This window comes from Xanthomonas sp. MLO165, from assembly GCF_018831305.1.
GTDB lineage: Bacteria > Pseudomonadota > Gammaproteobacteria > Xanthomonadales > Xanthomonadaceae > Xanthomonas > Xanthomonas arboricola.
The window spans coordinates 861101-1089324 of sequence record NZ_CP029263.1; the positions used below are offsets into that span (position 1 = coordinate 861101).

Genomic DNA, 228224 nt, shown 5'->3' on the forward strand with positions numbered 1-228224 from the left:
ATGCAGTGGAATTTGCGGTGTGTTCCGATCCTGCAGTAGGCACCAATCGCCTGGATGCGATCACCTACCACGATGCACAGCTGGGTTATCGCGTCGATTGGCTCAAGGGGCTGCAGCTCACGGCCGGCTTGAACAACGTCTTCGACAAGGACCCGCCGCTCTGCCTGTCGTGCTCACTCAATGGCTACGACGCCTCTACCTACGACATCCCCGGTGGACGCTTCTGGTATGCGCGGGTCGACTTGAAGTTTTAGTCCATCAGGCCGGGTCGGGCGTAAAGCGGAGAGCGGCTGATCTGCGGCTTGGCTGCAGGGCCCTTGCCCGCCCACCCTCGCGGGACACGCCGCAAGTACGTCCCTGTAGGCTCTTACGCGGCATCCATGCCGCGTAAGGTCCCGCGACGGTGAACGGGCAGGGACCCGTCGAGTTGGTCGGTGTGTATGGCTGCAAGCAATGCATGGCGTGCGTTTTTCGGTAATGACGCATCTGATCAGCTTCGCAACGCAACGAGATCAGAACACGGTCTTTTAGCAAGCAACATGCAAATTTTCTGGTGCGGTGTGCTTACCGATTGCGGGACCGTGTGGCGGCATGGATGCCGCCGCCGAGCCTACAAGGACGTATTTGCAGCGTATCCTGCGAGCGCTGAGGGCACCGCGCACTCGACCCAGGGTAGCGCACTGCGTTTTCTAGCATCACCCGCGCACAGGCGCATCGCCGGCCACGTAGTAGTCGGCGGTGCTGCGCGGCAGTGGCGTGCGGCCACGCATGCGGTCGGCGATCTTCTCGGCGATCATGATGGTGGTGGCGTTGAGGTTGCCGGTGATGATGCGCGGCATGATCGAGGCATCGATCACCCGCAGGCCCTCCATGCCGTGTACGCGGCCCTGTCCGTCGACCACCGCCATGTCATCGGTGCCCATCGCGCAGGAGCAGGACGGGTGATACGCCGTCTCTGCGCGTGCGCGCACGAAGGCATCCAGCTCGGCATCGGTCTTGCAGTCCGCGCTCGGGCTGATTTCACGGCCACGATAGGCATCCAGTGCGGGCTGGGCGATGATCTCGCGAGTGATGCGGATCGCATCGCGAAATTCCTGCCAGTCCTGATCGGTGGACTGGTAGTTGAACAGGATCGACGGATGCTGGCGCGGGTCGCGCGACTTGGCATGCACGCGCCCGCGGCTGGGGGTGCGCATCGAACCCACATGCGCCTGGAAGCCGTGTTCCTTCACCGCATTGCTGCCGTTGTAATTGATCGCCACCGGCAGGAAGTGATACTGGATGTTGGGCCAGTCGAATTCTTCGCGCGTGCGGATGAAGCCGCCGGCCTCGAACTGGTTGCTGGCCCCGGTGCCGGTGCCGGCGAACAACCACTGCGCGCCGATGGCGGGTTGATTCCACCATTGCAGCGCCGGATACAACGACACCGGCTTGGTGCAGGCGTACTGGATGTAGACCTCCAGGTGGTCCTGCAGGTTCTGGCCAACGCCGGGCAGGTCGTGCACTAGTTGCACGTCGAGTGCGCGCAATAGATCGGGCGCGCCGACACCGGAGCGTTGCAGCAGCTGCGGCGAGGCAATCGCGCCAGCACACACCAGCACTTCGCGGCGCGCATGCGCGTCGATGCCCTCGCTGCTGTTGCCGACCAGGTAATGCACGCCGATCGCGCGCTTGCCGGCAAACAGGATGCGGTCGGTGGTGGCGTGGGTGACGATGTGCAGGCCATCGCGCGGACGTGCCATATCCAGATAGCCACGCGCGGTGCTTGCGCGGCGCCCCTGCGGCGTCACCGTGCGGTCCATTGGCCCGAAGCCTTCCTGCTGATAACCATTGAGATCGTCGGTGCGCGGGTAACCGGCCTGCACGCCGGCGTCGACCATGGCATGGAACAGCACGTTGTTGTCGTTCTTCGGCGTGGCCACGCTGACCGGGCCTTCGCCGCCGTGATAATCGTTGGCGCCTATGTCGCGCGTCTCGGCCTTGCGGAAGTACGGCAACACGTCGCGGTAGCTCCAGTCTTCCAGGCCCGGCCGCTTGGCCCAATGATCGAAATCCAGCGCATTGCCGCGGATGTAGCACATGCCGTTGATCAGGGACGAGCCGCCCAATCCCTTGCCGCGCCCGCATTCCATGCGTCGGTTGTCCATATGCGGCTCCGGCTCGGTCTCGTAGGCCCAGTTGTAGCGACGACCCTGCAACGGGAATGCCAGCGCCGCCGGCATCTGGGTGCGGAAATCCAGCCGATAATCCGGTCCGCCGGCCTCCAGCAGCAACACGCTGACGCCCGGATCTTCGGTCAGGCGCGCGGCCAGCACGTTGCCTGCCGAGCCGGCGCCGATGATGATGTAGTCGTATTCGCGTTGCATGGGGTTCTCCTTGTTGCGGTGCCGATGTGAAGCGGCTTTCAAGACGATTGCATGGGCGGCTGTCGGTATTCGACATGACAGCGACCGAAACGGCAGCACGATCTACAGGCTTCAGCTCGCGCAGCTCGCCGGTATCGCCGGCGACGGCCTGCCAGGTGGCGTCGGCCGGTCAAAACACCGACGCGTAGCGTTCCAGTTCGACCTGGATGGATTTGGTGCGGGTATAGGCCTGCAGCGTGGCCAGGCCGTTCTCGCGACCCACGCCGGATTGCTTGTAGCCGCCCACCGGCATCGCTGCCGGCGACTCGCCCCAGGTGTTGATCCAGCAGATGCCCGCCTGCAGGCGATGGATCAGGCGATGCGCGCGCGCCAGATCCGGTGTCACCACACCTGCGGCCAGGCCGTAGGTGGTGGCATTGGCGCGCGCGATCGCTTCGTCTTCGTCGTCGTAGGTGAGCAGGCTCAGCACCGGGCCGAAGATCTCCTCGCGCACGATGGTCATCACGTCGGTGCAGTCGCTGAAGATGGTCGGTGCGACATAGCAACCTTGTGCCAGCGCGCCATCGCGCAGACGTTCGCCACCGCACAGCAGGCGCGCACCCTCGGCCTTGCCCTGTTCGATGTAGTCCAGCACGCGCTGCATGTGCGCGGCGCTGACCAGCGGGCCGAAGGTGGTGCGCGCGTCCAGCGGGTCGCCGATGTGGATGCGTTGCACGCGTGCCAGCAGCCGCGCCTCGAAGGCGTTGCGCAGCGCGCGCGGCACGAACACGCGGGTGCCGTTGGTGCAGACCTGCCCGGAGCTGTAGAAGTTTGCCATCATCGCGATGTCGGCGGCCAGATCCAGGTCGGCGTCGGCGCAGACGATCAGGGGCGACTTGCCGCCCAGTTCCATGGTCACGTCCTTCAGCGACGAACTCGAGGCACTGGCCATCACCTTGCGCCCGGTCGCGGTGCCGCCAGTGAAGCTGATCTTTTCGATCTGCGGGTGTTCGGTGAGCGCGGTGCCCACGCTGGCGCCGTCGCCGGGCAGCACGTTGAACACGCCATCGGGCAGGCCGGCCTCGGTGAAGAGTTCGGCCAGCTTGAGTGCGGTCAGTGGTGTCACTTCGCTGGGCTTGAAGATCATTGCGTTGCCGGCTGCCAACGCGGGCGCGGCCTTCCACAGCGCGATCTGGATCGGGTAATTCCACGCGCCGATCGCGCCGACCACGCCGAGCGGCTCGTGCCGCGTGTAGAAGAAGCTGCCTTCGCGCAGCGGCACCTGTGCGCCCTGCAGCGCCTGCGCCACCCCGGCGTAGTACTCCAGCACGTCTGCGCCGGTGACGATGTCCACGCTGCGGGTTTCGCTCAGCGGCTTGCCGGTGTTGAGCGTTTCCAGCTCGGCCAGCGCATCGTTGCGCTCGCGCAGCAGCGCCACCGCACGCAGCAGGATGCGCGCGCGTTCCACCGCGGTCAGTGCCGCCCATTGCTGCTGGCCGGCCGTGGCGCTGTCGACCGCGGCATCCAGGTCGTCGGCACCGGCGTTGTGCACATTGGCCAGCACCTCGCCGGTGGCGGGGTTGACCACCTCGAAGGTGTGGCCGCCGCGGGCGGGAACGTAACGGCCGCCGATATACAGCAACTGGTCGGGAAAACGTGGCATGAAAAACCTCCTGTGGGGCGCACGCGGCAGCGGCGGCACCTCAGCGAGTGAGATGCAGGAACTGCAGGTGACGCTCGTATTGATCGATGATGTCGTTGATGATCTGCTCGCGGCTGTAACCGACCAGGTCGTAATCCTGGCTGCCTTCGTACAGATACACTTCGGCGCGGTAATAGCGTTGGTTGCGCAGGCGTTGCGCGGCGAAAGACGGCGTCAGGTAGCCGCGCATCACCACCTGGTAGCGGAAACCCTGCTGCTCGCCGTGGTCGACGCTGATTTCCATGTCGTCGTCGTCCAGCCGGCTGCTGACCTGCCAGCCTTCTTCCTGCAGCTGCGCGGTGACCGCTTCGATCGCCGGGCGTACCTGGTCGTGCATGAAGCGATAGACCTCATCGCGCGCCGGGAAATGCATCGCCTGGCCCAGGCGCTGACGCCAGCCGCGGTGATGCCGCGATTGCCCGATCAGCGGGCTGGGGCTGTAGAGCTGCGCACGCTTGCGTTGCGATTCTTCGCTGAGCGCGCGCGACAAGCCCCAGGCCATCAGCAACAACACCGCAGAGAACGGCAGCGAGGCCAGCACCACGGCCGATTTCAATGCGTCCATGCTGCCGGCCAGCAACAGGCCGCCGGTCACCACCGCGGTGAGCACGCCCCAGAACACGCGCAGCCAGCGCGGGCCATCGTCGTGCGGCTCGCCGCCGTGCGAGGACAGCGTGGACAACACCACCGTGCCGGAATCGGCGGAGGTGACGAAGAACACGAAGCTGATCGCCACCGTCACCGTAATCACCGTGCGGCTCCACGGGTAGCCCTGCAACAGCGAATACAGCACCGTCTGCGGCGCATCGATGGCCTGCTGCGCCAGCGCGCCCTGGCCGTGATGCAGCAGCTGGTCCAGCGCGCTGTTGCCGAAGATCGACAGCCACGCCAGGGTGAAACCGAGCGGTATCAGCAACACGCCGAGCACGAATTCGCGAATGGTGCGGCCGCGCGAAATGCGTGCGATGAACAGGCCCACGAACGGCGCCCAGCCGATCCACCACGCCCAGTAGAACACCGTCCAGTTGCCGAGCCAGTCACTGCGGCCGCCGTAGGCGTACACATCGAAACTCTTGTTGACCACACTGCCCAGGTAGTCGCCCAGGTTCTGGATCAGCGCGTTGAGCAGATACTGCGTGGGACCAGCGAACAGCATGAACAGCAGCAGCGCGATCGCCAGCAGCATGTTGATGTCCGACATCCAGCGCACGCCTTTCTCGACGCCGGACACCGCCACCACGATCGCCGCGCCCATCATCGCCACGATCAGCGCGACCTGCACCCAATGGGTATGCGGCACATCCATCAAGGTGCTCAAGCCGGCGTTGAGATGCAGCACGCCAAAGCCCATGTCCGCGCCCAGGCCGAACACGGTGGCCACGATGCCCAGCGCATCCACGGTGTAGCCGATCGGCCCGTTGATGCGCTTGCCGATCAGCGGATATAGCGCCGAGCGCAGGGCCAGCGGCAGGTTGTGGCGGAATGCGAAATACGCCAGCGCCATCGCTGCCAGCGCAAACACGCCCCAGCCATGCAGTCCCCAATGCAGGAACAGCAGCTGCATCGCCTGCCGCGCGGAAGCTTCGCCGCTGCCGGTGCCGCCCTGCGGCGGTTGCAGATAATGGGTGAGCGGTTCGGAGACGCAAAAGAAGAACAGCGTGATGCTGATGCCCGCGGCGAACAACATGCCGGCCCAGGAGAGATAGCTGAATTCCGGTTCGTCGTGATCGGCGCCGAGCTTGATGTTGCCGTAGCTGGACAAGGCCACGCCAAGCACAAACACCAGATACACCGTCATCGCCAGCAGGTAGTACCAGCCGACATTGCGCGAGGCCCAGGTCTGCGCGTCCAGCAGCACGCGGCCCGCTTCGAGCGGAAACAACGACACCAACAACGCAAACGTACACACCACCGTGGCCGCCAGCACGAACACCGGGCGCAGGGTGCGCACCGGCAACAGCTGCGGCTCAACCGCACTCATGCCGACACACTCATATGACGCGTATCACGTGCTGTGCTCCCAACGAAAAACCGCCTGCGTTATCGCACAGGCGGTGTCGAGGGGGTGTCATCGGTCGAGTCCGCCAGTGCGAACCCGTAGCCACTTTGCGTGGTGGCTAACGCAGCAGCTGCAGTGGCACGCGGATATCCATGCCCACCGCAAGATGGTCGGAGAACGCGGCGGGAATCGCTTCGATATGCTCGATGGTGAGGCTGTCGCTGACCAGGATATGGTCGATCGCCCGGTCCGGACGCCAGCTCGGAAACGTATGCACTTCGCAGCTCGGCGGCTGCAACCGCGTGTGCCGGTACAGCGCCTGCATTTCCGGCCGGTCGGCCATGCAGTTGAAATCGCCCATCAACATCGCGTTGGGATGCTCGGACAACAATTCGGCGATAAAGGCCAGCTGCGCCATGCGCGAATTGGCGCCCAGCGACAGATGCGCCACCGCCACCGCCAGGCCTTCGCGCCCCTGCCCGAACTTGGCCAGCAGGATGCCGCGCCCACCGATCCGGCCGGGCAGGGCGTGGTCCTGCACTTCCAGCGGTTCCAGCTTGCTGAGCAAACCATTCGCGCTGGAGGCCACCCCGCCCATGCGGCGGTTGGGCTGGTGGCTCCAGTAATGGAAGCCGGCGCGCTCGGCCAGATAGTGGGTCTGGTTGGTAAAACCCGAGCGCAGGCTGCCCGGGTCGGCCTCCTGCAGGCCGACGATGTCGCGCTCGCCGGCCAGCTTGGCAATGCTGTCCAGGCTGGTGCGCTTGCTGCCCAGCGGCAACGCGTGCGACCAGCTGCGGGTAACGTAATCGCTGTAACGGCGGGTGCTGGAGCCGGCCTGGATATTGGCCGTCAGCACCCGCAGGGTGCGCGAATCCGAAGCGTTCACAGGGCGGCGATCGACAGGGTCACTTGGCCAGCGTGGCGCGTTCGCGCGCAATCAGGTGATCGGCGATGCGCAGCATGTCCGGGAAGCTCTGGCCCTTGACCAGGTACTTGCCGTTGACGATCAGCGACGGGGTGCCGGTGAGCTTGCTGCGGGTGGCGAACTGCTTGGCGCGGTTGGTCTTGGCCGACACGCCGAAGCTGCTCATGGTGTCGATGAAGGTCTTCTGGTCCACGCCGTACTTGGCGTAGAACGCGGCGATGTCCTGCACCGAATCCTTGCCGCGCTCGCCCTTGAGGGTCTGCTCGGTGTGGATGGCCTTGTACAGCGCTTCGTGGGTCTTTTCCTGCACGCCCAGGGTTTCGGCGGCGTAGAACGCACGGCCGTAGTCGTCCCACGGGCCGCCGAACATCGCCGGCACGTAGACAAAGTGCACGTCCGACGGCAAGCCGGCCTTCCACGGCCCGATCAGCGGCTGGAACGCGTTGCAGGCGGGGCAGACATAGCCGAAGACCTCGGCCACTTCGATCTTGCCGGCGGCCTGCTGGTACGGCTGGCCGCCTTCGATATCCAGATAGTCGGTGCCGGCGACCGGCTCGGGGCCGTTCGGCGCGCGCGGTGCGGCGCTGGGGGCGGCGGCCGGCGGGGTGCTGGCGCTCTCGCCAACTGCAGGCGGTGCGGCGGGATCGGCGGCCGGCGTGGCAGCGGCCGGAGCAGGTGCCGTTTCGGCAGCCGGCGTGGTGGCGGCAGGTGCGGTGTCGGACGAGCCGTCCTGGGCCTTGCAGGCGACCAGGATCGGCAGCAGCGCCATCAGCGTCAGGGCGAAGCGGGTCTTCATCGGATTGGATCTCCAGCGTGGGGCGAGGAAAGGGCCGGACGGCCGCGGGGCGCATGATGCCACGGGCGGCCGTCGGTGGCGGTTACGCGGTTCAGCGCTTGGCAGGCGCAGCGTGTTCGCGGGCGATCAGGTAGTCGGCCACGCGCAGCATGTCCGGGTAGTTGCGCGCGCCGATCAGATAGCGCCCGTTGACGATGATCGCCGGGGTGCCGGGCAGCTTGCTGCGCTTGGCGAACTCGCGCGCGGCATCGAGCCTGGCGTCGACCGCCTGGCTCTTGTAGGTCTCGATGAAGCGCTGCTGCGGCACGCCGTAGCCGGCGTAGAAGGCGGCCAGTTCCTCCGGGGCGACGTTCTGGGTCGGCACGGTCTGCTTTTCGTGGATCGCCTCGAACATGGCGCGATGGCTGCGCTTGGCCACGCCCAGGACATCGGCGGCGAAGTAGGCACGCGCGAAGGCATCCCAGAACCCGCCGAAGGCCGCCGGCACCGGGGTGAAGCGCACATACGACGGCTGCTTGGCCACCCAGGCCTCCAGGGTTGGCTCGAAGTGCGCGCAGTGCGGGCAGGTGTAGCCGAACACCTCGACCACTTCCACCTTGCCGGCCAGCGGCGCGTACGGCTGGCCGCCGTCGATGACGATGTAGTCGTCGCCCTCGACCGGCGGGGCGTTCTTGTCGGCGGCACAGGCCGCCAGCGGCATCAACAGCAACAACAGCAGGGACAGGCGGGAAAGCAGATTCATGCAGGCTCCGTGGGGGTGGGAAGGGGGAGGGCGGGAAACGACGACGCCGGTCGCGGGACCGGCGTCGTGACACGCTGTGGCGGTTGCGGCGGTCAGCTCATGAGCGTGCGGGCGTTGCTGCGGGCAGTTGCGCGGCGGCGGCATCGTCGGCGCGGTCGTGCAGACCCTGCAGATAGCTGGCCAGCGCCTGGATCTCCTGCTCGGTCAGCGGGTGCGCCACCTGCGCCATGATATTGAACAGCGCCGGGTTGCGCTCCTGGGTGGTGCCGGCCTGGTATTCCTTCAGGCGCCGCGCCACGTACTCGGCATGCTGGCCGCCCAGGCGCGGATACGCCGGGCCCGGATTGCCGCTGCCGGACGGGCCATGGCAGGCCATGCAGGCCGGCACGCCGCGCGCGACATCGCCACTGCGGTAGAGCTTCTCGCCGACTTGGTAGAACTTCAGGCCCTGGTACGGCCCCTCGTTGACCACCGCATCGTCGGCCACCCCGGCAGCGGCTTTTTGCGTGGCGAAGTAGGCGCCCAGGTCGCGCATGTCCTGCGCGGTGAGGTCCTTGACGAACGGCACCATCACCGCCGACATGCCGGTATTGCGCTCGCCGCTGGCGATCAAGGCGACCTGGTGCGCCACGTAGCGCTCGGTCTGTCCGGCGATGCGCGGGTACATGGCCACCGCCGGATTGCCGTCCGGGCCATGGCAGGCCGCGCAGGCGGCGGCCTTGGTCTGGCCGGCCTTGGCATCGCCCCAGGTGGTCTTGGACAGGTCCACCTCCAGCGGGGCAATGCGCACCGGCGGCGGATCGGGGATCGGCGTGACCGCCGACTGCGCAAACGCCACGGCGGCGATGACCGGCACGGCGAGGGCGGCGAGGACTAGCACACGAGCATGGCGCATCAGCTAAAGCTCCGTATGGACCCGGCCCGCGCGCGTTGGGTGCTGGCTGTGGCAGGCGTGCTTCGATTATCGACACGCCTTTGCGCCAGGGTCAACGAACAGTGCAGCAAAACCGTCAGGCCCCGAACGTGCGATCCTAGGGAGATGTCGCTCCTTATCGAACAAGCCCGCTACCACCTGTCCGCCCATAACGCCCGGCAATTGCCCGACGATGGCGGCTACGAGGTCGCCTTTGCCGGCCGCTCCAACGCCGGAAAATCCAGCGCGCTCAACGCGCTGACCCGCCAGAACGCACTGGCGCGCGTGTCCAAGACCCCCGGCCGCACTCAGCAGCTGGTGTTCTTCCAGATCCAGCCCGAGCGCTATCTGGTGGATCTGCCCGGTTACGGCTACGCCAAGGTGCCGCAGGACCTGCAGGCGCACTGGCAGGCCTTCATCGACCGCTATTTCCGCACCCGCGAAGCCCTGCGCGGGCTGGTGGTGGTGATGGACATCCGCCATCCGCTCAAGGATTACGACCTGCAGATGCTCGGCTATGCGGCCGAGCGCGGCCTGCCCGCGCACGGTTTGCTGACCAAGGCCGACAAGCTCGGCCGTGGCCAGCAGATGCAGACGCTGCAGAAGGTCAAGAAGGAAGTGACCTCGCGCTTTGGCGACAGCGTGACCGTGCAGACCTATTCCGGCGAGTCGCGCCAGGGCGTGGACGAGTTGCGCGGCATCGTCGGCGGCTGGCTGGGCCTGGACGTCGCGGCGCCTGCCGCGGAGTGAGCCGGGCCGGGCCTGGCGCATGACGCCTGGCCTTCAGACCATCAGGACGGCGAGCCAGGGCTCGCCGATTTCATTGCGGCACCGCGCCGAATTCGGTCGGCACCCAGGCGAACGCCTGGCCCTCGCGGCGCACATGACCCAGCCCCGGGAACGGCAGATGCGCGCCGGCCACCCACCAGCGGCCGTCGGCGGCCTGCGCCAGCAGACGACGCCGTGAGGCGATCGCCTTGCTGCGGTCGCTGTCGGCCTCGAACGAGGCGTCCGGCCGGGCAAACTGCACCGCGTGGTAATGCAGCACATCGCCCCACACCAGCACCGTGTTGCCGGTGCCACCGTCGAAGCGGTACGAGACATGGCCGGGCGTGTGGCCCTGGCTGTCCAGCGCGCTGATGCCGGCCGGCAATGCGCTGATGCCGGGCTGGAAGCGGCGCAGCCGACCCTGGGCCTGATACGGCGCCACCGCTGCGCGTGCCAGCGGGAAGGCGAACTGCAGCGTCGGCGCGGCACCGGCCTCCGAGGCCGGGTCCAGCCAGTACGCGGCGTCGGCCTCGGACAGCCACACCGTGGCGTTGGGAAAGGCCGGCCTGCCCTGCGCATCGAGCAGCCCGCACAGGTGGTCCGGATGCGCGTGGGTGAGCAGCACATCGTCGATCTGGGCGGGGTCGTAACCGGCGGCGCGCAGGTTGCTCAGCACCTGACCCAGGCCGGGCCCCAGGCACTGCGCGGTGCCGGTATCGACCAGGCTGAGGTGGCTGCCGTCCTGGATCAGATAGGCGTTGACTGCCGTCTGCAGCCCCTTGCCGTCTTCGGGCACGTAGCCCTGCGCGAGCAGGCGGTCGCGCTCTGCCGGGGCCACGTTGGACAGCTGTTGCCGCGTCAACGCCACGCTGCCGTCGAACAAGGCGGTGACGCGCAGCGTGCCGATGCGCTGCAGGTAGAAGCCGGGGACCTGTGCGTGGGTGGATGCGGGCGCAGCGGCGTGCGCCAGCGTGGCGCTTGCGGCGAGCAACAGCGGCGCCAGCGAACGCAGGGCGGAAAAAACAGACATGGGCAACTCCAGGACAGGCGGCAAGCGCCGCGGTGTCGCCATGCTGGCGGCGGCGACCTGCGCGATTCGCTCATTGCGCTGCGCGAAGCGCTCGCGTCGGCGATCTAGCGGCTATTGCCGATGCTGGCCGGGTCCAGCCCGTAGCGCTGCTGGAAGCGCTGACTGAAGCTGCGGGTAGAGCGATAGCCGGCACGCGCGGCCACGGTCTTGAGCGGCCAGCGCGTGCTGTAGAGCAAGGCCATGGCGTGCGCCAGCCGCGCGTCGGTGATCAATTCGCGCAGCGAGCGGTGTTCGGCAGCCAGATGCCGGCGCAAGGTGGCGCCGCTGATGCCCAGGCTGTCTTCGATATCGCGCGAGCGCCACGCCCGCTGCGGTTGCGCGGTGATCAGCGTACGCACCTGCTCGGCAACGCTTGGCGCCGGCGGCAACAACAGGCCGCCGTGGCCGCGGCGGCAGAGGGTGACGACCAGTGCGGCCAGCGCCAGGCGTGCTTCGGTATACAGTCCGTGCTGCAGGGCATCGCGCCATTGCCGCAGCGTCAGCGCGAAATCGATCGCCGGCAGTTGTGCGATGTCGGCGCCGGCCTCGGGCAGCGGCTCGTTCCACAATGCGCGTGCAGCGGCCAGCGCCTCTTCGCAGAGGGGGACCACCACGCTCAGGTAGAGCCCGGTCTGCGGGTCGGGCGTGTTGATCACATCGATCCGGCAACGGCGCGTCACCAGGAACAGGTCGCCCGGCACGAACTGCAGCGATTGGGTCGCGCTGCGCACCTGCTTGCGGCCCTGCAACACAATTGCGAACTGCGCCTGGGTCAGATCTACCGAGCGCGCCCCGTGTTCGCGCCGCGCACTCACGCAGGCAAACCCCTCGGCGCGCTCGCAGTGCAGCAGGCTGGCCATCTGCGCGAGCAGGGCGTCGGTGGGTGTGGGCGCAACGGTCATGGCCGGGCGATGCTACAGGATCGCGGCTGCGCGGCTGCGGACGATCAAACGCCGTGCATCCGCGCCTGCGGGAAGTTGCGGGTGTCCAGTTTCAGCCTGGACGGTTGCGACCCACTGCGCCTCCGTCACGCCCGGCCTCGGCTACCGCGGCCACGCCGTGCGCATGGATGGAAATCTCAGACCCGGCCGATGGCAGCAATTCTTTCCATGCCCTGCGGTTATAGTGCGGGCCTTGCGGTGGCAGGGGAGGACCCCCACATCGTTCCCCTAAATTTTCCTGCGAGCCTGCCCTTGTCGAGTCCCAGCCACGTTGCCGAAACGCCGATCACCGAACGCGCGGAGCTGGTCCAGGTGCTGGCCTCCGGCGAGAAGCCCAGCGCTGACTGGCGGATCGGCACCGAGCACGAAAAGTTCGGCTTCCAGCTCGACGACCTGCGCGCGCCCACGTTCGAAGGCGAGCGCGGCATCCAGGCGCTGCTGACCGGGTTGACCCGCTTCGGCTGGGAGCCGGTGCAGGAAAATGGCCACACCATCGCGCTGCTGCGCGACGGCGCCTCGGTGACGCTGGAGCCGGCCGGCCAGCTGGAACTGTCGGGTGCGGCGGTGGAAACCCTGCATCACACCTGCGTGGAAACCGGCACCCATCTGGACGAAGTGGCGCAGGTGGCCGGTGAGTTGCAGCTGGGGTTCCTGGGCATGGGCTTCCAGCCCAAGTGGCGCCGCGATGAAATGCCGTGGATGCCCAAGGGCCGCTACCAGATCATGAAGAACTACATGCCCAAGGTCGGCTCGCTCGGCCTGGACATGATGACCCGCACCTGCACGGTGCAGGTCAACCTGGATTACGCCACCGAAGCGGACATGGTGAAGAAGTTCCGCGTGTCGCTGGCGTTGCAGCCGATCGCCACCGCGTTGTTCGCCGATTCGCCGTTCACCGAAGGCAAGCCGAACGGCTACCTGAGCTACCGCTCGCACATCTGGACCGATACCGACGCCGACCGCACCGGCATGCTGGACTTCGTGTTCGAGGACGGCTTCGGCTACGAGCGCTATGTCGATTACCTGCTCGATGTGCCGATGTATTTCTCCTACCGCGACGGTGTCTATGTCGATGCCAGTGGGCAGAGCTTCCGCGACTTCATGCAGGGCAAGTTGCCGGCATTGCCGGGTGCGTTGCCGACGCTGCGCGACTGGTCGGACCACATGACCACCGCATTCCCGGAAGTGCGCCTCAAGAAGTACCTGGAAATGCGCGGCGCCGACGCCGGCCCGTGGGACCGCCTGTGCGCGCTGTCGGCGTTCTGGGTGGGGTTGCTGTACGACGACACCGCGCTGGATGCGGCCTGGGATCTGGTCAAGGATTTCAGCACCACCGAGCGCCACGCGCTGCGCGACGGCGTGCCCAAGCATGCGCTCGGCCTGCCGTTCCGCAATGGCACGGTGCGCGACCTAGCGGTGGAAGCGGTCAAGATCGCCCGCGAGGGCCTGCGTCGGCGTGCGCGCCTGAATGCCGATGGTCAGGACGAAACCGGCTTTGTGGATGTGATCGCCGAGATCGCCGAGAGCGGTGTTACCGCCGCCGAGCGCAAGCTGGCGCTGTATCACGGTGCATGGAATGGCGACATCGATCGCGTGTTCCGCGAGTTTGCGTATTGAGCGCTTGCTGATCGCAGCAGTGGTCGCGCGCGGCTGATCGATCGCGCGGATCGTCGTGTGCAGGCGTGAATTCCCGGATACGCGCCGGTCTGCACCCCCGAGCTTGCGGGCGAGAGAACGTACTCCAACCCGGCCCTAGCGCCGCTCCGGCATGCACGGCAGGCGCACCGTCACCCGCAGGCCGCCACCTGTTGCACGGTTGTCCAGGCGCAGGTCGCCGCCATGCGCCAGCACGATGCTGTGCGCCACCGACAAACCCAGCCCGATGCCGCCGGTGTCGCGATTGCGCGAGGACTCGCCACGCACGAACGGCAACAGCAGCTGTTCGCGCTGGGTCGGGTCGATGCCGGGGCCGTCGTCGTCGATCCACAGCACGCCCTCTTCGCCGTCGCGCTGCAGTTGCAGGCGCGCGCGCTTGCCGTATTTCAGCGCGTTCTCCAGCAGGTTCATCACTGCGCGCCGCAAGGCCAGCGGGTCGCCATCCAGGGTGATCGCCGGGCCGGGCAGCAGTTCGGCATCGGCGCCGATGTCGGTGGCGTTGTCGACCACGCTTTCCACCAGCAGGCGCAGGTCCAGCGGCGCGCGCTTGCCGCGGTGGCGATCGTTCTGGATGAAGTCCAGCGCGGCGGAAATCATCGCCTTCATCTCGTCGATGTCGGCCAGCGCCTTGTCGCGCAACGGCGGCTGCAGGCCGTCCAGGCGGAACGACAGGCGCGCCAGCGGCGTGCGCAGGTCGTGCGCGATCGCCGCCACCATGTGGGTGCGTTCGTTGATCAGGCGGTTCAGGCGGGCCTGCATCGCATTGAACGAATCGGCCGCGCGCACGATCTCCGGCGGGCCGCTGCGTTGCAATGCGGCAGCATCCGGGTTGCGGCCCAGCCGGTCGGCGGCTTCGGCAAAGCGCTTGATCGGCGCCGACAGCGCGCGCGAGAACCACCACGCCAGCGGCACGTTGGCCAGCAGGCCGGCCAGGAACAGCAGCACCACATGGGTCTTGAACTCGGCCGACAGCCGCCGCGGTGGCGATTCGACCGTGCGCCAGCGGCCATCGGGCTGTTGCAGCGCGGCGGTGAAGCCGTCCAGCAAGGGCACGCCCGGGGTCAGGCGCTCGCTTTCCCAGGCGCCGGGGCTGTCGTCCGGACGCAGTCCATTGCCGAACGGCGGGGCACCGGGGGGGCGCTCGTGCGGCCAGTCGCCTGGCGCCGGCGGCGAGCGCTGCAAGGCCTCGTGGCGATTGCCGGCGTAACTGGCATCGCCATCATCGGCCCCGAATGCCTGCGATTGGCCGGGCATGCGCGGCGGTGGGGACATGCCGATGCGCGGGCCCTGACGATCGTCGGCGCTGCGGTAGAAGCGCACGCGCTGCTCGGGGACATCCAGCCAATGGGCCAGCAGCATTTCGGCGAACCCGTCGCGCACCTGGCCTGCCGGCGGCAGCGGGGCCTGGGCCGATTCGTGCACCGTCAGGGTCTGGGTGCCGGCCGGCATGCGCGTGGACAGCAGCGCCACCACCTCCGGCGGATGCACCGGCGGCTCGTAGACCGGGGTGCGCATCACCAGCAGGGCGATGCCGATGACCTGGGCGGTGAGCAGTGCCACCGCCAGCAGCACGAAGGTACGGGCAAAGATCGACAGCCCGCGACGTGCCGGTTTGCTCACAGACGCGAAACGCCCGGCAGCAGCATGTAGCCCTCGTTGCGCACGGTGCGGATCAACTCGGTATGCACGCGCTCGTTGATCTTGCGGCGCAGGCGGCTGATCTGGCTGTCGATGGCGCGGTCATAGACGTCGGTATCGCGGCCACGGGCGTAGTCCAGCAACTGGTCGCGGCTGAGCACCCGCTGCGGATGCTCGACGAAGGTACGCAGCAGCGCGAACTCACCGTCGGACAGGTTGATGAAGATGCCGGTGGGGTCACGCAGGTCGCGCCGCACCACGTCCAGCCGCCAACCGGCGAACTCGTAGACATTGCCACGGTGGTCGGCCTGCTCGCTGCTGGCCTGGCTGCGGCGCAGCAGGGCGCGTACCCGCGCCAGCAGTTCGCGCGGATTGCAGGGTTTGGCCAGGTAATCGTCGGCGCCCACTTCCAGGCCGATGATGCGGTCGGTGTCGTTGCCCAGCGCGCTGAGCATGATGACCGCAGGTGAACCGCGCTCGCTGGCCAGCGCCCGCGCCGCGCTCAGGCCGTCTTCTCCAGGCATCATCACGTCGAGTACGATGAGGTCCGGGCGGCGCTGGGCGATGCTCTTGCGCATCTCCGCCACGTTTTCGGCAACGTCCACCTGGTAGCCGTGGGCGCTGAGGAACTCGCCGATCAGCTTGCGCAGGTCCGGGTCGTCGTCGACCACAAGAACGCAGGGTTGTTGCATGTCCATGGAGATCATCGTCGGTGGCGCGGAGCTTGGCCCGCGCAGGGTGGTGGCGACCGGGTACATGGTGCTCGCAGTTGCAGGGCTGGAGCACGCATCATAATGATTGAATTTGTCAACCTTTGGCACACGTGTGACGCAACATGACAGAACGGGACATCGCGCAGGAAACCGGGCCATCGACACTGTGCCGCAGCAATGGCGAGTGTACGCATGACAAGGCGTTTCCGATGATGCGGGTGATCAGCCGCGACAACGGCGTGGGCCTGACCCGGGACATGGTGCTGATGGCGCAGACGCTGCGTGCCGGCGGCATACCGGTGCAGGAAGTGGGCTTCACCAGTCAGCGGCTGCACGACACCGCACGCGAAGCCCGTCTGTGGGCCAGTCGCGCGCTGTTCGGGCGGGTGCCGGTGCAGATCTTTTCCGAGCGCGTGTATGCGCGCTGCCTGCCGCTGGGCCAGACCAACCTGCTGGTGCCCAATCCGGAATGGTTGCTGCCCAAGTGGCTGCCGCGGCTGCCGCAGTTCGACGCGGTGTTGTGCAAGACCCATCACGCGGAGCGGATTTTCCGCAGTCTGGGCTGCACCACGCGGTTCATCGGCTTCACCAGCCCGGATCGCTACGACGCACAGGTCGTGCGTCAGCGTGCGTTCTTCCATCTGGCCGGGCGCAGCACCGCCAAGGGCACCCGTGTGCTGCTGGAGACCTGGCAGCGGCATCCGGAATGGCCGCTGCTGACGGTGGTGCAGAATCCGCGCACGGCCGGCAAGCCGGTGGTGTCGCCGAACATCGACCACCGCGTCCGTTATCTCGACGACGCCGAACTGCGCCGCCTGCAGAACGCGCACCTGTTCCATCTGTGCCCATCCGAGGCCGAAGGCTTCGGGCATTACCTGATGGAAGCGCTGAGCGTGGGCGCGGTGACGCTGGCCACCGACGGTGAGCCGATGAACGAACTGGTCAGGCCCGAGCACGGCGTGCTGATTCCGGTGGCCGAGGTGCACCAGCGGCGTCTGGCGTCGTACTACTTCGTGGACGCGGCGGGCATTGCGCAGGCGGTGGAAACCGCGCTGGCCTTGTCGCAGGCGCAGCTGGATCAGCTGTCTGCCAACGCGCGGGCGTTCTACCAGGCCAACGATGCCGCGTTCGCCGCGCGCTTCCGCAATGCGGTGTTGGCGTCGTTGCCGGCAGATGCGGCGGAGGTCACCACGGACGTGGCCCAGGCGGTCGTCGAAAATTGATGCGTTAGCCCCTGGCTTGGCCGGGTCACCGCTCTGACAAAGCCCTGCGTGTTGGATGCAGCACGGTGCTGGCGTGGTCCCAGGTCTTGCACGCTGCATGACGGCGCACGCCAGCGATCGGCGCGCAGCGGCAAATGCACGACATATCGCGATGCAACGCTCTCCCTGACCAAGCGGGTACAGCCCGCCATTGCCATGTGCGTGCGGTAAGCGCATGCGCCATCCAGCCAGGGAGATTGACGATGGTCCAGACACGTTCCACAGCCGTTGCCATCAGTGCAGTGCTCGCAGTGATCGGCCTGGGCGGCTGCGCCAGTTTCTGCGGCGCACCTTCCGGCGGGCCACCGCCGCCGCCCGCGCCACCACAGGCACAGCGTGGTCCGCCAGCACCACCGCCACCGAGTGCGAGCGATCTGGCCGCGATGCAGGCCTGTGCTCAAGAGCAGGGAGTGGCCTTGCCCCCGCCAGTTGCGGCCACGCCGCATCCCGATGCGCCCACGCAGGGCATGGACCGCAGTGCGTTTGAGCGCTGTCTGGCCAGCAACGGCGTGCGGCGGCCAATGCCGTTGCCCGGCGGGCCCTGGCGCGACGGCCCGGCGCCAGATCGCCCGCACGGGCCTGGCGAACCACATGGTCCGCCACCCCACGATCCCGACTTCGACGCCGCGTTGCAGGCCTGTGCCACCGCGCAAGGCATCGCGTTGCCTGCGCCTGACGCGTCGCCCCTTGGCCCGCCTCCGCCCGCGCTGTCGCAATGCCTGGAGGCCGAAGGTTTCGCGCCACTGCCGCGGCATGGCTGATCGTGCTGATCACGCCGCCCGTCGGTTCTAGCTGCTGGCGGCGACGCTGCAGCTGGAGTGAGTTGCGCAGGAGCGGCGGTCGCCCTGCACGATGCATTGCGGGATCCGGACGAAGCGGACACTGGCCGCGCTTGGCGGCCTCTACCTGGATCCTCTGACAATCGCCAGGCAGTCGCGAGGCCGACTGAAGCGATTTTCCTCCGTGATGCTTCAGCCGGGTCCTATCCGTATGCCAGGCACTCGACGACACTCTGCAGTGTCGAGCACGCTACTGACAAGCTCTTCGCCATCGATTGCGCACTGTGTGGGCTCACCCGGTACGAATGATCGACGACGATGCGCGCAGGCAAGAGCCGGCCACGATGAGTGCCGTGCCCGACGACACCATGCAGGACAACGCGGCGCTGCGGGACGAGCTTTCCGGCATGCGTCGCCTGCATGCCCTGCAGGTCAGCCTGGCGGCACAGGCCGATGCGCGCATCGCGCTGCAGGAGATCACCCGCTTGCCTGTGCCTTCGCGCGTACCGACTGCGGCTGCGTGCAACTGGTCAGTGCACACAACAGCGAGATGGAGCTGCGTGTCTATCGCGGACATGACGAACGCAGCGCATTCGTCCAGCAGTTCCTGAAGGACGGCTTCCAGGCGACCTGCGACACCGTGCGGCGCGAACGTCGGCAGTTGGTGATCGAGGACATCGAAACCTTCACCCCGTTGAAGGGAACGCCCGATTATGAGGCCGCGCTGTGCAGCGGCATCCGTGCTGCCCAGTTCACTCCGTTGTTCAATCGTGCCGGTGGCCTGCTGGGATTGCTCGGGACCCAGTTCACGGTGCCGTATCGGCCTGCGGAGCACGAACTCAGATTGCTCGAACTGCTCGCATGGACGGCTGCCGACTACATCGAGCGCCATCGCGGCGAGCTGGCCTTGCGCATGAGCGAGTCGCGGCTGGCCGCGCTGTCGGCGGCAAGTTCCGAGGTGCATTACCGCATGAGCGCCGACTGGGACGAGATGCACCAGCTGACCGCCGGCGCACGCACTGCCGATGCGATGGCGACCAGCCGTTCCTGGATCATGGATTACATCCCTGCAGAGGATCAGGCGCTGGTGCGGAGCAGGATCGATGCAGGGATCCGCGCGCGCAGCGCGATCGTGTTCGAGCACCGGGTGCGACGCGCCGATGGCAGCATTGCGTGGATGGCGACCAAGGCGGTACCGGCACTGGATGCGGACGGGCGCATCACCGAGTGGTTCGGTGCCGGCGCCGACGTTACCGCGCGCAAGCAGGCCGAGGAACATCTACGCGAAAGCGAGGCGCGGCTGACCTATGTGCTCGATCAGGTTCCGATCGGAATCGGCCTGTTCGATACGCAAGGCCGCTTCACCTACCGTAATCCACAACTGCGTGAGCAGCTGGCAGAGCGGGTGCCCTCGCGCGAGTCATTGCAGGAGCAACCGTGGGCCGGGGTCGACCAGCAGGGGCGGGCGGTTGCGATCGAGGAATTTCCCTGCGCCCGTGCGCTGCGTGGCGAAGATGCGACCATGCCGGTGGATTTCCTCGATCCCCGTGACACTGCGCAGCGCTGGTTGCGCATCACCGCGGTGGCGCTGCGCGAAGAGGATGGTGTGACCGGTGGCGTTGCGGTGGTGCAGGACGTCACGGTGCAGCGCCAGGTGCAGACGGAAGTGGGCGCGCTTGCCGAGCGCAATCGCGACATCCTCGAAAGTATTTCCGACGCCTTCTATGGCGTCGACGCGCAGGGGCGCTTCACCTACATCAACCAGAAAGCCGAGCTGCTGTGGGGGCGTTCGCGCGACCAACTGCTGGGAAACCTGCTGTGGGAGCAGTTTCCCGACTCGATCGGGTCGCTTCCGTATCAGGCGCATGTGCGCGCGGCACAGACACGCCAGGTGGTCAGACTGGAAGCCTTGTCGCCGGCGTTGGGGTACTGGGTGGATATCAGCATCTATCCCACCAACGATGGCGGCATGTCGGTGTACTTCCGCGACATCTCCGACAAGAAACGCGCCGACGCGCGGCTGCGTGCCAGCGAAGAACGCTTCCGCACCGCATTGACGATCGAAACCGTCGGTGCGACCTACTTCGACATGGGCGGCCGCCTCACCGATGCCAACGACACCTTCCTGAAAATGAGCGGCTACAGCCGTGCCGACGTGGAAGCGGGCACGCTCTCCTGGCAGGCGCTGACCCCACCCGAAGCCAGGGACCTGTGCGAGCGGGCGTTCGAGGAACTCAGGACCAAGGGCAGTGCCACACCGTATGAGCGCCAATACCTGTGCAAGGACGGAACCCGGCGCTGGGCCCTGTTTGCGTCCAAGCGCTTGCCCGACGGCACCGGCTTCGAGTTCGTGCTCGACATCACCGACCGCAAGCTCACCGAAGCGGCGCTGCGCGAGGTGCAGGACCGCAATGCCTTCCTGTTGAAACTCTCCGACGCGCTGCGGCCGCTGTCCGATCCGGCTGCGATCCAGGGCGAGGCCGCGCGCGTGCTGGGCGAGCATCTGGCCGCCGGCCGCGCCTACTACGTCGAGGTGGATGCCAGGGCGCAGCAGTACGTGGTCGAGCGCGACTGGCATCAGCCTGATGAAACCAGTCATGCACGTCGTTTCGCGTTGACCGACTGGCCGATGCCCTGGCTGCTCGACGCGCAGACCTGGGTGGTGCGCGATGCCGCCACCGATCGCGCATTGCCCGACGATCAGCGCGCGGCCTATCTGGGCAACCAGATCGCTGCGCTGATCGTAGTGCCGCTGATCAGGGGCGGCCAGGTGGTGGCGACCTTCGTGGTCAATCAACGCAGCGCACGCAACTGGAATGCCGCCGAGATCCGTCTGGCAGAGGAAACAGCCGAGCGCACCGGGGCGGCGCTGGAGCGTGCGCGTGCACAGGGCGCGCTGCTCGAAAGCGAGGAGCGCTACCGGGTGATCCTGGAGAGCGCGCTCGACTACGCAATCTTTACCACCGATACGCGCGGACACATCCAGACCTGGCCGCCGGGTGCGGAGGCGGTGTTCGGCTGGACCGCGGAAGAGGCGATCGGCCAACACATCGCGATGACCTTCGTTGCCGAAGATCGCCTGACCGGCGTGCCGCAGCGCGAGATCGAGCAGGCGCATTACACAGGCGGCGCGCCGAATGTGCGCTGGCATCGGTGCAAGGATGGCCGGCACGTCTTCATCGAAGGCGCAACGCGGCCGCTGCGCAATGGCAGCGCCGAGCCGCTGGGCTATCTCAAGATCGGCCAGGACGTGACCCGACGACGGCAGTGGGAAGATCGCCAGCAGGTGTTGCTGGCCGAGTTGCAGCACCGCACGCGTAATCTGATGGGTGTGGTGCGTGTGGTCTTCAATCGCACGCAGCGCAGCAGCAAGACCATCGCCGAGCTGGCGCTGATCTACAACGATCGCCTGGATGCCCTGGCGCGCGTGCAGGGCCTGCTGTCGCGCCTGAACGAGGGCGATCGCATTCTGTTCGATGAATTGATCCAGGTCGAGCTGTCGGCCATGGGCGCGATCGATGCGCAAGGCCAAGGCGACCGCGTGACACTGGACGGCCCCGCCGGCGTGCGTCTGCGCTCCAGCACCGTGCAGACCTTTGCGCTGGCCCTGCATGAGCTGGCGACCAATGCCAACAAGTACGGCGCGCTTGCACAGGCCGGCGGCCAGTTGCGGGTGCGCTGGCGCCTGCTGGGTACCGCCAAGGGCACCCGCCTGCATATCGAGTGGAGCGAGACCGGTGTGCATATGCCGGCGCCTGGCGAAGCGGCGCAGGGCTCCGGCTATGGGCGCGAGCTGATCGAACGTGCGTTGCCGTACCAACTGCAGGCCGAGACGACTTACGCGCTGGGGCCGGACGGCGTGCGCTGCACCATCGAGCTGCCGGTATCGCAGAGCATGCGTCTGGACAGCGACGACAGCTGACGGGCGCGTGTTGCGCCTGCAAACGCCCGCCAATGGCGTGCTGCAGTGCGACGGAGGCGGCCGGCGGGCCGAATCTGCCGCCATGCAGCAGCAAGGGGCGAGGAGCTGCGGACGCCTGGATGGACCTTCAACGCCATGGCTGGCGTGGTGGTGTCGCAGCTGGACTCCGATCCAGGCCACAACCGTCAGCAGCCTCCTTGCGCCGACATGCTCATGGGCATGGATTTTTTCGGGCGAATCCATATACTGCCCCCCAGTATCTGGCCGGAGCCGTCATGCCGCATTCGCCGCAGGAAAAAAAGCGGGCGCTAGCACGCGTGCGACGTCTGCGCGGGCAATGCGACGCGCTTGAGCGCGCGCTGGAGGCGGGCGCAGACTGTGCGCCTGTGCTGCAGCAGATCGCCGCAATCCGGGGTGCCGTCAATGGGCTGATGTCGCAGGTGCTCGAAGCGCATATCCGCGAGGACTTCGGCCACGCCGCCGCTTCCGACGCGCAGCGCGCCGAGCGGGTGCAGGAGCTGCTCGGGCTGGTCCGGTCCTATCTCAAATGAACTCCCACCGGGCCGGCGCCTGCCGTGCCCGTCCTTGAACCCCATCGTCAGGAGCGCCACCACATGAAATCCCGTGCAGCAGTTGCATTCGGACCCGGCAAGCCGCTGGAAATCGTCGAGATCGACGTCGCACCGCCACAGGCCGGCGAAGTGCTGGTCCGCATCACCCACACCGGTGTGTGCCACACCGACGCGTTCACGCTGTCCGGCGACGACCCGGAAGGCATCTTCCCGTCCGTGCTGGGCCACGAGGGCGGCGGCATCGTCGAGCAGGTCGGCGAGGGCGTCACCAGCGTCAAGGTCGGCGACCACGTGATCCCGCTGTACACCGCCGAATGCCGCAAGTGCAAGTTCTGCCTGTCGGGCAAGACCAACCTGTGCCAGGCCGTGCGCGCCACCCAGGGCAAGGGCCTGATGCCCGACGGCACCACGCGCTTCTCCTACAACGGCGAGCCGATCTACCACTACATGGGCTGCAGCACCTTCAGCGAGTACACCGTGGTGCCGGAGATCTCGCTGGCGGTGGTGAACCCGGAAGCGCCGCTGGAAAAGGTCTGCCTGCTCGGTTGCGGCGTCACCACCGGCATCGGCGCGGTGCACAACACCGCCAAGGTCAAGCCGGGCGAAAGCGTGGCGGTGTTCGGCCTGGGCGGCATCGGGCTGGCGGTGATCCAGGGCGCGGTGCAGGCCAAGGCCGGGCGCATCCTGGCCATCGACACCAACCCGGGCAAGTTCGATCTGGCGCGCAGCATGGGCGCCACCGATTGCATCAACCCCAAGGACTACGACAAGCCGATCCAGGAGGTCATCGTCGAGCTGACCGATGGCGGCGTGGACTTCAGCTTCGAGTGCATCGGCAACGTCAACGTGATGCGTTCGGCGCTGGAGTGTTGCCACAAGGGCTGGGGCGAGAGCGTCATCATTGGCGTGGCCGGCGCCGGCCAGGAAATCAGCACCCGTCCGTTCCAGCTGGTGACCGGCCGCGTATGGCGCGGGTCGGCCTTCGGCGGCGTCAAGGGACGGACCCAGTTGCCGGGCATGGTGGAGCAATCGATGAACGGCGAGATCGATCTCGATCCGTTCATCACCCACACCATGCCGCTAGAAGAGATCAACGAAGCCTTCCACTTGATGCACGAAGGCAAGTCGATCCGCACCGTGATCCATTTCTGACCGTACGGCCAGGAGCGGCGCGCGGCCGCTTCCGCGCACGTGGTACCCGATACTCCGGGAGGGGCATGATGACCAGCGTCTCGATTCATCCTTCGGTAGACAGTGGTATAGCGCGTGGCGGTGCGGAGAGCTTTCAGGGCGGAACCCTTGAATGCCACTGCGCCAGCGACAAGGTGACCGTGGACGTGGCTGCGCAGACCGCGCACAACCACGCCTGCGGCTGCAGTAAATGCTGGAAGCCGGAAGGCGCGACGTTTTCGGTGATTGCGGTGGTGCCGCGCGACAAGGTCACGGTGACCGCGCATGCGGAAAAGCTCAAGATCGTCGACGAAAGCGCGGCGATCCAGCGGCATGCGTGCACCGGCTGCGGCGTGCATATGTTCGGTCGCATCGAAGACAAGGGGCACGCGTTTTACGGTCTGGACTTCATCCATACCGAGTTATCGCAGCAGTCGGGCTGGTCGCCGCCGGGCTTTGCGGCGTTCGTGTCCTCCATCATCGAAACCGGCACGCCGCCAGCGGACATGGACGGCGTGCGCGCGCGTCTCAACGAGCTCGGGCTGACCCCGTACGACTGCCTGTCGCCGGGATTGATGGATGCGCTGGCCGCCAATGTGGCACGCAAGAAAGGTTTGCTGCACTGACCGTCCAACCCCGCGGCCGGCGCTCGTGCCGGCCGCGGGTTTTTATCGAAGGAATCTCATGGAACGTATCGAACACCACGCCTGCTTCGGCGGCTGGCAAGACGTCTACCGGCATCAGTCGCAGAGCTTGAACTGCAGCATGCAGGTCGGCGTCTATCTGCCCCCGCAGGCCGCCGACGGCCCGTTACCGGTGCTGTACTGGCTGAGCGGGCTGACCTGCACCGAACAGAACTTCATCAGCAAGGCCGGCGCGCAGCGGTATGCGGCCGAGCACGGCGTGATCCTCGTCGCGCCCGACACCAGCCCGCGTGGCGACGATGTGGCCGACGCGGATGGCTACGACATCGGCAAGGGCGCCGGCTTCTATGTCGATGCCACCGAGCAGCCGTGGGCGGCGCATTACCGCATGTACGACTATGTGGTGAACGAATTGCCGGCGTTGATCGAAGCGCAGTTCGCCACCACCGGTGCGCGTGCGATCAGCGGCCACTCGATGGGCGGCCACGGCGCCTTGACCATCGCGTTGAAGAATCCGGGCCGCTATCGCAGCGTGTCGGCATTCTCGCCGATCGTGGCGCCCAGCCAGGTGCCGTGGGGCGAGAAGGCGTTCGGCCAGTACCTGGGGGCGGACCGTGCAGCGTGGCAAGCGTACGACGCCACTGCGTTGATCGCACAGGCGCAGGAACGCCTGCCGCTGTTGATCGATCAGGGCGATGGCGACGAATTTTTGGAAAGCCAGCTGAAGACGTCGCTGTTTGAACAGGCTGCCAAGGCCGCCGATTATCCGGTCACGGTGCGGCTGCAGCCCGGTTACGACCATAGCTACTACTTCATCGCCAGCTTTATCGGCGAACACATCGCACACCATGCCGCGGCATTGCGTGGTTGATCGGCTGGTCGAGTGCGCAGTAGATGCGTGGTATGCGATGGTGGATGGTGGTGCGCATTGCCTTACCTTGCATTGCCGCGCTGCCGCGCTGCCGCGCTGCCGCGCTGCCGTGTTGCGTGGGCCGTGGCATGAATAAAGCCTCGAATTGACCTCCCTTCTCCCCTCCGGAGAAGGTGCCCCGCAGGGGCGGATGAGGATACGGCGAAGCTTGGTAGAGCGCGTAGGTCGGCCGGTAGAGCAGCCTATCTGCGGCGTGGCTGCAGGGCCCTTGCCCGCCCACCATCGCGGGACACGCCGCAAGTACGTCCGTGTAGGCTCTTACGCGGCATCCATGCCGCGTAAGGTCCCGCGACGGTGAGCGGGCAAGGACCAAGCGAGATGGTCGGTGTGCTGGTGCAAGCAGAGCATGGCGTGCCATTGTTTGGATAACGGCGTCCTGTCAGCTTTTCAATACAGCGCATTCAACAGGCAGGCTTCAACACAACGCCCTGCAAACTTCCTGGTAAGGCGCGCAAGCAGCCTTCTCGCATCTGAAGTCTGCGTCGACCAGCTGCGTCACATCATTATCTTGTCGGCTATAGCCATTGCCACAAACCAAGAACGGCTAACGCACTACCTGCGCCGCAAGCTTGCCCAATCGGCGCATCGCGCGCTCCAGGGTGTCGCTCCATGGCTGGCCGCAGGTCAGCCGCAGGTGATCTGCGTAGTCGCCACGGCTGGAGTACAGATGACCGGGCGAGGTGCCGATGCGTTCTGCCAGCGCGGCCTCGAACACGGCCTGGCCGCTACCGCCGTCGGGCAATTGCAGCCATAGCGATAACCCGCCTGCCGGGTCGCCCACGCGCGTGCCTTCCGGCCAATGCCGCACGATGGCACCGCGCAGCCGCTGCCCGTTGTCGGCCAGGGTGCGGCGTAGCTTGCGCAGATGCCGTTCCAGATCGTGTTGCGCCAGGTAGTCGGCCAGTGCCAGTTGCGGCAGGCTGGCGCTGCCGACGGTGGAAAAGTACTTGGCGCGCACCAGGGCGTCGGTCCAGTCGCCACCCAGCAACCACCCCACCCGCAGGCCGGGCGAGAGCACCTTGGAGAACGAGCCGCAGGTGATCACGTTGGCATGGGTATCGAAATGGCGCAGCGGGCGTGGACGTTGCCCCGACCAATCCAGTTCGCCGTAGATATCGTCTTCGATCACCACGGTGCCATGGCGTGCGCAGCTGTCGAGCAATACGCGCTTGGCGCTGTCGGGCGTGAGGCTGCCGCTTGGGTTGTTGAAGTTGGGAATCAGCACTGCCGCACGCACCGGCGTGCGCTGCAACAGCGTATCCAGACGCGCGACATCGATACCCTGGCCGGGACGGTTGGGTACCTCCAGCACCTTCAGGCGCAGTGCCGCCACCGCCTGCAGGATGCCGTGATACGTGGGCGTTTCCACCAGCACCACATCGCCTGGTGCGGTGAGCGTGCGCAGCGCCAGGCTGATCGCCTCCATCGCGCCGGCGGTGATCACCACCTCTTCTGCGTCGACGGTGGTTGCGCAGTGTGCATAACGTTGTGCGATCTGACGGCGCAGTGCGGCATGCCCTTGCGGCGGTGCGTAATCCAGCGCCGCCGTGCGCTGGCGACGCAGCTGCCGCGACAGGGCCGCGGCCAGTTGCGCGGTGGGCAATAACGCAGGCGCGGGGGTGGCAGTGTGCAGCGGCACCAGGTCGGTACGCGCCAAGGTGTCGAGTACGCGCTGCAAGGCGGGGTTGTCGACCATGCCCGGTTTGCGCCGACGTGGGACGGGTGCGGCAGCCGGCAATGCAGGCGCCGCGCTGCGCACGAAGTAGCCCGAGCGCGGGCGCGCTTGCACGCGCCCCTCGCGTTCCAGTTGCAGGCAGGCCTGCACGGCGGTGGCGGTGCTGATGCCATGGTTGGCGGCCAGTTGCCGGATCGAGGGCAGGCGCTCGCCGGCACGCAAGGTGCCGCCTTCGATCTGCTGCCGCAGCTGCGTGGCCAGCGATTCGTACAGCAGCATCTGCGGGCGCCTTCCATCTGTATTGGTCGATTTGCAGCGTATCTGAATCTGTGATGGTCGGGTAGCACGTTGCAGACTGGCCGTGCCCGGTGAGTACGCCAGGTATCTTCCCTTCTGTGAGGTTGGCCGTGCTGCTTCCTGTGTTTATCGTCGATGCGTTCACCACGCTGCGTTTCAAGGGCAATCCGGCAGCCGTGGTGCCATTGCAGGCCTGGTTGCCGGAGCCGGTGATGCAGGCCATCGCCAGCGAACACAATCTTTCGGAGACCGCCTTCTTCGTTCGCGACGACAGCGGGGTGTTCGATATCCGCTGGTTTTCTCCGCTCAAGGAGGTCGGCTTCTGCGGGCATGCGACCTTGGCCAGCGCGTTCGTGATCGCGACGCACCAGCTGGCGGCGTTTCCACTGCGCTTGCGTGCGCCGGCTGTCGGTGAGATCGCCGTTGCCAGGATGGATGAGCGCAGCTTCGAGCTGCGCTTCCCCAACCAGGAGCCGTCGCTGCTGCAAATGGTGCCGCACGCGTTGTCTGAGTCGTTATCGATCGCGCCCCACGCTGTCTATGCGAACGCGCAGGCGTATATCGCCGTCTACGCCGACCAAGCACAGGTGCGTGCGGTGACGCCGGATCTGGGCCGGATGCTGGCGCTGGCGCCGCGCGATGTGGCGGTCACCGCACCAGGCCTTGAGCATGATTTTGTCTCCCGCTATTTCTGGCCCTGCAACGGCGGTAGCGAAGATCCGGTCACCGGATCGATTCATGCCGCGCTTGCGCCGCTGTGGGCGCAGCGGCTGGGCAAGACGCAGCTCACCGCGCTGCAGGTCTCCGCGCGTGGCGGCGAACTGCAGTGCCGGGTCGAGCCGCGGCATGTCTACGTGCGCGGCAGCGCTGTCCAGTATCTGCAGGGAACCATTGCGCTATGAACACTCCCCTATCTGTGCATGCAGTATCGGCCGGCGCTGGGCGACGGGCGGTCTGGCAATTGCTGGTTGCCGAAGTCCTGGTCGGTTCGGTCGGCGTATTCGTCCACGAAAGCGGGCAGGATCCGGTGACGGCGGTGTTCTATCGTTGCCTGTTCGGGGCGCTGTTTCTTACCGTATGCGGCTTGGTCGGTGGACAGCTACGAGGGCTATGGCGCGAGCGTGCGCTGTTGCGCGATGCCATCGTCAGCGGTGTGCTGCTGGTGTTGAATTGGGTGGCGTTGTTCGCCGGCATGGCGCGCTCGTCGATCGGCGTGGCGACCATGGTCTACCACGTGTTTCCGTTCGTGATGTTGCTGCTGGCCGCGTTGTTGCAAGGCGAGCGCGCGCGGCGTGCCGATCTGGGCTGGACGTTGCTGGCATTCGTCGGCGTGGCCTGCTCGGCAAATCCGGCGCGGTTGTGGCAGGCGGCCGACCGTGGCTATCTGATCGGCATCGCACTCACGCTGTTGGCGGCGCTGCTATGCGGTGCGTCGCTGCTGATGTCGCGCCGTATCAGCCGCGAGCGGCCGCTTGCGGTGGTGACGGTGCAGTGTTGGGTCGGCACGTTCCTGCTGGCCGGGTTTTCCAGCAGTGCGGCGTTGCATCCGGGTGTGCACTGGCTATGGCTGGCGGGCCTGGGCGTGATCCACAGCGGTATCGTCTATGTGCTGTTCTATTCGTCCTATCGCCATCTGCATGTGGCCACGATTGCGGTGCTGGCGTTCGTGTACCCGCTGGTGACGCTACTGCTGGACTATCTGCTCTATGGCCACGCATTGGTGCCGGCGCAGTGGCTGGGCCTGGCGCTGATCGTGGTGGGCACACTGGCGGTGAATCTGAAATGGCGCTGGACGCGGCGTGTGGCAGACAGCGCACCGGCCTGAGCAAAGTGCCGCCGCGCAGTGCACGCGGCAGCCGTGGAACTCAACGCACGTCGCGCAGTTCCCAGTGGTGCCCGGCCAGGGCCTGCATGCGCTGCTTGAGCAGGTCGCCGGGGATGCTGGTGGTGGCGACCAGGTCGACACGCAGGTCGCCCTGCTTGCCGGTAACCGTGGCCGACGGATCGGTCACGCCCAGGCTGGGGTCCACCGCGTCCGGGTCGGCCTGCAGCTGGCGCCAGCGATCGAACCAGGCCGGATCGCGCAAGGCGGCCTGCAACTGTTCGGCAAAGGCCTCGGCACCATGGGCACTAAAGCTCACGCTCGCATCGCCGCCGCGGGCGAGCTTGGGGTCGGGCAGGCTGATCGAGTAGCTGACAGGCATGTGCAAGGACTCTGATGGATGACGCCGGTACGTTATTGCAGCGACGGTGATCGCTCCGTCGACAGGTGGGGACACGTGGGGAGCCTCCAGCTGCGGCGTCACGGCCTGTTCCGCGAGCGAAGAGGTGCTGTGCGCTCGTCCCGCCAGGTTTTGACGGCATCTGGTGAGCGAGGCTGCGACTCGGAATCCCGGTTGTCTTTGTGTCCTTGTGTATTAGGGATGAGGTCGCGCGGCTAGGTCAGTTGTAGAGCGGCTGATCTGCGGCTCCACTGCAGGGTCCTTGCCCGCCCACCATCGCAGGACACGCCGCAAGTACGTCCTTGTAGGCTCTTACGCGGCATCCATGCCGCGTAAGGTCCCGCGACGGTGGGCGGGCAAGGACCAGTCCAGATAGTCGGTGTGCACGGGCGAGCAGGGCGTGGCATGCAGTGTTTGCAGCATGGCCAATCAGTTGCCAAGACGAGCCGAGCAATCAGCAGGCTTTCGATAAAGCAATCTCAGAACGTCCTGGTGCGGTGACCTTGCCGGTTCCGGGACCCTTGGCGGCATGGATGCCGCCAAGGAGCCTCCATGGACGGATCTACGGCGTGTCCCGGAAGTGGTGAGGGCACCGCGCCCTCGACCAACGCGGCTTTGCTACCACCTCATAACGTCCTGACTCAAAACCTGGTCGTCCTGAGTTGGGGACTAGAGGCAGAAGTTGCCCGGAAACGGCTGCATAGCGTGGAGACGTGACTGCAGACCGTCGCCACACAGCATTTATGCGGAATTTACGCGGCGGCTGTTGCAGGTCCATAGCGACTTTACGCAGCCCGGGAAGACACTGCGCAGGTTGGCGGAGCGGTTCCGCCGTGGACGATCCCGATGCATCCCTTGACCTGTCTGCTCCATCGCCGCTGCGCGCGCGGTGCGGCAGCGCTTTGCCTTGTCGGCCTGCAGACGCTGCATGCGCCGTCGCATCTCGCATCCATCGCGCCGCGTTGCGCGCGCCTCGGGGAGTAGCCGACATGCCTGCCTGGTTGTCCCTGTTGTGCGGCGTGGCCGTACTCGTTGCCGCCGCGTACCTGTTGTACGTGGTCCTGCGCCCCGAAGACTTCTGATGCGAGTGCGCTCCAATGATTGAAACTCTCCTTGTCTACGCGCTGGCCATCGTGCTGGCCTGGCCCCTGGGCCGCTACCTGGCAGCGGTGATGCGCGGCGCCCCGATGCGTGGCGACGTGCTGTTCGGCTGGATCGAACGGCCGTTGTATGCGTTGCTCGGTACCCGCCCGCAGCAGGGGATGTCGTGGCGTGGGTATGCGGTAGCGTTCCTGCTCAGCAACCTGGTTGTCGGCCTGCTCACCTGGGCAGTGTTCATGACCCAGGCGTGGCTGCCGTTCAACCCGGACGCCATCCCGAACATGCGTTGGGACACCGCGCTGCACACCATGGTGTCGTTCGTCACCAACACCAATCAGCAGCACTACTCGGGCCAGGCGCAATTGTCGTACCTGGCGCAGATGACCGGCATCGTCGGCCTGCAGGTGGTCACGCCGATGATGGGTCTGGCATTGGCGGTGGCAACCTTGCGCGCATTGTTCGGTGGGCGTGCCGTTGCAACTGTGTCCGACGCCTTGCCGGCATCCAATGCGACGGCCAGCGCCAAGCCACGGGTGGCCGGGCTGGAGGAGCCGGAGATCGTCACGCCGCGCCCGGGGCGGCAGCAGTCGGCTACCGGATTGGAGGCATTGCCGGACGCAGACGTCGGCAATTACTGGGCGGATGTGATCCGCGCCAGCGTGCGTGTGTTGCTGCCGCTGTGCCTGCTGTGGACCGTGCTGCTCGGCTGGCAGGGCGTGCCCTCCACGCTGCAGGGTGCGGCTACCGCCGCACCGCTGGACAGCAGCGCCGGCATGTTCAAGCAGACCATTCCGGTCGGGCCGGTTGCGGCGATGGTCGCCGTCAAGCAGCTCGGCACCAACGGTGGCGGCTGGTACGGCCCCAACAGTTCGGTGGCGCTGGAAAATCCCACGCCGCTGAGCAACCTGCTGGAGACCTTGGCACTGGTGCTGTTGCCGATGAGCGTGGTGTTCATGGTCGGCTATCTGACCGGGCGCAAGCGCCTCACCGCGCTGGTGTTCGGCACCATGCTGACGATGTCGGTCGCGTCCACCGCGCTGTTGCTGTGGTCCGAAGCGCATTCGGCCAGCGCCAGCTCGGCTGCCTTGATGGAAGGCAAGGAGGTGCGTGTCGGCGCAGATGCGTCTGCGTTGTGGGCGGCCTTGACCACGCAGACCTCCAACGGCTCGGTCAATGCGATGCACGATTCGCTGGCGCCGTTGAGCGGCCTGGTCACGCTGGTGGACATGCTGATCAACGCGATCTGGGGCGGCATCGGCTGCGGCCTGCAGCAGTTCGTGGTGTATCTGCTGCTGAGCGTGTTCCTGGCCGGTTTGATGACCGGGCGCACGCCGGAGTTGTTCGGCCGCAAGATCGAAGCGCGCGAGGTGCAGTTGCTTGCGCTGCTGATCCTGCTGCAGCCATTGGTGGTGCTGGGCTTCACCGCAGTGGCGCTGGCGGTGCCGGCATTTACCGCCAATTCCAATCCCGGCTTCCACGGCATCAGCCAGGTGTTCTACGAGTACACCTCGGCCTTTGCCAACAACGGCTCGGGTTTCGAAGGCCTGGGCGATGCGACGTACTGGTGGAACCTGAGTTGCTCGGCGGTGCTGGCACTGGGCCGCTATCCCGCGCTGATCCTGCCGCTGATGGTTGCCGCGCGCATGGCGGTGAAGCGGCGCGCGCCGGAATCGGCCGGCAGCCTGCAGGTCGAAACGCCAACCTTCGCGCTGACGCTGATGGCGATCGTGCTGGTGCTCACCGTGCTGCAGTTCATGCCGGCACTGGTGCTGGGTCCTATCGCTGAACACCTCGCCCTGGCGGCGTCCTGAGAGTTTGAGCAATGTCTACGATCGATACGACTGAAAAACGCGCGCGCGGTGACGCGGCGTTGTTCGACGCCGCCGTGCTGGTGGCGGCAATGCGCGCGGCCTTCCTCAAGTTGGCGCCGCGGCATCTGCTGCGCAGCCCGGTGATGGCGGTGGTGATGGGCGGCACGCTACTGGCGGCGGTGATCACCGCCAGCGGGTATGGCAATGCCGGGTTCGGCTGGGCGGTGACGGCGATCCTGTTCGTCACCGTACTGTTCGGCAATTTCGCCGAGGCCATCGCCGAGGCGCGCGGGCGTGGGCAGGCCGCATCGTTGCGCCGTGCGCGCAAGGATTTGGTCGCCCGCCGGGTGGAAACCGCACTTGGCGGCCGCGAGACCCGCGTGCCGGCGGCAGAGCTGCGCCCGGGCGACTACGTGATGGTGTCCGAAGGAGAATTCGTCCCGGCCGATGGCGAGATCGTGCGCGGCGTTGCAACGATCAATGAAGCGGCGGTCACCGGCGAATCGGCACCGGTACTGCGCGAGGCCGGCACCGATCGCAGTGGCGTGATCGGTGGAACGCGCGTGCTCTCCGACGAGATCGTGTTCAAGGTCACCGCCGAGCCGGGGCATAGTTTCCTGGATCGCATGATCGCCTTGGTGGAAGGCGCCAACCGGCAGAAGACGCCGAACGAAATCGCGCTGACCCTGCTGCTGGCGGCGATGACGCTGACCTTCCTGATCGTGGTGGCCTCGCTGCCGGCGATCGCCGGCTTCGTCGGCGTCACGCTGGACCCGCTGTTGCTGATCGCGCTGCTGGTGTGCCTGATCCCGACCACCATCGGCGGGCTGTTGCCGGCGATCGGCATCGCCGGCATGAACCGCGCGCTGTCTGCCAATGTGCTGGCCAAATCCGGCAAGGCGGTGGAAGTGGCCGGCGACGTGGACGTGCTGTTGCTCGACAAGACCGGCACCATCACCTACGGCGACCGGCAGGCCACCGCGTTCCATCCGCTGGCCGGCATCGACCGTACGCAGCTGCGCGATGCGGCAATGCTGGCCTCGCTGGCCGACCCGACACCGGAAGGCAAGTCCATCGTCAAGCTGGCACGCCAGCAGGGCGCGGTGGCGGTCGAGCCGGAGGGCGCGCATTTCATCGGCTTCACCGCGCAGACCCGCATGTCTGGCGTGGATCTGGCCGGGCGCAGCATCCGCAAGGGTGCCGGCGATGCGATCGTGGCCTATGTGCAGGCGCAGGGCGCCACGGTGTCGCCGGAATTGAACGGCCGCATCGAAGAAGTCGCGCGTGGCGGCGCCACCCCGCTGGTGGTGGCCGAAGGCCGGCATGTGCTGGGCGTGGTCGAGCTGAGCGATGTGGTCAAGCAAGGCATCAAGGAAAAGTTCGCGCAGCTGCGTGCGATGGGCATCAAGACGGTGATGATCACCGGCGACAACCCGCTCACGGCCGCCGCGATTGCCGCCGAAGCCGGCGTGGACGACTACATCGCCCAGGCGCGCCCGGAAGACAAGCTGGCCCGCATCCGTGCCGAGCAGGCCGGCGGGCGGCTGGTGGCGATGGTCGGCGACGGCACCAACGATGCGCCGGCGCTTGCCCAGGCCGACGTGGGCCTGGCGATGAACTCCGGCACGCAGGCGGCCAAGGAGGCCGGCAACATGGTCGATCTGGATTCGGATCCGGCCAAACTGCTGGCGGTGGTCGAAGTGGGCAAGCAGCAGCTGATCACGCGCGGTGCGTTGACCACGTTCTCGTTGGCCAACGATGTGTCCAAATATTTCGCGATCCTGCCGGCGCTGTTTGCCGCGGCGATTCCGTCGATGGCCGCGCTCAACGTGATGCAGTTGTCCAACCCGCGGCATGCGGTGCTGGCGGCGTTGATCTTCAATGCGCTGATCATCCCGGCATTGATTCCGCTGGCGTTGCGCGGCGTCCGCTTTCGTCCGTCCAGCGCCACGGCCCTGCTGCGCCGGAACATGCTGATGTACGGCGTGGGTGGCGTGTTGCTGCCGTTTGCCGCGATCAAGTTGATCGACCTGGCGCTTGTCGCCACTTTGGGGAACTGAGTCATGACGATTTCTTCGAAAGCCGGTCCGTCCACGGCGCAGCCGTTGCGCGACGATGGCGCCCTGCGCGGGGCGGTGATGCTGGCGTTGTTCATCCTGCTGGGCCTGGGCCTGAGCTATTCGCTGGTCGCCACTGGCATCACCGGCGCGCTGTTCCCCGCGCAGGCGCACGGCTCGCTGCTGCGCGATGACGCGCGCGTGGTGGGCTCGACCCTGGTGGCGCAGCCGTTTGCCAATGCGCGCTATTTCCAGCCACGCCCCTCGGCGGCCAAGTACGACCCGAGCGCGGCGGCCGGCAGCAACCAGGCGCGCTCCAATCCCGACCTGCAGAGCCGCATCGCCGCCACGCGCGCCGAGGTGGCTGCACGCGACGGCATCGCACCGGAGGCGGTCCCCGCCGAGCTGGTCACCCAATCCGGCAGTGGCCTGGATCCACACCTGAGCCCGGCCGGCGCACAGGTCCAGGTGCGCCGGGTCGCCGCCGCGCGCGGCTGGCCGGAACAGCGCGTGGCCGCGCTGGTAAGGGCCGCCACCGAACAGCCACAGTTCGGCCTGCTCGGGCAGCCGCGGGTGAATGTGCTGGCACTGAACCTGGCGCTGGATCGCGCGGGGAATGGGGAGTCGGGAATCGGGAATGGGCCAAGGCAACAGCACTAGAGCTGTCAGCTCGCGGTAGGCTGCACCAATCCTCAATCCCGCTTCCCCAATCCCGGCCTCCATGATTGACGCCCGCACCCAACAAGCCGACGCGCTGATCGGCGAACTGCAGCGCGAACATGGCGGGCGCCTGACCGTGTTTCTGGGCGCAGCGCCCGGGGTGGGCAAGACCTACGCCATGCTGTCGCGGGCGCGCGAGCGCCTGCGCCAGGGCATGGACGTGGTGGCCGGGGTGGTGGAAACCCATGGCCGCAGCGAGACCGCGGCACTGCTGGATGGCTTGCCGCTGCTGCCGCGCACCCGCATCAACTACCAGGGCCGGGAGCTGGAAGAACTCGACCTGGACGCGTTGCTGGCGCGCAAGCCGAAGCTGGCGCTGATCGACGAGCTGGCCCATCGCAACGTGCCGGGCAGCCGGCACGAGCGGCGCTGGCAGGACATCGTCGAACTGCTCGATGCCGGCATCGATGTCTACACCACGGTCAACATCCAGCACCTGGAAAGCCTCAACGACATCGTGCTGCGCATCACCGGCGTGCGCGTGTCCGAAACCGTGCCCGATGCGGTGTTCGACCGTTTGCGCGACATCGTGCTGGTGGACCTGCCGCCGCGCGAACTGATCGAGCGCCTGCAGCAGGGCAAGGTGTATCTGCCCGAGCAGGCGACACAGGCCTTGCAGGCGTTCTTTTCGCCTTCCAACCTTACCGCGCTACGCGAGCTGGCGATGCAGACCGCGGCCGACCGCGTCGACAGCGATCTGCGCGACACCCAGGCCGCACGCGGTTTGCCGGGCACTGCCGCCTTGCGCCGCCGCGTGGTGGTGGCCATCGATGGCCGTGGCAGCTCGGATTACCTGGTGCGGGTGGCGCGGCGGTTGTCCGAACGACGCGATGCACCGTGGACGGTGGTCACCGTGCAGACGCGCACCGTGGCCGACGCCGCCTGGCAGCTGGAGATCGACCGCGCCTTCGCACTGACACGCCGCCTGGGGGGCGATACCGCGCTGCTGCACGGCGCCAACGTCGCCGAGGCGTTGCTGGATTTCGCCGCGCAAAACGGCGTGTCCACGCTGGTGCTGGGGCGCACGCGCGAACGCCCGCTGGCGCGCATGTTCAACCGCACGCTGACCCAGCAACTGCTGCAGCGTGGCGCGCATTACGAACTGGTCATCGTCAGCTCCGCGGACGCGCGTGCACGCGCACGCCAGCGTTGGCGCAATCCGCGCCAGTGGCTGCAGCGTTACGACCTGGCCTTCGCGGCGATCGCCGCCGCTGCCGCGGTTGCAGTGGCGTGGGTGATCCAGCGCTGGACCGACATCGACGACCTGTCGATGGTGTTCATCGTCGCGGTGGTGCTGGTGGCCTCGCGCACGCGCATGGCCGCCGCGGTGATCGCCGCGCTGCTGAGTTTTGTCGCCTACAACTTCTTCTTCATCGAACCGCGCTTCACCCTGCACATCAGCGCGCGCCAGGGCGTGGTGACGGTATGCCTGTTCCTGATCGCCGCCCTGGTCGCCGGCCGCCTGGCCTCGCGCCTGCGCAGCCAGGTGCTGGCCTTGCGCGCTGCCAATGCGCATGCCAATGCGCTGCAGACGCTGGCCCGCGAGCTCAGCACCGCCGCCGACCTGGGGCAGGTGCTGGAAGCCGGCCGTCGCGCGCTGGCCACGGCCCTGGATGCCGAGGCCTGGTTGCGTCTGGAGCAGCGCGAAAGCGATGCACCGGCCAGCTTCGGTGCACTCGATCGCAGCGCGGCGGACTGGACCCAGCGCCACGGTCAGCCGGCCGGCCGCTTCACCGATACGCTGGCCGGTGCGCAGTGGTGGTGCCTGCCGGTGCGGCACGAACGCGGCAGCCTCGGGGTGGCCGCGCTGCGCTTCCGTCAGAGCGTGCAGCGGCCCGGCCTGGAGGAGCGTCGGCTGGCCGAAGCGATGGTGGAGGACATCGGCCAGGCGGCGCTGCGCACGCGCCTGGTCGCCGATCTGGAAGGAGCGCGTGTCAGTGGCGAAACCGAGCGCCTGCGCTCGGCATTGCTGTCCTCGGTCTCGCACGATCTGCGCTCGCCGCTGGCCTCGATGATCGGCTCGGCCAGCAGCCTGGCCAGCTACGGCGATGCGATGGACGCGCAGGACCGCCACAGCCTGCTCGACACCATCCAGCTCGAAGGCGAGCGGCTGGATCGCTACATCCAGAACCTGCTCGACATGACCCGGCTCGGCCACACCGGGCTGACCTTGAAGCGCGACTGGATCGGTGTGGACGAGCTGATCGGCTCGGCCACGCGGCGGCTGCAGCGCTACCAGCCGGCGGTGCGCCTGCAACTGGATCTGGCCGCCGACCTGCCGGCGATCTGGGTGCACCCGGCGCTGGTGGAACAGGCCATCTTCAACGTGCTGGAGAATGCGGCAAAATTTTCGCCAGCCGGTGTGGCCGTCACCGTGCAGGCACGGCTGCAGGCCGGCGCTCTGCAGATCGATATCGGCGACCAGGGTCCCGGCATTCCCGAGGACGAGCGTGCGCGCATTTTCGACATGTTCTACAGCGTGGAGCGTGGCGACCGCGGCCGTCATGGCACCGGGCTGGGCCTGACCATCTGCCAGGGCATGATCGGCGCGCATGGCGGCAGCGTGGAGGCGCTGGCCGGCGCCGATGGTCACGGCACCACGATCCGCATTACGCTGCCGTTGCTCGTTCCCGCCGCGCCACCTCGCCCCGATGCCGACTGACCCCACTGCCATCCCGCCTGCCCGCGTGCTGATCGTCGACGACGAGCCGCAGATCCGCCGCTTTCTCGACATCAGCCTGCGTGCGCAGGGCTACCGCGTGCTGCAGGCCGGCACCGCCGAGGAAGGCCTGGCCACGCTGGCCGGGCAGGGCGCCGAACTGGTGGTGCTGGACATCGGCCTGCCCGATCGCGACGGCCACGAGGTGCTGCGCGAGATCCGCCAGTGGTCCAACGTGCCGGTGATCATGCTCACCGTGCGCGCCGGCGAAACCGAAAAGGTCGCCGCGCTCGATGCCGGCGCCAACGATTACGTCACCAAGCCGTTCGGCGTGCAGGAACTGATGGCGCGCATCCGCGCACTGCTGCGCCAGGCCGGCGCCGGCAGCACGGTGGAAGAGAGCGTGTTCGACGACGGCCGCCTGCACATCCACCTGGGCCTGCGCGAGGTCACCCTCGATGGCGAAGCGGTGCCCTTGAGCCGCAAGGAATACGCCTTGCTCGCGCTGCTGCTCAAGCACGCCGGCCGCGTGGTCACCCAGCCGCAACTGCTGCGCGAGGTGTGGGGTCCCACCCATGAAGAAGACACCCATTACCTGCGCATCCTGGTCGGCAAACTGCGTCAGAAACTGCACGACGATGCTGCCGACCCGCATTACATCGTCACCGAACCGGGGGTGGGTTTGCGCTTTATCGGGGTGACGCGCTGAGGCGACAACGCCACTAGCGCGGTGGCAGCACCTTGCCCGGATTCAGGATCCCGTCCGGATCCAGCGCGGCCTTGATCGCGTGCATCGCCGCCAGCGTCGCTGCGCTGAAGGCCTGGGCCATGAAGTCGCGCTTGGCCACGCCGATGCCGTGCTCGCCGGAGAGTGTGCCTTCCAGCGACAGCACCAGTGCGAACAGACGCGGCAATGCGGCATGTGCGCGCGCGTCTTCGTCGGCATCGGCCGGGTCGTACATGATGTTGACGTGCAGGTTGCCGTTGCCGGCATGGCCGAAGGCCACGATCGGCAACGCGAATTCGGCGGCAAGCGCTTCCACGCCGGCCACCAGTTCGGGGATGCGCGAGACCGGCACCACCACGTCCTCGTTGATCTTGCCCGGCTTGATCGTGCGCAATGCCGGCGACAGCGCACGCCGCGCGGCCCACAACCTGTCGCGCGCGCTGCCATCGGCGGCCACGTCCAGGCTCACCACGCCCTCGCCATCGGCGGCATCGTGCAAGGCCTGCAATGCGTAGGGCAGGGTGTCGTGATCGCCATCGGCTTCGATCAGCAGCATCGCGCCGGCCTCGGGCACATCGCTGCCGTTGCGGCGCAGTAATGCGATCGCACTGGCATCCATGAATTCCAGCATCCTCGGCGTGGTCGGTTGCGCCATGATGCGCGACACCGCCGCCGCGGCGCTGGCCGCATCGCGATACAGCGCGCGCACGCCGGCTTGCGCGATCGCGCGCGGCGTCAGCTTCAAGGTCGCTTCGACGATGATCGCCAGGGTGCCTTCGCTGCCGACCAGCAGATGCGTCAGGTCGTAGCCGGTGGAATTCTTCGTGTACGCGCCGCCGCAGCGGATCACCTCGCCGGTGCCGGTCACAGCGACCAGGCCGAGCACGTTGTCGCGGGTGGCGCCGTATTTCACCGCGCGCGGGCCGCCGGCATTGGTGGCCAGGTTGCCGCCGACGCTGCAGATGTCCGCGCTGGACGGATCCGGCGGCCAGAACAGGCCATGCGGCTGCAAGGCCTGCTGCAATTGGCCGTTGAGCAGGCCCGGTTGCACGATGGCGCAGCGATCGGCCGGACGCAGCGCAAGGATGCGATCCATGCGTGCCATCGACATCACCACGCCGCCGGAAAACGGCACCGCCGCACCGGTGGTGCCGGTGCCGGCGCCGCGCGCGACGATCGGCACGCCATGCGCGCGGCAGGCCTGCACGATCGCCACCACATCCTCGGTATCGCCCGGCAAGGCGACGGCGGCGGGCAATGCCCAGCGGCGCGAATCGTCCTCGCCATAGCGGCGCCGCGCGTCGTCGCCGGTCAACCAGCCATCGGGGCCAAGCCGCGCGGCCAGTAACGCGGCCAAGGCAGTGGGAAGCACATCGGTCATGAAGTGTGATCCTGTGGTGCCGCGCGCTGGATGCATTTCCATCCCAGCACCGCGACGGTGAGCGGCAGCCAGACCCAGCGCAGCTCGGAGAGCAGCGTGGCAAGGCCGCGCGCATTGAAGAAACCGTTGGCGAAAGGCGACACGCGAATCGGCCGCCATGGCGCGAACCAGCGCGCCTCGCTCCAGGGCCAGGTCAGTGCAACGCCCAGGCCACCGGAGGTCATCGCATCCAGCAATGGATGCGATGCGGCGCAGACGAACAAGAACGCTGCTGCCTGCAGCGCGTCCGCACGCAACAGGCGATGCGCAACACCACCCAGCAGCGCGATCAGCCCGGCAAACAGCAACGAGTGGCTGGCACCGCGATGGCCGAACGCATCCGCATACGGAACATGCAACGCGAACGCCAGCACATCGGCATCGGGCAACATCGCCGCGACGATGCCGGCACCGAGCAGGCGCGGCGACAGGCGGCCGCGTTCACTGGCGCACCAGAGCGCCAGCGGCACCGCGGCATGGGTGATGATGGTCGGCATCGCGCGTGGGTCGTCGTCAGCAATCGTCGGCGCGGAAGGCGTCGCGGATCCAGTTCAGCACCACCGGCTCGCCGCTGGCTTCCACTACATCGAAGCGGCACGGCAAGGTCGCCAGCGCCGGGTGATAGGCAAGGAACAACTGCGCGGCCAGCACCAGCTTGCGGCGCTTGCGCGCATCCACCGATGCCGCGCCGCCGCCGAAGCGGTTGTCGCGGCGATAGCGCACTTCCACGAACACCAGTGCCTGGCCGTCGCGCATCACCAGATCCAGTTCGCCGCCGCGGTAGTTGGCATTGCCCACCACCAGCTGCAACCCGGCCTGCTCCAGCAGCGTGCGTGCGGCCGCTTCCACCGCCGCACCCCGCTGCTGGCGCGCTGCCGGCATGGCGTCAACGGCCGTCGGCGATCGGCACCGGGCGGCCACCGTTGAAGGTGGACCAGGCCGGGGTGCGCAGCACGTTGCCGAAGCCATCCAGATGCAGCGTGCCGGTGGCGCCACGCAGGCCGCCGTCGGTGCCGGTGGCGAGTTTTTCCAGATAGGCGCTGATCTTCCAGGCGTCGTAGCCGAACGCGAACAGGCGCGCGCCGGGTCCGCGTGCGCTGGGCAGCGTGCTGGCAACCTGGGTGGAGGCCGGCAGCCCGGACACGCCCAGCGCGGTCCAGGTTTCGCTGGGGTAGATGATGCCGTCCAGGGCCAGGTCGTCTTCGACCTTGCCGGTGCCGGCCACCAGCTGCGAGGTGCCCACGCGCGATTTGCCGGCGAATCCGCTCAAGGCCAGTTGCGGCGCCAGCGCGCGCGCGGTGTTGCCGCGCACCGCCAGGAATACCGCATCGGCAGCACCGTAGTTGCGCAGCTGCGCACCGATGTCGCCCGGTACCTCGGCCACGCTGATGCTGCCGGCGACGCTGCCGCCGCGTTCGGTGAAACGGTCGCGGAAGGCCTTGATGGTGCGCTTGCCGTTGTCGTCGCTGGTGCCGACGATCAGCACGTTGCGGCGCTCGCGCGAGAGCAGGTATTCGGCGGCCATGATGCCGTCGTCTTCCGGCGCCAGCGAGAAGCCGGCGCTGCCGCTGGGCGGTGCCTTGTTGTCGGTGGGGCGGTTGAGCGCCAGCACCGGCACTGCCAATTGGCCGCGCGCGAACACGGCGCTGACCTCGTCGCGACCCAGCGGGCCGACCACGTAGTCGACCCCGGCGCTCACCGCCTTGTCGTAGGCGGCATTGGCGCCGGCGGCAGTGCCGGCGGTATCGAAGAAGCGCAGTTCCGGGCGGCGGCGGGTTTCGGCGTAGTAACCGGCCAGCAGGCCGTCGCGCACCGGCGCCGAGGCGGTCGCCAGGCTGCCGCTGAGCGGCAGCAGCACGCCCAGCTTGACCGGCGGGCGGTAGCCGTCGCGTTCGGCCGGCGGGCGCTTGCTGGTGTCAAAGCCCCATTGCGCGTCGCGATCGAACGCGCGTGGCAGCGCCAGCCCGCGGCTGATCAAGGCGCGCCCGGCAAAGTTGTACAGCGGGTCGCCCGCCGGCAGCGCCGCAGTGCGGCCCTTCAGCGTGGCGTCGTCGAGTGCGGCGAGCAGGCGCACGATCGCGCGCTGGTTTTCGCTGCGCGGGGTGCCGGTCAGGCTGGCGTCGGCGCGTGCGCGGTCCGCGGCGGCCCCGAACAGGTCGCCGGTGCCTTCCAGTGCGGCGGCGCGTGCCAGCAGCCAGCGGGTCTGCAGCGGCTGCGGCAGGCCTTGCGGGCTGTCGCCCAGCGCCTGCAGCGCCTGCGCGGCCTGCTTGTCGATCACCGCCAGCTCGCCGGTCAGCAGCGCGAAGCGGGCGCGGTCTTCGCCGCTGAGATGGCGCGGGGTGACCTGCGCTAGCAGCGTGCGCGCACGCGCGTCATCGCCGGCGTCGTGCCAGCCGAATGCAGATGCGGCCAGCAGGCGGCTGCGCTGCGCACCGCTGGCGCTGGCCGCCTCGGCTTCCAGTTGCTGCGCCGCCTCGCGCGGCTTGCCCTGGTCCAGCAACGCCAGCGCCGCGCTCTGGGTCGGCGAGGCGGTCTGGGTCACGCTGCTGGTGGCGCAACCGGCGGCCAGCATCACCATCAGCGACAGGGCGGAGATCCTTGCAACACGCTTGTTCATTTCAGATCCATTGGACGGGGCCCGCCGGGGCGGACCGTTAAAAACGCTACGATTCTACCCTTTGCCCTACGGAATACCGTTGATGACCTCCCCCGGAACCCTGCACGTGGTCGCCACGCCGATCGGCAACCTGGCCGACCTGTCGCCGCGTGCGCAGGAGGTGCTGCGTGGCGTGGCCGCGATCTGCGCCGAAGACACCCGCCATACCCGCCAGCTGCTCGGCCATTTCGGCATCGACCGCCCGCTGCTGGCCCTGCACGACCACAACGAAGAGGCGATGTCCGAGCGCATCGTCGCGCGCCTGCGCGAGGGCGAGTCGCTGGCCATCGTCAGTGACGCCGGCACCCCGCTGGTCAGCGACCCCGGCTTCAAGCTGGTGCGCGCCGCCCGCGCGGCCGGGATCCGGGTCAGCCCGGTGCCGGGTGCCTGCGCCGCCATCGCCGCGCTCAGCGTGGCCGGCCTGCCCAGCGACCGTTTCGGCTTCGAGGGCTTTCTGCCGGCCAAAAGCGCCGCCCGCCGCGAGCGCCTGGCGCACCTGGCCGGCGAAACCCGCACCCTGGTGTTCTACGAGTCCTCGCACCGCATCGTCGAGTCGCTGGCCGACCTGCGCGGGGCCTTCGGCGACGAGCGCCCGGCGGTGATCGCCCGCGAGCTGACCAAGCTGTTCGAAACCGTGCTCGACGGCACCCTGGCCGAGCTGCAGGCCAGGGTCGAAGCCGACGACAACCAGCGCAAGGGCGAGTTCGTGGTGATGGTGCAGGGCGCCGCCGACGCCGCCGAAGGCCAGCTGGCCGAAGGCCGCCGCGTCTACGCCAAGCTGGCCGAACACCTGCCGCCGTCCACCGCCGCCAAGCTGGCCGCCGAGCTGACCGGTGCGCCGCGCAAGGCCTTGTATGGCGGCTAGGTGTGTTGTTGCAGGAGCACGTTGACATGCACCGGGATTTTTCTCGGTAAGGCCTCTCGCGCCCGGGTGCGCTCCTACGGGCAATTGCGGGCCTGCCGGCGATGGCGGGGCTGGCAGCGTTGCGCCGTTCTGCACGGTGGCGATAGCGTATAGTGCGCCCCGGCGGAGTCGGCCAGACAGTCGCGTCACTCGCAAGAGTGCCGAGGAAAGTCCGGGCTCCATAGGGCAAGGTGCCAGGTAACGCCTGGGCGGCGCAAGCCGACGGAAAGTGCAACAGAAAGATACCGCCTACGTCCCTCGTCACCCCTCTGCCGCCACTGAAGCGTGTCGGCGATGCATATAGGTATCGCCAAGTGCGTTCGGAGGCCGCAGAGGGGTGGCGAGGGGCCGGTAAGGGTGAAATGGTGCGGTAAGAGCGCACCGCGAGTCCGGTAACGGACCGGCACGGCAAACCCCACCTGGAGCAAGACCAAATAGGGATCCATTGGCGTGGCCCGCGCTGGATCCGGGTAGGTTGCTTGAGCGCTGCGGTGACGTAGCGCCTAGACGAATGACTGTCCACGACAGAACCCGGCTTACCGGCCGGCTCCGCCACCTTACTTTCGGGCGTTCGCCCTTCTCAACGCGGGGCCCCTCTGGGGGCCAGAACCTCCGCGGCTGTGTCGCTGCCTTCTTTGGGCGTTCGCCCCAAGACCACACCCACGCTTGGTACCGCCTTCGGTATTGCAAAACGCGGGCCCCGCTGCGGGCATGCCAGAACGCCCGCGGCTGTCTCGCTGCCTTCTTTGGGCGTTCGCCCCAAGAAGACACCCGCGCTTCGTACCGCCTTCGCCAGTACAAAACCCGGGCCCCGCTCCGGGCACGCCAGAACCCTGCGGCTGTCGCCGCGCCCCCTTGACTCAAGGGGGCTTGCACTTGGGTGCGTTGGTGGGCGCCTTGCCTTGGCTGCGATCACTGTGCGCTGGTTGCGGCAGTCATTGTCGACGCGTCCCGACGATGTCCAGCCGCGTTTCGCCCTGGAAGATCCCGGCGGGGCCGAAGCGGCGTTCGTGGATGAAGCCGCTGCCCTGGTGGTCCACCGCGACGATGGTGCTGGCGCGGGTGCCGTAGCTGGAGCCGTTGATGAAGGCGGCCGAGAGCAGGCGTTCGGTGGGCAGGTCCACGCCGGTGTGGGGCAGGGCGGCGTCGGGCGCGATGGCGGGGTTGCCCAGGGCGGTCCACAGCGGTTGCAGGTCGTCGCTGCCGGCGGCACACCAGTCGCGCAGGACTGCAGTCAGCGCGGCGGTCTTGGGCCAGTGCGCGTCCAGCGGGCCGTTGGACATGCCGTGGATGCCCGGCGCCAGCGTGCGTGCCAACGGCGGGTGGTTGCTGAGGTGTTCGCAGCGCTCGGCGTCGCACAGCAATAGATTGAATGGCGGGAATTCGTGCGCAGCCGCTGCCAGGTCGCCGGCGTACACGGCCCCGTCCAGGCTGCCGGCCAGGTAGTCGGCAATGAGATGTCCGCGCGAGCGGCCGGACGCGGTGGCGAGCGGGTCGCGCACATTGGTCACCACTGCGGCGCGGCCGTCGCTGCCCAACCCCACCCAGCTGCCGCCCGAGCGCAGGTCGCGGCCCGCCAGCACGCCGTCGGCGGGTGCCGGCCAGCGCGCCAGTGCAGCGGTCGGCCGGTCGTGGAATTCATCGCGGTTGCCCGCCAGCAGCAGGCGCCAACGCGGGTGGGTTTTCCAGGCAAGAGCGACCAGGCACATGGCGCCGATTGTCGCCTGTTTGCGCAACGACCATGTGCAGCTGGCGCAGTGTGAAGTGAGACTGCGGTCGGGTTTACATGGCCTTCACGCCCCTGAATTTTTGTTCAATCTCAAAATCTGAGATGAAACAGCAACTTGTGGATAACCTTTGAACAAGTCTCTAAAGAGTGCTGCAACTCATTGATGCGACTGGCGATTTGTGACCTTCAAAGTTGTTGACAACCTTTGACGCGCTGCTAAGGTGGGCAACGGAGGGAAAACCAGGTGTTTTGTGGTTTTTCGTGGTTCAATGATCCCCCAGCGGGTATTCGAGGTTGTATTCGGTGTTTCAGGGCGAGACTGCCATCACGGTGGACGACAAGGGGCGTATGGCGGTGCCAACCGCGTACCGCGACCTGGTCACGCGCGTGAGCGGCAATCGCCTGGTGCTCACCTACAACCCGTTCGAAGCCGGGTGCCTGTGGCTGTACGCGGAAAAGGAGTGGGAGCGGGTGCGTGACGATGTGATGTCCAAGCCCAATACCCAACGCGTGGTCCGCACGCTGCAGCAGAAACTGGTGGGTTCTTCCGCAGTGCTGGAGCTGGACGCCAATGGCCGTCTGAGCATCCCGGCCAGCCACCGCAATGCGGTCGGCATCGAGAAGAAGGCCGTGCTGCTGGGCATGGGCGACAAATTCGAACTCTGGAGCGAGCAGGCACATCGCGCACTGATCCAGCAGACATTGTCTGACGGGGATCTGGGCGATGAATTGCTCGATCTCAGGTTGTGAGCCGGGGTGCCCGGATGCGCGGTGAAGCGCAGCCCGGTCACCCGGTGTCGCAGCCACCGGCGGCCCATGTGCCGGTGCTGTACACGCAGGTTCTGGACGGCCTGCAGGTGATCGAAAACGGAACCTATCTCGATGGCACGTTCGGACGTGGCGGACACGCCCGTGGCGTGCTGCAACATCTTGGCCCGGGAGGTCGACTGCTGGTGATGGACAAGGACCCCGACGCGATTGCCGTGGCCGAACAGTCGTTCGGTGACGATGCGCGCGTGTCCATCCATCGCGGCAGCTTTGCCGGCCTCGGCCAGGTGGTCGCTGCGGCAACCGTCGACGGCATCCTGCTGGATCTGGGCGTGTCCTCGCCGCAGCTGGACGTGGCCGGGCGCGGTTTCAGTTTCGGCAAGGACGGCCCGCTGGACATGCGCATGGATCCGGACGCCGGCCAGAGCGCGGCCGAGTGGCTGGCGCATGCCAGCGACCGCGAGATCGCTGACGTGCTGTGGACCTATGGCGAAGAGCGCCAGAGCCGCCGCATCGCGCGCGCCATCGTGGCCCGCCGCGCCGAACAGCCGCTGCTGCGCACCGCGCAACTGGCCGAGCTGATCGCCTCGGTGATGCCGCGCGGCGACAGCAAGACCCATCCGGCCACGCGCAGCTTTCAGGCGATCCGCATCTACATTAACCGCGAGCTGGACGATCTGGAAGCCGGCCTGGACGCCGCCCTGGGCGCGCTCAAGCCCGGCGGCCGCCTGGCGGTGATCAGCTTCCATTCGCTGGAAGACCGCATCGTCAAGCAGTTCATGGCCCGCTACGCCAAGGCCCCGCCGAGCAACCGCCGCCTGCCCGAAGCGCAGCCGTTCGTGCCGACGCTGCAGCTGATCAGCGGCGCCATCAAGGCCGACGACGCCGAACTGAGCGTCAACCCGCGCGCCCGCAGCGCCGTGTTGCGGGTGGCTGAGAAGCTGGGATTCGGGAGTAGGGATTCGGGATTGGAAAAGCGCTCTGAGCGAATCTCGAATCCCGAATCCCCAATCCCGGCGTCTCAAGGAGACGCCGCATGAGCCGCCTGCTGCTCATCGTGCTGCTTGCCTGCAGCATCGCCTCGGCGATCGGGGTCGTGTACATGCGCCACATGCATCGCAAGCTGTTCGTGCAGTTGTCCAAGCTCGAGCACACGCGCGATGAATTGAATATCGAATTCGGCCGGCTGCAGCTGGAGCAGGCCACCTGGGCGGAAAGCAATCGCGTGGATCAGGTTGCGCGTGCGCGCATCGGGATGAAGTTCCCGGAGACCAACGACATCGTGGTGGTGCGCCCATGAGCGAACGCCAGGACAGCCGTTTTGCACGGCACAGCCGCCCGCAGGGTGGCGCACACACAGGTACGCCCATGACAAAACGGCAGGACAGCCGTTTTGCACGGCGTAGCCGCCCGCAGGGTGGCGCACACGGAGGTGCGCCATGAAGGCCGGCCGCAACCGCGCGCGCAGCAACTTCAACCTGCGTGGCCGCCTGACGCTGGTCGGCATCGCGCTGGGCCTGTGCTCGGTGACGCTGATCGGCCGGGCGGCGTTCGTGCAGCTGGTCAACCGCGATTTCTACCAGCGCCAGGGCGAAGCGCGCTATCTGCGCGAACTGCCGATCGCCACCTCGCGCGGCATGATCACCGACCGCAACGGCGAGCCGCTGGCAGTGTCCACGCCGGTGGAATCGATCTGGGTCAATCCGCAGGAACTGTTGCGCAACCCGGACCGCATCCCCGAGCTGGCCAAGGCGCTCGGCCAGCCGCTGGACGAGTTGAACGCCAAGCTGGCGCAGAAGGCCGGCAAGGAATTCATGTACCTGCAGCGCCGGATCAACCCGGACAAGGCACATGCCATTGTCGACCTGAAGATCCCTGGTGTGTTCTCGCAGCGCGAGTTCCGGCGCTTCTATCCGCAAGGCGAGGCGATGGCCCACGTGCTGGGCTTCACCAATATCGACGACCGCGGCCAGGAAGGCCTGGAGCTGGCCTTCGACGAATGGCTGCGCGGCAAGCCAGGCTCCAAGAAGGTGGTGCGCGATGCGCGCGGCGCGATCGTGGAGAGCGTGGATCTGGTACGTCCGGCGCAGCCGGGCAAGGACCTGACGCTGAGCATCGACCGCCGCATCCAGTTCCTGGCTTACAAGGAGCTGCGCAACGCACTGGTCGAAAACAATGCGGCCGGCGGTTCGATGGTGGTGATGGATGTGGCCACCGGCGAAGTGCTGGCGATGGTCAACCTGCCCACCTACAACCCCAACGCGGTCACCGGCATCAACCCGTCGGCGCGCCGCAACCGTGCGGTCACCGATCTGGTCGAGCCGGGCTCGACGATGAAGCCGCTGACCGTGGCCACCGCGCTGACCGCCGGTGTGGTGACCAAGGACACCGTCATCGACACCAACCCCGGCTACATGTCGGTGGGGCGCTTCACCATCCGCGATGTGCCGCGCAACAACGGCGTGCTCAACGTCACCGGCGTGATCACCCGCAGCTCCAACATCGGCGCGGCCAAGATCGCCGCCAAGGTGCCGGACCAGACCTTCTATCAGTCGATCCGCAACTTCGGTTACGGCGCTGCCCCGCACAGCGGTTTTCCCGGCGAATCGGCCGGCGTGGTGCTGCAGCCGGCGCGCTGGAGCGGCCCGTCCAAGACCACCATGTCCTACGGCTACGGCCTGTCGGTGACGCCGCTGCAGATCGCGCAGGCCTACGCCACGCTGGGCAACGGCGGCAAGCTGACCCCGCCGACCTTCGTGCGCGGCCAGCACAACGAAACCCGCCAGGTGGTCACTCCGGAAGTGGCGCGCCAGGTCATCGACATGATGGAAACCGTGGTCACCCAGGGCGGCGCCAAGGGCGCGGCGATCCTGGGCTATCACGTCGCCGGCAAGACCGGTACCGCGCGCAAGAACGGCGCCAACGGGTACGAGCGCGGGCATTACAACGCGCTGTTCGCCGGCCTGGTGCCGGCCACGCGTCCGCGCTTTGCCACCGTCATCGTGATCAACGATCCGCAGGGCAAGGTGTATTACGGCGGCCTGGTGTCGGCGCCGGTGTTCCACAGGGTGATGGAAGGCGCGCTGCGGCTGATGGACGTGCCGCCGGACGACATCCAGTCGTGGCTGGCGGCGCAGGCCGCCGGCAAGACCGGGCAGCCGGTGGTCAAGCCGCAGCCGGCCGATCTGGATCCGGCGTTGGTGCCGGACCCGGTGGATGAAGTGTCTGCGGGTATTCCCACCGCACTCGCGCCGGCTGCATTGCCCGCACCCGCCCAGCCTGCACCGTTGCAGGAGAGCCGCCAGTGAGCCGCAGCATGCCGCTGTCGCAGTTGTTGCCGGACGTGCCGCTTGCGCGCGAGGTGCAGGTGTCGGGCCTGGTGATGGACAGCCGTGCGGTGCGTGCGGGCGATGCCTTCGTGGCGATCGCCGGTTTCGGTGCGCATGGTCTGGGCTTTGTCGACCAGGCGCGCGCCAATGGCGCGGCGGCGGTGTTGTTCGAGCCGCCGGCGCCGGCCGATCTGCCGGCACCGGCCGACGCGATCGCGGTGCCGGGCCTGCGTGCGCGCCTGGGCGCGATGGCCGATCAGTTCCACGGCCAGCCCTCGCGGGCGATGCGCATGGTCGGCGTCACCGGCACCAACGGCAAGACCTCCACCGTGCAATTGCTGGCGCAGGCCCTGACGCTGCTCGGCACCCCGGCCGGCACGCTCGGCACCCTGGGTGTCGGCCTGTACGGCAGCGCCGTGCCGACCGGTTTCACCACGCCGCTGGTGCTGCAGACGCATGCCTTGCTGGCGCAGTTGCGCGACGCGGGCGCGCAGGCGGTGGCGATGGAAGTCAGCTCGCATGCGCTGGACCAGGGCCGCGTGGATGCAGTGCATTTCGACGTGGCGGTGTTCACCAATCTCACCCGCGACCATCTCGATTACCACGGCGACATGGCGCAGTACGGCGCGGCCAAGGCCAGGCTGTTCACGCGCGCCGGATTGAAAGCCGCGGTGGTGAACCTGGACGATGAATTCGGCCGCACGCTGCTGGCCTCGCTCGACCCCGCGCTGCGCGCGATCGGCGTGAGTTCGCGTGCGCAGGCCCAGGCAGGCGTGCGTGCGCAGGCACTGCAGCTGGATCACAACGGCATCAATTTCGCGCTGCATCTCGACGGCCAGGTGCACCCGGTGCACTCGCCGCTGCTGGGCCGCTTCAATGTGGACAACCTGCTGGCCGTGGCCGGTGCGTTGTCTGCGCTGGAGATCGCGCCGGCGCAGATCGCCGAAGTGCTCGGTCGGTTGCAACCGATCCACGGCCGCATGAATCGCCTGGGTGGTGCGCATGGCGCACCGCTGGTGGTCGTCGACTACGCACACACGCCCGACGCGCTGGAACAGGCATTGGCCAGCCTGCGCGCGCATGCACAGGACCGGCTGATCTGCGTGTTCGGCTGCGGTGGCGAGCGCGATACCGGCAAGCGCCCGCAGATGGCGGCCATTGCCGAGGTCAATGCCGACGTGGCGATCGTCACCGACGACAACCCGCGCGGCGAAGATGGCGATGTGATCGTGGCCGATATCCTGCGCGGCTTCGCGCGCCCGGATGCGGCCATCGTGCAGCGCGACCGCGCCGCGGCGATCCATCAGGCCATCAGCATGGCCAGTGCCTCCGACATCGTGCTGATCGCCGGCAAGGGCCACGAACCGTACCAGGAAGTCGCCGGCGTGCGGCATGCCTTCGACGACGCCATCGTGGCGGCGCAGGCCTTGTTGCCGCGTACCGTGCTGGGAGTGCGCGCATGAAGCTCACGCCGCTGTCGTTGATCGCCCACTGGGCCGGTGGCGAGCTGCATGGCGACGACGCCATGATCGACACCGTCGGCAACGACACCCGCACGCTGGCCAACGGCAGCCTGTACGTGGCGCTGCGCGGCGAGCGTTTCGACGGGCACGACTTTGTCGCAGACGCGGTGGCGCACGGCGCCAGCGGTGTGCTGGTCGATCGCCTGCTGCCGGAGCTGAGCGTGCCGCAGGTGCTGGTGGAAAATACTGAACTGGCGCTGGCGCGTATCGCTGCCGGCATGCAGCGCGACCGCGCCACGCGGGTGATCGCCTTGACCGGCTCCAACGGCAAGACCAGCGTCAAGGCCTTGCTGCTGGCCATCCTGACCGAGGCCGGGCGTGTCGACGGCACCACCGTGTACGCCACGCCGGGCAACCGCAACAACGAGATCGGCCTGCCGCTGGCGGTGATCGCGGCGCCGGACGATGCGGACCTGGCGATCTACGAAATGGGCGCCGGCAAGCCGGGCGATATCGCCTATCTCACCGAGATCGCCCAGCCGCACGTGGCCCTGGTCAACAACATTGCGCCTGCCCATCTGGAACGCCTGGGCAGCCTGCTCGGCGTCGCCCGCACCAAGGGCGCCATCTACGCCGCATTGCCGGCCGATGGCGTGGCGGTGATCAATGCCGACGATGCCTTCGGTGCCTGGTTCGAGCAGCAACTGCATGCGCAGCCGGTGCAGGGCCGCCGCGTGTTGCGCTACGGCCTGCAGGCCAGTGCCGACATCACCGCGCATGGCTTGCGGCTGCAGGCCAGTGGCGCGCAATTCACCCTGGTGACCCCGAAAGGCCAGGCGCAGATCGCGCTGCCGTTGCCGGGCCGCCACAACGTGCTCAACGCGCTGGCGGCGGCCGGCCTGGCCTTGGGTGCGGGCATCGCCTTGCCGATCATTGCCGCCGGCCTGGCGCAGGTTCGTCCGGTGGCCGGCCGTCAGATCACCCACGCCCTGCCTGGCGGCGCGGTGCTGATCGACGACAGCTACAACGCCAACCCCGGCTCGCTGGATGCCGCCATCGACACCCTGGCCGCTGCGCCTGGCGAAGGCTGGCTGGTGCTCGGCGACATGCGCGAACTCGGCCCGGAAGGCGCCGCCCTGCATGCCGCCGCCGGCCGTCGCGCGCGCGCGGCCAAGCTGCAGCGCCTGTACGCGCTAGGCGAGCTCAGTGCCGCCGCCGCACAGGCGTTCGGCGAGGGCGGCCGCGTGTTCGCCACCCATGCCGCGTTGATCGCGGCCTTGCAGGCGGATCTGGCGCAGCTCGCCGTTTCGCCGACCCAAACGCAGGAATCTTCTTCGATGTACGAACACACCGGTGCGGCGGCGCAGACTGCCGCCACCACGGCGCAAACCCCGCCCATGCTGCTGGTGAAAGGCTCCCGTGGCAGCGCCATGGACCGCATCGTCGCCGCGCTGCTCGCACCGGCGGAGGACGCATCCCATGCTGCTTGAGCTGGCGCGTTGGCTGCAGCAACTGGAGAGCCTGTTCGGGCTGTTCAACTATCTGACCTTCCGCGGCATCCTGGCCGCGCTGACCGCGCTATTCCTGTCGCTGTGGATGGGCCCGGCGGTGATCCGCAAGCTGGCCCAGTTCAAGGGTGGCCAGCCGATCCGCCAGGACGGCCCGCAGACGCATTTCTCCAAGGCCGGTACCCCGACCATGGGCGGCTCGCTGATCCTGCTGACGGTGACCTTGTCGGTGCTGCTGTGGGGCGACCTGCGCAACCGTTACGTGTGGTTGGTGCTGGCGGTGATGGTCTGTTTCGGTGCGATCGGCTGGTACGACGACTGGATCAAGATCGTGCGCCGCGATCCCAACGGCCTGAAGTCGCGCTGGAAGTATCTGCTGCAGTCGATCTTCGGCCTGGCTGCGGGCCTGTTCCTGTACTACACCGCCGACGTGCCGGCCGCGATCACCTTCTACATCCCGATGTTCAAGTCGATCGCGCTGCCGCTGGCCGGCGTGAGCTTCGTGGTGATCGCCTATTTCTGGATCGTCGGCTTCTCCAACGCGGTCAATCTGACCGACGGTCTGGACGGCCTGGCGATCATGCCGACCGTGCTGGTGGCCTGTGCGCTGGGCGTGTTCGCTTACGCCTCGGGCAACGTGGTGTTTGCCGAATACCTGAAGATCCCGCTGATTCCCGGGGCCGGCGAGCTGATCATCATCTGCTCGGCGATCGCCGGCGCAGGCCTGGGCTTTCTGTGGTTCAACACCTATCCGGCCATGGTGTTCATGGGTGATATCGGGGCGCTGTCGCTGGGCGCGGTGCTGGGCACCATCGCGGTGATCGTGCGCCAGGAGATGGTGCTGGTGATCATGGGCGGGGTGTTCGTGATCGAAACGCTGTCGGTGATGATCCAGGTCGCCAGCTTCAAGCTGACCGGCAAGCGCGTGTTCCGCATGGCGCCGATCCATCACCACTTCGAACTCAAGGGCTGGCCGGAGCCGCGCGTGATCGTGCGCTTCTGGATCATTTCGGTGGTGCTGGTGCTGATCGGCCTTGCCACGTTGAAGGTGCGCTGATGAACGACATGTCCCGCCAGGCCACGCGACTGGACGCCATCGGCGGCCGCTACGACCCGTGGCTGCTCGGGGCCGCGGCCACGCTCGCCTCGCTGGGCGTGGTGATGGTGGCGTCCAGTTCGATCGAGCTGTCCGACAATCCGTTCTATTACCTGACCCGCCATCTGCTGTTCCTGGGCATCGGCGTGGGCCTGGCGTTCTGGGCGATGCGCACCGAGCTCAAGACCATCGAGCAGTACAACCAGGTGTTGCTGTTGGCCTGCTTCGGCCTGCTGATGGTGGTGTTCGTGCCCGGCCTGGGCAGCAGCGTCAACGGCGCCAAGCGCTGGATCAACCTGGGCGTGTCGAAATTCCAGACCGTCGAAGCGGTCAAGGTGCTCTACATCGTGTGGCTGTCCAGCTACCTGGTGCGCTTTCGCGACGAGGTCAATGCGACCTGGCCGGCGATGCTCAAGCCGCTGGGCGTGGCGATCGCACTGGTCGGCCTGCTGCTGATGCAGCCGGACTTCGGCTCGTCCACGCTGCTGCTGGCGATCACCGCCGGCATGCTGGTGCTGGGCGGGGTGAACCTGCCGCGCATGTCGATGCCGATCGTGTTCGGCCTGCCGGTGTTCGCCTTCATCGCGATCCTGGAGCCGTACCGGCTACGTCGCATCACCTCGTTCCTGGACCCGTGGGCCGACCAGCTCGGCTCCGGCTATCAGCTGTCCAACGCCTTGATGGCGGTCGGCCGCGGCCAGTGGACCGGCGTGGGCCTGGGCGCCTCGGTGCAGAAGCTCAACTACCTGCCCGAAGCGCATACCGACTTCATCTTCTCGGTCATCGCCGAAGAACTCGGCTTTGTCGGCGTGTGTGGGGTGATCTCGCTGTATGCGCTGCTGGTCGGCCGCGCGTTCTGGCTGGGCATGCGCTGCGTGGAAATGAAGCGTCACTTCTCCGGCTACATCGCCTTCGGCATCGGCTTGTGGATCAGCCTGCAGAGCTTTGTCTCGGTAGGCGTGAACCTGGGCATCCTGCCGACCAAGGGCCTGACCCTGCCGCTGATTTCCTCCGGCGGTTCGTCGGTGCTGATGACCTGCGTGGCAATGGGCCTGCTGCTGCGCGTGTCCTACGAAATGGATCGTGCCGAGCGCCTGCGCAGCAAGTTGTCGCCGCAGGGTGCTGGCGCACCGTCGGCCGAGCCGGCCGAACCGGTGGTCGAGTCGGCCACGCCGGCCTACGCGCCCGCGCGCAAACCGCAGCGCGAGCCGGTTGCCGCCGCGCCGGCACCGGTTGCCGCAGCCTCGGCCACGTCTGCGCATGCGTCTGAGTTCCTGCGCGGCACCAGCCGCATGCAGCCGCGCGTGGAACCGACCTTCGGGAGGATTGCATGAGCGCTCATGCGAATCCCGCGCAAACGCCTGCACATCCAGGTGCGGGGATCCGACCAGTGATGATTCTGGCTGGCGGCACCGGCGGGCATATCTTCCCGGGTCTGGCCGTGGCCAAGGTGCTGCGCGCGCGTGGCGTGCCGGTGACCTGGCTGGGCGCCGACGGCGCAATGGAAACCCGGCTGGTACCGCAGCACGATATTCAACTCGATACGCTGGCCATCAGCGGCCTGCGCGGCAAGGGCCTGGTGAAATTGCTCGGTGCACCGGTGCGGGTGATGCGCGCGGTGCGCGCCGCCGGCTTCGTGCTGCGCAAGCGCCAGCCGCGCGCGGTGATCAGTTTCGGCGGCTTTGCGGCCGGCCCGGGCGGCCTGGCAGCGCGGCTGCTCGGGGTGCCGTTGCTGGTGCATGAGCAGAACCGCGCGCCCGGCATGACCAACAAGGTGTTGTCGCGGTTTGCGCGCCGTGTGCTGACCGGTTTCCCGGGCAGCTTCGCCGGCGAAGAAGCGGTGGGCAATCCGGTGCGTGCGGAAATCGCAGCGCTTCCCGCGCCGGCCACGCGTCTGCTCGGCCGTGGCAGTGCCGTACGCGTGCTGGTGCTCGGTGGCAGCCAGGGCGCACGCGCATTGAACCAGGCCGTGCCGGCGGCACTGGCTGCGCTCGGTCACCCGGATGTGGACGTGCGCCACCAGTGCGGCGAAAAGCTGCGTGCCGAAGCCGAGGCCGCGTACGCGCAGGCGGGCGTCAACGCCAGCGTCGAACCCTTCATCGCCGACATGGCCGCCGCCTACGCCTGGGCCGACCTGGTCGTGTGCCGCGCCGGTGCCTCCACGCTGGCCGAACTGTGCGCCGCCGGCATCGGCAGCGTGCTGGTGCCCTTCGCCGCCGCCGTGGACGACCACCAGACCCGCAATGCCGAATACCTGGTTGGCGCCGATGCCGCCGTGCTGCTCAAGCAGGACGACACCCTGGCGGCGCGCCTGCAGCAGGTCTTGCAGACCCTGCTCGCCGACCCCGCCCGCCGCCTGGCGATGGCGCAGGCCGCCCGCACCCTGGCCAAGCCGGACGCCGCCGAACGCATCGCCGACATCATTCTCCAGGAAGCCGGGAGTGGGGATTCGGGATTTGGGATTCGTAAAGAGCAACAGCACAAGCAGGACAGCATGCAGACATCCGTTAATGGCGACCGCTCCGCTCAATTGATCGCCACCAATCTCCAATCCCGAATTCCCAATCCCGGCACCTCCACCGGAGGTGCTGCGTGATCCGCCGTCTGCAGGACAGTGGCGACCTGGTGCGTGCGTTTCCGCGCGTGCATTTCGTCGGCATCGGTGGCACCGGCATGAGCGGCATTGCCGAGGTGATGCTGACGCTGGGCTATGAAGTCTCCGGCTCGGACAACTCCGATAACGTGGCGACGCGGCGGCTGGCCAAGCTGGGTGCGCGGGTGATGCGCGGGCATTCTGCGGCCAACGTGCTCGGCACCGATTGCGTGGTGGTGTCCAGCGCGATCCGCGAAGACAACCCCGAGCTGATGGAAGCGCGCAGCCAGCGCATTCCGATCATGCCGCGTGCGGCAATGCTGGCCGAGTTGATGCGGTTCCGTCGCGGCATCGCGGTGGCCGGCACGCATGGCAAGACCACAACCACCAGCCTGGCCGCAGCGGTGCTGAGCGAGGGCGGGCTGGATCCGACCTTCGTCATCGGCGGGCAGTTGCTGGCCGCCGGCGCCAACGCCAAGCTCGGTGGCGGCCAGTGGCTGGTGGCCGAGGCCGACGAGAGCGACGGCAGCTTCCTGCGCCTGAATCCGCTGATGGCGGTGATCACCAACATCGATTCGGATCACCTGGAAAACTACGGCAACGATTTCGCACGCATCCAGGCCGCCTTCGCCGAGTTCCTGCAGCGCCTGCCGTTCTACGGCCTGGCGTTGCTGTGCATCGACGACCCGGAAGTGGCTGCGCTGGCCGGCAAGACGCCGCGCCACGTGATGAGCTACGGCATGAGCGAAAACGCCGACGTACGCGCCGAAGACGTGGTGCAGGACGGCCCGCGCATGCGCTTCACGCTGCGTCTGCCCGAAGGCACCACCACCCCGGTGACGCTCGCCTTGCCGGGCCGCCACAACGTGCTCAACGCACTGGCGGCCGCTGCGATCGGCTGGCAGCTGGGCGTGGCGCCGGAGACCATCGCGCGTGCGCTGGAAAACTTCGCCGGTATCGGCCGTCGCTTCAACGACCTGGGCGAAGTCACCACCAGCACCGGTGCGCGCGTGCGCGTAGTCGACGATTACGGCCACCATCCGCGCGAGCTGGAAGCGGTGTTCGCCGCCGCCCGTGGCGGCTGGCCGGACAAGCGTCTGGTCGTCGCATTCCAGCCGCATCGCTACAGCCGTACCCGCGATCAGTTCGATGCCTTCGCCGCGGTGCTGAGCACCGTCGATGCGCTGGTGCTGAGCGAGGTCTATCCGGCTGGCGAAGCGCCGATTCCAGGCGCCGATGCGCGCGCGCTGGCGCGTGCGATCCGTGCGCGCGGCCGCAGCGAACCGGTGGTGGTCGGGCAGATTTCCGGCCTGGCCGAAGTACTGCCGGACGTGCTGCAGGACGGCGATCTGCTGCTGATGATGGGCGCCGGCGATATCGGCTATGTCGCGCAGCACATCATGAACAACGGTTTCACCGGAGCGAGCGCATGAGCGCGGTGATTCCCAACGCACGTACCAGCGATCCGGCCGCGTTCGGCCGCGTCGCCGTGCTGCTCGGTGGTACCTCGTCCGAGCGCGAAGTGTCGTTGAACTCCGGCAGCAACGTGCTCGACGCACTGCGCGCGCGCGGTGTCGACGCGCAGCCGGTCGACGGCATTCCGGCCCTGGCGCAGGCGCTGGTCGAAAAACGCTTCGATCGCGTCTTCAATGTGCTGCACGGCCATAACGGCGGCGGCGAAGACGGCATCGTGCAAGGCCTGATGGAAGCCTTCAAGGTGCCGTACACCGGCTCCAACGTACTGGGCTCGGCGTTGAGCATGGACAAGATCCGCACCAAGCAGGTGTGGCTGTCGCTAGGCTTGTCCACGCCGCGCTATGCGCGCCTGGCCGCCGGTGCCAGCGCCGACGACATCCATGCCGCCGCGCGGCAGATCGGCTTGCCGGTGATCGTCAAGCCGGCCAACGAAGGCTCCAGCGTCGGCATCAGCCGCGTGTTCGACCAGGCCCAGCTCGAACAAGCCGTGCTGCTGGCGGCGCGCTACGACGGCGCGCTGCTGATGGAGCAGCTGATCGAAGGCGACGAACTCACCGTGGCCGTGCTCGGCGAGGTCGCGCTGCCGTCGATCCGCATCGTGCCCAAGGGCCAGTGGTACGACTACAACGCCAAGTACCTGGCCGACGACACCCAGTACCTGTGCCCGGGCCTGGACGGCGATGCCGAGACGCAACTGCGCCAGCTCGCCCTGGACGCCTTCCGCGCTGCCGGCGCCAGCGGCTGGGGCCGCGTCGACGTGATGCGCGACCGCGCCAGCGGCCAGCTGTATCTGCTGGAGGTCAACACCGCCCCGGGCATGACCAGCCACTCGCTGGTGCCCAAGGCCGCGCGCCAGCTCGGCATCGATTTCGAAGAACTGGTCTGGCGCGTGCTGGAGCAGACGCTATGACGCGGGGATTGGGGATTCGGGATTCGGGATTGGCCAACAGCGACGCCATGCGCGCCGTTGCTGTTGCCGTGGCGAATCCCCAATCCCTAATCCCCAATCCCGCGCGCGCAGCACGCGCCGTTGCGATTCCCTATTCCCGATTCCCCATTCCCGCGCGCGGAGCGCGCGCATGAACGCCACCCTGCGCATCCTGGCGTGGTTGCTCGCGGTGGCGCTGGTCGCGTTGCCGGTGGTGGCCGTGCTCAATGGCTGGGTCGGTGCCGAGCGTTGGCCGTTGGCGCGCTTGCGGGTGTCGGGCGACTTCAAGCGGGTGCCGGCCGAAGAGTTGCGCGCGGTGGTCCTGCCGTATGCGCGCGCGGGCTTTTTCGCGGTGAAGCTGCAGAACGCGCAGGATGCCATCGCGCGCCTGCCGTGGGTGGAAAGTGCGCAGGTGCGCAAGCGCTGGCCGGACGTGCTGGAAGTGCACGTCACCGAGCACAAGCCGTTCGCGCGCTGGGGCACCGACCGCATGTTGTCCGAGCAGGGCCGGTTGTTCCGCACCCCGCCGTTGTTGAAGGATTTCAAGCTGCCGCAACTCGGTGGCCCGGACAGCAAGACCCAGGACGTGGTGGCGCTTTACAACGAATCGCGCGCGTTGTTCGCGCCAACCGGGCTGGATGTGGAGCGTCTGGAAATGGACGCGCGCGGCAGCTGGTCGCTGGGCCTGAGCAACGGCGTGCAGATCGTGATCGGCCGCGACGACGCGCGCGCGCGCCTGCAGCGCTTCGCCCGCGTGCTGCCGCAACTGGCCGACCCGCAACGCCCGATCGCCCGCGCCGACCTGCGCTACACCAACGGCTTCACGGTCGAACGGAATTTGGAAAACGCGGTGCCCGAGACCAAGAAAAAACCTCCGCCGGCCACGCCCGCCGCACATCACACGGTCGTGCTGCAACTCCCTCGCACCCGTACCCCGCTTTTCTCCAATCCCGAATCCCAAATCCCGAATCCCGGCTTTAAGACATGAACCGCAAAGGCGACAAATCCCTCATCGTTGGACTGGACATCGGCACCTCCAAGGTCGTCGCGCTGGTCGGCGAGTACTCGCCCGGCAATCCGATCGAAGTGATCGGTATCGGTTCGCATGAATCGCGCGGTCTCAAGCGCGGCGTGGTGGTGGACATCGAGTCCACCGTGCAGTCGATCCAGCGTGCGGTGGAAGAGGCCGAGCTGATGGCCGGTTGCGAAATCCGCTCGGTGTACGCTTCGATTTCCGGCAACCACGTGCAGTGCAAGAACTCGCCCGGCATCGTGCCGATCCGCGACGGCGAAGTGACCTGGAGCGATCTGGAGCGCGTGCTGGATGCGGCCAAGGCCGTGGCCATTCCTGCCGACCAGCGCATCCTGCATGCGATCCCGCGCGAGTACGTGCTGGACGATTCGCAGGAAGGCATCCGCAATCCGGTCGGCATGACCGGCGTGCGCCTGGAGGTGCACGCGCATCTGGTGGTGTGCGCGCAGTCGGCAGCGGCCAACATCACCAAGTGCGTGCAGAAGTGCGGCCTGCAGGTGGACGATCTGGTGCTGTCGTCGCTGGCCTCCAGCGTGGCGGTCCTGACCGCCGACGAGCGCGAACTGGGCGTGGTACTGGTGGATATCGGCGCCGGCACCACCGACCTTGCGGTCTACGTGCAGGGCGCGATCTGCCACACCGCCTCGCTGCCGATCGCCGGCGACCACGTCACCAACGACATTGCGCACATGCTGCGCACGCCCACCCCGGAAGCCGAACAGATCAAGGTGCGCTACGCCTGTGCATTGGCGCAGCTGGCCACCGCCGAAGAAAGCATCCAGGTGCCGTCGGTCGGCGACCGCCCGCCGCGGCGCATGCCGCGGCATGCGCTCGCGCAGGCGGTGCAGGGCCGTTACGAGGAAATCTTCGAAATGGTGCAGGCCGAACTGCGCCGCTCCGGTTTCGAGGAAATGGTGCGCGCCGGCATGGTGCTCACCGGCGGTGCGTCGAAGATGGAAGGCGTGGTCGAACTGGCCGAAGAAATGTTGCAGATGCCGGTGCGCGTGGGCATTCCCCAGCACGTCACCGGCCTGGGCGAAGTCGTCGGCAACCCGGTGCACGCTTCCGGCGTGGGCCTGCTGCTGATGGGCAGCCAGATCGAACATCCGCGCCGCCCGTCGATCCCGACCGGTCGCGCCGGGAGCTTGTTCAAGAAATTGAAGAACTGGTATCGCGGGGAATTCTGAGGGGCCGGGATTTGGAATTCGGAATTTGGGATTGGCAAGGGCGAAGAAAAAGCAGAGTGGTAGCAACGATTAAGTGGAGAGCGGCGAGCGGGTAGGCGGTAAAATTTTTTGCAGGCATTGCGTCGAGGAGTAGGTGCGGTGAGTCGTAGAGCGCAACAGCGCATCCATGGCCCAGGCACACGAATCCCGACTTTCAAACAACAACACTCGCCGTGATGCGGAGTGGGCCAGGGACCAGCGCGTTTGCGACTCCCCAATCCCCACTCCCCAATCCCGGCTCAAGAGGACACTGACATGGCACATTTTGAACTGATCGAAAAGATGGCTCCCAACGCGGTAATCAAGGTCGTTGGCGTAGGCGGCGGCGGCGGCAACGCGGTTGCGCACATGGTCAACACCAATGTCGATGGCGTGGAGTTCATCACCGCCAACACCGACTCGCAGGCGATCAAGAACTGTGGCGCCAAGCTGCAGCTGCAGCTCGGCACCAACGTCACCAAGGGCCTGGGCGCGGGCGCCAATCCGGAAGTCGGCCGCCAGGCCGCGCTGGAGGACCGCGAGCGCATCATGGACGCGCTGCAGGGTGCGGACATGGTGTTCATCACCGCCGGCATGGGCGGCGGTACCGGCACCGGCGCCGCCCCGGTGGTTGCACAGCTGGCCAAGGAAATGGGCATCCTGACCGTGGCCGTGGTCACCAAGCCGTTCCCGTTCGAAGGCCGTCGCCGCATGCAGGTCGCGCTCAAGGGCATCGAGGAGCTGAGCCAGCATTGCGACTCGCTGATCACCATCCCCAATGAAAAGCTGATCACCGTGCTCGGCCGCAACGCCACCATGATCCAGGCCTTCCGCGCCGCCAACGACGTGCTGCAGGGCGCCGTGCAGGGCATCGCCGATCTGATCGTGCGTCCGGGTCTGATCAACGTCGACTTCGCCGACGTGCGCACCGTGATGTCGGAAATGGGCCTGGCCATGATGGGCACCGGCTCGGCACGCGGCGACGATCGCGCGCAGGCCGCTGCCGAAGCCGCCATCCAGAACCCGCTGCTGGACGACGTCAACCTGGCCGGTGCCAACGGCATCCTGGTCAACATCACCGCCGGCCCGGATTTCACCATGTCCGAGTTCGACGAGATCGGCCGCACCATCGAAGCGTTCGCCTCGGAAGATGCGACCGTGGTCGTCGGCACCGTGCTCGACCCGGACATGCAGGACGAAGTGCGCGTCACCGTGGTGGCCACCGGCCTGAACCGTGCGGTTGCCCGCCAGACCCAGCGTCCGGACCAGCGCGCGCCGATCAAGCTGGTGCGCAACGCCACCACTGGCCAGCCGGAGTTCGGCGATTTCGACACCAGCGGCGGCGATGCGGTGTCCAAGGCCGTCGGCGGCAGCATGGGCCTGGGCCTGCGTCGTCCGAGCAGCGACTCGGTCGGCAGCGGCAGCAACAACGGCGGCGGTTCGGCTGCGCCGGCCGCAGACTTGCCCAACGACTACCTGGATATCCCGGCGTTCCTGCGCCGCCAGGCCGACTGAGGATCGTCGGCTGCGTCGCTACGGCGGCGCGGTCCGTTCCGCCCCGGGGTTCGCCCCGGGGGTGCAGTGCCATGTCCTTTCTGCCGGATCGGCCACGATCCGGCAGCTTTTGCAGTGGCGTGACCTGGGGATTACAGTTCCCGTCACGCGCGACTTGTTAAAATTCAGATAATCTCTACGGATTAGACAGCCGGTTCAGCGTCTGTCTGCATTGTTCATCCAGACTTCGCATATGACCCAGCAACGCACTCTCAAGAACACCATTCGCGCCACCGGCGTCGGCCTGCATAGCGGCGACAAGGTGTACATGACGCTACGACCGGCTCCGGTCGATCATGGCGTGGTGTTCCGGCGTGTGGATCTGGAGCCGATCGTCGAAGTCCCGGCCGATGCCGAACTGGTCACCGAGACCACGCTGTGCACCGGCCTGACCTGCAATGGCGCCAAGATCCAGACCGTCGAGCACCTGATGTCGGCACTGGCCGGCCTGGGTGTGGACAATGTCATCGTCGAACTGTCCTCGGCCGAGCTGCCGATCATGGACGGTTCGTCCGGCCCGTTCGTGTTCCTGCTGCAGTCGGCAGGCATCGTCGAGCAGAACAAGGCCAAGCGCTTCATCCGTATCAAGCAGACGGTGGAAGTGCGCGAGGGCGACAAGGTCGCGCGCTTCGAGCCGTACGAGGGCTACAAGCTCGGCTTCACCATCGAATTCAATCACCCGATGATCCCGGCCAAGCAATCGCGCCAGGAAATCGAGTTCTCCACCTCGGCCTACGTCAAGGAAATCTCGCGCGCCCGCACCTTCGGCTTCATGCGCGACCTTGAATACATGCGCGAGCGCAATCTGGGCCTGGGCGGTTCGATGGACAACGCCATCGTGCTGGACGAGTTCCGCGTGCTCAACGAGGACGGCCTGCGCTACACCAACGAATTCGTGCGGCACAAGATCCTGGACGCCATCGGCGACCTGTACCTGGCCGGCGGCGCCATTCTGGGCGCCTACGAAGGCTTCAAGTCCGGCCACGCGCTCAACAACAAGCTGGTGCGTGCGCTGCTGGCGGATCAGGCCGCCTGGGAATGGGTCAGCTTCCCCGAAGGCACCGTGCAGCCGCCGGTCACCTACGCTAGCCCCGTCTACGCCTGATGTCGGGGAATGCCGCAGTCGGCGTTCAAAGTGTGAACTGCGTCGGATTACCGGCCCGTTCTTAACTTTTATTTAAGACTTCTCTAACTCCTGCGTGGCTGAGGCCCGCTAGGATGCGTCGGGTCGTGCGCGGTCTTCGCAATTCTTTCACGCTGCGGCGGCCGCTTCGCACCAGCGGCGCGGTGCTCACCGTTTGGTGGGTGGAACATCCTGCAGGGAGGCCAGCGCATCGCGCAGACCTCTGTGCGTGGCCTCTGAGACGGGGCGCGGACGCTCGCGATTCTGCTGCATTGGGGAATGCAGCGGGGTGGTGGTGGTCTTGATGGTCACCGCGGTGGCCTTCAGTCCGATGGATCGGGCGGCATCCAGTAATTGGGTCTCGGCAAGTCGCAACTTGGCATGCCAGACAGGTGAATCAACCAGAAAAACGAGCTGTTCGTCTCTGACATTGGCCAGCCGGCAACGGGTGGCCAGATGAGGCGGTAACAGGGGGCGCAACTGTCGGTCCAGCGCATCGAGCCACAACGCTCGGCGCAAGGGGTCGCCAGCCTTTTCACCCAACGCGGCCTCGATGGCCGGTTGTGGGACGGAAGGGTTGCGTGCGTTGGACTTGGGCTTGGACATGACACTCATATGGCGTTGAAGAAAGTTGTAATCAAATCTCGCGAAACCCGGGCGCAGCGGTTGGCCCGCCAGTTCCAGGGCTTTGCCGCGGATCGACCGATGGTAGTCCTCGGCGCCGTGCTTGGGCTGGGCATGTTGATCGGCATCGGTGCCAGCACCGCCACCGGCATGGTGACCAATTCCGCGTTGCAGGCCAAGGTTGCCCGGCAGCAGGCCGAGCTGGCCCAGGCGCAGCGCGCCTCGCAGGCGCAGGTCAACGCACTGGCCGCGCGCATGGGCGAGCTCCAGGCGCAGGCCACCCGTCTCAATGCATTGGGCGAGCGGCTGACCGAAATGGGCAAGCTGAAGGACGGCGAGTTCGACTTCGACGCCCCGGTCGGCGTCGGTGGCGGCGACGAGCCGGTCAGCGACATGCCGGTCGAGTCGCTCAAGCAGACGCTGGGGCAGGTCGAACAGCAGTTCTCCGCCTCCGGCCAGCAACTGAACGTGCTGGCCGCGCTGATGTTCGATCATCAGCTCGAACAGAATTCGGTGCCCTCGCGGATGCCGATCCGCAACACCTACATCACCTCCGGCTTCGGCGGCCGCGCCGATCCGTTCGACGGTGGTTCGGCCTTCCACAAGGGCGTGGACTTCCACGCCAACGTGGGCGACCCGGTGATGTCGGTCGCCGACGGCGTGGTCAGCTATGCCGGCGTGCGCGGTGGCTACGGCAACGTGGTGGAAGTGGACCACGGCAACGGCTATGTGACCCGCTATGCGCACAACTCGCGCCTGGTGGTGAAGGTGGGCGACCTGGTCCGCGCCGGCCAGCAGGTGGCCCGGGCCGGATCCAGCGGCCGCTCCACCGGCGCCCACGTGCATTTCGAGGTGTGGGCGGACGGGCGGGTGGTCAATCCGCGCAAGTTCCTGGGCGATACCAACACGCCGGTGGGCCGCCGCGGGCGCGGTTGACGACGGCGCGGGCGGCGCTTGATTCGTGAAGGCCCGCCCCAAGCTACAATAGGGTGTTGCCATCGACAGGGCGCAGTGCGCCCTGTTTCGTTTACGGCGGCCGGGTCTTGGGGACCGGCGTCGGTCAAACCGTTCCTTTTCAACCGGTTTCTTCAATGATCAACAGTCTGCTTACCCGTGTCTTTGGCAGTCGTAACGAACGCCAGCTGCGCCAGCTCAACCGCCTCGTCACCCAGATCAATGCGCTGGAGCCGACGATCGAGAAGCTCTCCGACGCCGAGCTGCAAGCCAAGACCCCGGAGTTCAAGCAGCGACTTGCCGCCGGCGAGTCCCTGGACAAGATTCTTCCCGAAGCCTTCGCGGTGTGCCGCGAGGCCAGCCGCCGCGTGCTCGGCATGCGCCATTACGACGTGCAGCTGATCGGCGGCATGGTGCTGCACCTGGGCAAGATCGCCGAGATGCGCACCGGTGAAGGCAAAACCCTGGTCGCCACGCTGCCGGTGTACCTCAACGCGCTGCAGGGCGAGGGCGTACATGTGGTCACGGTCAACGACTACCTGGCGCGCCGCGACGCCGCGCAGATGGGCAAGCTGTACAACTGGCTGGGCCTGAGCGTGGGCGTGGTGTATCCGGGCATGCCGCACAGCGACAAGCGCGAGGCCTACGGCAGCGACATCACCTACGGCACCAACAACGAGTTCGGTTTCGACTACCTGCGCGACAACATGGCGCTGTCCAAGGCCGACCGCTACCAGCGCAACCTGCATTACGCGATCGTCGACGAAGTCGACTCGATCCTGATCGACGAGGCGCGTACCCCGCTGATCATCTCCGGCCCGGCCGACGAGTCGCCGGAGCTGTACATCCGCGTCAACCGCATCGTGCCGCAGCTGACCAGGCAGGAAAGCGAAGAGGGCGAGGGCGACTTCTGGATCGACGAGAAGGGCAAGCAGGTGCATCTGTCCGAGGCGGGCATGGGCCACGCCGAAGAACTGCTGATGCAGGCCGGCATTCTCGAAAATGCCGAAGATGGCCTGTATGCCGCGCAGAACCTGAGCGTGGTGCATCACCTCAATGCCGCGCTACGCGCGCATGCGATCTATCAGCGCGACGTGGACTACATCGTGCGCGATGGCGAGGTGGTGATCGTCGATGAATTCACCGGCCGCACGTTGAGCGGGCGCCGTTGGTCCGACGGCCTGCACCAGGCGGTCGAGGCCAAGGAAGGCGTGCCGGTGCAGCGCGAGAACCAGACGCTGGCCAGCATCACCTTCCAGAACCTGTTCCGCATGTACAAGAAGCTGTCCGGCATGACCGGTACGGCCGACACCGAGGCCTACGAATTCCAGAGCATCTACGGCCTGGAAGTGGTGGTGATCCCGACCAACCGCCCGACCGTGCGCAAGGACCATCCGGACCAGGTGTTCCTCAACCGCAAGGGCAAGTTCAACGCGGTGCTGGCCGACATCGAAGACTGCGCCAAGCGCGGCCAGCCGGTGCTGGTGGGTACCACCTCGATCGAGACCTCGGAGATGCTGTCCGAGCACCTGCGCAAGGCCGGGGTCAAGCACGAAGTGCTCAACGCCAAGCAGCACGAGCGCGAAGCCACCATCGTGGCCAACGCCGGCCAGCCGGGCGCGGTGACCATCGCCACCAACATGGCCGGCCGCGGTACCGACATCGTGCTGGGCGGTTCGCTGGAAACCGAGCTGCATGCCATGGGCGACGACATCAGCGACGAGCAGCGCCTTGCGGCCAAGACCGAATGGCAGCGTCGTCACGATGCGGTCAAGGCGGCCGGCGGCCTGCACATCATCGGTACCGAGCGGCACGAATCGCGCCGTATCGACAACCAGCTGCGTGGCCGTGCCGGTCGTCAGGGCGACCCGGGTTCCTCGCGCTTCTATCTGTCGCTGGAAGACAACCTGATGCGCATCTTCGCCTCGGACTGGGTCCAGAAGGCGATGCGCATGATGGGCATGAAGGAAGACGACGTCATCGAAGATCGCCTGGTCAGCCGGCAGATCGAAAAGGCGCAGCGCAAGGTGGAAGCGCACAACTTCGACATCCGCAAGAACCTGCTGGACTTCGACGACGTCAACAACGACCAGCGCAAGGTGATCTACGCCCAGCGCGACGAATTGCTGGATGCCGAATCGGTCAAGGACAACGTCGACGGCATCCGTGGCGATGTGATCTACGACCTGGTCGCACGCTTCGTGCCGCCCAACTCTGTCGATGAGCAGTGGGACCTGAAGGGTCTGGAAGCCACGCTGGAATCGGAGCTGGGCATGCCGCTGGCGCTGAGCGAGATGGCACGCACACAGGAAGAACTGGACGCCGAGCAGATTGCGGCCAAGGTGCAGGCAGCAGTGGATGCGCACTTTGCCGAGAAGGAAGCGGCGGTGGGCAACGACACCATGCGCGCATTGGAGAAGCACGTGATGCTGACCGTGCTCGACCAGGGCTGGAAGGAGCATCTGGCCAAGATGGATTACCTGCGCCAGGGCATCTATCTGCGTGGCTATGCGCAGAAGCAGCCCAAGCAGGAATACAAGAAGGAAGCCTTCGAGCTGTTCTCCGAGATGCTGGAGAACGTCAAGCGCGAAGTGATCAACCTGCTGGCGCGCGTGCGCATCCGCAGCGAAGAGGAAGTGGCCGAGCTGGAAGAGCAGGAGCGTCTGCAGGCGCAGGCGCGCTTGATGGCCTCGCAGTTCCAGCATCAGGACGCCGGCGGCTATGGTGCCGACGAGGAAGTGGAACAGATGCAGGGCGGCAACGCCCCGGTGCCGGTGTCGCAGGTGACCCGCGACGAGCCCAAGGTGGGCCGTAACGATCCGTGCCCCTGCGGCAGCGGCAAGAAGTACAAGCACTGCCACGGTCAACTCAGCTGAGCTGAGTTGACCGTGGCGCAGCCCGCGAAGCGGGCTGCGCACCAGGCATCCGCTACGCGGATGCCTGGTGCACGGTCCTTGCTTCCGATCCCCGCGCCTTTGGCGCGCCCCCTTACCAAGGGGGCTCTGCTTACGGATGGGATCCTGAGCGGGTCTTGAAGCAGGAAAGGGGATATCGCAGACCGGGTGCGAGGCCACGCTCAGGTTTCGCCGCCCTTGGCCAACTCCCTGCGAAGCCATGGCTTGCATTGCTGCCAGGCAAGGTCGACAAGCACGGCATAGACGCTGGAAGAATCCGGCGAGTTGTCTTGCGGTGGGCCTCGGCACGGCAGGCCAGCCACGCGTTGTCCATTTCTTGTGGCGCCAACGGCGCCCGCCGCATGCAGGCGTCTCCGCCGGTGCCACTGCGGGGGCGTATGCTCGATGCACATTCTGCGTGGAGTGCGGTCATGGCGCTGCTGTCCAGCCAGCAATTGAAGGTGTTCGTGCCTGCACGCGACTACGCGCTGTCGCAGCGGTTCTATCGCGCGCTGGGCTTCGTGCAGGAGGACGAGGTAGGCAATGTGACCTGCTTCCGGCATGGCACGCATTGCGCATTCCTGCTGCAGGATTTCTATCTGCGCGAACTGGCCGAGAACCTGATGCTGCACCTGTGGGTGGACGATGCCGACAGCTGGTGGCAGCACGTGCACGACACCGGCCTGGGCGCGCAGTTCGGGGTGAGCTGCAGCGCGCCGGAAGATCGGCCGTGGGGCGCACGCGATTTCACCTTGCACGATCCCAGCGGCGTGCTCTGGCGCATCGGGCATCCACTGTAGGCCGGGATTGGGGATTGGGGATTGGCAGAAGCACACGTGCCGCGCTTTGACCAATCCCCAATCCCCAATCCCCGCCGCCAAGCGATTGCACTGAACGGCTCACTCGCGGCACTCTTGTGCCATGCCTGATTCTCTAAGATCCATCCACGTCGTTGCCGGCGTGATCACCGACGCCCGCGGCCGCATCCTGCTGACCCGCCGTACCGAAACCCGCGACATGCCCGGCCTGTGGGAGTTTCCGGGTGGCAAGCGCGAACCTGGCGAAACCTCCGAACAGGCATTGGTGCGCGAACTCAACGAAGAGCTCGGTATCGAGGCGCAGGTCGGCGAGTGGCTGATGGACGTGCCGCAGTTGTACCCGGACAAGCGGCTGCGCCTGGAAGTGCGCCACATCACCGCATGGAAAGGCAGCCCGCGCGGCCGCGAAGGCCAGGCGATGACCTGGGTGGCCGCCGACAAGCTGACCCGTTATTCGATGCCGCCGGCCGATGTGCCGGTGGTCGGTGTGCTGCGCCAGCCCGACCGCTATCTGATCACGCCCGAGCCGGCCGATGATGTGCTGTGGCTGGAAGGTCTGGAGCGTGCGCTGCAGGACGGCATCACGCGCATCCAGTTGCGTGCGCGGCAGGCCGAACCGGCGCGCTGGCAGGCCTTGCTGCAGCAGGTGGTGCGCCTGCGCGGCCGTGCGCGCGCGCAACTGCTGCTCAACCGCGACATCGCACTGGCCAGCGAACTCGGCATCGGCGTGCATCTGGGTTCGGAGCAACTGGCCAGCCTGCAGCAGCGCCCGTTGCCGGCCGAGCAGCCGGTCGCCGCTTCCTGTCACGGGCTGGAAGACCTGCGCCACGCCCAGCGTCTTGGCTGCGATTTTGCGGTGCTGGGCCCGGTGCAGGCGACCGCGTCGCATCCAGGTGCGACACCCTTGGGGTGGGAAGGATTCGAACGCCTGCGCGAGCAGGTCTCTTTGCCGATCTACGCACTCGGTGGCATGCAGGTCGACGACCTGCGCGAAGCCCGTTCGCATGGCGCGCAAGGCATCGCGGCGATTCGCGCGCTGTGGCCGCAGTGACCCTGCAGTCGGCGATCTTGGTGGTGTTCGGCGGATTGCCGGGCGTCGGCAAAAGTTCCATTGCCCAGGCGCTACTGACGCAATGCACTGCGTTTTATTTGCGTATCGATACGATCGAGCAGTCACTACGCGAAAGTGGTGTACTCGCCAACGACGTCGGAGCAGCCGGCTACATGACCGCCTACGCACTTGCCGAGGCCAATCTGCAGCAGGGTCACGTGGTGGTTGCCGATTGCGTGAACCCGTTGCCGGTCACCCGTGAAGCGTGGCGCGATGTAGCTCGTCGCACACGGAGCCGTTTGCTGGAGATCGAGGTAGTGTGCAGCGATCGCAACGTGCATCGGCAGCGCGTGGAATCGCGGCAAAGCGACGTGGTCGGATTGCGCGTGCCGGGGTGGGCCTCCGTGCTCGCGCATGATTACGTGGCCTGGACCGAGCCGCACTGGGTGATCGACAGCGCCGTGCTGAGCCCGCAGCAGGCGGTCACGCAGATCATGGGCCGGCTTGTCGTATAGCCTGCAAGCGTCACCTATGAGGCATGAGGTTCGGGGTCTCTGAGCCGATACGCTCACTGCCTCGCAGCCCACACCACCATCGTCACCATCACCGATTGCCGGGGCAATGCGCCGTCGCATGTACTTGGCCGCTGCAATCCGCTCACGCCGGGCGCTGCGCTAAAACGTCACCCAGAAGCAGTTGTACTGCCGGCGCAGCCGCAACACGCTGCTTGCTGGCGCACCGCTGGCGAGGTTCTGTTCCAGGCGCAGGCCCCAGGGGCGCGGGCGGCTTAGCGGTGCCGGGAGTGGGGCGTCGATGGCGCTGCCGTCCAGGGATGGAGCCGCTGCCGTGCCGGCATCGGCTTCCCAGGTCGGCGGATCGCGTTGCGGGTACATCGGCACGATGTCCAGCAATGGGCGTTGCACGATCGCCTCCAGCCGGCTCAGCACCTGGTTGGCAGCGGCGTCGGACTGGCCGCTCCACAGGTAGAGGCTGGAGAGCCGATTGACGTCGCGGCTGTCCACCGCCAGTTGCAGCAATGACACCAGCTCGCTCAGCCGGCGCGGGCAGCCGTAGCGATACAGGCCGGTGTTGCCCTGCGTGCGCGTGGCCGGCGGCGCGCGCGCTGCGGCGCCGACATCCTCGCAGCGGCGGTCGGTGAACATGGTCTGCCCGTCCGCTGTCACGCAGCGACGGATCTCCTGCGCCTGCACGCGCGTGGCCGGGCACAGGCAGAACAGCAGTAACAATGGCAGCAGGAGGCGAGGCATTGGCGCAGCGTAACGGGGCCTGCGTGAGCCGGCGAGCAACGCGCCGGGACCGTGGCAGCTTGCACGGCGGTTGCGCATCACGCGTGCATTTGCCGATGATGTGCCCGCGTGGAGATGCCCGCCGAGGGTATGGCTGCGAGCGGCTGGCTCAGCGCCCGAGCAGCTGCAGCACCTGCGTGGTCGGCTTGGCCAGGTTGAGCGTGTAGAAGTGCAGGGCAGGCGCGCCGCCGGCGATCAGGCGCTCGCACACGGTGGCCACCACTTCCGCACCGAAGGCGCGCACCGCATCGGCATCGTCGCCGTAGGACTGCATCTTCTTGCTGATCCAGCGCGGAATTTCCGCACCGCATTGCTCGGAAAAGCGCCGCAACTGCGAGAAATTGGAGATCGGCATGATGCCGGGGATGATCGGGATCTCCACGCCCATGCGCTGCACGGCGTCGCGGAAATGAAAGTACGCGTCGGCGTTGTAGAAATACTGGGTGATCGCGGCATCGGCGCCGGCATCCACCTTGGCCTTGAAGTAACGCAGATCGCTGAGCGCGTCGGTCGCCTGTGGATGGGTTTCCGGATACGCACCCACCTCGATCCGGAACGCATCGCCGTGCTCGGCGCGGATGAAGGCGATCAGGTCCGAGGCGTAACGTAGGTCGCCCGGATGGCCCATGCCCGAGGGCAGGTCGCCGCGCAGCGCGACGATGCGGGTACAGCCGATCGCGCGATACAGCTTGAGCAGCTCGCGGATCTCCTGGCGGCTGCCGCCGACGCAGGACAGATGCGGGGCGGCTTCGAAACCGTGCTTCTGCTTGAGGTGACGCACCGTCTCGGAGGTGTAGCTGAGCGTGGAGCCGCCGGCACCGAAGGTGCACGACACGTATTCCGGCGCATAGCCCTTCAGCCTGGCCGCCGTGCGGTCCAGCTGGGCGCGCTGGTCGTCGGTCTTGGGCGGGTAGAACTCGAAACTGAGATGCGTCATCGCGGCAGGTCCGGCGGATCGTGCCAGCATAATATCGCTTCATCGCGATGAATGCATATTTGGTTGCGGGTGTCCTGCATCCGGTTACCTCGCGTGCTGTCAGCGGAATGACGGCGCGATCTGCGGGGACCTGCAGGCGCTTGCCGCGCGGCGGCGAGCGAAGCCTTGCCTTGCAGCGGGCAGGCGAATCGCGTTTGTCGCCGCACTGGTTCAGCGCGTGATGCCGGCCATCGCGTCGTTGCCTGCCGAGGGTTGGTGTAGAGGGGTTTCGCCAGGCCTGCGTGCTATGTCGCGACCGGGCTTGCGCCGGACGTTGACGCAGGCAGCTCTACACTGGGTGCACTTTCTACGGAGTGCTGCGCATGAGCGATACCACGATGACTGCAATCGCCATTAGCGATGGCAAGGGCGATGCGGATGCACTGTACGCCAGCGAGCAGCCGCGCCCGCGTCCTGCGCCGGGGCAGGTGCTGATCCGCGTGCATGCGGCCGGGATCAATCGTCCCGATCTGCTGCAGCGTGCCGGCCACTATCCGCCGCCGCCCGGCGCGCCGCAGACGCTCGGGCTGGAAATCGCCGGCGAGATCGTGGAGCCGGCCGGTCGCTGGAAGGTCGGCGATCGGGTGTGTGCACTGCTGGGCGGTGGCGGATACGCACAGTACGCAGCGGTCGACGCGCGGCATGTGCTGCCGATTCCGCCGGGCATGGATCTGGCGCATGCCGCGGCGCTACCGGAAACCATCTTCACCGCGTACACCAACCTGTTCGAGCATGGCCGGCTGGCGGCCGGGGAATGGCTGCTGCTGCATGGCGCCACGTCCGGGATCGGCGTGACTGCGATCCAGATGGCCAAGGCCGCCGGTGCGCATGTGCTGGCGACTGCGCGTTCGGCGGGCAAGGCGACGCAGGCGCGCGAACTGGGCGCCGATGTGGCGATCGACTCCACCACCGAATCGTTTGTCGACGTGGCCAAGGCGCACGGCGGGGTGGATGTGTCGCTGGACATGGTAGGCGCTGCGGTATTCGCCGACACCCTGGAGGCGCTCAACCCGCGCGGGCGCATCGTCTATATCGCCTCGCAGGCCGGCTCGACCATCGAGGTGCCGATCCCGCTGCTGATGCGCAAGCAGGCCATCCTCACCGGCTCGACGCTGCGCCCGCGCAGTGCCGACGAAAAGGCGCGCCTGGCCGCGGAAGTGGAGCGCGTGGTGTGGCCGTGGATCGCGCAGGGCAAGCTGCGCGTGCTGCTCGACAAGCGCTTCCCGCTCGGCGAAGCCGCTGCAGCGCACCGCTATCTTGAGCAGGGCAGCCACCTGGGCAAGGTCGTGCTGGAGATGTGAGCGCATCGCAATGCGCATGCAGGTAGCTCTGTCTGCAGCCGGCGTCGCAGGCCTGGCCATACATCGGCCGCAGGCCGGGCGCCCCACCGCAGCCGCCGCCGTACTCCAGCGCAACCAGGTGGAAGGCCACGAACGGCAAGGCGTGCCGTGCAGTTGCACCGATGCAGCATGGCGGCTCTTGCACGGCCACCGGGCGGCGCAGGTATAGCAAAACAAGCAGGAGCGATGTCTCGCAGCGAACCGCAGCCTGACCTTACACTGCGCCGTTGCGTGCGCTGGTGCAGCGCGCCGCTGCACCAGTCTCCGTGCATGCGCCTGAAACGGGCGATCGCGCGGGTCCCGCCACGTCCCTATCAGCCCGAAGGTTTCGATGAAGCATCCAGACGCATTGCGCATTGCCCTTGTCGGCATCGGCAAGATCGCCCGCGACCAGCACGTGCCCACCATCGCCGCGCGTGCCGATGTGCAGCTGATGGCCACGGTGAGCCGGCATGGCACGGTCGATGGAGTGCCGGCCTATCACAGCCTGGAAGAGGCCTTCGCGGCGCATCCGCAGATTGAAGCGGTGGCGCTGTGCACGCCACCGGTCGGGCGGCACGCGCAGGCACAGGCCGCGCTGGCCGCCGGGCGCCATGTGTTCCTGGAAAAACCCCCGGCCGCCACCCTGGCCGAGATCGACGATCTGCGCGCGTTGGCGCAGCGTGCGCAACGCAGCCTGTTCACCAGCTGGCATTCGCGCTGCGCCGCTGCCGTCGAGCCTGCGCGGGCGTGGCTGGCCGACAAGCAGATCCTGCGCGCGCATATCACCTGGAAGGAGGACATTCGCCATTGGCACCCGGGCCAGGACTGGATCCTGGAGCCGGGCGGCATGGGCGTGTTCGACCCCGGCATCAATGCGCTGTCCATCGTCACGCATCTGTTGCCGCGCCCCTTCGCGCTGCGCGAAGCGGAGTTGCACACGCCCGAAAATCGCCAGGCACCGCTGTACGCCAGGCTCGGTTTTGTCGATACCGCAGGGGTGCCGGTAACGGCGGAACTGGATTTTCTGCAGACCGGCCATCAGCGCTGGGATATCGAAGTGGACACCACCGACGGCCTGCTCATGCTCAGTGAGGGCGGTGCCAGGCTCAGTATCGATGGCCAGCCGCAGCCAGTGGAAGCCGCCGGCGAATACGACGGTTTGTACCGGCGTTTCGTGCAGCTGGTGCGCGCCGGCGAATCGGAGGTGGATGTCACCCCGTTCGTGCATGTGGCCGATGCGTTCATGCTCGGCGCGCGCAAGGTCACCGCGCCGTTCGCCTGGTAGCCGGTCGCACCATCCAACGTGTTGCAGCATCCAGAACACCGGCGATAAGCCGGTGTTTTTTGTGTCAAAGGCTGGGTGTCTCTGCGACGTGCTTCAACCACGCAGCGGACGCCTCGTGCTGGCCAGACAGCTCAGCGGCGCCACATGCGTGCACCGCGCGCCGGCAGCGTGAAGGTGTAGGAGCCGCTGGAAATGCGCACCACGCTGCCCGAGCCCAGTGCATCCACATAATCCGCATTCCAGTACAGCACGCTGCCATTCATCGCCACGGTGGTGGTGACCGGATTGCCGCACTTGTTGATGCCGACGATGCCCAGGCTGCCGCGCCGGAACAGCACATGGCAGGAGCTGGACGACAGCACCTGCATGTCGCTGCCTTGCACGCCGTTGTGGAAGCCGATCATGCGGCGCAGGTCGTCGCGCAGATAGGCGTTGACCCAGCGGTTGTCGCCGCTTTCGTTGTTGTCGGTGTAGACCATCGGCATGCCGCCATTGCGGCCGATCAGATACGCGTATGCCAGCGTCTCGTCGACGGGGTCGAGGATGGCGTAGCGGAAGCCGGCATTGTTGGGGATGTCGTGGGTGACGGCGAAGGTCACCGCGCGATTGCCCGGCAACGCCTGTCCGGTGGACGCGGGATCCACCAGCTGCTGCAGGCTGGCGCCAATGGCGAATGCATTGCGCACCGCGTTGAACAACGGGAAATCGTAGGCCGCATGCGGCGTGGACTGCAGGTACGGCGCCAGGAACTGGTCGTAATCGCCATTGCCGCTGCCGCCGCCGGTGATCACTTCGCCGAACACATACACGCCGGAACGAATGCCCGCATCGAAGACCCGATTGAGATGGTCGAAGCTCATATGCTTGGCCGCATCGACACGGAAGCCGGTCACACCCAGGCCCTTCAGCGCTTGCAGATAGGCGCGCTGCTGCTGCACCACCCAATCGTTGCCGACCAGGTCGGGCAGGCCCGGATCGCTGCCGCCACCGCAAATGCGATAGGTGCGCACCTGGTAGGCGTCGTTGTAGTTGGTGATGCACTGGGCCGGGCCGAAATCGCTGGCGCTCAGGAAATTCGATTGCAAGGTGCCGAACAGACGCAAGGTGTCGTAACGGCCTGGATTCGCAGCGTATTGCGCGAGCACGGCGCTGCCGGGGTAGTTGAGATCCGAGCGTGTCGCGGCCTCGTTGGCCATGTGGTTGAGCACCACGTCGGCATAGGTTTCCACGCCGTTATTGGCCAGCGCCTGCACCATGCGCGAGAACGCGGCGGTGTCGCCCAGCGGGCCATCGATTACGCGCAGATCCTGCGGCTGGTAGCGTGCCCACCACGCGCTGCCTTGCGAGCGATACGCGGGAGCGACCAACACCTTGCGATAGCCGGCATCGGCAATCTGCTTGGCACGTGCTTCCACGGTGGCATACGGCCAATTGAAGGCGTGCAGGATCACATCGGCCTGCACATTGGCGGTGGTCAGCAGCAGCACCAGCGCGGCGAGCAGCAGCCGCGAGCTGCGTTGAAGCCGTGAGGGTGGGGGTGGAGTGTGCGTATCGCGCATCGGATGGATCTCCAGTCGGTAAGCGCGAGCACACGCATGCTGTGCGATGCCCGCATCAAGGCCTCCGGCCCCTGTTCCGGAAAGCGCGCGCACGGCGTGCAGCGCGCGGTGATGCTAAGCGTGCATCGCGGCGCAACATCGCTGTTGTGCATACGTATTCAATGCGAGTACCCGCGAAAACCCCGATGCAGGTCGCGCTTTGCGCGGTGCGGGTGGATCGCGGTACCGCGGTACGGTGCGGTGCTGCAGCCGGGGCGGCTTGGGCAGTCAGGCTGGGTGGCGCGGGGCGCGGTAAACTGGGCGCACATTCACCGGTTCCCCTCCCATGCGCAATCCGCTGCAAGAACAACTGCTCAAGGCCGGCCTGGTCAAGAAGGCCCAGGTGGACAAGGTCGCGCGCGAGCAGAACAAGCAGCGTCATGCCAAGGGCGCGGCCGTGGTGCCGGCCGAGGTCGACAAGGTGGACGCAGCGCGGCTACAGGCCGAGCGCGCCGAGCGCGATCGCGCGCTGGCCGAGGAACGCAAGCTGCAGCTGCGGCGGCAGGAAGTGCTGGCCCAGGTCCGGCAGATCGTGGAGACCAACAAGGTCAAGCGCGATGGCGAGATCGACTACCGCTTCAACGACGGCCGCGTCATCCGCAGCGTGCTGGTCAATCCCACGCTGCGCAGCCAGCTGGCCAGCGGGGCGCTGGTGATCGTGCGGCATGGCGATGGCTTCGAGCTGATTCCGCGCGCGGCCGCCGACAAGGTCTACAGCCGCGATGCGGACGCTGTGGTGCTGGATCATGGCCGTAGCAGCACGCCATCGGCGCCGGACAGCGACGACGACTATTACAGCCAGTTCAAGGTACCGGACGATCTGATCTGGTAAGTGGTCGCATGGCAGGGCTGCAGGCTACCCTGGCGTTCTTTGCCACTCACCGCCGTCATGTCCATCGTTCTCACACCGTTTGCCCGCACCCGTCTGTTTCCCCGCGATGGTCGTCGCAACGCCATCCAGGACTGCACGCCCGAGCAGTTCATCCAGCGGCTCAATGAACAGACGCCGGTGCGCGTGATCGAAGGCTATGCGCCGTTCTGCCAGCTGCATGTGCACCGCAACTGGACCTCGACGCGCTGCCTCACTGCACCGATCACCGACGACAACCGCCACCAGCTGCGCTCCGGCTACGAGGCACGCAGCACGCAGGAGTTGCCGGTGCTGGTGCGCTGGTTCGAAGGTGTGGAGCCACCGGTGGCGACGTATCTGCTGCCGATCCTCTACAGCCGCGATCAGCTGGCCAAGGAGGGCGCGCCGATCGACGCCGACTGGGGCGTGGTCGGTTGCCTCTACACCACCGAGCCGGAAGAAATTCCGATGGCGCCCATCACCATGCTGCGCAATGCACTGGGCGTGGACGAAGGCGGCTCCGGTGTGGCACTGGACCGCGATGCGTACCGGCGCAGCGTGGCGTTCTGGGAACACAATGCGAACTGGCGGCCGTAGCGGGCGGATAGCCACGGCGTGTCGTGCAATTCTTCCGCGCGGCAGGGAACGCAGCGCTGCTCTTGAACTCTGGCGTGGCGGTGCGGTGCCGCTCGCCACCGCGAGCGCTTGCTTTCGTCGAGCATAAAAACGTAGCTGCAGGTGGGACTGCAGAGCCGAGCTGCGTCTGCAGTTTTCGGACTTGCCGCAGCGCGACATTCTCAAGCGCGGCATTGCGTGGATTGCACCGGATCAGCTGCCGGCACCCCTGGCGCAGATGCGTGCTAGCCGACGCCGAGCACGGGCATGTCCGGGGCGACCCATACGACGGTAGTAATCGCGCCTTGCACCAGTCCCTGATCCCTGAGCTGCGCAAAGACGGCCGCCGGCGGCCAGCCCGCAGGTGCGTCGGCGAAGGGAAGCTGCAGTGATTGCAGCAGGCCGAGGATTTCGGCAAGTTCTTCAGAGCTCTTGAAGCTCAGACTGATGCGGTCTTGCATCGAAGTGCCACGCGTCAGCAATCGCTGGCGCATGGCACTGTCGCAGATCACATGGACATGTTGATCCAGGACAGCGGAAACATGGTTCATGCGTTGCAGCCGCTGCTCAGATCTCGCTGAGGATATGGCTGCGGCGCTGTTGGTACTCCGCATCCGTGATCAATTGCTGAGACCTCAGCGTGTCCAGCTCCAGCAGTCTGGCTTGAGCGCTCTTTGGCGCTGCTGACCCTGTCGTTGCCACAGTCGATTTGCGCGACGCGCGCTTTGCGACCCAGACGATCAGGCTGATCACGGCAGCGATGCTGCAGAAGAAGAAAAGAACGATGATCCAGTGCCAGATGCTGAAGCCGCCCATGTTGGTTCCTTTTGACGATGGGTGTTACGTAGTGGTTGACCGGTCTTGCTGCCACGCAGGTAAGCCGCAAGCCTTGCCCGAGTATCGCATACGGCAACAGCTGCCATGCCGACGGCAAAGCTGTCCGGCGTGCTGGATTCCATGGTGTCTTGCTCGAGGCGTTGCATCCATGCGATGCATGTCGATGCCGCATGGCACGAACGCAAATTGGTCGCCATGTGGGGCCGCTTGCACGCGGGGCCATCCAGCATCCTGCAAAGAAAACGGGCGCCTTGCGGCGCCCGTTCTGTTCAAGCGGTGACATGCGGGCAATCAACCGCCCGATTGATCAGTAGCGGTAATGATCCGGCTTGTACGGGCCGGCCACGTCCACGCCGAGGTAGTCGGCCTGGTCCTTGGTCAGGGTGGTCAGCTTGACGCCGATCTTTTCCAGGTGCAGACGTGCCACTTCTTCGTCCAGGTGCTTGGGCAGGATGTAGACCTTCTTCTCGTAGCTGTCGCGCTTTTCCCACAGGTCGATCTGCGCCAGGGTCTGGTTGGCGAACGAGTTGGACATCACGAAGCTCGGGTGGCCGGTGGCGCAGCCCAGGTTGACCAGGCGGCCATCGGCCAGCAGGAAGATCGCATTGCCGTTGCCGAACACGTACTTGTCGACCTGCGGCTTGATGTTGATCTTTTCCACGCCCTTGAGTGCGTTCAGCGCATCGACCTGGATCTCGTTGTCGAAGTGGCCGATGTTGCAGACGATGGCCTGGTCCTTCATCGCCTGCAGGTGCTCGACGGTGATGATGTCCTTGTTGCCGGTGGTGGTGACGTAGATGTCGCCGCGGCCGAGGGTGGATTCGATGGTGTTGACCTCGAAGCCTTCCATCGACGCCTGCAGGGCGCAGATCGGGTCGATCTCGGTGACGATCACGCGGGCACCGTAGGCACGCAGCGAGGCGGCACTGCCCTTGCCGACGTCGCCATAGCCGCAGACCACCGCGACCTTGCCGGCCAGCATCACGTCCATCGCGCGCTTGAGGCCATCGGCCAGCGACTCGCGGCAGCCGTACAGGTTGTCGAACTTGCTCTTGGTGACCGAGTCGTTGACGTTGATGGCCGGGATCAGCAGCTTGCCGGCTTCGGCGATCTGGTACAGGCGGTGCACGCCGGTGGTGGTCTCTTCGGAGACACCCTTCCAGTCCTTGACCACGCGGGTCCAGTAACCCGGACGCTCGACGGCCACGCGCTTGAGCAGCGCCTTGATCACGCCTTCCTCGTGCGAGGAGGCCGGCTCGTCGACCCAGGTGCTGCCGTTTTCGAGCTCATAGCCCTTGTGGATCAGCAGGGTGACGTCGCCGCCGTCGTCCACCACCAGCTCCGGGCCGGTCTGGGTGCCGTCGGGCAGGGTGAAGGTCAGCGCGTCCAGGGTGCAATCCCAGTACTCTTCCAGCGTCTCGCCCTTCCAGGCGAACACCGGCGTGCCGGAGGCGGCGATCGCGGCGGCCGCGTGGTCCTGGGTGGAGAAGATGTTGCACGAGGCCCAGCGCACGTTGGCGCCGATGTCCTTGAGCGTTTCGATCAGCACCGCGGTCTGGATGGTCATGTGCAGCGAGCCGGTGATGCGTACATCCTTCAGCGGCTTGGTCTGCGCATGCTTGCGGCGGATCGACATCAGACCCGGCATCTCGTGCTCGGCGATGTCCAGCTCCTTGCGGCCCCAATCGGCCAGGGAGAGGTCGGCGATCTTGTAATCGGCATGTGGGGCGATTTTCGTGACAGCGTTCATGCAATAGCTCCGGTAAGCAGACCAATGTCTGCAATGCGGGGCGCCGTTGAACGATGAATGCTTGTCGAGCCTGGCCGTATTTCCTGCACTTTTCGTGCAGTTGGCGGATCAGTCCGCCATACCGGTCGCAGCGCCCCTCGACGAGAGCGTTGATTATATCGGCAGCACCCCCCTCCGGCATGAATTGGCCGGCTTGAAGTGGCACGCGCCCCAACCAACGGCAGGGGAGCGGGGGGAGCGTGTGGCTGCTATGGTCCGGAGTCGATCGACACTGGGGATGGACAATGCAGGCGACACCCGATGCACGGCACGGCAGGCGGCAGCAGCGATGGGCCCTGGCAGGCGTACTGGCGCTGAGCGCACCACTGGCTGCGGCCGCAGCCGTCGCGCCGGCTGGCCCACCTGCCGCTGCGGCAAGCACTGGCTACCAACTTCCCTCCAAGGCGCTGCAGGCAGTGGTGGATGCCCCGCGCGCGCCGCTGCTACACCTGTCGCCCAAACGCGACCTGGGCGCGATGGTGCAGTTGCCGGCGTTGCCGGACATCGCCGAGGTGGCCCAGCCCGAACTCAAGCTGGCCGGCCTGCGCATCCATCCCAAAACCTTTGCCAGCAGCCGGTTCTCCTTTGCCGACAAGCTGTGGCTGCTGTCGGTGGCCGACGGCAGCGAGCGGCAGATCGCCGGGCTGCCATCACCACTGTCGCTGGCCGCGTTGAGCTGGTCGCCGGATCAGCGCTACCTGGCGTTCCGCCGCGAGGACGCGGCCAGCGGTGCCAACGAGCTGTGGCTGGTGGACGTGGCGGCCGGGCAGGCGCGGCGTCTGGTGGCCGGTTTGAACACCAGCGTCAACGACGATCTGCGCTGGTTGCCCGATGGCAGCGGCCTGCTGCTGCAGCAGCAAGTGGCCGGGCAGGGCGCGCCGCCCACCCGCGATGCGGTGCCGGACGGCCCGGCGATCCAGCAGACCAGCGCCGCTGCCGGCGTGCGCTCGCTGCCGACCTATCAGGACCTGCTGCGCAACGAGGCCGATGCGCGCGTGTTCGAGTATTACGCCACCGGCCAGCCCATCATCGTCAGCGTGAGCGGGCAGGTGCGCCCGATCGCCACGCCCGGCATCTATCTCAATCTGTCGGTGTCGCCGGATGGCCGTTACATCCTGAGCGAACGCAGCGAACGGCCGTTCTCGTATCTGGTGCCGGTGGACAACTTCGCACGCCGTATCGAGGTGCTGGACCTGCAGGGCAAGCTGGTGCGCCAGATCGCCCGGCTGCCATTGGTGGAAGGCCTGCCGACCGGCAACGATGCCGTGCCCACCGGCGTGCGCGACATCGCCTGGCGCGTCGATGCGCCGGCCACGCTGGTCTGGGCCGAGGCGCAGGACGGCGGCGACCCGGCACGCGAGAGCAAGATTCGTGATGCGGTGCTGATGCAGGCTGCGCCATTTACGCGTGCGCCGGTCACGCTGGCGCAACTGGGCAGCCGCTTCGAAGGCATCCAGTGGGGCCGCGGCGATCTGGCCATCCTCAGTGAAAGCTGGTGGAAGACCCGCCGCACCAAGCAGTGGCGCATTGCACCGGACCAGCTGCAGCGCGCGCCCGAACTGCTCTGGGATCGCTCCTCGCAGGACCGCTACAACGATCCCGGCACGCCGGCGACCGTGGCCGATGGCAAGGGCCGCACGCTGCTGCAGACCGGCGCCGATGGCAACAGCCTGTTCCTGCTCGGCAAGGGCGCCTCGCCGGAAGGCGACCGCCCGTTCGTGGATCGCTTCGATCTGCAGAGCAGGCGCGCCACGCGCCTGTTCCATTCGCAGGCGCCGAGCTATTCCGCACCGCTGGCATTGCTGGATGCGCAAGGCACGCAGTTGCTGCTCAGCCGCGAGTCGCCCGAGGAGCCGGCCAACTATGTGGTGCAGGCATTGGGCGATGCAGCGCCTGCGCCGCGGGCGTTGACGCATTTCGCCCATCCGCTGCCGCAGTTACGTGGCGTGCAGAAGGAGCAGATCCGCTACAAGCGCGCCGATGGCGTGGACCTCACCGCCACGCTGCTGCTGCCGCCCGGTTACGACCCCAAGCGCGACGGCCCGCGGCCGCTGCTGATGTGGGCCTATCCGGGCGAGTTCAAGAGTGCCGACACCGCCAGCCAGGTCACCGACTCGCCCTATCGCTTCAACGCGATCAGCTACTGGGGGCCGCAGGCGTTTCTGGCGATCGGCTATGTGGTGCTCAACAACCCGACCATGCCGATCGTCGGCGAAGGCGATGCCGAACCCAACGACACCTATGTGCCGCAACTGGTCGCCGATGCGCAGGCCGCGGTGGACGAAGTGGTGCGGCGCGGGGTCACCGACCGCGAGCACATCGCCATCGGCGGGCACTCCTACGGCGCCTTCATGACCGCCAATTTGCTCGCACACACGCGGCTGTTCAAGGCCGGCATCGCACGCAGCGGTGCCTACAACCGCACGCTCACCCCGTTCGGCTTCCAGGCCGAGGAGCGCAACTACTGGCAGGCGCAATCGGTGTATCAGGCGATGTCGCCGTTCAACTACGCCGACAAGATCAAGGATCCGCTGCTGTTGATCCACGGCCAGGACGACAACAACACCGGCACCTTCCCGATCCAGAGCGAGCGCATGTTCGCCGCGATCAAGGGCCTGGGCGGCAACGCGCGGCTGGTGCTGCTGCCCAACGAATCGCATGCGTATCGCGCGCGGCAGTCGATCCTGCAGATGTTGGCCGAGAGCGAGCAGTGGTTGAAGACCAATCTCGGCGAGCCGATGAAGGAGACCGGCGCGACGCGCACGCGGTGATCGGTGGCGCGCTGGCACCGATAGGAGCGCGCTTGCGCGCGATGCGGCTTTATCGATAACGCCTCGTCGCGCCCGGGTGCGCTCCTACGGCGAATGCGTCCGCCTCGCGTCCCGGGAAGATTCGCTGCGCCGTCCACGCGATTGCCGCGATCACCGGTAGGAGCGCACCCGGGCGCGACGCAGCATGACCAGGACAGCCACCTCGCGTAGCAGCGGACCTGCCCGCGATGGGGCATCACCGGGAAAGCCCCATCGCGCGCCAGCGCGCTCCTACGAGATTCATCGCGACGTGCGCCAGCACACGATGGTTGGTGTTGAAACCGTCGTGCCGGTCGCGATCATCTAATCCTTTTGGGTTAGTCTTCGACGACTTTGCGCTTGAGAGGGTGTGCGTTTCCGATGAACGAGTACCGCAGCAGTCTTGTGTTCGCTACCCCCGATCTTGCCTTGCGCGACGATGTGCGTCGGCTCGGTGCACTGGTCGGTGACCTGCTCGCCGAGCAGGTCTCTGCGGAATTTCTCGATGAGATCGAACGCGTCCGCACCACGGCGATTGCGCGCCGCGAGAGCGATGCCCCGCCGTCGACGCTGAGCGAGCAGCTGGCCGGGCGCGAGCCGCGCGAGGCCGAATCGCTGGTGCGCGCCTTCAGCACCTATTTCCAGGTGGTCAACATCGCCGAGCGCGTGCACCGCATCCGCCGCCGCCGCGAATACCAGCGCAGCGGCACCGACACGCCGCAGCCGGACGGGTTGCACGATGCCTTGCGCAGGCTCAAGGCGCAGGGCGTGACGCTGGACGAACTCAGCGAGTGGTTGCCGCGGATTGACGTGGAGCCGGTGTTCACCGCGCATCCCACCGAAGCGGTGCGCCGCGCGCTGCTGGAAAAAGAGCAGCTGATGGTCGCCAGCCTGGTCGACAACCTGGACGGCATGCGCACGCCCAACGAGCGCGCCACCGACGCGGCGCGCTTCCGCATGGCCTTGACCGCGTCCTGGCAGACCGCCGACTCCTCGCCGGTGCGCCCCACCGTGGAAGACGAGCGCGAGCATGTGGGCTTCTATCTCACCCAGGTGCTGTATCGCGTGGTCCCGGTGATGTATGAAACCCTCGAACACGCCATCGAAGAAACCTACGGTAGCGTGCCGACCCTGCCGCGGCTGCTGCGCTTCGGCACCTGGGTCGGCGGCGACATGGACGGCAACCCCAACGTGGATGCCGTCACCATCGCCGGCACGCTGGATGCGCAACGGCGTGCGGTGCTGGACCGTTATCAGAAGGAACTCTGGCAACTGGCCAGCCTGCTCAGCCAGTCGACCACGCTGGTGGCGGTGAGCCCGGCGTTGAGCGAGCAACTGCAGCGCTACCGCGCGCTGTTGCCGGAGGACGCCGCACGCTCGCGTCCGCGCCACGGCGACATGCCGTACCGGCTGCTCAACGATCTGATGCGCGCGCGCCTGCAGGCCACGCTGGACGATGCCGAGGGTGCCTACACCAGCCCGTCCGAGCTGGAACACGACCTGCAATTGATCCTGGACAGCCTGCAGGCCAACAAGGGCCTGCACGCCGGTTGGTTCGCGGTGCGCCGCCTGTTGTGGCGCGTGCGCACCTTCGGTTTCCATCTGGCGCGGCTGGATGTGCGCCAGGAATCGAGCGTGCATGCGCGTGCGGTGGCCGATGCACTCGGCCAGGCGGATTGGGACGAACAGGATGCCAGGCAGCGCGCTGCATTGCTCGGTCCGTATGCAGCCGGCGAGCAGGCATTGCCGCGCGTGGATGACGAAGGCAATGCGCGGCTGGACGCGGTGTTTGCCGCGCTTGCCGATGCGCGCAGCCGCCACGGCGCCGATGCGCTGGGCAGCTACATCATCTCGATGGCGCACAACCGCGCCGACGTGCTCACCGTGCTGGCGCTGGCGCGCCGTGGCGGCCTGGTCGACGACACCGGCGCAGTGCCGCTGGATATCGTGCCGCTGTTCGAAACCGTGGACGATCTGCGCGGCGGTACCGGCACCGTGCAGGATCTGCTGGCCGACCCGGTCTACCGCCAGCATCTGGCCGCGCGCGGCGATACGCAGATGGTGATGCTCGGGTATTCGGACAGCGGCAAGGACGGCGGCATCACCGCCTCGCGCTGGGGGCTGCAGCGCGCGCAGGTGGAACTGCTCGAAGCCGCCGCCGAGCTGGGCGTGCGGCTGACCTTCTTCCACGGCCGTGGCGGCTCGATCGCACGTGGCGGCGGCAAGACCAGCCGCGCGCTGGATGCCGCACCGCGCGGCAGTGTCGATGGCCGGCTGCGTGTGACCGAGCAGGGCGAGGTGATCCATCGCAAGTACGGCATCCGTGCCCTGGCGCTGCGCTCGCTGGAACAGATGACCGGCGCGGTGCTGCTGTCCAGCCTGCGCCCGCGTGCGCCCGAGCCGCGCGAGGATCGCTGGCGGCCGGTGATGGACCTGGTCGCCGAACGCAGCACCGTGGCGTATCGCGCCTTCGTCGGCGCGCCGGATTTCATGCAGTACTTCCGCCGCGCCACGCCGATCGACGTGATCGAACGCATGACGCTGGGCTCGCGCCCGTCGCGCCGGCTCGGCCAGGACGCGGCCTTGTCCAACCTGCGCGCGATTCCGTGGGTGTTCGCCTGGAGCCAGGCGCGTGCGGTGATCCCGGGCTGGTACGGCGTGGGCAGCGGCCTGCAGGCGGCAGTGGATGCCGGGCACGAAGACACCTTGCGCGAGATGGCGCAGGACTGGCCGTTCTTCCGCACCTTCCTCGACGACGTGGCGATGGTGCTGTCCAAGGGCGATCTCACCATCGCCGAGCTGTTCTCGCGGCTGTCGGGGGAACTGCACGAGCGGTTCTTCCCGGGCATCGGCGCCGAGCTGGCGCTGACCAAGGGCTGGGTGAAGGCGTTGACCGGCCAGCAGTCGCTGCTGCAGCACGACCCGCGGCTGGCCTTGTCGATCCGTCTGCGCAACCCCTACATCGACCCGATCAGCGTGCTGCAGGTGGACCTGCTGCAACGCTGGCGTGCCACCGATGGCGAGGACGACGAACTGCTGCGCGCGCTGGTCGCTTGCGTCAACGGCGTCTCGCAAGGCGTGCAGAACACCGGCTGATCCGGTTCGCTGATTGGACCGTCGGATTTGATGGTCCAATCCGATCCGACCGTTGGTCGGAGAGGGCGCGGAATCGACAAGCGGGCTCTGGCGTAACCGGACAAATCTGTCCGATAATGCCGCGATGACGACTTCCCGCCCTGATGCCGCGCTGCGCCGCCGGCAGATACTCGATGCCGCCGACGAAGTGTTCAGCGAACACGGCGTCAATGCCCCGCTGGAACTGGTGGTCGAGCGTGCCGGCCTTGGCCGCGCCACGCTGTACCGCAATTTCCCCGACCGGCTCGCGCTGATGACCGCGCTGATGACCCGCGGCCTGGACGGCCTGGAGCGGCTGGCCGCCGATCTGGCCGAGCGCCCGGACGGACTGGCCGTGCTGCTGCACGACGTGGCCGAGCACATCGCCCAGTCCGCGCCGCTGGTGGATTTCTGGCGGTCCATCGAACGCGCGCACCCGGCGGTGGAAACCGCCGACCGGCGTGTGGTGCGCATCTTCCTGCCATTCGTGCATCGCGCCCGCGACGCCGGCCTGTGCCGTGCCGATGTCGACGACGAACAGCTGCTGCTGGTGATCGACATGCTGGGCAGCTGCCTGCGCGGCAATGACGAGTCCGAACGCAAACGCCTCGCCCATCGTTCGGCTGATCTGTTGATGCACGCATTGGGCATGCAGGTGCCGGAAGGCGGCACCCGATGAAATCGGCCACGCGGTCGCGCATCGGGCGCTGGGCGTTGCGGGTGGCGCTGGTGCTGGCCGCGCTCTGGGGCGGGCTGGCGATCTATTTCGCACTGACCGGCAATGCGTTCGTGCGCGCGGCGTGGGTGGGCTCGTGGTGCGCGATGGCAATCGCGGCGTTGTGGGGCCTGCGCCGTGGCCGCGAGAACTGGGCCTTGGTGGGCATCTTCAGTGCGGCGTTTGCGGTGCTGGCGGTGTCGTGGTGGATGATGCAGCCCAGCCAGGACCGCGACTGGGCCGACGATGTCGCCCAGCGCCTGCAGCCCGAGGTGCACGGCAACATCGTCACGCTGCACAACGTGCGCAATTTCGACTGGCATAGCGAAACCGACTACCAGCCGCGCTGGGAAACCCGCCAGTACGATCTGGACCGTCTGGTCAGCGCCGATCTGGCGCTGTCGTACTGGATGGGCCCGGCCATCGCGCACACCCTGGTGTCGTTCGGTTTCGACGACGGCTCGCACGTGGTGTTCTCGCTGGAAATCCGCAAGGAGCGCGACGAGTCGTTCTCGGCATTGGGCGGGTTTTTCCGCAGTTTCGAAGAGACCCTGGTAGCCGCCGACGAGCGCGACATCCTGCGCGTGCGCACCAATGTGCGCGGCGAGGACATGTATCTGTATCGGCTGGCGATTCCCAAGGCCGGGCTGCGCCGCATGTTCATGGGCTACGTGGGCCTGGCCAACGACTTGAATCGCGCGCCGGCGTTCTACAACACGCTCACCAGCAACTGCACCACGATCGTGTTTGCGTTGGCGCGGCAATTGCAGCCCACATTGCCGCTGGATCATCGCCTGTTGCTGTCCGGCTACGCCGACGCATACGCCTACGATCACGATGGGCTGATGCCCGGCTACGACTTCGCCACACTGAAGCAGCGCGGGCATTTCACCGCACGTGCGATCGCCGCAGACAGGGCGGCCGATTTTTCCGAGCGCATCCGCGCCGGCATGCCGCAGGCACCGGCGCCTGGGGCCACCGCGAGCGCACCCCGGTGACGCCGCGCCTACGTGGATGTCGTACCGCCGCGGTGCTGGCGGGCATGCTGGCGAGCCTGTGGCTGAGCGGCTGCGCCATGGTCACGGTGCAATCGCACAGCAGCGGCGACTTCATCGCGCGCACGCGTGGCGATGTGCTCAGCACTGGCGCGTTGAGCCAGGCCAGCGGCGAGACGGTGCAGGTGGCCGGTCTGCAACCCAAGGCCTGCCGCAGCGACCCGCTGCCCTGCCTGCAGCAACTCGCCACCGTCGCAGGCATCGGCGATGAGCGCCGGCTGGCAACGCAGGCCGAGCTATGGACCGCGCATGCGATTGCGCTGGGCGGGCGCGACCCGACAACCATGAGCGATGCCGCAGTCGACGCCTGGTTGGAGGCCGCGCGGCATGCGTACGCGTATCTGTTTTTCACCGATCGGGCGCCCAGTGCGCGTGCGTTCGAAAATCGCCAGACGCAGGTGCGCGACTACTACAACTACGCCGTGCAGCAGGTGATCGAACGCCTGTTCGCACGCGCGCAGCAGACCGGCCAGAGCGAGCGCGAACCGACCAGCATAGGCCGCTGGCAGGTCGGTATCGACATGTCTGCGTATCGGTTGCCGGGCGGCGGCAACACGCCGCGCGCGATCTTTGCCGCCTCGGCATTGCGCTTCGATGGGCTGCGCAGCACGTATCGACGCGACGGCTTCGGCGCCGAACTGGTGGCCGAGGTGGACCCGCAGGTGGTCGGCGACCCTGCCGGACTGGCCTTGCAACAATCTGCTGCCGCTGTCGCGACACCTGAGCGTCCGCTGCCTACCTTCAGCGAGATGCCGTATGCACCGGCCACGCTGCTGCTGCGCTTCGAGGGCGATACGCTGGATGCGGTGCTGCGCGGTCGTGCCGTCACCGTGGTGCCTTACGACCCGTATCGCCAGAACGAAGTGGTACTGCATGGCCAGCGCGTGCCGCTGGCGGCCAACTTCACCGCCGCGTATGGCCTGTGGCTAGCCAGGTCCGGTTTTGCCGCGCAGTCCCTGCGCTCGATGCTGGGCAGCGCGCGCGGCATCGACCGCCCGCATCTGTATCTGATGCAGCCCTACGACCCGGACCGACGCGTGCTGCTGATGCTGCATGGCCTTGCCAGCAGCCCGGAAGCCTGGGTCAATGTCGCCAACGAAGTGATGGGCGATGAAGCGCTGCGCCAGCGCTACCAGATCTGGCAGGTGTACTACCCCACCAATGCGCCGGTGGCGGTCAACCGCGCCGAAATCCAGGCCCTGGTGGAGCGCAGCCTGCAGCACTTCGATCCGTCCGGCACGGCGATCGCATCGCACGACATGGTGTTGATCGGCCACAGCATGGGCGGGGTGATCGGGCGCCTGCTGGTGTCTTCGTCGGGCGAGCGCCTGTGGAATTCGCTGCTGGAAGACTACCGGCTGGACGGCGAGCGCGGCGCACGCATCCGCGCGAAGTTGTCGCCGTTGCTGCATTTTTCGCCAATGCCGCAGGTCGACCGCGCCATCTTCATCGCCGCGCCGCATCGCGGCACGCCCTTGGCCGAAGGTGGTCTCGGGCGCTTTGTCGGCCGCCTGGTGCGTTTGCCGATCGCCTTGCTGGATCGCTTCGGCGATGTGTTTCAGGACCTGGCCAGCAGCGAGCGTGGCGGCCAGGGCGACGACCCGCGACGCAAGCGGCGCCTGCTGCCGCCGACCAGCATCGACAACCTGCGCGATACCGACCCGTTCGTGCGCGCCAGCATGGACCTGCCGATCTCCCCGCAGGTGCATTACCACACCATCGTCGGACGCGAAAAACCGCAGGTGCCGCTGGCCGATTCCGACGATGGCCTGGTGCCGTATCGCAGCGCGCATCTGGACGGTGCCGAGTCGGAGCTGGTGGTGACCTCCTGGCATAGCGTGCAGGAAACCCCGCAGGCGATTCTGGAGATTCGCCGCATCCTGCACGAGCAGCTGCAAGCCGAAGCGGCAGACACAAACCAGGCGCAGGCCGCGCGTCCGGCTGCGACGCCGGCGACGTTCTGAGTGCGCTGCACCCTCGCTGGAAGGTGTGGCTACTAGTCACGCACCGCGGGGTGTGGAGTTTGTCCGCTGCCAATGCGCACCATTGTCCGGTACGCGTCCCGGCGTTGCGATCGCTCACGCCTGGGCCGGCAAACCTGGGCAACACGCGGTCATCCGGTGGGTGCGGACGACGCGCAGGAGGCGGAGTGCACGAGCATGCCGATCCTGGCACCGACCGCACTGCCTGACGGTCGCGCAGTCGTTGCGTTGGCCGCGTTTAGCGCGTTGTTTACCTGGCCCGTGCTATCAGGCGGTTCTCGAACACGCTCGAACCAGGGAAGACGCAATGCGCAAGACGCTGTCGGCAGTGATCTGGGTGCCCTTGCTGCTGGCCGGTTGCGGCCGCGGCGAAGGTCAACGCGAGGCCGCCGACCCTGCGGGCGCCACGCCGCCGGCAGCGCAGACTGCAGCGCCTCCGTCCGCATCACCACCGGTCGCCGATGAAGCGGTGCCCGAGTTCCCGGCCATCCCGTCGATCGTGGTGCCGGAGATTGCCGGCGTGACCCCGGCGCAGCGCGCACTGGAAGCCTCGCTGCAGGACATTCTCGACCCGATCGAAGGTGTCAGCGTGACGCCGGCACGCTGCGGTGATGGCGGCAGCCTGATCAACGACGCCGGCATCACCAGTGTCGATGCCAACGGCAATCTGCTGCGCAACGGCGACGGCGGGCTGTTCGACCTCAAGGCCGATGGCAGCGGTACCGCCAACTTCGATGGCGGCCTGATCCGCGTCAATGCCGACGGCAGCGGCACCATCAATGCCAGCGGCACCGGTGGCGACGACGCGATCGTCCAGGTCCAGGCCAGCGGTGCCGGTACCTACAACGGCCCGGCCGGCCTGATCAGTCTGGATGGCAAGGGGGCAGGCACCTGGAACAGCGACAAGAGTGGCTTGGTCGACAACCACGGCGATGGCAGCGGTACCTGGAACGGCCCGCGCGGTCTGATCACCATCAACGCCGACGGCTCGGGAACCTGGAACGGCCCGGACGGACTGGTGCAGAACCGCGGCAATGGCACCGGCACCGTCGGTACCCCGCCGCGCGAAGTGCGCATGCCGCCGCTGCCGAAGGTGCCGCCGGCCGGGCGCTTCCCGCTGCTGCAGAAGTTCGCACTTCCCGGCGCACCGTGCGGCTATCTGATCACCTTGAACGAGCGCATCCTGTTCGACTTCGACAAGGCCGAGATCCGCCCCGACGCCGCGCGCGTGCTCGACGTGCTGGCGGCCGCACTCGGCAAGGTCAGCGCCAAGGACATGGAGGTTCGCGGGCATACCGATGCTAAGGGCAGCGATGCCTATAACCAGGCGCTGTCCGAGCGCCGCGCCGAGGCGGTGCTGGCCGCATTACGCACCCGCGGTGCCGCGCAGTCGGCCGGCGCAAAAGGCTATGGCGAATCGCAACCGGTGGCACCCAATACGCTGGATGGGCAGGACAACCCCGGCGGGCGACAACTCAACCGACGCGTGGAAATCTTCCTGCGCACCTGAGTGGGCCGATCTGCGTGGCATCACTCGCATGCAGGCGCAGGAGCACGACGGTCCCGGATAGCTGGCGCGCCGCGCAGGCGGTCCGGGCAGGTGTGTCGATGGACGGATGCCGGCCCATCTCATGTCGGTGCGCCGCTGCCTCGTGCAGTGCGTCCTGACGGTCGGTGCGCGGGGGATCTGCTCAAAGCGGCGCACCATGCGGTGAGTTGCAGGTGTACAAAACTGATGCCGCGCTTCGAGCGGCCAACACATCGACTGCGCCGCCGGCATGCGGGGCGGCCGTGCTCGGAAGCATCACGGACCACTCGTACATTTCGATTCTGGGCGCGCGTCCGCACCTACCTGACGACCGTCAGCGTTCTTGTGTTGGCCGCTCTGGTACCGCAACCGTGCGACCGCTTCCGGGCATTTATCGCCGCGTGGTGGCTACCCGGACATGTTGGATAAGTTCCGCCAGGTGTCGTCTGCCTTGCACATTGGCCCGGTAAATTCCGCGATGAACAACGGGATGACTGACAGGTATGGGTTCCAGGCAAGCGAAGAAAATGGGGCAGGGCGGTGAACAGACGCCCGCAGGCGATGACGGCAGCGACGCGATGGGGATCGCGTCGTTGCCGTCGTGCGGGATCAATGCGCCGTTGCACGCAGGCGTCAGGCAACGTTCGACGACAGCACTGCGGCTACGATGGCGGATGCCGGCACTCGCACTCGGCGCGCTGCTGCTGATCGGCTGCACGCCGCGTCCGTCCGGGCCGTCCGCAATCGCGCAGACCGCACAACTGGAACGCGTGGTGGCTGTCTTCCGGCACGGCGTGCGCGCACCGCTGCAGGGCGAAGCCGCCGCAGCGCACTATGCCGATGCGCCGTGGCCGCAATGGTCCACACCGGCCAGCCTGCTGACGCCACACGGGCGCATCGGCGTGCAGTTGAGCGGCGACTATCTGCGCCAGTGGCTGGCGCAGCAGGGCGTGCTGCGGAGTAGCGGGTGCCCGGCAGCAGGCAGCGTCTCGGTCTGGGCCAATACCGATCAGCGCACCATCGACAGCGGCGCCTTGCTGGCCGAGGCGCTGGCACCGGGCTGCGGGATCGTCGCCGGACATCGCCCGGCCGGCAGCAACGATCCGTTGTTCCGCCCGATCGAAGCCGGCGCGGTGCCGTTCGATGGCACGGCGGCGGTTGCGGCGATCGAAAGGCAAACCGGTGGCCCCGCCGCATTGCTGCGAGGGCACGCAGCCGAGTTGCAGGCAATGCAGCAGATCCTGGGTTGCACGCGCACCCCCTGCGACTTCGCGCAGATGCCGTCCACGCTGGCACCGTCGGCCAACGGGCGCGGCCTGGCCCTGGGTGGGCCGATTGACCTGACCTCCGGCACCGGCGAGGTGTTGCTGCTGCAATACGCCGAAGGCCTGCCGCTATCGCAGGTCGGCTGGGGCCGCGCCACACCCGAGCGGCTGGCGCAGGTCTCGCGCCTGCACGCCTTGTTGTTCGACATCTACGCGCGCCCGCATTACATGGCCTCACGTTCGGGCGCACCGCTGGCGCGCGAAGTGCTGCAGCGCTTCGGCGATATGCAGGCGCCAAAGGTCTCGGTCTTCGTTGGCAGCGATACGCATATCGCTGCCTTGAGCGGTTTGCTGGGCGTGCACTTTCATCTCCCCGGCTACGGCGCCGACGATCCGCCGCCGGGCGGCGCGTTGCTGCTGGAGCTATGGCGCGAACCGAATGGGCAGCAGGTGGTGCGTGCGCGCTATCTTGCGCAATCGCTGGATCAACTGCGGACGCTGGCGCCATTGGATCTAGCGCACCCGCCGTTGCAGCAGGAACTGGCCTTGGGTCTATGCACGGGCGAGCAACGCATGGCGTGCCCGTTGAAGGCGTTCGCTCAGGCGTTGGAGCAACAGTTGCAACGTGAGCCTTGAACGCAATGCCGGGGCTGCGATGTGCAGGCACCTTCAGCTCATCGAAGCATCCGCATGGAACCGATGGAACAAGATCCAGGCCACGACCAGCCAACCGAAGGCCGCTTTTCTCTCAGTTGCCGACGATGATCGGTGGTGCTTGCGCGCGTACCGGTGTGGGACCTTGAGCGGCATGGACGCCGCGCCAGAGCCTACATGGACGTACTTGCGGCGTGTCCCACACCGGTACGCGTGCAAGCGCCCGCAGTAGACCGAAGCAGTCGCATGAAAACGCCAGATGTCGTGCGCAAGATCGATCGATGTGCGGAGTCGGTCGGCAGCGCGGCGGCGCACCCGGCGTCGGGACACGCCGTGAATCCGTCCATGGAGGGTCGGTGGCGGCATCCATGCCGCCACACAGTCCCGCCCCCGGACGCTACACCACGTTCTCAGCGTTGCTGCTGCTGATCGGCAGACACTACGCGTGCAAGCGCCTTCAGTGGCCGAAGCCCTCAGTAACAAAGCATCAGTGACCGGAGCATTCGCACAACCCCACTAGACGTCCAACACGGAGATTCGTCGCCACGCGGTGGCTGCATCAAAAAACCGGACACGCAGTGAATCCATCCGTGGTGCTCCGTTGGACGCATCCACTCCACCAAAATGCACATGGGCCGCATCAGCGGCCCATGTGCAATTCACTATATTCGCTCCCGCAGGAGCAGCTGGCTTACTTCAGCTTGGCGTCGGCGCGCAGGGCATCGGCGCGGTCGGTCTTTTCCCACGAGAACGCGGTGGCGGTGTGCTGCGCGCCGGTTGCGTCGGTGTAGGAGAAGTCCTTCGGCTTGCGGCCGAAGTGACCGTAGGACGCAGTCTGCTGATACATCGGGTGGATCAGGTCGAGCATCTGGATGATGCCGAACGGACGCAGGTCGAAGTGCTTGCGGATCAGCTTTTCGATCTGCTCGTCGGCGATCTTGCCGGTGCCGAAGGTGGTGACCGAAATCGAGGTCGGCTCGGCCACGCCGATGGCGTAGGAGACCTGCACTTCGCAACGGTCGGCCAGGCCGGCAGCCACCACGTTCTTGGCCACATAGCGCGCGGCGTAGGCTGCCGAGCGATCGACCTTGGACGGATCCTTGCCGGAGAACGCACCGCCACCGTGACGCGCCCAGCCGCCGTAGGTGTCGACGATGATCTTGCGACCGGTCAGGCCGCAATCGCCCACCGGCCCGCCGATCACGAACTTGCCGGTCGGGTTGATGTGGAACTTGGTGCCCTTGTGCAGCCACTTGGCCGGCAGCACCGGCTTGAGGATTTCCTCGCGCACGGCCTCGACCAGATCCTTCTGCTTGATGCCAGGATCGTGCTGGGTCGACAGCACCACCGCGTCGATCGCGGTCGCAACGCCGTCTTCGTAGCGCAGGGTGACCTGCGACTTGGCATCCGGACGCAGCCACGACAGCGCCGAGTTCTTCTTCTTGCGGATCTTGGCCTGCTGCTCGACCAGGCGGTGCGCCAGATGGATCGCGGCCGGCATGTGGCTGTCGGTCTCGTTGGTCGCGTAGCCGAACATCAGGCCCTGGTCGCCGGCGCCCTGCTGTTCCGGGTTCTTGCGATCCACGCCCTGGTTGATGTCCGGCGACTGCTTGCCGATCAGGTTGAGCACGCCACAGGTCTCGCCGTCGAAGCCGACGTCGGAGCTGTTGTAGCCGATGTCCAGAATGACCTTGCGGGTCAGCGCTTCCAGGTCGATCCAGGCACTGGTGGTCACTTCGCCGGCAACGATCGCCACGCCCGTCTTGACCATCGTCTCGCACGCCACGCGGGCGCGCTTGTCCTGGGCCAGGATGGCATCCAGCACTGCGTCGGAGATCTGGTCGGCGATCTTGTCCGGATGGCCTTCGGAGACCGATTCGGAGGTGAACAGGTAGCTGGACATCAGGCTTATATCCCTTAATTCGGATGAAAAGATGGGTGCGGATGATACACCGTCCGACAACCCTGTGCATTGTGCGCCTGAACAGCCCGCTGTGGCGTTAAACCCGTGTCGTGGCGGGGGTTTGCACGGTCATCCGGGTGTCGTCAGCTTGCCATGCAGCGGTCGTACTGAACTGTCAGCATGCGCGCGTGCCTGGCGGCATGGCTGCGTGCAGCCACGCCGCTGGAGGGGAATGAGCCATATCGTCGGACAGCGTGCCGGGGCGAGGGGCGCATGGCTGCCATGGCGACCACGCGCCGGGATGCGCGCGTCCGATTGCAGTGCTACGCCGCGGCTTGCTGCGGGGCGCATCTGTGTCAGCGCGCTGCCGATGCCTGCGGGCGGCGCACGCAGCCTGCCTGCGCAGCGCCCGATCGCGGCCGACATTTTTTGCCCTGGAGATGTCCGCATGCACGTGTCCACATTGCATCCTCCCGTCCGCGCCCTGTTCCTGTCCGACCTGCACCCGGGCTCGCGGCACTGCCATGCCGCCGAGATCGCCGCGTTCATCGGCCGCCAGCGTTGCCAGACCCTGTATCTGGTCGGCGACATCATCGACCTGTGGTGGATGTCGCAGCGGCGCGCGGTCTGGGATGCGGCGCATCAGCAGGTGATCGCCGCCCTGCATGCGCAGGCCAGGCGCGGCACCGAGATCATCTACGTGCCCGGCAACCACGACCGTGCCATCCGCCGCTTCTGTGGTCTGGTAATGCCGGCCATGCAGGTGCGCCGACGCAGCGTCCACACCTTGCTGGACGGGCGCCGGCTGCTGGTCACCCACGGCGACGATTACGACGCGCAAACCCATTTCGGCGGCTTGCAGGAACGATTTGGCGACTGGCTCTATTACCGCATCCTCACCGGCAATCAGCTGACCAATCGTCTGCGGCGGCGCCTGGGCATGCGCTACTGGTCGCTGGCCGAGTTTCTCAAGCGCCGCAGCGGTGCGGCCGAGCGCTACATCGGCCGCTTCGTGGCGGCCGGCCTGGCCGATGTGGTGCGCCGCGATCTGGATGGCATCGTCTGCGGGCACATCCATCGCGCCGCACTGCGCATGCAGGCCGGCCATCTCTACGCCAATACCGGCGACTGGGTGGAGAGCCTGACGGCGCTGCGCGAGACACAGTCCGGCGCACTGCAACTGGTCAACCATCACGGCGACGTGCTGGCCGAGCTGGCGCCGCAACCTCATGCCGCGCAGCAGCGCGCGGCGTGAGGTTGGCCAGGCGCAGCAGCTGCCGGCAGACCGCAGCTGCCGGTATGTGCCATCGGACGTGCGCGGCGTGCAGCGTTCGCTGTCCTGGTGCAAGGACTGCGGACGGCGGCTGCAGCGCCGTTTTCGACCGCGAGCCGCAGCGCGATGCGAGCACTGCGGCTGCTGGCTGACTGCCGGCCGGCCGGCCGGAACGCACGTGATGGCACTGGACGATGCCCGTCCTGCTAGCATCGGCCGATGGATTCATTGACCCAGATCGTTCTTGGTGGCGCAGTCGCTGCCGCCATCGCACCGGCCGGACAGCGCCGTGCAGCCCTGTTGGCCGGCGCCGCACTGGGCACCTTGCCCGATCTCGATGCGCTGGTATTGCTGCCGCTGACCGACGATCCGGTCACGCTGATGACGGTGCATCGCAGCGCCAGCCATTCGCTGTTCGTGCTGCCGTTGCTGGGCTGGCTGATCTGGTGGATGTTTCGCCGTTACGGCAACGGGCGCGTGGCCACTGCGCCCAAGCGCTGGTTCTGGGCGATCCAGCTGGCCTTGATCACGCATCCGCTGCTGGATGCCTTCACCGTCTACGGGACCCAGCTGTGGTGGCCGCTGCAGCCGCATCCGGCAATGTGGTCGAGCGTCTTCATCATCGACCCGGCCTACACGCTATGGCTGTTGCTGGCCTGCGCGGTGGCATGGTTTGCGCGCGCGCGGCCGCTCGCGCAGCACGCGCTGGTGATCGGGCTGGCGCTCAGCTCCGCCTACCTGGGCTGGTCGTTGCTGGCCAAGCACATGGTCGACCAGGAAGCGGACCGTGCGCTGGCCGCGCTCGGCTTGAAGGATGCGCCGCGCTTCTCGGTGCCGATGCCGCTCAACACCTTGCTGTGGCGCGTGGTGGCGATGACGCCCAACGGTTATGTGATCGGCGAACGCTCGCTGGTGGCCGACAAGGGCCCGATGCAGTTTCGCGGCTATTCCAGCAACACCCAGGCCCTGGGCGAGGTGGCCGGTTTCGACGCGGTGCGCCGGTTGACCTGGTTCAATCGCGGCTTCATGCGCGCACGCCTGGTCGATGACGAGCTGATGCTCAGCGACCTGCGCATGGGTCTGGAGCCGGACTACAACTTCAACTTCGTGGTGGCGCATCGTCAAGACGGGCAGTGGCAGCCGATTACGCCGCGACAGATCCAGGCCGCCTACCGCGCGCCGGTGGCGCGCGATCAGATCGGCGAGGTTCTGGCGCAGATGTGGCGCCGTATCTGGCACGAGCCCGCCGGCACGGTGCTGACCGGCGATCTGGAACACGCCACCACGCCTGCTCCGGCAGCTCGGTAGGCCTGCTTGGCAGGGGCGCTCGGCAACGCGGACGTAGTAAGCCCGAGCAGCCCGCCGGCTCAATACACTGTCGCGCGCGCCTGCACGAACGAGTAGAAGAACACCGCGTTCGGGTCGCTGTGCACCTGCGCCAGTTCGCGGCGCATGCCATCCACGGTGTCTGCGTTCACCGCACCGGCCTCGCGCAACTGGTCGGCCGCCGACAGCAGCACTTCTTCCCAGAACCCGATCATGGTCTTGCGCCGGCCCGGCTCGCGGTTGTCCAGATGCAGCGTCTTGATCTCGGTGTGCACATCGCGAAAGCCGCCGGCCAGCAGCAGGTTGCCCAGCTTGGCGCCGACGAACGGGTCGCCGCCCTGGTCGTGCTGGAAATCGTTGAAGGCCATCCAGTAGCGCCACAGATTGGGCGAATACGGATGCAGCAGGAACGAGGCGTTCATCACCTCGGTGACATACACCGGCGAGCCCGGCAGCAGCACACGCCGCACCTCGTTGAGCACGCGCGCAGGCGAGGGCACATGCTCCAGCACCCAGCACAGGAACGCCGCATCGAAATGACGCGCCTCGAACGGCAGATCGCTGGCATCGGCCTGCTGCAGCGTGTAGCGCTCGCGGCACCATGCCAGCCGTTCCAGATTGGCGCGTGCCGCGCCCAACTGCGCCTTGCTCAGGTCCACGCCGGTGACATGCAGGTCGGGAAAGCGGCGCAGCAGGATTTCGGTCTGCGCGCCCACCCCGCTGCCTACTTCCAGCAGCCGGCGTGCGCCGCTGTAGTCGATCTGGTTGAACAGCGTGGCTTCCAGCAGGCGCGCCTGCTTGAGCAGGCGTGCCTGTTCGGTGGACGAAAACCCATGCAGATAGGTCGGGGTGTCGCTTGGTGCGGTCATGGCTGCAGCTCCAACAACGCAGGAAAACTCAGGCGGCAACCGACAACGCTGGCGGCACACCGGCGATCAAGGCGTCGAAATACGCGCGGGTCAGTTCCAGCTGCGCTTCCGGCGTTTCGGCGCGATTGACCACTGCACGGAAGTCGGCGCTCTGCGGGTGATCCTTGGCGTACCAGCCCAGATGCTTGCGCGCGATGCGCACGCCCTGCGGCTGCCCGTAGAACGCATGCAGCGCTTCCAGATGGCCGAGCAGGGTGTCGCGCACGAACGCCAACGACGGCGGCGGCAACAGCTCGCCGGTGGACAGATAGTGCGCCACTTCGCCGAAGATCCATGGGCGCCCCTGCGCGGCACGCCCGATCATCACCGCATCCACGCCGGTCTCGCGCAGCACTAGCGCCGCCTTCTGCGGCGAGTCGATATCGCCATTGGCGATTACCGGAATCTGCAGCGCCGCCTTGATCTGCGCAATCGTGGCGTACTCGGCCGTGCCGGTGTAATGCTGGTCGCGGGTGCGCCCGTGCACGGCCAGCGCGGCGATCCCGCAGTCCTGCGCGATGCGCGCGATGGTCGGGCCGTTGCGGTGATCGCAGTCCCATCCGGTGCGGATCTTCAGGGTCACCGGCACATCCACCGCCTGCACCACCGCGCTGAGGATGCGTGCCACCAGGTCTTCGTCGCGCATCAGCGCCGAGCCGGCCCAGGCATTGCAGACCTTCTTGGCCGGGCAGCCCATGTTGATGTCGATCAGCTGCGCACCGTGGTCGACGTTGTAGCGCGCCGCCTCGGCCAGTTGCTGCGGCTCGGTGCCGGCAATCTGCACGCTGACCGGATCCGGCTCGCCGGCATGATCCATGCGGTGCAGCGATTTGCGCGTGCCCCAGAAGCGTGGATCAGAGATGGTCATCTCCGACACCGCCAGCCCGGCGCCCAGCCGCTTGCACAGCAGCCGGAACGGCTTGTCGGTGACGCCGGCCATCGGGGCCAGGATCACTTTCGGGTCGATGGAATAGGGGCCGATCTGCATGGTGGCATTGTAGCTGGGTGGGGATTCGGGAGTCGGGAATCGGGAATGGGGAATGGGGAATCGGGAATCGGGAATCGGGAATCGGGAATCGGGAATCGGGAATCGGGAGTCGGGAGAGCAGTTCCGGCCTTCGGTCTTGTGCGGTTGCTGTGCGGGTCGCGTGGCTAGTAGAGCGAGGGCAGCGGCGAGATTGCTGGCTGACCGTACCCTCACCCCAACTCCTCTCCCGTCGGGAGACGGTGTCGCGTCAGCGCCGGATGAGGGTACGAGTGCCCGACGCGGCATCACCCCAGGTCCTGCCGCCCAGACTGCTATCCGATGAAGAAGATCGAAGCTCCGGCGCAGCGGGTCTGGCGGCGTCCGTCGATGGACAGGCCTCGACATGCCGTTCGCGGATCGAAGCAGTCCCATGGGATGCCGACGCCCTGAACGTAAAAGGCGACCGCATCGCTGCGGTCGCCTTCGTTGTTTGCTTGAAGTGTGCGGATCACACGGCCGGTTCGGGCACCATGCGCGGCATCGAGGTGGCGGCGCCTTCCACTTCGGTGGAGCGCGCGGCGTAGCGGGTGGCAAAGCGCACGTGAGTGATGAAGCTGGCAGTCGGCGCCTGCGCCAGCGAGGCGACCAGCGCGCCATTGAAGGCGTCGCCAGCGCCAGTGGTGTCCACCGTCTGCGCGCTTTCCGCGCCCACGCGGTAATGCGCGGCCGTGTCGCCGCGCAGCTGCTCTTCCGCATGCGAGATGAAGGCGCCCACCGATCCCAGCGTCACCACCACGGTACCGCCCGGCAGCAGCTTGCGGCACAGCGAATGCAGCGTGTTGCCGTCCAGCGCCGCCACATCGTCGGCATTGATGCGTTCGCCCACATGGCGGCCGAGCAGGGCCGCAAATTCGGTTTCGTTCGGCGTCAGCACATCCGACAGCTTGAGCAGGCCGATCGAGGTCGGCGCATTGGCCGGTGCGGCGTTGAGCACGGTCAGCACGCCACATTCGCGTGCCAGCGCCAGCGCCGATTCGATGGTCTCCGCCGGCGATTCCAGCTGCGCCAGCAACACGCCGGACGAGGCCACGAGCGCGCGCTGGTTGTCCACGAACGCTGCGCTCAGCACCGAGTTGGCACCGGCGCCGATCACGATGGTGTTGCGGCCGTGCGCGTCGACATAGATACCGCCGGTGCCGGTCGGCTCATTGCTGGGCTCGGCGATCAACGCAAAGCCGTCGTGCGCAGCCAGCGAGCGCGCCAGCGCGCCGCCGGCGTCGTCGCCCAGCGCGCACAGGAAGTGCGTCCTGGCACCGGCACGTGCGGCCGCGACCGCCTGGTTGAAGCCCTTGCCACCCGGGCCGGTGCTGTAGCGACCGGCGATGGTGGCACCCGGCGCAGGCAGGACATCACAGCGCCACACGTGATCGACATTGAAGGACCCGACAACGACGACCGAACTCATAAATACCCTTGACTTGAATGACTGAATGAAACGTGGCGTGCGGCGATTAGACCGTCACGCCGATGAACCCGCGCCGCCTCAACCGAAATGCGAGAGCACGCCGGCAATGGTAGCGGTCATGAACGTGGCGATCGAACCGCCCAGCACTGCGCGCAGGCCGAATTTGGCCAGATCGTGACGGCGTTCCGGTGCCAGCCCGCCGATGCCACCGATCTGGATCGCAATCGAGCTGAAGTTGGCAAAGCCGCACAGCGCATACGTGGCAATCAGCCGACCTTCCGCGCTCAGGCCAACGCCCGGCACTTCGCCCTTCACGATACGCGACAGCTCGCTGTAGGCGACGAACTCGTTGATCACCACCTTCTGCCCGATCAGCGAACCGACCGTGGTCGCGTCCACCCACGGGGTGCCGATCACCCAGGCGATCGGCGCCAGCACGTACCCGAAGATCGTCGACAGGTTGGTCGGCCGGCCCAGCAGTGCGGCGGCGCCGGTGATCTCGCCCAGCCAGGTCAGCGGTGCGTTGATCAAGGCGATCAGCGCAATGAAGGCCAGCAGCATCGCGCCGATGTTGAGCGCCAGCCGCAAACCGTCGCCGGCGCCGGCTGCCGCCGCATCGATGACGTTGCTGGTGGTCTTTTCCACTTCCATCTTGACCGTGCCGCGGGTCAGCGGGGTGCCGGTTTCCGGCACCAGCAGCTTGGCCACCACCAGGGTGGCGGGCGCGGCCATGATGCTGGCGGCGAGCAGATGCTTGGCATAGAACGCCTGCTGCGCGGGGTCGCTACCACCGAGCATGCCGACATAGGCGGCCAGCACGCCGCCGGCGATATGCGCCATGCCGCCGATCATCATCGTCAGCAGCTCGGACTGGGTCATCTTGGGGATGTACGGACGCACCGTCAGCGGCGCTTCGGTCTGGCCGATGAACACGCTGGCGCACACGCTGGTGGTTTCCGCACCGGACACGCGCATCACCTTGGTGATTGCCCACGCCATCGCGCGGACCACCACCTGCATCACGCCCAGGTGGTAGAGCACGCCCATCAGCGCCGAGAAGAAGATGATGGTGGGCAGCACCTGGAACGCAAAGATGAAGCCGTAGCTGTCGATGTTCATCAGGTTGCCGAAAATGAAGGTGGACCCCTCATTGACGAAGCTCAGCACCTTGACGAAGCCCTTGCCCAGCGAGTCGAACACATCGCGTCCGCCCGGCACCAGCAGCACCAGCGCGGCGAACGAAATCTGCAGCGCCAGACCGGTGGCGACCAGCCTCCAGTCGATCGCGCGGCGGTTGCTCGAAAACAGCCAGGTGATGCCGATGAGCACCGCCAGACCGAACAGGCCGAAACCGATCCTTCCCAAACCTTCGACCATTCCAATCCCCGGGGCTGCTGACGGCAAAACGAGAAGCCTAGAGCAGGGGGTGACCGTGGGCAAGGCGAGCAGCATTCAGGGCCCGCCCGTTGGCCCGCAGGCGAGCCGGGGCGGGCGCGGGCAGTTGCCTGCGCGCGGGCGGGCGAGCCGCGCTTGCGCAAGGTCATTGATCGGGGGGCGTCGATTCGCTGCCGAGCGTCGCCCGCAAAGACCTCGCCCCGAAGCGCGATCACCCGACCGGGTGCCGCTTTTCCCTTCAGCCGTCGACGAAAACCGGTGCTACTTGCGCGCGTAGCGGGGTGGGACCTTGAGCGGCATGGATGCCGCGCCAGAGCCTACATGGACGTACTTGCGGCGTGTCCCACGCCGGTACGCGTGCAAGCGCCCTCGGTAGACCGGAGCTTGCACTGAGAACCTGAAGATCTCATGCGCATGGTTGGTCGGCGGCGCGGCGCCGCATCCGGCGTCGGGACACGCCGTGAATCCGTCCCTGGAGGCTCGGTGGCGGCATCCATGCCGCCACACGGTCCCACCCCCGGACGCGACACCACGCTTCCAGCATTGCCACTGCTGATCGGCAAGCAATGCGTCAAGCACGTGTTGATCTCTGCGGACTCCGTGGCTGCTGTGATCGGTAAGCGATCCATCTGGCGTCACGCGCCAGGCATGGACGCTAGGAAGAACGTGCAGCTCATCTGGCTGTTCGCACTTCTTTCCGGAACCGATAGAACCGGTGGTACCTGCGCGTGCCGGCATGGGACCTTGAGCGGCATCGATGCCGCGCAACCCTGTCGCCCCGGCAGCACCACGTCCTACACTGCGCACGCCGATCCGGGGCAGGGCGCCGCGGAGGTTGTTGGAGTCTGCCAATGCAATACCGTCGTCTGGGGTCCACCGGGCTGCAGCTGTCGGCCCTGTCGTTCGGGGCCTGGGTCACCTTCGGCAAGCAGATCGGGCGCAGCGAAGCGCGCAACCTGATTGCCGCCGCCTGGGACAACGGCATCAATTTCTTCGACAACGCCGAGGTCTACGCACGCGGCCGCGCCGAAGAAGTGATGGGCGATGTGATCGCCGACCTGCGCCTGCCGCGCGATGGTTACTGCGTGTCGAGCAAGGTGTTCTTCGGCGCGGTGGACAGCCCGCGTCCGACCCAGCGCGGACTCTCGCGCAAGCATGTCACCGACGCCTGCCATGCCGCGCTCAAGCGCCTGCGCGTGGACTATCTGGACCTCTACTTCTGCCACCGGCCCGACCCGGACACGCCGATCCGCGAAACCGTGCGCAGCATGGATGCCCTGATCCGCCAGGGCAAAGTGTTGTACTGGGGCACCTCCGAGTGGAGCGCCGAGCAGTTGCGCGAGGCCATCAGCATCGCCGGGCAGGAACACCTGCACGCTCCGGCGATGGAGCAACCGCAGTACAACCTGCTGCACCGCGACCGGCTGGAGCGCGAATACGCGCCGCTGTGCGAGGGCGGGCTGGGTACCACGATCTGGTCGCCGCTGGCCTCTGGCCTGCTGACCGGTAAGTACAACGCCGGCGTGGACGCGGACAGCCGCCTCGGCCAGCCGGGCAATCAATGGCTGCAGGACGAAGTGCTGGGCGCACCGGAAGCGCGCCGCCTGGAACGCGCCCGCGCGTTCTGTGCGTTGGCCGCCGAGCTGGGCCAGTCGCCCGCACGCCTGGCCATCGCCTGGTGCCTGCGCAACCCGCACGTGTCCACGGTGATCCTGGGGGCCAGCCGGGTCGCGCAGCTGGAAGAAAATCTCGGCGCGCTGGAGACCCTGACCCAGGTCGATGCCGACGGTTGGGCACGGGTGGAGGGGGCGACGCGCTGAGGAGTGCCCTGTGCGGTGCATGCGTGCGGGACAGTCGACTGCGCTGCGTTGGTTTGTTGGTTCTCAACGCGAACAAGAGGCTGCACCTGGCAGGTCGTGCACGCCAGCCAAATCCATGCATCGCAAGGTGCTGCCGTCCGCTCAGTCCTCGCGCTTGCCCAGCGTAGTCCTCACCACCGATGTGATCAGCAAGGCCACGAGCTCTGCACGGAAAACCCCAATCAGAAATCGCGGCTGAATCTTTTCAATAGGATTGGTGAATCGAAATCGTCTGACCCATGCAAAGGTCGTGTCAAGAAGATGAGAATGGCTCTTGATCATTAAATGAGAATGGTTATTATTTGTTTGGCCAACCGACTGGAGATCCAGATCATGACCGCTCATCCCGTGCTGCTCCGCTCCGAACCGGTCAACCTGCGCGACCGCGCTGCTCCGCGTGCCGTCCCCGCAGAAGACCTCATCAGCAGCGAGGCGCTGCTCAAAGGCCGTCGCGAAGTGCTGATCCAGCATGGCGACCGCGTCTATCGCCTGCGCCATACCAGCAACGACAAGCTCATCCTGACCAAGTAAGTTCCACCTCCGATTCCGCGCATTGGCGCAGGGAATCGGGTTGCCTGCCGCGGGCGTTGCCGCCGCCGTCCGCGCACCCCACGCTCTCCCCCGGCGGCCGGTCGCGGCCTAGTCTGCAGCACACGCTGCCGGGAACTTCCCTTCAAAGGTTCCCGATGATTCGCCTGCATCCGCTGGTGGTCGCGCTATCGCTTGCGCTGCCCGCTCTTCCGTTGAGTGCCCACGCTGCCGACCTTGCCGCCAATGGTGACGCCGCGCGTGAGGTCCACGACTTCGACCGGTTGCAGGTGACCGCCACGCGCACCCAGCGTGCCCTGGTCGATGTGCCGAGCACCGTGGATGTGATCGATCGCGAACAACTGGACAACCAACTGGTGCGCGAGCTCAAGGATCTGTTCCGCTACACGCCCGGCGTGTCGGTGACCAGCACCAGCGGCCGCTTCACCGGCGCCAACGGCATCCGCATCCGCGGGCTGGACGGCAACCGTGTGGCGATCCTGGTCGACAACGTGCCGGTGTCGGACACCTTCAGTTTCGGCAGCTACCTCAACGCCAATCGCAACTTCGTCGATCTGGAAACGCTCAAGCGCGTCGAAGTGGTGCGCGGGCCGGCTAGCTCCCTGTACGGCTCCGACGCGCTGGGCGGCGTGGTGGCTTTCGTCACCAAGGATCCATCCGATTACCTGAGCGCCGACAAGCGCAGTTATGTCGGCCTGAAGTTCGGCTATGAAGGCGACTGGAACGGCCTGTTCGCCGGTGCCACCGGCGCATTCGGCGGCGAGCGCTGGAGCGGCATGGTGGCTGTCAGCCATCGCCAGGGCCAGGAGGCACAGAACCAGGGCGACAACCGCAGCCGCGATTTCACCCGTACTGCGGCCAACCCGCAGCGCATCGATGGCCGCAGCGTGCTGGCCAAGCTGGTGTACGCGCCCAGCGCGCAGCAGCGCTTCAAGCTCACCGTGGAAGGCAACGAAGACTATGGCAGCATCGAGGCGTTGACCGGCATCGACCCGCGCGTGACCACGCCATCGCTGCGCATCCTGTCGCAGGACGGACGCGACCATCAGACCCGCGCGCGCGTCTCGCTGCGCCACGAGCTGGATGCATTGGATTGGGCGCTGGCCGACGACCTGCAGTGGCAGCTGTATCGCCAGGACAGCGAGAGCCTGCAGCGTACCGACGAGCTACGCGGCAACAACACCCGCCGTCATAACGAACACAACTTCGATCAGCGCGTGTACGGCCTGCTGGTCAACGCGCACAAGACCATCGACACCGGCACGCTCAGCCACGACATCACCTATGGCCTGGACGGCACCTGGACCGACACCCGCGCCAAGCGCGATGGCTACTCGGTCAATCTGGCCAATGGCGCAATCACCAACCGCGTCGGTCAAGACGTGTTCCCGGTGCGCGATTTTCCCAAGAGCGAGACCACCAAGCTCGGGCTGTATGCGCAGGACGAGATCCGCCTGTTCGATGGCCAGCTGTCGCTGACGCCCGGGGTGCGCGTGGATTACTTCCGGCTGTCGCCGCAGGTGGACGACATCTTTCGCGAAGACAATCCCGGCGTTGCCGCCGAGACCATCGACGAGACCCAGGTGTCTCCCAAGTTCGGTGCGGTGTGGCGGTTTTCGGACGCGTGGTCGGCGTATGCCAATTACGCACACGGCTTCCGCGCGCCGCCGTACAACGACGTCAACATCGGCTTCACCAATCTGCAGGCGCGCTACACCGCCATCGCCAATCCGGATCTGAAATCGGAGACCAGCCGCGGTGGCGAACTCGGGCTGCGTTTCAATGATGCAGTCGGCTATCTGGGTGTCAGCGTGTACTACACCGACTACCGCAACTTCATCGAATCGTATGCGCCGGCCGGCTTCAATGCCGAAGGGCTGATGCTGTTCCAGTCGCGCAACGTGGACGATGTGGTGATCAAGGGTGCCGAAGCGCGCGGCGGAATCGACCTGGGCGCGCTGGCCGGCTGGCAGGGTTGGTCGCTCAACAGCGCCGTGGCGTATGCGGAAGGCGACAATCTCACCGACAACACCCCGCTCAACTCGGTCGACCCGCTGCGCGGCACGCTCGGCGTGGCCTTCGACAGCGATGCCTGGGGCGCGGAACTGATCGGCACCTTCGTCGCGCGCAAGCGTCGCCCGCAGCTGGACAGCTATTACACCCCGGCCGGCTACGCCACGCTGGACCTGTTGGGGCATTGGGAGTTCGCACCCGGTGCCAAGGTCACCGCAGGCATCTTCAATCTCGCCGACCGCCGCTATGTGGACTGGAATGCGCTGCCCAACGGCACGCTGGCCAGCAGCACAGTGATCGATCGCTTCACCGGCGCCGGGCGCACCGCCTCGGTCAGCCTGGCGGTGAGCTGGTAGCGGCCATGCCCATCGCCCGCCCGCTGCCGTCGTTGTCGCATGCACGTGCCACCCGCGCTGCGTTGCCGCGTCCGCAGCAGTTGGCGGCGTTGGGCACGGTGCTGTGCCTGTACCGGCCCGCATTGGGCAACGAACTGGATGGCTGGCAGCACGCGGTGGATGCGGCGGCGTGCCGGCAGGTCGACAGCGATGGCGTGCGTGAGAGCATCTGGTTCTTCGATGCCGAGGGGCAGTGCTGCTGGCGCATCTGCCTGCTGCCTGACAGCGATTTCCTGATCTGGGATCGCCTGGTCTCGCGGCTGCCGCCGTTGCCGATGGAAACCCATGAGCTGGGCGTCGGCGAGCGGCTGTGGCGTCGTCTGGCCGGGCGTATGCGTGGGGAGGCGTGGCGATTGAGCGCACTGCGCCTGCAGGCGGCCGCCGCCCGCGAGCAACCGTTTGTCGCCAGCCTGGCAACCGTGTCGGCGCTGGGCGCGGAGGTTGCTGCACGCCTGGCGCGCGCAGAGGGCATCGACGGCCGCGTGGCGGTGGACGATTGCTGCTGCGCGCGTGCTGCCGCCTTGCGCACGGCCTCCGCCACATCCAGCAACAACAACCCATCCGGCATGACCACGTCGCTGGTGCGCCTGCGCCGCTGACGTCTCCCACCACTCCCGAGAGCTACGATGAGCCGAACGTTTTCCCGTTGTATCGCACTGACGCTGAGCCTGTTGCCGTTGATTGCCGCCGCCGACGCCCAGCGCGATCGGCAGAGCATCCTGGCGATGCAGGGCGAATACGCAGTGGACTTTGCCTTCGACGAGACGGTGTTGCTCAAGCCCGGTTACGAGCGTGCATCGGCCATGCGCAGCGGCGCCAGCGAAGTGGTGATCGTGGTGGAGGATTCACCGCGCAAGCTGGTGTTGCAGCATCTGCTGGTCGACGAGAAGAGCAGGCATGTGACCAAGCATTGGCGGCAGGACTGGATCTACGAGGCGCCGCAGCGTTTCGAATTCAGCGCCGATCAGACCTGGACGGTGCATGCGCTGCCCCCGGAAGTCACCGCCGGTGCCTGGACCCAGTGCGTCTACGAGGTCAGCGACGCGCCACGCTATTGCGGCACCGGGCGCTGGGACTATGCCGACGGCCATCCCACCTGGACCAGCGACCTGAGCTGGCGCCCGTTGCCACGCCGCGAGTACACCAAGCGCAGCGACTACAACGCGCTCGCGGTGATCAATCGCCACACGCTCACGCCCAACGGCTGGACCCACGAACAGTTCAACACCAAGGTGCTGCGCAAGCCCGACGGCAGCCAGGAAGCGATCGCGCGCGAGTTCGGCTTCAATGATTACCGCAAGACCACCGAGGTCGACTTCGCCCCGGCCTATGCGTACTGGAAGGGCACCCAAGGCTACTGGGCCAAGGTGCGCACGCGCTGGGCAAGGTTCCTTGATACGCCCCCCGGCCTGCACCTGAAGACCAAACCGGACGGCATGGCGATGATCATGCCGATGTTCCAGCAGGCCGAGGCGGTGCAGAGCGGCAAGCGGGTCAAGGACGCGCAGCTTGACGCGGTGTTCGCGCAGTGGGTCGAACCGGCGAACTAGGCGCCCGTATGCCGTAGGAGCGCAGCCGGGCGCGACGTGGCATTCCCGAGAAGGTCCATCGCACCGCAGGACGCTTCTGCGAGGTCGCGCCCTGGTGCGCTCCTACGAGCGAGACGGCGGGGCGCCCAGAGCGATGGGGCCAAGGTGCGCACGCGCTGGGCCAGGTTGCTCGATACGCCCCCCGGCCTGCATCTGAAAACCAAACCGGACGCGGTGTTCGCGCAGTGGGTCGAACCGGCGAACTAAGCACCCGCATGCCGTAGGAGCGCACCCGGGCGCGACGTGGCATTCCCGAGAACGCCCATCGCGCCGCAGGACGCTCTTGCGAGGTCGCGCCCGGGTGCGCTCCTACGAGCGAGACGGCGGGGCGCCCAGAGCGATGGGGCCAAGGTGCGCACGCGCTGGGCCAGGCTGCTCGATACGCCCCCCGGCCTGCATCCGAAAACCAAGCAGGACGCGGTATTCGCGCAGTGGGTCGAACCGGCGAACTAAGCACCCGCATGCCGTAGGAGCGCACCCGGGCGCGACGTGGCATTCCCGAAAAGGCCCATCGCGCCCGGGACGCTCCTGCGAGGTCGCGCCCTGGTGCGCTCCTACCGGCGAGACGGCGCTTGGTCGTTATTCCTTGAACATCAGGAATGCCGCGACCAGGATCAAGCCGAATGCGGCCCAGTGATTCCACTTCAACGACTGGCCCAGGTAGAAGGTCGAGAAGCCGGCGAACACCAGCAGCGTGATCACTTCCTGCATGCCCTTGAGCTGCGGCGCCGAGTACACCGCGCTGCCCAGGCGGTTGCCCGGTACCTGCAGGCAGTATTCGAAGAACGCGATGCCCCAGCTGACCAGGATCGCGATCATCAGCGGCGTGCTCTTGTACTTCAGATGCCCGTACCAGGCAAAGGTCATGAACACGTTGCTGGCGATCAGCAACAGCACCGGATACAGATAGGCAGTGAAGGGGGCGGTAGGCATGACGGCAGACGGCAGCAAAGGGGCCGGCAGCATAAGCCAGCCCCGTTAAGCGCACGCGACCGTGCCGATGAGCCCGGCACGCGGGCTCAGGGCGTTGGTGGCCGGCGCAACACGTTCATCTGCAGCGTGGCCAGGCAAAACGCCTGGCCACGCATCGCTGCGCTCGCAGCGCCTGCGGTCATCCCGCTAACGCTGCATGCCCCAGCGGCGCACGGTCAGCCGCTCGATCGCCTGGAACACCACGCCCTCCACCAGCAGGCCCAGCACGATCACCATCGCCAGGCCGGCGAACACGCGGTCGGTATACAGCTCGTTGCGGTTCTGGAAGATGTACCAGCCCAGGCCGCCCTGGCCGGAGGTGGCGCCGAACACCAGCTCGGCGGCGATCAGGGTGCGCCAAGCGAAGGCCCAGCCGATCTTCAACCCGGACAGGATCGCCGGCAGCGCGGCGGGAATCAGCAGCTGCGCCACGTAGCGCGGCCCACGCAACCCGTAATTGCGCCCGGCCATGCGCAGCGTTTCCGGCACGGCCTGGAAACCGGCGTAGGTGGTCAGCGCCAGCGGCCACAGCACCGAATGCACCAGCACGAACACCAGGCTGCCGGTGCCCAGGCCGAACCACAGCAAGGCCAGCGGCAGCAGCGCGATCGCCGGCAGCGGATTGAACATGGCGGTCAGCGTGCGGAGCACGTCGCGGCCCCAGCGCGTGGAAGCGGCCAGCGCGGTCAGCACGAAGGCCAGCACCACGCCGAGCGCATAGCCCTGCGCCAGTACGCGCAGCGAAGCGCCCACGCGGCGCAGCAGCTCGCCGGACAGCAGCCCGTCGTAGAACGCGCGTGCGGTCTGCAGCGCGCTGGGCAGCATCAGATCGTCGCTGACCACGCGTGCGGCGATCTCCCACACCGCGACCAGCACCACCAGCACCAGCGCCTTGCGCAGCCATGGCGGTGCCTGCCAGCGCGTCGGCGCGGCGGCTGCAACCAATGCCGGGTCCAGCGGCTGCAGGGCGACTTCGTACTCGGCCCGCACCGGTGGCAGTGGCGGCAGCGCGGTGGCGTTGCTGCGGCTCATGGCAGCGCCTCGCGTTGGCGCTCGGCCGGGCGACGCAGCGGCGCCACCTTGGCATCATCCAGGGCGTCGTCGGGCAGGTCGAACAGCAGCCGATGAATGCGCTGCGCAGTCTGCTGGAATGCCACGCTACCGGCGCTGTGCGGGCCGAACGCATGCGCGTTGAGCTCGGCGCGCACCTGGCCCGGATGCGGCGACAACAGCAGCACGCGATTGCCTACCACCAACGCCTCCTCGATCGAATGGGTGACGAACAACAAGGTGAAGCGCGATTGCTCCCACAGCTCCAGCACCTGCTCCTGCATGCGCGAACGCGTCAGCGCATCGAGTGCGGCGAACGGCTCGTCCATCAGCAACACGCGCGGCCGCATCGCCAGCGCGCGTGCAATCGCCACGCGTTGCTTCATGCCGCCGGACAGGGTGTGCGGGTAGGCCTGGGCAAACGCGCTCAGCCCGACCTGCGCCAGGCTGTCGTCGGCACGTTCGCGCGCCTCGGCGCGCGACAGCTTGCGGGCTGCGCGCAGGCCGAACACCACGTTCTCGCGCACCGTCTTCCAGGGCGCCAGCTGGTCGAATTCCTGGAACACCACCACCCGGTCCGGTCCCGGCCCGGTGACCGCCTTGCCATCCAGACGGATCTGTCCCTCGCGCGGGGTGACGAAGCCGGCCACCGCCTTGAGCAGGGTGGATTTGCCGCAACCCGAGGGGCCCAGCAGCACGAAGCGATCGGCTTCATGCACATCAAAACGCACGCGATGGGTGGCGCGCACCACGCGTTGCGCCGAGGCGTATTCCAGGCTGACGTGATCGACCTGCAGCAAGGGTGTAGACGGACTCATCGCTCAGCTCCCGCCCGCAATCAGCGGATCGTCGAAGAAGTAGTCGCTCAGCTTGCTCGGGGTCTGCTTGATCGCGCCGCTGTGCTGCATGAACTTGCCCAGCCCCAGCGTGTTCTGCGGCACCACGGTGAACTGCACTTTCGGGTCCTTGAGGATCTGCAGCACCAGCGCGCGATCGATGCTCGAGCCATTGCGACGCAGGAAGATATCCGCTGCCTGCTCCGGATGCGCGGTGACGAAGCGTGCGGCCTGATCCAGCGCCGCGACGAAGGCGCGATAGGTCTTGGGATTGTCGCGGCGGAATTTCTCGGTGGCATACAGCACGGTGGCCGAGGAGGGACCGCCCTCGATCTCGTAGGAACTGGTCACGATGTGCGCGGCCGGGTTGCGCGCCAGTTCCTGCTCCTGGAATGGCGGGCTGGCGAAATGCGCGGTGATCTCGGTGCGGCCACGGATGATCGCGGCGGCCGCGTCCGGGTGCGGCAAGGCGACCTGCAGCGGATCCAGCTGGTGGGTGCCCTTGTCGCCCCAGCGTTGCTGGGAGGCATGCTGCAGGAAACGCGACTGCACCGACACGCCGGTGGCCGGCACCGCGATGCGGTCCTGCGGGGTGAAATCGCCGATGCTCCTGATGCGCGGATTGTTGCTGATCAGGTAGTACGGGAAGTTGCCCAGCGACGCCACGCCGCGCACGTTCTGGCGGCCATGCGTGCGGTCCCAGATGGTGAACAACGGCCCGACGCCGGCACCGGCGATATCGATCGAACCGGTCAGCAGGGCATCGTTGACGGCCGCGCCACCGGACAGCTGCAGGAACTGCACGTCGATGTCCACGCCGGCCGCCTTGCCCTGCTGCTCGATCAGTTTCTGATCCTGCGCCACGTCCAGCAACAGATAGACGATGCCGAACTGTTTGGCGATGCGCAGCTTTCCTTCGGCCTGCGCATGCGCGCTGTGCAGCAACGGCAATGCGGCCAGGAGCAGCAGCGCGACACGTCGGGAAAAACGTCGGCGCTGCGGACGTGCGTGAGAGGTGACGGTCAAACGCATGCGGCGCTCCAGTCGAGGGGGGAGGAAGAAGGCGCGTTTCCCAGCGCATTACGTGTTGCGAAACGCGCGCGAGGCAGCACCTTGGCTAGAACGGCGCATCGCCTTCGATGGTGGTGCGGTTGAGCCGGCGACGCAGATGATCGGGCGTGCCGGCGGCCAGATGCATGACCGAGCGGTTGTCCCAGAACACCATGTCGTGCGGCTGCCAGCGATGCCGATACACCAGCGCATCGCCGGTGCTGTGTGCGAACAGGGCCTGCAGCAGTGCAGCACTTTCGTCGTCGGGCAAGCCGACGATGCGGGTGGTGAAATGCTCGCTGACAAACAGCGCTTTCTGGCCGGTTTCCGGATGGGTGCGCACGATTGGATGCTGCACCGGCTTCACTTCGGCGATCTGCTCCGGCGTCAGCGCCGGGCGCCACGGATTGCGCGCGCGCAGTTCTTCGTACTTGGCCAGATAGCTGTGCTCGGCACGCAGGTCCCGCACCGCGTGCTTGAGCGCGTCGGGCAGGGTCTGCCAGGCCAGGTGCTGGTTGGCGAACAAGGTGTCGCCGCCTTCGCTGGGCAATTCCTGCGCATGCAACAGCGAGCCCAGGCTGGGGGTGTCCTTGTACGACAGGTCCGAGTGCCAGTAGTGGCCGGCATCACCCAGGCCGATCGGCTCGCCGTTCTCCTTGATGTTGGACACCACCAGCACTTCCGGATGTCCGCGCAACTGGAAGTTGCGCAGCACATGGATCTGCAACGGGCCGAAGCGACGGCTGAAAGCCACCTGCTGCGCCGGCGTGATGCGTTGCTCGCGGAACACCAGCACGTGGTAGTCCAGATGCGCCTGATGGATGCGCGCGAAGGTGTCTGCATCCAGTGGCTGTGACAGATCCAGGCCGATCACTTCGGCGCCCAGCGGGGCGTCGAACGGCACGATCCGGACGCTGGAAGAGTGCTGTGGGGAAACCGCATCGCGCGGCGGCTGCGCACGCGCAGCGGAAGTGATGCTGGCCATGACGGTGGCACCTCGACGGCAACGGATGGCCGCCTGGGCCGGCGGCCGGACACACCACTGTAGGCAGTCCGGTCGCCGCTGCGAACGTACGATTGGCAAGGTGCTTATGCGCTGCCGGTATATGCAGCGGTGTGACGGAACGCGGACGGGCGACGCCTGCGCGCCGCCCGTCCGCGGGTTCAACCGACCCGGCCTTAGTCGGTCCGCAGTGCCAACGCCGGCGGCGTGGACAGGATGCGTCGCGTGCCCGACCAGCCGGCCAGCAGGCTCAGCGCAAGGCCAAACGCGCCGCCGAGCAGCAGGCGCGGCCAGTCCGGCGTCAATGCGATCTCGAACGCCTTTTGCCCGACCACCGCACCGATCACCGCGGCGGCGGTCACCGCCAGCGTCGCCGCCAGCAGACCGAGCGCGCCGAACTCCACCAGCACCGCACCACGCAACTGGCCGCGACGCGCGCCCAGCGTGCGCAGCACCGCGCTGTCATAGCGACGCTCGCCGGCGGTGGCCTGCAAGGCCGCCAGCAGCACCAGCACGCCGGCCAGCAGGCTGAAACCCATCACCAGTTGCACCGCCTGCGCCACCTGGTCGATCACCTCGCGCACGCGGCCGAGGATCGCATCGATATCCAGCACCGAAATGTTGGGGTAGTCGCGGCTCAGCGACGCCAGCTTGGGCGCGTTGCCGGGCGGCAGGTGGAAGCTGGAAATCAGGTTGTACGGCGCATCGCCGACCGAGCCCTGGTTGAGCAGCAGGAAGAAATTGACCCGGAACGAGTCCCAGTCGGCCTTGCGGATGCTGGTGACGGTGAAGCTGCGCTGCTGCTCGCCCAGCAGCAGGGTGATGCGGTCGCCCAGTTTGAGCTGATACCGCTGCGCCCAGCCTTCTTCCACCGAAGCCTCCGGCGCGGTGCTGTCGGCCGCCCAGAACTTGCCTTCCAGCAAGGTGTTTGCCGGCGGAAATGCATGCCGCCAGGAGAAATTGACCGGGCGGTTGTCGCCGTCGCCATCGTCGGCCGGATCGCGGTCGCCGCGCAGCGGTGGCTTGTCGTTGATCGCCACCAGGCGCCCGGTCGAAAACGGCTCCACGGCCGCATCCTGCACACCCAGGCCGCGCAGCGTCTGCAATACCGGTTCGGTCTGCTCGGGCTGGATATTCATCAGGAAATAGTTGGGCGTATCCACCGGCAGCCGATCGCGCCACTGCCCAAGCAGGCCGGGGCCGACCACCGCCAGCAGCAGCAGCGCGCACAACGACAGCGACAGCCCGACCAGCTGCACCACGCTCAGCCCGCGGCGCCGCGTCAGCGAGGCCAGGCCCAGCTTCCAGGCGCCGCGCAGGCGGTGCTGGATCGGCCGCAGCAGGGCCAGCAGACCCAGTCCCAGCGCCATCGCCACCAGCGCCAATGCGGCCAGGCCACCCAGCACCCAGCCGGCCAGCACCAGGTTGCCGGTCGCGTACACGGTCAGCGCCAACGTGGCCGCCAATGCCGCGGCGTAGACCAGCAAGGAACTCGGCGGCACCGCGGCAAAGCTGCGGTTGAGCACGCGCATCGGCGGCACGTTGCGCAGCCGCAGTAGCGGCGGCAGGCCGAAGCCCAGCAACAGCACCAGGCCGATGCCTGCGCCCGCCAGGGCAGGGGTGGCCTGCGGCAGCGGCAGCCGGTTCGGGATCAGGCTGCCCAGCGCCTGCACCAGGCCTTCCTGCGCGAGCATGCCTAAGCCGATACCGACCAGGCAGGCAGGGATCGCGGTCAACAGCAATTGCAGCGACAGCATCGCCAGGATGTCGCGCTGACGTGCGCCCAGGCAGCGCAACACCGCCACGGTGTCGATACGCCGCATCGCAAAGCGGTTGGCTGCCAAGGCAGTGGCCACACCTGACAACAGCACCGCCAGCAACGCCGACAGGGCCAGAAAGCGCCCCGCGCGATCGAACGCCGCGCGCATGCCGCGCTGGGTGTCCTCAATGCCGACCAGGCGGTATTCGCTGGCGCGCGGTTTCAGCCACGCACGCAAGTCGGCGATGGCAGCGGGCGCGCCGGAAAACATCAGCCGGTACGAGGCGCGGCTGCCCGGGCCGAGCAGGCCGGCACCATCAATATCGGCGCGATTGACCAGCAGCGGCGGCGACAGCTGCATCAGCTCGCCGGAGGCATCCGGTTCGGCACGCAACACGCCGGTGATGGTGAGATGGCCGGCGCCGAATTCCAGCTGTTCGCCCACGCGCAGGCCCAGGGCCTCCAGCAGGCGGGGATCGGCATAGGCCTGGCCCGGCGGTGGTGCGCCAGCCGGCTTGCCCTGCATGCCGGCACTGTCCGTGGACACCAGCAATTGCCCACGCAATGGGTAGCCCGCGCCGACCCCGCGGATATTGGCCATCTGGCTGGCGTCGCCATGGAACAGCACGCTGGGGAAGCTGACCATGCGCGTGCTCTGCAAGCCACGCCGCTGCGCTTCCGCGGCGAAGTCGGCCGGGATCTCCTGGCGGCCGGTCACGCCCAGATCGCCACCGAGTACTTCGGCCGCGCTGGAAGTCAACGCCAGGGTCACCCGATCGACCAGCGTGCCGACGGCCGTCATCACCGCCACGCCCAGCACCAGCGCGGCGAACACGGTCAGCAGGTCGCCGGCCAGGAATTCGCGGCGCACCGCGCGCGCGGCTTGGCGCAGCACGTTCATGCGGCCGAACCGGGCTGGGCGTGCAGGCGGCCGCTGTCGATGCGGTAGATGTGGTTGCAGCGCTGCGCCAGCGTCATGTCGTGGGTCACCAGCACCAGGGTGGTATCGCTGGTGGCATTGAGCGCAAACAGCAGGTCGCTGATCTGCGCGCCGGTGGCCTGGTCCAGGCTGCCGGTGGGCTCGTCGGCAAACAGGATGCGCGGTTTGGCCACGAAGGCGCGTGCCAGCGCCACACGTTGCTGCTCGCCGCCGGACAGCTGGCGCGGGTAGTGGCGCGCGCGCGCGCTCAGGCCCACCGCCTCCAGCACCTCGCGCACCCGCGCCGGGTCCTCGCGCCCGGCCAGTTCCAGCGGCAGCGCGATGTTTTCTTCGGCGGTGAGTGCCGGCAGCAGATGGAAGCTCTGGAACACGAAGCCCACCTCGCGCGCGCGCAAGGCGGCACGCGCCTCTTCGTCCAACTGGCCCAGCTGCTGGCCGGAGAGCGCGATGCTGCCGCGGCTAGGCAGGTCCAGCCCGGCCAGCAGGCCGAGCAGGGTGGTCTTGCCCGAGCCGGACGCGCCGACGATGGCGATACTGTCGCCTTCACTGACCGTCAAGCTGATGTTGTCGAGGATGTGGAGTGTTCCCTCCGGTCCGCTGACGGACTTGCCGACCTCGCGGACGTCGATGGCGGTGCGGGTGCTGGAGCGGGGGGCCAGACTGTCGATGAGGAATCTCCGAATGCGTGAAAGAACACTGCGATATGGCGCGCTGGTCCTGTGGCTGCTGACACTGTCCCTGCTTGCGCCGGGAATTGCCTCTGCCAAAAGTCCGGTGGCGACCGCACCGATCCTGGTGGTCGGCGACAGCCTGAGCGCTGCGCACAACATCCCGGTGCAGTCCGGCTGGGTCACCTTGCTGGACCAACGCCTCAAGCGTGACATGGCGACGCCACCGGCGGTCGTCAATGCCAGCATCAGCGGCGAAACCACCTCCGGTGCGCTGACGCGGCTGCCCGGCCTGCTGCAGAAGCACCGCCCCGGCGTGGTGGTGATCGAACTCGGCGGCAACGATGCGCTACGCGGCCTGACCCCGGCCCAGCTCAAGGGCAACCTGGAAAAGATGATCCAGCTCAGCCAGCAGGCCGGGGCGAAGGTGCTGTTGTTGGGCATCGATGTGCCGCCCAACTACGGCCCCGCCTACCGCGAGCGTCTGAAGGCGAGCTACGCCGACCTGTCCAGGCAGTACAAGACCGCCTTGGTGCCGTTTTTCCTGGAAAAGGTCGCGCTGCAGCCAGGCCTGATGCAGGCAGACGGCCTGCATCCCACTGCCGCTGCCCAGCCCAGGGTGCTGGAAACGGTGTGGCCGTCGCTGCGTCCGTTGCTCGGGCGCTGACAACCGGCGGCCACCGCGCGCCGTCACAGAACGTTAGTTGGTCTTCACGCCCTTTCCACTGCCGATCCGGCATGTTTCACAAAGCTGAAGACCGAGGAAAGTCCATGCGTCAGACCAAGGAAACGTCCGGCCTCGTGCTGGTCGTCGAAGACAACCGCAATATCTCTGAAATGATCGGCGAGTACCTGGAAGGCCGTGGCTTCGAGGTCGACTATGCGCAGGACGGACTCGACGGCTACCGTCTGGCCGCCGAGAACAGCTACGACGTGGTCGTGCTGGATCTCATGCTGCCACGTCTGGACGGCATCGAAGTGTGTCGCCGCCTGCGTAACGACGCACGCAAGTCCACCCCGGTACTGATGCTGACCGCCCGCGACACGCTGGACGACAAGCTCACCGGCCTGGGTTTCGGTGCCGACGACTACCTGACCAAGCCGTTTGCGATCCAGGAACTGGAAGCGCGCCTGCGTGCCCTGATCCGCCGCGAGCGCCGCCAGGTCGGTTCGGAAGTGCTCAAGGTCGCCGACCTGGTGCTCGATCCGGTCAGCATGCGCGCCACCCGCGCCGGCACCGAGCTGCAGCTCTCGCCGATCGGCCTGCGCCTGCTCACCATCCTGATGCGCGAGTCGCCGCGGGTGGTCACCCGCCAGGAAATCGAGCGCGAGATCTGGGGCAACGGGTTGCCGGATTCGGACACCCTGCGCAGCCATCTGTACAACCTGCGCAAGATCATCGACAAGCCGTTCGACCGTCCGTTGCTGCACACCGTGCAGAGCGCCGGCTATCGCATCGCCGACATCGCCCAGCCGATGGCCTGATGTCACCGGCCGGCCGCCGTTCTGGCGGCCGGTCACCTCCTCTAGGCGCCCACGCGCCTGTCGCTTCCGCGTGCTGCCGTCTGGCTGCACGACGGGCTTACGGAAGCGTTGCCTATAATCCGGCGCTCTCCCCTGGATGCAGCAATGCCGCACGGGCTTCCACGAAAAATACGTCTCGCCTTCCTGCTGCAGGTCGCCCTGGCGAGCCTGGCGATCGTGCTGGGCGGCTATCTGCTGTCCTTCGTGATCAAGTACAGCCTGGTGCGCACCGTGCTTGCCGACGAGGCAGTGCATTTCTGGCGCCTGCACAAGAGCGCGCCGAGCAATCCGCCGCCGAATACACGCAACATCCAGGGCTATTTTTCGCCCGCCGGCCAGGGCCGCGATCCTGCGCCCGCGGCGTTGCGGCAGTTGTCGCCGGGCTTCAGCGAAGTGGCCGCCGCCGACGCCCTGGTGTATGTCGACCAACGTCCGGAAGGGCGCTTGTACCTGGTGTTCCCACGCTCGCGCGCGGCGCACCTGACACTCTGGTTCGGGGTGGTGCCGGCGATGCTGGTGCTGCTGGCGATCTATGGCGTGTTCTGGGTGACCTACCGGATTTCCAAGCGGCTGGTCTCGCCGATCAGCTGGCTGGCGCGGCGCGTGTCGCAGTGGGATCCGCGCAATCCCGATGTCGACGAACTGGCGCCGGAGCGGTTGCCTGCCGATCTGCAGGGTGAGACGCGGCAATTGGCCGCCGCGCTGCATGCGCTGGGGCAGAGGGTCAGCGACCATGTCGCACGGGAGCGCAATTTCACGCGCGATGCCAGCCATGAGCTGCGCACACCGTTGACGGTGATCCGGGTGGCCAGCGACATGGCGCTGGCCGACGACGAACTGTCGCAGCGCACCCAGCGCAGCCTGCGCCGGATCCAGCGTGCCGGCCGCGACATGGAAGCGGTGATCGACGCCTTCCTGATCCTGGCGCGCGAGGCCGAGATCGACCCGCAAAGCGAAACCTTCGATGCCGCCGAACTGGCCAGCGAGGAAGTCGACAGCGCCCGCGAACTGCTGGGCGACAAGCCGGTGTCCCTGACGATGGTTGGCGACCGCAGCCTGCAGATGTTCGCCCCGCCGCGGGTGATGCGCGTGGTGCTCAGCAACCTGCTGCGCAATGCCTGCGCCTACACCGACACCGGCAGCATCGAGGTGGAAGTCACCCAGGACCGCATCATCGTGCGCGATACCGGCATCGGCATGAGCGAGGAAGCGCGCGCGCGCGCATTCGAGCCGTTCTTCCGCGCCGATCCCACCCGCCCGCAGGGCACCGGTCTGGGCCTGTCGATCGTGCGCCGCCTGTGCGATCGCTTCGGCTGGCGGATCGAGCTGCATAGCGAGTCCGGTGTCGGCACCTCGGTTGCAGTGGTGGTGGCCTGAGGTCGTGGTGGCGTTAGCGACATGCGGGTCGCCTGGAATCGTCTGCTGACGAGGCAGGCGCGCTGCATGCGCCTGGGGCGCTGTTTGCGGTTGCGATGATGGTGTTTTCGACTGCGCTGCATTGATCCCGCGCGCTGTGGCGATCCACCGCAGAGGCCAGCTGCATCTGCAGGATCGCTTGCCGCAATTGATCGACCGATCTGGCAAGCGCCTCGTCAGATCGATCCGCAGGGCGCTACTTCTGCTCCAACACCGGGGCCACCGCCTTGCGCCAGATGGCATAGCCATCGGCGGTCATATGCAGCATGTCCTGGCGAAACAGCTCGGCGCGCGGTTTGCCGTCGGCGTCGAGCATCGGCGTGTATACGTCCACGTAGTCCACGCGCGGCAGCGGCGCGAGTGCGTCCTTGATCAGGCGGTTGGCAGTGACGATCGAAGGCAGCAGATGCGCGCGCGACGGGCTGGGTTTGATCGACAGATAGCTGATGCGCGCGGTGGGCACATCACGGCGGATGCGCTGCACGAATGCCAGCACGTCGTCGCGCACCTGCTGCGGCGTGCGGCCGCTGTTGAGATCGTTGTCGCCGGCATACAGCACCACCTGGCGCGGCGCATACGGGACCACGATGCGATCGGCGTACCAGGTGCTGTCGCGCACTTCCGAACCGCCGAAGCCGCGATTGATCACCGGCATGCCGGGGAAATCCTGGGCCAGCGTGTCCCAGAAACGGATCGACGAACTGCCGACGAAGACGATGCCGTGCTTGGGCGGCGGTTGTTGCGCATCACTGTCGGAAAAGCGCCGCATGTCGTCTTCCCAGGCGGCGTTGGACACCTGCGCCGGTATCTGTGGCGCGGTGTGCGGGGCGGCGGCGTGGACGTGGCCGGACAACAAGGCAAGCGCGCACAGCAGCGTGCGCAAGGGATGTTTGGTCATGCGAAAGAACCTGCGACAGTGAAGCGGACCACCATGGTGCGACAGGCTGTAAGCCCAGGGCAAACCGGCGGGCGTCCAGCGCCTGCCACGGGTTGCTCGCAGAGCCTGCCGCCGGGCCTGCACCGGCAATGTGGAAAAGATTGCGCCATGCGGCAGCATCTGACGGCCTTGCAGGCCCAACGCCAGCTGTTGCGGCACCTGGTCACGCCCTGGCGGCGCGCTACACGACGGTGCAAGATTCGCACTTTCCCCAGCAGTGACCACGCCATGCGTTCGAGCCGTCCCCAGATATGCCCTTGCGGCCGGAAGCACTGACGCATGGCCGATCAACTGGGACACGTGCCACGCGGTCCGCGCCGCATGCTCAAGGCAGCGGTCTGGTCATGGCAGGGCCTGCGCGCGGCATGGCTGCACGAATCCTCGTTTCGGCTGGAGGTGTGCCTGGCGGTAGTGCTGCTGCCGCTGGGGCTGTGGCTTGGCCAGTCCGGCCTGGAACGCATTGCGCTGATCGCGCCGTTGCTGATCGTGCTGGCCGCCGAACTGCTGAACTCGGCCATCGAGGCGGTGATCGAACGTTACGGCCCCGAGCACCACGTGCTGGCCGGCCGCGCCAAGGACATGGGCTCGGCTGCGGTGTTCCTGCTGCTGATCAATGTGCTGCTGTGCTGGGGACTGATCCTGCTGCCGCGCTTGCTCTGAAGAGTGTGGGCTGCGCGACGCGCAGCCGCCAGTCGGCTTCTGTAGGCGACTGGATTGGCAGGTGCATGGAGACCTTCGTTGCGATGGGACGCACCGGATCGCGCCAGCTGACGTATCAACCTGTCACGCGGCATGCAGCGACTGCTTCTGCCGATGGCCGGGCGTCATCTTGCCTGGCCGAATCGCCTGCCAGGCGCACGCGTGCATGCCGGCTTGACTCGCCGCGTGGCATGCTGCGGCTCTCTTTCAACGGAATCGCCTGCATGCCCGTCCTGATTCGCGCCCTGGTGTTGCTGATCCTGACCGTCTCGCTGTCCGGTTGCGGCTACAACGCGATCCAGCAGAAGGAAGAAGGCGTCAAGGCAGGTTGGTCGGAGGTGCTGAATCAGTATCAGCGTCGCGCCGACCTGATTCCCAATCTGGTGCGCACCGTGCAGGGCTATGCCCAGCAGGAGCGCCAGGTGCTGACCGAGGTGACCAATGCGCGCTCGCGGGTCGGGCAGATCCAGGTCAATGCCGACGACGAAGCCTCGCTCAAGCAGTTCCAGCAGGCGCAGGGCGAACTCGGCAGCGCACTGTCGCGCCTGTTGGTGGTCAGCGAAAACTATCCGCAGCTGAAATCCGACCAGTCGTTCCGCGATCTGCAGGTGCAGCTGGAAGGCACCGAAAACCGCATCACCGTGGCGCGCGGTCGCTACATCCAGACGGTGCAGGAGTACAACACCTACATCCGTTCGTTTCCGCAGGTGATCACCGCCAAGATCTTCGGCTACCAGCCCAAGCCCAATTTCAGCGTGGAAAACGAGGCGCAGATTTCGCGCGCACCGCAGGTGGATTTCGGTAATCAGCAGGCGCCGCAGCAGCAACCTGCGCAGCAACCGCAGCCCGCGCAGTAAACACATGCACATTGCGCAGTACCAAATACTGCGCAATGTGCCGCACGGCATGTCGAGGCAATCGTTAGGTTTGCGATGGCAACCCATCGATCGTCAGTTGGATCAATGCCAACTTTCAGGAGCGGCACATCAAGCCTCTCTGCCTTGGGGGCGATAAGGCACGGCTTGCGCGCCGCTGGCGCACGTGCCTTGGAGCGGCCACGCTGCTAACGAGGGCTGGGGCGCGGTGCGGGGGAGGGTACTAGGCGAAACCTGTGCGTTATTCATTCACACGAGGCTTCGCTCGCATCCTCATCCGCCCCTTCGGGCAGCTTCTTCCGCAGGGAGAAGGATCAGTCAAGCCAGTGCCGATGACGTGTCAGTGCTAATCAGCCAGGAGTTGCGAATGCGGAAGAACTACATGCGGGTGTTCTGGATGTTGGCGCTGTTGCTGTTGCCGGCCTCGCTGCTGGCGCAGGATCTGGCAGCCATTCCGCCACTGCGTTCGCCCGTGGTCGATACCACCGGCACATTGGACGCCACGCAGACCCGGCAACTCGAGCAGCAGGCGCTGGCCTTGCAGCAGCGCAAGGGCGCGCAGTTGCAGGTCCTGATCGTGCCGACAACGCAGCCGGAGCCGATCGAGCAGTACACCCAGCGCGTGTTCGACCAGTGGAAGATCGGCCGCAAGGGCGTGGACGACGGTGTGTTGCTGCTGGTGGCCAAGGACGACCGCCGGGTGCGGATCCAGCCCGGCTACGGCCTGGAAGGCGCGATCCCCGACATCACGGCCAACCGCATCATCCAGGAGTATCTGGCGCCGCGCTTCCGTGAGGGCGACTACGCCGGTGGCATCAGTGCGGCGACTGCGACGCTGGCCGGCCTGATCGAGGGCGAGGCCTTGCCCGCGCCGGTCAGCGGGCACGCCGATGGCGGCGCGGGCAATGGCTCGGATGGCGGCGGCTGGATCATGGCCTTGTTCATCGGTTTTGTGGTCGCGATGGTGGCGCGCGGCATTCTTGGTGCCCTGCCACGGCCGCTGCGCGCGCTGCTGACCGGCGTCGCCGCCGGTGGCGCCGCCTTGCTGTTTACCTCGCTGCTGTTCGCCAGCGCCGGCGCTGCGGTGATCGGGCTGCTGGCCGGCCTGGCGTCCGGTTCGCCGGGGCGCTTTGTCGGCGGCGGTGGCTGGGGCGGTGGTGGATTCGGTGGCTTTGGAGGCGGTGGCCGCGGCGGTTTCGGTGGCGGCGGCTGGGGTGGTGGTGGCGGATCATCGGGAGGCGGTGGCGCCTCGGGGAGCTGGTAATGCGGTGGCTCAGGCATGTCTTCGCGCCCTCGGCGCAGCGCAGTTTCCCGGCCAGCTGCATGGACGCGATCGCCGCGGCGGTTGCCGCCAGCGAGCGCACCCATACCGGCCAGGTCATGGTGGCGGTGGAAGCCGACCTACCGCTGAGCGCGCTATGGCGCGGTCACACCGCGCGCCAGCGTGCCGAGCAGGCCTTCGCGCAATTGCGCACCTGGGACACCGAAGCCAACAACGGGGTGCTGCTGTATCTGCTGCTGGCCGACCACGCCATCGAAGTGGTCGCCGACCGTGGGCTGCGCAGCCGGGTGCCGGAGGCGCAGTGGGCCGAGGTGTGCCGGCGCATGCAGCAGTTCCTGCGCGAGGGCGAGCACGAGGCGGCGGTGCTGGCCGGAATCGAGGCGGTGACCGAACTGTTGACCGAGCATTTTCCTGCCGCTGCCGGCTCCCAGCATGAAGATGAGCTGCCCGATCGTCCCCAGCTCTTAGGCTGAACGCGTGCGAGGTGTCAGAATAGACGCCTCGCTTTTTTGTGATCCGCGGTCCGCATGATCTATCTGCACGCCATCGACCCCATCGCCTTCTCGCTTGGACCGGTGCAGGTGCACTGGTACGGGTTGATGTACCTGGCTGCGTTCTTCTCTGCCTGGGCACTGGGGCGCTCGCGTATCCTGCGCGGCCGCCTGCCGGGCGTGGACATGGACGGATTTTCCGACCTGTTGTTCTACGGCATGCTCGGCGTGGTGCTGGGCGGGCGCATCGGCTACATGCTGTTCTATGCGTTCGACAGCCTGCTGGCCAACCCGTTGATCCTGTTCAAGGTGTGGCAGGGCGGCATGAGCTTCCACGGCGGCCTGCTGGGCGTGCTGATTGCCTGCGGGCTGTGGGCGCGCAAGCACCGGCTGCACTTCTTCGACGTGATGGATTTCGTGGCGCCGTTGGTGCCGCTGGGCCTGGGCTTCGGGAGGCTTGGCAATTTCGTCGGCGGCGAGCTGTGGGGCAAGTTCACCGATGCCGGCTGGGGCGTGATCTTCCCGCTTGCGCCGGAACTGGCCGGCAGGTTGCCGGCAGAACTCCAGGCGCAGTACGCCGCCGGTGCGTTGAACCAGTTCGCGCGGCATCCTTCGCAGCTCTACGAGGCGGCGCTGGAAGGCGTGGTGATGTTCGTGGTGCTGTGGACCTTCTCGATGAAGCCGCGCGCACGCTATGCGGTGTCGGGGATGTTCGCGCTGCTGTACGGCGTGTTCCGTTTCATCGTGGAATTCGTGCGCGTGCCGGATGCACCGATCGGCTACCTGGCCTTCAACTGGCTGACGATGGGGCAGATCCTGAGCCTGCCGTTGATCATCGGCGGCCTGGTGTTGCTGGCGATGTCGCGCCGCGCGCCGGTGCTGCAGCCGATGCTGGCGCAGACCGCGGGCGCGGAGGCGGCCAAGTGAAGCCCTATCTGGACCTGCTGCAGCATGTGCTGGAACACGGCGCCGAGAAGTCCGATCGCACCGGTACCGGCACGCGCAGCGTGTTCGGCTGGCAGATGCGCTTCGACCTCAATGATGGCTTTCCGCTGGTCACCACCAAGAAGCTGCACCTGCGCTCGATCATCCATGAGCTGCTGTGGTTCCTGCAGGGCGACACCAACATCGGCTATCTCAAGGACCACCAGGTCCGCATCTGGGACGAATGGGCCGACGACAACGGCGATCTCGGCCCGGTTTACGGCAAGCAGTGGCGGCGCTGGACCGGCCCGGACGGCGTCGAGATCGACCAGATGCAATGGCTGGTGGACGAGATCAAGCGCAACCCGGATTCGCGCCGGCTGGTGATCAGCGCCTGGAATGTCGGCGAGCTGCCGCAGATGGCCTTGATGCCGTGCCACAGCCTGTTCCAGTTCTATGTGGTGAACGGCAAGCTCAGCTGCCAGCTGTATCAGCGCAGCGGCGACATCTTTCTCGGTGTGCCGTTCAATATCGCCAGCTATGCACTGCTGACGCACATGGTGGCGCAGGCCACCGGCCTGGGCGTGGGCGATTTCGTGCACACGCTGGGCGATGCGCACCTGTATTCGAATCACTTCGCGCAGGCGCGCGAGCAACTGACCCGCACACCGCGCGCGCTGCCGCGCCTGCGCCTGAATCCCGCCGTGACCGACCTGTTCGCGTTCCGCTTCGAGGACATCGCCATCGAGGGTTACGACCCGCATCCGGCAATCAAGGCGCCGGTGGCGGTGTGAGCGTCGCTTGGCTGGCGAGTGATGCCACACATTGATTTGATGTTCGAAGGGATATCGTCCGCTGCATGAAACTTATCCTGATCGTCGCCTTCGACCGCAACAATGCCATCGGCCGCGACAACGAATTGCCGTGGAAGTTGCCGGACGATCTCAAGCGCTTCAAGGCGCTGACCGTGGGCAAGCCGATCCTGATGGGGCGCAAGACCGCGCAGTCGCTGGGGCGTGCCTTGCCGGGGCGATTGAACCTGGTGCTGACGCGTTCGGGGCGGGTGCCGTTCGCAGACATGCAGGCGGTGGCGTCGCTCGATGAGGCGATTGCGCAGGCCGAGGCGGCAGGTGCACAGGAGCTGTGCGTGATCGGTGGCGGCGAGGTCTATCGCCTGACCATGGAGCGTGCGGACCTGCTGGCTGTCACCGAAGTGGACACCACCGTGGAACGGGCCGACACCTACTTTCCACCGATCGACCCGGCCGTGTGGGAACCGGTGCAACGCGCGTCGCATGCGGCCGATACGCGGCATGCCTTCGCATTCGATTACGTGGACTATCAGCGGCGCTGAGCTCACTTAGCCGCACATGCACGATGGTGCTGCCGAGGGCGTGCATTCCGGCGGTTTCGAGACAGCGATGCAAATCGATGCGCTTGCGTGCCGAAAGGCCCAATGTGCAAGCGTGCCAGTCACGTGGCGGATGCAGGATCAGGCTGATTCGCAAGCGCCGAGGCATTACCCCGGCATGCTGCGGCAGTGCGCCGCCACGCGCGTTACTTAGTCCGCAGCGGCAGCGGGCGGGGCGGCACTGGAAGTGGCGGAGCCGGTGCCTGCGTTCGCATTGTCTCCGCCACCGCCACGCTGGCGTTGCCGGCGGCGCGGTGGCCGGCTGCGCTGTGCGGTCTTCGACGGCTGCGTGATCGGGATTCCCGGCACCTGCACCACGCGCAGTTCGTCGGTATCCAGCTGCAAGGCGGTGAGTTTGCCGCCCCATACCGCACCGGTATCGATGGCATGCACGCCCTGGGTGATGGTCAGCCCGAGTGCGGACCAATGCCCACAGACGATCTTGAGATCGCGCTCGACCCGGCCCGGTACTTCGAACCAGGGATACAGGCCCTGCGCCTGGGTACCCGGCGTGCCCTTGTCGTCGGTGGCAATGCGCCCGCGCGGGGTGCAATAGCGCATGCGCGTGAACAGGTTGATGATTGCGCGGCTGCGGTCGTACCCGCTCAGGCCCGGCGACCAGCCCGGCTGATCGCCGTACATGTTGCGCAGCAGTTTGCGATAGCCGCCGCCCTGCAGTTGCTGCTCGACCTCGCGCGCATGTTTCTCGGCCATCTGCGTGGTCCATTTCGGCGCCAGCCCGGCATGGATCATCATCCAGCCCAGTTCGCGGTCCACGTGCGCCAGCTTCTGCATCCGCAGCCAGTCGAGCAGCAGGTCGCGGTCCTCGGCCAGCACGATGCGCAGCAGATCCGGGTTGACCTTGCGCTGTTCCTCTTCCGAACGCGCGCCGATCGCCAGCAGCGACAGGTCATGGTTGCCCAGCACCACCACGCTATGCGCGCGCAGCGAATGCACCAGGCGCAGCGTTTCCAGCGATTGACCGCCACGGTTGACCAGGTCGCCACAGAACCACAGGGTGTCCTGCGCGGGGTCGAAGTTGATTTTTTCCAGCAGGCGCTGGGTGATGTCGTAACACCCCTGCAGGTCGCCAATTGCCCAGACGCTCATCGCGTGCGCTCCATCAGTCCAGCATCCATCAGTGCAGCGTCCTGGGTACGCTCAGCACGAAGGCGGCGATCGGGGCGGTGAATTCGGTGCCATCGTCGGCCACCATGTCGTAATGACCTTGCATCTGTCCCTGCTCGGTCTCCAGCAGCACGCCGGAGGTGTAACTGAACGCCTCGCCGGGACGCAGCCAGGGCTGTTCGCCGACCACGCCTTCGCCATCCACCCGTTCGGTGCGTCCGTTGGCGTCGGTGATCTGCCAATGGCGCGCGATCAGGCGCGCAGGCATGGCCCCCGCGTTCTGGATGCGGATGCTGTAGGCGAAGGCATAGCGGCCTTCGTCGGGGGTCGATTGATGGGCGAGGAAGCGGGGCGACACCTCGACCTCGACCCGGTAGCGCGGATCATCGTGCATGCGGAAAGTCTAAATAAAACCGTGTGGGAGCGGCGCTCAAGCCGGCTCGACATTGGCCAGGCGGATGAAATCCGCGACCTCGAGTTGTTCTGCGCGAGCATCCGGACGCACCTGCGCGGCCTCGAAGTGGGCGGGCTCGCAGACGTTGGACAAGGCATTGCGCAGGGTCTTGCGACGCTGGCCGAAGCCGGCGCGCACGACGTCGGCAAAGCGCCGCCGATCCCTGATCTGTACCGTGGCCGGATCGCGCGGCACCAGCCGTACCACCGCCGAGTCCACCTTCGGCGGCGGCCGGAATGCGCCCGGCGGCACCACGAACAGTGCGGTGACCTCGCAATACGCCTGCAGCATCACGCTCAAGCGCCCGTACACCTTGCTGCCGGGGCCGGCGGCCATGCGGTCGACCACTTCCTTTTGCAGCATGAAGTGCATGTCGGCTACCGCACCGGCATGGTCCAGCGCATGGAACAGGATCGGCGAGGAGATGTTGTAGGGCAGGTTGCCGACCAGCCGGATCGGCGTGCCATCGGCCAGTGCAGTGAAATCCACACTGAGCACATCGCGATGGATGATGCTCAGCGCGCCGATCGGTGCGGCCGCGTCGGTCAGTGGTGCGATCAGGTCGCGGTCGAATTCGATCACGGTCAGTGCGCCGTGCTTGCGCAGCAGCGGAAAGGTGATCGCGCCCTGACCAGGGCCGATTTCGACCAGGTGCTGGCCGGCGCGCGGGTCCACTGCCTGCACGATGCGGTCGATGTAATACCGGTCGGCAAGAAAGTGCTGGCCAAGCGACTTCTTGGCCGGTGCGCTGAAAGAATGATTCATGTGCGCAGTTTAACGTGGCAGCGCCTGCACGCGGTGCCGGTTCTGCGCATCGCCGGCACGCCAGACGGGCTGCGTGCACGCTGTGCCCCGTCGATTGTTGGCAATCAGGCCTCGCTCAGCCGCGTGCGGCCAGGCGCGCGCATAGCTCGGTCGCCGCCATCAGGCTGGACGGGTCGGCGATACCGCGCCCGGCCAGCTCCAGCGCGGTGCCGTGATCGACCGCCACGCGCGGATAGGGCAGGCCGAGCGTGATGTTGACCGCCTGCTCGAAGCCGCTGTACTTGAGCACCGGCAGGCCCTGGTCGTGATACATCGCCACCACCGCATCGAAGCCGCTGAGCTTTTGCGGCAAGAATGCGGTATCGGCGGGCAGCGGGCCGATCAGCTGCATGCCGTCGCCGCGCAGCTGCCCCAGTACCGGGATGATGACGTCCAGTTCCTCCCGGCCCAGGTGCCCATCTTCGCCGGCATGCGGATTGAGGCCCAGCACCGCGATGCGCGGGCGCTCCAGGCCGAAGTCGCGTCGCATCGCGGCGTCGGTGATGCGCAGGCAGCGCGCCACCGCGTCGGCAGTGATCGCATCGGCTACTGCGCGCAGCGGCAGATGGGTAGTCACCAGGGCGACGCGCACGATGGCATTGGCCAGCATCATCACCACCGGGCAGCCCGCCTGCTCGGCCAGCAGCTCGGTGGTGCCGGTGTAGGGAATGCCGCCGGCATTGATCACCGCCTTGTGCACCGGACCGGTCACGATGCCCTGCAGCTTGCCGGACAGGCAGTCGCCGGCAGCGCCACGCAGGCCGGCAATGACCGCCGCCGCATTGGCGGGGTCCGCGGTGCCGAAACGGGTCGGCACCGCCTGACGGATCGGATGCAGCGGCAGGTCACCGGGCGCGCGGGCGCGCTGGTCCGGATCGAGCAGCCGCACAGACAAAGACAGCGCCTTTGCGGCGCTGTGCAGGGTGTCCGGGTCGGCGTAGGCGATCAGGTGGGCATCCGAGCGCGGCCGCTGGGCGAGCCGGACGCACAGTTCCGGCCCGATCCCGGCCGGCTCGCCTGGCACCAGCGCGAGCGACGGGAGCATCGAATCAGCGCGTCGGCTGTGCCGGCGGCGGCGTCGGTGCGGCAGGCGCCGCAGGATCGGCTGGCTTGGCCGGAGCGGCACTGGCATCGCCGTCGGCGCGGTCGCCGGTGCGGAAGCTCACGTAGGCTTCGCCACGCAGTTCCTGCAGATAGCGGTTGTACTCTTCTTCCAGCTTGCGGCGGCCGATCGTTTCACGGATCTGCGCACGCTGGCTTTCGGCGCTGACGTCGGTCTGACGGCTGCCCACGCGCTGCACGATGTGCCAACCCGCCTGGGTGCGGAACGGCTCGGACACCGCGCCGTCGGCCAGGCCTTCGACCTGCTTGCCGAAGTCCGGGCCGAATGCGTCGGCCGGGAACCAGCCCAGATCACCACCCTGGCCACGGCTGTTGGTGTCTTCGGACGACTCCTTCGCGGTGGCCTGGAAATCGGCGCCACCGACGATGCGCGCACGCAGCGTGTCGATCTTGGCCTTGGCCTGCGCTTCGGTCTGGCTGTCGTTGATGCGCACCAGGATGTGACGTGCGTTGTATTCGGTGACCAGCTTCTTTTCGCCGCCGGCATTGGCGTCGCGCATTTCCACCAGCTTGAGCAACTGGAAACCGCTCGGGCCGCGCAACGGACCGGCGACCTGGCCGGGCTGCATGTCGCGGATCAGCTGGGCGAATGCGTTGGGGATCTCGTCCAGGCTGCGCCAGCCCAGGTCGCCGCCCTCCAGCGCGTTCGGGCTGTCGGAGTACCGCACTGCGGCCGCCGAGAAATCCAGCTCGCCCTTGTCGATCAATGCCTTCACGCCATCGACCTTTTTCTGGCCGGTGGCGATCTGGTCGGCCGTCGCGCCTTCCGGCAGGCCGACCAGGATGTGCGCCAGGTGATATTGGCTGCCGGTGGTGGCCTGCTGCGCCAGCGCAGTGTCCACTTCACCTTCGCTCACGCTGATGCGGCTCTGCGCAAAGCTCTGACGCAGGCGCTGCACGATGATTTCGTCGCGCACCGAAGCACGGAAATCGCCATAGCCCATGCCGTCGGCCGCCAGTTTCTGGCGCAGGCCATCGACAGTGGTGCCGTTTTGCTGGGCGATGCTGGCGATTGCCCGGTTGAGTTCCTCGTCGCTGACACGGATACCGCTGCCATCGGCGCGCCCGACCTGCAATTTGACCAGAACCAGACGCTCCAGCACCTGGCGCTGCAGGACATCGTCCGGCGGCAGCTGGTTTTCCCGGCCGGCGTACTGCGACTTGACGTTGCGTACGGCGCGATCGAGCTCGCTCTGCAGCACCACGTCTTCATCGACGATGGCGGCAATGCGATCCAGCGGCTGGGATTGCTGTGCCGAGGCCAACGGCGAGAGCGTGCTGGTGAGTACCAGCAGCGAGGCAAGAACAACAGAGAAAGGCTTGGTCATGGAATCAAGTTCGGATCGTAATCGTCCGGATTAGTCGTGGTATTGCTGGGCGGGACCAGGTACAGGTCGTCGCGGTAATAGCCGAGAATAGCACGGCGCAAAGTGCGGTCCGTGTTCTGCCCGAACGAGCTCAGGCCCTTCAGCACGAACTCCACCTGGATGGAGTTGTCCATCTCGCCATTGCGGTTGCGCACGAACCGGCGCACCAGCGCGCGCACCGCCAGGCAGCAGCTGTCCCACTGCACGCCACCGATGATTTCCAGTGGCTTGCGGTCCAGCAGCGAGTAGTAATAACGGCCGACCGCACTCCAGCTGGGGTTGATCGGGTACAGGAAGGAGAAGTCGGCCTGCTTGAGCTGGTCGCTGTCATCGATCAGGTTGCGACGGTAGCGATACGCCAGATTGATGATGCCGTCGTTGTTGAGCAGGTAGCGCGTACGCAGGCTGGCCAGATCTTCCTTGCGCGAATTCGGGTTCCATTGATAGGTGGCGCCCATCGACCAGCGGTCGTTGATCATATAGTTGGCGTCGGCCACCCAGGCGGACTTGCCCTGCTCGATCGGCTGCTCGCTGCCGCCTGTGGCAGTGTTGGTGCTGTTGTTGATGGTGACCAGCGAGTCGTTGAAGTACAGGATCTGCCCCGCACTCAGCGACAGTTTCTCGCGGCCATCGTCCTGGCGCAGCCAGCGCGAGGTCACTGCCAGGGTCAGCTGGTTGGCATCGTTCTGACGGTCGGCGCCCGTGTAGCGTGAGTCGCGGAACAACTGCCCGTAGCTGAAGGTGAACGGGCGGGTATCGAAGACCGGCAGATCGTCCTGGTCGCGGTACGGCACGTACAGGTAGTACATGCGCGGTTCCAGCGTATTGAGATAGTTGGTGCCGAATACCGAGGTCTCGCGGTCGAAATACAGACCGGCGTCCACCGATGCGATCGGCAGGCTGCGCGACGGAGAACGGTCGCCGGTCAGCGGCGCGGTGTTGGCCAGCGTCGAATCCAGCTGATACGCGGTGTAGCGCCATGCCACGGTCGGAGTTAAGAACCAGGCTGCGCCGGACAGCGGCATCGAGATATAGGGCTTGATGTCAAAGCGCGAACCGCTGCCGTATTCCTTGTTGCGGATGTTGGTGCGTACGTAATCATCGCCGTCGTCGCCGTTGGTGTTCCCGTCGGTTGGAGGCCTGACAAAGTAAGAGTCGTCGTGGTTGAAACGCACCGCTTCGGCGTACACGCCGGCCTCGAAGATGCCGAACGGCTTGTCCCAGGTGAAATAGGCGCGCGGCTGGCGGTTGTAGGGCAGCGCCTGCTCGTCCAGCGTGTAGTCGGTCAGCTGCCAGCGATCGGCCATCAGGCCGGCGGTCCAGGTTTCGCCGGTACCGTAGATGCCCACGGTGCTCTGCAGGCTGGAGGCCGAGCCCATGCCGTTCAGGCGGCTGGTGAAGTCTTCCACATAGCGGGTGTCGCTGACCCAGGAGATGCTGGCGCGCGCCTGCCAGTACTTGTTGACGTTGTGATAGCCGCTATAGAAGACGCTGCCGCGATCCTTGTCGCGCAACTTGTCGTTGGGCAGGTAGTTGCCGGTGATCTCGCCGCGACCGCCTTCGTACAGGTAGCGGAACTCGGTACCGAACATGAAACCGCGCTTGCTCATGTAGCGTGGCAGCAGGGTCGCGTCGTAGTTCGGCGCCAGGTTCAGGTAGATCGGCTGCAGGTAGTCGAAGCCATTGCGACCGGACAGGCCGAACTGCGGGAACAGCAGGCCGGTCTGGCGACGGTCATCGATCGGGAACTTGAACCAGGGGAAGTACAGCACCGGCACCTTGCCGATCTGCAGCACGGCGTTGCGGGCGGTGCCGAAGCCTTCTTCGTTGTCGACGTCGATCTCCGGCGCGCGCACGCGCCAGATCGGCTGCGAGGGATCGCAGGTGGTGTAGGTCGAGCGGTGCATCTGCCCGACCTGGCCCTGCAGGTCCACCGACTCGGCCGCGCCGTTGCCGCGGCGGTCCACCAGCTGGTACTGGATGTTGGTGACCTTGTGGGCGTCGGTGTCCTGATTGCCCTCGGCACGGTCGGCGACCATACGGAAGGAGGTGTCCTGGTAGCGGACATGGCCTTCGGCGATGTAGTTGCCGGTCTCGGTGTCCATGCGCAGGTTGTCGGCGCCCAGGAACTGGTCGCCGCGCTTGAGCGCCACATTGCCCTGGTACTGCGGGGTGGTGCTGGTGCCGGACAGCTGGTCGCCTTCGATGTCGGTCGGCAACTGCTGGCGCATTTCGGCGGCCTTGGCATCTGCGGCGGGCGCGCCGTCGAAGCCTGGCAGCGGATCCACGGCCGGGCACAGTCCCCAGTTCAACGGCTTGTCGGCAGCCATGGCCGGGAGGCAGATGGCGATGCTCAAAGGCAGGGGCAGCAGGCGGAGAACTCGGCGCACGCGTGATTCAACCAATAAAATGGCGACTAGCTTGCCGTATACCCCGCATAGGGGCAATGAAGAGCTCCCTGGTCGGGAGGGCGAGGTTCATCGCGACGGGGGGCGCGAGCAAGGCGCCGGTAGGGTTCAACGCAGCGCGGCCACGTGCGCCACGCTGCTTTCGCGCAAGGCCTGCAGGTCGTAGCCGCCTTCCAGCATGGACACCACCCGGCCACGGGCATGCCGCTCGGCCAGGGTGCGCAGCGCGCCGGTCAGCCAGGCGAAGTCGTCGGCATCGAGCATCAGATCGGCCAGCGGATCGCGCAGATGCGCATCGAAGCCGGCCGAGATCAGGATCAGCTGCGGGCGGAAGGCATCCACCAGCGGCAGCATCTCGTCTTCCCACACGTTGCGGAAGCGCAGCCCGTCGCTGCCTGGTTGCAGCAGCAGGTTGTGGATGTTGCCGATGCCGCGCTCGTAAACGCTGCCCGAGTGCGGATAGAGCCCGGACTGGTGGGTGCTGAGATACTGCACGCTCGGGTCGCGTTCGAAGATCGCCTGCGTGCCGTTGCCGTGGTGGACGTCGAAATCCACGATGCTGATCCGTTCCAGCCCATGCCGGTCGCGCGCGTGCGCGGCGGCCACGGCAATATTGTTGAACAGGCAAAAGCCCATCGACACCTGCGCGGTGGCATGGTGCCCGGGTGGGCGCACGGCGCAGAAGGCGGTGCGGGTGGCGTCCTGCATCACCGCGTCCACCGCGGCGATGCCGGCCCCGGCCGCGCGCAACGCCGCCGCGCGCGAGCCGGGCGACATCACGGTGTCCACGTCGAGCCGGTGGTGGCCTTCGAAGGCGGTTTCCAGCACCGCGTCGACTTGTTCGCGCTCATGCACCCGGCACAGGTCGCCGAGCTTGGCCAGCGGCGCCTCGCGCCAGTCCAGGTCCGGGAACGCGTCGCGCAGTGCCTCCACCACCGCTTCCAGGCGGGCGGGGCTTTCGGGATGCTCGGGGCCGGCGTCGTGCCCGAGGCAGGCGGGATGGGTAAAGACCAACATGGGGCAAATCTAGCCTGTCCGCCGTGCCATGTGCAGGTCAGCCGCGCCGGCGGTCGTGCCGCCACAGCACTTCCTGCTGGCCATCGGCGCGCGCCAGCACGCGCGCCAGCACGAACAGCAGGTCGGACAGCCGGTTCAGGTAACCGATCGCCTCGCTGCGCACGGTCTCCTGGCGCGACAGCGCAACGGTCTCGCGCTCGGCCCGGCGCACGATGGTGCGGGCCAGGTGGCAGCGCGCAGCGGCCTCGCCCCCGGCCGGCAGGATGAACTCCTTCAGCGGGGGCAGCGTGTCGTTGAAAAGGTCCAGTTGGCGCTCCAGCGCATCGATATCGGCGCTATCGATCGCGGCATGGCCGGGGATGCACAGCTCGCCGCCCAGATCGAACAACTGGTGCTGGATGGTGGTCAGCAGCCCGGCGATCGGTTCCGGCACGCCGGGGGCAGCCAGCAGCACGCCGATGGCCGAGTTGGCCTCGTCCACGGTGCCGTAGGCGTTGACCCGCAGCGCATCCTTGCCGGTACGGCTGCCGTCGCCCAACCCGGTGCTGCCGTCGTCGCCGGTGCGCGTATAGATCCGCGAGAGCCGGTTGCCCATCTCAGCCGGCCTGGGTCTGGCCGGGCGCGCTGGTCAGGCGCTCGGCGGCCACCTGGATCGCCGCGGCAGCGGCGACATACAGCGCGGCGCTGCGCAGATACGGCCCCAGCCAGTCGGTGTAGTTCTTGAACCAGCCGGTCACGGTCGGCTCGGCCACGCTGGCACTGATCCAGTAGAAGCTGCCCTGGGCGATCAACTGGCACAGCGCCACCGAGAGCAGCAGCGCCGGCACCAGCCGGGCCAGCGCGCTCCACTGCGCGCCGTGGTACTGCCGACGCAGCCACATGCCGCCGGCCCATAGCGCGAAATACGCCGGGATTAGGCACCAGTACGCCGGCGACACGCAGTAGTGCTGCCAGAAGCTCAGGCCCTGGCTGGTGATCACCAGCCAATCCACCGCCACTGCCAGCAGCATCAGCAGCGGGAACGCCAGCCTGGTGCGCGCGGCCAGATGGAAGCCGCCGATGAAGAACACCGCCCAGGACGCGTCCGGGATCGGCGCGAAGTGATTGATCCGCGTGGCCGCCATCAGGACGGCAAGCAGACTCAAAACCAGGGTGTCGTGCGAGCGAGGAGTCATGCGCGGAGGTGGCCGGATCACAGGCTGGCGAGTGTAGCGTGGAACCCGGCGCGCCCGCGCCATCGGCGGCCTTGCGGTGGCCCGCCTGGCCGCCCCCGTTGCTGGACACGACGGACGCAAATCGGTGGGTGCCCGGATGCGTCCTGCACCGGCCAGGGCCGGCAGCGCTCCCTGCGCGAGCAGCCGGCCGCGTCAGACCAGCTAGGGCGCGGCAAGCTGTCCCACCCGTTCGCGGCAACGGGTCATGGGCGAAGGCTTATCATGTGGCAATGACACATCCACATGACGTTCTGATCGTCGGCGGCGGCCTGGTCGGCTCCAGCCTGGCGATTGCGCTGGACCGCATCGGCCTGGATGTCGGGCTGGTGGAAGCCACCCCGGCCGGCACGCCGCCAGCGGTGTTCGACCAGCGCAATCTGAGTTTTGCCGCCGCCACCGTCAATGCGCTGAGCGTGCTGGGGGTGATGGCCAAGCTGCGCAGCGCCCCTGGGCCGATCCGGCGCATCCACGTCAGCCGGGCCGGCGACTTCGGCCGTGTGCAGTTGGACGCGGCCGATTACGGCCGCGACAGCTTCGGCCAGGTGGTGGTGGCGCGCGATTTCGGCGAGGCCTTGCAGGCACGCCTGGACGAGCTGACCCGGCTGCGCCGCTATCGCCCGGCACGCTGCATCGGGGTCGAGCCGGTACAGGACGGTCTGCGCGCGCTGCGGATCGCCACCGCTGATGGTGAGCAACGCCTGCAGGCGCGGCTGGTGGTGGGCGCCGACGGCACCCATAGCGCAGTGCGCGAGCTGCTGCATATCGGCAGCGATGCGCACGACTTCCTGCAGACCTTGTTCGTGGCGCGGGTGCGTGCCTCGCGCCCACCGGATGGCACCGCCTGGGAGCGCTTCGGCGAGCACGGGCCGACTGCGCTGCTGCCGCGCGGCGATCGCCACTACGGCGCGATCCACTGCGTGGCGCGCGCCGAGGCCGAGGCGGTGGCCGCGCTCGACGAGACCGGATGGCTGGCCAGGTTGCAGCGGGCGGCTGGATGGCGCGCCGGGCGCTTTGTCGCCAGCGGCGAGCGCAGCGCGTACCCGCTGGTGCAGGTGCTGGCCAACGAGTTGGTCGCCGAGCGCGTGGTGCTGCTCGGCAACGCCGCGCAGACGCTGCATCCGATCGGCGCACAAGGCTTCAACCTCGGCTTGCGCGATGCACTGACGCTGGCCGAATTGATCGAGCACGATCGCAGCGATGCCGGGGCCGGCGCATTGCTGGCCGGTTACCTGGCACGCCGACGCGTGGACCGCGAGCAGACCATCGGGTTCTCCAGCGGGCTGGCGCGGCTCACCGGGAATCCGGCGCCGTTGCTGCGGCCGTTGCGCAGCCTCGGCCTGCTCGCCACCTCGCAGGCGGCGCCGCTGCAGTCGATGCTGGTCGGCGGGGCGATGGGTTTCCGGGGCGATGTGCCGCAGTTGTGCAGGGGCGTCGCATGAGCCGTCGTGGTAATCGTGATGCCTTGATCGTTGGCGGTGGCGTGGTCGGTGCCGCCTGCGCGCTGGCGCTGGCCGATGCCGGCCTGAGCGTGGCCCTGGTCGAAGGCAGCGAGCCCGCGCGTTGGCGGGCCGACCAGCCCGATCTGCGCGTCTATGCCTTTGCCGCCGACAATGCCGCATTGCTCGACAGCCTGGGCGTCTGGGCCTTGGTGCGCGCTGCCCGCGTGCAGCCGTACCGGCGCATGCGGGTCTGGGATGCGGCCGGTGGTGGCGAGCTGAGCTTCGATGCCGACACCCTGGGCCGCGAACAACTCGGCTGGATCATCGAACACGCGGTGCTGGTCGATCGCCTGTGGGCCGCCGTGCATGCGGCCGGCATCGAGGTGCATTGCCCGGCACGCGTGGTCGAGCTGGAGCAGGATGCACACAGCGTGCGCCTGCGCCTGGACGATGGCAGCCGCCTGGAAGCGGCGCTGGCCATCGCTGCCGATGGCGCCGCATCGACCTTGCGCGAGCTCGCCGGTCTGCCGGTGTCGCGGCATGCCTACGCGCAGCGCGGCGTGGTCGCCTTCGTGGAGACCGAACAGCCGCATCAGGCCACTGCCTGGCAGCGTTTCCTGACCACCGGCCCGCTGGCATTCCTGCCGTTCGCCGATGGCCGCAGTTCGATCGTATGGACCTTGCCGGATGCCGAGGCCGCGCGCGTGCTGGCGCTGGACGATGCCGACTTCTCGCGCGAGCTGACCCAGGCCTTCGCGGCGCGGCTGGGGCAGGTACGTGTGGTCTCCGCGCGCACGGCGTTTCCGCTGCAACGGCAACTGGTGGAGCAATACGTCAGCGGCCGCGTGCTGACCTTGGGCGACGCCGCGCACGTGGTGCATCCGCTGGCCGGGCAGGGCGTCAATCTGGGCCTGCGCGATGTCGTTGCGTTGCGCGATGAGGTGCGCAATGCGCTGGCAAGGCGTGCGGACTGGGCCGCCCCGCATCGGCTGCAGCGCTGGGCGCGCACCCGGCGTAGCGAGAACACCGTGGCCGCCTATGGCTTCGATGCGATCAACACGGTGTTTTCCAACGACGACATGCATCTGACCCTGTTGCGCGGGTCGGTGCTCGGGCTGGCCGGCACGTTGCCGCCGCTGGTCGATATTCTGTGGAAGCGCGCTTCCGGCAGCGCGTGATCGCCTGACGGCCGACGCGCATGGCGTCGGTCATGTGTTGGTATGTCGATACGCTTATAGCGCGGGCAGCATGTTCCATACGACGGGCGCAGCCGGCGTGGCTACAGTCGAGCCATGTCATCTTCCACCACCCGTTCGTCCAAGCCCGGCCTGCTGCTGCTCTGCGGCCTGCTCTGCGACGCCAGCATCTGGCAGCCGCAACGCGCGGCGCTGAGCGATCTGGCCGAGGTGCAGGTGCTGGACTTCGCCGGCTTCGACAGCATCGTGCAGATGGCAGCACACGTATTGGCCGTCGCTCCGCCGCAGTTCGCAGTGGCCGGCCATTCGATGGGCGGGCGGGTGGCGCTGGAGATCATGCGCCAGGCGCCGCAACGCGTGCAGCGCCTGGCCTTGCTGGACACCGGCATCGCGCCACGCCGCGACGGCGAGCGTGAGCAGCGCGCGGCGCTGGTGCGGCTTGCGCACACCCAAGGCATGCAGGCGCTCGCACGGCAATGGCTGCCGCCGATGCTGCATCCGGACCGGCACGCTGATGCCGGGCTGATGAACCCACTGATGGCGATGGTGCAGCGGCACAGCGTGCAGGACTACGCCGGCCAGATCGAAGCCTTGCTGGAGCGCCCCGATGCCGCGCCGGTGCTGGCACAGATCCGCTGCCCGACCTTGCTGGGCGTGGGTCGCCAGGACGTCTGGAGCCCCCTGGCCCAGCACCAGCAGATGGCGCAGCAGATCCCGCACGCACGGCTGGTGGTCTTCGAAAACAGCGGGCATATGGCGCCCCTGGAAGCGCCCGCGGCCGTCAGTGCAGCAATGCGCGACTGGCTGCAGGACGCGTGATGGCGGCCCGGTCCGGCTGGCGGCGCGTGCGCTGCCGTCGCTGACCAGGCGTGTCGGTTTTTTCAGCAACACCCCGAGGAGGCTGCATGCCCGACGATGCATCGATCATCATTGCCTGCGAGCAGGCGATTCGCCAATTCGCACTGCTCAACGATCGTCACGATCACGACGGGCTCGCCGCATTGTTCACTGCCGACGGCGTGTTCGCCCGCCCCAGTGCGCCGGAGCTGCCGGTGCACGGGCGCGAGGCGATTCTGCAATCGTTCCGCGCCCGCCCGCCGCGGACGACCTGTCACCTGATGCTCAACACCCTGGTCAGCATCCAGTCGCCGACCCTGGCGCATGCGCACAGCAAGGTCCTGCTCTACACCGCTGCAGACACCTCGACGGCGCCGCCCTGGACGGCTCAATCGCCTGCGTTGCTCGGCAGTTTCGACGACGTGCTGGTACTGGAGCAGGGGCGCTGGTTGTTCAAGCAGCGGCTTGGCGCCTTGCTGATGCGCATCGGCGCTGACTGATCGCTGCCTCTAACCCATTCATCGACGCACAGACGGCGCGTTCGCCGCCGCCGCGTACTGCAGCACCGCTTTCCTCCCCCACGTCGCGCCGCAGTCATCCATCCATCGCCTTGGAGAATCGCCTAGTGGAACGCGTGAGCTCATCTGCCTGCTGTGCCGTTGCACCGCCACGGTTACCGTCGTACCGGCGCCGTGTCCTGACCTTGCTGACACTGCTTGGCGCCGGCGTGCCCGTCGCGGCATCCGCACAAGCGGTGCCGGAAACCGCTGCACCGCCGCAGGGCATCAACCTGGGCGGGACGAGTTTTCTCGATGGCTTCGGCTCCTCGACGCCGGGCTGGACGGTGATCGAGTATCTACGCCACTACGACTTCGACGCGATCAAGGACGCGCGCGGCGACGATTCGGCCGCCTTCCGCGATCCCAAGGTCGGTGTCAGCGTCCTGCTGACCCAGCTGATCTACGTCACGCCCTACCGGTGGAAGCGCGCGTCGCTGAGCCTCAATGCGATCGTGCCGCTGGTCAATTACGACATGTCCTTCGCCGCAGACAGCCCCGTGCAGTTGCGCGGCAACGGGTTCGGGATGGGCGACATTTCCTTCGGCCCGGCGCTGCAGATCGACCCGGTGATGCGTAACGGACGAGTCCTGTTCTTCCAGCGCTTCGCAATCGATGCGTTCGCTCCGGTGGGCAAGTTCGATCGCGATGTCGCGATCAACCAGAGCACCGGATTCTGGTCGGTGGCGCCGCATTGGGCGTTCACCGTGCAGCCCAGCGACAACTGGGAGGTCAGCATGCGGCTGAACTATCTCTACAATTTCCGCACCGATCGCGCCGGCGGCGTACCGCCGATCCCGGGATTCCGTTTTCGCAATGGTCAGGCCGGCGATGTGCTGTGGGCCAACCTGGCTAGTTCGTTCAAGGTCAGCGAGCAACTGCGCCTGGGCATCAACGGGTATTACCTGCAGCAGCTGAAGGACAACCGCACCAACGGGCAGCGTGTGCCGGACAGCAAACGCATGCAGTTCTATCTCGGGCCGGGGCTGTCCTGGCGGCTGGATGCCAACAACCTGCTGAATTTCAATGTCTATCTGCCGGTAGAGGTGAAGAATTCGGTGGCCGGCACCAGCGTCAACCTGATGTTCGTGCATTCCCTTTGACGTGGAAGCACGCACATATCCGCAGCATGCACGCCGGCGCGTGCGTGCATGCTGCGGCGCAGACGGATGCAGCACGCTGCTGCAGGCAACGCTGCATGCAGCGCAAGCCCGGGTAATCCTACGTTCGAGTTGTGAGCTATGCAGGCTGCTGCGCCAGACCAGGCCTCGCCAGTGCACGCTGTCCGCGCCAAACCCGTGCGCGCGTCAGATGCCCATGCTGTGGCGCTGGGTATTGGCATGCTCGCGGAACAACAGCTCGGCACGCGCGCCATCGCGTTGTTCGATGGCCGAGACGATGGCGCCGTGCTGCCGATGTCCGTAGTACAGATCGTCGTAGGCCAGGGTGGGCGAGCGTTGGCCGAACACCACATTGACCGGGCTGACGAAGGGCACCACGGTGCACCGGTCCACGGTCTCGGTCAGGATCGGCTTGTTGGCGGCCACCACGATGGCACGGTGGAAGCGGGCATTCATCGCGCCATAGGCCTGCTCGTCGTCGGCATCCAGGCTGCGCGAGGCCAGGATCCGGTCGCCTTCGCCCAGACAGGCATGCAGCGTGGCCAGCAACGCAGCCGAGGCGCCCTGTTCGGCGACGGCGCGTGCGGCCATGCCTTCCATCAGGGCGCGCACCGCCAGGGCGTCCAGGCTTTCCTGCTGGCTGAAACGTCGCACCGCATAGCCGCGGTTGCCGGCCTGCACCAGCAGGCCTTCCTGGCACAGCGCTGGCAGGGCCTGACGGATGGGGGTGCGCGAGATGGCCAGTCGTTCGGCCAGCGCGGCTTCGGTGATGCGCTCACCGGGGGCAAAGGTGCCGCACAGGATCAGTTCGCGTAGCTGCTGGACCGCTTGCAATCGGTGGTTGTTCGCCATTGGCTCCATTCTCTCGCGCCGTACTGCAGCGCACGTTCCTTCGACGGGGAAAACTCGCAAAACCGGTATAAAAACCTTGCAGATGAGAGCGCTTGGTGGCACTTTGGATCCCAAGGATACCGTTTTGGCGGTCCGGAGTGGCTGGTCGGCGTTGTTGGGATCCCATGGCGGGACGGATTTCGACTCAATCAATGGTGCGCACCCGGCCAGGGAAAGTGGCCGGCGTGCATCGCAGGAGTGCAGCATGGCAAGCATCATCGGCGGCATCGGAACCTCGCACGTTCCCACCATCGGGGTGGCCTACGACAAGGGCAAACAGCAGGATCCGTTGTGGAAGCCGTTGTTCGACGGCTACACACCGGTGGCTGCCTGGTTGGCCGAACAGCAGGCAGACGTGCTGGTGTTCTTCTACAACGACCATTGCACGACGTTCTTCTTCGACCTGTATCCGACCTTCGCCCTGGGCATCGGTGAGCGCTTCCCGGTGGCCGACGAAGGCGCAGGGCTGCGCAACCTGCCGCCGATCCGCGGCGATGTGCAATTGCAGGCGCATATCGCCGAATGTCTGGTCAACGACGAGTTCGATCTGACTGTCTTTCAAGACAAGCCGATCGACCACGGCTGCGCGGCGCCGCTTCCGTTGCTGTGGCCGCACGTGCCGGACTGGCCGGGCACGGTGGTGCCGATCGCGATCAACGTGCTGCAGTACCCGCTGCCGACCGCGCGCCGCTGCTACCGCCTGGGCCAGGCGGTGCGGCGGGCGATCGAATCCTATCCGGAGGATCTCAGGGTGGTGGTGGTGGGCACCGGCGGGCTGTCGCATCAGATCCACGGCGAGCGCACCGGTTTCAACAACACCGACTGGGACATGGAATTTCTGGACCGCTTCCAGCATGCGCCGGAAACGCTGACCGATCTCACCCACACCGATTACGTGCGCCTGGGCGGCGCCGAAAGCGTGGAGCAGATCATGTGGCTGGCGATGCGTGGCGCGCTGGGCGGGCCGATCCGCAAGCTGCATCAGAACTACTACCTGATGACCACCACCGCGATGACGGTAGTGTTGTACGAGCCGGGCGTCGAAGCCGCTGACGCGCCGTCTTCGGCGCAATTGCTCGCGCACGCCACGTCTACCGCGAATGCTGCATGAGGGCCGGCCGATGAATCCGCAAGTACAGGGCATGGACCAGATCGGCGGCACTTACCTGTTCGATCTGCGCACCAGCAACCGCGCGTTGCGCATCAACCGATTCTTCTGGCATATGATCCGCGCCCCATGGCGCGATCGCTTTCTTGAAGATTCCGAAACCCTGATGCAGGAAGCCGGCCTCACCGAGCATGAAAAGGCGCTGATCCGTGCACGCGACTGGCTCGGGCTGGTGCAGTACGGCGCCAACTTCTTCGTCATCGAAAAATTTGCCCGCGTGGTGCGCATGACCAATCTGCAGGTCTACGCCATCATGCGTGGCGAATCCTTCGAAGATTTCATGCAGACCCGGCGTGTACCCGATGCACGCTGAGCTGCAGGCGGCGGCCTGGTGCCGTCCCGCCGCATTCCCCGACTTCCCAACGTAAGGTCTACCCCCATGACCATGTCCTCCGTGTTCTTCGAACACCGCATCAAGGTCCGGCATCTACGTGTCATCGAGGCGCTGGACCGGCAGAAAAGCCTGCTCCGCGCCTCACGCGTCTTGAACGTCACCCAGCCCGCATTGACGCGTGCCCTGCAGGAGATCGAAGAGATCGTCGGCGCGCCGCTGTTCGAGCGCCATTCGCGCGGCGTGCGCCCCAATGCGATGGGCGAGGTGCTGGTACAGACCGCGCATGTCGTGCTCGGCCAGTTGCGCCGCGCGCAGGACACCTTCGAAGGGCTGCTGCAGGACGACGCGCTTACCATCACCGTGGGTGCGTTGCCGGTCGCCGCCAGCGGCCTGTTGCCGGCCGTGCTGGCCGCCTTGTATCGCGCCGAACCCACGCTGCGGGTACGCCTGCTGCATGGGCGCACCGACGAACTGCTGCCCAAGCTGGCCGGCAACGAGATCGACCTGGTGGTGGGCCGGCTGTATCCGCTGGCCCGTTACGACGCGTTGATCCGCAAGGTGCTGTACCAGGACCCGATCGCGCTGGTGGCGCGCAGCGATCACCCCCTGTTTGCCAATGGCCAGGTGCGCATCGCCGAAGCCGCTGCGTATCGCCAGGTGTTGCCGACGCTGAGCCAGCACGTCGAGCGCGACGTGGCGCAGGTGATGCGCGAGCACGGGCTGGCCACGCGCGATCAGCTGCGTTCCAGTTCGGCCAGCTTCACCCGCGAGATCCTGCTCGGCACCGACAGCATCGCGGTGATGCCGAGCATGATGGTGGCCGGGGATATCGCACGCGGCGAGCTGCGTGCCTTCCAGCTGCAGCAGCCGTCGCAGGCGCGCGCAGGCGGGGTGATCTATCGCGATGGCAGTGCCATCCACAAGCCCGGCGTGCGCCTGTTGATGCGCGAACTGGAACACCAGTTGGCGGTCATGGCCGAGCAGGGGGCGGTGTGGGTGGACGACCAGATCAGCGAGGACAGCCTGTTGCTGGGCGAGTCCGCCTGATCGATTGAGCGCGCATGCGCGGCGCAAGCCGCTGCCGTGTCGCGATGGCGCTGGAGTGCGGCACGCGCACAACGGGCAGCTCAGGCTGCCCGTTGTGCTGTCTGGCATCGGCCGCTGCCGTGTCGCTGTTGTGGCGGGGCAGCAGCCTGCGGGTCACTGCCGGCTGCTCGCGGCGTAATCCACATCCGGCTGCATCACGCTTCGGTGGCCAGGGCATCTTTCAGGCGCGCCTTCTGCAGCTTGCCGGTCGCGGTGCGCGGCAGCGCCTCGACCACGCGCAGGTGCTTGGGCACCTTGTACTTGGCCAGTCGTTCGATCAGATAGGCGCGGATCTGCTCCAGATCCGGCGTCTCGTCGGCCGGCACGATCGCCAGGTAGCCCACCTCTCCCCACTGCGGGTCGGCGATCCCCACCACTGCGCATTCGCGTACCTGCGGGTGATCCGCAAGCAGCGCTTCGATCTCGGCCGGATACACGTTCTCGCCGCCGGAAATGAACATGTCCTTCTTGCGATCGACGATCCAGAAGAACCCGTCGGCATCGCGCCGCACGATGTCGCCGGTGCGGAACCAGCCGTGCTCGTCGAGCGCGGCGGCGCTTGCCTGCGGGTCGCGCCAGTAGCCGGGGCTGAGGTTGGGGCCGCGCAACAACAACTCACCGGGCACGCCGACTGGGCAGTCGTTGCCATCGCCATCGACCACGCGCGTCTGCACTGCAGGGGTCGAAATGCCGACCGCGCCCAGCTTGTCGCGGATCACCGCGCAGTCCACCGACATGCCGAACACCGTGCCGGCCTCGCTCATGCCGAAGCCGCTGACCATCGGCACACCGTCGTCCAGCCAGCCGAGCAGGTCATCGCTGGCATGCGGCGCGCCGCCGCTGACCAGCGCGGTGAGATGCCGCAGCGACGCCGCGTCGAAACCGGGCTGGCTGCGGAAGGCCTGCATCATCTGCGGCACGCCGACGTAATGGGTGATGCCCAGCGACTGGTCGCTCAGCCAGCCCAGCGTGCGCCTGGGCTCGAAGCCGTTGGAGACCTGGATCGAGCCGCCCACCGCCAGCACCGGGCGCACGTTGGTGGCCAGGCCGATGATGTGGAACATCGGCGCTTCGCACAGGAAACTGCTACCGGCATCCACGCGCGTGGTGACGCCGAAGTTGTGCGCCACCTGCTGCAGGTTCTGCTCGCTCAGCATCACGCCTTTGGGCTGGCCGGAGGTGCCGGAGGTGAACAGGATCAGGCTGATGCGTTCGGGTGGAATCGACCCGGTGTCCGCCGGTTCGAGCGTGTTCGCCGCATCGACGAAGTCGGCCAGCGAGGCGACATCGGCGCGCCCTGTCGCAACGTCGTCGCCCAACAGCAGGCGTGGCTCGGCGCGCTGCAGCAATGCATCCAGTTCGGCCGTGCTCAGCCGCCAGTTCAGCGGCACGTAAATCGCGCCGACGCGTCCGCAGGCGAAATGCAGCGCCACCTGCCAGACCGAATTGCGCGCCAGCACGGCGAGCCGTTCGCCATCGATGCAGCCGCGCGCCTGCAGCAAGGCGGCCAGACGGCCGATCAAGACATCCAGTTCTGCGTACGTCCATTGCCGGTCCTGCAGCAGGTCGCGGGCGGCAAGCCGGTGTGGGGTAAGGCGGGCGTGGAAGGAGATCGAGTCGGTCGGCATGGTCATGGCGCTGTCTTCCGAATGCAGATTGGGGGAGTGACTGGCGTGAGTGCGACGGCTGCGGCTGAAGGTTGACGCGTGTGCAAAAACACCTGGGGAACGTTCACCAGAAAGTGCGGACACACCGCAGGAACCGATGGACAAGGCAGTGCCTGTCGCATCGCGTTGCGACCGCGCTCTGGTGGTTGCGCGGTCGGTGGGCTGAAGGGCCTAACTGAGATAGATGGTCTTGGTTTCGAGGAAGGCGTGCAGCCCTTCGATGCCGCCTTCGCGGCCGATCCCGGAATGTTTGACCCCGCCGAACGGCATGTCGAAGTCCACCCACATGCCGTTGATCGAATGACTGCCGCTGCGCACGCGGCGGGCGATGCGGTAGGCGCGATCGGGGTCCTCGCTGTAGACCGTGCCGTGCAGGCCGAAGTCGCTGGCATTGACCTTGGTGATCAGGTCGGCCTCGTCGTGGTAATCGATGAAGCTCACCACCGGGCCGAAGATCTCTTCGCGGGCGATGGTCATGTCCGGCGTCACCCCGGCAAACACCGTCGGCTCGATGAAGAAGCCGCGCGGCAGATGCGTCGGGCGGCCGCCGCCCATGACCAGGCGCGCGCCCTCGGCGCGGCCTTGTGCGATGTAGGACTGCACGCGCTCGAGCTGGCGGCCAAGCGCCAACGGGCCCATGCCGGTCTCGGCTGCGAACGGGTCGCCCAGCTTGAGCGCGCCCACAGCCGCGCAGTACGCCTGCAGGATCTGGTCGCGTCGCTGCGCCGGCACCAGCACCCGGGTGAGCGCGAAGCACACCTGGCCGGTGATCGGCATCGAGTAGGGCACCAGGCTGGGCAGCAGTTTGGCGATGTCTGCATCGTCCAGCACGATCGCGGCCGACTTGCCGCCCAGCTCCAGCCCGACCCGCGCCAGCCGCTCGGCGCAGGCCACCCCTATCAGCCGCCCCGCCTGGGTGGAGCCGGTGAAACTCACCTTGTCCACCTGCGGATGGCGGATCAGCTGTTCGCCGACCTCGCGACCGCCCGGCAGCAGATTGAACACGCCATCGGGCACGCCGGCGGCGCTGATGCATTCGGCCAGGATGTAGGCGTCGATCGGCGTTTCCGGTGAGGGTTTGGCCACCACCGTGCAACCGGCCGCCAGGGCCGCAGCGACCTTGTAGCAGAGCAACACCAGCGGTGCGTTCCAGGGAGTGATCGTGGCGACCACGCCTACCGGCTCCTGCACGATATGCACGCGGCCGCCGTTGGCACGTGCACGCGGCTCCACGAATGGGTGGGTTGCGATCAGGTCGCCGTAATAGTCGAACAGGCCGGGTGCCTGCTGCGAGGCGCGGCGACTGAAGCCGATGGTGGCGCCGACCTGCCCGGTCCAGGCTTCGGCCAGCTCCGGCAGGCGCGCACGCAACCGTGCGGCCACGCGCTTGAGCACGACGCCACGCTCTTGCGGCGATAGCTGCGGCCAGGGGCCGCTGTCGAACGCGGCACGCGCGGCGGCGATGGCCGCCTCGGTGTCCGCCGGCGAGGGCTCGGTGTAGCGCAGCAGACGTTGTTCGGTGTGCGGGGCAATCACATCGACGTCGCGATCGCCGCTGCTTGCGCGCCATTGGCCGTCGATGAACAGGCCCAACGGCCCACGCGCGGCGATCCCGCGCAGGGTTGCGGACAAGGCTTCCATACTCCCTCCTCGGTGCAGAAAACCACTGGCAGCGCCAGCGATGCATGTGGTGCACGCATCGCTTCAGGCGCCGTAGGACGTGCTCAGGCGCTGTTTTTGGTCAGGTCGTATTCGCCCAGGCCAGGCTTGTAGCTCTTCTCGTCGATGAACTGACGGATGCCTTCCTTGCGGGCGTTGTTGTCGAACGAATTGGCCGCTTCCTGCATGCGCACCAGGTAATCTTCGGCTTCGTCGTAGGTCATGGTGCCGACCCGGCGCACCGCATCTTTTGCGTACTTCAGCGCGACCGGGTTCTTCCTGAGCAGCAGCTCGGCCACCTCGCGCGTGCGCGCCTCCAGCCGTTCCAGCGGCACGCTTTCGTTGACCAGGCGCCATTCGGCGGCCTTCTTGCCGTCGACCATCTCGCCGGTCAGCGTCATCCACATCGCATCGCGCATGGACAGCAGCTCCACCGCGACCTTGGTGACGCCGCCACCGGGCAGGATGCCCCAGTTGATTTCCGACAGGCCGAACTGCGCCTCGTCGGCGGCGATCGCCAGATCGCAGGCGAACAACGGCCCGAAGCCGCCACCGAAACACCAGCCGTTGACCATCGCGATGGTGGGTTTCTGGTACCAGCGCAGGCGGCGGAACCAGCCATAGGATTCGCGCTGCGAGCGACGTACACCGCGCAGGCCCTGGGCTTCGGTTTCGCGGAAATATTCCTTCAGGTCCATGCCGGCCGACCAGGCGGTGCCTTCGCCACCGAGTACCAGCACGCCGACGTTGTCGTCAAATTCCAGCTCGTCCAGCACGTCCATCATGCGGCGGTTGAGCGCCGGGCTCATCGCATTGCGTTTGTCGGGGCGTGCGAACTTCACCCAGGCAATGCGGTTTTCGATACGGACCGATACCACGTCATGCTCGTTCAAGCGGCGTCTCCTTCGAGTCGGTATAGAGTGGAAATCACAGTTCTTCGGCGAGCGCAGCGTCCGGCACGTTTGCCCGTTCCAACGTGGCGCTGGCGTTCAACTTGCAGAGTAGGCGGAGCAAGGTCTGCTGCTCGCTGGCCTGCAGGCCGGTGCAGGTGCGCGCGACCGCCCGCGCCAGGCAGCCCTGCGCGGTGCCGAGCGTGCGCTCGCCAAGCGGGGTGAGGTACAAACCCTTGCTGCGTCGGTCGCGGCCGGCCAGGCGCTCGATCAGGCCCTGCTCGGCCAGTGCGTTGGCGATCTTCATGCCGGCAGCGCGATTGACCAGCAGGCGGTTGCCCAGTTCGGTCTGGTCGCAGCCGGGCTGGTCGCGGATGTGGATCAAGGCGGTGACGCGCGCCGGGGTCAGGTGCAGTTCGGCCAGTTCCTGGCGCGCGGCGTGGCTGGAGGCCAGGGTCGCCAGTTGCAATTGATAGCCAAGGTCTGCGGCAAGGGCCAGGCGAGCGCTCATCGATCCATCCAAATTGTATCCGTTAAATACAATCTAGCCGACCGAAGCGGGCACTGCAAGAGGTTGTGGCGGTCATAAACGAAGGGCCATGCGCGCCTGCGTAGCGCGGACGCGCGCGGCCCTGTTTGCGATGCTGCCGAATGCCTTACTGGATCAGCCAGCCGGCCAGCTGTTCGCGGCTCAGGTGGCCGCTGTGCTGGGTGTCGAGCGCGTCGAATTCATCGGCCAGTGCCGGGTTGGCCTGTGCCTCGGCGCGGCTGATGCTGCCGTCGCCGTCGGTATCCATGGCCTGGAAGTCGATGCGGTAGCTGCCGACCACGCTGTTGGGCTGGATCGAGCGCACGATCACGCTGGACTCGCCGCGCGGGCGTTCCAGCTGCGCCTGATGGGTGACCTCGCCGCTGGACAGCGGCTGGGTGCGAATCACATTGGGCACATCGATCAGCGGCATGCTGCTGGCCGGCGTCGGCGCCTGTTGCGCGAGCGCGTGGCCGCCGAGCAGCAGCAATACGGAAAACGAAACGGTACGAACGGTGGTCATCAGATCCCCCTGATGTGGAACAGCCCGCAAGCATAGAGGCTGTCGGGCGTCCTGAGGTGTGCAACGTGCGCTCGGGCTGACGGCAGTGCAGCGTGCGCGATGCGGCATCGGCAACCGGAACCCATGGCCGCAGCACACCGTCGCACGCCGCATCCAGGACAGCGGCTCAGCCGGGGATGAATGGAAACACGATCTTCAACAAGCCCTTCAGACCGCCCTCGGCAGTGCTGGCCACGGCCTTGGCGCCCAGGCTGTTGAGCGCGCGCCGTACGTCTTCCCAACGCACCTGCGCGATATCCTTCTTCAACAGGTCCGCCACTTCTTCGGCGGTGGGCGTGAGCTTTTGCAGTTCGCGCACGGTGGCCTGCGGATCCGGTTGCAGATAGCCCCAGCGCTCGGCGACTTTCAGCAGCGTGTCGAAGCGTACCGCGACCACTTCGCGATTGCGCTCGTACACCGGCAAGGCACCCACATCCAGGATGGCCTGTTCGAATTGCTGCGCATCGTCCGGGTGCTCGATGCGTACCGCCAGAAAGCCTTCCTTGCGGCTACGCTCGCTGACGTGCTTGGCACCGGAGCGCAGGTTGTCTTCGGTGAGCACGTTGGCGACGATGCGCTGCATTGCCGCGTCGCCTTCCTCGGGTACCAGCGAGCGCCAGCGCGCATAGCCGTCACGACGCAGCGCCTTGACCTTGGCCGAGGTCACCCGCAGCTGCAGCGCGACCATCGCGTTGGAGCTGTTGCGCGAGATGGCGCCGTCGCGTTCGAGCAGCACGAAGATCAGCAATTCCAGATCGCGCTTGGTCAGCGATTGGAATCCCTGCAGCAGGGTCAGGCGCAGGAATTCGTTGCCGAAGGCAGCCGCGTCCTTGAGTTCGATCGGTTGCATGGGGAGTCCTCCACGGGTGACCTGCAGGATGCCAGGACGCTGTTGCGCGACCTGAGAACCGTTGCGACGCGCGCAGCAGTTTCAGCGTCCGGTTTCGCGGCCCGGACGATCGGACCTGAACGTTTCAACTGCGCCACGATCCTGCAAGGTGACGAACACCTGTTTGCCATCGGTGCCGCCGAACGCGACGTTGCTGGCCTTGCGGCCTTTCAACGCGACCGTGCGCAGCAACTTGCCCTGCGGTGAGACCACCGCGATCTGCCCGGCATCGTAGCGGGCGATATAGAGGTTGCCGTCGGCATCGCAACGCATGCCATCCATGCCGAAGTCCGGGAAGCTGATCAGCAGGCGCTTGTTGCGCAGGCCGCCGTCGACGCGGTCGTATATCCATACCTTGCGCGACATGCTTTCGTTGACGTAGAGATGCTTGCCGTCGGGGCTGACGTCCACCCCGTTGGGCGTGGTCATGCCCGATTCGATCAACGTGACGACGCCCTCGCGGCTGATGTGCCACAGGCGGCCGCTGTTGTCCTTCCAGTTCGGGTCGCTTGCATAGAAGCTGCCATCGGGCGCAATCGCCAGATCGTTGGGGCCGTCGGCGTCGGGCAGCGAGGCGAAGGTGCTGACCGCACGCGTCTGCAGGTTCACCTGCAGGATCTTGTGGCCGGTGAAGTCGGCCACGTACATCGTCCCGTCGCGGAAGCGGATGCCATTGCCGGTACTGCCCACGGGCAGGGTCACGAAGATCTCTGCCTTGGCGCTGCCATCGGCGTGCAGGGCAATGCGCGCGATGGTGCCGTCCTTGCCCAGATTCACCGCATAGAGCGCGCCATCCGGTCCGGCGGCAGGACCTTCGGCATTGTGGGTGAAGGCGCCATCGCCGATCAGGTCGCGCGCAACGAAGGGCGCATCGGCAGCGGTCGCCAGCGAGCTGGACAACAGCAACGCCAACGGCAGGAAACGGCGGCGTACGACAGCGGTCATGCGGCATGCTCCAGATGGGATCGTTGCCAGTGTGCCAGAACGTGCGCAGCGGCCATGGCGGTGATCACGCACGATCAAGTAAGGTGCCCGGGCAGCATTGGCCGACGAGCGACCAACAGCAGCACTGCGCCCATCTGCGGGCAGTGTGAGTGGGCGCGGTGCGGCATGTACCCACTGACACTCCGTGCGAGTGTGTCGTCGTCGCTGACGACCGCATGCGATGGTGTCAGCCGCTCTCAATCTTGCCAAGGAGGTTTGCATGTCCGTGGAATCGATCACACGTCGCCGTTTGCTCGCCGCGTTCGGCGGTGCCGGCATCCTGCTTGCTGCGCCCGGCTGGGCATTGCCGAAGAAAAAGCCGGGCAAACCGCTCAACGTGGCGTTGGCCGGCCTGGGCAGTTATGCCAGCGAACAGCTCGCGCCGGGCCTGGCATTGACCAAGCATTGCAGGCTGGCCGGCATCGTCACCGGCACGCCCGCGAAGATTCCGCAGTGGCAGGCCAAGTACGGTATCGCCGACCGCAACGTCTACAACTACGAGAACTTCGACCGGATCGCCGACAACGACGACATCGACGTGGTCTACATCGTCACGCCGACCCATCTGCATGCGCCGCTGACGCTGCGCGCGGCGGCGGCCGGCAAGCACGTCTGGTGCGAAAAGCCGATGGCGATGCATGCCGGCGAATGCGAGGCGATGATCGCGGCGTGCAAGCGCAACAAGGTGGCGCTGACCATCGGTTACCGCATGCAGCACGAACCCAACACGCGTCGCCTGATCGCGATGGCCAGCGAAAAACCGTTCGGCGCAATGCAGCGTGTGCGCGCCGAGGCCGGGTACAACGGCTATCACGATGCGACCAAGGCCGACCGTCCGTGGCGCTTGCGCTCCCAGTTCGGCGGCGGGGCGATGTACGACATGGGCGTGTATCCGCTCAATGCCGCGCGCTACACGGTGGGCAGCGAGCCGTTGGCCGTGACCGCCAAGCGCTGGACCGATCGCCCCGAGCTGTTCGACGAAGTCGACGAGCATATGGACTTCACCCTGGAATTCCCGAACGCGGTGCGTGCCGCGTGCAAGACCAGTTTCGGCAACAACATGAACGTGCTGCGTGCCGAATGCGAACGCGGCTGGTACGAGTTGTCGCCGTTCCAGAGCTACCAGGGCGTGACCGGCAAGGCCAGCGACGGGCGCGTGTTCGACGCCAAGGTGCCGCACCAGCAGGCACTGCAGATGGACGAGGACGCGCTGGCGATCATCAATGGCACCCCGCTGCGTGCGCCCGGCGAAGAAGGCCTGCGCGACATCCGCATCGTCGATGCGATCTACCGCTCGGCGCGCGAGGGCAGCAAGCGAATCGTGCTCTGATCGCGCCTAAGCTCCGTCAATCGACGGAGCAGGCGCCGAAGCCAAGCGAGCAGGCTGGCGCGCACCAGCCTGCCACGATGAAATCCCCAAGGGCCGTGCAGTCCAGCACCGAAAGTGGCTGCCGATCAATCACGCCGGACTGCCAGCACTGCCGACTGCGCTGATGTGGAACGCCACACCAAGTAATGCGATACCCGCCAGTACCCACAGCAACAACGCCACCAATCCCCCGCTCTTACGATTCCCCAATCCCGATTCCCGATTCCCCGCTCTCAACCCCGCATCGCCAACACCGTGATCTCCTCACGATCGTGATACAGCTGCTTGGCACGCACGATCAGCGATTTCTCGGCCTGCTGCTCGAACAGGTCCAGGCACAGGCGGGTCTCGTCCCAGCGCTTTTTCATCGGCAGCTTGAGGTTGAAGATGGTGTTGCGGCACCAGCCTTCGCGGATCCAGGTGGCCATGCGTTCGGCCACGCGGCGCGGTTGCTCGACCATGTCGCAGACCATCCAGTCCAGCGCCTGCGCAGGCTTCCAATGAAAGCCGTCGGCACGCAGATGCTCGACCAGGCCGGTTTCCAGCACATGATCGCGTAGCGGGCCGTTGTCGACGCTGGTGACATGCACATGCTGGCGGGTCAGCACCCAGGTCCAGCCGCCGGGGGCTGCGCCCAGATCGGCGGCGCGCATGCCGGGCTTGACCAGCGCTTCGCGTTCGTCCGGTGCGAGCAGGGTGAGCAGGGCTTCGTCGAGTTTGAGCGCCGAGCGCGATGGCGCCTCCGGCAACAGCTTCAAACGTGGAATGCCCAGAGGCCAGGGCGCGCTGTCGGCACTATCTGCCACCGCCAGCAAGGCGTGGTCGCCATCGAGAAAACAGATGTGCAGCCGTGCCAGGCGCGGCTGCGGCTTGTCGGTGAGCAGGCCGGCCTTGCGCAAGGCCGGACGCAAGGCGTTGCCGAAGCTGCGTGCCAGCCCTGCCAGCGGCTTGCCCGCGTCCGAATCCGGGTGTTCCACCCACAGATCGCCGAAACGCGGCTGGCCTTCCAATGCGGCCAGGATCGGCGTGATGCGGTCCTTGGGGTCGATGCCCTTGAGTTCGGCAATCACCACCAGCTTCTGCCGCGCGAAGATCAGCTCGCGCCAGTGCAGCCTGGCAGCCAGTTGTGCGGCCTCATCGCAGACGAACAGCACATAGCCGTCGTTGCGCTGGGTACGCGCATAGCCGGCGATGCCGACGAATGCGGCGCGCGCGCTCAACTCGGCGGCCAGCTCCGGCTCGAAGCCCTGGCGGCAGTAACACAGCAGGCCGCTCATCGCAGTGCCTGGCGTGCGCGATCGCTGCGGGGCAGATCAATAATGGTCACCGCCGCCCTCGCCATAGTTGCGCAGTACCGCGCAGGCCTGATCGCGATGCACGTCGCGCACTACCTCGATGCCGCGGCGGGTGAGCTCGCCCACCCAGTCGGCAGGCAACGGGCCTTCGTCGAATTCGGTCAGCGCCATCACGTCTTCGGCGCGTGCGCCGATCAGCAGGCGGTCGATGCCGGCCCACACCGTGGCGCCGTAGCACTGGCAGCACGGCTGCGCGGAGGTGGCCAGCGTCACTGGCGACAGCACATCGTTCAGGCGCGGCGTCTGCAGGCGCTGCTGCGCGAGCATGTAGGCCATGTTTTCGGCATGCGCCAGCGAGGTGGTCTGCGGCACCACGCGGTTCACCGCCGCGGCGATGATGCGGTGGTCCGGGCCGAACACGACCGCACCGAACGGGCCGCCGCTGCGCTCTTGCACATTCATCCGCGACAGTTCGATTGCCAGCGCCACCTTGTCCTCGTCGCTGGGATAGGCGCGGCTGTCGTCGACATGCGCGTGGATCCAGTCGGGCAGCGTGAGGTGGACTTGCGCGTAAAGCATCAGTGGACCATTTCTGTAGAGGGGGGAGCGGGGCGCAGTGTATCGGCCTGGGCGTCCTTTGCGGCACATTGCCCGGCCACGCACTGGCAGGCGCTGATCTCGCGGAAGCCGCACACGCTCATCATGCCGCTGGCCTGGCACTGCGCCATCACGCCTTTGGGGTCGGTGGCACTGTTGACGTTGACGCAGGCCGGGAAGGCGCCGCAGCAGTTGCCCACGTTCTTCACCGTGCAATCGGCGTCGGTGCGGCAGGTGGTGGTCACGGTGACCGGTTTGCCGGTGGCCGGGCCGCTTGCCGAGTCGGTCGCCGGAGGCGGCGCGGCGGTATCGGCCGGCGGTGCGGCCACGCAGCCGATCGACACCAGGCAGGCCAGCAGCAACAGCGTGCTCAGACACCGGGACAAAAGACGGGACATGCGGCCGCTCCGATCAGGACAGGTGAGCGGCCATGGTAAGCCCCGGATGCGCGGAATGTGGCGCGGGCTGGATCAGCTACGGAAAACCCGGGGATCGGGGCCCTGCGCGCGTTGCGGCTGACGACGCTGGCCGGGGCGCGGCGTGCGACCGCAACACGCCTGCAGCCTCAATGCAGTCAACGCTGTCTGCGCAGCGCCAGGTGGCAGCGCGTGGCAAGGTCCAGTTGCTGCATGCTTTCGTCGCGGCGATCGCTGGGCAGATCGTCATCTGGCCGGCCCGGAAGAAGCGTGCAGAACACCTCGGCCGGGGTCACCGCGTTCGAGACGGGTGGCTGCGGCGAGCAGGCCGCCAGGCCGAACGACAGGGAAAACACCGCGCTGCGCAGCGTGTTTGCAGGCGGGCGTGGACATGGTTGTGGGAGGCACATGGCGGCGTTGCTGGCGGACACAGCCTGCAATCTAGGCCGCTGCGTGCATCAGGTGCCGGCGTCATTTCGCTTCCGCATGCAGTGCTGCGCACCACAGCACGCCGACCAGCAGGCAGGCGATGGCGGCCAGCTCCAGTGGCGTGGGCAGGCGCATTTCCCAGGCAAAGCCGTACAGCAACGCAAAGACCGTCTCGAATACGATCATCTGGCCAACCAGAGTCAGCGGCAGCACCCGGCTGGCCCGGTTCCACAAGGCGTTGCCGATTACCGACGCCAGGATACCCAGCAACAGCGAGATGCCCCAGAAACTGGCCCAGTCGATCGGCGCATGTGGCGCGCTGCCGATCAGTGCGGCCGGCGCCAACAACAGCGCCAATGCGCCGGTGACCACGCCGGTCAGCAGCGACCAATCGCCACCTGACAGGTCCGGGCGCCGCCGCAGCCAGCGCGCATTGCCGATGGAATAGGCCGACCACGACACCAGCGCACCGACTGCGCACAGCAGGCCGGCGATGCGGGTGGCGCGATCGCTGGCGTGGTGAGCGGCATCGTGCTGCAAGGTGTCCAGGGCGACCAGCGCCACGCCGATGACGCACAACACGCAGGGCGCGGCCAGGCGTCGCAGTTGCACCGCGCCTGCGGCCCGCGTACCGATCACTGTGACCACCACCGGCAGCAGGCCGATGATCAGTGCGGTCGCCGCACTGCCGGCCCACTGCACCGCGCTGCTGAGCAGCACGTAGTAGATCAGGTTGCCCAGCAGGCTCAGACGCACCAGCGCCCACCATTCGGTGCGCCCCAGCCGCGCAGCGGTCTGGCGCGCGCGCGGTGCCAGCACCAGGGCTGCGACCGCGCCATACGACAGGTAACGGGCCACGGCCAGTTGCAACGGCGTGAACGCCGCCAGCAACTGCGGCGCCAGAAACACCAGTCCCCATAACGCACCTGCGCCGATGCCGCAGGCAACACCCACCATCAAGCGCTCACGCATCGTGCTGCTCCTTCATGCCATGCAGCATGCAACGAAGTGCGGCAGGCAGTCTCCATTGCGCTTGTTCATCAACTCAGAAGATACCGCTCTAAGGCGCCGTCCCCGCTGGCTGCATCACGCGTGATGACCACAATGGGTGCGCCGATCGCCGCAGGCCTCGCTGCGGCTGCCTGCTGCCGTTCCCGCGCCGGATGGCTGGCATCCGGCGCGGTCTGACTCACTTGGCCCAGGTGTCGCGCAGGGTCACGCTGCGGTTGAACACCGGCGTGGCGGCGCTATGGTCGCGGCGATCGGCAACGAAGTAGCCGGTACGCTCGAACTGGAACGACTGCTCGGGCGCTGCCTGTGCCGCGCTCGGCTCCACGTAGCCGCGCACGCTGCGCTTGGACTCGGGGTTGAGATGGTCGCGGTAGGTCTTGCCCTCGGACTCGTCATCGGGCTTTTCCACCGAGAACAGGCGGTCGTACAGGCGGATTTCCGCTTCCACCGCATGCGCGGCGCTGACCCAATGGATGGTGCCCTTGACCTTGCGGTTGGCGCCTTCCATGCCCGGACGCGACTCCGGGTCCAGCCAGCCACGCAGCTCGACGATCTCGCCTGCGTCGTTCTTGATCACCTCGTCCACGCGCGCAATGCCTGCGCCGCGCAGGCGGATCTCGCCGCCGGGCACCAGGCGCTTCCAGCCCTTGGGCGGGACTTCGGCAAAATCCTCGCGCTCGATCCACAGCTCGCGTGAGAACGGCACCTCGCGCGTGCCGAAGGATTCGTCCTTGGGATGGTTGGAAAAGCTCAGCGTCTCGCTGTGGCCTTCCGGCAGATTGGTCAGCACCAGCTTGAGCGGGTCGACCACGGCCATGCGGCGCGGCGCGGCCGCATCCAGGTCCTCGCGCAGGCAGCCTTCCAGCACCGAGAAATCGATCAGCGAGTTCTGCTTGCTGATCCCCACCCGGTCCACGAACAGGCGCATCGCCGCCGGCGTATAGCCGCGCCGGCGCAGGCCCTGCAGCGTGTACATGCGCGGGTCGTCCCAGCCGTCCACCAGCTGTTCTTCCACCAGCGCGGTGAGCTTGCGCTTGCTCATCACCGTGTAGTTGATGTTCAGGCGCGAGAACTCGATCTGGCGCGGCTTGGCGGCCTCGCGCGGCAGGCCCTTGTCCAGCAGCGGCTGCAGCAGCTCCGGATGCGCGGCCAGGTCCACCTTGTCCACGCACCAGTCGTAGAGCGGGCGGTGGTCTTCGAATTCCAGCGTGCACAGCGAATGGGTGATGCCTTCCACCGCATCGCCCAGCGAATGCGCGAAGTCGTACATCGGATAGATCGGCCACGCATTGCCGGTGTTCTGATGCTCGACATGCTTGATGCGGTACAGCGCCGGGTCGCGCAGGTTGATGTTGCCGCTGGCCATGTCGATCCTGGCGCGCAGGGTGCGTGCGCCATCGGGGAATTCGCCGGCACGCATGCGCCGGAACAGGTCCAGGTTTTCCTCGACGCTGCGCTCGCGGAACGGCGAATTGCGGCCGGGCTCGGTCAGCGTGCCGCGGTATTCGCGCACCTGCTCGGCGGACAGGTCGCAGACGAAGGCATGGCCGTCGCGGATCAGTTTTTCCGCGGCCAGGTAATACACCTGGAAATAATCCGATGCGTGGCGCAGCTGCGCCCACTCGAACCCCAGCCAGCGCACGTCGTCCTGGATGGCGACCACGAACTCGGGGTCTTCCTTGGCCGGGTTGGTGTCGTCCAGGCGCAGATTGCACAGCCCGCCGAACTCGGCGGCCAGGCCGAAATCCAGGCAGATCGCCTTGGCGTGGCCGATATGCAGATAGCCGTTGGGCTCGGGCGGGAAGCGGGTGCGGATGACCGTGTGCTTGCCGCTGGCCAGATCCTCGCGGACGATCTGGCGGATGAAGTCTTTCTTCTCCGCCGGGGCGGTGGCGTCGGTGGCTAGGGTCTCGGACATGCGCGCATCAGCAATAGGTAAACCGCAAGTTTAGGCGGTGGCACCGGTTAGGGGTAGGCGGCGTGTCGGGGCCGGCCATCGCGCGCCACCTGCGCGCGGTGGTCCTGCGCGCAAGCGCCTTGCTGCCGGGGGCCTGCATGGCTGGCCGCAGCCAGGCCGGCTGCCATCGGCAGGCGGCACGGCGGGCTGGCCGGCACCGCCGCCGGCGCGTACGCTGCGGCGATCCTTCGGAGTGCCCCACGCATGCCTTTGCCCCGCCTGGTGATCGGCGACAAGACCCTGTCCTCCTGGTCGCTGCGCCCGTGGCTGCTGCTGCGGCATTTCCAGGTACCGTTCGAAGAGATCGCGCTGCCGCTGGATACGCCGCAATTCCAGGCCCGCATCGCCGGTTATTCGCCCACCCGCAAGGTGCCGGTGCTATGGGACGACACCCTGCATGTCTGGGATTCGCTGGCGATCTGCGAATACGTCAACGAACGCTGGCTGGATGGCCGCGGCTGGCCGGCCGAGCTGTCGGTGCGGGCGCAGGCACGCGCGGCGGCGGCGGAAATGCACTCGGGCTTTGTGGACTTGCGCACCCAGCTGCCGATGAACCTGGCCCGCGCGCCTGGCCCGGCCCGCTGGGACGCGGCTGCCGAGCGCGACATCACCCGCATCCAGGCGCTGTGGGCCAGCCTGCGCGCCGAACACGGCCATGCCGGGCAGTTCCTGTGCGGCGATTTCGGCATTGTCGATGCGATGTTCGCCCCGGTCGCGCTGCGTTTTGCCAGCTACGGCGTGCCGTTGTTCGAGGCTGCCGGCGATTACCTGGCCGCACTGGATGCGCTGCCGGCACTGCGCGAGTGGAAGCAGGACGCCGCGCGCGAACGCCTGGAGCGCGGCTGACATGCAGATCGCGTATCGCGCCAGTCACATCATCGACGCGCATCTGGCCAAGCACGCGCTGGAGGATGCCGGCATCACCGCTTTCGTGTTCGGCGAGTCGCTCTTGGGCGGTGCCGGGGAACTGCCTGCCTTCGGCGTGCTGCAGGTCTGCGTGGCCGACCTGCACCTGAGCCAGGCACAGGCGGTACTGGCAGAGATCGGCCTGTGCGGCGAGGTCACCCGCGCGCTGTAGCGCAGCGCCCGTCGCAGGAGCGCACCCGGGCGCGACGTGGCGTTCATCGGCACAGCCACGTCGCGCCCGGGTGCGCTCCTACGCTGGTGTTATCGGCAAAGCTCCGGTCGCGCCCGGGTGCGCTCCTACGATGTGCGCGCGTCATTCCGGCTGGCGCCACCCTGGCGGCGCCGCATCCGGTGCGGCCAGCGCCCGCAGGCGTTTGAACAGCACGGTAGTTTCGGCCACGTTCCAGACCCGCAGCGCGACCTCGAAGGTGTCCAACGGCTTGGTCAGGAAGTCCTTGGCGCCCAGGCCCAGGGCGCGATGGCGCGCGCTGCGGCTGGGGTCGGCGGTGAGCACGATCACCGGCAGGAAGTGGCCGGGATCGGACAGCCGCGCCAGTTGTTCCAGCAGTGCATAGCCGTCGAGTTCCGGCATCTTCAGATCCAGCAGGATCAGGTCCGGCGCGAATGCCGACACCAGCCCCATCACCCGCAATGGGTCGGTGGTGGCGATGACCTGCTGGAAGCCCTCGCGCTGCAGCAGGTCTTCGAGCAGCCGCACATTGGCCGGCTCGTCGTCGACGATGAGGATGCGGGAACCCAGGATTTCGTCGCGTGTCATGCCAGCAGCCCGTCGATCACAGTGAAGAATTCCGCCACATCGAGCGGCTTGGTCAGATACGCGCGCACGCCCTGATTGCCGACGCGCGCCAGGGTGGCGGTGGTGGCATCGGCACTGATCACCACCACCGGCACGCCGGCGGTGGCCGGCTGCGCCTGCAGCTCGCGCAGCAGCTCTTCGCCGTTGCCGTCGCTCAGATGCAGGTCCAGCAGGATCAGATCCGGCACGCCGTGCTGCAGCAGCGCGCGCGCCTGCGCCAGGCTGGCCGCTTCCAGCAGCTGCCATTGCGGGCGGCGTTCGCTGAGGGTGCGGATCAGGGCCTGGTTGGACGGGTTGTCTTCGATGCTCAGCAGCCGGCACACGCCCGTGCCCGCGTTACTCGGCGGCACGATGGCGCGTGCCGGCTCGCTGCGTTGCGGTTCGCCCTGCGGCAGCGAGATCCAGAAGCGCGCGCCATCGCGGCTGCTGTCCACGCCGATACGACCGCCCATCGCCTCGATCAGCCGCTTGCTCAGTGCCAGGCCCAGGCCGGTGCCTTCCACCGCCGAGCGCTCGGCACCCAGCCGCTCGAACGGCGTGAACAGCCGCTCGATCTGCGCCGGCGTCAGGCCCGCGCCCTGGTCGGCGACCGTGATGCGCACCTGCTCGCCATCCGGCCGCGCGCTCACCTGCACCTGGCCGCCGGTGCGATTGAACTTGACCGCGTTAGACAGCAGGTTGAGCAATACCTGGCGCAGTCGCTGCGCATCGGCGCGCACCGTCCACGGCCCGTCGATGGCAGCCGGCTGCAGCGCGATGCCGTGCTTGTCCGCGTCCGGGGCGATCAGGCCCAGTGCCTCGTGGACGGCCGCGCGCACCGAGACCGGCTCCGGGCTCAGATCCAGTTGGTCGGCTTCGATCCGCGCAATGTCCAGCAGCTCGGTGATCAGCCCCAGCAGGTGCCGGCCGGCGCCGAGAATATGCTGCAGATGACGGCGATGCCCGGGCTCGGGCAGATCCATTTCCAGCACCTGCGCATAGCCCAGGATCGCATTGAGCGGCGTGCGCAATTCGTGGCTGCTGCGCGACAGGAATTCGGTCTTTGCGCGGTTGGCGGTTTCTGCCTCGCGCCGTGCCAGTTGCGCTTCGGCGGCACGTGCGGCGAGCAGTTCGCTGGCCTGCGCCAGGCGCTGGCCGACCTGGCCCAGCTCGTCGCCGGCGCGCGGTTGCGGCGCCAGCGGCAGGCCTTCGCCCAGCCGGTCGGCATTGGCGGCCAGCGTGCGCAGGCGCCCGGAAAGTGCCGAGGCGAACCACGCCACCGCGAACACCGCGCCCAGGCCGCCCAGCATCGCCGCACTTAAAGTGATGATGAGATTGCGCTGGCGCAGCCCCTGCGCCTTGGCGGTACGTAGCTGCAATTGCGCGGTTTCGTAATTGCGCAGTTCGCGCAGTTCGGCACGCAGGATGTCGAGCTTGTACTTGCCGTCCCACAGCTGGCGGATCTCTTCTTCGCGGCTCAGATCCGGTGCCAGCAACCGGCGCCACCCCTGCATCTTTTCCGCAAACAACGGTTTGATGCGCGCAAACCGTTGCGCCTGCCCCGGGTCGGTGATGCGTTGCGACAGCCGCTCGGCCACCCGTTGCAGGCGCGGCTCGGCATCGCGGTATGGGGTAAGGAATTCATCGCGGCGCACCAGCCGATACCCGCGCACGCCGGCCGCGGTTTCGGCCAATAGCGCGTGTGCTTCGTACAGATCGCTCAACACCTCCAGCGTCTGCCGCACATCGTTTTCGGCGGCGATGTTCTGCCGCTCCACGCTGTAGATCGCCATCAGGGCCACCGCCAGCAGCAGCAGGGGCAGGGTCACCACCGCCAGGCTCTTGCGGGTGATCGGCCAATCGTTCCAACGCACCGCCATTGCATTCATAGCGCGAGTCCGGCTTGGACCGCGTACACCGCGGCCTGGGTGCGATCTTTTACCTCAAGTTTCTGCAGGATTCGCTCCACATGCACTTTGACCGTGCCGGGAGAAATCCCCAGTTCAGCTGCCAGCGTCGCATTGGTGAGGCCGCGCGGCAGCAGGGACAGTACCTGTTTCTCGCGCTTGCTGAGCGCGGTGAGGCGGTCGTCCTGCACCGGCTTGCGCCGACGCGTGGCGATCGGTCTGGCCGGTTCGGCCACCATCGCCGGCAGCAGCAATGCGAAGGCCTGCAGCGCCTGCACATCGTCGTTGCCGGGGGCGGGACGGGTGTCGTTCCAGGCCACGCACAGCATGCCCAGGGTGCTGCCCAGCGCCTGGATCGGCACCTTGGCCTCGCGGATATCGGCCGGGCGCGGTGGCATCAGCCAGGCCGCTTCATGACTGTCGCCGGCTGCGCTGGCACCGGGCGGCAATGCGCGGCCGCGGCTGGCCAGCACCTGCGCGCGTGGCCCACGCTGTGCCAGCACCGCGCCATGTTCCAGGCCCAGCAACAGCAGCACCCGGCCCAGTACCGCGTCGCAGGCCTGTTCCGGCGTCTGTGCCTGACGCAGCGCCACCGCGACCTCCCAGAGCGCCTGCCAGCGTGCGCTGTCGGATGCTTCGCGGCGTAGCGTCAGGCGCCAATCTCCAGCATTGGTAGGGGTTTCCATGAGTTCGCTCTAGGCCGATCAGCATATTTGAGTATATGCCAGTCGGCAGAATTGTTGGGGCCGCTTGGTTTCGATACTGCGCTCGCCCGATGCGGCAACCCCCTCAACCACACGGAGATTTCCCATGCGTCGCACTCTGTTCTCTCTGGTTCTGGCTCTGGCTGCCACCCCGGCGCTGGCTGGCGGCGTGATGCACTACACCGACAAGGCCACGTTGCCGGCCGGCGGCGAAGAACGCGAAGTCGCCGCGCTGTTCGACACCTGGAACGCGGCACTGGCTACCGGCAATCCGGACAAGGTGGCCGATCTGTATGCCCCGGATGGCGTGTTGCTGCCGACCGTGTCCAACGAGGTCCGCGCCTCGCGCGAGCAGATCGAAAAATACTTCGAGATGTTCCTGACCAAGAAGCCGCAGGGCGTCGTCAACTACCGCACCGTGCGTGTGCTCGATGACGACAGCGCGGTGGATGCGGGCGTCTACACCTTCACGCTGACCGACAAGGACGGCAAGAAAACCGACGTGCAGGCGCGCTACACCTTTGTGTACGAGAAGCGCGACGGCAAGTGGCTGATCATCAATCACCACAGCTCGGCGATGCCGGAAGTGGACACCGCCACCGCCTCGGTGACCAGGAAGTAACGCCGCATTGGCCGTAGTGGCTTGAAAGCCGCTACGGCCGGCGCCATCCAGCAGGCAATCCTCACGATTGCGGAGTTGCACCATGCTGGGAATCGGCGCTTTCAAACAACGCATGCCACGTCCGGGCGAGGCCTTGCCCGGACGCGAGCAGGCACTACCGCTCCACAACACCCACCTGATCAACGGCCATCCGTTGCGCGGGGAATTCACCGGCCTGGCCCAGGTGCAGTTCGGGCTCGGCTGCTTCTGGGGTGCAGAACGCAAGTTCTGGAACCTGCCAGGGGTGTACACCACGGCGGTGGGTTACGCCGGCGGCGAGACACCCAACGCCACCTACGGCGAAGTGTGTTCCGGGCAGACCGGCCATACCGAAGCGGTGTTGGTGGTGTACGACGAAGCGTCGGTGTCGTTCGCACAGTTGCTGCGCACGTTCTGGGAAAGCCACGACCCCACCCAGGGCATGCAGCAGGGCAACGATGTCGGCACGCAATACCGCTCGGCGATCTATTGCACGACACAGGCGCAATACGACGCCGCGCTTGCCAGCCGCGATGCGTACCAGCAGCAACTGGACGCCGCCGGGTATGGCGCGATCACCACGGAGATCCGTTTCCCGGCGCCCACGTTCTACTACGCCGAAGACGATCACCAGCAATATCTCGCCAAGCATCCCAATGGCTATTGCGGGCTTGGCGGAACGGGAGTGAGCTGCCCGATCGGGCTGGATGCCTGACGGAAAGGCGGGCCGGATTGAAGCGCTGTCATCCACGTGATCGTGGCGGCGTGCCGATGGCCAACAGTGACCGGCAGCGTCATCACGATCAGGCAGCGCATGGGAGTGCATGCCAGGCAACTTGAATGGCTACGCCGGAGACGGCGTGGCCATCTTTTTTTGCGGCGCGCGCACCACGCGCCGGCACCGCCGCGGGTGGCCGAGCGGCGAACCGGCCCGGCGCATCATTGCGGTCAATCACGACCGCCGATCGGTGCAATGGATCGGTGCGGCGACCCACTGCATCCAGTCAGTGCAGCCAATGCGCCAGGCGTGCCGGAATCCGCCGGATCAGACGAACTCGCCGGCGAACATGCCGCGCAGCTGGGCGAGCATGTCGGTGCGTTCCGGATGCAGCAGTCGCATGCAGGCAAGCGCGAAGCCGACCGGGCTGGTGCCGGGTGCGGTGATCACGCCGTCGGCGGTCACCACCTTTTCGTGCCGGTATTGCGCAGCACCGGCATACGGCACCACGTGTTCCTGCAGGAAGGCCAGCGCGTTGCTGGTGTGCGCGCGCTGGTCGAGCAGGCCGGCATAGGCCAGGGCGATGGTGGCGCCGCAGATCGCCGCCACCGGGCGCTGGTGCTGCACGCGCTCGACCAGCAGGCCGCTCAGGCCGGGGATTTCGCCGGCCTGCCAACGCTCGCTGCCGGGCAGGATCCAGAGATCGGCATCCAGCGGCGCCAGATCGGAGAGGGCGAAGTCCGGGGTGATGCGCAGCCCGCCGATCGACTGCACCGGCTGACCATCGATGCTCGCGATGGCGACCTGGTCGCCGAACCATTCGCGCGCCGCCGGCAGGACAACGCCAATTTCCCAATCGGCCACGCCGTCGACCATCACCACTGCAATGTTTGCCATTGTCCGCTACGCCAGTTGAGGAACCCGGATTCTAGGCAGTGCGGCTTGCGCGGGTGTAAGCGACGTGTGGAGAACGACGCCGAACCGCGCGCCGATCAGGCCAAGACGCGCGCATGGCAGCTCAGTGGCGGCAGTGCGGGAGTCAATGCGCCCACAAGCTCGACGGTGCCTGGAAAGTACGGCGGCCCAGGCCGGCCGCAGTTTCCAATGCCAGCATCGCGAGGGCCTTGCCTTACGCGTCGTGGCTGCATTGTGTGCTGCGCAGCCAGATTGCAAAAACCAAAACGCCCACAGCCACCAGGCTGCAGGCGTTGGTACTGCGACCCGCGGTGCTGCGATCAGCCGGCGAGCTTGTCGGTGATGGTCTTGCGCAGTGCCTGCAGATCCTTGGCGAAGGCGTCGATGCCGCTGGCCAGCTTTTCGGTGGCCATCGGGTCGGCCGCCAGATCGGTGGCGAAGCTGTCGCTGTCGATCGGGGTGATCTGCGCGTTGTCGGCCTGCGCAGGCGAGAGCTTGCGCGGCAGTTCGCCGTGTTCGGCGTCGAGCTTTTCCAGCAGCTCCGGCGAGATGGTCAGCCGGTCACAACCGGCCAGGGCTTCGATCTGCGCGGTGGAGCGGAACGAGGCGCCCATCACCACGGTGGACGAGCCGCGCTGCTTGAACTCGTTGTAGACCGTGCGCACGAACACCACGCCCGGGTCTTCGTCGATGCTGGCCGGGGTCTGCCCCTGGGCGACGTAGTAGTCCAGGATCCGGCCGACGAACGGCGAGATCAGGAACACGCCGGCTTCCGCACAAGCCAGCGCCTGCGAGCGGTTGAAGATGAGGGTCAGATTGCAGTCGATGCCTTCGCGCTGCAGCTGGCGCGCGGCTTCGATGCCTTCCCAGGTGGCCGCGATCTTGATCAGGATCTTGTCCTTGGACACGCCACGCTCGGCGTACATCGCAATGAACTTGCGCGCCTTGGCGATGGTCGCCTCGGTGTCGTGCGCCAGGTCGGCATCGACCTCGGTGGAGACGCGGCCCGGGACCAGCTCGGCCAGCCTGACGCCGACGCCGATAGTGAGGCGGTCGGCCACTTCGTTGACGGTGCTGGTGCGGTCTTCGCCGCCGTGTTCGCGGCCCCAGGCCAGTTCGCGCTCGATCAGGTCGGCATACACCGGCAGATCCAATGCCTTTTTGACCAGGGTGGGATTGGTGGTGCAGTCGACCGGCTTCAGGCGCTTGATGGCGTCGTAGTCGCCGGTGTCGGCAACGACGACGGACAGGTCACGCAACTGGGCAAGCTTGGAGGGAGCAGTCATGCGGGTTCTCTCGAATCGTGGAACGGGTCGTGGATAGGACGCAGCGCGCTACGGTAGCGCGCCTGGCGTGTGAAGTCAGGCGCCGGCCAGGGCATGTTGATCGTGCACGGCGCTGACACGCAGACGCAGGTCGCGCCCGTCGGGCGTACGCCAGTCGATGCTCTGACCGACCGACAGGCCGAGCAGCGCACTGCCGACCGGCGCCAGCACCGAGATGCGGCCGTGCTGCACATCGGCCTCGTGCGGATACACAAGGGTGAGCGTATGTCGTTCGCCATGCAGCTCATCTTCGCAATCGATGCGGGAGTGCATGGTGACGACATCGCCGGGAATCTGGTCGGGCGGCACGACGCGTGCGCGGCCCAGTTCGTCACTCAGCGCGGTGGCGGCCGGGTGCTTGTTGAAAGCGGGGGAATCGAGCAGGGCCTCGAGCCGGGCGAGGTCGTGGCTGGAAACCAGGATGGACGGCGGCAAGCCGCTGTGATGCTGCGAAGTCATGGCAATCTCCTTGACGATGACGGCCCGCCAACATGGCAAGCCTCACTGCCCAGATGAGGGCGCCGCTGCCCGATCGCAATGCATGGCGAGATGGCGCAGTGCACGGCATGCGTCGGGCGAGGCAGGCGCGGCACTACCAGTTGCGGGTCGTGGCCATAGAACCATGCAAGCACGGCAGTGTTGCAGCGCTCAGGTGCGCGCCTTCACTCAGCGACAAGCGGCTGACTTGAAGTTTCCCGTCCGAGTCCACCACGTGCTAATGACACCACAACCGCCAGGTGCTTCCAGAGACATCGCGCCATAACCACCCACCAAACAAAAAACGACGCTTGCGCGTCGCTTATGTCCGAGAACAGGTGAAAAAACATTCCGCCAAGCAACCGCAGCCATGAAACGATTTCCCGATTCCCGATTCCCGATTCCCGATTCCCGATTCCCGATTCCTCAGGCCGCAACCGCCTTGGGCCCGGTCGCCGGCTGGTCCAGCGTGAACAGGCTCTCCGGCAGCTCCTTGAACAACTGCGCCAGCTGCTCCAGGAACGCGGTCATGGCCGAGCTGCGGCGCCAGGCCATGGCGATGCGGCGGCTGGGCTGCTTGTCTTCGCGGAAACGGATCAGGCGGATGTTCTCCGAGCGCGCGACCGGTGGTTTGACCGCCAGCAGTGGCAGCAAGGTCACACCGACATTGGCAGCCACCATCTGGCGCAGCGTCTCCAGGCTGGTGGCCTGGAATTCGGATTTTTCCAGGGCGCCAGCAAGATGGCAGACATCCAGCGCCTGCTCACGCAGGCAGTGGCCATCTTCCAGCAGCAACAGCCGCTGCTCGGACAGATCGTCCAGCGTCATGCTGTCGTGGCGCGACAGCGGATGGCCTTCCGGCACGGCCAGCACGAAGGGTTCTTCGAACAGGAATTCGGCATGCAGCTGCTCATCCTGCAATGGCAGTGCGAGCAGCGCCGCATCCAGCCGGCCTTCGCGCAGCTGGTGCACCAGCTGATCGCTTTTTTCCTCGATCAGCAGCAGTTCCAGGCGCGGGAACCGCTCGCGGATCCGCGGCACCACATGCGGCAACAGATACGGCGCCAGGGTGGGAAAGATGCCCAGCCGCACGGTGCCGGCTTCCGGATCCTGGCTGCGCCGCGCGGCTTCCTTCATCTGTTCCACTTCGGCCACGATGCCGCGCGCGCGCATCGCCGCTTCGCGGCCCGCCGGGGTCAGCATCACCTTGCGCGGCGCACGTTCCACCAGCGGCACGCCGAGCTCGTCTTCGAGTTTCTTGATCTGTGTGGACAGCGTCGGTTGACTGACGAAGCAGGCCGTCGCAGCACGGCCGAAATGCTTGTGGTCGGCCAGGGCGACCAGATATTTCAGGTCACGCAGATTCATGTGCAGCAGCCCTCATTGCGGTGACGGGGTACGACTGGAGCTTAGCGCCCGGGCTGGCCGGGCGCTGGCTTGAGTGCGCTTATGCTGCCTGGGCGACGTTGTCGGCGCTGACCGGTGCACTGGAGCGGATCAGGTAATCGAACGCGCTCAACGCAGCCTTGGAACCTTCGCCCATCGCGATCACGATCTGCTTGTACGGCACCGTGGTGGCATCGCCGGCAGCGAATACGCCCGGGACATTGGTCTGGCCACGGTCGTCGACGATGATCTCGCCGCGTGGCGACAATGCCACCGAGCCCTTGAGGAATTCGGTGTTGGGCAGCAGGCCGATCTGCACGAACACGCCTTCCAGATCCACGTGCTGGATGTCGCCGCCGGTGCGGTCCTTGTAGACCAGGCCGGTGACCTTCTGGCCATCGCCCAGCACTTCGGTGGTCTGCGCGCTGGTGATGATGCGCACGTTGTGCAGGCTGCGCAGCTTGCGTTGCAGCACTTCGTCGGCGCGCAGCTTGTCGTCGAACTCCACCAGCGTGACATGCGCCACGATACCGGCCAGGTCGATCGCCGCCTCGACGCCCGAATTGCCGCCGCCGATCACCGCCACGCGCTTGCCCTTGAACAGCGGGCCATCGCAATGCGGGCAATAGGCCACGCCCTTGTTCTTGTACTGGTCTTCGCCCGGCACGTTCATCTGCCTCCAGCGCGCGCCGGTGGACAGGATCACGGTCTTGCTCTTGAGCGAGGCGCCATTGGCGAGCTTGATCTCGATCAGGCCATCGGCACCGGCCGGAATCAGCTGCTCGGCGCGCTGCAGGTTCATGATGTCCACGTCGTACTGGCGCACATGCTGCTCGAGCGCGGCGGCCATCTTCGGGCCTTCGGTTTCCGGCACCGAGATGAAGTTTTCGATCGACATGGTGTCCAGCACCTGGCCACCGAAACGCTCGGCGGCCACGCCGGTGCGGATGCCCTTGCGCGCGGCGTAAACGGCCGCTGCCGAACCGGCCGGGCCACCGCCGACCACCAGCACCTCGAAGGCGTCCTTGGCGGCGATCTTGGCGGCGTCGCGCTTGGCTGCGTTGGTGTCGAGCTTGGCGACGATCTGCTCCAGCGTCATGCGGCCCTGGTCGAACAGCTCGCCGTTCAAGTAGACGGTGGGCACCGACATGATCTGGCGGGTTTCGACCTCGTCCTGGAACCACGCACCGTCGATGGCCACGTGCTTGATGCGCGGGTTGAGCACGGCGGCAAGATTCAGCGCCTGCACCACGTCCGGGCAGTTCTGGCAGGACAGCGAGAAATAGGTTTCGAACTGGTAGTCGCCATCCAGGTGCTGCACCTGCTCGATCAGCTCGGCGGCAGCCTTGGACGGGTGGCCGCCCACCTGCAGCAGCGCCAGCACCAGCGAGGTGAACTCGTGGCCCATCGGCAGGCCGGCAAAGCGCAGCGAGATGTCCTGGCCCGGCGTGGTCAGCGCGAACGAGGGCTTGCGCTGGTTGTCATCGCGGTGGATGTCCAGGCTGATCTTGTCCGACAGCAGCACCAGATCCTCGAGCAGGTCGAGCATTTCGCGCGAGCCGGCGCTTTCGTCGATCGAGGCGTTGATCTGGATCGGACGGGTAACCCGTTCCAGGTAGGCGGTCAGCTGGGTCTTGAGGTTGGCATCCAACATGGAGAACTCCTGGGAATGGGCAAGGGGAGGGCGTGGCGTCGCTGCGCTGAGGCAGGTCGCCGGGGAGGAGGGGATGAACCGCAGCCGGCGCGATGTCGGGAATGCGTGCTGGCGATGGCTGGCGGGCAGCCCGGCACCGGCTCCGGTTCACCCCCGGCCCAGTGCTGGGCCGGAGATGCTCCGGCCTCAACCACAGGCCGGAGGTATCAGTCGGTTTAGATCTTGCCGACCAGGTCCAGCGACGGAGCCAGGGTCTTGGCGCCTTCCTTCCACTTGGCCGGGCAGACCTGGCCCGGGTTGTTGGCGACGAACTGGGCAGCGGTCAGCTTGCGCAGCGTCTCGGTGACGTCGCGGGCGATCGCGTTGTCGTGGATCTCGAGGGTCTTGATGACGCCGTCCGGGTTGATGATGAAGGTGCCGCGCAGGGCCAGGCCTTCTTCTTCGATGTGCACGCCGAACGCGCGGGTCAGCTTGTGGGTCGGATCGCCGATCAGCGGGAACTGCGCCTTGCCCACGGCCGGCGAGGTTTCGTGCCACACCTTGTGCGAGAAGTGCGTATCGGTGGTGACGATGTAGACCTCGGCGCCTGCCTTCTGGAACGCGGCATAGTTGTCGGCGGCGTCTTCCACTTCGGTCGGGCAGTTGAAGGTGAAGGCGGCCGGCATGAAGATCAGCACCGACCACTTGCCCTTCAGGCTGGCCTCGGTGACTTCGATGAAGTTGCCGTTGTGGTACGCATTCGCCTTGAACGGCTGGACCTGAGTGTTGATAAGAGACATTGAGTTTCCTCGTGCGATGAAGGGGGCGGGGGATGGAACAGTCGCCATGGTAGGTAGGATCGATAGATTTCTCAAATCGATTGATGGAATTGTATAGATAGGCTGTGGCTATCGAGTTTGCAGACGGCGTCTGCCGCTGCAGGGGCCGATTCCATCTCCGATAATGGTCAGCCGATGTTGCGCATGAGTGAATGATCCGTATGAGTGAGGACCCAGCCGGTCTTGCCGCCGAGCAGCTGCTGCGGCGTGCGGTCGAGCGGATCGAGCGCAGCGATGCCGAGCCGCTGCTGCTGCACGCGCTGGGCCGCGACCGCGCCTGGCTGTTCGCGCATGGCCGCGATCCGGTCGAGCCGTCGGTCGCGCAGGCATTCGCGGCATTGGTGCAGCGGCGCCAGGCCGGCGAACCGGTGGCCTACCTGACCGGCACGCGGGGGTTCTGGACGCTGGATCTGGCGGTCTCCACCGCCACGCTGATCCCGCGCGCCGACACCGAGGCGCTGGTCGAGCTGGCACTTGAGCGCCTGGACGCCCGGCCGGGCCGCCGCGTTGCCGATCTGGGTACCGGCAGCGGCGCGATCGCGCTGGCCATCGCCAGCGAGCGGACGCAGGCACAGGTGATCGCCACCGATGCCAGCGCGGCGGCGCTGGCGGTTGCCCGGCGCAATGCCGACAGCCACCGCTTGCGCAATGTCGAATGCCGGCAGGGCAACTGGTTTGCGCCGCTGGCCGGCGAGCGCTTCGACCTGATCGCCAGCAACCCGCCGTATATCGCCGCGCAGGATCCGCATCTGGGCGAAGGCGACCTGCGCTACGAGCCGGCCAGTGCGCTGGCTTCCGGCCCCGATGGCCTGGACGACATCCGCCTGATCGTCGCCGATGCGCCTGCGCATCTGCTGCCGGGCGGCTGGCTGCTGCTCGAACACGGCTGGGACCAGGGCGCGGCGGTGGCCGGGCTGCTGCAGGCGCGTGGCTTCGACGCGGTGGCCACGTATCAGGACCTGGAGCAGCGTGACCGGGTGACGTCGGGGCGCTGGTCGCCCGCTGCGGGCTAGCGCGGCCGGCCACGGAGCGGTCGCCAGGTGGAGGGGGGACGGCGCGCTCGGAGCTGAAACAGGACATGCCGCTTCCGGGCACCGACCGTGCCCGTCCGGCGCTGCGTGCAGGAGCCTGGCTCCGTTGCTCCACTCCTTCGCGCTTCGCCGTGCGCCCGCCCTGGCTCGATCGCATGGGGCGCCCGCGTGTGCAGACCGGGTGCCGATACACTAGCGGTTTCCCGCAGGACCGACGCATGCGCACGCTCTATCCCGAGATCACGCCGTACGACCACGGCACCCTCCAGGTCGACGACCGCCACACGCTGTATTTCGAACAGTGCGGCAATCCGCAGGGCAAGCCGGTGGTGATGCTGCACGGCGGCCCCGGCGGCGGTTGCAATGACAAGATGCGGCGCTTCCACGACCCGGCCAAGTACCGCATCGTGCTGTTCGACCAGCGCGGCGCAGGCCGTTCCACCCCGCATGCCGATCTGGTGAACAACACCACCTGGGACCTGGTCGCCGACATCGAGCGCCTGCGCGAACACCTGGGCATCGCGCGCTGGCAGGTGTTCGGTGGCAGCTGGGGCTCGACCCTGGCGCTGGCCTATGCGCAGACCCATCCGCAGCAGGTCACCGAGCTGGTGCTGCGCGGCATCTTCCTGCTGCGCCGTTTCGAGCTGGAATGGTTCTATCAGCAGGGCGCCAGCCGGCTGTTTCCGGATGCCTGGGAGCATTACGTCAACGCGATTCCAGTGGTGGAGCGCGCCGATCTGATCTCCGCCTTCCATCGCCGCCTGACCAGCGACGACGAAGCCACGCGTCTGGCCGCGGCCAAGGCGTGGAGCGTGTGGGAAGGTGCCACCAGCTTCCTGCATGTGGACGCCGACTTCGTCACCGGACACGAGGACGCGCACTTCGCCCTGGCGTTCGCGCGCATCGAGAACCACTACTTCGTCAACGGCGGTTTCTTCGAGGTCGAAGACCAGCTGCTGCGTGACGCGCACCGCATCGCCGACATCCCCGGCGTGATCGTGCACGGCCGTTACGACGTGGTGTGCCCGCTGCAAAGCGCCTGGGACCTGCACAAGGTCTGGCCGAAGGCGCAGCTGCAGGTCAGCCCGGCCGCCGGTCATTCGGCATTCGAGCCGGAAAACGTCGATGCGCTGGTGCGCGCCACCGACGGGTTCGCCTGAGCGAAACCGCGAGCGTGCACGGGAAGCTGCAGCAGCGCTCGCGCGCCAGCGGTAGGAGCGCACCCGGGCGCGACGTAGGGTAACGGGACGGCCTGTCGCGCCCGGGTGCGCTCCTACGAGGCAACCGTCGTCACCGAGGCTGCGGATCAGCGCGGCCGCCGCATGCTCCGTAGGAGTCAGTGCGGCAGCAGCGCCTGCGCCAGCGGCGGCAGGATGCGTGCCAGGCGCTGCGCCCACGCCTGTTGCCCGGCGGCATCGGCAATCAGGTCCTGGCGCAGTTCCAGCTCCACATGCAGCAGTCCGCGGCCTTCGCCGTAGACCGGAATCGCATAGTCGCTGGTGTCGCTGACCGCGTAGGGCTGGTTGTCGCCAACCACCAGATCCGGCTCGTCGCGCAAGGCCTGCAGCAGACGGTGCGCCAGCCGCGTGTCGCGGTTGTACAGCACGCCGGCATGCCAGGGCCGTGCATTGCCGGCCATGATCGGCGTGAAGCTGTGCATCGACACCAGCACGGTGGGTTGCCCGCGCTGTGCGCGTGCATCCAGTTCCGCCGCAATGCGCGCGTGGTACGGCGCAAAGATCGCATCGATGCGCTGCTGCCGATCGTCGGCCGACAGCTGCAGGTTGCCCGGAACCGAGGTGCCGTCGCTGACCTCGGGCATCAGCGTGGCCGAAGCATGCGGGCGATTGCAGTCGATCACCAGGCGCGAATAGGTCTGCGCGATGGCGACCGCATCCAGCGCATCGGCCAGCAGGCGGGTGACCTCGGCAATGCCGATATCCCAGCCGATATGGCGGTTCAGTTCCTGCTGCGGCAGGCCCAGATTGGCCAGGCGCGCCGGCACGCGCTGACCGGCGTGGTCGGCGATCAGCAGCCATGGCGAGGCGGCCTGCGGGTTGTGCACGCTGAACGGTGCGGGATCGTCGGCACCGAGCAGGCGGGCAGCGGTCGCTTCAGCCACGCGGGGTGCCGTCCAGTGCGTGATCGACCAGATACAGCCCGGCCCACAGCTTGGGATCCATCTGATAGCCCTCGGCCATCTTCTGCACCAGCCAGGCGCCGACCTGCGTGCGCGGGATCTCGTGCACGGTGATGTCTTCGCTGGCATCGCCGCCGCCGGCGCCGACCTTGCGCAGGCCGGTGGCGCGGACGAAGGCGATCTTCTCGCTGCTGGCGCCGGCCGAGGTCGGGCCGATCATCAGCACTTCGGCGTGCTCGGCGGTCCAGCCGGTTTCTTCTTCCAGTTCGCGAATGGCCGACAGCTCGATCGACTCGTCGGCATGCACGTCGCCGACCAGGCCGGCCGGCATTTCGATGGTGCGGGCCTGCAGCGGCACGCGGAACTGTTCGACGAACAACATCGCATCGTCCGGGGTCACCGCCACGATGATCGCGGCCAGGCCGCCGGCGTGCACGCGTTCGGAATATTCCCAGGTGCCGCGCACGACCATGCGCTGGTACTTGCCTTCGTAGACCACGGTGGGCGGGGTGTCGTGTCGGTTCATGGATGCAGGCCTTGTTCCAGGGAAACGGGAGTGCGCGGTGCCGGCGCGCCGCCGCAGGCGGCCAGCAACCGGCGCCGGGTGAGCGGGCCGAAGCGCAGGCTCTCGCACAAGCCGGTCAGCATGTCGGTATCGGCTGGCGCGCGCGTGAAACAGGCATCGGTCAGCGCCAGCGGCGCGTCAAGTGCGATGGTGGTGAGCTGACGCCACAGCAGCGCGTGTTCGCGTTGCTCGCGCAGGCGCGCGGCCATCTGCGCCGCGCCGCGCAGGCGCAGGAACGGGATTTCGTCGATACGCTCCAGCAAGGCATCCAGGCTGCCGAAATGCGCCAGCAGGACCGCCGCCGATTTGGCGCCGATGCCGGTGACGCCGGGAATGTTGTCGATCGCATCGCCGCACAGCGCCAGGTAGTCGGCGATCTGATGGGCGTGCACGCCGTGGCGCGCCTTGACCCCGTCCATGCCCCAACGCAGGTTGCGCGCGTAATCCCACTGCTCGTCGTGCTCGAGCAGCAGCTGCGACAGATCCTTGTCGGCCGACACGATCACCCCGCGCAGGCCGTGCGCACGCACGCTGTGCAAGGCGCTGCCGATCAGGTCGTCGGCCTCGTAATCGCGGTGCGCCAGCACGCTCAGGCCCAATGCCGCGCACAGCGCCTTGCAATGCGCGAACTGGCGCCGCAACGCATCCGGTGCCGGAGTGCGATTGCCCTTGTAGGCCGGGTAGAGCGCATGCCGAAAACAGCTGTCCAGCGCCTCGTCGAAGGCGATGGTGATGTGTTGTGGATCCTCGCGTTCGAGCAGGTCGAGCAGGAAGCGCGCAAAGCCGTGCACGGCGTTGGTCGGCCAGCCTTGCGCATCCTGGAATTCGTCCGGGATCGAATGCCAGGCGCGGAACACGTACAGGCTGGCATCGACCAGATACAGCGGGGTCGGTCGGCTGATCGACGGCGGCGCGCCTGCAAGCATGGGGGTGTGCGTGGTCACGGGGTCCAGTCGCGCAGCAGCGCACGCGGGTCCGGGCGCTCGCGCTCTGGCACCTGCAGGCGCGGGGTGCCGATATGGATGAAACCGGCGATGCGCTCGTTCTGCTCCAGGCCCAGATAGCCGGTCACCGCCGGGTCGTAGGCCATCCATGCGGTCAGCCACTGCGCACCGAAGCCATGCGCCTGCGCGGCCTGCAGCAGCGCAAAACACACGCAGCCGGCGGTGAGCAGCTGTTCCTGCTCGGGCACCTTGTGCCCGGGGCGCAGCGCGGCGATGACCACGATCACCAGCGGCGCATCGTTGAAACGGTTGCGGTCTTTTTCGACCGCGGCGGGCGGCGCCAGCGGGTCGGCGGCCAGGCTGCGCTCGGCCAGGAAATCGCCCAGTGCCTGGCGGGCATCGCCGCTGATGCGCAAGAAGCGGAACGGCACCAGCTTGCCGTGGTCGGGCACGCGCACTGCCGAGGTGAGCATGCGCAGCAGGGTGTCTTCATCCGGGCCGGGTTCGCCCAGCTGTTTGGAGGGGACCGAGCGGCGCGCGTCCAGCGCCTGGAGCGAATACGGTGCGTGCATAATTCCGGGTCGAGGCGAGGATGCGGGCAATTATAGACGGGCCCTTCCCAACGCCCGCCGCATCATGGGCGGCGGGCCGATGCCGGCCCGGTCGTGACATCCCCTCCATGTTCGTCCTGTGCGCCGCCCGATGACCCAGTTCGTATCCACCCCCGTGCTCCCCAGCCGCAATGCGCAGTTGCTCGATCAGGTACGCGAGATCGTGCTGGTGCCGCTGGCCGATGCCTTTGTCCAATTCCAGGACACCTTGGCCGAGGCGCTGTTCCAGCTGGCGGCCGATGCCGGCCCGGCCCAGAACGACTTCCTGGAAGCCATCCAGGCGGTGCGGCAGCAGCGCGAGCCGATCACCGCGCGTTTCCGCGGGCATCTGGCCAAGGCCTGGCAGGGGCTGGAATCCGGGCGGCCGTTGTCGGCCGATCGCAGCCTGGGACGTGGTGCGGCCGGGCTGACCCTGCTGCCCGAGCAGGACCTGGAGGTGCGCCTGGCGGTGCGCAACCTGGCCGGCGCGCTGCAGCACCAGTGGCGCACGGAGCTGATGCGGCTCAATCGCTATCTGGGCTTCATTGCCGGTGGGCTGCGTATCGATGGCGACAGCAATCCGTTCGGGCCGGAGCATCTGGGCGTGGCCCTGTACGAGGCCTTTCAGGGGGTGACGCTGGCGCCCAAGGCGCATCTGGCGGTGATCAAGGTCTGCGAGCAGCACCTGATGGAACGCGTCGGCCAGCGCTACGGCGCGCTGGAACAGGCGCTGGCGCAGGTGGCGCGCTTGCGCGAGTTGCCGCAGCCGCGCAGCCGGCGGCGCGGCATTCCGCGCCAGGACGAAGGCGCCGGCGAGCAGGCCGCCGAGACGCCGGACTGGATCGCACGCTTCTTCGCCGACTGGTCGGGCGGGCAGGGCGCGTTGGCTGGCGTCGAGGCGATCGACGTGCATCTGCGCAGCGGCCGCGAGCTGTTGCCGGCCGGCCTGCACCATTTGCTGCAGCATGCACGCCGCCAGCGCGAACCCGATGGCGACACACCCGCACCTGCCGGGCAGCGCCTGCTGTCGCCGCGCGAGGTGGTGTCGGCGCTGTCGCTGCTGCAGACCATGCCTGCGGCCGGCTTCGATGCCATCGACGGCACCGATTCGGGCCTGGCATGTGGCCTGCGGCAGCAGGTCAGGCGCGCCGCCGCCGCGCTTGGGGTAGATCCGGCCACCACCTGCCTCAACCCCGACGACGAGGACGCGCTGGATCTGGTGGCCCTGTTGTTCGCCGCGATCCTGGTGCAGAGCCATCTGTCGGATGCGCAGCGCAGCCTGCTCGGCCAGTTGCTGGTGCCGATGGCCAAGCTGGCGATGCTGGACGGCCACCTGTTCGTGCGCGACGGCCATCCCGCACGCCGCCTGCTCAACCTGTTGGTCGACGCCTGCGATGGCAATGCCGGCGAAACCGCGGCAGAGCAGGCCTTGCTCGGCCAGGTGCAGGCGGTGATCGACACGGTGGTGCGCGATTTCGACGAGCATCCGGGGCTGTTTCTGACGCTGGAGGCCGAGTTCGGCGCCAGCTACGAACAATATCGGCGCCGGGTGGAAATCGCCGAGCGCCGTGCCAGCGAATTGCAGCGCGCCGAAGAACGCCGCGAAGCCGCACGCAGCATTGCCGCGCAGGCGCTGGCAGAGCGCCTGGCGCGCGGGCCGCTGCCGCCGCTGGTCGAGCACTTCCTCGGCCGCGTCTGGCAGCCGTATGTGCAACAGGTGGCGTTGCGTGGCGACGGCACCGGCCAGGCCTTGGACGCGGCCGTGGCCCTGGGCGATGCGGTGTTGGCGCAACTGGGTGCTGCGCCTGGCGGCACCGCGCTGGAGCCGCAGCGTGCGCAGCTGCTGCAGGCTTTCGCGCTGGCCGGCCTGGCGCAACGCGACGCCGAGCTGGCCCTGCAGGAACTGCAGCGCGCGCTGCTGTCCACGCCATCGGTGCCGGCTGCGGGAGCGCCGGATCCCGCCCTGTTTGCGCCGACCTTGAGCGCGCTGCGCCCCAGCCCCGGTCCGGCCGAGCCGGTCGGCGAGCCGCTGACGCCGATGCTGGATGCCACCGCGCAGGTGGAATTCGATCGTGTCACCGCCGATTTCTTCCGCGGCATGGCGCTCGGCACCTGCCTGGAGTTCGTCGACCGGCACGGCCGTGTGCAGGCCGGCAGGTTGTGCTGGATCAGCCCGATTTCCGGGCGGCTGATGTTCGTCAACCGGCGCGGCGGGCGGCTGTGCGTGTCCTCGCCGGAGGAACTGGCGATGATGGTGTGGCTGGACCGCCTGCGTCTGCATCGCGACGAGGACGCGTTCTACAGCGCGATGCAGGATGTCGTCGATGCGCTGGACCGGCCGCACATGCTGAAGGCTTAACCCCCGCAGGCGGTTAATACGCGCTGGCAAGCGCCACCGCAGCGATGCACGCTAGGATGTCCGACTGACACGCAAACCCTGGGCGGTCACGACTAAAGTGCGAATTGCGTCACACTTAACAAACGAGCGAAACGCCTACCATGCGGTGGCGGAATTTGGGGCCGCGTCTGTTTTCTTTCGTTTGAATATTTTCACGCCTGCAGGGGCGGGGAGCCTTTGCGCATGACTTTTCAGCCCAGTCCGTCGGGACATCCGGGCCGTGACCAACGCTTGCTCGAACAGGCGCACGCCGTGTTCGTGCCCGCACTCGCGCAGGTTTTTGCCGCTGCAGTCGCACACTTTGATGATGTGCTGTTCGATCGCGCCGAATCCGCGGGCACATCGCAGTTGTTGTTTCTCGACGGCATGCGCGAGTTGCGCCGCAAGCGCGACGAAGTGGCCACGCGGTTCCGCCAGCAGCTGGACGACGGCTGGCAGGCGTTGTTGCTGGGCGAGCCGCTGTCGGCCGAGGTGGTCCTGGCAGGCGACATCGGCACCGGCCCGCTGAGTCTGGTGCCCGAACACGTGCTCGAATCGCGGTTGGCGGTGCGCAACCTGGCCACGGTGCTGCTGCGCGACTTCAAGCAGGTGCTGGCGCGGGTGGACCGCCGCCTGGGCTGGATCGCCGGCGGCCTGGAACTGGTGGCCGACACCAACCCGCTCGGTCCGGAGCATCTGGGCGTGGCGATCCACGAAGCCTTCGCCACCTGCGACCTGGCGCCGGAAGTGCGCCTGGTACTGATCAAGCTGTGCGAGCGCGACCTGGCCGAGCCGATCGGCAAGCTGTATGCGCGCCTGGACGAGACGCTGGCCAAGGCTGGCGTCATGCCGGAAATTTCCCAGCCCAAGCGCCCGCCGCCGCGCGTGCAGCCACGCGGCGACACGACGCCCGAGGAGCGCGCCCAGGCCGAGGCCCAGGGCGCGGCTGCCGACATCGGCGGCGACGACCAGAGCGACCAGTACGCACCGGCCTGGGCCAACCGCTTCCTGGACCGCTGGGCGCACAGCCGCGGCCGCATGCAGGCCGCCGCCCAGCGTGGCCAGGCCGGTGGCGGCGCTGCCGGCGGCATGGATGGCGGTGAGGCCGATCACCCTGGCGGCAGCCAGGGCATGTTGCTGGAAGCGTTGCACGAACTGCTGCAGCAGACCCGGAGCGTGCGCGACAACACCGCCTCTGCCGCATCGGTGGCGGTAGGCCAGCAACGCCCGCTGAGCCAGCGCGAGATGATGTCGGTGCTGTCGCTGCTGCAGGCCACGCCGAGCGCGACGCTGCAGGCAGCCATCGGCGACGACACCGAGTCGCTGGCGCAGCGGCTGAAGAACGAAGTGCTGTCCAGCGCCACGCGGCTGGGCGTGGACCCGGCGACCGCGCGCCTGGACCCGATGGACGAGGATGCGATCGACCTGGTCGGCATGCTGTTCGACGTGATGCTGGACGAGCGCGATCTGGAAAACCGCTCGCGCGAAATGATCGGCCGGCTGGTGGTGCCCTTCGTCAAGGTTGCGCTGCTGGATCGCAAGATGTTCGTGCAGAAGACCCATCCCGCGCGGCGCCTGCTCAATTCGCTGGCCGAGGCCTGCGAAGGCAACACCGGCGACAGCGCTGCCGAGCGTGTGCTGATGGGCAAGGTCGAGGAAATCGTCGACCGCCTGGTGGCCGAATTCAACGAGAACCTGGCGATCTTCCTGACCCTGGAAGAGGAATTTCGCGATTTCCTGTCGCAGCACCGGCGCCGGGTGGAAATTGCCGAGCGGCGCGCCACCGAAACCCAGCGCGGCCAGGAAAAGCTCGAGCTGGCACGCAGCCGCGCGCTGTCGGAGCTGGAACAGCGCACGCAGGCCGGCACGCCGCTGCCCAGGGCCGTGGAGGATTTCCTGCGTCAGCCGTGGCTGCACCATCTGACCATGGCGATCCTGCGCGACGGTGAGGAAGGTCCGGGCACCGTCGAGGCACTGGCCCTGGCCGATGGCTTGCTGGAAGAACTGGCCGAGGCACGTCGCCACATCGTCGGCAAGCCGTGGCTGCAGGTCTGGCAACCGGCCCTGCATCGCGTATTTGCCAGCGTCGGCCTGCATGGCGACGCGGTGGTGGTGGCCATCACCGCATTGCACGACACCTTGCAGGCCATCGCCGAAGCGCGCCCGGAGCTGGAAAAGGCCTTGCCGGAACTGCCGCAGGTCAACCTGCCGCCGCCGGCTGCCGAAAGCGTCAGCGTGGTGCTGGGGGCCGAGGCGGTGGCGCAGAGCATCGACAGCGCCGATGCCGAGCGTTTCCGTGCGATGGATATCGGCACCTGGCTGGATTTCGTCGACAAGGACGGCAAGGTGCAGGCGGGCAAGCTGTCGTGGGTGAGCCCGATCTCGCAGCGGCTGCTGTTCGTCAATCGCCGCGGCGTACGCTTCTGCGTCGCTTCGCCGGAAGAACTGGCGGTGATGGTGCGCCTGGGCAGGCTGCGCGAGCACATCAACGACGGCGCCTTCGACAGCGCCATGCAGGGCGTCATCGACCGCCTGGATCCGTTGCACAACAGCACCGTGCATTAGCGGGTACCGCGCGATGCGCTTGCCGCATCGCGGTACGCTCAGGCCCGCGCCGGGCCGATAAAGTCCAGCGCCGCTTCGATGACCGAGGCATGGTCGACCATGCGGTTATGCCCCAGGCCTTCGGTGGTCAGCAATTGCGCCTGCGGCCACAGCGCCGCAAAACGCGCGCCTTCGTCCCAGGGTGTCTCGCGGTCGCGGCGGTCATGGATGATCAGGGCCGGGCGCTGGAAACGCGGCAGATGCGGGGACGCATCGAAATCGGCAAAGCGTTTGCCGGTGATCGCATGCAGCAGGTTCTCGAACGGAACGAAGGTCTTGGCCGCGATGCCAAAGGCGCGGAACTGGCGGCGTGCGGTCTCGGCCGGGGCCAGCAATGGCGCGATCAGCACGTAGCGCGCCGGCTGCCAGGCCGCTTCATCGGCGAACACGACCGATGCCGAACCCAGCGAATGACCGATGAAGGCCGCCGGCCGGCCGAAGTGCCGCCCGATCCGGCGCAGCACCTCGACAAAGTGCGGCATGTAGCTGATGCGCCCACCGCTCAATCCGTGCCCGGCCTGGTCGAAGGCCACCACCGCATAGCCCAGCGCCTGCAGCCGTGGCACCCAGGCGGCAAAGCGCAGGCCATAGCTGGACCAGCCGTGGGAGAGCAGCACATACGGTTGCTGCGCCGGATCGCCCCAGACATACACCGCGATGTCGATACCATCGATGGACAGGCTGTCGCGGCCCACGTCGGACAGCGTCGCCAGGGTGGATGCGGCATGCCGGCGCGATGCCGCATCCGGCGTCACGAAGCGGCGCGCCAGCAGGCGGCCGGTCGGGCCGGGGGCCAGGCGGCTGGCCAACCCGAACAGCGTGCGGGTCAGGCGCATGCGCCAGCGGGAGGATGCCTTAGCCATGGGAACACTCGCTGGGGGAAGGGCTGCACCCGTCGCCAAATCTTGACGCTGGCAAGATGCGGGGCGAGTCTGCACCGCCAATCTTGTCAGCGTCAAGATTCCCTGCTCCAATGACATCCCGATTTGCGAAGCCGCCATGTCCCACGCGCCCAAGTCAGCGACGTATCACCACGGCGATCTGCCCGCCGCCCTGCGCCGCGCGGCCTGGGAGATCGTCGGCGAATCGGGTCCGCGCGGGCTGAGCCTGCGCGAGTGCGCCCGCCGTGCGGGCGTTTCGCATGCCGCACCGGCACATCACTTCGGCTCGCTGGAAGGCCTGGTGGTGGAACTGGTCGCAGACGGGTACGAACGCATGGTCGAGTGGATCGTGCAGGCCCAGCGCGAGGTCGACCCACTGCTGGGCGGCGGCCTGGGCTATATCCGGTTCGCCATCGCCTACCCGCAGCAGTTTCGCCTGATGCAGAGCCTGGAGCCGCAGCGACGCAGCCTGCCGCGCCTGCTGGCGGCCACCGATGCGGCAATGGCCTGCCTGCGCGATGCCCTGCATGCGGCCTGGCTGGCCCGGCACGGCAGTGCGCCGGATGCGCACCTGCTGCATCAACGGGTGCTGCTGGCCTGGAGCGCGGCGCATGGTTATGCGTGTCTGGCCATCGACCACCGCACCGAAGCGGTGGCGCTGGCACCGCCCGAGCAGTTGCTCGCCCCGATGCTGCCGGCCTTGCTGACGCCCTGAGCGTGGCTGCCGCGCTCTGCTAGCATCGCCGCGACGACAGGCGCGCGAGCGGAGCAAGCCATGGCTGTGCAGGTGCTGGTGCTGAAAGAACGCGCGGCAGGCGAGCGCCGCGTCGCCGCCACGCCGGAAACGGTCAGGAAACTGGTCGCGCTCGGCGCCAGCGTGTGGATCGAGCCAGGCGCCGGCTGTGCCAGCAGCATGGCCGACGCCGCGTATCTGCAGGCCGGGGCGCAGCTCGCCACGGCAGACACGCTGGCCCAGGCCGAGGTGCTGCTGAGCGTGCAGGCACCGCCCACCGAACTGCTGCAGCAATGCAGGCCCCACACCGTGCTGATCGGCATGCTGGCGCCGGACGCCGACCCGGCACGTGCGCAGGCGATTGCCACCGGTGCGCTGGTCGCGTTTCCGCTGGAGCGCCTGCCGCGCACCACGCGTGCGCAATCGATGGATGTCTTGAGTTCGCAGGCCGGTATGGCCGGCTACAAGGCCGTGCTGATCGCCGCGCAGCTGGCGCCGCGCTTCTTTCCGATGCTGACCACCGCCGCCGGCACCATGCGCCCGTGCAAGGTGTTGGTGATCGGTGCGGGCGTGGCCGGGCTGCAGGCGATCGCCACCGCCAGGCGGCTGGGCGCGCAGGTCGAAGGCTTCGATGTGCGCCCGGAAACGCGCGAGCAGATCGCCTCGCTGGGCGCGCGCTTCCTGGATCTGGGCGTGAGCGCGGCCGGCGAGGGCGGTTATGCGCGCCAGCTCACCGACGACGAACGCGCCGAACAGCAACGCCGGCTGGCCGAACACCTCAAAGGCGTGGACGTGGTGGTCTGCACCGCCGCCGTGCCCGGCCGGCCGGCGCCGAAGATCCTGAGCACGGAGATGCTGCACGGCATGCGCGCCGGCAGCGTGATCGTCGATCTGGCCGCGGAAACCGGCGGCAATTGCGCTGCCACCCGGCCCGGCGATACCTATGAGCGCGACGGCGTGGTGATCGCCGGGCCGCTCAACCTGGCCAGCCAGGGCGCGGTGCACGCCAGCGAGATGTTCGCGCGCAACGCCTACGCGTTCGCCGCATTGCTGATCAAGGATGGCGCGCTGTCGTTCGACTGGGACGACGAACTGCTGGCCAAGACACGCTGGTCGGCGCCAGCGACTGCGTAGCCCCGCCGAGCCCATGCGCCTTGCGCACTGGCGGGTAGGAGCGCGCTGGCGCGCGATGGCGCTTTATCGGTAATGCTCCGTCGCGCGTCAGCGCGCTCCTACGGTGGCCGCGCGTGACTGGGATGCACCGGTGCGCTGACGGGTTGCGCTTGCCGCGGCAGCGCCGCGTCAGTCGTCGGTGGGCGGATGCTCGCGCAGCCAGGTGCTGCGTTCGGCCGGGCTCATCTTCTGCCAGCGTTGCTGCAGCTCATTGCGTTGTTGCTGGTTGAGCGTGCGCATGCGTTCGAACAAGGCCTTGGCCTCGCGGCGTTGCTCCGGGCTCATGTTGCGGAAGCGGTCCATGCCGGCCTTGGCCTGTTTGCGCTGCTCCGGGGTCATGTCCAGCCAGCGGCGCGCATGGCGATACATGCGCGGGCGTTCTTCCGGCACATCGTTCCAGCGTTCGCGCAGCGCATCGATCAGCACCTGCCGCTGCTGCTGGGTGAGCTTGTCCCACTCGGGCATCGGCGTGTCTGCCTCGCGCGGTCCGGGTCCTCGCGGGCCTGGGCCATCCGGCGGTGGCGGTCCCGGCGGTCCGGGGGAATGGGCCTGGGCCAGCAAGGACGCGCAGGGCACGGCGCACAGCAGCAGGGTCAACAACAGGCGGGTGGTGCGGGTCATCGTGCTTATTCCATGGCCAGGGCGGTATCGGACCCCAGCCAGACGTACAGGTCCGGATTCTGGGTCAGCATGTCGTCGGTATCGGTGGTGGTGCCGGCGACCACCTGGGTCGGGGTGCGGTCCGGCGAGGCGCGCTCGCCTGGACGCAGCTGCAGGCCGATGCCGACCGCCAGCAGGCCGGAACACGCAGTCGCCAGCAACCAGTAGCCGCGCCGGGCGCGCGTGGGAGCGGCCGCCTGACGGGCCTGGCGCAGGCGCGCCAGGGTCTGCGGCGGCAGGCTGGTCAGTGCGGAGGCATGCAGCTGGCGCAGGTGCGCATCCAGCTGGGCCGGGTCGTGGGAGCGGTTCACAGGAAATCCTCGAACTGTTTTTGCAACGCGTCGCGCGCACGCGACAGGTGGGTTTTGACCGAGCCTTCCGAGCAGCCCATCGCCTTGGCGGTGGTGGCCACGTCCAGGTCTTCCAGCACGCGCAGCGTGAACGCTTCGCGCTGGCGCGCAGGCAGGTTGCGCAAGGCCTCGACCAGCCGTTGGTAGGCCTGTTGATGCTGTTGTTCGTCCACCGGGCCGGTGCCGGGGTCGGCCCAGTCGATGGTGCCCTCGTCGTCGGCGCGTTCGGCCGGCGCCCAGAACTTCAGGCGGAAGCTGCGCCGGCGCTGCAGGTCGATGATGCGGCTGCGCAGGATGCTCCAGAACAGCGGCGTCCATTCGGCGGCCGGGCGCTCGCGGTAGCCGAGCAGCTTCACCATGGCGTCCTGCACGGCGTCCAGCGCATCTTCGCGGTGACGCAGGCCGGCCTCGGCAAAGCGGAACGCACGCGGGCCGATGCCGGCCAGGAAGGCGTCCAGCGAAACCGGCACGGTGGCGGCCGGTGCGGCAGGTTGCGGATCGAAAGGGGTTCCCACCAGCACAGCGTAGCTTCCGCGGAGACGATACGACGTCAACGGGCGAGTGCCGATTCGGTTGACACGCGCCCGGGCGCGCACGGCGTGGGTATGATCGGCGGGCCGCACCGGCCAGTGGAGCGAACGACGATGAGCGACGGATTCGTAGCGCTGTACATCTTCATGCTGGCGGCCATCGCCGGCCACGTGATCATCTCGCGGGTGCCGGTGATCCTGCATACCCCGCTGATGTCCGGCTCCAACTTCATCCACGGCATCGTGCTGATCGGTGCGATGGTGGTGCTGGGGCATGCCGATACCACGCTGGAAAAGGCGCTGGGATTTGTCGCGGTGATGCTGGGTGCGGGCAATGCGGCCGGTGGTTACGTGGTGACCGAGCGGATGCTGGACATGTTCAAGTCCAGCAAGAAGCCGTCGGGCGGGGACGCGCCATGAACGTCTCCACTGCCGAGCTGCTGGCATGGCTGGTGAAGTCCAGCTATCTGGTCGCGGCGACCTTGTTCCTGCTCGGGCTGCAGCGCATGGCGTCGCCGCTGACCGCGCGCAGCGGCATCCGCTGGGCCGGGCTGGGCATGCTGATCGCCACGGTGGCGACATTCTTCCTGCCCGAGCTGCATAACGTGCCGCTGATCCTGGCCGCGCTGGCGATCGGAACCGGGGTGGCGTGGTGGTCGGCCAGGAAGGTCGCCATCACCGACATGCCGCAGATGGTGGCCTTGTACAACGGCATGGGCGGCGGCTCGGCGGCGGCGATCGGGGCGGTGGAGTTGCTGCGCTTTGCCTTCTTCGCCAACCGCGACACCACCCACTGGAGCGCCCAGGCGATTGCCGAACTGGCGGCGCGGCGGCCGGACACCACCACGGTGGTGCTGGCGGTGGTGGGCTCGGCGATCGGCGCAGTGTCGCTGTCCGGGTCGATCGTGGCCTGGGCCAAGCTGGATGGCCGGCTCGACCGTCGGGTGACCTTTGCGGGCCAGCAGGCCTTCAATCTGCTGGTGGCACTGGCGGTGCTGGTGCTCGGCATCTGGGCGGCCAGCAGCCTGCAGCCGCTGGCGATCATCGCCTTCTTCGTGGTGGCGCTGGCGCTGGGTGTATTGATGACGCTGCCGATCGGCGGTGCCGACATGCCGGTGGTGATCTCGCTGTACAACGCATTCACCGGCCTGGCGGTGGCGTTCGAAGGCTATGTGCTGGGCAACGAGGCGCTGATCATCGCCGGCATGATGGTCGGCGCGGCCGGCATCCTGCTGACGCGCCTGATGGCCAAGGCGATGAACCGGCCGATCAGCGGCGTGCTGTTTTCCAACTTCGGCGGCGGCGGGCAGGCGCAGGAGATCGCCGGGGCGCAGAAGCCGATCGAGGCCGGCGACGTGGCGGCGATGATGGCGTTCGCCGAGCGGGTGGTGATCGTGCCCGGCTACGGCATGGCGGTGGCACAGGCGCAGCACAAGATCTGGGAGCTGGCGCAGCGGCTGATCGCGCGCGGGGTCAAGGTGAAGTTCGCAATCCACCCGGTCGCCGGGCGCATGCCCGGGCACATGAACGTGCTGCTGGCCGAAGCCGGCGTGCCCTACGACCTGATCGCCGACATGGACGACATCAACCCCGAGTTCGCCAGCACCGACGTGTCGCTGGTGATCGGCGCCAACGACGTGGTCAACCCGGTGGCCAGGACCGACCCGGCCAGCCCGATCTACGGCATGCCGATCCTGGACGTGGTCAATTCGAAGAACACGATAGTGATCAAGCGCGGTAAGGGCACCGGCTTTGCCGGCATCGAGAATGCGCTGTTCTACGCCGACAACACCCGCATGCTGTACGGCGATGGCGCGGAAGCGGCCGGCGCGCTGGTCAGCGAGCTGAAGGCGCTGGACGGGGGCGGGCACTGAGGTGTCGTGCGGCTGACTTGGCGGATGAATTTGCGAAGCTGCTTGGTCGAGGGGGCGGTGTTCTCGCTGCCAGTTCCTTGCAGCTGAGCCGCAGATCGGCTGCTTCACGAACGCTCTATCCGCACCATCCGGCCAGTCTTATCAGCCAGCCCGAAACAAGCCACCGAGCTTTTGAGTCACAGCAGTGCTTAGTGACAGTCAAAAGCTCGGCTCTTCGAGTGCGCGGTGCCCTCACCGCTTGCGGGACACGCCGTGAATCCGTCCGTGGAGGCTCCTTGGCGGCATCCATGCCGCCAAGGGTCCCGCAACCGGCAAGGACACCGCACCAGGAAGTTGGTCGGTGGTCGAATGAAAAGCTGCCTGTTGCGATTGCAAGTCTTGCGTTGGGACGCTGAAACGTTTGCAGGTTGCTTTGTTGAGCCGCTGCCGTTACCCGGTTTGTGCTGGAAAGCCGATCGAACGCACGGTGATCCGAACAACACACACACACCAGGCTTTGCTTGCAACCAAACCACCGACCATCTCGACAGGTCCTTGCCGGCCCATCGTCGCGGGCTCTTACGCGGCATGGATGCCGCGTAAGAGCCTACATGGACGTACTTGCGGCGTGTCCTGCGATGGTGGGCCGGCAAGGGCCCTGCAGCAAACTCGCAGCGTCGAGGGCCCCGCAGCCAAGCCGCAGAGCTCCCCGGAAATCGCTGCGTCAGGAAAATAAAGCGCCAGCGCTAAGCAGGAGCGGCGTGACTAGAGCTGTGCACATGAAGCATCAGCTTCAACGGATGCCGAGTGGCAGCCATTGCGAACGCGTCCGACTCAGCGCGCCGCCCACCACGCCAGGACCAGCGCGGCGGCATAGCACAGCAGGTCGAAGCCGTTGTTGGCCAGTTGCAGCAGGGTCCAGGCCAGCCCGGCGCCCATCTTCTGTGCCGAGGTCCACGGATCCAGGCCCAGTGCGTTACCCAGCTGCGCCGAGGCGATGCCCCAGTTGGCGCCGACGATGATCAGCGCGGTCGCCACGACCGCGATGCCGATGCGCAAGGGACCGGCGCCCAGCGTGCCCAGGCGCAGCATCCAGACGATTTCCAGCGCCACCAGCACCGCCATCCAGCCGGCCTGGTTGCCCAGCGCGAGCGCGATGAGCATCCAGGCGATCAGGGCGGTGACGCATCCCAGCAGCAGGAGCGGGGGCCAGAGCCAGTGGGCGGTTCTGGCGGACGCGGTGGTAGGCGGCATTGGAGCTCCTGACAGTGCGCACATGATAAAGCGCGCGATGTACTTTGCGCGGTGATGGACGCGCCGATGGAATGCAGCGTCGTCGCCGGCTCCATCCCGCAACGGCAGCGGCCTTGCCGTGGTCGGCTAGAATGGCGGACTTGCGCGCATCCGCCGCGGCCCCATATCCAGCCCATGTACTCCCGTAGCAGCGAACCCGTCCAGTTCGAACGCGATTGCGATGCCGTCATGGTGCCGCAGGGCGATTCGGTGACCCTGCCCGCAGGCAGTTACGGCTATATCACCCAGGCGCTGGGTGGCAGCTATACGGTCTTTGTCGAAGGCAACCTGTTCCGCATTGCCGGCAAGGATGGCGATGCGATCGGCAAGGAGGCCCCGCCGGGGCTGGAATTGCCCGCCGATGCCAGCGACGAAGAGGTGGAGGCACTGGTGTGGCAGCAGTTGCGCACCTGTTTCGACCCCGAGATCCCGTTCAACATCGTCGATCTGGGCCTGGTCTACGAGGCGGTGGTCAGCCATCGCGAGGAAGACGATCAGCGCCGGGTGGACGTCAAGATGACCCTCACCGCGCCCGGTTGTGGCATGGGCGAGATCCTGGTCGACGACGTGCGCAGCAAGGTCGAAATGATTCCGACCATTGCCGAGGCCGACGTCGAGCTGGTCTTCGACCCGCCGTGGGGCCGGCATATGATGTCCGAAGCAGCCCGTCTCGAGACCGGCATGCTCTGATCGTCAGGCGCCATGTCCAAGAGGTGGCGCCGCGTCCTTTCGCCCGCCATACAGGAATCTTCCGGTGTCCGTGTCCTTCGCTTCCACCCGTTCCCCGTCGCCGCGGAGTGCCGACGAGCTGTCCGTGATCCTGGCCGCGCCCGGCTTCGGGCTGCATTTCACCGACCACATGGTCGCCATTTCCTGGACCAACGAGCTCGGTTGGCACGACGCGCAGGTACGCGCGTATGGCCCGCTGCAGCTGGATCCGGCCGCCTCGGTGCTGCATTACGGCCAGGAAATCTTCGAAGGCATCAAGGCCTACCGGCATGCCGACGGCTCGATCTGGACCTTTCGCCCGCAGGCCAATGGCGAGCGGCTGCAGCGCTCGGCGCGGCGGTTGGCGCTGCCGGAACTACCGGTGGACCTGTTCGTCGAATCGCTGCGCCAGCTGGTGGCGGTGGATGCGAGCTGGGTGCCGTCGGCCCCGGAAACCAGCCTGTACTTCCGCCCGTTCATGATTGCCGACGAGGCGTTCCTGGGCGTGCGTGCGGCGCACAAGGCCTCGTACTACGTCATCGCAAGTCCCGCCGGTCCGTATTTCGCCAAGGGCGTGGCACCGGTGTCGATCTGGTTGTCCACCGAGTACGCACGTGCGGCCAAGGGCGGCACCGGTGCGGCCAAGTGCGGCGGTAACTATGCCGCCTCGCTGCTGCCGCAGCAGAAGGCCTATGCGCAAGGCTGCTCGCAGGTGCTGTTCCTGGACCCGGTGGAAGGCAAGTACATCGAAGAACTGGGCGGCATGAACGTGTTCCTGGTCTACAAGGACGGCACGCTGGTGACGCCGGAACTGTCCGGCAGCATCCTGGAAGGCATCACCCGCGACAGCATCCTGCAACTGGCCCGCGATCGCGGCATGCAGGTGATCGAGCGCAAGGTCGCCATCGATGAGTGGAAGCAGGGCGTGGCGTCGGGCGAGATCACCGAGGTGTTCGCCTGCGGCACCGCTGCCGTGGTCACCCCGATCGGCGAGCTGAAGGGCGATGGCTTTGCGGTCGGCGATCTCTCCGCACCGGCCGGCGAGGTGACCATGTCGCTGCGCCAGGAGCTGACCGACATCCAGTACGGGCGCGTCCCGGACCGCCACGGTTGGCTGGTGCGTCTGTCCTGAGCCAGCGCATCGCGTCAAAAAAGGCCTCTGCGCGGTCGCGCAGGGGCCTTTTTTTTGGGGCAACGCAGCAGGTATGTGCCAATTCATGTCCGGATGTGTCGTCAACTGGCTGAACGGTGCCGTACGGTGTCACAAATCTGATATTTAATTTTTCGAAAGTGCGAACTTCTTATTGTCCAGTCTGGTTGTAGTGCGGTAGGTTCGCTGAACGGATCGATAACAGGGGATCGGTCCGGGACCTCGGTGCTGACCTATGGAAGGCGGCACCGGCTACCACCGCTACGGCGGTTCTCTTTGATCTAGAAGGGAATTCGATGTCGAACGAGTCTTTTCGCAAGCGCCCCCGCGCACTGACCATCCTGAGCGCAGCTGCGCTGACCTCGTTGTTGCTGGCAACCCCGGCCTTTGCCGGCGAGGTGTATCTGGATGGCCTGGCCACCGCCCAAACCCACCAGAAATTCATCGTGACCTATAAGGACGGCAGCACCGCGCTGGCCAGTCCAACCGCGCTGAGCACCTCGCTGCGCACCGCCGCGCGCGCTGTTCCGGCCAAGGCCGGCAAGGCGTTGGGCCTGAACTCGGTGCGCCGCCTGGCGCTGGGACCGGAGCTGGTCAAGGCCGACCGTGCACTCGACCGTGCCGAAGCCGAGACCCTGATGCGCCAACTGGCCTCCGACCCCAACGTGCAGAGCGTGGAAGTCGACCAGATCCTGCACGCCACGCTGACCCCGAACGACACCCGTCTGTCCGAGCAGTGGGCCTTCGGCACCACCAATGCGGGCCTCAATATCCGCCCGGCTTGGGACAAGGCCACCGGCGCCAATGTGGTGGTGGCGGTGATCGACACCGGCATCACCACCCATGCCGATCTCAACGCCAACATCCTGCCGGGCTACGACTTCATCAGCGATGCCGCCACGGCGCGCGATGGCAACGGGCGCGACAGCAATCCCGCCGACGAAGGCGACTGGTACGCCGCCAATGAGTGCGGCTCCGGTATTCCCGCCGCCAACTCCAGCTGGCATGGCACCCATGTGGCCGGCACGGTGGCCGCAGTGACCAACAACACCACCGGCGTGGCGGGGACCGCCTACAACGCCAAGGTCGTGCCGGTGCGCGTACTCGGCAAGTGCGGCGGCTCGCTGTCGGATATCGCCGACGCCATCATCTGGGCCTCCGGCGGCAGCGTCAGCGGCGTGCCGGCCAACGCCAATCCGGCCGAAGTGATCAACATGTCGCTCGGCGGCGGCGGTACCTGCTCGACCACCATGCAGAATGCGATCAGCGGTGCGGTCTCGCGCGGCACCACGGTGGTGGTGGCGGCAGGCAACGATTCTGCCAACGTGTCCGGTTCGCTGCCGGCCAACTGCGCCAACGTGATCGCGGTGGCAGCCACCACCTCGGCCGGCGCCAAGGCCAGCTATTCCAACTTCGGCACCGGGATCGACGTGTCGGCGCCGGGCTCGGCGATCCTGTCCACACTCAACAGCGGCACCACCACCCCGGGCAGCGCCAGCTACGCGTCCTACAACGGTACCTCGATGGCGGCGCCGCATGTGGCCGGCGTGGTCGCGCTGGTGCAGTCGGTCGCGCCGAGCGCACTTACGCCGGCCGCCGTGGAAACCCTGTTGAAGAACACCGCGCGTGCGCTGCCGGGCGCCTGCTCGGGCGGCTGCGGCGCCGGCATCGTCAATGCGGATGCGGCGGTGACTGCCGCCATCAGTGGCAGCAATGGCGGCGGCGGTGGCGGCACCGGCAACACCCTGACCAACGGCACGCCGGTCACCGGACTGGGCGCAGCCACGGGTGCGGAACTGAACTACACCATCGCAGTGCCGGCCGGTAGCGGCACGCTGACCGTGGCGATCAGCGGCGGCAGCGGCGATGCAGACCTGTACGTGCGTGCCGGCAGTGCGCCGACCGACACCACCTACACCTGCCGTCCGTACCGCAGCGGCAATGCCGAGACCTGCAGCATCAGCGCGCCGTCTGGCACTTACTACGTGCGCCTCAAGGCGTACAGCACGTTCTCCGGCGTGACCTTGCGCGCCAGCTACTGAGGCACGTCGGCACTGCCTGGCCCCGGCCAGGCAGTGCCGATCCGATCCGCTTCACCCCATCAGCGACCTATTGCCCACGTCTGCCGCATCGGCAGGCGCCGGCGGTGTGTTGCCGCTCGACCGGAATGGACATCGGTCAGTCGTCTCGCCGGGCGCCCGCGCCCGTGCACTGCCTGACCCGATCCGCAGCACGTGGAGCCGGTTTGGCCATCTCGCCGCAATTGCGGTACCTCTCAATTAAGGAACGATCGATGTCCAATGTGTCGCAACGTCGTGCGCCCACGCGCGCGCTGGTGGTTCTAGGTGTGTCCGCGCTGACTTCGCTGCTGGCAGTGCCGGCGTTTGCTGGTCAGGTCAATCTTTCCGGGCTGGATTCGCAGCCCACCCTGGACCGCTTCATCGTCAAGTACAGGGACGGTTCCAGCGCCGCGGTGAGCCCGACCTCGCTGCGCGCATCGCTCAATTCGGTCGCCACCGCCGTGCCGGCCCGCGCCGGCCGTGCGCTGGGCCTGAATCACGTGCGTCGTACCGCACTGGGGTCGGAAGTGCTCAAGACCGACCGTGGCCTGGACCGTGCCGAGGCCGAGACGCTGATGCGCCGGATCGCCGCCGACCCGAGCGTGGAGTACGTGGAAGTCGATCAGATCATGTACCCGACGCTGACCCCCAACGACACCCGTCTGTCCGAGCAGTGGGGTTTCGGCACCACCGCCTCGAGCATCAACGTGCGTCCGGCCTGGGATACCGCCACCGGCACCGGTGTGGTGGTGGCAGTGATCGACACCGGCATCACCAGCCACCCGGACCTCAACGCCAACGTGCTGCCGGGCTACGACTTCATCAGCGACGCGGCGCGTGCGCGCGACAACAATGGCCGCGACAACAACCCGGCCGACCAGGGCGACTGGCGCGCAGCCAACCAATGCGGCTCCGGCGTGGCAGCGGCCAACTCCAGCTGGCACGGGACCCATGTGGCCGGCACCATTGCCGCGGTCACCAACAACAGCACCGGCGTGGCGGGGACCGCATTCAATGCGCGCATCGTGCCGGTGCGTGCGCTGGGCCTGTGCGGCGGCACCACCTCCGACATTGCCGACGCAATCGTGTGGGCATCCGGCGGCACCGTCTCCGGCGTGCCGGCCAATGCCAATCCGGCCGAAGTGATCAACATGTCGCTGGGCGGCAACGGCACCTGCTCGAGCACCTACCAGAACGCCATCAATGGCGCGGTGTCGCGCGGCACCACGGTGGTGGTGGCGGCCGGCAACAGCAATGCAAACGTGGCCAACTTCACCCCGGCCAGCTGCGCCAACGTGATCTCGGTGGCGTCGATCACCTCGGCCGGCGCGCGTTCGAGCTTCTCCAACTTCGGCAGCACCATCGACATCTCCGGCCCGGGCTCGGCGATCCTGTCCACGCTCAACAGCGGCACCACCACGCCGGGCAGCGCCAGCTACGCCTCCTACAACGGTACGTCGATGGCGGCACCGCACGTGGCCGGCGTGGTGGCGCTGGTGCAGTCGGTGGCCAGTCGTCCGCTGACCCCGGCGGCGGTGGAAACGCTGTTGAAGAACACCGCGCGTCCGCTGCCGGGCGCCTGCTCGGGCGGCTGCGGTGCCGGCATCGTCAACGCGGCCGGTGCGGTCAGCCAGACCCCGTAAGACGCCTCGCGGTGCCAGCGGCTGAGCCGTTGGCACCGCTGCGGTCTGCGTGATGCGGTGTGTCTGCAGCACGCTCGATACCCCCATTGCCCCGCCAAAGTGCGGGGCAATGGCGTTTTGGGGGCAGCGCTGGAGGGTGGGACGGCGCGGTCCTGGCCGCCGCCGGCATCTGCCTCTCGAGCGGCCACCTTAACCAACCCGGTGGTTCGCCACGCCTGGCCAGCGATACCGGCTCAGGTCCGCGCATACCCGGTCGATAGCGTGGGCAGGTGGGCAGCGACGCCAGTCGGCGCGCCTCACCACGATGCAAGGGCGGCACAGATGTGCCCTCGTTTGCACCACGACATCCCGGGGAGGGGTCGATCCATGCGTTATTTACCGTTCAAGGGGCTGCGCCATGTCGCGCTGGCCTGTGCACTGCTATGCGGCACTGCGCCTGCATTCGCTGGCGACGTCAGCCTGCAGGGGCTGGGGTCGGCATCGGCCCATCAGCGTTTCATCGTCAGCTACAAGGACAGCAGCGTCGGCAACCGTGGGCGCCTGAGTGGCTCGTTACGCGAGATCGCCCGTGCGGTGCCGGCGCGGCGCGGGCGAGCGCTCGGCCTGTCGTCGTCGCGCTGGCTTGGAGTCGGGCCGCAATTGCTGGTGGCCGATCGCGCGCTGGACCGGGTCGATGCGGAAACCCTGATGCGTCGTCTGGCGGCCGACCCGGCGGTCAAGCGCGTGGAAGTGGACATGCTGCTGCGCCCGATGCTGGTGCCCAACGACAGCCGCCTGTCCGAGCAATGGGCGCTGGGGACCACCAGCGCCGGCATCAACGTGCGCCCGGCCTGGGACAAGGCCACCGGCAGGGGCGCGGTGGTGGCGGTGATCGATACCGGCGTGACCGCGCATCCGGAGCTGTCGGCCAATGTGCTGGCCGGCTATGACTTCATCAGCGATGCCTTCATTGCCCGCGACGGCAACGCGCGCGACACCGATGCCGCCGATCCGGGCGACTGGGCCGCGGCCAACGAGTGCGGCAGCGGCGCAAGCGCGTCCAGTTCCAGCTGGCATGGCACCCATGTGGCCGGCATCGTCGCGGCCGCCGCCAACAATGGCGCCGGCACCGCGGGCGTGGCGTTCAATGCAAAGGTGCTGCCGGTGCGCGTGCTGGGCCGTTGCGGCGGCTATCTGTCCGACATCGCCGATGCGATCGTGTGGGCCTCCGGCGGCACGGTGTCCGGCGTGCCGGCCAATCCGACCCCGGCCAGGGTGATCAACCTGTCGCTGGGCGGCATCGGTTCCTGTTCCACCACCTTGAGCAATGCGATCGCCAGCGCGGTGTCGCGCGGCACCAGCGTGGTGGTGGCTGCCGGCAACAGCAATATCGACGTATCCAAAAGCGTGCCGGCCAATTGCCCGAATGTGATCGCGGTGGCGGCGACCACCTCGGCCGGGGCCAAGGCCAGCTTTTCCAACTTCGGCCAGGGCGTGGATATCGCCGCGCCGGGGCAGGCGATTCTGTCCACGCTCAACAGCGGCAGCGCGGCGGTGGGCACCCCAGGTTACGCGGTCTACAGCGGCACCTCGATGGCGGCGCCGCATGTGGCTGGCGTGGTGGCATTGATGCAGTCGGTGGCGCTCAATCCGCTCAGTGCGGCCAGCGTCGAAGCGATGCTCAAGAGCACGGCGCGTGCATTGCCGGTGGCGTGTCCGCAGGGGTGTGGGGCAGGGTTGGTCAACGCCGATGGTGCGGTGGCTGCGGTGATCGCCTCGACCACCCTGACCAGCAATGCAGCACGCAACGGCCTGGCCGCAGCCACCGGTGGCTCGCTGTATTACCAGGTCAACGTGCCCGCAGGCACGCGCAGCCTGCGGGTGGCGCTCAGCGGTGGCAGCGGCAATGCCGATCTGTCGCTGCGTGCCGGTGCATTGCCGAGCGATACCGCCTACAGCTGCCGCACTGCGGTGGTGGGCAATGCCGACAGCTGCACGCTGAGCGCACCCGCGTCAGGGGTGTACTACGTGCGGCTCAAGGCCACGCTGGCGTTCTCGGCGGTTACGCTGGTGGCTACGTACTGAGCGTGCGCGGAGTCCTGCGCCGGTGGGGTGCAGGACTTCGGTCTTCCTTGGGGCGTGATCTTGCATCGGCCATGTGACGCCGGCGAACCCATCACGCCGCAGCGGAGGTGCGTGATCGCTGCCGCAAACCGGAGCCACCTGTGGATTTCCAGATGCCGGCTTGCGTCAGCCGGCCACGCGGCGCGGTGTCTCGCCGCAGCTAGTCGCAAACACTACAGGGCCGCGCCTGCAATGCGGCAACGATGCCATCGCCCGGCAATTCCAGCAGCAAGCCGCGTTGCCCGGCGTTGATCCACAGCGACGGGGCATCCAGTGCACTGGCTTCGATCACGACCGGCGCCTGGCGTTGCTGCCCCAGCGGGCTGATGCCGCCGACCTTGTAGCCGGTGCGACGCTCGGCATCGGCCACCTCCATCATGCGCGCCGACTTGCCGTTGCAGGCACTGGCCAGTTTCTTCAGCGACACCCGGCGATCGCACGGGATCACCACGCACACCGCCTGGTCGTCGACCCAGGCCATCAATGTTTTCAGCACCGTGTGCGGCGCCAGTCCCAGGGCGTTCGCCGCCTGCACGCCCTTCGCATCGGCATCGGCCTGGTAGGCGTAGGGGTGCAACACGTAGGCCACGCCGGCGGCATCCAATGCCTTGGTCGCGCGGGTGGCCTTGCTCATGGCGTCAGAGCGATTCGAAGCGGTTGGCGGCGACGTTCTTGCGCACCTTTTCCGGATTCCAGATGCGCCCGTTCATGGCGATATACACGCCCGCAGGCAGCGACTGCACCGCGCCGACCGCGCAGCCGATGTTGAACTCGGCATCGGAGCCGCGAAAGCGCGCCGGATTGAGCGCGCCGGTCATCACGATGGTCTTGTCGGCGATGGACTGCAGCACCTTGCCGGTTTCCACCATCGAGTCGGTGCCGTGGGTGATCAGCACGTGGCGGGTCGGCTGGGCGGCGATGGTGGCGCGCACCAGTTCGCGGTCGGCGTCGGTGATGTGCAGCGAATCCTTGCGGATGATCGGAATCACCGAGAAGCGGAAGGTCACGCCCAGCTCCTTGAGGATCTGGCCGATCTGCGGGTCGCCGATCTGGTAGTCCGATTTGTCGTCGAAGTAGATCTTGTCGATCGTGCCACCGGTGGTGACGATCAGGAGGTCTTCCATTGCTGCGGGTCCTTCAAACGGGCGCGGTGCAGGCCGCGCGAGGGCCGTCATGATACGACCCCGGCGCGGGTGCTGCCCAAGCGGGTCAACGTGGAGGGCGCTTGCGGCCGAAGCGCGCCGCCATGCCGGGGCCGCCCACCAGTGCCACCACCAGCAGGGCCAGCAGCACTTCCAGCCAGGCCAGCCCACGCGCCTGCGGCTGGGTCCAGGCGGCCATCACGCCGTGACTGAACCAGCCCAGCGCGAACACGCCGGCCCAGAAACGCGCACGTGCGCTGCGCAGCGCCAGCGTGGCCATCAGCGCCGGCGGCAGTGCGAACACCAGCAGCGCGGCAGTGCGGTGGCGGTCGTCGTGAAACCAGCTCACGAACAGCACCGTCAGCGCGATCAGCGCGGCCGTCAGCAGCCAGTGCGTGGCGCGTAGGCTCATGGGCTGGCCAGGCGCCGGGCGATATCGGCCACCCGGCGGCCCAGCGCACGCGCCAGCAGCGCTTCGTCCTCGCTCGGTTGCGGGTCGCCGCCGGCGCCGGAGACATGGCTGGCGCCATAGGGTGTGCCGCCGCTGGTGGTATGGCTGAGCGCCGGCTCGGTGAACGGGATGCCGACGATCAGGCAGCCGTGGTGCAGCAGCGGCAGGTGCATCGACAGCAAGGTGGATTCCTGGCCGCCGTGCATCGAGGCGGTGGAAGTGAACACGCCTGCCGGCTTGCCGGCCAGGATGCCGCTGGCCCACTCGGCGCCCAGGCCGTCGAGGAAATGCTTCATCGGCGCGGCCATGTTGCCGAAGCGGGTCGGGCTGCCCAGCAGCAAGCCGCTGCATTCGGCCAGATCGGCCTTGTCCACGTACGGCGCGCCCTCGTCCGGCACCGGCGGGGCGCTGGTCTGGGTCACCGCCGCCACCGGCGGTACCGTGCGCAGCCGCGCGCCCATGCCCGGTACTTCGCCGATGCCGCGCGCGATCTGCCGCGCCAGCCGCGCCACCGAACCGCCACGGCTGTAATACAGCACCAGAATCTCCGCCATCGCGCATCTACCGCCTGTGTGAGTTGCCGCAGTATCGGCCAAGCCACCGCCTGCCTGCACGCCGCAGTTGCGGCAAGGCCGCGATGACGGCGCATCGGGTACCCTTGCGCGATGTTGCGCGTGAACAAAATCCACCAATGGAAAGAACGGCTGCGCGACCGCGCGCGGACGGTCAGCTTCGGGCGCTTCCTGTGGCGCCGCTTTCTCGACGACCGCCTGTTCCAGGCGGCCGCCTCGCTCGCTTACACCACGGTGTTCGCGCTGGTGCCGCTGGCGATCGTGGTGTTCGGGGTGCTGTCGGCGTTCCCGGCCTTCAACGAGTGGAAGGACGCGCTGACCGACTTCATCTTCAACAACTTCGTGCCCGGCGCGGCGCGCTCGGTGCAGAACTACCTCAATCGTTCGCTGGAGGATCTGGGCAAGTTCACCGTGGCCGGTATGGTCGCGCTGGTGGCCTCGCTGCTGATCACCCTGCACAGCATCGAGCAGACCTTCAACAGCATCTGGCGGGTCGCCGCCGCACGCCCGAAGGTGACGCGCTTCCTGATCTACTGGACGGTGCTGACCCTGGGCACGATGCTGGCCGCCGCCTCGATGGCGATGGCCGCCTACGTGTTCGCGCTGCCGCTGTTCCGCACCACCGAAGGCCAGTGGCTGGCCGAATTCGCCTGGCGGCTGGCGCCGATGGCGGTGGAATTCGTCTGCATCGTGCTGATCTACCGCGTGGTGCCGCAGCATGGGGTACGCCTGCGGCATGCGCTGCCGGGCGCGTTGCTGGCGGTGATCCTGATGGAAATCGTCAAATGGGGCTTCGGCTTCTATCTGGGCAATTTCCAGACCTACCAGCGCATTTACGGCGCGCTGTCGGCGCTGCCGATCCTGCTGTTGTGGATCTACCTGAGCTGGGTTTCGGTGCTGCTGGGCGCCTCGCTGGCCTCCTCGATGGCGGCATTCCGCTACCAGCCCGAAGCGATGCGGCTGCCGCCGGGTTTCGAGATCTATGGCCTGCTGCGCCTGCTCGGCCGCTTCCGCCAGGCACGCATCCACGGCAACGGCCTGGATGAAGACCGCATCCTGGCGCTGGAGCCGATGCTCACCGACACGCTGATGCAGGAGTTGCTGTGCGAACTCAAACGCATCCGCCTGCTGCGCCGCGACGAGCGCGGCCAATGGCTGCTGGCACGCGACCTGGACGTGGTGCCGCTGGCCGAACTCTACGAAAGCTGCCAGCTGCGCGTGCCGATCGAAGACCGCCCCCTGCCGTGCCGCGACGATGCCTACGGCCAGGCCGCTGCCGCTGCGCTGGAACAACTGCGCCAACCCTTGCGCAGCGTGCTGGCGCAACCGGTCGGCGACCTCTACACCCACCTTCCCGGAGACCTCCCATGACCGTGCGCCTTGTGCGCGGCGCCTGTGCGCTGCTGTTGCCGCTGTTGCTGCTGACCGCCTGCAAGCCCACCGGCGAGGGCACGCCCGCCGCCGGCGGTGCAGCGCCAGCGACCACCGCACAGACGCCGCAAAAGCCGGCCGCTCCCGCCGACCCGGCCAGCCCAACCGACACCTCGGTGGTGCAGCAGACCGCCGAGATGCCCAAGCTGTCGCTGCCGACCGTGACCGGCGAGGCCTACGACCTGGCCGCGCATCGCGGCAAGTGGGTGGTGGTCAATTTCTGGGCCACCTGGTGCGCGCCGTGCCTGAAGGAAATGCCCGAGCTGTCGGCGCTGCACACCATGCGCGACACCGTCGAAGTGGTGGGCCTGGCCTATGAAGACATCAGCAGCGCCGACATGCAGGCGTTCCTGAAGGACCACCCGGTGTCGTACCCGATCGCCATTCTCGACCCTTACCAACCGCCGCAGGACTTCGCCACGCCGCGCGGCTTGCCGATGACGTATCTGATCGGGCCGGACGGCAAGGTCGCCAAGCAGTTCCTCGGCCCGGTGACCGCACGCGACATCGAGACGGCGGTGGGCATCACCGGCAAGGCCGGCTGATGCAGGCGGCGCGCTTTATCGTCACCGGCGTGGTGCAGGGCGTGTGGTTCCGCGCCTCCACCCGCGAGCGTGCGGTTGCGCTGGGCCTGCGTGGGCATGCGCGCAACCAGCCCGACGGCAGTGTGGAGGTGGTCGCTGCCGGGCCCGCCGTCGCGCTGGATGCGCTGGAATCCTGGTTATGGCAAGGCCCGCCGGCGGCCAGGGTCGCGGCGGTGACCCGCACGCCCTGCGCGCCGCCGCCGACTGAAGAATTTGTAACTGGCTGAGTCGCTGCCAGTCGAGCAGGCCAACAGACTTGCGATGCGTCGCCGATAACCTTGTCAGCGCGATCAGGCGTGCAGGGGGAATATATGGCCGCTCCATCTCAAGATCACACCGACGGGCAGGAACTGCCTACCCGCAACCGTCGCCTGGCGCAGCTGGCGCCATGGCTGTACCTGGGCGTCCTGTCGGGCAGTGGCTGGCTGCTGTTTCTGCAGCCGCAGACCCGCGTGCTGCAGCCGGGGCAGGCGGCCACCAGCTGGCTGCTGGCCTGGATCTTCGGCGGCATCGTGATCGCTGCGGTGCTGTGGAGCCTGAAGCTCGCACGTCACGGCCTGGGCGCGTCCGCTGCCAGCTATCCGCTGTCGGCGCGTCTGCCCGATTCCTGGGCCGACGCCTACGCAGCCCTGTTGCGCCCGGCCCCCGCGGTGCCGCTGTCGGCCTCCAGGCCGGATCCCGCCGGCACCCAGCGCGGCGCAGCCTGGCACCGTTTCGGCGGCGGCATGCTCAACGTGGAGAATTTCGATCCCAACGACGCCACCCGCGCGCCCTGGGACACCCTCGATGCCCAGGCCTGCATCGCGCGTCTGGACGATCTCCGTCCGGCCTGGCAGAACGCCACCGCCAACCGCGCGCTGCAACAGGAGCGTCGCTATTGGCTGGACGTGGTGCTGTCGCTGCTCGACCACGGCGTGATGCGCCCGCTGCAGGACGGCTACCTGCCCGACACCGCCACGCTGCGCACCGAACGTTTCCTGCTCGGCGCCGATGCCGGCCCGATCGTCCTGGCCGAAGTGCCGGCGCTGTTCGCACGCCGCCTGGCGCTGGCGATCGAGACCATGCCTGCCCCGCAGCGCGAGGCCGCCGGCGTCCAGTGGCGTCTGCTGCAGCAACTGCACGGCCTGGTTGCCGAGAGCCGCATGCTGGACGAGCGCTCGCAGGTCATCCAGGTGCTGGCGTGGAACCCGGATGTGGACCTGGATCAGGTCGAAGTGGCCTATATCCTGGCTGCCGAGTACCGCCAGGGCATGCGCGACTGGTTGCGCCGCGCCGCGCTGGTGCGTCTGCCCGACAGCGCGCTACGCCTGGACGAAGTGCTGCTGTCGTCCTGCAGCCCGCTCGGTGCGCAGGCCGACGACGTCGACTACATCGAAGCGATGCGCCCGCTGCACCGCGGTTTCATGCAGCTGTTCAGCCAGCGCCTGAGCCAGCTGGTGCTGCAGGCCGAGCAGGCCGAGCGCCAGGCCGGGCTGTACCCCTTGCCACGTGCCACTGCGGCCAGTGACGAGATCTCTCAGGACTGGCCGGCGTAATCGTCGATCGGTTCCAGCACGCCGTAACGTTCCTTGTGCGGCTTGCCGTCCAGTGGCGGCAGCTGCAGCGTGTCATCTGGCACCGCGGTGTCCGGGAGCCGATCCAGCAGATTGCGGATCAGGCTCAACCGGCCGCGCTTCTGGTCGTTGAAATCCACCAGCGTCCATGGCGCGTCCGGCGTATGCGTTACCTCGAGCATGCGCTCACGCGCGGCGGTGTAGTCCTCGTACTTGCTGCGTGACTGCAGATCCACCGGCGACAGTTTCCAGCCCTTGAGCGGATCTTCCTGGCGTTCGGCAAAGCGCTGTTCCTGTTCGGCCTGATCCACGCACAGCCAGTACTTGAACAACAGGATGCCGTCGTCGACGAGCAGTTGTTCGAAGCGCGGCGCCTGCTCCAGAAACGCGTCGTACTGCGCGTCGGTGCAATAGCCCATCACCCGTTCCACGCCGGCGCGGTTGTACCAGCTGCGATCCATCAGCACCAACTCGCCGGCCGCCGGCAGGTGCGCCACATAGCGCTGGAAATACCATTGCGTGCTTTCGCGATCGTTGGGTGTCGGCAACGCCACCACCCGGCACTGGCGCGGGTTCAGATGGCTGGCGATGGCCTGGATCACACCACCTTTGCCGGCGGTGTCGCGGCCTTCCACCAATACCAGCGCGCGCTGGTTGGTATGCCGCAGCCAGCGCGCCATGTTGACCAGTTCCAGCTGCAGCGGTGCCAGCAACTTCTTGTAGGCCTTGCGTTTCAGGTGCGACATGCGCGTTCCAACAGCGATGGAGCGCGCAGGCTATTCGCCCAGACGTGGACGCAGTGTCGCCAGATTGCAGGGCTTGGTCCGCGCATCCAGCTGCGCACGCACGATCTTTTCCCAGGCCGTGCGGCAGGCCGAGGTGGAGCCGGGCAGGCAGAACACAAAACTGTGATTGGCCAGCCCCGCAAACGCGCGCGACTGCAGTGAGGAGGTGCCGATTTCGTCGACACTGACCGCGCGGAACAACTCGCCGAAACCGGGCATGGTCTTGTCCAGCAACGGGGTAATCGCCTCCGGCGTGCTGTCACGGCCGGTAAAGCCGGTGCCGCCAGTGATCAGGATGCCGTCGACCTGCGCATCGGCGATCCACGCAGAGACGATCGCGCGCATGCGGTAGCGATCGTCCGGACACAGGGCGCGCTCGTGCAGCACATGGCCGTCGTGAGTGAGGGCATCGACCAGATAGTCGCCGGAGCGATCATCGGCCAGCGTGCGGCTGTCGGACACCGTCAGCACGCACAGGTGCAAGGGAATGAAGTCGGGATTGGAAGGCATGCCCCAAGCCTAGCGAGCCGGAACGACCGGGTACAGCACCACGGCGTGAAGCCGCACAATGGACGAGTCTCTTTCGAACCCCTCTCCCCCGGGAGAGGGGTTGGGGTGAGGGTACAGCGGAGGACAGCCATCGACCTTGAAAAGGCAAGCAGCCCGCTCTAGTTACCCAACCAACCATGTTGGCGCGCGAGTGCTTGCATCAGATCCGCGAATCCGTCGGCAAACCCATCCATATCGAACACGCCCGACTCGCGCCGACGCTCCGCCACCCGCGCACGCAGCGCACTCAATGCCGCTGGGTCAGTCGCCAACGCCACCGCCTTGGCAACGAACGCAGCGTCATCGGCCACATTCATCTCATCCAGGCCCAGATGATGATTCAGGCTGCCGGCCACGCGCGCGGCAAATGTCTCGCCGGGCGTGGTCAACACCGGGCAACCGGCCCATAAGGCATCCGATGCGGTGGTATGCGCGTTGTACGGATGCGTATCCAGGAACAGGTCCGCATGCCGGTAGCGCGCCAGATACTGCGCGTGCGGCAGCTTCGGCATGAACACCAGGCGCTGCGCAGCCACGCCTTGCGTCTGCGCCACCGCACGCAGGCGTGCATCGGCCTCGCCCGGTCCGGACAACAGCCACAGCACGCTGCCCGGCACCGCACGCAACACGACCAGCATGCGCGCCATGCTGCGGGGATTGAGCTTGTAGCTGTTGTTGAAGCAGCACAGCACTACGCCATGCTCGGGCAAACCGCACTGCGCCCGCGACGGCGGCTCGGCGACCACGCGCGAGGTGTCCGACGGCTGAAACGCACCGTTCAGGCGCAGCACGCGCTCGCGGTAGAACGGCTCCAGCGACGACGGCAGCGCAAACGCATCGCCCAGCACATAGTCCATCCACGGCGCGCCCGACGTGCCCGGATATGCCAGCCAGTTGAGCTGCAGCGGCGCCGGCCGCAGTGCGAACACTTCCGGGCGCCCGCCACCGCCCCAGCCGCGCAGGTCGAACAGCAGATCGATGCGCTGGTCGCGGATGTGCTGCGCGGTGGCCAGGTGCCCGAGCGCGGTGACATCGTGCAGCGTGGTGGCTTGCGCCAGGCGCGCGCGGATCTCGCTGCGGTCGTCATGGCTGGTGGCGAACAGATGCAGTTGTAGCGCCGGCTGCCGGCGCTTCAGCGCTTCGAACAGCGCGACCGTCAGCAAGCCGGTGGGGTGCGCACCAAACCCGTTGGAAACGAAGCCGAGCCGCAACCCGCCCTGGCTGCGCATTGCAGTCGGCGGTAACGGGCGCAACATCGCAGCGACTGCCTGCGCGCGCGTCCGTGCACATGCAAGCTGTTCGGCAGCGCTGGTGTCCTCGCTCAGGAAGGCGAACGGTTCCACCGCGGCAGCGCCCTGCGCCACGGCACTGCGCACCTGCGCAGCGAGCGCATCCAGCTCACGCCAGTCGCACAGGCGGCGTCGCCAGTTGAGCAGTTGCGCAGCGATATACGGCTCATCGGGCAGCAGCTGATGCGCACGCGTATACGCGGCCGCGGCAGCTTCGGCCTGGCCTGCATCTTCCAATGCATGCCCCAGCCACAGCGCGATGCCCGGATGTTGCGGCACCAGGTCCGATGCCTGCTGCAACAACGCTGCCGCGTCGGCATGCCGTTGCTGCGTCCAGCGCACCCGGCCAAGCCGCGCCACCGCTTCCGGATGGCCTGGCTGCAGTGCAAGCGCGCGTTGTACCGCGGCCTCGCCTGCAACGATTGCGCCCATGCCGAGCTCGGCATCGGCCAGCATCAGCCATGCGATGAAGTCGCCCGGCTGGCGTCGCACCGCCTCGCGCAGCTGCAGCAGCTCGCGCGGGACCTGCGCACTCACGGGCTGTCGCTCAACCGTGCCAGTTCGTCGGCCTGATGCTCGTGCAGCAGTCGTGCGATCAGTGCATCCAGATCGCCTTCGATGATGTTGGGCAGGTCGTACAGCGTCAGGCCCTCCACGCGATGGTCGGTGATGCGGCCCTGCGGGAAGCTGTAGGTGCGGATGCGCTGGCTGCGGTCGCCGCTGCCGACCTGCAGCTTGCGCGTCTGCGCTTCGGCGGCGGCCGCCTTGCTGCGTTCGGCTTCCACCAATTGCGCCTTCAGCCGCTTCATCGCTTTGTCACGGTTGGCGTGCTGGCTGCGCTCGGTCTGGCATTCCACCACCACGCCACTGGGCACATGGGTGATGCGGATCGCCGACTCGGTCTTGTTGACGTGCTGGCCGCCGGCACCGGACGAGCGGAAGGTGTCCACCTTCAGGTCGGCCGGGTTGATCACGATCTCTTCCACATCGTCGGCTTCGGGAATGATCGCCACCGTCGCCGCCGAGGTGTGGATGCGGCCCTGCGACTCGGTCGCCGGCACGCGCTGCACACGATGGGTGCCGGATTCGAATTTCAGCCGCGAGTACGCGCCGCGTCCGACCACCCGTGCAACCACTTCCTTGTAGCCGCCGTGCTCGCCGGGGCTGTCGGATTCGATTTCCACCTTCCAGCCCTGGCGCTCGGCATAGCGCGCGTACATGCGGAACAGGTCGCCGGCAAAGATCGCCGCCTCGTCGCCGCCGGTACCGGCGCGTACTTCCAGGAACAGGTTGCCGTCATCGCGCGGGTCGCGCGGCACCAGCAGCAAGGCCAGTTGCGCATCCAGTTCTTCCAGGCGTGCCTGTGCGGCGGCGATCTCCTCTTCGGCCAGCTCGCGCATTTCCGGATCGTTGCGCATCGCCTCGGCAGCGCTCAGGTCGGCCTTGGCGCGCGCTTCGTCTTCCAGGGCCACGGCCACCGGCTCCAGCTGCGACAGTTCGCGCGACAGCGCGCGGAACCTGTCGTTGTTGTTGACCACATCGGGGTCGGAGAGCAGGTGCTGCAGTTCTTCGCGGCGCTCGGCCAGCGCTTCGAGCTTACGGCGCAGGGTCGGCGTCATCGGTCCTCACGATCGGGGTGGCTACAGGGGGATGTCGATAACCCGGCTTTTCCGGGAACAGCCGGTCGGCCGCGTTGGTCAAGTCCAGGTCGTTGTTGAGCGCGGCATCGCGCAGCGCGGCGGTGGGCGGATGCAGCAGCCGGTTGGTCAGCGCATGCGCCAGCTGTTCCAGTACTTCGTCGGCCGGCTTGCCGTTGTGCAATTGCTGGCGCGCCTTGGCCAGCAGTTCGTCGCGGGTGCTGTCGCCGAACGCGCGCAAGCGCTTGAGCGGCGCCTGGCGCGCGTTGGCCTGCAAGGTCTCGACATAGCGAGCCACCTGCAGGTCGATGATGGCTTCGGCCTGGTCGGCGGCTTCACGGCGGCCGCGGCGGTTGTCTTCCACCGCGCGTTCCAGGTCGTCCACCGTGTACAGGTAGGCGTCGCCGAGTTCGGCCACCGAGGCTTCGATGTCGCGCGGCACCGCCAGGTCGAACAGCAGCATCGGCTTGCGCTTGCGCGCGCGCAGTGCCTGTTCCACCTGCACCCGCGTCACGATCGGCTCGCGCGCGGCAGTGGCCGAGAACACCACGTCGGCTTCGGCCAGATGGCGGTCCAGATCGGTCAGCGGCAGCGCGTAACCGCCGTGCTGGCTGGCCAGCGTCTGCGCATGCGCAAGCGTGCGATTGGCGATCAACAAGCGGCGCACGCGGCCTTCGCTCAGATGCTTGGCCGCCAGCTCGATGGTTTCGCCCGCGCCGATCAGCAGCACGGTGGACTCGTTGAGCCGCGCGAAGGATTCCTGCGCCAGTCGTACCGCAGTGGAGGCCACCGACACCGGATTGGCACCGACGCGGGTATCGGTGCGCGCCCGCTTGGCGACCGAGAAGGTCTGCTGAAACAGGCGGTCCAGCCCGCTACCCAGCGCGCCATGTGCACGGGCCACTGCCCAGGCATCCTTGACCTGGCCCAGGATCTGCGGCTCGCCCAGCACCATCGAGTCCAGCCCTGTGGCGACGCGGAACAGGTGGCGCACCGCCGCTTCCTCCTGATGCTGATAGAGGTAACCACTCAAGCCCGGCGCATGGGTTTCCAGCCAGGTCACCAGGCTGTGCGGGTCGTCGGACATCGCATACAGCTCGGTGCGGTTGCAGGTGGACAGCAGCGCGGCCTCGCGCACCTGCGGCAACGCGCGCAGGGATTCGAGCGCGCGCGGCAACGCGTCACCTGCGAACGCCGCGCGTTCGCGCAGGTCCACAGGTGCGGTCTGGTGATTCAGTCCGAGCACCCACAACGTCATTGTTCAGTTGCTTGCGATAAGCTGGCGGCCATTCAGGGCCCCATTTTACGGCCCGGTTGCCCCCGATGCCTGTACCGATTCGCATCCTGTGTGTTCTTTTGCTGGTCGCAGTCTCCGCCAGCGCCACTGCAGCACCCAAGAAAGCACCGCCCGCGCCGCCGCCCGGTCGCGCCGGCGCCACCTCGCTGGAGCCGGTGCTCGCCGGCGAATTTGCCTTGCAGGCCGGGCAGTTGGACGATGCCGCCCGCGCCTACCTGGATGCCGCCAAGGCCGAGGCCGGCGACGCCGGGCTGGCCGAACGCGCCGCCCGCATCGCCATGCTGGCCAACGACGACCCGCGTGCGATCGAGGCCCTGGCGCTGTGGCGCTCACGCGCACCCTCGTCGATGTCCATGCGCAGTACCGAAGCCTCGCTGGCCTTGCGCCGCAACGACCTGCGTACCGCCCGCCGTGATCTGCTCGGCCTGCTCAAGGAGCCAGACCCGCGCGGCTGGCGCTTCGCCCTGATCGCCCTGGCCAATGGCGGGCGCGAGCCGGAAGCCTCCGCCGACGTGCTCGAGGACCTGGTCAAGGCCGGCGCCATCCCCAATCAGATCGAAGCCTGGCAGGAATTCGGCCGGCTTGCCTTGCGCATGGAGCGCCCGGCGCTGGCCAAGCGCATCGTCGACGAAGTGGTGCGCCGCTTCCCCGAAGAGCCGCGCGTGGCCTTGTTGCACGCCACCCAGCTGCAGCAGGAAGGCAAGAACGACGAAGCGCTGGCACTGCTGAAGAATGTCGAGCCGCAGGCGGTCAAGGATTCCGAGCTGCGTGGCGCGCTGGCGTTTGCCTACGACGCCATGGGGCAGACCGAAGCCGCCGCACGGGTGTTGTCGACCGGGCCGCAGGACACCCAGACCTACGGGCTGCGTGCCTCCATGCTGGCCAAGGAAAAGGATCGCACTGCGCTCGAGGCGCTGTACGGCGAGCTCAAGAGCAATGCCGCCAAGCCCGACCCTGACCGCCGCCTGCTGCTCGGCAAGATCGCCGAATTCCTCAAGCGCTACGACGAGGCGGTGGAGTGGTATCGCGGCGTGCCCGGCGGCCCGCAGCTGAGCGAGGCGCGCCTGCGCGCCGCCAGCGCCCTGTACGAGCTGGGCCGCAAGCCCGAGGCGCTCGCCGAAGCGCGCGCATTGCAGAGCGATGCCAGCGCCGACGACGACGCGCGTCGCGACGCCTATGTGCTCGAAGCCGAGCTGCACCAGCGCGCCGACGACGCAGCGGGTGAACTGGATGCCTTCGAGCGCGGCCTGGCCGCCTATCCGGACGACGGCGCGCTGCTGTACGCCCGCGGCCTGGCCTGGGAGCGCCGCGACGATGTCGCGCGTGCCGAGGCCGACCTGCGCAAGATCCTGGTGGCCGAACCGGAAAACGTGGCGGCGCTGAACGCGCTGGGCTACACCCTGGCCGACCGCACCACCCGCTACAAGGAAGCGCTGGCGCTGATCGACCGCGCCCGCACCGCCGACCCGGACAACCCGGCCATCGTCGACAGCTACGGCTGGGTGCTGTATCGCATGGGCCGCACCAAGGAAGCCCTGGTGCAGCTGCGCCGCGCCTGGGCGCTGGTCAAGGACCCGGAAATCGCCGCGCACGTGGGCGAGGTGCTGTGGGTCAGCGGCAAGCAGGACGAAGCGCGGCGCTACTTCGATGAGGCGCGGCGTCTGGATCCGGACAACCGCGCGCTGCAACGCGCCCTGGAAAAATTCGGGCTATGAGCGGGACGATCCGAACACTGGCCCTGAGCGGGCTGGTGCTGGTCGGGCTGTCGGCCTGCGTCAGCGTGCCGCGCGGGCAGGGCGGTGGCGCCGCAGTGGTCGCGCAGGTTTCCGAGGGTGCGCGGCAGGCCGAAGCCGCACGTCAGGCCTGGCTGCAGGCGCATCCGGTCTGGTCGTTCCAGGGCCGGGTGGCGATCAGCAAGGGCAGCAATGGTGGTAGCGGCCGCATCGACTGGCAGCAGGACGGTGCGCAGTATCGCGTGCAGCTCAGTGCGCCGGTAACCCGGCAGAGCTGGGTGCTCACTGGCGACACCGCCAGCGGCGCCGGACGCCTGGAAGGGCTGGACGGCGGCCCGCGCAGCGGTCCGGATGCCGAGCAGGTGCTGCTTGAAGCGACCGGGTGGACCATCCCGGTCAACCAGATGCCGGACTGGGTGCGCGCGCTGCGCATCGCCGACGCCGGTGCCGAACGCGCCGATCTGGATGCGGCCGGGCGGCCGCGTACCGTGCAGCAGGATGGCTGGACCATCGACTTTCTCGCCTGGGCGCCGGCCGGCGCCGGGCAACCCGAGCTGCCGCAGCGCATCGAAGCCCGCAACGGCGAGGCCAAGGTGCGCCTGTTGGTCGATCAATGGACGGTATCGCCCTGATGTCCGCGCTGGAGACGGGCTGGTCGGCCTGGCCTGCGCCGGCCAAGCTCAACCTGTTCCTGCAGATCGTCGGGCGCCGCGCCGATGGCTACCACCTGCTGCAGACCGTGTTCCGGCTGCTGGACTGGGGGGACACCATTCATCTTCGTGTGCGCAACGACGGCCTGATCCGGCGCATCGGCGACAGCCTGCCCGGCGTGGCGGAAGCCGATGACCTGGTCATCCGGGCCGCGCGCCTGCTGCAATCCAGCGCGGGGACGCAGGCCGGCGCCGACATCCGGGTCGACAAACGCATCCCCGCCGGCGGCGGCTTCGGCGGCGGCTCGTCGGATGCCGCCACCGTGCTGGTCGCGCTGAACGCCTTGTGGGGCCTGGGCTTGCCGGTCGACACGCTGGCCGAACTGGGGCTGCGGCTGGGTGCCGACGTGCCGGTGTTCGTGCGCGGGCACAATGCCTGGGCCGAGGGTGTCGGCGAGCGACTGTCCCCGATCGGTCTCCCGGCAGCGTCCTACGTGCTGGTCGATCCGGGAATTCACGTGCCCACCCCGGTCTTATTTCAATCACGGGAATTGACGCGGGATGCCGCGCCCGTGAAAATAGCGGACTTCGCTTCGGGTTCCCTGCTCGACAATGCGTTCGAGCCGGTCCTGCGGCGCCGTGAACCCGCCATCGAGGCAGTGTTCCAGGCGCTGTCCAGGATCGGGATGCCGCGTTTGACCGGGTCGGGGAGCGGGTGTTTCGTCGAATTCGCCACGCGCGCTGCTGCAGAGCAGGCCATGGCGCAGTTGCCGGACAACCTGAGGGCGTGGGTCGTGGAAGGTGCAGCGCACTCGCCACTGCTCGACGCGCTGGACGCGAGACAGGTTTGATGCAGGGGCGTCGCCAAGAGGCCCAAGGCACCAGGTTTTGATCCTGGCATTCGTAGGTTCGAATCCTACCGCCCCTGCCAGTTGTTGATGCAGGTCCCTCTGCAGCAGTCGTATATGCAGGTCCCCTGCAACAGCCGTATATGCAGGTCCCTCTGCAACAGCCCGCACATCCATGTGCGGGGATTCAACGAAAAGCCCGGCATTTGGTCGGCTTTGTCCAGCTCCATCATCGCCCGCACGCTCTTTGCCGCCGCCCGAGAGATCCCATGCAAGACCAACGTAACCTGCTGGTGTTCTCCGGCAATGCCAACAAGCCGCTTGCCCTGAGCATCTGCAAGGAGCTCGGCGTTCGCATGGGCAAGGCGCTGGTCACGCGCTTCTCCGATGGCGAGGTACAGGTCGAGATCGAAGAAAGCGTGCGCCGGCAGGAAGTGTTCGTGATCCAGCCGACCTGCGCGCCGAGCGCGGAAAACCTGATGGAGTTGCTGGTGCTGATCGACGCGCTCAAGCGCGCCAGCGCCGCGTCGGTGACCGCGGTCATCCCGTACTTCGGCTACTCGCGCCAGGACCGTCGCATGCGCTCCTCGCGCGTGCCGATCACTGCCAAGGTCGCCGCCAAGATGATCTGCGCAATGGAGGCCGACCGCGTGTTGACGGTCGATCTGCACGCCGACCAGATCCAGGGCTTCTTCGACGTGCCGGTCGATAACGTCTATGCCTCGCCGCTGCTGCTGGCCGACATCTGGCGCGCCTACGGCACCGACAACCTGATCGTGGTATCGCCGGACGTGGGCGGCGTGGTGCGCGCGCGCGCCGTCGCCAAGCGCCTGGACGATGCGGATCTGGCCATCATCGACAAGCGCCGTCCGCGCGCCAACGTCGCCACGGTGATGAACATCATCGGCGATGTGCAGGGCAAGACCTGCGTGCTGGTCGACGATCTGGTCGACACCGCCGGTACCCTGTGCGCCGCCGCAGCAGCGCTGAAGCAGCGCGGCGCGCTCAAGGTGGTGGCCTACATCACCCACCCGGTGCTGTCCGGCCCGGCAGTGGACAACATCAACAATTCGCAGCTCGACGAGCTGGTGGTCACCGACACGATTCCGCTGAACGAAGCTGCGCGCACCTGCGCCAAGATTCGTCAGCTGAGCGTGGCCGAACTGCTGGCCGAGACCATTCGCCGCATCGCCTTCGGCGAGTCGGTGAGTTCGCTCTACGTCGACTGATGCCGCATTCGGTGCCCGGAGTTCCGGGTGCCGGTACCACGTCTCGCCTGGTCGCGGGTGAGACGCTTCATCGCCGCGAGGCGGTATTCCAATCTAGGTAGTGAAACAACATGGCAAAGACTCACGAAATCAAGGTCGAGCGCCGCGCGAACGAGGGGAAGGGTGCGAGCCGCCGCCTACGTCACGCTGGCGTCATTCCGGCCATCGTTTACGGTGGCGAACTCGAGCCGGTCAGCATCCAGCTCAACCACGAGCAGATCTGGCTTGCCCAGCAGAACGAGTGGTTCTACTCGTCGATCCTCGACCTGAACCTCAATGGCGACGTGCAGCAGGTGCTGCTGCGTGACATGCAGCGCCATCCGTTCAAGCAGCTGATCATCCACATCGACTTCCAGCGCGTCAGCGCCAACGAGAAGCTCAGCGCCGCCGTGCCGCTGCACTTCATCAACGAAGCAGCATCGCCGGCCGGTAAGTCCAGCGAAGTGGTCGTCACCCACGAACTCAACGAAGTTCAGGTCGTCTGCCTGCCGAAGGATCTGCCGGAGTTCATCGAAGTGGACCTCGGTGCCCTGGAAGTGGGCAACGTGATCCACTTGTCCGAGATCAAGCTGCCGGCCGGTGTGGAAATTCCGGAGCTGAAGCTGGGCAAGGAGCACGACGTGGCGGTGGTTGCTGCCAAGCACGTGCGGATCGAGGAAGAAGACGCTGCCGGTGAAGAAGGCAGCGAAGGCGCCGAGACCAAGTAAGCCGTCGGCCGATCCCTCGCACTGCGCGGGATCGGCTGCGGTCACTGGCATGTCTGCACTCCGCCTGATTGTCGGACTCGGGAATCCCGGTCCGGAACACGCGCAAACCCGGCACAACGCCGGGTTTCGTTTCGTCGATGCCCTCGTCGAGCGCCATGGCGTGCGCTGGGGGCTGGACGCCAAGTTGTTCGGCGAGACCGCCAAGGTCGAGATCGCCGGGCAATCTGTCTGGCTGCTCAAGCCGGCCACCTTCATGAATCTCAGCGGCAAATCGATCACCGCCGCGTTGCGGTTCTGGAAGATCGAGCCGGAGCAACTGCTCGTTGCACACGACGAACTGGATCTTGCGCCGGGCATCGCGCGGCTCAAGTTCGATGGCGGCCACGGCGGCCAGAACGGCCTGCGCGACACCATTCGCCTGCTCGGACACGGTAAATTCCATCGCTTGCGGATCGGCATCGGCCATCCCGGCCACAAGGACCGTGTGGTGCCCTGGGTGCTGGGACGGGCAGGGCGCGACGACGACGCGGCAATCGGCGCTGCGGTGGACGCGGCCATCGATGTCCTGCCGCTGGCACTGCAAGGTAATTTCAACGAGGCGATGAAGCGCCTGCATACCAGCAGGGATGCGTGATTGGGGATTGGGGATTTGCAGCCGTGCGGCATGGCGAATCTCCAATCCCGAATCCCAAATCCCGGATGTGACCCATGGGTATCAAATGCGGCATCGTCGGCCTGCCCAACGTCGGCAAGTCGACCCTGTTCAATGCGCTGACCAAGGCGGGCATCGCTGCGGCCAATTTTCCGTTCTGCACCATCGAGCCGAACGTCGGCATCGTGCCGGTGCCGGATCCGCGCCTCAATCAACTGGCTGAGATCGTCAAGCCGCAGAAACTGATTCCGACCGCGGTTGAGTTCGTCGATATCGCCGGCCTGGTGGCGGGTGCGGCCAGCGGCGAAGGGCTGGGCAACAAGTTCCTGGCGCATATCCGCGAAGTCGACGCGATCACCCACGTGGTGCGTTGCTTTGAAAACGACGACGTCATCCATGTGAACAACAAGGTCGACCCGATCAGCGATATCGAAACCATCGATACCGAACTGGCATTGGCCGATCTGGACAGCGTGGAAAAGGCGCTCAACCGTGCCGAGCGTAGCGCTAAGGGTGGCGACAAGGATGCTGCGGCGCGCAAGCCGGTGCTGGCCAAGTTGCAGGCCGCGCTGTCCGATGGCAAGGCGGGGCGTGCAGCCGGCCTGGATGATGATGAAAAGGCGCTGGTGCGCGATCTGTTCCTGTTGACGCTCAAGCCGGTGATGTACATCGCCAACGTGCTAGAGGACGGTTTCGAGAACAATCCGCACCTGGACGCGGTGCGTCGGCATGCGTTGGCCGAAGGTGCGGAAGTTGTGCCGGTCTCGGCAGCGATCGAGGAAGAGCTGTCGCAGCTCGACGACGAGGACCGCGACACCTTCCTGGCCGACCTGGGTCTGGACGAGCCGGGTCTGAATCGCGTCATCCGTGCCGCCTACAAGCTGCTTGGCCTGCAGACCTACTTCACCGCCGGCGTCAAGGAAGTGCGTGCGTGGACGGTCAGGGCTGGCTCGACCGCGCCGCAGGCGGCGGCGGTGATCCATACCGATTTCGAGAAGGGCTTCATCCGCGCCGAGACGATCGGCTTCGACGACTTCATCAAGCACCGCGGCGAAGCCGGTGCGCGCGATGCGGGGCGCCTGCGTCTGGAAGGCAAGGAATACCGCGTGCAGGAAGGCGATGTGCTGCACTTCCGCTTCAACGTCTGACCGGTTGCGCGCGACCCCGGTGGTCGCGCGTCTTCGGCACTGACGATCTGCTCAAAATTTTTGTTGACACCGCATGCATCCGACAACAAAATAACGGGCTGCTTCACCCCGAACCGAATTCGCCTCATCGCGCACCGGTCCGGTAGTAAAAGCTGGAGGGATACCCAAGCGGCCAACGGGGGCAGACTGTAAATCTGCTGGCTTACGCCTTCGGTGGTTCGAATCCACCTCCCTCCACCAGTTTCATGTTGTGGCATGCAGTTCCCGGCGCGGGAGTAGTTCAACGGTAGAACCTCAGCCTTCCAAGCTGATGGTGCGGGTTCGATTCCCGTCTCCCGCTCCATTGAACGCAAATGCATGGCATAATACAAAACTCGCTCACGTAGCTCAGTCGGTAGAGCACCTCCTTGGTAAGGAGGAGGTCGAAGGTTCGATTCCTTTCGTGAGCACCACTACTCAATCGTCTTCAACTCCAAACGATTACCGAGACACGCACCCATGGCAAAAGCTAAATTTGAGCGCACCAAGCCGCACGTGAACGTCGGCACCATCGGTCACGTTGACCATGGCAAGACCACGTTGACAGCCGCGCTGACCAAGATCGGTGCTGAGCGTTTCGGTGGCGAGTTCAAGGCGTACGACGCGATCGACGCGGCGCCGGAAGAGAAGGCGCGCGGCATCACGATTTCGACCGCCCACGTCGAATACGAGTCCCCGACCCGTCACTACGCGCACGTCGATTGCCCCGGCCACGCCGACTACGTCAAGAACATGATCACCGGTGCGGCGCAGATGGACGGCGCGATCCTGGTGTGTTCGGCTGCTGACGGCCCGATGCCGCAGACCCGTGAGCACATCCTGCTCTCGCGTCAGGTCGGCGTGCCGCACATCGTGGTGTTCCTGAACAAGGCCGACATGGTCGACGACGCCGAGCTGCTCGAGCTGGTCGAGATGGAAGTGCGCGAGCTGCTCAGCAAGTACGACTTCCCGGGCGATGACACCCCGATCATCCACGGTTCGGCGCGTCTGGCGCTGGACGGCGACCAGAGCGACATCGGCGTGCCGGCGATCCTGAAGCTGGTCGAGGCGCTGGATTCGTTCATTCCGGAGCCGACCCGAGACGTCGATCGTCCGTTCCTGATGCCGGTCGAAGACGTGTTCTCGATCTCCGGCCGCGGCACCGTGGTGACCGGTCGTATTGAGCGCGGCATCATCAAGGTTGGCGACGAAATCGAAATCGTCGGCATCCGCGACACCCAGAAGACCACCGTCACCGGCGTGGAAATGTTCCGCAAGCTGCTGGACCAGGGCCAGGCAGGCGACAATGCCGGTCTGCTGCTGCGCGGCACCAAGCGTGACGACGTCGAGCGCGGCCAGGTGCTGTGCAAGCCGGGTTCGATCAAGCCGCACACCGAGTTCGAAGCCGAAGTCTACGTGCTGTCCAAGGATGAGGGTGGTCGTCATACCCCGTTCTTCAAGGGCTACCGTCCGCAGTTCTACTTCCGCACCACCGACATCACTGGCGCCTGCCAGCTGCCGGAAGGCGTGGAGATGGTGATGCCGGGCGACAACGTGAAGATGGTCGTGACCCTGATCAACCCGGTCGCGATGGATGAAGGTCTGCGCTTCGCCATCCGTGAAGGCGGTCGTACCGTCGGCGCCGGTGTGGTTGCCAAGATCATCAAGTAAGTGCCTGCATCCAGTCGCCTTGCGGCGGCTGGTGCCAAACGAATGGCGGGCCGGCTGAACCGCGGTCCGCCTTCGTTGTCTTAGGGTTTGCGGTAAACGAGTACATACGCCAGTAGCTCAATTGGCAGAGCAGCGGTCTCCAAAACCGCAGGTTGGGGGTTCGAGTCCCTCCTGGCGTGCCACTCCTCTTTCCGGCCCAGCGATTCGGGTCAGATCGGTAACTAGAGCCGGATGAATAGCAAAATCGAGCCTTCCAAAAGCGCGTCTGCTGCCAGCGCTGATATCGTGAAATACGTCATCTCCGCGCTCCTGGTGATCGCGGGGTTGTTTGTGTGGTTCTGGTTTTCTGCGCCCGAGCGCGCCACCCAGTTTGGTGCCTGGACGCCGCAGTTGCGTGCGCTGGCAGTGATCGTGGGGCTGGTGGCCGGCGCATTCGTGTTTTTGGGAACCGGCAAGGGCCGGGAAACCCGTGAATTCATGTCCGAATCCAGGTTCGAGTTGCGCAAGGTGGTCTGGCCGACGCGTCAGGAAGCCATCCGCACCACCTGGGTCGTGATTGTCGTTGTGATCATTCTGAGTTTGCTGTTGGGCGGCTTCGACTTTGTCATCCAGAAGCTCACGCAGTGGTTCCTGGCTCGTTGAGGAGAATCAAGCAGTGAAGCGTTGGTATGTCGTTCACGCCTATTCAGGCTTCGAAAAATCTGTTGCGCAGGCATTGCGTGACCGTATCGCCCGTGCCGAGATGGAAGACCGTTTTGGCGACGTCTTGGTGCCGACCGAAGAGGTCATCGAAATGCGTGCCGGCCAGAAGCGTCGGTCCGAGCGCAAGTTCTTCCCCGGCTACGTGCTGGTGCAGATCGAGACCCACGAAGAGGCCGGTATCCCGCGCATCGACAATGAAAGCTGGCACTTGGTGAAGGAAACTTCCAAGGTGATGGGGTTCATTGGCGGCACTGCCGACCGTCCGCTGCCGATTCGCGACGAAGAGGCCGATGCAATCCTGCAGCGTGTGCAGGACGGCGTCGAGAAGCCGCGTCCGAAGGTGCTGTTCGAGCCGGGTCAGATGGTGCGCGTCACCGATGGTCCGTTCAACGACTTCAATGGCGTTGTGGAAGAGGTCAATTACGAGAAGAGCAGGCTGCGGGTTGCCGTGCTCATCTTCGGTCGCTCCACGCCGGTCGAGCTCGAGTTCGGTCAGGTCGAGAAGGGCTGACGCCGGCCGGGCGCCGTCTAGGCGTCCGACTTGAATGCTGCTATAGTGCGCGGCTCGCTGACCTGGCGAACCGCCGGGAACCAATGGCTGCCGCATGGCAGCCATCTGCGTGTGGTCAGAAACGTGAAGCCGGGACACGTGATTTCCCGGTCCGATGGGGAGCCTGCAGTCAAGGCGCTAGCACCCGGAGAGTATCGAAATGGCAAAGAAGATAACTGCTTACATCAAGTTGCAGGTCAAGGCCGGTCAGGCCAATCCTGCGCCGCCGGTCGGCCCTGCCCTGGGTCAGCGCGGTCTGAACATCATGGAATTCTGCAAGGCGTTCAACGCAGCGACGTCCAAGCTGGAGCCAGGTCTGCCGACGCCGGTGGTCATCACCGCGTACTCCGACCGTACCTTCACCTTCATCACCAAGAGCACCCCGGCCAGCGTGCTGCTCAAGAAGGCTGCAGGCGTGAGCTCCGGCTCTAAGCGCCCCAACACCGACAAGGTGGGCAAGGTGACGCGCAAGCAGCTGGAAGAGATCGCCAAGGTCAAGGAAGCCGATCTGACGGCAGCCGAGCTGGAAGCGGCAGTGCGCACGATTGCGGGTTCTGCCCGCAGCATGGGTTTGACGGTGGAGGGCTAAGACATGGCACAGAGCAAGCGCGTTAAGGCCATTGCGGCCGCTGTCGTTCCAGGCAAGACCTATGCCTTCGAAGACGCAATCAAGATCCTGAAGACCGTGACCAAGGCCAAGTTCGTCGAGTCGATCGACGTTGCCGTGCGCCTGGGCGTTGACGCCAAGAAGTCCGACCAGCAGGTGCGCGGTTCGACCGTGCTGCCGGCCGGTACCGGCAAGAGCGTGCGCGTTGCGGTGTTCGCGCCGGCCGGTGCCAAGGCTGACGAAGCCCTGGCCGCTGGTGCCGAGGCGGTGGGCATGGACGACCTGGCCGAGAAGATGCAGGCCGGCGATCTGAGCTACGACGTGGTCATCGCCACCCCGGACGCGATGCGCGTCGTCGGTAAGCTCGGCACCCTGCTGGGCCCGCGCGGCCTGATGCCCAACCCGAAGGTCGGCACCGTGTCGGCTAATCCGGGCGAAGCGGTCAAGAATGCCAAGTCGGGTCAGGTGCGTTACCGCACCGACAAGGCCGGCATCATCCACTGCACCATCGGCAAGGCCAGCTTCGATGACGAAGCGCTGAAGTCGAACCTGCAGGCGCTGTTGCTGGACCTGATCAAGGCCAAGCCGGCCACCTCGAAGGGGACCTACCTGCAGAAGGTGTCGGTCAGTTCGACGATGGGTCCTGGCGTGACGGTCGACCAGTCCAGCCTTGCGCTGAAGTGAGTTGAGGGGTCAGGCCTGTCATGGGCCTGACCCGTCTGTGTAGTACAGCATCGTTTTTCCGGCCCGGGTCACCGTGTGCTGGGAGTCCGTTCCCTCCTTTGGGGTAACGGACATTTTGAAGGCGATCGCCGGCATGTCCGGCGGTAGCCGTCAAAGACCGCAGGCGCGGTCAGCGCAGATCGACGACGGGCATGGATGCTCGCTTTGGCAAGGAGTCGCCGTCGATGCAGCGGGATCGCTTAATCAGGTTCGCAAGAGCCGGCCGGCGTAGATGGTGTCGCCCTTCTGGAGCTTTCTGGTTTACGCGCGTCTGGGACATCCCGGATCGAGCCCACTCCAGGTCTAGAACGGCCACCAAAGGAACATCGGTCGATGTTCCCGGCTTCCAGGAAGGAGGCTGCCCTGGACCGCAACCGGCAGGAGCCGCGAGCGGAGTAGTTTGAAGCTGGGATTGGAGATTCGGCATTGGGGATTGGCAGAAGCGGCTTCATCAGCTCTGGCGAATCCCGAATCGCTAATCCCGAATCCCGGCTTTAACGGAGGAGTGCAATGGCTCTCAATCTGTCTCAGAAGCAAGAAGTAGTCGCCGAGCTGGCAGACATCGCCGCCAAGGCTCACTCCTTGATCGCCGCCGAATACGCTGGCATCACGGTCTCCCAGATGACCGCGATGCGCAAGCAGGCCCGCGAAACCGGCGTGTTCTTGAAAGTTGTCAAGAACACCCTGGCTGCGCGCGCCGTTGAAGGTACTGATTTCGCTGTCGTCGCTGACAAGCTGGTCGGTCCTTTGCTGTATGCGTTTTCGATGGAGGAGCCCGGTGCTGCCGGTCGCCTGATCAAGGAATTCGCCAAGGGCAACGACAAGTTGCAGGCCAAGGTCGTGTCCATCGGCGGGGAACTGTTCCCGGCTGGCCACGTCGACGTGTTGGCTTCGCTGCCGACCCGCGATCAGGCCCTGGCCATGCTGGCCCGCGTGCTGTCCGAACCGGCTGCCATGTTTGCCCGTGCCGTCAAGGCCGTGGGCGACAAGCAGGGTGGTGGCGACGAAGCCGCCGCGCCGGTCGCCGAGACTGCCGAAGCTTGATGTCCTAGCGTTCGCTAGAACCCCAATCCAGAAAATCATTTAAAGGTAATCACAATGTCCCTTACCAACGAACAGATCGTCGACGCCATCGCCGAGAAGTCCCTGATGGAAGTGATGGAGCTGGTCAAGGCCATCGAAGAAAAGTTCGGCGTCTCCGCCGCCGCTCCGGTCGCTGCTGCTGCAGCTGGCCCGGCTGCCGTGGTCGAAGAGCAGACCGAGTTCAACGTGGTGCTGACCAATTGCGGCGCCAACAAGGTCGGCGTCATCAAGGCCGTCCGCGCCGTGACCGGCCTGGGTCTGAAGGAAGCCAAGGATCTGACCGAAGCCGGTGGCATGCTGAAGGAAGGCGCGTCGAAGGACGAAGCCGAGAAGATCAAGAAGGAACTGACCGAAGCTGGCGCGACTGTCGAAATCAAGTAAGCAGTCCCTTGCATCGCCAGCGTTTCACGGTGATGCACTGAAGGCTGGGAGCGTAAAGCTCCCGGCCTTTGGCCGTTGATGGAAAGCCGGGATTTGAGAGGCGGAATTCGGGATTCGAAGGCAATCTTCGCGCATCCCCAATCACGCGATTCCCAATCCCCGCTTCACCGAGTTGGTAGTTGGAAGTAGCGGGAGAAGGCGTGCTGGTGCCGGCAATACCAGCGACTTCCAACTGACAATTTTGTTATTTCAGGGCCGCCGCGACGCGGCCCCCGCAGCCTAGGGTGAAGACTCATGACGTCTTATTCGTTCACCGAAAAAAAGCGTATCCGCAAGGACTTCGGCAAGCAGCGCTCGATTCTCGAAGTGCCGTTCCTGCTTGCCATCCAGGTCGATTCCTACCGCGAATTCCTGCAGGAAGACGTGGAGCAGAACAAGCGTAAGGACCTCGGTCTGCACGCGGCATTGAAGTCGGTGTTCCCGATTTCCAGCTACAGCGGCAATGCCGCGCTGGAATACGTGGGCTATAAGTTGGGTCAGCCGGTGTTTGACGAGCGTGAATGCCGTCAGCGTGGCATGAGCTATGGCGCGCCGCTGCGCGTGACCGTGCGCCTGGTGATCTACGACCGCGAGTCGTCGACCAAGGCCATCAAGTACGTGAAGGAGCAGGAGGTCTATCTGGGCGAAATCCCGCTGATGACCGACAACGGTACCTTCATCGTCAACGGCACCGAGCGCGTCATCGTCTCGCAGCTGCACCGCTCGCCGGGTGTGTTCTTCGACCACGACCGTGGCAAGACCCACAGCTCGGGCAAGCTGCTGTATAGCGCCCGCATCATTCCGTACCGCGGTTCCTGGCTGGACTTCGAGTTCGACCCGAAGGACGCGCTGTTCACCCGTATCGACCGTCGCCGCAAGCTGCCGGTGTCGATCCTGCTGCGCGCGCTCGGCTACAGCAACGAAGAGATGCTGGCCGAGTTCTTCGAGATCAATACGTTCCACATCAATCCGGACGAAGGCGTGCAGCTGGAGCTGGTGCCGGAGCGTCTGCGTGGCGAAACGCTGAACTTCGATCTGGCCGATGGCGACAAGGTCATCGTGGAAGCGGGCAAGCGCATCACCGCCCGTCACGTCAAGCAGCTCGAAGCCGCCGGCGTCGCCGCGCTGGCCGTGCCGGACGACTATCTGCTCACCCGCATCCTGTCGCACGACGTGGTCGATGGTTCCACCGGCGAACTGCTGGCCAATGCCAACGACGAGATCACCGAAGACCAGCTGGCAGCGTTCCGCAAGGCCGGCGTCGATGCGGTCGGCACCCTGTGGGTGAACGATCTGGACCGCGGTCCGTACCTGTCCAACACCCTGCGGATCGATCCGACCAAGACCCAGCTCGAAGCGCTGGTCGAGATCTATCGCATGATGCGTCCGGGCGAGCCGCCGACCAAGGAAGCCGCACAGAACCTGTTCCACAACCTGTTCTTCACCTTCGAGCGCTACGACCTGTCCACGGTCGGCCGCATGAAGTTCAACCGTCGCGTCGGCCGCAAGGACGTGCTGGGCGAGTCGGTGCTGTACGACAAGAAGTATTTTGCCGAGCGCAATGACGAAGAATCCAAGCGTCTGGTCGCCGAGCACACCGACACCTCCGACATCCTGGAAGTGATCAAGGTGCTCACCGAGATCCGCAACGGTCGCGGCGTGGTCGATGACATCGATCACCTGGGCAACCGTCGCGTGCGTTCGGTCGGCGAAATGGCCGAGAACGTGTTCCGCGTGGGCCTGGTCCGCGTCGAGCGCGCGGTCAAGGAACGCCTGTCGATGGCCGAGTCCGAGGGCCTGACCCCGCAGGAACTGATCAACGCCAAGCCGGTGGCTGCCGCGATTAAGGAATTCTTCGGTTCCTCGCAGCTGTCGCAGTTCATGGATCAGAACAACCCGCTGTCGGAAGTCACGCACAAGCGTCGCGTCTCCGCACTGGGCCCGGGCGGTCTGACCCGCGAACGCGCCGGCTTCGAAGTGCGCGACGTGCATCCGACCCATTACGGCCGCGTCTGCACCATCGAAACCCCGGAAGGCCCGAACATCGGCCTGATCAACTCGCTGGCCGTGTTCGCCCGCACCAACCAGTACGGCTTCCTCGAGACGCCGTACCGCAAGGTGCTGGACGGCAAGGTCTCCGACGACGTCGAGTACCTGTCGGCGATCGAGGAAAACGAGTACGTGATCGCCCAGGCGAACGCGCTGACCGACGCCAAGAACATGCTCACCGAGCAGTTCGTGCCGTGCCGGTTCCAGGGCGAGTCGCTGCTCAAGCCGCCGGCCGAAGTGCACTTCATGGACGTCTCGCCGATGCAGACCGTGTCGGTCGCCGCGGCGCTGGTGCCGTTCCTGGAGCACGACGACGCCAACCGCGCACTGATGGGCGCCAACATGCAGCGCCAGGCCGTGCCGACGCTGCGTTCGCAGAAGCCGTTGGTCGGTACCGGTATCGAGCGTGCGGTTGCGCGCGACTCGGGTGTGACCGTCAATGCCTTGCGTGGTGGCGTGATCGAGCAGATCGACGCGGCCCGCATCGTGGTCAAGGTCAACGAGGCAGAAATCGGCGGCGGCACCGATGCCGGCGTGGATATCTACAACCTGATCAAGTACACCCGCTCCAACCAGAACACCTGCATCAACCAACGTCCGCTGGTGAACGTGGGTGACGTGATCGCACGCGGCGACGTGCTGGCCGACGGCCCGTCCACCGACATCGGTGAGCTGGCGCTGGGTCAGAACATGCTGATCGCGTTCATGCCGTGGAACGGCTACAACTTCGAAGACTCCATCCTGCTTTCCGAGCGCGTAGTGGAAGAAGATCGTTACACCACGATCCACATCGAAGAACTGACCTGCGTTGCGCGCGACACCAAGCTGGGGCCGGAGGAAATTTCCGCCGACATCCCGAACGTGTCCGAGCAGGCCCTGAACCGTCTGGACGAGAGCGGCGTGGTGTACATCGGTGCGGAAGTGCGCGCCGGCGACATCATGGTCGGCAAGGTCACGCCGAAGGGCGAGAGCCAGCTGACGCCGGAAGAAAAGCTGCTGCGTGCGATCTTCGGTGAGAAGGCGTCCGACGTGAAGGACAGCTCGCTGCGCGTGCCCCCGGGCATGGACGGCACCGTCATCGACGTGCAGGTCTTCACCCGCGACGGCATCGAGAAGGACAAGCGTGCGCGTCAGATCGAAGAGTCCGAAATCAAGCGCGTCAAGAAGGATTTCGACGACCAGTTCCGCATCCTGGAAGCGGCCATCTACGCACGTCTGCGCTCGCAGATCGTGGGCAAGGTCGCCAACGGTGGTCCGAACCTGAAGAAGGGCGACAACGTCACCGACGCGTATCTGGACGGGCTGAAGAAGTCCGACTGGTTCCAGCTGCGCATGAAGGACGAAGACGCTGCCGATGCCATCGAGCGTGCGCAGAAGCAGATCCAGGCGCACGAAAAGGAATTCGAGGCACGCTTCGCCGACAAGCGCGGCAAGATCACCCAGGGCGACGACCTCGCACCGGGCGTGCTGAAGATGGTCAAGGTGTTCCTGGCAGTGAAGCGCCGCATCCAGCCGGGCGACAAGATGGCAGGCCGCCACGGCAACAAGGGTGTGGTCTCCAACGTCGTGCCGGTCGAGGACATGCCGTACATGGCCACCGGCGAGCCGGTCGACATCGTGCTGAACCCGCTCGGCGTGCCGTCGCGTATGAACATCGGCCAGATTCTGGAAGTGCATCTGGGCTGGGCCGCCAAGGGCCTGGGTCGCAAGATCCAGCGCATGCTGGAAGCCCAGGCCGCGGTCAGCGAACTGCGCAAGTTCCTGGACGACATCTACAACCACGACAGCGCGATCAATGCACAGCGCGTGGACCTGTCGCAGTTCAGCGATGAGGAGTTGCTCAACCTGGGCAAGAACCTGGTCGATGGCGTGCCGATGGCCACCCCGGTGTTCGACGGTGCCAGCGAAGCGGAGATCAAGCGCATGCTGGAACTGGCCGAACTGCCGCAGAGCGGTCAGACCCAGTTGTACGACGGTCGTACCGGCGAAGCGTTCGATCGCAAGACCACGGTCGGCTACATGCACTACCTGAAGTTGAACCACCTGGTCGACGACAAGATGCATGCACGCTCGACCGGTCCGTACTCGCTCGTCACCCAGCAGCCGCTGGGCGGCAAGGCGCAGTTCGGTGGTCAGCGCTTCGGTGAGATGGAAGTCTGGGCGCTGGAAGCCTACGGCGCGGCCTACACCCTGCAGGAAATGCTGACGGTGAAGTCCGACGACGTGCAGGGCCGCAACCAGATGTACAAGAACATCGTCGATGGTGAGCACGAGATGGTCGCGGGCATGCCGGAATCCTTCAACGTGTTGGTGAAGGAAATCCGCTCGCTGGCGATCAACATGGAACTGGAAGAGTGATCGAGCTGGATCCTGGCGCCGCGATGCGGCGCCGGGATCCGGAACGTACGGCCCTCGGTTTCATCTCAGCTACGAAATTCCTCCGACCCGGAGATATCAAATGAAAGACCTGCTCAACCTCTTCAATCAACAGCGCCAGACGCTGGATTTCGACGCGATCAAGATCGCGCTGGCATCGCCCGACCTGATCCGTTCGTGGTCCTACGGCGAAGTGAAGAAGCCCGAAACCATCAACTACCGTACCTTCAAGCCCGAGCGTGACGGCCTGTTCTGCGCCGCCATCTTCGGACCGATCAAGGACTACGAGTGCCTGTGCGGCAAGTACAAGCGCATGAAGCACCGCGGTGTGGTCTGCGAAAAGTGCGGCACCGAAGTCACCCTGGCCAAGGTGCGTCGCGAGCGCATGGGTCACATCGACCTGGCCTCGCCGGTCGCGCACATCTGGTTCCTCAAGTCGCTGCCCTCGCGCATCGGCCTGATGCTGGACATGACCCTGCGTGACATCGAGCGCGTGCTGTACTTCGAAGCCTACGTGGTCACCGAGCCGGGCCTGACCCCGCTCGAGCGCCGCCAGCTGCTGACCGAAGAGCAGTACCTGACCGCACGCCAGGAGTACAACGACGACTTCGACGCCGCCATGGGCGCCGAGGCCGTGTACGAGCTGCTGCGCACGATCGACCTGCAGTCGGAAATGACCCGCCTGCGCGAGGAAATCGCCAGCACCGGTTCGGAAACCAAGCTCAAGCGCCTCACCAAGCGCATCAAGCTGATCGAAGCCTTCCTGGAATCGGGCAACCGTCCGGAGTGGATGGTCATGACCGTGTTGCCGGTGCTGCCGCCGGATCTGCGTCCGCTGGTGCCGCTGGATGGTGGCCGCTTCGCGACCTCGGATCTGAACGATCTGTACCGCCGCGTGATCAACCGCAACAACCGTCTGCGTCGTCTGCTCGAGCTCAATGCGCCGGACATCATCGTGCGCAACGAGAAGCGCATGCTGCAGGAATCGGTCGATGCGCTGCTGGACAACGGCCGTCGCGGCCGTGCCATCACCGGCACCAACAAGCGTCCGCTGAAGTCGCTGGCCGACATGATCAAGGGCAAGCAGGGCCGGTTCCGTCAGAACCTGCTCGGCAAGCGCGTGGACTACTCCGGCCGTTCGGTCATCACCGTCGGCCCGTACCTCAAGCTGCACCAGTGCGGCCTGCCGAAGAAGATGGCGCTGGAGCTGTTCAAGCCGTTCGTGTTCGCCAAGCTGCAGCGTCGCGGCCTGGCCACCACCATCAAGGCGGCCAAGAAGCTGGTCGAGCGCGAAGAAGCCGAAGTCTGGGACATCCTGGAAGAGGTGATCCGCGAGCATCCGGTGCTGCTGAACCGTGCGCCGACCCTGCACCGTCTGGGCATCCAGGCGTTCGAGCCGGTGTTGATCGAAGGCAAGGCCATCCAGCTGCATCCGCTGGTGTGTACTGCATTCAACGCCGACTTCGACGGTGACCAGATGGCCGTCCACGTGCCGCTCTCGCTGGAAGCCCAGCTGGAAGCGCGTGCGCTGATGATGTCCACCAACAACATCCTGTCGCCGGCCAACGGCGAGCCGATCATCGTGCCGTCGCAGGACGTGGTGTTGGGCCTGTACTACATGAGCCGCGCCCTGGAGAACAAGAAGGGCGAGGGCATGGTGTTCGCCAACACCAGCGAAGTGAAGCGCGCCTACGACAACCGCGTGGTGGAACTGCACGCCAAGGTCAAGGTCCGCATCACCCAGGTGGACGTGGAAGCCGACGGCAAGCGCAGCAGCGGCACCTCGATCGTGGACACTACGGTCGGTCGTGCACTGCTGAGCGAAATCCTGCCCGAAGGCCTGCCGTTCCAGCTGGCCAACACCGAGATGACCAAGAAGAACATCTCGCGTCTGATCAACTCCAGCTACCGTCTGCTGGGCTTGAAGGACACCGTCGTGTTCGCCGACAAGCTGATGTACACCGGCTATGCCTACGCAACCCGCGCAGGCGTGTCGATCGGCATCGACGACATGCTGATCCCGGACGAGAAGAAGGGCATCCTCACCGAGGCCGAAGCCGAAGTGCTGGAAATCCAGGAGCAGTACCAGTCCGGTCTGGTCACCGCCGGCGAGCGCTACAACAAGGTCGTGGACATCTGGTCGCGTACCAGCGAGCGCATCGCCAAGGCGATGATGGACACCATCGGTACCGAGAAGGTCGAAAACGCCAAGGGCGAGACCATCGACCAGAAGTCGATGAACTCGCTGTACATCATGGCCGACTCCGGTGCGCGTGGTAGCCAGGCGCAGATCCGTCAGCTGGCCGGCATGCGCGGCCTGATGGCGCGTCCGGACGGCTCGATCATCGAGACGCCGATCAAGGCGAACTTCCGCGAAGGCCTGAACGTGCAGGAGTACTTCAACTCCACCCACGGTGCCCGTAAGGGTCTGGCCGATACCGCGCTCAAGACCGCGAACTCGGGTTATCTGACCCGTCGTCTGGTCGACGTGGCGCAGGACGTGGTGATCACCGAAGTCGATTGCGGCACCACCGAAGGGTTGATCATGACCCCGATCGTGGAAGGCGGCGACGTGGTGGAGCCGTTGAGGGAGCGCGTGCTGGGCCGTGTGGTGGCCGAGGACGTCTACCTGCCGGGCAACGACGAAGAGCCGATC

The 228224-nt window shown here is 66.8% G+C and carries 201 protein-coding genes, 5 tRNA genes, 1 other RNA gene, 1 pseudogene and 1 riboswitch (2 of these 209 running past the window's edge); of the genes and pseudogenes, 120 read left to right on the forward strand and 88 right to left on the reverse strand.

Annotation, left to right across the window (positions count from 1 at the left end):
* Window positions 1-254, forward strand: the final stretch of a protein-coding gene (locus tag DGN21_RS03635; protein ID WP_184551426.1) for a TonB-dependent receptor. Its footprint begins 2626 nt before the window's first position; only the last 254 of its 2880 coding nucleotides appear in the window; its start codon lies beyond the left edge, outside the window; its stop codon occupies window positions 252-254.
* A 441-nt stretch (window positions 255-695) separates the two neighbouring features.
* Here the strand turns inward: DGN21_RS03635 and betA are convergent, their stop codons facing one another.
* From betA to DGN21_RS03670, 7 genes are all read right to left on the reverse strand, one after another.
* Window positions 696-2366: a choline dehydrogenase gene (gene betA, locus DGN21_RS03640; RefSeq protein WP_039512248.1), complete on the reverse strand. Its 1671-nt coding sequence runs from the start codon at window positions 2364-2366 to the stop codon at window positions 696-698.
* A gap of 169 nt (window positions 2367-2535) precedes the next feature.
* Window positions 2536-4008: a betaine-aldehyde dehydrogenase gene (gene betB, locus DGN21_RS03645; RefSeq protein ID WP_104553707.1), complete on the reverse strand. Its 1473-nt coding sequence runs from the start codon at window positions 4006-4008 to the stop codon at window positions 2536-2538.
* Between the two features lie 40 nt (window positions 4009-4048).
* Window positions 4049-6028, reverse strand: a complete 1980-nt coding sequence (gene betT / locus DGN21_RS03650; protein ID WP_046344267.1) for a choline BCCT transporter BetT — start codon at window positions 6026-6028, stop codon at window positions 4049-4051.
* Window positions 6029-6164: 136 nt separating this feature from the next.
* Complete coding sequence (locus tag DGN21_RS03655) at window positions 6165-6902, reverse strand: endonuclease/exonuclease/phosphatase family protein (RefSeq protein ID WP_024940789.1); 738 nt, start codon at window positions 6900-6902, stop codon at window positions 6165-6167.
* A 49-nt stretch (window positions 6903-6951) separates the two neighbouring features.
* Entirely contained in the window at window positions 6952-7767 is an 816-nt protein-coding gene (locus tag DGN21_RS03660; protein WP_016902612.1) for a thiol:disulfide interchange protein DsbA/DsbL, read from the reverse strand.
* Window positions 7768-7858: 91 nt separating this feature from the next.
* Window positions 7859-8509, reverse strand: a complete 651-nt coding sequence (locus tag DGN21_RS03665) for a thiol:disulfide interchange protein DsbA/DsbL (protein WP_160955284.1) — start codon at window positions 8507-8509, stop codon at window positions 7859-7861.
* Window positions 8510-8606: 97 nt separating this feature from the next.
* Window positions 8607-9404 carry a c-type cytochrome gene (locus tag DGN21_RS03670; RefSeq protein ID WP_024939455.1) on the reverse strand — a complete coding sequence of 266 codons (798 nt, stop codon included), beginning with the start codon at window positions 9402-9404 and terminating at the stop codon, window positions 8607-8609.
* A gap of 144 nt (window positions 9405-9548) precedes the next feature.
* Here DGN21_RS03670 and yihA point away from each other — a divergent pair, with 144 nt between their 5' ends.
* Window positions 9549-10172: a ribosome biogenesis GTP-binding protein YihA/YsxC gene (gene yihA / locus DGN21_RS03675; protein ID WP_024939454.1), complete on the forward strand. Its 624-nt coding sequence runs from the start codon at window positions 9549-9551 to the stop codon at window positions 10170-10172.
* Window positions 10173-10242: 70 nt separating this feature from the next.
* On the opposite strand, the gene DGN21_RS03680 is transcribed toward yihA, so the two are convergent.
* Together DGN21_RS03680 and DGN21_RS03685 are read right to left on the reverse strand one after the other, a co-directional pair.
* Window positions 10243-11220: an MBL fold metallo-hydrolase gene (locus DGN21_RS03680; protein ID WP_160954916.1), complete on the reverse strand. Its 978-nt coding sequence runs from the start codon at window positions 11218-11220 to the stop codon at window positions 10243-10245.
* A 104-nt stretch (window positions 11221-11324) separates the two neighbouring features.
* The gene (locus tag DGN21_RS03685) at window positions 11325-12161 is read right to left on the reverse strand and encodes a helix-turn-helix transcriptional regulator (protein WP_102254812.1); all 837 of its coding nucleotides are present in this window, start codon (window positions 12159-12161) and stop codon (window positions 11325-11327) included.
* 291 nt (window positions 12162-12452) lie between these two features.
* Between DGN21_RS03685 and DGN21_RS03690 the strand changes: the two genes are divergently transcribed.
* Window positions 12453-13817, forward strand: a complete 1365-nt coding sequence (locus DGN21_RS03690; protein WP_160954915.1) for a glutamate--cysteine ligase — start codon at window positions 12453-12455, stop codon at window positions 13815-13817.
* A 135-nt stretch (window positions 13818-13952) separates the two neighbouring features.
* On the opposite strand, the gene DGN21_RS03695 is transcribed toward DGN21_RS03690, so the two are convergent.
* Both DGN21_RS03695 and DGN21_RS03700 read right to left on the reverse strand, forming a co-directional pair.
* A complete protein-coding gene (locus DGN21_RS03695; RefSeq protein WP_104608531.1) occupies window positions 13953-15476 on the reverse strand; it encodes an ATP-binding protein in 1524 nt (507 codons plus the stop codon).
* Complete coding sequence (locus DGN21_RS03700; RefSeq protein WP_087962308.1) at window positions 15473-16192, reverse strand: response regulator transcription factor; 720 nt, start codon at window positions 16190-16192, stop codon at window positions 15473-15475. Before DGN21_RS03700 ends, DGN21_RS03695 begins: the two co-directional genes overlap by 4 nt.
* Window positions 16193-16329: 137 nt before the next feature.
* On the opposite strand from DGN21_RS03700, the gene DGN21_RS03705 reads away from it, so the two are divergent.
* The 8 genes from DGN21_RS03705 (at window position 16330) to fghA (ending at window position 25427) form a co-directional block, all read left to right on the forward strand.
* Window positions 16330-17430, forward strand: coding sequence for a glycosyltransferase (locus tag DGN21_RS03705; RefSeq protein ID WP_126965286.1), 1101 nt, complete (start codon window positions 16330-16332; stop codon window positions 17428-17430).
* Between the two features lie 506 nt (window positions 17431-17936).
* The gene (locus DGN21_RS20140) at window positions 17937-18230 is read left to right on the forward strand and encodes a hypothetical protein (RefSeq protein ID WP_126965329.1); all 294 of its coding nucleotides are present in this window, start codon (window positions 17937-17939) and stop codon (window positions 18228-18230) included.
* 323 nt (window positions 18231-18553) lie between these two features.
* Window positions 18554-18859, forward strand: a complete 306-nt coding sequence (locus DGN21_RS20145) for a hypothetical protein (protein WP_237474936.1) — start codon at window positions 18554-18556, stop codon at window positions 18857-18859.
* Window positions 18799-22170 (forward strand): PAS domain S-box protein, encoded by a 3372-nt coding sequence (locus tag DGN21_RS03710; protein WP_252374687.1) that lies wholly within the window; start codon window positions 18799-18801, stop codon window positions 22168-22170. Before DGN21_RS20145 ends, DGN21_RS03710 begins: the two co-directional genes overlap by 61 nt.
* Window positions 22171-22445: 275 nt before the next feature.
* Window positions 22446-22721 (forward strand): formaldehyde-responsive transcriptional repressor FrmR, encoded by a 276-nt coding sequence (frmR, locus tag DGN21_RS03715; protein ID WP_016902624.1) that lies wholly within the window; start codon window positions 22446-22448, stop codon window positions 22719-22721.
* Window positions 22722-22784: 63 nt separating this feature from the next.
* On the forward strand, window positions 22785-23894 hold the full coding sequence (locus DGN21_RS03720) for an S-(hydroxymethyl)glutathione dehydrogenase/class III alcohol dehydrogenase (protein WP_054591879.1): 1110 nt from the start codon (window positions 22785-22787) through the stop codon (window positions 23892-23894).
* A gap of 68 nt (window positions 23895-23962) precedes the next feature.
* Window positions 23963-24538, forward strand: coding sequence for an S-(hydroxymethyl)glutathione synthase (gene gfa, locus DGN21_RS03725; protein WP_102255721.1), 576 nt, complete (start codon window positions 23963-23965; stop codon window positions 24536-24538).
* A gap of 58 nt (window positions 24539-24596) precedes the next feature.
* Window positions 24597-25427, forward strand: coding sequence for an S-formylglutathione hydrolase (fghA, locus tag DGN21_RS03730; RefSeq protein WP_126965287.1), 831 nt, complete (start codon window positions 24597-24599; stop codon window positions 25425-25427).
* Window positions 25428-26031: 604 nt separating this feature from the next.
* On the opposite strand, the gene DGN21_RS03735 is transcribed toward fghA, so the two are convergent.
* Window positions 26032-27441 carry a PLP-dependent aminotransferase family protein gene (locus DGN21_RS03735; protein ID WP_126965288.1) on the reverse strand — a complete coding sequence of 470 codons (1410 nt, stop codon included), beginning with the start codon at window positions 27439-27441 and terminating at the stop codon, window positions 26032-26034.
* 128 nt (window positions 27442-27569) lie between these two features.
* Here DGN21_RS03735 and DGN21_RS03740 point away from each other — a divergent pair, with 128 nt between their 5' ends.
* Together DGN21_RS03740 and DGN21_RS03745 are read left to right on the forward strand one after the other, a co-directional pair.
* Window positions 27570-28361 carry a PhzF family phenazine biosynthesis protein gene (locus tag DGN21_RS03740; RefSeq protein WP_126965289.1) on the forward strand — a complete coding sequence of 264 codons (792 nt, stop codon included), beginning with the start codon at window positions 27570-27572 and terminating at the stop codon, window positions 28359-28361.
* Window positions 28358-29284 carry a DMT family transporter gene (locus tag DGN21_RS03745; RefSeq protein ID WP_126965290.1) on the forward strand — a complete coding sequence of 309 codons (927 nt, stop codon included), beginning with the start codon at window positions 28358-28360 and terminating at the stop codon, window positions 29282-29284. The genes DGN21_RS03740 and DGN21_RS03745 overlap by 4 nt, the downstream gene beginning before the upstream one ends.
* Before the next feature lie 40 nt (window positions 29285-29324).
* Here DGN21_RS03745 and DGN21_RS03750 read toward each other — a convergent pair whose 3' ends face one another.
* A complete protein-coding gene (locus tag DGN21_RS03750) occupies window positions 29325-29663 on the reverse strand; it encodes a hypothetical protein (RefSeq protein WP_039509881.1) in 339 nt (112 codons plus the stop codon).
* Window positions 29664-30670: 1007 nt separating this feature from the next.
* Between DGN21_RS03750 and DGN21_RS03755 the strand changes: the two genes are divergently transcribed.
* From DGN21_RS03755 to DGN21_RS03780, 6 genes are all read left to right on the forward strand, one after another.
* Window positions 30671-30763: a potassium-transporting ATPase subunit F gene (locus tag DGN21_RS03755; RefSeq protein WP_006452907.1), complete on the forward strand. Its 93-nt coding sequence runs from the start codon at window positions 30671-30673 to the stop codon at window positions 30761-30763.
* Between the two features lie 15 nt (window positions 30764-30778).
* The gene (gene kdpA, locus DGN21_RS03760) at window positions 30779-32593 is read left to right on the forward strand and encodes a potassium-transporting ATPase subunit KdpA (RefSeq protein WP_126965291.1); all 1815 of its coding nucleotides are present in this window, start codon (window positions 30779-30781) and stop codon (window positions 32591-32593) included.
* 11 nt (window positions 32594-32604) lie between these two features.
* The gene (gene kdpB, locus DGN21_RS03765; protein WP_024939439.1) at window positions 32605-34653 is read left to right on the forward strand and encodes a potassium-transporting ATPase subunit KdpB; all 2049 of its coding nucleotides are present in this window, start codon (window positions 32605-32607) and stop codon (window positions 34651-34653) included.
* A gap of 3 nt (window positions 34654-34656) precedes the next feature.
* Window positions 34657-35310: a potassium-transporting ATPase subunit KdpC gene (kdpC, locus tag DGN21_RS03770; RefSeq protein WP_126965292.1), complete on the forward strand. Its 654-nt coding sequence runs from the start codon at window positions 34657-34659 to the stop codon at window positions 35308-35310.
* Window positions 35311-35371: 61 nt separating this feature from the next.
* Window positions 35372-38032: a sensor histidine kinase KdpD gene (locus DGN21_RS03775; RefSeq protein ID WP_039523533.1), complete on the forward strand. Its 2661-nt coding sequence runs from the start codon at window positions 35372-35374 to the stop codon at window positions 38030-38032.
* The gene (locus DGN21_RS03780; protein WP_016903095.1) at window positions 38022-38738 is read left to right on the forward strand and encodes a response regulator transcription factor; all 717 of its coding nucleotides are present in this window, start codon (window positions 38022-38024) and stop codon (window positions 38736-38738) included. Before DGN21_RS03775 ends, DGN21_RS03780 begins: the two co-directional genes overlap by 11 nt.
* A 13-nt stretch (window positions 38739-38751) precedes the next feature.
* Here DGN21_RS03780 and DGN21_RS03785 read toward each other — a convergent pair whose 3' ends face one another.
* The 4 genes from DGN21_RS03785 to DGN21_RS03800 are packed head-to-tail and all read right to left on the reverse strand — an operon-like array spanning window position 38752 to window position 42793.
* Entirely contained in the window at window positions 38752-40137 is a 1386-nt protein-coding gene (locus DGN21_RS03785) for an FAD-linked oxidase C-terminal domain-containing protein (protein WP_126965294.1), read from the reverse strand.
* On the reverse strand, window positions 40134-40673 hold the full coding sequence (locus DGN21_RS03790; RefSeq protein ID WP_024939435.1) for a metal-dependent hydrolase: 540 nt from the start codon (window positions 40671-40673) through the stop codon (window positions 40134-40136). Before DGN21_RS03790 ends, DGN21_RS03785 begins: the two co-directional genes overlap by 4 nt.
* Before the next feature lie 16 nt (window positions 40674-40689).
* The gene (locus DGN21_RS03795; protein ID WP_046345708.1) at window positions 40690-41058 is read right to left on the reverse strand and encodes a YraN family protein; all 369 of its coding nucleotides are present in this window, start codon (window positions 41056-41058) and stop codon (window positions 40690-40692) included.
* Window positions 41059-41062: 4 nt separating this feature from the next.
* Window positions 41063-42793 carry a penicillin-binding protein activator gene (locus DGN21_RS03800; protein WP_039530705.1) on the reverse strand — a complete coding sequence of 577 codons (1731 nt, stop codon included), beginning with the start codon at window positions 42791-42793 and terminating at the stop codon, window positions 41063-41065.
* Between the two features lie 82 nt (window positions 42794-42875).
* Here DGN21_RS03800 and rsmI point away from each other — a divergent pair, with 82 nt between their 5' ends.
* A complete protein-coding gene (gene rsmI, locus DGN21_RS03805) occupies window positions 42876-43697 on the forward strand; it encodes a 16S rRNA (cytidine(1402)-2'-O)-methyltransferase (protein ID WP_039523544.1) in 822 nt (273 codons plus the stop codon).
* Between the two features lie 164 nt (window positions 43698-43861).
* An RNA gene (rnpB, locus tag DGN21_RS03810) (RNase P RNA component class A) lies at window positions 43862-44291 on the forward strand.
* A 380-nt stretch (window positions 44292-44671) separates the two neighbouring features.
* Here the strand turns inward: rnpB and DGN21_RS03815 are convergent.
* Complete coding sequence (locus tag DGN21_RS03815; protein ID WP_126965295.1) at window positions 44672-45445, reverse strand: NRDE family protein; 774 nt, start codon at window positions 45443-45445, stop codon at window positions 44672-44674.
* Between the two features lie 314 nt (window positions 45446-45759).
* Between DGN21_RS03815 and mraZ the strand changes: the two genes are divergently transcribed.
* From mraZ to lpxC, 15 genes are all read left to right on the forward strand, one after another.
* Window positions 45760-46215, forward strand: a complete 456-nt coding sequence (gene mraZ / locus DGN21_RS03820; protein WP_016903087.1) for a division/cell wall cluster transcriptional repressor MraZ — start codon at window positions 45760-45762, stop codon at window positions 46213-46215.
* A gap of 14 nt (window positions 46216-46229) precedes the next feature.
* A complete protein-coding gene (gene rsmH / locus DGN21_RS03825; protein ID WP_160954919.1) occupies window positions 46230-47273 on the forward strand; it encodes a 16S rRNA (cytosine(1402)-N(4))-methyltransferase RsmH in 1044 nt (347 codons plus the stop codon).
* Entirely contained in the window at window positions 47270-47533 is a 264-nt protein-coding gene (gene ftsL / locus DGN21_RS03830; RefSeq protein WP_005991913.1) for a cell division protein FtsL, read from the forward strand. The genes rsmH and ftsL overlap by 4 nt, the downstream gene beginning before the upstream one ends.
* Before the next feature lie 139 nt (window positions 47534-47672).
* Window positions 47673-49541: a penicillin-binding protein 2 gene (locus DGN21_RS03835; protein WP_024939428.1), complete on the forward strand. Its 1869-nt coding sequence runs from the start codon at window positions 47673-47675 to the stop codon at window positions 49539-49541.
* A gap of 8 nt (window positions 49542-49549) precedes the next feature.
* The gene (locus DGN21_RS03840) at window positions 49550-51025 is read left to right on the forward strand and encodes a UDP-N-acetylmuramoyl-L-alanyl-D-glutamate--2,6-diaminopimelate ligase (RefSeq protein WP_080931498.1); all 1476 of its coding nucleotides are present in this window, start codon (window positions 49550-49552) and stop codon (window positions 51023-51025) included.
* Window positions 51022-52515 (forward strand): UDP-N-acetylmuramoyl-tripeptide--D-alanyl-D-alanine ligase, encoded by a 1494-nt coding sequence (gene murF / locus DGN21_RS03845; RefSeq protein ID WP_104543322.1) that lies wholly within the window; start codon window positions 51022-51024, stop codon window positions 52513-52515. The genes DGN21_RS03840 and murF overlap by 4 nt, the downstream gene beginning before the upstream one ends.
* Window positions 52505-53590, forward strand: a complete 1086-nt coding sequence (mraY, locus tag DGN21_RS03850) for a phospho-N-acetylmuramoyl-pentapeptide-transferase (RefSeq protein WP_024939425.1) — start codon at window positions 52505-52507, stop codon at window positions 53588-53590. Before murF ends, mraY begins: the two co-directional genes overlap by 11 nt.
* Window positions 53590-54963: a putative lipid II flippase FtsW gene (ftsW, locus tag DGN21_RS03855; RefSeq protein ID WP_184551428.1), complete on the forward strand. Its 1374-nt coding sequence runs from the start codon at window positions 53590-53592 to the stop codon at window positions 54961-54963. Before mraY ends, ftsW begins: the two co-directional genes overlap by 1 nt.
* Window positions 54960-56225: an undecaprenyldiphospho-muramoylpentapeptide beta-N-acetylglucosaminyltransferase gene (murG, locus tag DGN21_RS03860; RefSeq protein ID WP_184551429.1), complete on the forward strand. Its 1266-nt coding sequence runs from the start codon at window positions 54960-54962 to the stop codon at window positions 56223-56225. The genes ftsW and murG overlap by 4 nt, the downstream gene beginning before the upstream one ends.
* Window positions 56222-57655, forward strand: a complete 1434-nt coding sequence (murC, locus tag DGN21_RS03865; RefSeq protein ID WP_184551430.1) for a UDP-N-acetylmuramate--L-alanine ligase — start codon at window positions 56222-56224, stop codon at window positions 57653-57655. The genes murG and murC overlap by 4 nt, the downstream gene beginning before the upstream one ends.
* A complete protein-coding gene (locus DGN21_RS03870) occupies window positions 57652-58608 on the forward strand; it encodes a D-alanine--D-alanine ligase (RefSeq protein ID WP_054591401.1) in 957 nt (318 codons plus the stop codon). Before murC ends, DGN21_RS03870 begins: the two co-directional genes overlap by 4 nt.
* A 169-nt stretch (window positions 58609-58777) precedes the next feature.
* Entirely contained in the window at window positions 58778-59614 is an 837-nt protein-coding gene (locus DGN21_RS03875; protein ID WP_154831473.1) for a cell division protein FtsQ/DivIB, read from the forward strand.
* Window positions 59611-60846 carry a cell division protein FtsA gene (ftsA, locus tag DGN21_RS03880; RefSeq protein WP_003485272.1) on the forward strand — a complete coding sequence of 412 codons (1236 nt, stop codon included), beginning with the start codon at window positions 59611-59613 and terminating at the stop codon, window positions 60844-60846. Before DGN21_RS03875 ends, ftsA begins: the two co-directional genes overlap by 4 nt.
* 294 nt (window positions 60847-61140) lie before the next feature.
* Window positions 61141-62379, forward strand: a complete 1239-nt coding sequence (gene ftsZ / locus DGN21_RS03885; protein WP_016902188.1) for a cell division protein FtsZ — start codon at window positions 61141-61143, stop codon at window positions 62377-62379.
* A gap of 232 nt (window positions 62380-62611) precedes the next feature.
* Window positions 62612-63523: a UDP-3-O-acyl-N-acetylglucosamine deacetylase gene (gene lpxC, locus DGN21_RS03890; protein ID WP_024938333.1), complete on the forward strand. Its 912-nt coding sequence runs from the start codon at window positions 62612-62614 to the stop codon at window positions 63521-63523.
* Window positions 63524-63709: 186 nt separating this feature from the next.
* Here lpxC and DGN21_RS03895 read toward each other — a convergent pair whose 3' ends face one another.
* Entirely contained in the window at window positions 63710-64156 is a 447-nt protein-coding gene (locus DGN21_RS03895) for a DUF721 domain-containing protein (protein WP_024938332.1), read from the reverse strand.
* On the opposite strand from DGN21_RS03895, the gene DGN21_RS03900 reads away from it, so the two are divergent.
* The 5 genes from DGN21_RS03900 to DGN21_RS03920 all read left to right on the forward strand — a co-directional run bounded on the left by DGN21_RS03900 (window position 64157) and on the right by DGN21_RS03920 (window position 70397).
* Window positions 64157-65101 carry a M23 family metallopeptidase gene (locus tag DGN21_RS03900; protein WP_024938331.1) on the forward strand — a complete coding sequence of 315 codons (945 nt, stop codon included), beginning with the start codon at window positions 64157-64159 and terminating at the stop codon, window positions 65099-65101.
* A gap of 155 nt (window positions 65102-65256) precedes the next feature.
* Window positions 65257-67995: a preprotein translocase subunit SecA gene (gene secA, locus DGN21_RS03905; RefSeq protein ID WP_024938330.1), complete on the forward strand. Its 2739-nt coding sequence runs from the start codon at window positions 65257-65259 to the stop codon at window positions 67993-67995.
* Between the two features lie 449 nt (window positions 67996-68444).
* Window positions 68445-68813, forward strand: a complete 369-nt coding sequence (locus DGN21_RS03910; protein WP_054591399.1) for a VOC family protein — start codon at window positions 68445-68447, stop codon at window positions 68811-68813.
* Window positions 68814-68934: 121 nt separating this feature from the next.
* The gene (locus DGN21_RS03915; protein WP_104608390.1) at window positions 68935-69882 is read left to right on the forward strand and encodes a Nudix family hydrolase; all 948 of its coding nucleotides are present in this window, start codon (window positions 68935-68937) and stop codon (window positions 69880-69882) included.
* A 2-nt stretch (window positions 69883-69884) separates the two neighbouring features.
* On the forward strand, window positions 69885-70397 hold the full coding sequence (locus DGN21_RS03920; protein ID WP_104569437.1) for an AAA family ATPase: 513 nt from the start codon (window positions 69885-69887) through the stop codon (window positions 70395-70397).
* A 159-nt stretch (window positions 70398-70556) separates the two neighbouring features.
* Here the strand turns inward: DGN21_RS03920 and DGN21_RS03925 are convergent, their stop codons facing one another.
* Both DGN21_RS03925 and metF read right to left on the reverse strand, forming a co-directional pair.
* Entirely contained in the window at window positions 70557-71228 is a 672-nt protein-coding gene (locus DGN21_RS03925) for a hypothetical protein (RefSeq protein WP_184551432.1), read from the reverse strand.
* Window positions 71229-71298: 70 nt separating this feature from the next.
* Window positions 71299-72126, reverse strand: a complete 828-nt coding sequence (metF, locus tag DGN21_RS03930) for a methylenetetrahydrofolate reductase [NAD(P)H] (protein ID WP_024938327.1) — start codon at window positions 72124-72126, stop codon at window positions 71299-71301.
* Between the two features lie 362 nt (window positions 72127-72488).
* Here metF and DGN21_RS03935 point away from each other — a divergent pair, with 362 nt between their 5' ends.
* Together DGN21_RS03935 and DGN21_RS03940 are read left to right on the forward strand one after the other, a co-directional pair.
* On the forward strand, window positions 72489-73466 hold the full coding sequence (locus tag DGN21_RS03935; RefSeq protein ID WP_184577058.1) for an NAD(P)H-quinone oxidoreductase: 978 nt from the start codon (window positions 72489-72491) through the stop codon (window positions 73464-73466).
* A gap of 370 nt (window positions 73467-73836) precedes the next feature.
* On the forward strand, window positions 73837-74772 hold the full coding sequence (locus tag DGN21_RS03940; RefSeq protein ID WP_126965304.1) for a Gfo/Idh/MocA family oxidoreductase: 936 nt from the start codon (window positions 73837-73839) through the stop codon (window positions 74770-74772).
* 131 nt (window positions 74773-74903) lie between these two features.
* Here the strand turns inward: DGN21_RS03940 and DGN21_RS03945 are convergent, their stop codons facing one another.
* Window positions 74904-76274, reverse strand: a complete 1371-nt coding sequence (locus DGN21_RS03945; RefSeq protein ID WP_024938324.1) for an alpha-amylase family protein — start codon at window positions 76272-76274, stop codon at window positions 74904-74906.
* Window positions 76275-76656: 382 nt separating this feature from the next.
* On the opposite strand from DGN21_RS03945, the gene DGN21_RS03950 reads away from it, so the two are divergent.
* On the forward strand, window positions 76657-77202 hold the full coding sequence (locus tag DGN21_RS03950; protein WP_126965305.1) for a DUF2058 domain-containing protein: 546 nt from the start codon (window positions 76657-76659) through the stop codon (window positions 77200-77202).
* A 57-nt stretch (window positions 77203-77259) separates the two neighbouring features.
* Window positions 77260-77817, forward strand: coding sequence for a DUF3228 family protein (locus tag DGN21_RS03955; RefSeq protein ID WP_054591395.1), 558 nt, complete (start codon window positions 77260-77262; stop codon window positions 77815-77817).
* A gap of 263 nt (window positions 77818-78080) precedes the next feature.
* Here DGN21_RS03955 and DGN21_RS03960 read toward each other — a convergent pair whose 3' ends face one another.
* From DGN21_RS03960 to ahcY, 3 genes are all read right to left on the reverse strand, one after another.
* Window positions 78081-78386, reverse strand: coding sequence for a hypothetical protein (locus DGN21_RS03960; protein WP_126965306.1), 306 nt, complete (start codon window positions 78384-78386; stop codon window positions 78081-78083).
* 16 nt (window positions 78387-78402) lie between these two features.
* A complete protein-coding gene (locus DGN21_RS03965; RefSeq protein WP_065032054.1) occupies window positions 78403-78651 on the reverse strand; it encodes an SHOCT domain-containing protein in 249 nt (82 codons plus the stop codon).
* A 328-nt stretch (window positions 78652-78979) separates the two neighbouring features.
* On the reverse strand, window positions 78980-80422 hold the full coding sequence (ahcY, locus tag DGN21_RS03970; protein ID WP_024938318.1) for an adenosylhomocysteinase: 1443 nt from the start codon (window positions 80420-80422) through the stop codon (window positions 78980-78982).
* A 31-nt stretch (window positions 80423-80453) separates the two neighbouring features.
* Window positions 80454-80567, reverse strand: a riboswitch (S-adenosyl-L-homocysteine riboswitch).
* A gap of 139 nt (window positions 80568-80706) precedes the next feature.
* Between ahcY and DGN21_RS03975 the strand changes: the two genes are divergently transcribed.
* From DGN21_RS03975 to DGN21_RS04005, 7 genes are all read left to right on the forward strand, one after another.
* Window positions 80707-83232, forward strand: coding sequence for a prolyl oligopeptidase family serine peptidase (locus tag DGN21_RS03975; protein WP_126965307.1), 2526 nt, complete (start codon window positions 80707-80709; stop codon window positions 83230-83232).
* A gap of 399 nt (window positions 83233-83631) precedes the next feature.
* Window positions 83632-86346 carry a phosphoenolpyruvate carboxylase gene (gene ppc, locus DGN21_RS03980; RefSeq protein ID WP_126965308.1) on the forward strand — a complete coding sequence of 905 codons (2715 nt, stop codon included), beginning with the start codon at window positions 83632-83634 and terminating at the stop codon, window positions 86344-86346.
* Window positions 86347-86470: 124 nt separating this feature from the next.
* Window positions 86471-87043 carry a TetR/AcrR family transcriptional regulator gene (locus DGN21_RS03985; RefSeq protein WP_102581988.1) on the forward strand — a complete coding sequence of 191 codons (573 nt, stop codon included), beginning with the start codon at window positions 86471-86473 and terminating at the stop codon, window positions 87041-87043.
* Entirely contained in the window at window positions 87040-88077 is a 1038-nt protein-coding gene (locus DGN21_RS03990) for a DUF4105 domain-containing protein (protein WP_126965309.1), read from the forward strand. Before DGN21_RS03985 ends, DGN21_RS03990 begins: the two co-directional genes overlap by 4 nt.
* Window positions 88074-90098: an alpha/beta fold hydrolase gene (locus DGN21_RS03995; protein WP_164738853.1), complete on the forward strand. Its 2025-nt coding sequence runs from the start codon at window positions 88074-88076 to the stop codon at window positions 90096-90098. The genes DGN21_RS03990 and DGN21_RS03995 overlap by 4 nt, the downstream gene beginning before the upstream one ends.
* Window positions 90099-90423: 325 nt before the next feature.
* A complete protein-coding gene (locus DGN21_RS04000) occupies window positions 90424-91626 on the forward strand; it encodes an OmpA family protein (RefSeq protein ID WP_215825127.1) in 1203 nt (400 codons plus the stop codon).
* A gap of 692 nt (window positions 91627-92318) precedes the next feature.
* Entirely contained in the window at window positions 92319-93545 is a 1227-nt protein-coding gene (locus DGN21_RS04005; protein WP_164738854.1) for a histidine-type phosphatase, read from the forward strand.
* A gap of 709 nt (window positions 93546-94254) precedes the next feature.
* Here DGN21_RS04005 and metK read toward each other — a convergent pair.
* Window positions 94255-95466, reverse strand: coding sequence for a methionine adenosyltransferase (metK, locus tag DGN21_RS04010; protein WP_024938312.1), 1212 nt, complete (start codon window positions 95464-95466; stop codon window positions 94255-94257).
* A 448-nt stretch (window positions 95467-95914) separates the two neighbouring features.
* Between metK and DGN21_RS04015 the strand changes: the two genes are divergently transcribed.
* Both DGN21_RS04015 and DGN21_RS04020 read left to right on the forward strand, forming a co-directional pair.
* Window positions 95915-96721, forward strand: a complete 807-nt coding sequence (locus tag DGN21_RS04015; protein WP_126965312.1) for a UDP-2,3-diacylglucosamine diphosphatase — start codon at window positions 95915-95917, stop codon at window positions 96719-96721.
* A 237-nt stretch (window positions 96722-96958) separates the two neighbouring features.
* Complete coding sequence (locus DGN21_RS04020; RefSeq protein WP_126965313.1) at window positions 96959-98047, forward strand: metal-dependent hydrolase; 1089 nt, start codon at window positions 96959-96961, stop codon at window positions 98045-98047.
* A 59-nt stretch (window positions 98048-98106) separates the two neighbouring features.
* Here DGN21_RS04020 and DGN21_RS04025 read toward each other — a convergent pair whose 3' ends face one another.
* The 4 genes from DGN21_RS04025 to DGN21_RS04040 all read right to left on the reverse strand — a co-directional run bounded on the left by DGN21_RS04025 (window position 98107) and on the right by DGN21_RS04040 (window position 102782).
* Entirely contained in the window at window positions 98107-98934 is an 828-nt protein-coding gene (locus tag DGN21_RS04025; protein ID WP_215825128.1) for a class I SAM-dependent methyltransferase, read from the reverse strand.
* Between the two features lie 28 nt (window positions 98935-98962).
* On the reverse strand, window positions 98963-99961 hold the full coding sequence (dusB, locus tag DGN21_RS04030) for a tRNA dihydrouridine synthase DusB (protein WP_104543344.1): 999 nt from the start codon (window positions 99959-99961) through the stop codon (window positions 98963-98965).
* 487 nt (window positions 99962-100448) lie between these two features.
* A complete protein-coding gene (locus DGN21_RS04035) occupies window positions 100449-101405 on the reverse strand; it encodes a ribokinase (protein WP_016903834.1) in 957 nt (318 codons plus the stop codon).
* Between the two features lie 78 nt (window positions 101406-101483).
* Window positions 101484-102782, reverse strand: coding sequence for a nucleoside transporter C-terminal domain-containing protein (locus tag DGN21_RS04040; RefSeq protein WP_016903833.1), 1299 nt, complete (start codon window positions 102780-102782; stop codon window positions 101484-101486).
* 869 nt (window positions 102783-103651) lie between these two features.
* Between DGN21_RS04040 and DGN21_RS04045 the strand changes: the two genes are divergently transcribed.
* From DGN21_RS04045 to DGN21_RS04065, 5 genes are all read left to right on the forward strand, one after another.
* Window positions 103652-104620 carry an aldo/keto reductase gene (locus tag DGN21_RS04045; RefSeq protein ID WP_046345736.1) on the forward strand — a complete coding sequence of 323 codons (969 nt, stop codon included), beginning with the start codon at window positions 103652-103654 and terminating at the stop codon, window positions 104618-104620.
* A gap of 330 nt (window positions 104621-104950) precedes the next feature.
* Window positions 104951-105190 (forward strand): hemin uptake protein HemP, encoded by a 240-nt coding sequence (locus tag DGN21_RS04050; protein ID WP_024938306.1) that lies wholly within the window; start codon window positions 104951-104953, stop codon window positions 105188-105190.
* 155 nt (window positions 105191-105345) lie between these two features.
* Window positions 105346-107577, forward strand: a complete 2232-nt coding sequence (locus DGN21_RS04055) for a TonB-dependent hemoglobin/transferrin/lactoferrin family receptor (RefSeq protein WP_126965317.1) — start codon at window positions 105346-105348, stop codon at window positions 107575-107577.
* Between the two features lie 5 nt (window positions 107578-107582).
* Entirely contained in the window at window positions 107583-108215 is a 633-nt protein-coding gene (locus DGN21_RS04060; protein ID WP_126965318.1) for a Hemin transport protein, read from the forward strand.
* 27 nt (window positions 108216-108242) lie between these two features.
* Entirely contained in the window at window positions 108243-109166 is a 924-nt protein-coding gene (locus DGN21_RS04065) for a DUF6607 family protein (protein WP_126965319.1), read from the forward strand.
* A gap of 618 nt (window positions 109167-109784) precedes the next feature.
* Here the strand turns inward: DGN21_RS04065 and DGN21_RS04070 are convergent.
* The 7 genes from DGN21_RS04070 to DGN21_RS04100 form a co-directional block, all read right to left on the reverse strand.
* Complete coding sequence (locus DGN21_RS04070; RefSeq protein WP_024938302.1) at window positions 109785-110138, reverse strand: DMT family protein; 354 nt, start codon at window positions 110136-110138, stop codon at window positions 109785-109787.
* Window positions 110139-110324: 186 nt separating this feature from the next.
* Window positions 110325-111209, reverse strand: a complete 885-nt coding sequence (locus tag DGN21_RS04075; RefSeq protein ID WP_215825129.1) for an ABC transporter permease — start codon at window positions 111207-111209, stop codon at window positions 110325-110327.
* On the reverse strand, window positions 111206-112045 hold the full coding sequence (locus DGN21_RS04080; protein WP_039530624.1) for an ABC transporter ATP-binding protein: 840 nt from the start codon (window positions 112043-112045) through the stop codon (window positions 111206-111208). Before DGN21_RS04080 ends, DGN21_RS04075 begins: the two co-directional genes overlap by 4 nt.
* 3 nt (window positions 112046-112048) lie before the next feature.
* On the reverse strand, window positions 112049-113095 hold the full coding sequence (locus tag DGN21_RS04085) for an ABC transporter substrate-binding protein (RefSeq protein WP_126965323.1): 1047 nt from the start codon (window positions 113093-113095) through the stop codon (window positions 112049-112051).
* 85 nt (window positions 113096-113180) lie between these two features.
* Complete coding sequence (locus tag DGN21_RS04090; protein ID WP_126965324.1) at window positions 113181-114098, reverse strand: TauD/TfdA family dioxygenase; 918 nt, start codon at window positions 114096-114098, stop codon at window positions 113181-113183.
* Between the two features lie 194 nt (window positions 114099-114292).
* Complete coding sequence (locus DGN21_RS04095) at window positions 114293-116776, reverse strand: FtsX-like permease family protein (RefSeq protein WP_126965325.1); 2484 nt, start codon at window positions 116774-116776, stop codon at window positions 114293-114295.
* On the reverse strand, window positions 116773-117372 hold the full coding sequence (locus DGN21_RS04100; RefSeq protein WP_024938296.1) for an ATP-binding cassette domain-containing protein: 600 nt from the start codon (window positions 117370-117372) through the stop codon (window positions 116773-116775). The genes DGN21_RS04095 and DGN21_RS04100 overlap by 4 nt, the downstream gene beginning before the upstream one ends.
* A 109-nt stretch (window positions 117373-117481) precedes the next feature.
* Here DGN21_RS04100 and DGN21_RS04105 point away from each other — a divergent pair, with 109 nt between their 5' ends.
* The 3 genes from DGN21_RS04105 (at window position 117482) to DGN21_RS04115 (ending at window position 120384) form a co-directional block, all read left to right on the forward strand.
* A complete protein-coding gene (locus DGN21_RS04105) occupies window positions 117482-118150 on the forward strand; it encodes an arylesterase (RefSeq protein ID WP_184428960.1) in 669 nt (222 codons plus the stop codon).
* Between the two features lie 104 nt (window positions 118151-118254).
* Window positions 118255-118968 (forward strand): response regulator transcription factor, encoded by a 714-nt coding sequence (locus DGN21_RS04110; RefSeq protein ID WP_002811889.1) that lies wholly within the window; start codon window positions 118255-118257, stop codon window positions 118966-118968.
* Window positions 118969-119112: 144 nt separating this feature from the next.
* Window positions 119113-120384, forward strand: a complete 1272-nt coding sequence (locus DGN21_RS04115) for a HAMP domain-containing sensor histidine kinase (RefSeq protein ID WP_065032031.1) — start codon at window positions 119113-119115, stop codon at window positions 120382-120384.
* A 235-nt stretch (window positions 120385-120619) separates the two neighbouring features.
* On the opposite strand, the gene DGN21_RS04120 is transcribed toward DGN21_RS04115, so the two are convergent.
* Window positions 120620-121321 carry an SGNH/GDSL hydrolase family protein gene (locus tag DGN21_RS04120; protein ID WP_126965326.1) on the reverse strand — a complete coding sequence of 234 codons (702 nt, stop codon included), beginning with the start codon at window positions 121319-121321 and terminating at the stop codon, window positions 120620-120622.
* Between the two features lie 318 nt (window positions 121322-121639).
* Here DGN21_RS04120 and DGN21_RS04125 point away from each other — a divergent pair, with 318 nt between their 5' ends.
* The 7 genes from DGN21_RS04125 to DGN21_RS04155 all read left to right on the forward strand — a co-directional run bounded on the left by DGN21_RS04125 (window position 121640) and on the right by DGN21_RS04155 (window position 126985).
* Window positions 121640-122020, forward strand: coding sequence for a diacylglycerol kinase (locus tag DGN21_RS04125; protein ID WP_046345747.1), 381 nt, complete (start codon window positions 121640-121642; stop codon window positions 122018-122020).
* Window positions 122021-122283: 263 nt separating this feature from the next.
* Window positions 122284-122916: a LemA family protein gene (locus DGN21_RS04130; RefSeq protein WP_046346231.1), complete on the forward strand. Its 633-nt coding sequence runs from the start codon at window positions 122284-122286 to the stop codon at window positions 122914-122916.
* Between the two features lie 385 nt (window positions 122917-123301).
* Window positions 123302-124198, forward strand: a complete 897-nt coding sequence (locus tag DGN21_RS04135; protein ID WP_215825130.1) for a TPM domain-containing protein — start codon at window positions 123302-123304, stop codon at window positions 124196-124198.
* Entirely contained in the window at window positions 124198-124689 is a 492-nt protein-coding gene (locus tag DGN21_RS04140) for a TPM domain-containing protein (RefSeq protein ID WP_126967011.1), read from the forward strand. The genes DGN21_RS04135 and DGN21_RS04140 overlap by 1 nt, the downstream gene beginning before the upstream one ends.
* Before the next feature lie 54 nt (window positions 124690-124743).
* Entirely contained in the window at window positions 124744-125634 is an 891-nt protein-coding gene (lgt, locus tag DGN21_RS04145; protein WP_126967010.1) for a prolipoprotein diacylglyceryl transferase, read from the forward strand.
* Entirely contained in the window at window positions 125631-126425 is a 795-nt protein-coding gene (locus tag DGN21_RS04150) for a thymidylate synthase (RefSeq protein WP_039530607.1), read from the forward strand. Before lgt ends, DGN21_RS04150 begins: the two co-directional genes overlap by 4 nt.
* 65 nt (window positions 126426-126490) lie before the next feature.
* Window positions 126491-126985, forward strand: a complete 495-nt coding sequence (locus DGN21_RS04155; protein WP_126967009.1) for a dihydrofolate reductase — start codon at window positions 126491-126493, stop codon at window positions 126983-126985.
* Between the two features lie 207 nt (window positions 126986-127192).
* On the opposite strand, the gene DGN21_RS04160 is transcribed toward DGN21_RS04155, so the two are convergent.
* The 9 genes from DGN21_RS04160 to DGN21_RS04200 form a co-directional block, all read right to left on the reverse strand.
* Entirely contained in the window at window positions 127193-128152 is a 960-nt protein-coding gene (locus DGN21_RS04160; RefSeq protein WP_024938285.1) for a symmetrical bis(5'-nucleosyl)-tetraphosphatase, read from the reverse strand.
* Window positions 128153-128180: 28 nt separating this feature from the next.
* The gene (gene apaG, locus DGN21_RS04165) at window positions 128181-128564 is read right to left on the reverse strand and encodes a Co2+/Mg2+ efflux protein ApaG (RefSeq protein WP_024938284.1); all 384 of its coding nucleotides are present in this window, start codon (window positions 128562-128564) and stop codon (window positions 128181-128183) included.
* A gap of 36 nt (window positions 128565-128600) precedes the next feature.
* Complete coding sequence (gene rsmA / locus DGN21_RS04170) at window positions 128601-129389, reverse strand: 16S rRNA (adenine(1518)-N(6)/adenine(1519)-N(6))-dimethyltransferase RsmA (RefSeq protein WP_024938283.1); 789 nt, start codon at window positions 129387-129389, stop codon at window positions 128601-128603.
* 115 nt (window positions 129390-129504) lie between these two features.
* Window positions 129505-130473 (reverse strand): 4-hydroxythreonine-4-phosphate dehydrogenase PdxA, encoded by a 969-nt coding sequence (gene pdxA, locus DGN21_RS04175; RefSeq protein WP_054591371.1) that lies wholly within the window; start codon window positions 130471-130473, stop codon window positions 129505-129507.
* Between the two features lie 4 nt (window positions 130474-130477).
* Window positions 130478-131878, reverse strand: a complete 1401-nt coding sequence (locus tag DGN21_RS04180; protein WP_046345755.1) for a peptidylprolyl isomerase — start codon at window positions 131876-131878, stop codon at window positions 130478-130480.
* Window positions 131875-134307 carry an LPS-assembly protein LptD gene (gene lptD, locus DGN21_RS04185; RefSeq protein WP_184551447.1) on the reverse strand — a complete coding sequence of 811 codons (2433 nt, stop codon included), beginning with the start codon at window positions 134305-134307 and terminating at the stop codon, window positions 131875-131877. The genes DGN21_RS04180 and lptD overlap by 4 nt, the downstream gene beginning before the upstream one ends.
* Window positions 134308-134433: 126 nt before the next feature.
* Window positions 134434-135342 carry a histone deacetylase family protein gene (locus tag DGN21_RS04190; protein ID WP_046345757.1) on the reverse strand — a complete coding sequence of 303 codons (909 nt, stop codon included), beginning with the start codon at window positions 135340-135342 and terminating at the stop codon, window positions 134434-134436.
* Window positions 135343-135379: 37 nt separating this feature from the next.
* On the reverse strand, window positions 135380-135937 hold the full coding sequence (locus DGN21_RS04195; protein ID WP_024938278.1) for a cob(I)yrinic acid a,c-diamide adenosyltransferase: 558 nt from the start codon (window positions 135935-135937) through the stop codon (window positions 135380-135382).
* 1 nt (window position 135938) lies between these two features.
* Window positions 135939-136517 (reverse strand): hypothetical protein, encoded by a 579-nt coding sequence (locus DGN21_RS04200; RefSeq protein ID WP_024938277.1) that lies wholly within the window; start codon window positions 136515-136517, stop codon window positions 135939-135941.
* A gap of 269 nt (window positions 136518-136786) precedes the next feature.
* Here DGN21_RS04200 and ubiH point away from each other — a divergent pair, with 269 nt between their 5' ends.
* The 5 genes from ubiH (at window position 136787) to DGN21_RS04225 (ending at window position 141688) form a co-directional block, all read left to right on the forward strand.
* Window positions 136787-137995: a 2-octaprenyl-6-methoxyphenyl hydroxylase gene (gene ubiH, locus DGN21_RS04205; protein ID WP_104608411.1), complete on the forward strand. Its 1209-nt coding sequence runs from the start codon at window positions 136787-136789 to the stop codon at window positions 137993-137995.
* Window positions 137992-139173, forward strand: a complete 1182-nt coding sequence (locus DGN21_RS04210) for a UbiH/UbiF family hydroxylase (RefSeq protein WP_126967003.1) — start codon at window positions 137992-137994, stop codon at window positions 139171-139173. The genes ubiH and DGN21_RS04210 overlap by 4 nt, the downstream gene beginning before the upstream one ends.
* Window positions 139174-139287: 114 nt before the next feature.
* Window positions 139288-140010: an alpha/beta hydrolase gene (locus tag DGN21_RS04215; protein ID WP_126967002.1), complete on the forward strand. Its 723-nt coding sequence runs from the start codon at window positions 139288-139290 to the stop codon at window positions 140008-140010.
* An 86-nt stretch (window positions 140011-140096) separates the two neighbouring features.
* Window positions 140097-140528: a nuclear transport factor 2 family protein gene (locus DGN21_RS04220; protein ID WP_024938273.1), complete on the forward strand. Its 432-nt coding sequence runs from the start codon at window positions 140097-140099 to the stop codon at window positions 140526-140528.
* Between the two features lie 125 nt (window positions 140529-140653).
* On the forward strand, window positions 140654-141688 hold the full coding sequence (locus DGN21_RS04225; RefSeq protein ID WP_164738971.1) for a transporter: 1035 nt from the start codon (window positions 140654-140656) through the stop codon (window positions 141686-141688).
* 204 nt (window positions 141689-141892) lie between these two features.
* Here the strand turns inward: DGN21_RS04225 and DGN21_RS04230 are convergent, their stop codons facing one another.
* Window positions 141893-142567: a GntR family transcriptional regulator gene (locus DGN21_RS04230; RefSeq protein WP_024938271.1), complete on the reverse strand. Its 675-nt coding sequence runs from the start codon at window positions 142565-142567 to the stop codon at window positions 141893-141895.
* Between the two features lie 235 nt (window positions 142568-142802).
* On the opposite strand from DGN21_RS04230, the gene DGN21_RS04235 reads away from it, so the two are divergent.
* The 3 genes from DGN21_RS04235 to DGN21_RS04245 all read left to right on the forward strand — a co-directional run bounded on the left by DGN21_RS04235 (window position 142803) and on the right by DGN21_RS04245 (window position 145146).
* Complete coding sequence (locus DGN21_RS04235) at window positions 142803-143708, forward strand: gallate dioxygenase (RefSeq protein ID WP_024938270.1); 906 nt, start codon at window positions 142803-142805, stop codon at window positions 143706-143708.
* 10 nt (window positions 143709-143718) lie between these two features.
* On the forward strand, window positions 143719-144078 hold the full coding sequence (locus tag DGN21_RS04240) for a protocatechuate 3,4-dioxygenase (protein ID WP_039523676.1): 360 nt from the start codon (window positions 143719-143721) through the stop codon (window positions 144076-144078).
* A 66-nt stretch (window positions 144079-144144) separates the two neighbouring features.
* Window positions 144145-145146, forward strand: coding sequence for a LysR substrate-binding domain-containing protein (locus DGN21_RS04245; RefSeq protein ID WP_126967000.1), 1002 nt, complete (start codon window positions 144145-144147; stop codon window positions 145144-145146).
* Between the two features lie 194 nt (window positions 145147-145340).
* Here the strand turns inward: DGN21_RS04245 and DGN21_RS04250 are convergent, their stop codons facing one another.
* The 7 genes from DGN21_RS04250 to DGN21_RS04280 all read right to left on the reverse strand — a co-directional run bounded on the left by DGN21_RS04250 (window position 145341) and on the right by DGN21_RS04280 (window position 152326).
* Entirely contained in the window at window positions 145341-146819 is a 1479-nt protein-coding gene (locus tag DGN21_RS04250) for an AMP-binding protein (RefSeq protein WP_126966999.1), read from the reverse strand.
* 204 nt (window positions 146820-147023) lie between these two features.
* On the reverse strand, window positions 147024-148493 hold the full coding sequence (locus DGN21_RS04255) for an aldehyde dehydrogenase (RefSeq protein ID WP_215825131.1): 1470 nt from the start codon (window positions 148491-148493) through the stop codon (window positions 147024-147026).
* Between the two features lie 83 nt (window positions 148494-148576).
* Window positions 148577-149404, reverse strand: a complete 828-nt coding sequence (locus tag DGN21_RS04260; RefSeq protein WP_046345766.1) for a p-hydroxycinnamoyl CoA hydratase/lyase — start codon at window positions 149402-149404, stop codon at window positions 148577-148579.
* Between the two features lie 34 nt (window positions 149405-149438).
* On the reverse strand, window positions 149439-149912 hold the full coding sequence (locus DGN21_RS04265) for a MarR family winged helix-turn-helix transcriptional regulator (RefSeq protein ID WP_024938266.1): 474 nt from the start codon (window positions 149910-149912) through the stop codon (window positions 149439-149441).
* A 145-nt stretch (window positions 149913-150057) separates the two neighbouring features.
* Window positions 150058-150453 carry a hypothetical protein gene (locus DGN21_RS04270; RefSeq protein ID WP_039530569.1) on the reverse strand — a complete coding sequence of 132 codons (396 nt, stop codon included), beginning with the start codon at window positions 150451-150453 and terminating at the stop codon, window positions 150058-150060.
* Window positions 150454-150619: 166 nt separating this feature from the next.
* Window positions 150620-151342, reverse strand: coding sequence for a hypothetical protein (locus tag DGN21_RS04275; protein WP_016900745.1), 723 nt, complete (start codon window positions 151340-151342; stop codon window positions 150620-150622).
* 81 nt (window positions 151343-151423) lie between these two features.
* Window positions 151424-152326, reverse strand: a complete 903-nt coding sequence (locus DGN21_RS04280) for an SMP-30/gluconolactonase/LRE family protein (RefSeq protein WP_215825132.1) — start codon at window positions 152324-152326, stop codon at window positions 151424-151426.
* A 259-nt stretch (window positions 152327-152585) separates the two neighbouring features.
* Between DGN21_RS04280 and DGN21_RS04285 the strand changes: the two genes are divergently transcribed.
* Complete coding sequence (locus DGN21_RS04285; protein WP_184457034.1) at window positions 152586-153695, forward strand: Gfo/Idh/MocA family oxidoreductase; 1110 nt, start codon at window positions 152586-152588, stop codon at window positions 153693-153695.
* A gap of 272 nt (window positions 153696-153967) precedes the next feature.
* Here the strand turns inward: DGN21_RS04285 and rlmM are convergent, their stop codons facing one another.
* From rlmM to DGN21_RS04315, 6 genes are all read right to left on the reverse strand, one after another.
* Window positions 153968-155011: a 23S rRNA (cytidine(2498)-2'-O)-methyltransferase RlmM gene (gene rlmM / locus DGN21_RS04290; RefSeq protein ID WP_184457032.1), complete on the reverse strand. Its 1044-nt coding sequence runs from the start codon at window positions 155009-155011 to the stop codon at window positions 153968-153970.
* A gap of 36 nt (window positions 155012-155047) precedes the next feature.
* The gene (locus DGN21_RS04295) at window positions 155048-155608 is read right to left on the reverse strand and encodes a nucleoside deaminase (RefSeq protein ID WP_024938261.1); all 561 of its coding nucleotides are present in this window, start codon (window positions 155606-155608) and stop codon (window positions 155048-155050) included.
* Window positions 155608-156024 carry a hypothetical protein gene (locus DGN21_RS04300; RefSeq protein ID WP_080689359.1) on the reverse strand — a complete coding sequence of 139 codons (417 nt, stop codon included), beginning with the start codon at window positions 156022-156024 and terminating at the stop codon, window positions 155608-155610. Before DGN21_RS04300 ends, DGN21_RS04295 begins: the two co-directional genes overlap by 1 nt.
* Before the next feature lie 176 nt (window positions 156025-156200).
* Window positions 156201-156473 carry a hypothetical protein gene (locus tag DGN21_RS04305; RefSeq protein ID WP_126966995.1) on the reverse strand — a complete coding sequence of 91 codons (273 nt, stop codon included), beginning with the start codon at window positions 156471-156473 and terminating at the stop codon, window positions 156201-156203.
* Between the two features lie 40 nt (window positions 156474-156513).
* Window positions 156514-157443 carry a DMT family transporter gene (locus DGN21_RS04310; RefSeq protein ID WP_065032012.1) on the reverse strand — a complete coding sequence of 310 codons (930 nt, stop codon included), beginning with the start codon at window positions 157441-157443 and terminating at the stop codon, window positions 156514-156516.
* A 217-nt stretch (window positions 157444-157660) separates the two neighbouring features.
* Window positions 157661-159400 carry a glutamine--tRNA ligase/YqeY domain fusion protein gene (locus tag DGN21_RS04315; RefSeq protein ID WP_184577038.1) on the reverse strand — a complete coding sequence of 580 codons (1740 nt, stop codon included), beginning with the start codon at window positions 159398-159400 and terminating at the stop codon, window positions 157661-157663.
* A 243-nt stretch (window positions 159401-159643) separates the two neighbouring features.
* On the opposite strand from DGN21_RS04315, the gene DGN21_RS04320 reads away from it, so the two are divergent.
* On the forward strand, window positions 159644-160285 hold the full coding sequence (locus DGN21_RS04320; RefSeq protein WP_102254739.1) for a glutathione S-transferase family protein: 642 nt from the start codon (window positions 159644-159646) through the stop codon (window positions 160283-160285).
* A gap of 1 nt (window position 160286) precedes the next feature.
* On the forward strand, window positions 160287-160517 hold the full coding sequence (locus DGN21_RS04325; RefSeq protein WP_016900736.1) for a DUF2007 domain-containing protein: 231 nt from the start codon (window positions 160287-160289) through the stop codon (window positions 160515-160517).
* Window positions 160518-160658: 141 nt separating this feature from the next.
* Here the strand turns inward: DGN21_RS04325 and DGN21_RS04330 are convergent, their stop codons facing one another.
* Genes DGN21_RS04330 through DGN21_RS04340 form a run of 3 tightly spaced genes read right to left on the reverse strand, consistent with a single transcriptional unit; the run spans window position 160659 to window position 163734 of the window.
* Complete coding sequence (locus tag DGN21_RS04330) at window positions 160659-161123, reverse strand: response regulator (RefSeq protein WP_024938256.1); 465 nt, start codon at window positions 161121-161123, stop codon at window positions 160659-160661.
* On the reverse strand, window positions 161120-163030 hold the full coding sequence (locus tag DGN21_RS04335) for an ATP-binding protein (protein ID WP_024938255.1): 1911 nt from the start codon (window positions 163028-163030) through the stop codon (window positions 161120-161122). The genes DGN21_RS04330 and DGN21_RS04335 overlap by 4 nt, the downstream gene beginning before the upstream one ends.
* Window positions 163027-163734 (reverse strand): response regulator transcription factor, encoded by a 708-nt coding sequence (locus tag DGN21_RS04340; RefSeq protein ID WP_184577036.1) that lies wholly within the window; start codon window positions 163732-163734, stop codon window positions 163027-163029. Before DGN21_RS04340 ends, DGN21_RS04335 begins: the two co-directional genes overlap by 4 nt.
* A 124-nt stretch (window positions 163735-163858) precedes the next feature.
* On the opposite strand from DGN21_RS04340, the gene DGN21_RS04345 reads away from it, so the two are divergent.
* A complete protein-coding gene (locus DGN21_RS04345) occupies window positions 163859-164374 on the forward strand; it encodes an SgcJ/EcaC family oxidoreductase (RefSeq protein WP_024938253.1) in 516 nt (171 codons plus the stop codon).
* A gap of 82 nt (window positions 164375-164456) precedes the next feature.
* Window positions 164457-165107 (forward strand): peptide-methionine (S)-S-oxide reductase MsrA, encoded by a 651-nt coding sequence (msrA, locus tag DGN21_RS04350; protein ID WP_024938252.1) that lies wholly within the window; start codon window positions 164457-164459, stop codon window positions 165105-165107.
* A gap of 330 nt (window positions 165108-165437) precedes the next feature.
* Here the strand turns inward: msrA and DGN21_RS04355 are convergent, their stop codons facing one another.
* The 6 genes and pseudogenes from DGN21_RS04355 to ahpC all read right to left on the reverse strand — a co-directional run bounded on the left by DGN21_RS04355 (window position 165438) and on the right by ahpC (window position 171646).
* Entirely contained in the window at window positions 165438-166007 is a 570-nt protein-coding gene (locus tag DGN21_RS04355; RefSeq protein ID WP_016900730.1) for a type 1 glutamine amidotransferase family protein, read from the reverse strand.
* Window positions 166008-166345: 338 nt separating this feature from the next.
* A complete protein-coding gene (tal, locus tag DGN21_RS04360; RefSeq protein WP_039530548.1) occupies window positions 166346-167311 on the reverse strand; it encodes a transaldolase in 966 nt (321 codons plus the stop codon).
* A gap of 56 nt (window positions 167312-167367) precedes the next feature.
* Window positions 167368-167809: pseudogene (gene rnk, locus DGN21_RS04365) on the reverse strand (nucleoside diphosphate kinase regulator); the annotation flags it as partial.
* Between the two features lie 444 nt (window positions 167810-168253).
* Window positions 168254-169195: a LysR substrate-binding domain-containing protein gene (locus DGN21_RS04370; RefSeq protein WP_024940621.1), complete on the reverse strand. Its 942-nt coding sequence runs from the start codon at window positions 169193-169195 to the stop codon at window positions 168254-168256.
* A gap of 79 nt (window positions 169196-169274) precedes the next feature.
* Window positions 169275-170867 (reverse strand): alkyl hydroperoxide reductase subunit F, encoded by a 1593-nt coding sequence (gene ahpF, locus DGN21_RS04375; protein WP_024940622.1) that lies wholly within the window; start codon window positions 170865-170867, stop codon window positions 169275-169277.
* Window positions 170868-171082: 215 nt separating this feature from the next.
* On the reverse strand, window positions 171083-171646 hold the full coding sequence (gene ahpC / locus DGN21_RS04380; RefSeq protein ID WP_016900725.1) for an alkyl hydroperoxide reductase subunit C: 564 nt from the start codon (window positions 171644-171646) through the stop codon (window positions 171083-171085).
* Window positions 171647-171846: 200 nt separating this feature from the next.
* On the opposite strand from ahpC, the gene prmC reads away from it, so the two are divergent.
* Both prmC and pip read left to right on the forward strand, forming a co-directional pair.
* The gene (gene prmC, locus DGN21_RS04385) at window positions 171847-172698 is read left to right on the forward strand and encodes a peptide chain release factor N(5)-glutamine methyltransferase (RefSeq protein WP_184577028.1); all 852 of its coding nucleotides are present in this window, start codon (window positions 171847-171849) and stop codon (window positions 172696-172698) included.
* 236 nt (window positions 172699-172934) lie between these two features.
* Window positions 172935-173876, forward strand: coding sequence for a prolyl aminopeptidase (pip, locus tag DGN21_RS04390; protein ID WP_184577026.1), 942 nt, complete (start codon window positions 172935-172937; stop codon window positions 173874-173876).
* 176 nt (window positions 173877-174052) lie between these two features.
* Here pip and DGN21_RS04395 read toward each other — a convergent pair whose 3' ends face one another.
* Genes DGN21_RS04395 through DGN21_RS04410 form a run of 4 tightly spaced genes read right to left on the reverse strand, consistent with a single transcriptional unit; the run spans window position 174053 to window position 176937 of the window.
* Window positions 174053-174838, reverse strand: coding sequence for an N-formylglutamate amidohydrolase (locus DGN21_RS04395; protein WP_184577023.1), 786 nt, complete (start codon window positions 174836-174838; stop codon window positions 174053-174055).
* Complete coding sequence (locus DGN21_RS04400) at window positions 174831-175382, reverse strand: NUDIX hydrolase (RefSeq protein WP_024940626.1); 552 nt, start codon at window positions 175380-175382, stop codon at window positions 174831-174833. Before DGN21_RS04400 ends, DGN21_RS04395 begins: the two co-directional genes overlap by 8 nt.
* The gene (locus tag DGN21_RS04405) at window positions 175379-176365 is read right to left on the reverse strand and encodes a 5'-3' exonuclease H3TH domain-containing protein (RefSeq protein ID WP_215825133.1); all 987 of its coding nucleotides are present in this window, start codon (window positions 176363-176365) and stop codon (window positions 175379-175381) included. The genes DGN21_RS04400 and DGN21_RS04405 overlap by 4 nt, the downstream gene beginning before the upstream one ends.
* The gene (locus DGN21_RS04410; RefSeq protein WP_039523709.1) at window positions 176362-176937 is read right to left on the reverse strand and encodes a nitroreductase; all 576 of its coding nucleotides are present in this window, start codon (window positions 176935-176937) and stop codon (window positions 176362-176364) included. The genes DGN21_RS04405 and DGN21_RS04410 overlap by 4 nt, the downstream gene beginning before the upstream one ends.
* Before the next feature lie 130 nt (window positions 176938-177067).
* Between DGN21_RS04410 and DGN21_RS04415 the strand changes: the two genes are divergently transcribed.
* Together DGN21_RS04415 and DGN21_RS04420 are read left to right on the forward strand one after the other, a co-directional pair.
* Window positions 177068-179314 carry a DUF1631 domain-containing protein gene (locus DGN21_RS04415; protein ID WP_184577017.1) on the forward strand — a complete coding sequence of 749 codons (2247 nt, stop codon included), beginning with the start codon at window positions 177068-177070 and terminating at the stop codon, window positions 179312-179314.
* A gap of 222 nt (window positions 179315-179536) precedes the next feature.
* Window positions 179537-181897, forward strand: a complete 2361-nt coding sequence (locus DGN21_RS04420; protein ID WP_126966987.1) for a DUF1631 domain-containing protein — start codon at window positions 179537-179539, stop codon at window positions 181895-181897.
* Between the two features lie 38 nt (window positions 181898-181935).
* Here the strand turns inward: DGN21_RS04420 and DGN21_RS04425 are convergent, their stop codons facing one another.
* On the reverse strand, window positions 181936-182799 hold the full coding sequence (locus DGN21_RS04425) for an alpha/beta fold hydrolase (RefSeq protein WP_126966986.1): 864 nt from the start codon (window positions 182797-182799) through the stop codon (window positions 181936-181938).
* Window positions 182800-182935: 136 nt separating this feature from the next.
* Here DGN21_RS04425 and DGN21_RS04430 point away from each other — a divergent pair, with 136 nt between their 5' ends.
* Together DGN21_RS04430 and DGN21_RS04435 are read left to right on the forward strand one after the other, a co-directional pair.
* On the forward strand, window positions 182936-183532 hold the full coding sequence (locus DGN21_RS04430) for a TetR/AcrR family transcriptional regulator (RefSeq protein WP_126966985.1): 597 nt from the start codon (window positions 182936-182938) through the stop codon (window positions 183530-183532).
* Window positions 183533-183592: 60 nt separating this feature from the next.
* A complete protein-coding gene (locus DGN21_RS04435; protein ID WP_160955069.1) occupies window positions 183593-184684 on the forward strand; it encodes an NAD(P) transhydrogenase subunit alpha in 1092 nt (363 codons plus the stop codon).
* A 168-nt stretch (window positions 184685-184852) separates the two neighbouring features.
* Here the strand turns inward: DGN21_RS04435 and DGN21_RS04440 are convergent, their stop codons facing one another.
* Genes DGN21_RS04440 through DGN21_RS04450 form a run of 3 tightly spaced genes read right to left on the reverse strand, consistent with a single transcriptional unit; the run spans window position 184853 to window position 186254 of the window.
* Window positions 184853-185344: a DUF3106 domain-containing protein gene (locus tag DGN21_RS04440; protein WP_126966984.1), complete on the reverse strand. Its 492-nt coding sequence runs from the start codon at window positions 185342-185344 to the stop codon at window positions 184853-184855.
* Window positions 185345-185349: 5 nt separating this feature from the next.
* Window positions 185350-185694 (reverse strand): hypothetical protein, encoded by a 345-nt coding sequence (locus tag DGN21_RS04445; RefSeq protein WP_126966983.1) that lies wholly within the window; start codon window positions 185692-185694, stop codon window positions 185350-185352.
* Window positions 185691-186254 carry an RNA polymerase sigma factor gene (locus DGN21_RS04450; RefSeq protein WP_046345793.1) on the reverse strand — a complete coding sequence of 188 codons (564 nt, stop codon included), beginning with the start codon at window positions 186252-186254 and terminating at the stop codon, window positions 185691-185693. The genes DGN21_RS04445 and DGN21_RS04450 overlap by 4 nt, the downstream gene beginning before the upstream one ends.
* A gap of 123 nt (window positions 186255-186377) precedes the next feature.
* On the opposite strand from DGN21_RS04450, the gene DGN21_RS04455 reads away from it, so the two are divergent.
* Both DGN21_RS04455 and DGN21_RS04460 read left to right on the forward strand, forming a co-directional pair.
* Window positions 186378-186683 (forward strand): NAD(P) transhydrogenase subunit alpha, encoded by a 306-nt coding sequence (locus DGN21_RS04455; protein WP_046346232.1) that lies wholly within the window; start codon window positions 186378-186380, stop codon window positions 186681-186683.
* A complete protein-coding gene (locus DGN21_RS04460) occupies window positions 186680-188137 on the forward strand; it encodes an NAD(P)(+) transhydrogenase (Re/Si-specific) subunit beta (RefSeq protein WP_126966982.1) in 1458 nt (485 codons plus the stop codon). Before DGN21_RS04455 ends, DGN21_RS04460 begins: the two co-directional genes overlap by 4 nt.
* Before the next feature lie 813 nt (window positions 188138-188950).
* On the opposite strand, the gene DGN21_RS04465 is transcribed toward DGN21_RS04460, so the two are convergent.
* On the reverse strand, window positions 188951-189370 hold the full coding sequence (locus tag DGN21_RS04465; protein WP_039523735.1) for a hypothetical protein: 420 nt from the start codon (window positions 189368-189370) through the stop codon (window positions 188951-188953).
* Window positions 189371-189544: 174 nt separating this feature from the next.
* Between DGN21_RS04465 and sufT the strand changes: the two genes are divergently transcribed.
* The 5 genes from sufT to DGN21_RS04490 all read left to right on the forward strand — a co-directional run bounded on the left by sufT (window position 189545) and on the right by DGN21_RS04490 (window position 197034).
* Window positions 189545-190099 (forward strand): putative Fe-S cluster assembly protein SufT, encoded by a 555-nt coding sequence (gene sufT, locus DGN21_RS04470; protein ID WP_016900709.1) that lies wholly within the window; start codon window positions 189545-189547, stop codon window positions 190097-190099.
* Between the two features lie 64 nt (window positions 190100-190163).
* Entirely contained in the window at window positions 190164-191249 is a 1086-nt protein-coding gene (locus DGN21_RS04475; protein ID WP_039523741.1) for a branched-chain amino acid aminotransferase, read from the forward strand.
* Between the two features lie 314 nt (window positions 191250-191563).
* Entirely contained in the window at window positions 191564-193309 is a 1746-nt protein-coding gene (locus DGN21_RS04480; RefSeq protein WP_024938591.1) for a S8 family peptidase, read from the forward strand.
* Between the two features lie 251 nt (window positions 193310-193560).
* The gene (locus tag DGN21_RS04485) at window positions 193561-194970 is read left to right on the forward strand and encodes a S8 family peptidase (protein ID WP_024938590.1); all 1410 of its coding nucleotides are present in this window, start codon (window positions 193561-193563) and stop codon (window positions 194968-194970) included.
* A 366-nt stretch (window positions 194971-195336) separates the two neighbouring features.
* Entirely contained in the window at window positions 195337-197034 is a 1698-nt protein-coding gene (locus tag DGN21_RS04490; protein WP_126966981.1) for a S8 family peptidase, read from the forward strand.
* A 199-nt stretch (window positions 197035-197233) separates the two neighbouring features.
* Here the strand turns inward: DGN21_RS04490 and ybaK are convergent, their stop codons facing one another.
* The 4 genes from ybaK to wrbA all read right to left on the reverse strand — a co-directional run bounded on the left by ybaK (window position 197234) and on the right by wrbA (window position 199280).
* Entirely contained in the window at window positions 197234-197707 is a 474-nt protein-coding gene (gene ybaK, locus DGN21_RS04495; RefSeq protein WP_024938588.1) for a Cys-tRNA(Pro) deacylase, read from the reverse strand.
* Window positions 197708-197711: 4 nt separating this feature from the next.
* Window positions 197712-198197: an asparaginase domain-containing protein gene (locus tag DGN21_RS04500; RefSeq protein ID WP_016900703.1), complete on the reverse strand. Its 486-nt coding sequence runs from the start codon at window positions 198195-198197 to the stop codon at window positions 197712-197714.
* A gap of 85 nt (window positions 198198-198282) precedes the next feature.
* Window positions 198283-198627, reverse strand: coding sequence for a DUF2069 domain-containing protein (locus tag DGN21_RS04505; RefSeq protein ID WP_126966980.1), 345 nt, complete (start codon window positions 198625-198627; stop codon window positions 198283-198285).
* Window positions 198624-199280 (reverse strand): NAD(P)H:quinone oxidoreductase, encoded by a 657-nt coding sequence (wrbA, locus tag DGN21_RS04510; RefSeq protein ID WP_172454310.1) that lies wholly within the window; start codon window positions 199278-199280, stop codon window positions 198624-198626. The genes DGN21_RS04505 and wrbA overlap by 4 nt, the downstream gene beginning before the upstream one ends.
* Before the next feature lie 51 nt (window positions 199281-199331).
* On the opposite strand from wrbA, the gene DGN21_RS04515 reads away from it, so the two are divergent.
* The 4 genes from DGN21_RS04515 to DGN21_RS04530 all read left to right on the forward strand — a co-directional run bounded on the left by DGN21_RS04515 (window position 199332) and on the right by DGN21_RS04530 (window position 202788).
* Entirely contained in the window at window positions 199332-200609 is a 1278-nt protein-coding gene (locus tag DGN21_RS04515; RefSeq protein ID WP_024938585.1) for a YihY family inner membrane protein, read from the forward strand.
* Window positions 200606-201214 carry a TlpA disulfide reductase family protein gene (locus DGN21_RS04520; protein ID WP_024938584.1) on the forward strand — a complete coding sequence of 203 codons (609 nt, stop codon included), beginning with the start codon at window positions 200606-200608 and terminating at the stop codon, window positions 201212-201214. Before DGN21_RS04515 ends, DGN21_RS04520 begins: the two co-directional genes overlap by 4 nt.
* Window positions 201214-201480 carry an acylphosphatase gene (locus tag DGN21_RS04525; RefSeq protein WP_102252735.1) on the forward strand — a complete coding sequence of 89 codons (267 nt, stop codon included), beginning with the start codon at window positions 201214-201216 and terminating at the stop codon, window positions 201478-201480. Before DGN21_RS04520 ends, DGN21_RS04525 begins: the two co-directional genes overlap by 1 nt.
* Before the next feature lie 84 nt (window positions 201481-201564).
* Entirely contained in the window at window positions 201565-202788 is a 1224-nt protein-coding gene (locus DGN21_RS04530; protein ID WP_126966979.1) for a hypothetical protein, read from the forward strand.
* Here the strand turns inward: DGN21_RS04530 and ppk2 are convergent.
* From ppk2 to hemA, 5 genes are all read right to left on the reverse strand, one after another.
* Window positions 202770-203552, reverse strand: coding sequence for a polyphosphate kinase 2 (ppk2, locus tag DGN21_RS04535; RefSeq protein WP_024938581.1), 783 nt, complete (start codon window positions 203550-203552; stop codon window positions 202770-202772). The genes DGN21_RS04530 and ppk2 overlap by 19 nt on opposite strands.
* Before the next feature lie 30 nt (window positions 203553-203582).
* On the reverse strand, window positions 203583-204101 hold the full coding sequence (moaB, locus tag DGN21_RS04540) for a molybdenum cofactor biosynthesis protein B (protein WP_024938580.1): 519 nt from the start codon (window positions 204099-204101) through the stop codon (window positions 203583-203585).
* A gap of 158 nt (window positions 204102-204259) precedes the next feature.
* On the reverse strand, window positions 204260-205966 hold the full coding sequence (locus DGN21_RS04545; RefSeq protein ID WP_126966978.1) for a tetratricopeptide repeat protein: 1707 nt from the start codon (window positions 205964-205966) through the stop codon (window positions 204260-204262).
* Entirely contained in the window at window positions 205963-207048 is a 1086-nt protein-coding gene (prfA, locus tag DGN21_RS04550) for a peptide chain release factor 1 (protein WP_046345802.1), read from the reverse strand. The genes DGN21_RS04545 and prfA overlap by 4 nt, the downstream gene beginning before the upstream one ends.
* Window positions 207026-208324 (reverse strand): glutamyl-tRNA reductase, encoded by a 1299-nt coding sequence (gene hemA / locus DGN21_RS04555; protein WP_065031998.1) that lies wholly within the window; start codon window positions 208322-208324, stop codon window positions 207026-207028. Before hemA ends, prfA begins: the two co-directional genes overlap by 23 nt.
* A gap of 65 nt (window positions 208325-208389) precedes the next feature.
* On the opposite strand from hemA, the gene DGN21_RS04560 reads away from it, so the two are divergent.
* From DGN21_RS04560 to rpoC, 21 genes are all read left to right on the forward strand, one after another.
* Entirely contained in the window at window positions 208390-210078 is a 1689-nt protein-coding gene (locus DGN21_RS04560) for a tetratricopeptide repeat protein (RefSeq protein ID WP_126966977.1), read from the forward strand.
* Window positions 210075-210728: a lipoprotein insertase outer membrane protein LolB gene (gene lolB / locus DGN21_RS04565; protein WP_126966976.1), complete on the forward strand. Its 654-nt coding sequence runs from the start codon at window positions 210075-210077 to the stop codon at window positions 210726-210728. The genes DGN21_RS04560 and lolB overlap by 4 nt, the downstream gene beginning before the upstream one ends.
* Window positions 210710-211597: a 4-(cytidine 5'-diphospho)-2-C-methyl-D-erythritol kinase gene (gene ispE / locus DGN21_RS04570; protein WP_126966975.1), complete on the forward strand. Its 888-nt coding sequence runs from the start codon at window positions 210710-210712 to the stop codon at window positions 211595-211597. Before lolB ends, ispE begins: the two co-directional genes overlap by 19 nt.
* Before the next feature lie 3 nt (window positions 211598-211600).
* Window positions 211601-211677: transfer RNA gene (locus tag DGN21_RS04575), tRNA-Gln, on the forward strand.
* A gap of 186 nt (window positions 211678-211863) precedes the next feature.
* Complete coding sequence (locus DGN21_RS04580) at window positions 211864-212823, forward strand: ribose-phosphate diphosphokinase (RefSeq protein ID WP_002811729.1); 960 nt, start codon at window positions 211864-211866, stop codon at window positions 212821-212823.
* 110 nt (window positions 212824-212933) lie between these two features.
* Window positions 212934-213569: a 50S ribosomal protein L25/general stress protein Ctc gene (locus tag DGN21_RS04585; protein WP_016900688.1), complete on the forward strand. Its 636-nt coding sequence runs from the start codon at window positions 212934-212936 to the stop codon at window positions 213567-213569.
* A gap of 49 nt (window positions 213570-213618) precedes the next feature.
* Complete coding sequence (pth, locus tag DGN21_RS04590; protein WP_065031994.1) at window positions 213619-214203, forward strand: aminoacyl-tRNA hydrolase; 585 nt, start codon at window positions 213619-213621, stop codon at window positions 214201-214203.
* Between the two features lie 74 nt (window positions 214204-214277).
* Window positions 214278-215369, forward strand: a complete 1092-nt coding sequence (ychF, locus tag DGN21_RS04595; RefSeq protein ID WP_054591844.1) for a redox-regulated ATPase YchF — start codon at window positions 214278-214280, stop codon at window positions 215367-215369.
* A gap of 154 nt (window positions 215370-215523) precedes the next feature.
* A tRNA-Tyr gene (locus tag DGN21_RS04600) sits at window positions 215524-215609 on the forward strand.
* 29 nt (window positions 215610-215638) lie between these two features.
* A tRNA-Gly gene (locus DGN21_RS04605) sits at window positions 215639-215712 on the forward strand.
* Between the two features lie 33 nt (window positions 215713-215745).
* Window positions 215746-215821, forward strand: a tRNA-Thr gene (locus DGN21_RS04610).
* A gap of 46 nt (window positions 215822-215867) precedes the next feature.
* The gene (gene tuf / locus DGN21_RS04615; RefSeq protein ID WP_003486726.1) at window positions 215868-217058 is read left to right on the forward strand and encodes an elongation factor Tu; all 1191 of its coding nucleotides are present in this window, start codon (window positions 215868-215870) and stop codon (window positions 217056-217058) included.
* Between the two features lie 106 nt (window positions 217059-217164).
* Window positions 217165-217240: transfer RNA gene (locus tag DGN21_RS04620), tRNA-Trp, on the forward strand.
* A 49-nt stretch (window positions 217241-217289) separates the two neighbouring features.
* Window positions 217290-217700: a preprotein translocase subunit SecE gene (gene secE / locus DGN21_RS04625; protein ID WP_016900684.1), complete on the forward strand. Its 411-nt coding sequence runs from the start codon at window positions 217290-217292 to the stop codon at window positions 217698-217700.
* A 13-nt stretch (window positions 217701-217713) separates the two neighbouring features.
* The gene (gene nusG / locus DGN21_RS04630; RefSeq protein WP_047128216.1) at window positions 217714-218271 is read left to right on the forward strand and encodes a transcription termination/antitermination protein NusG; all 558 of its coding nucleotides are present in this window, start codon (window positions 217714-217716) and stop codon (window positions 218269-218271) included.
* Between the two features lie 199 nt (window positions 218272-218470).
* Window positions 218471-218899 carry a 50S ribosomal protein L11 gene (rplK, locus tag DGN21_RS04635; protein ID WP_046345810.1) on the forward strand — a complete coding sequence of 143 codons (429 nt, stop codon included), beginning with the start codon at window positions 218471-218473 and terminating at the stop codon, window positions 218897-218899.
* Window positions 218900-218902: 3 nt separating this feature from the next.
* Window positions 218903-219601 carry a 50S ribosomal protein L1 gene (gene rplA / locus DGN21_RS04640; protein ID WP_016900681.1) on the forward strand — a complete coding sequence of 233 codons (699 nt, stop codon included), beginning with the start codon at window positions 218903-218905 and terminating at the stop codon, window positions 219599-219601.
* A 549-nt stretch (window positions 219602-220150) separates the two neighbouring features.
* Window positions 220151-220684, forward strand: a complete 534-nt coding sequence (gene rplJ / locus DGN21_RS04645) for a 50S ribosomal protein L10 (protein WP_016900680.1) — start codon at window positions 220151-220153, stop codon at window positions 220682-220684.
* A 54-nt stretch (window positions 220685-220738) separates the two neighbouring features.
* Window positions 220739-221104 (forward strand): 50S ribosomal protein L7/L12, encoded by a 366-nt coding sequence (gene rplL / locus DGN21_RS04650; protein WP_008574194.1) that lies wholly within the window; start codon window positions 220739-220741, stop codon window positions 221102-221104.
* Between the two features lie 294 nt (window positions 221105-221398).
* On the forward strand, window positions 221399-225550 hold the full coding sequence (gene rpoB, locus DGN21_RS04655) for a DNA-directed RNA polymerase subunit beta (protein WP_215825134.1): 4152 nt from the start codon (window positions 221399-221401) through the stop codon (window positions 225548-225550).
* Window positions 225551-225650: 100 nt separating this feature from the next.
* On the forward strand, window positions 225651-228224 hold the 5' portion of the coding sequence (gene rpoC / locus DGN21_RS04660) for a DNA-directed RNA polymerase subunit beta' (protein ID WP_126966317.1). Its footprint extends 1641 nt past the window's final position; 2574 of the gene's 4215 nt are visible here — the first part of the coding sequence; its start codon is at window positions 225651-225653; its stop codon lies off the right edge, out of view.

Bases quoted from the DNA above. Each gene is read 5' to 3' on its own strand.
- lpxC (WP_024938333.1), top strand. From the start codon at position 62,612: ATGACCCAGCAACGCACTCTCAAGAACACCATTCGCGCCACCGGCGTC.
- DGN21_RS03950 (WP_126965305.1), top strand. From the start codon at position 76,657: ATGCGCAATCCGCTGCAAGAACAACTGCTCAAGGCCGGCCTGGTCAAG.
- DGN21_RS04465 (WP_039523735.1), bottom strand. From the start codon at position 189,370: ATGCCGCCTACCACCGCGTCCGCCAGAACCGCCCACTGGCTCTGGCCC.
- DGN21_RS03985 (WP_102581988.1), top strand. From the start codon at position 86,471: ATGACGACTTCCCGCCCTGATGCCGCGCTGCGCCGCCGGCAGATACTC.
- DGN21_RS03840 (WP_080931498.1), top strand. From the start codon at position 49,550: ATGCCGCTGTCGCAGTTGTTGCCGGACGTGCCGCTTGCGCGCGAGGTG.
- DGN21_RS04080 (WP_039530624.1), bottom strand. From the start codon at position 112,045: ATGAGTCCGTCTACACCCTTGCTGCAGGTCGATCACGTCAGCCTGGAA.
- pth (WP_065031994.1), top strand. From the start codon at position 213,619: ATGTCTGCACTCCGCCTGATTGTCGGACTCGGGAATCCCGGTCCGGAA.
- rplK (WP_046345810.1), top strand. From the start codon at position 218,471: ATGGCAAAGAAGATAACTGCTTACATCAAGTTGCAGGTCAAGGCCGGT.
- DGN21_RS03755 (WP_006452907.1), top strand. From the start codon at position 30,671: ATGCCTGCCTGGTTGTCCCTGTTGTGCGGCGTGGCCGTACTCGTTGCC.
- fghA (WP_126965287.1), top strand. From the start codon at position 24,597: ATGGAACGTATCGAACACCACGCCTGCTTCGGCGGCTGGCAAGACGTC.
- pip (WP_184577026.1), top strand. From the start codon at position 172,935: ATGCGCACGCTCTATCCCGAGATCACGCCGTACGACCACGGCACCCTC.
- DGN21_RS03935 (WP_184577058.1), top strand. From the start codon at position 72,489: ATGAGCGATACCACGATGACTGCAATCGCCATTAGCGATGGCAAGGGC.
- DGN21_RS04130 (WP_046346231.1), top strand. From the start codon at position 122,284: ATGCCCGTCCTGATTCGCGCCCTGGTGTTGCTGATCCTGACCGTCTCG.
- DGN21_RS03955 (WP_054591395.1), top strand. From the start codon at position 77,260: ATGTCCATCGTTCTCACACCGTTTGCCCGCACCCGTCTGTTTCCCCGC.
- DGN21_RS03800 (WP_039530705.1), bottom strand. From the start codon at position 42,793: ATGAACAAGCGTGTTGCAAGGATCTCCGCCCTGTCGCTGATGGTGATG.
- DGN21_RS04455 (WP_046346232.1), top strand. From the start codon at position 186,378: ATGAGCGACGGATTCGTAGCGCTGTACATCTTCATGCTGGCGGCCATC.
- DGN21_RS03750 (WP_039509881.1), bottom strand. From the start codon at position 29,663: ATGCCTGTCAGCTACTCGATCAGCCTGCCCGACCCCAAGCTCGCCCGC.
- ftsA (WP_003485272.1), top strand. From the start codon at position 59,611: ATGAACCGCAAAGGCGACAAATCCCTCATCGTTGGACTGGACATCGGC.
- DGN21_RS20145 (WP_237474936.1), top strand. From the start codon at position 18,554: ATGATCGACGACGATGCGCGCAGGCAAGAGCCGGCCACGATGAGTGCC.
- tal (WP_039530548.1), bottom strand. From the start codon at position 167,311: ATGACTGCTCCCTCCAAGCTTGCCCAGTTGCGTGACCTGTCCGTCGTC.
- DGN21_RS04315 (WP_184577038.1), bottom strand. From the start codon at position 159,400: ATGTCCGAGACCCTAGCCACCGACGCCACCGCCCCGGCGGAGAAGAAA.
- DGN21_RS04035 (WP_016903834.1), bottom strand. From the start codon at position 101,405: ATGAGTTCGGTCGTCGTTGTCGGGTCCTTCAATGTCGATCACGTGTGG.
- secA (WP_024938330.1), top strand. From the start codon at position 65,257: ATGATCAACAGTCTGCTTACCCGTGTCTTTGGCAGTCGTAACGAACGC.
- DGN21_RS03680 (WP_160954916.1), bottom strand. From the start codon at position 11,220: ATGTCTGTTTTTTCCGCCCTGCGTTCGCTGGCGCCGCTGTTGCTCGCC.
- moaB (WP_024938580.1), bottom strand. From the start codon at position 204,101: ATGCCTTCCAATCCCGACTTCATTCCCTTGCACCTGTGCGTGCTGACG.
- DGN21_RS04440 (WP_126966984.1), bottom strand. From the start codon at position 185,344: ATGACCCGCACCACCCGCCTGTTGTTGACCCTGCTGCTGTGCGCCGTG.
- DGN21_RS03965 (WP_065032054.1), bottom strand. From the start codon at position 78,651: ATGGGCGGCTTCAGCATCTGGCACTGGATCATCGTTCTTTTCTTCTTC.
- DGN21_RS04060 (WP_126965318.1), top strand. From the start codon at position 107,583: ATGCCCATCGCCCGCCCGCTGCCGTCGTTGTCGCATGCACGTGCCACC.
- rpoB (WP_215825134.1), top strand. From the start codon at position 221,399: ATGACGTCTTATTCGTTCACCGAAAAAAAGCGTATCCGCAAGGACTTC.
- DGN21_RS04520 (WP_024938584.1), top strand. From the start codon at position 200,606: ATGACCGTGCGCCTTGTGCGCGGCGCCTGTGCGCTGCTGTTGCCGCTG.
- DGN21_RS03790 (WP_024939435.1), bottom strand. From the start codon at position 40,673: ATGCCGACCATCATCACCCATGCCGCGGTGCCGCTGGCGCTCTGGTGC.
- murF (WP_104543322.1), top strand. From the start codon at position 51,022: ATGAAGCTCACGCCGCTGTCGTTGATCGCCCACTGGGCCGGTGGCGAG.
- pdxA (WP_054591371.1), bottom strand. From the start codon at position 130,473: ATGCTCCCGTCGCTCGCGCTGGTGCCAGGCGAGCCGGCCGGGATCGGG.
- lolB (WP_126966976.1), top strand. From the start codon at position 210,075: ATGAGCGGGACGATCCGAACACTGGCCCTGAGCGGGCTGGTGCTGGTC.
- rsmA (WP_024938283.1), bottom strand. From the start codon at position 129,389: ATGAATCATTCTTTCAGCGCACCGGCCAAGAAGTCGCTTGGCCAGCAC.
- metK (WP_024938312.1), bottom strand. From the start codon at position 95,466: ATGTCCAGCTACCTGTTCACCTCCGAATCGGTCTCCGAAGGCCATCCG.
- DGN21_RS03895 (WP_024938332.1), bottom strand. From the start codon at position 64,156: ATGAGTGTCATGTCCAAGCCCAAGTCCAACGCACGCAACCCTTCCGTC.
- DGN21_RS03780 (WP_016903095.1), top strand. From the start codon at position 38,022: ATGCCGACTGACCCCACTGCCATCCCGCCTGCCCGCGTGCTGATCGTC.
- DGN21_RS04190 (WP_046345757.1), bottom strand. From the start codon at position 135,342: ATGTTGGTCTTTACCCATCCCGCCTGCCTCGGGCACGACGCCGGCCCC.
- DGN21_RS03700 (WP_087962308.1), bottom strand. From the start codon at position 16,192: ATGGACATGCAACAACCCTGCGTTCTTGTGGTCGACGACGACCCGGAC.
- rplL (WP_008574194.1), top strand. From the start codon at position 220,739: ATGTCCCTTACCAACGAACAGATCGTCGACGCCATCGCCGAGAAGTCC.
- ftsW (WP_184551428.1), top strand. From the start codon at position 53,590: ATGAACGACATGTCCCGCCAGGCCACGCGACTGGACGCCATCGGCGGC.
- DGN21_RS03940 (WP_126965304.1), top strand. From the start codon at position 73,837: ATGAAGCATCCAGACGCATTGCGCATTGCCCTTGTCGGCATCGGCAAG.
- DGN21_RS03775 (WP_039523533.1), top strand. From the start codon at position 35,372: ATGATTGACGCCCGCACCCAACAAGCCGACGCGCTGATCGGCGAACTG.
- DGN21_RS04485 (WP_024938590.1), top strand. From the start codon at position 193,561: ATGTCCAATGTGTCGCAACGTCGTGCGCCCACGCGCGCGCTGGTGGTT.
- DGN21_RS04370 (WP_024940621.1), bottom strand. From the start codon at position 169,195: ATGAATCTGCGTGACCTGAAATATCTGGTCGCCCTGGCCGACCACAAG.
- DGN21_RS03815 (WP_126965295.1), bottom strand. From the start codon at position 45,445: ATGTGCCTGGTCGCTCTTGCCTGGAAAACCCACCCGCGTTGGCGCCTG.
- DGN21_RS03665 (WP_160955284.1), bottom strand. From the start codon at position 8,509: ATGAATCTGCTTTCCCGCCTGTCCCTGCTGTTGTTGCTGTTGATGCCG.
- DGN21_RS04525 (WP_102252735.1), top strand. From the start codon at position 201,214: ATGCAGGCGGCGCGCTTTATCGTCACCGGCGTGGTGCAGGGCGTGTGG.
- DGN21_RS04250 (WP_126966999.1), bottom strand. From the start codon at position 146,819: ATGACCATGCCGACCGACTCGATCTCCTTCCACGCCCGCCTTACCCCA.
- betT (WP_046344267.1), bottom strand. From the start codon at position 6,028: ATGAGTGCGGTTGAGCCGCAGCTGTTGCCGGTGCGCACCCTGCGCCCG.
- DGN21_RS04220 (WP_024938273.1), top strand. From the start codon at position 140,097: ATGCCCGACGATGCATCGATCATCATTGCCTGCGAGCAGGCGATTCGC.
- frmR (WP_016902624.1), top strand. From the start codon at position 22,446: ATGCCGCATTCGCCGCAGGAAAAAAAGCGGGCGCTAGCACGCGTGCGA.
- DGN21_RS04105 (WP_184428960.1), top strand. From the start codon at position 117,482: ATGAGGAATCTCCGAATGCGTGAAAGAACACTGCGATATGGCGCGCTG.
- DGN21_RS04065 (WP_126965319.1), top strand. From the start codon at position 108,243: ATGAGCCGAACGTTTTCCCGTTGTATCGCACTGACGCTGAGCCTGTTG.
- gfa (WP_102255721.1), top strand. From the start codon at position 23,963: ATGACCAGCGTCTCGATTCATCCTTCGGTAGACAGTGGTATAGCGCGT.
- DGN21_RS20140 (WP_126965329.1), top strand. From the start codon at position 17,937: ATGGACCGCAGTGCGTTTGAGCGCTGTCTGGCCAGCAACGGCGTGCGG.
- DGN21_RS03915 (WP_104608390.1), top strand. From the start codon at position 68,935: ATGCCTGATTCTCTAAGATCCATCCACGTCGTTGCCGGCGTGATCACC.
- betB (WP_104553707.1), bottom strand. From the start codon at position 4,008: ATGCCACGTTTTCCCGACCAGTTGCTGTATATCGGCGGCCGTTACGTT.
- kdpB (WP_024939439.1), top strand. From the start codon at position 32,605: ATGTCTACGATCGATACGACTGAAAAACGCGCGCGCGGTGACGCGGCG.
- dusB (WP_104543344.1), bottom strand. From the start codon at position 99,961: ATGCAGATCGGCCCCTATTCCATCGACCCGAAAGTGATCCTGGCCCCG.
- prmC (WP_184577028.1), top strand. From the start codon at position 171,847: ATGAGTGAGGACCCAGCCGGTCTTGCCGCCGAGCAGCTGCTGCGGCGT.
- DGN21_RS04430 (WP_126966985.1), top strand. From the start codon at position 182,936: ATGTCCCACGCGCCCAAGTCAGCGACGTATCACCACGGCGATCTGCCC.
- DGN21_RS04070 (WP_024938302.1), bottom strand. From the start codon at position 110,138: ATGCCTACCGCCCCCTTCACTGCCTATCTGTATCCGGTGCTGTTGCTG.
- DGN21_RS03745 (WP_126965290.1), top strand. From the start codon at position 28,358: ATGAACACTCCCCTATCTGTGCATGCAGTATCGGCCGGCGCTGGGCGA.
- DGN21_RS04200 (WP_024938277.1), bottom strand. From the start codon at position 136,517: ATGACTCCTCGCTCGCACGACACCCTGGTTTTGAGTCTGCTTGCCGTC.
- DGN21_RS04355 (WP_016900730.1), bottom strand. From the start codon at position 166,007: ATGGCAAACATTGCAGTGGTGATGGTCGACGGCGTGGCCGATTGGGAA.
- DGN21_RS04240 (WP_039523676.1), top strand. From the start codon at position 143,719: ATGAATCCGCAAGTACAGGGCATGGACCAGATCGGCGGCACTTACCTG.
- DGN21_RS04090 (WP_126965324.1), bottom strand. From the start codon at position 114,098: ATGGCCAGCATCACTTCCGCTGCGCGTGCGCAGCCGCCGCGCGATGCG.
- DGN21_RS04000 (WP_215825127.1), top strand. From the start codon at position 90,424: ATGCGCAAGACGCTGTCGGCAGTGATCTGGGTGCCCTTGCTGCTGGCC.
- DGN21_RS03835 (WP_024939428.1), top strand. From the start codon at position 47,673: ATGAAGGCCGGCCGCAACCGCGCGCGCAGCAACTTCAACCTGCGTGGC.
- DGN21_RS04320 (WP_102254739.1), top strand. From the start codon at position 159,644: ATGCCTTTGCCCCGCCTGGTGATCGGCGACAAGACCCTGTCCTCCTGG.
- DGN21_RS04215 (WP_126967002.1), top strand. From the start codon at position 139,288: ATGTCATCTTCCACCACCCGTTCGTCCAAGCCCGGCCTGCTGCTGCTC.
- mraY (WP_024939425.1), top strand. From the start codon at position 52,505: ATGCTGCTTGAGCTGGCGCGTTGGCTGCAGCAACTGGAGAGCCTGTTC.
- DGN21_RS04530 (WP_126966979.1), top strand. From the start codon at position 201,565: ATGGCCGCTCCATCTCAAGATCACACCGACGGGCAGGAACTGCCTACC.
- DGN21_RS04020 (WP_126965313.1), top strand. From the start codon at position 96,959: ATGGATTCATTGACCCAGATCGTTCTTGGTGGCGCAGTCGCTGCCGCC.
- secE (WP_016900684.1), top strand. From the start codon at position 217,290: ATGAATAGCAAAATCGAGCCTTCCAAAAGCGCGTCTGCTGCCAGCGCT.
- DGN21_RS03910 (WP_054591399.1), top strand. From the start codon at position 68,445: ATGGCGCTGCTGTCCAGCCAGCAATTGAAGGTGTTCGTGCCTGCACGC.
- DGN21_RS04500 (WP_016900703.1), bottom strand. From the start codon at position 198,197: ATGGAAGACCTCCTGATCGTCACCACCGGTGGCACGATCGACAAGATC.
- DGN21_RS03735 (WP_126965288.1), bottom strand. From the start codon at position 27,441: ATGCTGCTGTACGAATCGCTGGCCACGCAGCTGCGGCAGCAGATCGAA.
- DGN21_RS04140 (WP_126967011.1), top strand. From the start codon at position 124,198: ATGCGGTGGCTCAGGCATGTCTTCGCGCCCTCGGCGCAGCGCAGTTTC.
- msrA (WP_024938252.1), top strand. From the start codon at position 164,457: ATGCTGGGAATCGGCGCTTTCAAACAACGCATGCCACGTCCGGGCGAG.
- DGN21_RS04300 (WP_080689359.1), bottom strand. From the start codon at position 156,024: ATGTCCCGTCTTTTGTCCCGGTGTCTGAGCACGCTGTTGCTGCTGGCC.
- DGN21_RS04050 (WP_024938306.1), top strand. From the start codon at position 104,951: ATGGTTATTATTTGTTTGGCCAACCGACTGGAGATCCAGATCATGACC.
- DGN21_RS04580 (WP_002811729.1), top strand. From the start codon at position 211,864: ATGCAAGACCAACGTAACCTGCTGGTGTTCTCCGGCAATGCCAACAAG.
- DGN21_RS04015 (WP_126965312.1), top strand. From the start codon at position 95,915: ATGCACGTGTCCACATTGCATCCTCCCGTCCGCGCCCTGTTCCTGTCC.
- ychF (WP_054591844.1), top strand. From the start codon at position 214,278: ATGGGTATCAAATGCGGCATCGTCGGCCTGCCCAACGTCGGCAAGTCG.
- DGN21_RS04435 (WP_160955069.1), top strand. From the start codon at position 183,593: ATGGCTGTGCAGGTGCTGGTGCTGAAAGAACGCGCGGCAGGCGAGCGC.
- DGN21_RS03960 (WP_126965306.1), bottom strand. From the start codon at position 78,386: ATGAACCATGTTTCCGCTGTCCTGGATCAACATGTCCATGTGATCTGC.
- DGN21_RS04230 (WP_024938271.1), bottom strand. From the start codon at position 142,567: ATGGAGCCAATGGCGAACAACCACCGATTGCAAGCGGTCCAGCAGCTA.
- ahpF (WP_024940622.1), bottom strand. From the start codon at position 170,867: ATGTTGGATGCCAACCTCAAGACCCAGCTGACCGCCTACCTGGAACGG.
- kdpC (WP_126965292.1), top strand. From the start codon at position 34,657: ATGACGATTTCTTCGAAAGCCGGTCCGTCCACGGCGCAGCCGTTGCGC.
- DGN21_RS03685 (WP_102254812.1), bottom strand. From the start codon at position 12,161: ATGACCGTTGCGCCCACACCCACCGACGCCCTGCTCGCGCAGATGGCC.
- DGN21_RS03785 (WP_126965294.1), bottom strand. From the start codon at position 40,137: ATGACCGATGTGCTTCCCACTGCCTTGGCCGCGTTACTGGCCGCGCGG.
- rplJ (WP_016900680.1), top strand. From the start codon at position 220,151: ATGGCTCTCAATCTGTCTCAGAAGCAAGAAGTAGTCGCCGAGCTGGCA.
- prfA (WP_046345802.1), bottom strand. From the start codon at position 207,048: ATGACGCCGACCCTGCGCCGTAAGCTCGAAGCGCTGGCCGAGCGCCGC.
- DGN21_RS04310 (WP_065032012.1), bottom strand. From the start codon at position 157,443: ATGCGTGAGCGCTTGATGGTGGGTGTTGCCTGCGGCATCGGCGCAGGT.
- DGN21_RS04585 (WP_016900688.1), top strand. From the start codon at position 212,934: ATGGCAAAGACTCACGAAATCAAGGTCGAGCGCCGCGCGAACGAGGGG.
- DGN21_RS04235 (WP_024938270.1), top strand. From the start codon at position 142,803: ATGGCAAGCATCATCGGCGGCATCGGAACCTCGCACGTTCCCACCATC.
- DGN21_RS04515 (WP_024938585.1), top strand. From the start codon at position 199,332: ATGTTGCGCGTGAACAAAATCCACCAATGGAAAGAACGGCTGCGCGAC.
- DGN21_RS04075 (WP_215825129.1), bottom strand. From the start codon at position 111,209: ATGAGCCGCAGCAACGCCACCGCGCTGCCGCCACTGCCACCGGTGCGG.
- ppc (WP_126965308.1), top strand. From the start codon at position 83,632: ATGAACGAGTACCGCAGCAGTCTTGTGTTCGCTACCCCCGATCTTGCC.
- DGN21_RS04330 (WP_024938256.1), bottom strand. From the start codon at position 161,123: ATGACACGCGACGAAATCCTGGGTTCCCGCATCCTCATCGTCGACGAC.
- DGN21_RS04055 (WP_126965317.1), top strand. From the start codon at position 105,346: ATGATTCGCCTGCATCCGCTGGTGGTCGCGCTATCGCTTGCGCTGCCC.
- DGN21_RS04095 (WP_126965325.1), bottom strand. From the start codon at position 116,776: ATGAACGTGCTGCGCCAAGCCGCGCGCGCGGTGCGCCGCGAATTCCTG.
- DGN21_RS03975 (WP_126965307.1), top strand. From the start codon at position 80,707: ATGCAGGCGACACCCGATGCACGGCACGGCAGGCGGCAGCAGCGATGG.
- DGN21_RS04180 (WP_046345755.1), bottom strand. From the start codon at position 131,878: ATGACCAAGCCTTTCTCTGTTGTTCTTGCCTCGCTGCTGGTACTCACC.
- DGN21_RS04460 (WP_126966982.1), top strand. From the start codon at position 186,680: ATGAACGTCTCCACTGCCGAGCTGCTGGCATGGCTGGTGAAGTCCAGC.
- DGN21_RS04340 (WP_184577036.1), bottom strand. From the start codon at position 163,734: ATGGAAACCCCTACCAATGCTGGAGATTGGCGCCTGACGCTACGCCGC.
- apaG (WP_024938284.1), bottom strand. From the start codon at position 128,564: ATGCACGATGATCCGCGCTACCGGGTCGAGGTCGAGGTGTCGCCCCGC.
- tuf (WP_003486726.1), top strand. From the start codon at position 215,868: ATGGCAAAAGCTAAATTTGAGCGCACCAAGCCGCACGTGAACGTCGGC.
- DGN21_RS04045 (WP_046345736.1), top strand. From the start codon at position 103,652: ATGCAATACCGTCGTCTGGGGTCCACCGGGCTGCAGCTGTCGGCCCTG.
- DGN21_RS04425 (WP_126966986.1), bottom strand. From the start codon at position 182,799: ATGGCTAAGGCATCCTCCCGCTGGCGCATGCGCCTGACCCGCACGCTG.
- kdpA (WP_126965291.1), top strand. From the start codon at position 30,779: ATGATTGAAACTCTCCTTGTCTACGCGCTGGCCATCGTGCTGGCCTGG.
- ahpC (WP_016900725.1), bottom strand. From the start codon at position 171,646: ATGTCTCTTATCAACACTCAGGTCCAGCCGTTCAAGGCGAATGCGTAC.
- DGN21_RS04275 (WP_016900745.1), bottom strand. From the start codon at position 151,342: ATGCAACCGATCGAACTCAAGGACGCGGCTGCCTTCGGCAACGAATTC.
- DGN21_RS04195 (WP_024938278.1), bottom strand. From the start codon at position 135,937: ATGGGCAACCGGCTCTCGCGGATCTATACGCGCACCGGCGACGACGGC.
- lgt (WP_126967010.1), top strand. From the start codon at position 124,744: ATGATCTATCTGCACGCCATCGACCCCATCGCCTTCTCGCTTGGACCG.
- DGN21_RS04480 (WP_024938591.1), top strand. From the start codon at position 191,564: ATGTCGAACGAGTCTTTTCGCAAGCGCCCCCGCGCACTGACCATCCTG.
- DGN21_RS04270 (WP_039530569.1), bottom strand. From the start codon at position 150,453: ATGACCACCGTTCGTACCGTTTCGTTTTCCGTATTGCTGCTGCTCGGC.
- DGN21_RS04110 (WP_002811889.1), top strand. From the start codon at position 118,255: ATGCGTCAGACCAAGGAAACGTCCGGCCTCGTGCTGGTCGTCGAAGAC.
- DGN21_RS04285 (WP_184457034.1), top strand. From the start codon at position 152,586: ATGTCCGTGGAATCGATCACACGTCGCCGTTTGCTCGCCGCGTTCGGC.
- rlmM (WP_184457032.1), bottom strand. From the start codon at position 155,011: ATGAGCGGCCTGCTGTGTTACTGCCGCCAGGGCTTCGAGCCGGAGCTG.
- DGN21_RS04160 (WP_024938285.1), bottom strand. From the start codon at position 128,152: ATGAGCGTCTGGGCAATTGGCGACCTGCAGGGGTGTTACGACATCACC.
- DGN21_RS03900 (WP_024938331.1), top strand. From the start codon at position 64,157: ATGGCGTTGAAGAAAGTTGTAATCAAATCTCGCGAAACCCGGGCGCAG.
- DGN21_RS04280 (WP_215825132.1), bottom strand. From the start codon at position 152,326: ATGACCGCTGTCGTACGCCGCCGTTTCCTGCCGTTGGCGTTGCTGTTG.
- DGN21_RS04265 (WP_024938266.1), bottom strand. From the start codon at position 149,912: ATGAGCGCTCGCCTGGCCCTTGCCGCAGACCTTGGCTATCAATTGCAA.
- DGN21_RS03660 (WP_016902612.1), bottom strand. From the start codon at position 7,767: ATGAAGACCCGCTTCGCCCTGACGCTGATGGCGCTGCTGCCGATCCTG.
- DGN21_RS04560 (WP_126966977.1), top strand. From the start codon at position 208,390: ATGCCTGTACCGATTCGCATCCTGTGTGTTCTTTTGCTGGTCGCAGTC.
- DGN21_RS03925 (WP_184551432.1), bottom strand. From the start codon at position 71,228: ATGCGCAACCGCCGTGCAAGCTGCCACGGTCCCGGCGCGTTGCTCGCC.
- betA (WP_039512248.1), bottom strand. From the start codon at position 2,366: ATGCAACGCGAATACGACTACATCATCATCGGCGCCGGCTCGGCAGGC.
- DGN21_RS04085 (WP_126965323.1), bottom strand. From the start codon at position 113,095: ATGCGTTTGACCGTCACCTCTCACGCACGTCCGCAGCGCCGACGTTTT.
- ftsZ (WP_016902188.1), top strand. From the start codon at position 61,141: ATGGCACATTTTGAACTGATCGAAAAGATGGCTCCCAACGCGGTAATC.
- ybaK (WP_024938588.1), bottom strand. From the start codon at position 197,707: ATGAGCAAGGCCACCCGCGCGACCAAGGCATTGGATGCCGCCGGCGTG.
- ftsL (WP_005991913.1), top strand. From the start codon at position 47,270: ATGAGCCGCCTGCTGCTCATCGTGCTGCTTGCCTGCAGCATCGCCTCG.
- DGN21_RS04345 (WP_024938253.1), top strand. From the start codon at position 163,859: ATGCGTCGCACTCTGTTCTCTCTGGTTCTGGCTCTGGCTGCCACCCCG.
- DGN21_RS03990 (WP_126965309.1), top strand. From the start codon at position 87,040: ATGAAATCGGCCACGCGGTCGCGCATCGGGCGCTGGGCGTTGCGGGTG.
- DGN21_RS04210 (WP_126967003.1), top strand. From the start codon at position 137,992: ATGAGCCGTCGTGGTAATCGTGATGCCTTGATCGTTGGCGGTGGCGTG.
- sufT (WP_016900709.1), top strand. From the start codon at position 189,545: ATGTACTCCCGTAGCAGCGAACCCGTCCAGTTCGAACGCGATTGCGAT.
- ubiH (WP_104608411.1), top strand. From the start codon at position 136,787: ATGACACATCCACATGACGTTCTGATCGTCGGCGGCGGCCTGGTCGGC.
- DGN21_RS03670 (WP_024939455.1), bottom strand. From the start codon at position 9,404: ATGCGCCATGCTCGTGTGCTAGTCCTCGCCGCCCTCGCCGTGCCGGTC.
- DGN21_RS03710 (WP_252374687.1), top strand. From the start codon at position 18,799: ATGGAGCTGCGTGTCTATCGCGGACATGACGAACGCAGCGCATTCGTC.
- ahcY (WP_024938318.1), bottom strand. From the start codon at position 80,422: ATGAACGCTGTCACGAAAATCGCCCCACATGCCGATTACAAGATCGCC.
- metF (WP_024938327.1), bottom strand. From the start codon at position 72,126: ATGACGCATCTCAGTTTCGAGTTCTACCCGCCCAAGACCGACGACCAG.
- DGN21_RS04415 (WP_184577017.1), top strand. From the start codon at position 177,068: ATGACCCAGTTCGTATCCACCCCCGTGCTCCCCAGCCGCAATGCGCAG.
- DGN21_RS04325 (WP_016900736.1), top strand. From the start codon at position 160,287: ATGCAGATCGCGTATCGCGCCAGTCACATCATCGACGCGCATCTGGCC.
- ppk2 (WP_024938581.1), bottom strand. From the start codon at position 203,552: ATGTCGCACCTGAAACGCAAGGCCTACAAGAAGTTGCTGGCACCGCTG.
- DGN21_RS03720 (WP_054591879.1), top strand. From the start codon at position 22,785: ATGAAATCCCGTGCAGCAGTTGCATTCGGACCCGGCAAGCCGCTGGAA.
- DGN21_RS04025 (WP_215825128.1), bottom strand. From the start codon at position 98,934: ATGACCGCACCAAGCGACACCCCGACCTATCTGCATGGGTTTTCGTCC.
- DGN21_RS03875 (WP_154831473.1), top strand. From the start codon at position 58,778: ATGAACGCCACCCTGCGCATCCTGGCGTGGTTGCTCGCGGTGGCGCTG.
- DGN21_RS04125 (WP_046345747.1), top strand. From the start codon at position 121,640: ATGGCCGATCAACTGGGACACGTGCCACGCGGTCCGCGCCGCATGCTC.
- DGN21_RS04400 (WP_024940626.1), bottom strand. From the start codon at position 175,382: ATGAACCGACACGACACCCCGCCCACCGTGGTCTACGAAGGCAAGTAC.
- hemA (WP_065031998.1), bottom strand. From the start codon at position 208,324: ATGACGTTGTGGGTGCTCGGACTGAATCACCAGACCGCACCTGTGGAC.
- DGN21_RS04255 (WP_215825131.1), bottom strand. From the start codon at position 148,493: ATGGAAGCCTTGTCCGCAACCCTGCGCGGGATCGCCGCGCGTGGGCCG.
- murG (WP_184551429.1), top strand. From the start codon at position 54,960: ATGAGCGCTCATGCGAATCCCGCGCAAACGCCTGCACATCCAGGTGCG.
- yihA (WP_024939454.1), top strand. From the start codon at position 9,549: ATGTCGCTCCTTATCGAACAAGCCCGCTACCACCTGTCCGCCCATAAC.
- DGN21_RS04490 (WP_126966981.1), top strand. From the start codon at position 195,337: ATGCGTTATTTACCGTTCAAGGGGCTGCGCCATGTCGCGCTGGCCTGT.
- ispE (WP_126966975.1), top strand. From the start codon at position 210,710: ATGGACGGTATCGCCCTGATGTCCGCGCTGGAGACGGGCTGGTCGGCC.
- DGN21_RS03795 (WP_046345708.1), bottom strand. From the start codon at position 41,058: ATGCCGGCAGCGCGCCAGCAGCGGGGTGCGGCGGTGGAAGCGGCCGCA.
- rsmI (WP_039523544.1), top strand. From the start codon at position 42,876: ATGACCTCCCCCGGAACCCTGCACGTGGTCGCCACGCCGATCGGCAAC.
- DGN21_RS04335 (WP_024938255.1), bottom strand. From the start codon at position 163,030: ATGAATGCAATGGCGGTGCGTTGGAACGATTGGCCGATCACCCGCAAG.
- DGN21_RS04410 (WP_039523709.1), bottom strand. From the start codon at position 176,937: ATGCACGCACCGTATTCGCTCCAGGCGCTGGACGCGCGCCGCTCGGTC.
- DGN21_RS03705 (WP_126965286.1), top strand. From the start codon at position 16,330: ATGACAGAACGGGACATCGCGCAGGAAACCGGGCCATCGACACTGTGC.
- DGN21_RS04245 (WP_126967000.1), top strand. From the start codon at position 144,145: ATGACCATGTCCTCCGTGTTCTTCGAACACCGCATCAAGGTCCGGCAT.
- DGN21_RS04155 (WP_126967009.1), top strand. From the start codon at position 126,491: ATGAAACTTATCCTGATCGTCGCCTTCGACCGCAACAATGCCATCGGC.
- DGN21_RS04135 (WP_215825130.1), top strand. From the start codon at position 123,302: ATGCGGAAGAACTACATGCGGGTGTTCTGGATGTTGGCGCTGTTGCTG.
- DGN21_RS04505 (WP_126966980.1), bottom strand. From the start codon at position 198,627: ATGAGCCTACGCGCCACGCACTGGCTGCTGACGGCCGCGCTGATCGCG.
- rsmH (WP_160954919.1), top strand. From the start codon at position 46,230: ATGCGCGGTGAAGCGCAGCCCGGTCACCCGGTGTCGCAGCCACCGGCG.
- DGN21_RS04120 (WP_126965326.1), bottom strand. From the start codon at position 121,321: ATGACCAAACATCCCTTGCGCACGCTGCTGTGCGCGCTTGCCTTGTTG.
- DGN21_RS03870 (WP_054591401.1), top strand. From the start codon at position 57,652: ATGAGCGCGGTGATTCCCAACGCACGTACCAGCGATCCGGCCGCGTTC.
- DGN21_RS04420 (WP_126966987.1), top strand. From the start codon at position 179,537: ATGACTTTTCAGCCCAGTCCGTCGGGACATCCGGGCCGTGACCAACGC.
- DGN21_RS04115 (WP_065032031.1), top strand. From the start codon at position 119,113: ATGCCGCACGGGCTTCCACGAAAAATACGTCTCGCCTTCCTGCTGCAG.
- DGN21_RS04040 (WP_016903833.1), bottom strand. From the start codon at position 102,782: ATGGTCGAAGGTTTGGGAAGGATCGGTTTCGGCCTGTTCGGTCTGGCG.
- rplA (WP_016900681.1), top strand. From the start codon at position 218,903: ATGGCACAGAGCAAGCGCGTTAAGGCCATTGCGGCCGCTGTCGTTCCA.
- DGN21_RS04295 (WP_024938261.1), bottom strand. From the start codon at position 155,608: ATGCTTTACGCGCAAGTCCACCTCACGCTGCCCGACTGGATCCACGCG.
- DGN21_RS04005 (WP_164738854.1), top strand. From the start codon at position 92,319: ATGCCGGCACTCGCACTCGGCGCGCTGCTGCTGATCGGCTGCACGCCG.